Source organism: Nonomuraea turcica, from assembly GCF_030718205.1.
Classification (GTDB): Bacteria; Actinomycetota; Actinomycetes; order Streptosporangiales; family Streptosporangiaceae; genus Nonomuraea.
In genome coordinates this window covers 1-213,910 of the sequence record NZ_JAUZQF010000021.1, presented here as the reverse complement: position 1 = coordinate 213,910, position 213,910 = coordinate 1, and the positions used below count along the sequence as shown (strand labels likewise).

The following is a 213,910-nucleotide window of genomic DNA, read 5'->3' as shown; positions in this document are numbered from 1 at the left end:
TCGCCGTCACCGTGTCGCCGTCACCGTGTCGCCGTCACCGTGTCGCCGTCACCGTGTCGCCGTCACCGTGTCGCCGTCACCGTGTCGCCGTCACCGTGTCGCCGTCACCGTGTCGCCGTCACCGTGTGTGAGGGTGCCGTTCAGTGGCCTTGTTGAACCGGTTAGTCGTCGCCTCGGCGGGCGGGTGTTCGTGCTGAATGAGGCCGCGGCGCCGATATGGGAGCGCTTCCAAACGCACGTCTCGAAAGCGTCACGGCTATTGACGGCATGGACATGCGGAATTTACGTTCGCGGTACTTATCCGGTTCAGCAGGTCGCGTGACCTGTGACTACTGAAGAGTGATCGCTCACCGGTCTCATAGGCGGAGCGTGCTTGCGTTTACGTGTGGGAGCGCTCCCAGCAAACCCGGCACCAGCAGGCGCGGGGTCCGTCCGAGCCCGGCCCATCGGGGGTGTTGAAGCACACGTGCGAACCTTCGCGCCAGACGCGCGGAGGGAAGGAGAGAAGCGATGCGTAACCGGGCTCGGATCATGATTCCGCTCGTGGCGGCGGGCCTGCTCGCCACGGCCTGCACCGGCGGCGGATCCACGCCGACCCCGCCGGCCGGTCAGACACAGGGGAGCCAGGGCGCGGCGGCTCCTGCCAACCCCGATCAGCTGCCGCGTAGCGAGACGCTCTACACCACGGGCACGCAATGGGGTCCACCGGCCAACTTCAACCCGATCCGGGAATGGGACTCGGCCGTGGGCACCAAGGGCCTGGTGTACGAGTCGCTGTTCCACTACGACACCACCGCGGCCAAGCTCACCCCGTGGCTGGCCGAGAGCGGCTCGTGGACCGACGACTCCACCTATCAGGTCAAGCTGCGCCAGGGGATCAAGTGGTCCGACGGGCAGCCGCTGACCGCCAAGGACGTGGTGTTCTCGTTCGAGCTCGGCAAGATGGAGACGATCCCGTACCACAACCTGTGGACCTGGCTGAAGACCGTCGAGGCCGTTGACGACCAGACGGTGAAGTTCACCTTCTCCAAGGCCAACTACCAGCAGTGGGACTTCAACCTCTACGGCCGCACGATCGTGCCCGAGCACATCTGGAAGGGCCGCTCGGAGAAGGAGGTCCTGGACGGGGTCAACGAGAACCCGGTCGGCACCGGCGCGTACAAGTTCATGAGCAAGGATCAGGACCGCGTGGTGCTGCAGCGCCGCGACGACTGGTGGGGCAAGACGGCGCTGAACATGGAGCCCAAGCCCCGCTACATCGTGGACATCGCCACCCCGAGCAACGAGGTCGCGCTGGGTCTGCTGATGCAGAAGGGCCTGGACCTGTCCAACAACTTCCTGCCCGGCGTGGCGAACCTGGTCAAGGGCAACTTCGGCCTGACGACCTACTACGCCGAGCCGCCGTACCACCTGTCCGCCAACACCGCCTGGCTGGTGCCCAACAACACCAAGAAGCCGATGAACGACCCGGCCTTCCGCAAGGCGCTGGCCTCCTCCATCGACACCAAGCAGATCGTCGAGGGCGTCTACGGCAACCTGGTCAAGGCCTCCAGCCCGACCGGCCTGCTGCCGCAGTGGGAGCAGTTCGTGGACCAGAACGTGGTCTCCTCGTCCGGGTTCGCGTTCGACGCCGCCAAGGCCAAGAAGCTGCTGTCGGACGCCGGCTACAAGGACACCGACGGCGACGGGTTCGTGGAGAACAAGGACGGCTCCAAGATGAACCTGACGCTCATCGTGCCGTCCGGCTGGACCGACTGGATGGAGTCGGCCCGGTCCATCGCGACCAGCGCCAAGGGCGCCGGCATCCAGATCACGCCGGACTTCCCCGACTTCAACGCACTGGTCGAGAAGCGCGCCAAGGGCGACTACGACCTGCTCATCAACAACGAGCGGCAGCTGTCGAACTCGCCGTACACCTACTACGAGTACATGTTCCAGCTGCCGATCCAGAAGCAGCAGAACACGGTCAACTTCGCCCGTTACGAGAACAAGAAGGCCTGGGACCTGGTGCAGCAGCTCGACCAGGTCAAGACCGACGACGTCGAGGGCATGAAGAAGATCATCTCGCAGCTCCAGCAGATCCACCTGGACGACATGCCGGTGATCCCGCTCTGGTACAACGGCCTGTGGGCGCAGTCCAGCAACTCCGTGTGGAAGAACTGGCCGTCCGGCGCGGGCAGCGCTCCCAAGACCGGCGCCGTCATGTGGCGTAACTGGCTCGAACTCGGCGGTTTCGAGAGCCTCACCCAGCTCCAGCCCTCCGGCTCCTGATCGGCCCCTCGACCCCGCCAACCCCCTCTAGCCCCCCGCTCGCCGAGCGGGGGGCCTTCCCGGAGAGCCGCACGTGCGTCGTTATTTCGGCAGAAAACTCCTCATCTACGGATTGACCTTCTTCGTCGCGGTCACGGTCAACTGGATGATCCCGCGCTTCATGCCGGGAGACCCCGTCGCCAGCATGGTGGCCAGGGCCAACGTGACCAGGCCCGAGGCCGTGGAGGCCATGCGGGCCTACTACAACAACCTCTTCGGCTTCGACCAGCCGCTGTGGCAGCAGTACCTGAACTTCTGGGGCGCCCTGTTCAGGGGCGACTTCGGGCTGAGCATCTGGCTGTTCCCGACGCCGGTCAGCGACGTGATCATCAACGCGGTGCCGTACACGCTGGCGCTGATCGTCCCGTCGGTGCTGCTCAGCTGGGTGGTGGGCAACCAGTTCGGCGCGTACGCCGCCCGCCGCAAGCTCCTCGACAACACCGTGCTCCCCGTCGGATACGTGTTGACGGCCATGCCGTACATGTGGCTGGCGGTGCTCCTGGCGTGGGCGCTCGGCGTGATCGGCGGCTTCTTCCCGGTCGCCGGCGGCTACAGCTTCTCGATGCGCCCCAACTGGTCGTGGACCTTCATGCTCGACCTGGTGCACCACTGGACGCTGCCGTTCCTGTCGTTGTTCCTGGTGGCGCTGGGCGGCTGGGCCATCGGCATGCGCAACATGATCATCTATGAGCTGGAGTCCGACTACTCCAACTACCTGTCGGCGCTCGGCGCCCCGTCCAGGCTGATCCGCAGGTACGCCTTCCGCAACGCCGTCCTGCCGCAGATCACCGGCCTGGCGCTGCAACTGGGCGTGCTGGTGGCCGGAGCGCTGGTCACCGAGATCGTCTTCGCCTATCCGGGCCTCGGCAGCCTGATTCTCAACGCCATCAAGAACAAGGACTTCTTCCTCCTCCAGGGCTCGTTCCTGTTCATCGTGCTCGGCGTGCTGATCGCCAACTTCATCATCGACATCGTCTACGTCGTGGTCGATCCGCGGACCAGGGCGGGAATGGCGGGTGCGCAGGCATGACGACGCTCCAGGAAGTCGCCCCGCGCGAGCGGGCCGGGGTGCGGCGCGAGGCGCTGTACTTCGCGGTGCGCAATGGCAAGCTGATGACCGGCCTCGGCATCGTGCTCGCGCTGCTCGTGCTGGGCCTGATCGGGCCGCTGTTCGTGGACGCCGCGCCCAACCAGTACGGCCCGAAGCCCATGAGCCCGCCCTCCGGCGAGTACTGGCTCGGCACCAGCACGTTCGGCCAGGACATCTTCGCCCAGTTCGTGCACGGCCTGCGCAGCACCTTCGCGGTCGGCGTGATCGGCGGCGGCATCGCCGCGGTCATCGGCATGGTCGTCGGCTTCGTGGCCGGCTACCTCGGCGGCATCGTCGACGAGGTGCTCAACATGCTGACCAACATCATCCTGGTCATCCCGACCCTGGCCGTGCTGCTGATCATCAACGCGTACCTGGGCATCCGCAGCGTGGCCGTGCAGGGCCTGTTCATCGGGCTGACGCAGTGGCCGTGGGCGGCGCGGGCGATCAGGGCGCAGACGTTCTCGCTGCGTACGCGGGAGTTTGTGGACCTGGCCAGGATGAGCGGCTCGGGCACCGGGCGGATCATCGCCAGGGAGGTCGCGCCGAACATGAGCTCCTACCTGTTCATGACGTTCATCCTGCTGTTCGGCGGCTCGGTGCTCATCGCCTCCTCGCTGGACTTCATCGGCCTCGGCCCCACCGAGGGGGTCTCGCTGGGGTTGATGCTGCAGAACGCCACCCAGTGGAGCGCACTCCAGTTAGGCATGTGGTGGTGGTTCGTGCCGCCGGGCGCGGCGATCACGGCCATCGTGGGCGCCCTGTACGTGGCCAACGTCGGCCTCGACGAGGTCTTCAACCCGAAGCTGAGGGAGACATGAGTCTGCGGGTCAGCGAGCTGCGCGTGCACTACAGGACGCTGAAGGGCGAGGTACGCGCCCTCGACGGCATGTCCTTCGACCTCGGCGACGGCGAGATCCTCGGCCTGGTCGGCGAGTCCGGCTGCGGCAAGAGCACGCTGGGCAAGAGCCTCATCCGCATGGACGGCCGCATGCAGCACGTGGGCGGCCGCGTAGAGCTCGACGGCACGGAGCTGCCGATCGCCGACGACCGCAGGATGAACGACTTCCGCTTCAAGGAGGTCTCCCTCATCCCGCAGTACGCCATGAGCGCGCTCAACCCCACCCGCAAGATCCGCAAGATGGTCGGCGAGCTGCTCAAGTCGCGGGGCGCGGCCCTGGACGCCGCCGAGCTGGAGCGCCGGATGGACCAGGTCGGGCTGCCCCGCGAGGTGCTCGACCGCTACCCGATCGAGTTGTCGGGCGGCATGAAGCAGCGCATGGTGATGGTCATCTCCACCCTGCTCGACCCGTCGCTGCTGATCGCCGACGAGGTCACCTCCGCGCTGGACGTCTCCACCCAGAAGGCCGTCGCCCGCGCCCTGCTCGGCTTCCGCGACAGCGGCTACGTCAAGAGCATGATCTTCGTCACCCACGACCTCGCGCTCACCCACCACATCGCCGACACGATCATGGTCATGTACGCGGGCAAGCTGGCCGAGAAGGCGCCCGCCGACGTGATCGTCAAAGCGCCGCGGCACCCGTACACGAGGCTACTCCTGGACTCCCTGCCCGAGGTCGGCGTGCGGTATGCCGAGCGCCGGCTGGAGGGCATCGCCGGCAGCCCGCCGTCGCTGCTTAACCCGCCCGCCGGTTGCCGCTTCCGCGATCGTTGCCCGATCGCCGGGGACGAGTGCGCCGAGGAGCCGCCGGTGGTCGAGATCGCGCCCGCCCACCACGTCGCCTGCTGGAAGGCATGATGCTGAGACTCGACGACGTCACCAAGGAATTCAGGATCGGCGCCTTCGGCGGCAAGACCGTCGCGGCCGTGCGGAGCGTCAGCTTCGACGTCGTGCCCGGCGAGGTCGTCTCCCTGATCGGGGAGAGCGGCAGCGGCAAGAGCACGATCGGCCGCATGATCCTCGGGCTGAACCCGGTGACCAGCGGCTCGATCACGTTCGACGGGCGGCCGGTGCGCGGCGCCAAGGAGTATTACCGCCACGTCCAGGGGATCTTCCAGGACCCGTTCAGCTCGTTCAACCCGGTGTTCAAGGCCGACCGCGTGTTCGCCATGATCAAGGAGTCGTACTACCCGGCGGTGCCCGAGCAGGAGTGGGACGAGCGGGTGCGCGCCGCGCTGCGGGACGTGCGGCTCAATCCCGACCAGGTGCTCGGCAAGTATCCGCACCAGCTCAGCGGCGGCCAGCTGCAGCGCCTGCTCATCGCCCGGGCGCTGATGCTGGACATCAAGCTGCTGGTGGCCGATGAGATCACCAGCATGCTGGATGCCTCCACCCGCATCGATGTGCTCAACCTGCTGGCCGAGCTGAAGACGAGGGGTCTCGGCGTGCTCTACATCACGCACGACCTGTCGCTCGGCAACTACCTCGCCGAGCGCACAGTGGTGCTGCGCAAGGGCGGCGTGGTGGAGATGGGGCTGACGGACAAGGTCTTCGGCGACCCGCTGCACCCGTACACGCGCGAGCTGCTGTCGGCGGTGCCGCGTCTGCACGAGGAGTGGGCCGACGCCGCGGCCGTGGACACCTGCCTCTACCACGAGCGCGGCACGACAGGGGCCCTGCTGGAGGCCGGACCGGGGCATTTCGTGGCCTGCGCCCAGCTCGAAACCTGCTAAGGAGATCTACTTGACCTACCGTCCGCTGCACGACGGCTGGACCCTGTCGTCGCAGGACATCACGGGCGTGGCCGCGACCGTGCCCGGCTGTGTGCACACCGATCTGCTCGCGGCCGGGATCATCGACGACCCCTATCTCGACGACCACGAGCACCGGCTGGCCTGGATCGGCCGGACAGAATGGACCTACCGCACCACGTTCGCCTGGTCGCCGGACGAGCACGAGCGCACGGACCTGGTGTGCGAGGGCCTGGACACGGTCGCCGCGATCGAGCTCAACGGGGTGCGCGTCGGCAGCACGGCCAACCAGCACCGCTCCTACCGCTTTCCTGTCCGCCACCTGCTGCGGGACGGTGACAACGAGCTGACGGTGACCTTCGGTTCGGCCTACGCCTACGCCGAGGAGCGGCGGGCGGCGCTCGGGACGCGGCCGGGCGCCTACGACGAGCCCTATCCCTTCATCCGCAAGATGGCCTGCAACTTCGGCTGGGACTGGGGTCCCACGCTGGTGACGGCCGGGATCTGGCGGCCGATCGGGCTGGAGAGCTGGAGCGGCGCCAGGCTGGCGGAGGTGCGCCCGCTGGCGCACGCGGACGGCACGGTGCATGTGCACGTCCGCGTCGAGCGGACCACCGAGGAGCCGCTCACGCTGTCCGCCGAGATCGCCGGGGTCACCGCGGAGCAACGCGTGGACGGGCGGGCCGCCGTGCTCTCGCTCCAGGTCTCCGACCCCGAGCCGTGGTGGCCACGCGGGTACGGCGACCAGCCCCTCTACGACCTGGCCGTCCGCCTCGGCGAGGACGTATGGCGGGGCAGGGTCGGGTTCCGGTCCGTGGAGCTGGAGCGTGAGGCGTTCAGGCTCGAGGTCAACGGCGTCCCGGTCTTCGTCAAGGGCGTCAACTGGATCCCCGACGACTGCTTCCCCTCCCGCGTCACCAGGGAACGCCTGGCCGAGCGGCTCGGGCAGGCCGTGGCCGCAGGGGTCAACCTGCTGCGGGTCTGGGGCGGCGGCCTGTACGAGAGCGACGACTTCTACGACCTGGCCGACGAGCTGGGCCTGATGGTCTGGCAGGACTTCCCGTTCGCCTGCGCCGCCTACCCGGAGGAGGAGCCGTTCCGCTCCGAGGTGGCCGCGGAGGCCAGGGAGAACGTGTCCCGGCTCGCTCCGCATCCCAGTCTGGTGGTGTGGTGCGGCAACAACGAGAACCTGGAGGGCCACGCCGACTGGGGCTGGCAGGAGCGGCTCGAGGGGCGCAGCTGGGGGGCGGGGTTCTACTACGACCTGCTCCCCGGGATCGTCGCCGAGCTCGACCCCACGCGCCCGTACTGGCCGGGCAGTCCTTACTCGGGCGCGCCCGGCCTGCCGCCGAACGACCCCGCACGTGGCACGATCCACATCTGGGACGTCTGGAACCGCGAGGACTACTCCCGGTACGCCGCCTACCGGCCCCGCTTCGTGGCCGAGTTCGGCTTCCAGGGGCCGCCCGCGTATGCGACCCTGCGCCGGGCCTCCTCCGACGAGCCGCTGACGCCGGACTCCGCGCACCAGAAGGCGATCGACGGGCGCGCCAAGCTGCTGCGCGGGCTGGGTGAGCACCTGCCGCGGCCCGAGACGTTCGACGACTGGCACTACCTGACTCAGCTCAACCAGGCGCGGGCGGTGACGTTCGGCGTCGAGCGGTTCCGCTCGCTCATGCCCTGGACGATGGGCACGATCGTCTGGCAGCTCAACGACTGCTGGCCGGTGACGTCGTGGTCGGCCGTCGACGGCGACGGCCGCCGCAAGCCGCTCTGGTACGCGCTGCGCCGCGCCTACACCCACCGGCTGCTCACCGTGCAGGACGGCGAGCTCGCCCTGGTCAACGACCTGCCCGAGCCCTGGTCGGGTGAGCTGCACCTGGTCCGGCAGAGCCTGTCGGGCGAGCCTTTGGCCAAGGAGGTCGTGGCCGTGCACGTGGCCCCCCGGTCGGTGACCAAGGTGACGCTGCCGGAGCCGGTCGCCGTGCCCGACGACCCGGCGCGGGAGCTGCTCGCCGCCCGGCTGGGCCACGTCCGGGCGGTGCGCCTCTACGCCGAGGACACCGCCGTGGCGTTGCCCGACGCAGCCTACGACGCCTACGTCGAGCGCTCGTCCGGCGGCTACCGGGTGATCGTGACCGCGATCAGCCTGCTGCGGGAGCTCGCGATCTTCCCCGACCGGCTCGACCCCGACGCGAGCGTGGACGACCAGCTCGTCACCCTGCTGCCGGGCGAGAGCGCGGTCTTCCAGGTCACCACGGCCAGGGATCTGGACGCCCGGGCGTTGACGAGCTTTCCCGTGCTGCGGTGCGTGAACGAGGTCAGACCCTGAACTCCTCGGTGCGGTGCGCGTACGCGGGCACCGCGGCCCGCATCGCGTCGGTGACGACCGGCGGCGGCAGCGGCGCGATCTCGCGCTCGTGGAAGCGCAGCACGTCCTCGCCGCCGGCGTACAACTCGCGCACCGCCCGCAGGCAGGGGGCCACGACATGGGGATCGGTGATGCGCCGGCCTCCCCCGCAACCGCCGTAGCGGTCGTAGAGCACCTCGTACATGAGGGACGGCGAGAAGATCACCAGCTCGGGCAGGGGGTCGTGGGCGGCGACCCGCTCGGCGGGCACCACCCGGCAGGGTGATCCGGCCCGGGCGCGCACGGCCAGCACGTGCAGCTCCCACTGCAGGTAGGCGGTGATCGGAAACTCCACCACCCGCACCCGCCAGACCGGCACGCGGCTGCGGAAGTAATCCTCCAGCGGCCCGGCCATGCGCTCGGCCAGGGCCAGCGAGCCCGCCCAGTCACCGTCCATCATGGCCCGCCAGCTCGCCACGTCCGGCTCGTAGAACACCTGGGCGCGCTCCAGCTTCCACATCGGCTCGGTGCGTGCGGCGTGGTCGCGGTCGAATCGGGACTGATAGTCCGGCACGTCCAGGTCGAGCCCGTCGGCGTGCGCGACGGCGGCGAACGGGTTGGCCGGAGTGCCCTCGGTCATGCGGCGTCCCTTTCGCGTTTTAAGGCCCGCCCAGATCATCAGTTCAGCCCTCGACAGGGTCAAGGCCCAAAACCGACCTGGACGGACCTCAGCGGCGATAGTGGAAACGCCGGTGGATCAGGCTGAAGACCATCGCGCCCACGAACAGCGCGAACAGCACCTTGAAGATGCCGAGCCCGAAGATCAGGCTCAGCACCATGAGCCCGAACAGCACGCCGACGAACGGGTGCGGGCCCCGGTGATGCTGCCGCCACGGGTGCCCGTGGCGGTGCCACTGTCGCCGCATCTCCCTGTGCGCCTGGCGCATGTCGCCATGGGCCTGCCGCATGGCCTCGACCTGGTAGCGGTTCGCCATCATCGAGGCGCGCCAGTCGTCCATGGCGTGCTGTGGGGTGGGCTGGTGCCCGGGTAGGTCGGCCGTGATCTGCGTCAGGTCCCGGCCGGTCTTGGCGGTCAGCGTCCGGTCGAGCCGCTCGTCGAGCTCCTCGTGGGTCAGGCGGCCCTGCGCGAAGTGCTCACGCAGGGCGGCCATCGTCTGCTCACGCTCGGCATCGCCGATGCGCAGGTCGTCACGCTCCATACCCGACTCCTCGGTCCCCGTAGCCCGGTCACTCCTCGCCCGGTTCGTCGTCTGCCAGGATCTGGTAGAGCTTGCGCCGGGTCTCTACCAAAGTCTTACGCGCTTCCCGGATTTGTGCGTCGTTTCCGGTTTGGAGAATTTGCATCATCGCGAAGGCCGACTGGCGGGCGATGTGCCAGAGATCGGCGGTGTTGTCGTCGATGTCCGGGCGCATCTCGTCCCACGGGGCGCGGACCTCGTCGGCGTGCGCCTCGATGTAATTGCGGCCTTCGTCGGTGAGGCGGAAGGTCTTGCGGCCTTCGCTCTCCTCCGAAACCACCAGGCCCTCATCGGTGAGCTGCTGCAGCGCCGGGTAGACGGCGCCAGGGCTGGGCTTCCAGCCGCCCTCGCTGCGCTCGGCGATCTCCTGGATGATCTGGTAGCCGTTGCGCGGCTCCTCGGCGAGCAGGGCCAGGATCGCGGCGCGCACGTCGCCCCGCTTGGCCTTGCGGCCCCTGCCGCCCCAGCCGCGGTGACCGCCCCACGGCCCGCCGGGGCCGCCCCAGGGACCGCCCCGCCCGAAGTCGAACGGGAACGGCCCGGGACCGCGCCGCGGGCCGCGCTCCCGGTGCTCGTGGTGGTGGTGCCGGCCACCCATCTGCTCGAAGGCCTCAGACAAGGTCTTGAACGCCTCGCGGGCTGCCTGCTTGGCCTCGCGGGCCGCCTGACGGTATTCGTGTGCGCCGGGCCAGTGCCCTCCTGCTGCTTGTGCGGAACTCATAGGTTTCCCCCTATATCGTGATCTGTTCTCGATGCGTCAACGATATATCGATAGTGTGTCGTTCGCAAGCACAGACCAAGAGTGATCCAGATCACGAAAAAGTTGCGGAATCCGGGAACAGGATTGGGGAGAGGGTCGTTGTTCAGAGCAGACGAGGTCGTTCCGCGTCGGCAGGGCTGGGGGGTGCTGTCGCCGCGGAGACGACCTCGTCTGCGTTTCCGGGGCATGCTTCGCCGTGTCCGGCCCCGCTTCACCGCGTAAAGGGCTTCTTTGCCGTACAGTCCCGATCATGATGGGGCACACGCATGCGTTGACCGGGGCCATCGCCTGGTTGGGGCTGGCGCCGCCGCTGGCGGCGCTGCCGCTGCTGACCGAGTCCTCCCGGTTCATCGAGACAGGGATCATGGCGGGCGCGTTAGGCCCCGCCGAGCTGATCGCGGGCGCCGTGGTCTGCGCGGGCGCCGCGATGCTGCCCGACCTCGACCACCCGAGCGCGACCATCGCTCAGACGTTCGGACCGGTCACGTGGGGGCTCAGCAAGGCCGTGTCGTGGATCAGCGGCGGGCACCGCGGCGCCACGCATTCGCTGGCCTTCGCCGTGGCGATGGGGTTCGGGGCGCACTGGCTGGCCAACACCTATCCCATCGGCCGCGACATCATGGTCGTGCTGCTCATCGGTCTCGCGCTGCGCGCGGTGGGCATCGGGATCCCGGGGAACAAGATGGGGTCCGCCATGATCAACGTCGGGCTGACCGCCGGGCTCTATGCCGTCTTCCTGTCACTGTCCGTCGGGTACGCGTGGCTGGGGCTGGCCGTGGCGATCGGCTGCCTGATGCATGTGGTGGGCGACTGCATGACCGAACGGGGCTGTCCGGTGTTGTGGCCGCTGGGCGCGAAGTTCCTGTTGCCGTGGAAGATCGGCATCAAGACGGGCAAGAAGTTCGAGCAGAAGATCCTGGCGCCGATCCTGTCGGTCGCGATCATCGGCCTGCTGTTCTGGCGCCTGGCGCCCGTTTAACTTGATGTCGAGATACTCTAGAGATATCTTGACGTCGAGACATCTGCGCCGCAGTGCTCCGGGCCTGCGAGTTAGGTTTACCTAACATGCATGCTCCTCCGGGAGTGCGGCAGGATTTGGTCTGGAACCCTGTCTGATGGAGGAGGCGAATCACCGTGTCCGCGAACAGCTTCGGCAGCCGTGACACGCTACGCGTCGGCGACGCGTCTTACGAGATTTTCCGGCTGGATGCCGTCGAGAGCGCCGCACGCCTCCCGTACAGCCTGAAGATCCTGCTGGAAAACCTCCTTCGCACCGAGGACGGCGCCAACATCACCGCCGACCACATCCGGGCGCTGGGATCGTGGGACCCCAAGGCGACGCCGAGCGTGGAGATCCAGTTCACGCCCGCGCGCGTGATCATGCAGGACTTCACCGGCGTGCCGTGCGTGGTCGACCTGGCCACCATGCGTGAGGCCGTCCGCGACCTCGGCGGCGACCCGGCCCGCATCAACCCGCTCGCGCCCGCCGAGATGGTCATCGACCACTCGGTCATCGTCGACTTCTTCGGCCACCCCGACGCCTTCCAGCGCAACGTGGAGCGGGAGTACGAGCGCAACCGCGAGCGTTACCAGTTCCTGCGCTGGGGCCAGACGGCCTTCGACGAGTTCAAGGTCGTGCCGCCCGGCACCGGCATCGTCCACCAGGTCAACATCGAGCACCTGGCCCGCGTGGTCATGACCCGCGACGGGAAGGCCTACCCCGACACCTGCGTCGGCACCGACTCCCACACCACCATGGAAAACGGCATCGGCGTCCTCGGCTGGGGCGTCGGCGGCATCGAGGCCGAGGCCGCGATGCTCGGCCAGCCGATCTCCATGCTGATCCCGCGGGTGGTCGGCTTCAAGCTCAACGGCCAGCTCCCGGCCGGCGCGACCGCCACCGACCTGGTCCTGACGATCACCGAGATCCTGCGCAAGCACGGCGTGGTCGGCAAGTTCGTGGAGTTCTACGGCCAGGGCGTGGCGTCCGTGCCGCTGGCCGACCGGGCCACGATCGGCAACATGAGCCCCGAGTTCGGCTCCACCTGCGCCATCTTCCCGATCGACGGCCAGACCGTCGACTACCTGCGGCTGACCGGGCGCAGCGAGGAGCAGATCGCGCTCGTCGAGGCGTACGCCAAGACGCAGGGTCTCTGGCTCGACCCCTCCGCGCCCGAGCCGGAGTTCTCCGAATACATCGAGCTCGACCTGGCCACCGTCGTGCCGTCCATCGCCGGGCCCAAGCGCCCGCAGGACCGCATCGCACTGTCGGCCGCCAAGACCACCTGGCGCCACGACGTGCAGAACTACGTGGCCGACGGGGATGAGGAGGGTGAGGAGTCGTTCCCCGCCTCCGACGCGCCCGCCTCCAATTCCGCGGCCAACGGCGGCCGGCCGCACAAGCCGGTCCCGGTCACGATGGCCGACGGCACGTCGTTCGAGATCGACCACGGCATCGTCTCGATCGCCGCGATCACCTCGTGCACCAACACCTCCAACCCCTTCGTCATGCTCGGCGCGGCGCTGCTGGCCCGCAACGCCGTCGACAAGGGCCTGACCCGCAAGCCGTGGGTCAAGACCTCGCTGGCCCCCGGGTCGCAGGTGGTCACCGGCTACTTCGAGCGTTCCGGGCTGCAGCCCTACCTCGACAAGATCGGCTTCAACCTGGTCGGCTACGGGTGCACCACCTGCATCGGCAACTCGGGGCCGCTGCCGACGGAGATCTCCGAGGCCATCCAGGCCAACGACCTCGCGGTCACGGCCGTGCTCTCGGGCAACCGCAACTTCGAGGGCCGCATCAACCCCGACGTCAAGATGAACTACCTGGCCTCGCCGCCGCTCGTGGTGGCGTACGCGCTGGCCGGGACCATGGACATCGACCTCGACACCGAGCCGCTCGGCCTCGGCACCGACGGCGAGCCGGTCTACCTCAAGGACATCTGGCCGTCGCCGGAGGAGATCTCCGCCGTGGTCAACTCCTCCATCGGCCGCGACATGTTCGAGCGTGACTACGCCGACGTGTTCAAGGGCGACGACCACTGGCGCTCGCTGCCGATCCCGACCGGCAACACCTTCGAGTGGGACCCGGACTCGACCTACGTCCGCAAGGCGCCCTACTTCGACGGCATGCCGGAGAAGCCGGAGCCGGTCACGGACATCGCCGGCGCCCGCGTGCTGGTCAAGGTCGGCGACTCGGTCACCACCGACCACATCTCGCCGGCCGGCTCCATCAAGGCCGGCACCCCGGCCGCGCAATACCTGCAGGTCAACGGGGTCGAGGTCAAGGACTTCAACTCCTACGGCTCGCGGCGCGGCAACCACGAGGTGATGATCAGGGGCACGTTCGCCAACATCCGCCTGCGCAACCAGATCGCGCCGGGCACCGAGGGCGGCTACACCCGCGACTTCACCCAGCCCGAGAGCCCCGTGTCGTTCATCTACGACGCCTCGGTCAACTACGCGGCCGCGGGGACGCCGCTGGTTGTGCTGGCGGGCAAGGAATACGGCTCGGGCTCCTCGCGCGACTGGGCGGCCAAGGGCACGGCGCTACTGGGCGTGCGGGCGGTCATCGCGGAGTCCTACGAGCGCATCCACCGCTCCAACCTGATCGGCATGGGCGTGCTGCCGCTGCAGTTCCCCGAGGGCGCGTCCGCCGCATCCCTGGGACTGACGGGCGAGGAGACGTTCGACATCACGGGCGTCGAGGAGCTCAACAAGGGCGGCATCCCGCAGACGGTGCACGTCAAGGCGGGCGATGTCGAGTTCGACGCGGTGGTCCGCATCGACACGCCCGGCGAGGCCGACTACTACCGGCACGGCGGCATCATGCAGTACGTGCTGCGTTCGCTGCTCGCCAAGTAGATCTTCCCGCGCGCCCGTCCGGTCATGAGCCGGGCGGGGGCGGGGAGCCCTTGGCAGTTTCGTCGAGCCGGGGGTGGGGCGCGATCCTCACGCGCCCGTATCGGGGGAACCACCCGACACATGAGAGCCGCCCGGCGGGAAACCCCCGCCGGGCGGCTTTCGCGTTTTCGGGGGCAGCCGGCCGTGTCGAACGTCACAAGCCTCCGATGGGTTTCGGTCCGGCCGGCAGGACCGGCCGATCGTCCGGCACAGACGCTTCAACGATCACTTTGGTTTACTCGCACATCACCGGAATATTGCGAATTTGATGACAAATGGGTTGCGGTCCCGACAGAATGCGGAGCCATCCAGCGTCTACCGCAACTGGAGGAAACCCCCTATGCGTAGACCCCTTGGGGTACTCGCCGGCTTCGTGAGCCTGGCCGCGCTCTGCGTCCCGGTCACGGCGGCCGAGGCCGCAACGGCGTCGGAGGCAGCCAGGTGCCGCGTCAGCGTGGCCAAGCCCCGGCTCAACAGCGCATTGAAGATCGAATCCTTTGCCGCCCGCCGCGGCTGCTTCTCATCCGCGCTGCTGCGCATCCGGATCAAGCGCGCCGTCCCCGGCCGCGACCCCGTGGTCAAGAGCGGGGCCACCAGGAACGGCCGCGTCAAGGTCGCGGTGGCCTGCGAGCCCGGCGTCTACTACGCCCTCGCCACCGACCTCCGCGGCCGTACCATCGCCAAGTCCAGGGCGGCCAGGTTGTCCTGCTCCCCAGACAGCAGCAGCACTCCCACCCCGACGCCGTCGAGCTCCCCCACCGCGACGCCTTCGACGGGGGCGGTGGGCACTGCCGAGGAGAACGAGGTCGTCCGGCTGACCAACGCCGAGCGGGCCAAGGGCGGTTGCGGACCGCTCAACCATGACCCGCAGCTGCGGGCGGCCGCCTTCGGCCACTCCCAGGACATGGCGAGGACCGGCCACTTCGACCACACCTCCCAGGACGGCCGCAGCTTCACCGACCGGATCAAGGCGGCCGGGTTCACCGGAGGATCGGCCTGGGCCGAGAACATCGCCTTCGGCCAGCCCTCACCCGCCTCCGTGGTCCAGGGCTGGATGAACAGCCCGGGTCACCGCGCCAACATCATGAACTGCCGGTTCAACCTGATCGGCGTCGGGGCGGCCAAGAACTCCCAGGGCCGGATCTACTGGACCCAGGACTTCGCGGCCCGGTAAAGCGCTAGGCCACCCACCGCCTCTCCCTGCGGCCCGATCCGCGCCTCGGGCCGCGGGGAGAAGGTGCGGTACGCCGAGACGCCGCGAAGGTTAACCCATTTCCTCAAGTTTGCGACCCTTGGTCTCCCTGACGTATTTGGCCACGAACAGGAACGACAGCAGCGCGAACAGCGCGTACCCGGCGTACGTGAGCGGCAGGTTCCACGCCGACAGGGCCGGGAACGACACCGTGATCGCCCAGTTGGCGATCCACTGGGCCGCGGCGGCGAGGCCCAGGCCTGCGGCGCGGATGCGGTTGGGGAACATCTCGCCCAGCAGCACCCACACCACGACGCCCCACGACAACGCGAAGAACAACACGAACACGTTGGCCGCGATCAGCGCGATCGGCCCCTGCGGGTCCGGCAACGAGACCGCGCCATCGGCGACCCTGGCCGCGCTGAACGCCCACGCCGCGGTGCCCAGCGAGACCGCCATCCCGGCCGAGCCGATCATGAGCAGTGGCCTGCGGCCGATCTTGTCCACGAGCGAGATCGCGATGAACGTTCCGATGATGTTGATGATCGAGCTGGAGAAGCTGATCAGCAGGGAGTCGGCCTGGTTGATGCCGACCGACTGCCACAGCACGGTCGAGTAGTAGAAGATCACGTTGATGCCGACGAACTGCTGGAAGACCGACAGGGCGATGCCGACCCAGACGATCGGCAGCAGCCCGAGCGCCGGCCCGCGCAGATCCGTCATGCCCGGCACGCGCTGGGTCCGCAACACGTGCTGGATCTCCGAGATCCGCTCGTCGATGTCCACCCCGTCGCCCTCGACCTCGGCCAGCACCTCGCGTGCCCGCCTGGTGCGCCCTCGCATGACGAGGTAGCGGGGCGACTCGGGGATGTTCAGGGCGAACAGCAGATACAGCAGGGCCGGCACCGCGCAGGCGCCCAGCATCCACTGCCACGCCTGCAGCGGCCCCAGGTGGTTGTTCACGTCGCCGCCGGCCCGCCAGGCGATCAGGTAGTTGACCAGCTGCGAGACCGCGATGCCGAGCACGATGGCCAGCTGCTGGAGCGAGCCCAACCGGCCCCGGTAGGCTGCCGGGGCCACCTCGGCGATGTACGCGGGCGCCAGGACCGAGGCCATGCCGATCGCGAAGCCCGCCATCACCCGCCACACCGCGAGATCCCAGATCGCGAACGGCAACATCTGCCCGATCGAGCTCACCGCGAACAGCAGCGCCGCCACCTGCATGGACCTGGTCCGCCCCAGCCGATCGGCCAACCGGCCACCCGTCCACGCGCCCGCGGCGGACCCGAGCAGCGCGATGGCCACCACGAACCCGATCTCGACCGGCCCGACGCCGAAGTGCCTGCGGATCCCGACGACCGCGCCGTTGATGACGGCGCTGTCGTACCCGAACAGGAACCCGCCCATGGCCGCGGCGGCCGTGATGAAGAGCACGTGGCCCAGGTGCTCGTGGTGCGTGCGCTGAGACGTCATGCGGGTTCCTCCCCTGGGGTCGGGACATACCCGCACGTCAGCGACGTATCGCTCGGCTTACCCAAGCTTTACAGCCGCGGGTCCACCGGCTCCGACTCCAGGGCCAGCACGGCGAAGACCGGCTCGTGCACCCGCCAGGCCGGCTCGCCGTCCGCCAGCCGCGACAGCGCCTCCAGACCCAGCGTGTACTCGCGCAGCGCCAGCGAGCGCTTCTTGCCGAGGAAACGCCTGCGCAGCACGTCGAGCGACTCGGTGTAGTCAGGGCCGTAGATGATCCGCAGGTATTCGCGTCCGCGGACTTTGACCCCGGGCTGCACCCGGCCGGGCGCGTACGCGGACGGCTTGACCACCATGCCCTCGCCGCCCGCCGCCGTCATCGACTCCCACCAGGCGGTCGCCTCGGCCCTGGACTCCGGCGAGCCGAGGTCGACGAACACGTGGCGGGTCGGGGCGATCAGCGGCGAGTCGAGCAGCGCCAGCGTGCTCAGGTGCCAGGCGTGCGGCTCCAGCGCCGTGGCCCGGCCCTCGCAGGCGAGGATCTGGAACGGCGCCAGCTTGACACCCTCCAGCCCGTCGACCGGCCAGCAGTAACGGGCATAGGCCTCGCGGAACAGGGCAGCGTTGTGCGAGCGGCGGCGGGTGCGGTCCAGCAGATCGCCCACATCCAGCCCGCGCTCGGCCGCCGCCTCCAGGGCCCGCACCGCCTCGGGCAGCGCGGCGCGGGCGGCCGCGCCGACGGAGGCGTACTGGCTCCTGATGAGGTCGCCGGCCTTGGCGGACCAGGGCAGCAGCTCGCAGTCGAGCACCACCCAGTCGGAGCCGAGCTCAGCCCACAGCGGCTCGCAGGCCGCCCGCAGCCGTTCGACGAGCGGCCCCGTGTCGGCGAAGAACGGCCGCCCGGTGCGCGTGTAGACGGCGCCGGCGCTGCCGTCGCTCACCCCGAACCGGGTCGCGGCCGCCTCCGGGGTCCTGGCCAGCACGGCGACGGCCCGCGAGCCCATGTGCTTCTCCTCGCACACGACCTCGCGCACCCCGGCGGCGGCGAACTCCTCGAACGCCTCGTGCGGGTGCTCCAGGTAGCCGTCGAGCCGGGAGGTCTCCGGCGGGGCCATGGTGGGCGGCAGGTAGACCAGCCAGCGCGGATCCACCGCGAAGCGGCTCATGACCTCCAGGGCCGCGGCCGCGTTTTCCTCCAGGATCTTCACCCGGGCGCCGAACCTGGTCTCCACGTGGCGGGTGCCGATCACGTCGTTGACGTCCAACATGCCCGGGTCGCGGACGCCCGCGCCGAGCGGCTTCGTCGGCTCGTACCAGACCTTCTCCGCCGGGACCTGGACGATCTGGCGCTCGGGGTAGCGCAGGGCGGTCAGGTGGCCGCCGAAGACGCAGCCGGTGTCGAGGCAGATCGTGTTGTTGATCCACTCGGGCCGGAGCGTGGGCGTGTGGCCGTAGACGACCATGGCGCGGCCACGGTATTCCTCGGCCCACGGCAGGCGGACCGGCAGGCCGTATTCGTCGGTCTCGCCGGTGGTGTCGCCGTACAGGGCGAACGAGCGCACCCGCTTGGAGGCCCGCCCGTGGTAGGCCTCCTTGAGCCCGGCGTGCGCCACCACGAGCCGGCCGCCGTCCAGGCGGTAGTGGCTGAGCAGGCCGTCCATGAACCGCTTGGCCCGCTCGACGAACTCGGGCGGCTGGGCGCCGAGCTGGTCGAGCGACTCCTGCAGGCCGTGGGTGACCTTGACGTTGCGGCCGTTCAGCGCGCGCACCAGCTTCTGCTCGTGGTTGCCCGCCACGCAGATCGCGGTGCCCGCCTCGACCATGTCCATCACCAGGCGCAGCACTCCTGGCGTGTCGGGGCCGCGGTCCACCAGGTCACCGACGAACACGGCGGTCCGGCCGTCCGGGTGCCGGACGCCCTCCCAGCCGAGCTCGCGCAGCAGGGTCTCCAGCTCCGCGCGGCAACCGTGCACGTCGCCGATGACGTCGAACGGGCCGGTCAGCTCGGTCAGGTCCGACCACGCCTTCTCGTACGTGATCATCGCGTCGTCGATCTCGTCGAGGCCGCGCAGCACGTGGACCTTCCTGAAGCCGTCGCCGGAGATCTTGCCGAGCGAGCGGCGCAGGTCCTTGCGCTGGCGGATCACTACGCCGGGGCCGAAGTCGCGGTCGGGGCGGACGGCGTTGCGCTCGATCGCCACCTCCTCCGGCACGTCGAGCACGATCGCGTCGGCCAGCACGTCGTGCTTCCTGGCCAGGTCGATGAGGCTCTTGCGGGCGGTGTACTGGACGTTGGTGGCGTCGACCACGGTGAACAGGCCCCTGGACAGGCGCACGCCGACGATGTGGTGCAGCAGGTCGAACGCCGCCGGGGTGGCCGACTGGTCGTTCTCGTCGTCGGCGACCAGGCCGCGGCAGAAGTCGGAGGAGATGACCTGCGTCGGCTTGAAGTGCTTGCGCGCGAACGTGGACTTGCCGCTGCCGGAGACGCCGACCAGCACCACGAGGGACAGCTCAGGAACGCTGATCACGGGTGAACACTCCCATCTGGGTCGGCGGGCCGACCTCGGGGTCGTCGTCACCGACCGGCTCGAACGCGACCTGGTAGCCGTGCTCGGCGGCCACCCGGGTCGCCCAGGCGGCGAACTCGGCGCGGGTCCACTCGAAGCGGTGGTCGGGGTGGCGCAGGCCGGTCAGGAACTCATAGCGGACGTTGTGCTCGATGTTGGGCGTGGTGACGAGCACGTGGGCGGGCTTGGCGTGGCCGAACACGACCCGTTCGAGCGCGGTCAGGCGGGGCGGGTCGACGTGCTCGATCACCTCCATGAGGACGGCGGCGTCGTAGCCCTTGAGCCGCTTGTCGGTGTAGGTGAGCGCGCCCTGGAACAGGGTGAGGCGGGCGCGCTTGGCGTCGGGCATGCGGTCCAGGCGGAGCTTGCGTGCGGCGATGGTGAGCGCCATCGACGAGACGTCCATGCCGGCGACCCTGGCGAACCTGGGCCTGGCCAGCAGCGCGCCGACCAGCTCGCCCTGGCCGCAGCCCAGGTCGATCACGCTGACCGCGCCGAGCTCTTCGAGCTTGGCCAGCACGGCTTCCCGTCGCCGGACGCTGAGCGACTTGCCCTTGGACTCGCTCCCCTCGGTCCCCGCCACCTCGGCCGCGGCATCTGGCGCGCTCACGCCCTCCACACGCGCGCCACCGATGAGCGCGTCCTGCGCGAGCACGCCGGTCGCGGCGGGCGCGTAGGGCGCGGTGGGCGCGTCCGCGGGCGCGTAGGACGCGGCGGGTGCAGTGGTTGTGGCGTGGGCCTCGGCCTCGGCGGTGGCCAGTTCGTCGGCGGCCGTCTCCTCGGCAGGCGCGTCCTCCGCGACCGCGGGCTCCAGCTGCTCCTCCGTCTCGTCGCCGAGCTCGGCCAGCCGGGTCAGCGCGGTGCGGGCCAGGGCCCAGCGCCGGCCCAGGTAGCGCCGGGTGATCAGCCCGCGTTCCGGGTGCCCGCGCAGCCAGCCCTCACCGGCCCTGATCAGCTTGTCGACCTCGTCGGGCGCGATCCAGTAGTGCTTGCCGTCGTCGAGCACGGGCAGCAGCACATAGAGGTGGTTGAGCGCGTCGGACAGGCGGGCCGCGCCGCGCAGGGTGAGCCGGACATAGCGCGACTCGCCCCACTCCGGGAACCCCTCGTCGAGCGGGAGTGGCTGCGCCTCGACCTCCCAGCCGAGTGGCTCGAACAACCGCCGCGCCAGGTCGGGCCCACCCCGGCAGGGCAGCGCGGGCAGCCTCAGCTCCAGCGGCAGCGCCTGGCCGGGAAGCTCGGGCCGGGCCTTGCACCGGCCCGCCCGCGCCGTGCGGAACACGTCTCCCAGCGCCACGGCCAGCAGCGAGGACGCGGCGTAGGGGCGGTCGTTGACGTATTGCGACAGGCTGAAGTCGGGCGAGCCCTTGCCGCGCGACCTGACCAGCGCGATCGGGTCGACCTCCAGCAGGAGCGCCGCCGTGCACCGCTCCTCGCCCGCCTCGGGGTAGAACACCCTGGCCGTGCCGAACGACTGGCTGAACTCCTGCACGCGCCCGGGATGCTTGTGCAGGAGAAAACCCAGGTCGGTGGCAGGGCTCGCGGTGGTCGTGATCGTCAGCAGCACGCCCCAAGTTTGCCGCAACCCCCCGAACCCCCGCCAGCGATTACTTACACGTGCGGCAGCACCTCGGCCGCGATCAGCTCCAGATGCTCGAGGTCGCCCAGATCCAGGATCTGCAGGTAGACCCGCTCGGCGCCCAGTTCGGCGAACTTCCCGATCTTCTCGAGCACCTCGGCGGGCGTGCCTGCCAGGCCGTTCTCCCGCAGCGTGTCGGGGTTCTCGCCGACCGCGGCCGCGCGCCGCTCGACCTCGGCCCGGTCACGGCCCACGATGGCGGTCTGCGCGAGCGAGCAGACCAGGCTGCGCCCGGTGCTCTCGCAGGCCTCGCGCACCCGGCCGAACGCCTCGGCCGTGTCGGTCAGCGTGCGGAACGGCACGTTGTACTCATCCGCGTACGTCGCCGCCAGCCGAGGCGTGCGCTTGGCGCCGAACCCACCGATGATGATCGGCGGCCGGGGCTGCTGCACCGGCTTCGGCAGCGCGGGCGAGTCGGCGACCCGGTAGTACCTGCCCTCGAACGAGAAGGTCTTCTCCGCGGTCCACAGGCCGGTGATGATCTCGAGCTGCTCCTCGAACCGCCCGAACCGTTCGTTCTGCGGCGGGAACGGAATGCCGTACGCCGCGTGCTCGGTATCGAACCAGCCGGCGCCGAAGCCCAGCTCGACCCGGCCGCCGCTCATCTGGTCGACCTGCGCGACGCTGATCGCCAGGGGCCCGGGGAGCCGGAACGTGGCCGGCGTCACCAGCGTGCCCAGCCGGATCCGCGAGGTCTCCCTGGCCAGGCCTGCCAGCGTGATCCACGCGTCGGTGGAGCCGGGGCCCGGGTCGCCGGGGCCGATGCGCTGGTAGTGGTCAGAACGGAAGAAAGCGTCAAAGCCCAGCCGTTCGGCGGCCTGGGCGACGCTGAGCAGGTCGTCATATGTCGCGCCCTGCTGGGGCTCGGTGAAGATCCGTAGCTTCATGCCCACATTATCGGCACACATCGGACGCGAACCGGAAAAGGCCCGCGCCGCGCCGGGAATGCTTGCTAACGTGCCCGTCAAGCGCCGTACGTAGCCGACCGATTACACGGGGTGTTCGATGCCACGGCACAAACGGGAACCCGGCACGCTCCCCCGCCCGCTCGCGATCCTCGGCGGCCTCGGGCTCGCCGCCGCCACGGCCGTCGCGATCCAGCTGCTGCCCGCGGGCGCCGCCGCCCCGCCGCTGCGGACACCGCCGGCGGTGGTGGAGCCGTCCCCAAGCGCCTCCCCCGCGGTGGCCACGGAGCGGCCCGCCCCGTTCGTGGGCTTCGTCGACACGGCCCGCGACCCCGGCTTCGACCTGCCGGCCCAGTCCCGCCGCACCGGCGTGCGCCACTACATGCTGGGCCACCTCATCGCGGGCGGCGACGACGGCTGCTCCCCGAAGTGGGCGGGGCCGCTCGAAACACCCCAGCCCGACGCCGACCGGAGTGTTCCGCTCGAAACATCTGAGCCAGGCACGGACCAGGGCGATCCGCTCGAAACACCCGATCAGTACACCAGCCGGAGCGATCCGCTCGATCCCGGTAAGAACCCGGTGGCGAACAAGATCGGCCGACTCAGGGCGCTGGGTGGCGACGCCGTTCCCACCTTCGGCGGGCCCGGCGTCGAGGAGCTGGCCGTGACCTGCACCAGGCCGGGCGGGCTCGCCGCCGCCTACCGCAGAGTGGTCGGCGCGTTCGACGCCGCGGCCGTCGACTTCGAGATCCGCGACAGTGAGGACGGCGCCGTGGCGCTGCGCAGGGCCCGCGCCATCCGGGCCATGCGGCGTGAGCGGCCGCTGCGGGTCAGCTTCACGCTCCCGCTGAGGCCGTATGGGCTGGACGCCGCCGACGTGGCGATGCTGCGCACCACCCACGAGGCGGGCGCCGAGGTCGGCACCGTGAACCTGCTGGCCGCCATGCAGCCGCGCTCGGCTCCCCACGGCCGCCTGCGCCGGCTCGCGGCGGCCATCCAACTGGCCAAGGACCAGATCGTCCGGGCACAGGACCTGCCGGATCCCGGCCAGGCATGGCGGCGCATCGCCCTGACCCCGGTGCTGGCGGGCGAGGGCGACCTGAGTGAGCTCGACGCCCGCACACTCGCCGGCTACGCCGCCCGCCACGGGCTGGCCTGGCTGTCGCTACGCGGCGTCCCACCGTCGCGGGACGTGACGCGGATTCTGCGGGGCCCCTGACTATAGGATTTGGGGACCAGGAGGCTTCTGTCAGTGGGGAGGGGCGATGGCGGCCCGGCCGGACACGGCGCGGAAGATCCTGATCTACTGGATGGACGGGCTGGTGGTGTTCGTCGCCATCCTCTCCATCGTGTTCACCCTCGCAGCGGCGGCGGAGGGCACGCTCTCTCCCTTAGCCGCGGCCGTCTCCATCGTGTGCGCGCTCGGCTTCTACGGGCTCTTCCCTTTCCTCCTCAGAGATGCCTTCGACACCCGGCCGCGTCCCACGGTGAAGCTGCTGCTCGCGGCGGTGTTCGCGGTGGCCGCTCTGGCTCTCCTGCCGCTGGACGCGGACGCCGCGAGCGTGTGGATGCAGACCGAAGGGCTGTGGCTGGCGGCGGCCGCGCTCTACCTCCGGCCGTGGGCGACGGCCGGTCTCACGGTGGCCGTCGTGACCGCCGTCACCGTATACACCGTCCTGATGACCGAGCAGGCATGGCAGGGCGTGCTGCTCGGCAGCACGGTCGCCTCCGTCTCAATGGTCGTGGCCATGCTGCTGTGGCGCTGGCTCTGGTGGGTGATCAGAGACGCCTACAACAGCAGGGAGGCCAAGGCGCGGCTGGCGGTGGCCGAGGAGCGGCTGCGCTTCGCGCGCGACCTGCATGACCTGCTCGGGCACAGCCTTTCTGTCATCACGCTGAAGAGCGAGCTGGCCGCCAAGCTGGCGAGCAAGGACACCGGGCGGGCGGCGGCCGAGATGGCCGAGGTCCGCGCGCTGGCCGCGGAGTCACTGGCCGAGGTGCAGCAGGCGGTGCACGGTTATCAGGCGCTCGACCTGGACGAGGAGCTCGACGGCGTACGCGCGGCGCTGGAGGCGGCCGGCGCCCGCTGTGACATCGTGGCCAGGGCGGACGGCCTGTCGCCGGCCGCCAGGGCGCTGCTGGCGTGGGCGGTCCGCGAGGGCGGCACCAACGTGCTCAAGCACAGCAGGGCCACCCGCTGCGCGATCACCATCCACGGAGGCGTGCTCGAGATGCTCAACGACGGCGTGCACGGGGAGCCCGCGCCGCCCGGCAACGGCCTGCGCGGCCTGTCGGAGCGGCTGGCCACGGCCGGTGGGTCCTTCTCCGCCGCGCCTACCCCGGCGGGCGAGTTCCTGCTGCGCGCGGCGGTGCCGGCCTGATGCGCGGGATGGTCGCCAAGGTCCGGATGGCCTCCAAGCTGGACAAGGTCCGCTGGTTGTGCGTCGGCTCCACCAACGTCATCCTCCTGTTGCCGCTGATCGGCTACGCGGAGTTGTTCATCCGCTGGCAGGCGGGGATCCTGCCCTGGCCGCTGGGCGTGGGCGCGGTCGTCCTGCTGCTGGTCTTCAACGTGCTGAGCACGCGCCCGTTCACGATCGCCGTCCGGGGCGGAAAGCGGCCGACCGCGATCCTGGCGGTCACCGGGGCGATCGTCGTGCTCCTTTCGGTCTTCCCGCTGATCTGGATCATCCCGGCCTGGCTCGCGTTAATGGCGGCGTTCGTGCGCAAGCGCACCGTCATCGCCCTTTCCGTCGCCTCGATCGTGGTCATCAACGTCTACATCGCCCTGGTCGAAGGCCCCGTCCTCCCCCTGCTGCTGATGCAGACGGTGTTCACCGTGATCTGCGTCGGCGCGGTCTGGGCCAACCTGCGGCTCTGGCAGCTGGCCAAGGAAGCGCACGAGGGGCAGGAGGCACTGTCCAGGCTGGCGGTCTCCGAAGAGCGGCTGCGCTTCGCCCGCGATCTCAACGACCTGCTCGGACAGAGCCTCACCGACGTCGCGGCCCGGGCCGCCCACGCCGAGCAGACGCTGCGTAGCGATCCTGGCGCGGCGGCGGCGGAGATGTTCGGGGTACGCGACCTGGCCAGGCAGTCGTTACGCGAAGTCCGCACCGTCGTGCAGAACTACCGGGCCGTCGACCTGGACGAGGTGCTCGCCAGCGTGCGGGCGGTGCTGGAGGCGGCGGACGTGCGGTGCACCGTACGCGCCGACACGGCCTCGCTGACGCCGGAGACCCGCACGCTGCTGGCCACGGTCGTCCGCGAGGGCGCGACGAACGTGCTCAAGCACAGCCGGGCCGAACGCTGCACGATCACCATCGAGGGCGGCGTGCTGGAAATGACCAACGACGGGGTGAGCGGCCCAGTGGGCGAGCATGCGCCCAACGGGCTGGCGGGCCTGGCCGATCGCGTGCGCGCGGCAGGCGGCACCCTGAAGGCGGAGCCGGCGCCCGAGGGCCGCTACCTGCTGCGGGCAGGGGTGCCCGCATGATTCTCCGGGAGCCTTCATGACCATCCGCGTGCTGCTCGCCGACGACGAGCACCTCATCCGCGGCGCCATCGCGGCCCTGCTGGACCTCGAGGACGGCATCCAGGTCGTGGCCCAGGTCGGCCGGGGCGACGAGGTCCTCGCCGCGGTGAGCGAGCATCGGCCCGACGTGGCGGTGCTCGACATCGAGATGCCGGGCATGGACGGCCTGAGCGCGGCCGAGCGCATCAGCGCCCAGTGCAAGATCGTCATCCTGACCAGCCTGGGCCGGCCGGGCTACCTGCGCAGGGCCATGGCGGCGGGCGTGGGCGGGTTCCTCGGCAAGGACGCCTCGGCCGAGGAGCTGGCCATGGCGATCCGCAAGGTCCAGAGCGGCGGCCGCTACCTGGACGCGGAGCTGGCCGCGGCGGCGATGGCGGCGGGGGACAGCCCGCTGACCGAGCGCGAACGCGACGCGCTGCGGCTGGCCGGCGACGGGGCGACGATCTCGCGGATCGCCGGCGAGCTGCACCTGACCGAGGGCACCGTGCGCAACTACCTGTCGAGCGCCATGACCAAGCTCAACGCTCAAAACCGCCTGGAGGCGATCCGCACCGCCCAGCGCATGGGCTGGCTCTGAGCCCAGGATTCACATCGGCGTCGTGCCCCCGGCCACCCCGCCGCCGGCCGCGAGCGCGGGTCAGCAGCCCTGCCCGGAACGCAGGGTGATCCGCTTCTTGGCGCCGAGCACGACGTCCGGGCCGAACTCGTAGGTGTAGCCGGTCTTGTCGCGGATCGTCCAGCCTTCGAGATCGACCGTGCGCGTCGTCGTGTTGAGGACGGTGACGTACTCGGCGTTCAGCGAGCTGTTGGAGCGCCGGTCGGCCCCTGGGGAGTCGTAGTAGATCTTCACGATCTGGATCGCGGGAGCAGCCGCCTGGGCGGGGAGTGCCGTGCCGAGCGTCGCCGCCGCGACGAGCGCGGCCGATAAGACGATTCTCACCGTCGAGGTCCTCTACATGGGGGCAATGTGACGCATGTAAGGACGACGGATGACAGGGCACGGTTGGCATGGAAATGGCGCTGTTCGCAGGGTTATTTCCTGACGAGCAGCCCCACACATTCCACGTGATGAGTCATGGGGAAGGCGTCGAAAGCACGCAGGTCCTCCAGCACGTATCCGCGTTCGGCCAGCCACTTCAGATCCCGGGCGAACGTGGCGGGATCGCAGGACACGTACACGATCCGCAACGCCTCCAGCCCCGTGATCCGCTCGACCACCTCGCGCCCGAGCCCGGACCGCGGCGGGTCCACCACCACGAGGTCGGCGCGCTCGATCTGGAACCGGTCGAGCGCCTCCTCCACCCGCCCCCGCTCCACCCGCGCCTGCGGCAGGTCGCGCAGGTTGGCGCGGGCGTCGCGGACGGCCGAGGCCTCGGACTCCAGGCCGAACACCGCTCCCTCGGGCCCGACGGCCTCGGCGAGCCCGGCCGCGAACAGGCCCACGCCGCAGTAGAGGTCGAGCGCCCACTCGCCCGGGTCCGGCGCCGCGTACGCCAGCACGGCGTCCAGCAGCGTCTCCGCGGCCCCCGGGTGGACCTGCCAGAAACCGCTGCCCGCCACCCGGAACTCACGATCGGCCACGTGCTCGTGCAGCACTCCCGACCCGCGCCGCGGCACCGCGTGGCCCTTGCCCTGGTCGAGCAGGATCGAGGCGGGCGCGTCGAGCTCGGGGACGGTGACGCTGCGGCGCGGCCGGGGTGAGACCACGACGGCCCGGTCGCCGCTGGAGGAGGCGATGACCTCGACCCCGGCGGCGCCGGGCCAGTCATGCGCCTCCGCTCCGACCGCCTCCACCTCGGGGTGGGCGATCAGGCAGGCGTCCACGACCTCGATCTCGTGCGAACGGTGCCGCCGGAAGCCCAGCTCGCCGGTCGGCAGGGCGGCGAACTGCACGCGCGTACGCCAGCCGAGCCCGTCCTTGGCCCCCGGCACCTCCTCGACCACGACCTCACGCTCGATCCCCGCCAGCCGGTGCAGCTGCTCGGCCACGACCTGGGCCTTGAGTCGCCGCTGCGCCTGCGGCGTGGCGTGCTGCCAGTCGCAGCCGCCGCAGCGGCCCGGGCCCGCGTAGGGGCAGGGCGGGACCACGCGGTCGGGCGACGGCTCGAGGATCTCCACGGCGTCGGCACGCAGGAACCGGGTGGTCTCCTCGGTGACATCGGCGATGACCCGTTCGCCGGGCAGCGCGTGCCGGACGAACACCACGCGTCCTTCGTGGCGTGCCACACACCAGCCACCGTGCGCGACCGGACCCACCGTCAACTCGAGAGATACCTGTTCCACACCGCCACCCTATGCCCCCTACCTGGCCAGATTGATCCATTACTGTAGGTGGTCGTGGGAACGGCGAGGGTGGTACGGCGGCGGCCCGGCTTCGGGGGGACGCTGCTGGCCGTGCTGTTCGCCTGCGCGTCGCTGACGCCGTCGATGCTGCCCCGCACGTGGTTGTACCAGGGGGTGATGTGCGCGGTCACCGGCATTCTGGGGTACGCCGTGGGAGCCACGCTCGGCGCGCTGGGCCGGGCGGTGATCTCCTACCGGCTGCCGGAGCGGGGCCGCTGGATCGCCTGGCAGCTCCTGATCGGCGTGGGCGGGGCACTGGCGGCGGTCGCGCTCTGGTACAGCGTGGACTGGCAACGCGACCTGCGGGCGCTCATGGGCATGGACACGCGGATCACGTGGTTTCCTCCGGTGATCGTCGTGATTGCCGTCGCCCTCTTCACACTATTTCTCGCTATTTCGCGGCTTGTCCGCTTGGGTTGCCGCAAGCTGATCGCCTGGCTCGAGCGGTTCGTCCCGATCTATGTCGGCCATGTCCTCGGCGTGCTCGTCATCGGGCTCGTGGTCGTCGTCTTCGCCAATGATGTGGTCTTCTCCGCCTTCTCCGCCCGGGTGAGCGAGGTCTCCTCGGTCACCAACGCCGGCACCCACCCGGGGGTGCACAGGCCCACCTCCACCCTGGTGTCCGGCGGCCCGGGTTCGCTGGTGACCTGGGAGTCGCTCGGCAAGGAAGGCCGCCGCTTCACCGGCACCGCCACCACCCGCGCCAGGCTCGCCGCCTTCTCCGGCCGCCCTGCCGCCGACCCGATCAGGGTCTACGTCGGGCTCGACTCCACCCGCTCGCCTCAGGCCCAGGCGGCGCTGGCGGTTCGCGAGCTCGAACGCGCCGACGCGTTCAGCCGGCCTGTGCTCGCCGTGCTCGGCACGACGGGCACCGGCTGGGTCGACCCGCACATCGCCGACGCGCTGGAGTACATGTACAACGGCCGCTCCGCCATGGTCGCCCTGCAGTATTCGTATCTGCCGAGCTGGGCGTCGTTCCTGCTCGACCGGGACAAGGCGGCGGCCGCGGGGCGGGCGTTGTTCGAGGCGGTACGCGCCAGGTGGGCCCGGTTGCCGCCCGGTGAGCGGCCGAAGCTGGTGCTGTCGGGCGAGAGCCTGGGGTCCTACCAGCTGGAGGGGGCCTTCCTCGACCTGGAGGACCTGGCGGCCAAGGCTGACGGCGCGGTGTTCGTCGGCCCGCCGAACGCCAATCACATCTGGCGCAGCGTCACGAACGGCCGCGAACCCGGCAGCCCTGTGTGGCGGCCGGTCTACCAAGGGGGCAAGACGGTCAGGTTCGCCCAGCACCCCGACGACCTGGACCGGCCTCCGGGGCCATGGGTCCGCCCGCGCGTGGTCTACCTGCAGAACGCCTCCGACCCTGTCGTGTGGTGGTCTCCCGAGCTGATCTACCGCCGGCCGGCCTGGCTGGAGGGCGCGCGAGGTCCGGGGATGAATCCGGAGATGAACTGGTTCCCGCTCGTGACCTTCTGGCAAGTGCTGGTGGATCTGACGGCCGGGCTGTCCGTGCCGCCGGGCCACGGGCACCGCTACGGCCCCAACATCGTCGACGGCTGGGCCGCGGTCGCCGCGCCGCCGGGCTGGAACGCGTCCGACACCGACCGGCTGCGCGCGCTGATCAGCTCTTGAGCTGCTCCTCTTCCTTGACCGTCTGGTGCCACGGCCGGCGCACCGAACCCGGTGCGAACGGCTCCGGCCGGCCCTTGAGCCGGTCCGAGGAGTGCAGCTGCCAGGGCACGCTCGTGACCATGACCCCCGGCTTGAACAGCAGCCGCGCCTTCAGCCGGAGCGCGCTCTGGTTGTGCAGCAGGTGCTCCCACCAGTGGCCGACGACGTACTCGGGGATGAACACGGTCACCACGTCGCGCGGCGAGCGCCTGCGCAGGTGCTTGACGTAGTCGAGGATGGGCTGCGTGATCTCCCGGTACGGCGAGTCGAGCATCTTGAGCGGCACCGGAATGCCCCGCCGCTCCCACTCCTCCTGCAGCTTGCGCGCCTCCTCACCCTCGACGCCCACGGTGACGGCCTCCAGCATGGACGGCCTCGTGGCACGCGCGTACGCCAGCGCCCGCAGGGTCGGCTTGTGGATCTTGGAGACGAGCACGATGGCGTGGTTGCGCGCGGGCAGCATCGTCGGCTCGTAGTCCTCGGTGATCGCCAGCTCGGCCGCCACGTTGTCGTAGTGATGCCTGATGCCCTTCATCATGAGGAACAGGATCGGCATCGCGATCACCACGATCCATGCCCCGACCAGGAACTTCGTCAGCAGCACGACGATCAGCACGAGCCCCGTCATGATGCCGCCGAAGAAGTTGATCACACGGGAGCGGTGCATCTGGAGGCGGGTCTTGGGGTCGGTCTCGGTCTTCAGGTGACGGGTCCAGTGGATGACCATGCCGGTCTGGCTGAGCGTGAACGACACGAAGACGCCGACGATGTAGAGGTTCAGCAGGCGGCTGACGTCCGCGTCGAACCCCCACAGCAGCAGGCACGCGGCGGCCGCCAGGATGACGATGCCGTTGGAGAAGGCCAGCCGGTCGCCGCGGGTGTGCAGCTGGCGCGGCAGGTAACGGTCCTGCGCCAGGATCGAGCCCAGCACGGGGAAGCCGTTGAACGCCGTGTTGGCCGCCAGGAACAGGATCAGCGCGGTCACGGCCGAGATCACGACGAACATCAGCGACCCGCTGCCGAACACCGCGTCGGCCACCTGGGAGATGATCGGCTGCTGGTAGTAGTCGGGGCCCACCGGTGTGCCGTCCGGCCGGAGCAGGTCGTGCGCGACCACGGACGGCTCGGCGATCTTCACCCCGGACGCCAGCCCGAGCGCGATGATGCCGCTGAACATGGTGACCGCGACGAGGCCCATCATGAGCAGCGTCGTGGCGGCGTTCTTGCTCTTGGGCTTGCGAAAGGCGGGCACGCCGTTGCTGATGGCCTCCACACCGGTCAGGGCCGCGCAGCCGGAGGAGAATGCGCGCAGGATGAGGAACGCCGCGGCGAAGGCCGTCAGGTTGGTCTGCTCCGGCTCGATGGTGAAGTCGGCGCTCGGTGCCTTGATCTCGTCACCCAGCACCAGCAGCCGGAACCCGCCCCAAGCGACCAGCCCGAGCACGGCCACCATGAACGCGTACGTGGGAACGGCGAAGGCGGCGCCGGACTCGCGAATGCCACGCAGGTTGATCACGGTCAGCAGGATCACGATGGCGATGGCCACGGCGGGCTTGTGGTCGCCCACGAACGGGATCGTGGCGCCCACATAGTCGACACCGTTGGCCACGGACACCGCGACCGTCAGCACATAGTCGACCATGAGCGCGCTGGCCACGGTGAGGCCGGCGTTCTTGCCGAGGTTGGTGTTCGCGACCTCGTAGTCGCCGCCGCCGCTGGGATAGGCGTGCACGTTCTGCCGGTATGACGCCACGACCGTGAGCATCACGATCACGACGGCGATGGCGACCCAAGGGCTGTAAGCATAGAAGGAGACACCGGCCAGCGACAGGATGACCAGGATCTCCTGCGGGGCGTAGGCGACGGAGGAGAGCGCGTCACTCGCGAAAACGGGTAGTGCGATCCGTTTGGGGAGGAGTTGCTCATGGAGCTGCCCACTACGCAGGGCACGCCCCACGAGCAAGCGTTTGACAAGATCCGTTACCTTCGCCACGTAACGAGATGCTAGCCCCATACGCAGGCGCTAAACGAGGGGAGTCCCCACTGGGGCCATACTGGTGTCGAGCAACCGGCCGACCGCGAGATGCGGGGGGATATGCATATAGTGATCATGGGATGTGGCCGGGTGGGTTCGACCCTCGCGCACATCCTCGAAGACAGCGGCCATTCCGTCGCCATCATCGACCGCAACCCCCAGGCGTTCCGCCGGCTGCGCGCCGGGTTCCGGGGGCGGCGGGTGACGGGCGTCGGCTTCGATCGCGACGTGCTCACCGAGGCCGGTGTCGAGTCCGCGACAGCGTTCGTGGCGGTCTCCAGCGGCGACAACTCCAACATCATCTCCGCGCGCGTGGCCCGCGAGACGTTCGGCGTCGACACCGTGGTGGCCCGCATCTACGACCCCCGGCGAGCCGAGGTCTACCAGCGGCTGGGCATCCCCACGGTGGCGACCGTGCGCTGGACCGCCGACCAGATCCTGCGCCGCATCCTCCCCGAGGGCGCCGAGCCGCTCTGGCGCGACCCCACCGGCACCGTGGTGCTGGCGGAGGTCGCCGCCCATCCCACCTGGATCGGCACCCGCATCGCCGACCTGGAGAGCCGCGTCCGCACGCGCGCCGCCTTCGTCAACCGCATGGGCGAGGCCGTGACCATCACGGAGGACACCGTGGTCCAGGATGGCGATGTGCTTCACGTCATCGCCGCCGAGAACGACATGGACCGGATCAACAAGGTGCTCGCCGCGGCACCGGAAGAGGACCAGTGATGCGCATCGCCATCGCCGGAGCGGGGGCCGTCGGCCGTTCCATCGCGGCCGAGCTCCTGGAGAACGGCCACGAGGTCCTGCTCATCGACGTCGACCCCGCCGCCATCAAGATCGACAGCGTGCCGCGCGCCGAATGGCTGCTCGCCGACGCCTGCGAGATCGCGTCGCTGGACGAGGCCGGTCTCAACAACTGCCACGTTGTCGTCGCCTCCTCCGGCGACGACAAGGTCAACCTGGTCGTGTCGCTGCTGGCCAAGACCGAATACGGCGTGCCCCGCGTGGTGGCCAGGATCAACCACCCCAACAACGAGTGGCTGTTCAACGAGTCGTGGGGCGTCGACGTGGCCGTCTCGACCCCGCGCCTGCTGAGCGCGCTGGTGGAGGAGGCGGTGAGCGTCGGCGACCTGGTCCGCCTGATGACCTTCCGCCAGGGCCAGGCCAACCTGGTGGAGCTGACGCTGGCCGAGGACGCGCCGGTGGTCGGCCAGCGAGCCGGCTCGGTGCCGTGGCCGGTGGACGCGGCGCTGGTGGCGATCCTGCGCGAGGGCCGGGTCCTGGTGCCGACCGCGGACGATCCGCTGGAGGCGGGGGACGAGCTGCTGTTCGTCGCCAACCAGGAAGTGGAGCAGGAGCTCGCCCACCTCCTGTCCCTGCACTAGGGCAGGGCGCCCGCCGGGGTCTGCCGAGCGCCGCCAGGTTCTCGCCTGGCGGCGCTTCTTGCCGTCTCAGCCGAGCGGCACTACGGACCACCAAAAATCTTGCAAAAAATCTGTGGGCGCGTGTCGAAACCGCCTCGCCTCGTTCGCAGCGTATCCAGTGGGCCGGAAGAGCCGGCCCCGCCGATGCGAGGTTGACGACCATGACCCAGCAGCTTGCCCACTCCCCCGCCCGCCCCCTCTCCACCCGGCGTCTGCTGCTCGGCTGCGGCATCGTGGCCGGCCCCACGTACGTGATCGTGGCCCTGGCGCAAGCGCTCACCCGGGAGGGCTTCGACCTGGCCCGTCACCCCTGGAGCTTCCTGGCCAACGGCGAGCTCGGCTGGATCCAGACCACGAACTTCGTCCTCACCGCGCTGGCCACCATCGCCGCCGCCGTCGGCCTGCGTCGCAGCCTGTCCCCCGGGCGCGGCGCGCGCTGGGCGCCGATCCTGGTCGGCGCGTTCGGGGCTAGCATGATCGGCGCCGCGATCTTCCCCGCCGACCCCGCGATGGGCTTCCCCCCGGGAACCCCCGAAGGCCCCGGCACGGTCACCCTGTCAGGGACCCTGCACATGGCCGTCGGCGGCGTCGGATTCCTGTGCATGGCCGCGGCCTGCTTCGTCATCGCCTCCCGGCAGGCCCGCGAGGACCGCAAGGGCTGGGCCCTGTACTCCCGGGTCACCGGCACGCTCTTCATCGGCTCGTTCGCGGGCATCGCCGCCGGCGGCGGCGTCGCCTGGGCCAACCTGGCGTTCATCGCCGGCATCGTGGCGATCTGGAGCTGGCTGTCGCTACTGTCGCTGAGCCTGTCCCGCCAGACCGCCTGACTCCCCCTACGAAGACCTGACGTCCCCACCCAACGAAGAAAGGCAACGCACGATGCGCTACTTGGTCACGCTCAAGGTCGCCGCCCAGCCCGACGGGCCACCGCCGGCCGACCTCATGGAGGCCATCTTCAAACTCGGCCAGGAGGCCACCGAGGCCGGGGCCCTGCTCGACCAGAGCGGTCTGGCCCCCAGCTCCGAGGGGGCGCGGGTCGAGGTGAGCGGCGGCCGCCTGGCCGTGAGCGACGGGCCGTTCGCCGAGGCCAAGGAAATGATCAGCTACGCACTGTATGAGGTCAAGACCAAGGAAGAGGCCGTGGAGTGGACCTCCCGCTTCATCAAGCTGCACCGTGACCTGTGGCTGGGATGGGAGGGCCAGGCGGACGTGCTGCGGCTGTTCTCGCCGGCGGACTTCGCCCCACCGGCCTGACACCCCAGCACCCCACCGGCCGCGGACCGCGAACGCGCGGGTCCGCGGCCGGATGCTGTATTCAGGACGCATGACGGTAGCCGATTCCCATCGGGCGGTGGAGGCGGTCTGGCGGATCGAGTCCGCCCGCGTCATCGCCGCCCTGGCCCGCATGACGGGCGACCTCGCCCTGGCCGAAGAGCTGGCCCAGGACGCGTTGGTGGCGGCGCTCGAAGAGTGGCCCCGCAAGGGTGTGCCCGACAATCCGGGCGCCTGGCTGACGCTCACCGCCAAGCACCGCGCCATCGACCAGTTCCGCCGCCGCGACACCTACCAGCGCAAGCTGCAAGAGGTGGGCCGCGACATGGAGCTCCGTCAGGAAACGGCCGAAGCCGAGCTCGACGACGCCCTCGACGATCACATCGGCGACGACCTGCTCCGCCTCATCTTCACCGCCTGCCACCCCGCAGTGCCTGCCGAGGGCCGGCTCGCGCTCACCCTGCGCCTGCTCGGCGGCCTGTCCACCGCCGAGATCGCCCGCGCTTTCCTCGTCCCCGAGCCCACCGTCGGCCAGCGCATCTCCCGCGCCAAACGCACCCTCGCCGACCAGAAGATCCCCATCGAGCTGCCGCCGCCCGCCGAGCTACCGGAACGGCTGGCCTCCATCCTGGAGGTCATCTACCTGATCTTCAATGAGGGGTACGCGGCGACCTCCGGCGAGGACTGGATCCGCCCGTCGTTGTGCCAGGAGGCCATGCGCCTCGGCCGCATCCTGGCCGGCCTCATGCCTGCCGAACCCGAGGTGCACGGCCTGCTGGCGCTCATGGAGCTCCAGGCCTCGCGGATCCCGGCCAGAACCGCCGGGGACGGCTCCCCCATCCTCCTGCTCGACCAAGACCGCAGCCGGTGGGACCGGCTGCTCGTCCGTCGTGGTCTGGACGCGCTGCGCCGCGCCGAGGATCTGGGCACGCTCGGGCCGTACGGGCTCCAGGCCGCCATCGCCGCCTGCCACGCCCGCGCGCTGAAGCCGGATGCCACCGACTGGGAGCGCATCGCCGCGCTGTATCGGCTGCTGGCTCACCTCACGCCCTCGCCGATCGTCGAGCTGAACCGCGCGGTCGCGGTCGGCATGGCCTACGGACCCGCACGCGGGCTGGAGCTCGCCGACGCCCTCAGGGACGAGCGCGCCCTGCGGGATTACGCGCACCTGCCTGCCGTCCGCGGGGACCTGCTGGCCAAGCTGGGGCGGGCGGAGGAGGCGGCCGCCGAGTTCCGCCACGCAGCCAAGCTGACCCGGAACGCACGCGAGCGCGAGCTGTTCCTGGAGCGCGCCGCCGCGCTGTCAGCCTGACCGCGCGGCGTCAGGCTGGGGCGACCGGGGGTTTGATCGGAGTGCGGCCGCGGCCCAGGACCCAGAGCATCGCGGCGAGCGCGGCCACCTGGAGCGGCCAGCCCATTGCGATCTTGGCGACCCCGAGCGCCGCCACCGCCTGGTCCCCGCCGCCGAACAGGTAGACCGGCCCCTGCACCGCCACCCTGACCGCGCACGGCAGCATGAGCAGCCACGTCAGCCGCGTGCAGAGCCTCACGATGCCCGGATCCTTGTGCCAGCCGGTCGGGTCGTTGGTGACCGAGCCGATCAGGAAGCCCACGACCGGCCACCGGGTGACGATCGACAGCAGCATCCCCACCATGTAGGCGGCGTTCCACAGGATGCCGGGCAGGAAGAAGTCTTTCGCGTCGCCTGATCGGCTGGCGAAGAACCAGCCGATCGCGATGCCGATCAAGCTGTTGATCACGAACTGCGGGCTGGACCGCTGCACGATCCTGGCCACCAGCAGCACGACCGCCAGCGAGATGCTGATGATGAGCGACAGTTTGAGGTCCTCGGTGGAGATCCAGGACACCGTGAACGCGATCGTCGGGATCGCCGCCTCGAGGATGCCGCGCACCCCACCCAACGCCTTGGCGAGCTGCGCTCGCACCGCCGCTTCCACGGTGTCGTGGGCGACCTCTTCCGCCTCAGCACTCACCTGGTCAACTCCCTGGGCGCAGCTCGTAGCGTGGATTGAACATCACCTTGCGCCCGTCCTGCATGCTGACCAGGCCCTCGGCCTTGACCGTGCGGCCGGGCTCGATGCCCGCGATCTTGCGGCGGCCGAGCCACACCAGGTCGATGACATCTGACCCGTCGTAGAGCTCGGCTTCGAGAGCGGGGGCACCGCCCCTTGGACGCAGCGTCACCGTACGTAGCGTACCCGCTACGCAGAAGCGCCGTCGGCCGCCACACGACGCGATCGGCGTCGCGCCGACCTCATCGGCGTCTTCCCGCAGCTCCTGGGCCTCGATCTCGGACTGCGGGGATGCCAGCCGGCTGAAGAAGCCGCGCAATCCCCCGCGTTTGGGGGGCTCTGCCGTACTCATGATGAATCAGCCTATGCGAATGTCAGCCCTTAGCGAATCTCGCTGATTTCAGGTCCTCGTCGGAAGGGGTCGTAGCCGGGCCGCTCCTCGGCCTTCTCGCCGGTCTGCTCATTGGGCCGGCGCAGCGGGATCGGCTCCTCCCGGGCCATCGGCTCGTCGCCGCGGACCACCACGACATCCTTGATGAAGTCGGCGAACGCCTCGAAGACCGCCTCGTCGCGCGCGGCCTTGCCGGAGATCAGCGCCAGCAGGAGCCATCGTGGGCCGTCGATGCCGAGGTAACGGACCGGCATGACGGTGCCGTCGGCGGCCTTGACCTCGCCGCTCAGTTCGGTGCCGAACGGGCCTTCCCGCTCTTCCAGGTCCTTCGCCTGCGTCCGGATCTTGGTCTTCACATCGTCCCACAGGCCCGAACTGCGCGGGGCGGCCAGCGCCTGCAGCGACAGCATGCTGTCGTCGTAGCGGACGACGACGCTGACGTGCTGGTCGCCGACCGTGGCCGGCCGTAGGTCGAAATCGGGGATGTCCGGCAGCCGCAGCCCGCCGTAGTCGATCCTGTCGGTGTCCGGGTGAGGCTCGTCGGCGTCCCAGGGGCCGGACTCCCGCGTGGGGACGGCAGGCTCCTGCTCGTGCGCGGCCGCCTGCTCCGGCTGCTCATGCCGACGACGACGTCGGAACACTTTAGTCACTCTCCCTGTTCGCTTGGGCCGCGGAACGGCCCGTCCGTCAACGTCCGGTCGATCCGAAGCCGTTCGCGCCGCGCACCGAGCCCGGCAGGCGCTCGACCTCGGAGAACGCCGCACGCTCGACCCGCTGGATCACGAGTTGCGCCACGCGGTCGCCGCGCTGGAGCCGGAACGGCTCCTTGGCGTCCGTGTTGATCAACGTCACCTTGATCTCGCCCCGGTAGCCGGCGTCGACCGTGCCGGGCGCGTTGACCATGGTGACCCCGTGCCTGGCCGCCAGCCCCGAGCGCGGATGGACGAACGCCGCATAGCCGTCGGGGAGGGCGATCGCCACGCCCGTCCCGACCACGGCCCGCTCGCCGGGCAGCAGCTCGACGTCCTCAGCCGCGTAGAGATCGGCGCCCGCGTCTCCCGGATGGGCATAGGACGGCATCGGCAGCTCGGCGTCGAGCCGGTGGATGAGGACCTCCACGTTGCTCAAGGGTTCACCTCGTAGTCCTGGTGCTCTGCGGCGATGGCGGCCAGGTCGCCGTGCTTGGCGAAGTGCTCCATATTCACCTCGATGAACAGCGCTGCCGCGCGGACGGCGACCGGTCCGTCGGGGGCGCCGATGCGCCCCTCTGCCTCAAGGTACGCCTTCCTGCCCGCGATGCCGTTGCACCAGGCGCGCAGGTGGAGTGTCGTGCCCACGGGAACGGGGAGAAGGTAGTCGGTCTCCAGCCGTCCCGTCACATAGGGCTTGCGGAACAGGTAAACAGACATACCGATGACCTCATCCATGGCGGCGGCCAGCACGCCGCCGTGCGCCAGCATGGGTGCGCCCTGGTGCGCCTCCCCTACCGTGAACTCGGCCTCGACGGTCGCGCCGTCGGGGGTCCTGGCCGTGAGGTGCAGGCCGGTCGGGTGGTCATCGCCGCACCCGAAGCAGCGGCTGTAATGGGAGCCCAGGTGGGTGCCCGGCGGCGCGTCGGGGTGCGCCGCGGGCACACCGGCGCCGTGTGGCGGGGTGGTGAGGGAGGAACGGGTCACGGGTGACGAGGTTACTCCGTGTCCCGGCCCTGCCCGTCCCGGGTCCGCGCTCCGCCTCACACCGGCCGTCCACGGCACGCGCCACGCCCATGCCTTACGCGTCTTCGGTGCGCGCTGTGCCCGTTCCGCGTTCGTGCTCCGACCGAGTTCCGCCCGCGGGAGGGGTCCCGCCGGCCGAAGGCGGCCGTGCCGCGGGCGGCGTGTCCTCTGCGGGAACAGGCCGGGGTGCAGGCCCGGGTGCAGGGCGCGGCGGCTCGCCGCCGGGCGGTGGCTCGACATGGTCCTCGGGCGGCGGCGGCAGGGCCGGCGGCTCGTGCCTGAGCTCCGGCAGGGCCCGGTAGAGCACCGCCGCCACCGGCACGGCCACGGCCGCCCCGGCGATGCCCGCCAGGATGCCCCCGATGGACAGCACCAGGATGATCGCCAGCGGATGGAAGTTGAGCGCCCGCCCCACGATGAGCGGCTGCAGCACATGGTTTTCCAGCTGCTGCTCCACGATGAGGATCCCGAGGAAGACCAGCGCGAGCACGAGCCCCTTAGCACCCAGCGTGACGAGCGTGGCCACCGCGCCGGCGAAGAAGATGCCGACGATCGGGATGAAGCTGGCGAAGAAGATCAGCACCGCCAGCGGCGCCCACAGGGGCACCCCCATGCCGGCCAGCACGATGCCCATGATCAGCCCGTGCACCGCGGCCACCGCCACGGTGCCCTGCACGTAGTGGGAGAGCGTGAGCCACGCGGCCCGCCCCGCCCGGTCCACGCGCGGCGCCATCCGGCCGAATCCCCTCAGGAACCACGCCCAGATCCGGTCGCCGTCCTTGAGCAGGAAGAACGTCACGAACAACAGGAGCACTATGGACGCGAGCACCTCGAGGGCGGCCGCGCCGGCGCTCAGCACGGTGCCGCCGATGGCCTGGCGTTGCGTGTCGACGATCTTGGCGAGCTCGTCGACGTACGCCGTGATCTGCGCCTGCTCGAGGTGCAGCGGACCGGTGATCAGCCAGTGCTGCACGTCGCGAGCGGTCGCCTGCACCTGCCTGACCAGGTTGGGGAACTCCTCGCTGGCCCGCGCCCCGACCAGCCAGCCGGTGCCGATGAGCACGGCCAGGGCCACCACCATGGTGATCCACGTGGCGTAGATCGGCCGTATGCCCGCCTTCCGCAGGCGGTTGGTCAACGGGAACAGCAGCGCGGTCAGCAGCAGCGCGATCGCCACCGGCAGCGCCACGAACGTGAGCCGGGCGATGACCAGGGCGAAGAAATAGACGACCACGCCGACGAGGATCAGGCACACGCACCACGCGGCCATCCTGGCCAGCACGGGCGGCACGAGTTTGGTTGGGCGGTCCGGCAGCACGTGTTCAAGACTGGCACGTCCGGGCCGCGGATGCGCGCCGATAATCGCCGCTGCGGCTCACAACCGGCCGACGGCCTACGATCGGGCCCGGCGGAACCGGATCCGGGGTGGGCGACTACGGACCGGCGCTCGCCGGTACGGGCAGCTCGCGCATCGAGCGCAGGGGCGAGGTGACCAGCCACAGGAACGCCAGGCAGCCCCCGAGCGCTGCCACCAGGAGCGTGTTCCGCACCCCGATCACCTCGCCCAGCACGCCACCGATCACTCCGCCCAGCGGCATCGTCCCCCAGACGGCGAAGCGGATGGTGGCGTTCATCCGGCCGAGCAGCGGCTCGGGCGTGATGGCCTGGCGGAAGCTGAGCTGGGTGACGTTGTAGACCACCACGGAGGCCCCGACGCCGAATTCGTACAGCCCGAACAGCAGGAGGCGCCAGTCGGCCTCCAGCCACGGCAACACGAACGTCAGCGGCGCGGGCAGCGCGATGGCCACCCACATCGTCGGCCCCTGCCCGAGCCACCGGGCGATCCTGGCGTTGACCAGCGCGCCGGCAAGCCCGCCGACCCCACCCGCGGCCATGAGCAGCCCGATCGTGCCCGCGGCCAGCCCAAGCTCCCTGGCCAGCAACAGCAGGACCATCGGGAAGGCCATCGCCGAGAACAGGTTCGAGGTGGCGGTGCAGGCCGTGATGCGGCGCAGCAGCGGGTGCCCGAGCACGAATCTGACGCCTTCGGCGATCTCCCGGCCCAGGTGGCCACGGCGCGCCTCCTGGCGCTCCTCGCGCTTGCGGATCCTCCCCAGGCACAGCGCCGACCAGACGAACCCGGCCACGGTGACGCTCAGCGCGAAGGGCGCGGTGAGGAACTGGATCAGGTAGCCGCCCGCGCTGGGTCCGCCGAGCTGGGCCACCGTGCGCACGATCTCCAGCGAGGAGTTGCCCGCCACGAGCCGCTCCCGCCCGACCAGGTGCGGCAGGTAGCTCTGGTAGGCCACGTCGAAGAACACGGTGAACACCCCGAGCACGAGCGCCACCGCGTACAGCTGGTGGATCGTCAGCGCGTCCAGCCACCACGCCAGCGGCACCGACGCGAGCGCCGCGGCCCGCGCCCAGTCGGCGACGACCATGACGACGCGTTTGCGCAACCGGTCCACGATCGCTCCCGCGGGCAGCCCGATCAGCACGAACGCCAGCGTCTGGCACGCGGCCAGCAGCCCCACCTCGAACTCCGAGGCCCGCAGCGCCGACACCGCGACCAGCGGCAGGGCCAGCAGGAGGATTTGGGCGCCCGCCTGGCTGGCGCTGTCGGCCAGGAACAACCCGCGGAAGTCGTGATCGCGCAACAAGCTCACGGGGTAGACGATCCATGACCGATTGATAAATGTCAATCAGTTGTAGGCTGGCGTGCCATGGGCAACAAACGCCGCCCGGCCACCGAGGCGGAGGCCCGCGCCCTGGCCTCGGCCATCCGCCTGCGCATCCTGCGGCTCTGCCTCGACCAGGCGTTGACCAACAAGGAGATCGCCCAGCGGCTCGGCGCCAACCCCGCCACCACGCTTCACCACGTGCGCAAGCTGGTCGAGACGGAGTTCCTGGCCGCCGAGCCCAGCCGCCCCGGCCCGCGCGGCTCGACCGAGATCCCCTACCGCGCCACGGGCAAGTCCTGGGAGATGGACGTCCGCGAGAGCGGCGTCATCGGCGCCAAGGCGGCGATGCTGGACGCCTTCCTGGAGGAGCTCAAACTCGTCGACGTCGAGGAGGGCCATTTCACCAGGCTGGGACTCAGGCTCACCGCCGAAGGCCTCGGCGAGCTGCTGGAGCGGCTGCAGGAGGTTTTCGACGACTTCCGCGACCGGCGACCGCCGCCGGACGGGGAGGCGTACTCGCTGTTCGTGGCGCTCCACCGGGACGTGAGCCGCGACAGCTGAAGCGGGGGGACGCCGCGCGTCCCCCCGGGCGTCAGCTCAGGTGCACCTCGACCGTCAGCTCGTCACCGTGGTCGAGCACGAACTCCTCAACGTTGCCCGCCGCGCACAGATCGTCCTGCGCCTGCCGCACGAGCTCCGCCTCAGGGCCCGTGACCGTCAGCCGGGACACCTCGGCCCGCATCGACAGCTTGGCCTCCGACTTGGCCTTGCGCACCCGCCGGAGCACGTCCGAGGCCACGGCGAGCACCGCCGGGTTCCCCGTCCCGGGCTCGGCGGCGGGCCACGGCGCACGGTGCACCGAGCCCTCCCGCCACCAGGACCACACCTCTTCGGTCACGAACGGCAGGAACGGCGCGAACAGCCGCAGCAGCACGTCGAGCGCCTGCCGCAGCGCCGCGTGGGCGGAGGCGGACCCGTCGTAGGCCCGCGCCTTGACCAGCTCCAGATAGTCATCGCAGAACGCCCAGAAGAAGCGCTCCACGGCCTCCAGCGCCCGGGTGTGGTCGTAGGCCTCGAACGCCTCGCCGGCCTCGCGCACGGCCTCCGACAGCGCCGCCAGCATCGACAGGTCGAGCGGCTCGGTGACCTCACCGTCGCTCTCGGCCAGGCCGAGCACGAACTTGGACGCGTTGAGGATCTTGATGGCGAGCCGCCGCCCGATCTTGAGCTGCCCGACGTCGAACGCGGTGTCCACGCCGTAGCGCCCGTTGGCCGCCCAGTAGCGCACGGCGTCGGAGCCGTGCTGCTCCAGCAGGTCCATGGGCGTGACCACGTTGCCCTTGGACTTGGACATCTTCTTGCGGTCGGGGTCGAGGATCCACCCGGAGATCGCGACGTCGCTCCACGGCAGCCCGCCGAACTCGTCGTGCGACCTGACCACGGTCGAGAACAGCCAGGTGCGGATGATCTCGTGGGCCTGCGGCCGCAGGTCCGCGGGGAAGACCCGCTTGAACAGGTCGTCGTCGCTCTCCCAGCGGCCGGCGATCTGCGGCGTCAGCGACGAGGTGGCCCAGGTGTCCATGACGTCCGGGTCGGCCATGAACCCGCCGGGCACGCCGCGCTGGTCCTCGGTGTAGCCGGGCGGCACGTCGGAGGACGGGTCGATCGGCAGCGTGTCCTCGGTCGGCACGATCGGCGCGTCGTGGACCGGCTGCCCGGACTCGTCGACCGGATACCACACCGGGAACGGCACGCCGAAGAAGCGCTGGCGGGAGATCAGCCAGTCGCCGGTGAGCCCCTCGACCCAGTTGTCGAAACGCACCCGCATGTGCGGCGGGTGCCATCGCAGCTCCCGCCCGCGCGCCAGCAGCTGCTGGCGCAGCTCCTCGTCCCTGCCACCGTTGCGGATGTACCACTGGCGGGTGGTGACGATCTCGAGCGGCTTGTCGCCCTTCTCGTAGAACTTCACCGTCCGCGTAACCGGCCGCGGCTCGCCCTCGAGGTCGCCGGACTCGCGCAGCAGCTCCACGATCCGCTCGCGCGCGCTGTGCACCGTCTTGCCGGCCAGCTCCTTGTAAGGCTCCGCGTCCACGCCCTCCGGCGGCACGGGCAGCAGCCGCCCGTCCCAGCCGATGACCGGCCGGATAGGCAGCCGCAGCTCCCGCCACCAGGTGACGTCGGTGATGTCGCCGAACGTACAGATCATCGCGATGCCCGAGCCCTTGTCCGGCTCGGCCAGGTGGTGCGCCAGCACCGGCACCTCGACCCCGAACAGCGGCGTCAGCACCGACGTGCCGAACAGCTCCTGGTAGCGCTCGTCGTCGGGGTGCGCGACCAGCGCCACGCACGCCGGGATCAGCTCGGGCCTGGTCGTCTCGATCCAGACCGGGCCCTTCTCGCCGTAGAACGAGATCCGGTGGAAGGCGCCGGGCCACTCCCGGTCCTCCAGCTCCGCCTGCGCGACGGCGGTGCGGAAGCTGACGTCCCACAACGTCGGCGCCTCGGCCAGGTAGGCCTCGCCGCGCGCCAGGTTGCGCAGGAACGCCCGCTGCGAGACCGCCCGCGCCTCGTCGCTGATCGTCGTGTAGAGCAGCGACCAGTCCACCGACAGGCCGACCCGCCGCCACATCTCCTCGAACGCCTGCTCGTCGATCGCGGTCAGCTTGTGGCACAGCTCCACGAAGTTGCGCCGCGAGATCGAGACCTCGCGTTTGCCGGGCTTGTCCGGTGGAAGGAAGTCCGGGTCGTACGGGAGCGACGGGTCGCACCGCACGCCGTAGACGTTCTGCACCCGCCGCTCCGTGGGCAGGCCGTTGTCGTCCCAGCCGATGGGGTAGAAGACCGCCTTACCGATCATCCGCTGATAGCGGGCCATGATGTCGGTTTGGGTGTAGGAGAAGACATGACCGACGTGCAGCGACCCGGACACGGTCGGCGGCGGCGTGTCGATCGAGTAGACCTGATCGCGCGGCTTGGACCGGTCGAAGCGGTAGGTGCCGTCGGCCTCCCAGCGAGCTACCCATACCTGCTCCAAGCCGTCAAGGGTCGGCTTTTGGGGCATGGATGCATGGCGTAGGCGCTCCTGAGTCATGCCTCCTTATGGTACGGCTTCACGGGCGCCACAAGCGGTAGAGACTAGTGTTCGTTACATATGGGGAAGGAGATCGGGATGGCGGACGACAAGCCCGACGTGGCCTGGCGGATCATCGGCGGCCTCGTGGGTCTGGTGACCGGGTGGGCGATGAAAAAGCTCCTCGGGTTCGTCTGGGTGAAGACGACCGGCAAGGAGCCGCCGGTCGACAGCGAGTCACCCGAGGTCAGCATGGGCGAGGCCATCGGCTACGCCGTGCTCATGGGCGTGGGCATGTCCGTGGCGCAGATCGTGGTCAACCGGACCGCCAGGAAGCGCTACGACGCGTGGAAGTCGCTGAAGCAGGTGACTCCAGGGCAGTGAGAAACTCGCTCGCCCAGCGGTCCACGTCGTAGGTGGCGACCCGGCGGCGCATCGTACGCATCCGCCGGGCCAGCTCGTGCGGCGTGGCCCGCATCGCGGCCAGCATCTGCCGTTTGACGTCCTCGACGTCGTACGGATTGACCAGATAGGCCTGGCGCAGCTCGTCGGCGGCCCCGGCGAACTCGCTGAGCACCAGCGCGCCGTGCAGGTCGTGATGGCAGGAGATGTACTCCTTGGCCACCAGGTTCATCCCGTCGCGCAGCGGGGTCACGACCATGACGTCGGCGGCGAGATACAGCGCGGCCAGCTCCTCGTGGTCGTAGGACTGGTGGAAGTACACGATCGGCTGGTAGCCGAGCTGCGCGTGCTCGCCGTTGATCCGCCCCACCTGCAGCTCGATGTCGTCGCGCAGCCGGCGGTATTCCTCCACCCGCTCCCTGCTCGGCGTGGCGATCTGCACGAAAACCGCCTCGCCCGACTGCAGCCGCCCGTCCTTCAGCAGCTCGCCGAACGCCTCGAGCCGCTGGCCGATCCCCTTGGTGTAGTCCAGGCGGTCCACGCCGAGCAGCACGTGCTCGGGGTCGCCGAGCTCCACCCTGATCTCCTTGGCCCGCGCCACGACGCTGGACTCGCGTACCAGTGAGTCGAGCTGCCCGAAGTCCACGGAGATCGGGAACGCCTGCGTCTGGACGATACGGTCGTCGAGGAAGATCTCGTTGCCCTTGTACGGCAGCCCCAGCAGCCGCCGGCACAGCCTGCGGAAGTTGGAGGCACCGCCGGGCAGCTGGAAGCCCACCAGGTCGGCCCCGAGCAGCCCTTCGACCAGCTCCTTGCGCCACGGCAGCCGCCAGAACAACTCGACCGGCGGGAAGGGGATGTGCAGGAAGAACCCGATCCGCAGGTCGGGCCTGAGCCTGCGCAGCATGGCAGGCACCAGCTGGAGCTGATAGTCCTGCACCCAGACGACCGCGCCTTCCTCGGCCGCGTCGGCGGCGGCGTTGGCGAAGCGCTCGTTGACCTCCCGGTAGGTCTCCCACATCTCCCTGTCGAACACCGGCGGCGCCACGACGTCGTGGTAGAGCGGCCACAGCGTGGCGTTGGAGAAGCCCTCGTAATAGAGCTCCACCTCGCGGGCCGACAGCGGGACCGGGATCAAGTTCATGCCGCCCTGCTCGAACGGCTCCAGCTTCTCGTCGGGCGCCCCGTGCCAGCCGGCCCACGCTCCGTGGCGGCGTTGCATCACCGGCGCGATCGCGGTGACGAGCCCGCCGGGGCTCCTGCGCCACGAGGCCGTTCCGTCAGGCTCGATCGTCCTGTCCACCGGCAAGCGGTTCGCAACGATCAGAAACGAGCTCCGGCCAGTCACGCAGTTCCCTCCTCTTATGGGGTCATGTCAGGTGAGCCGCCCATGGCACGGCTCAGGGCGGCCGCCACCGACTCCGGACCCGCGTGGGGGATGATCGCGGCGATGTGGGAGTCGGGCCTGATGACCCATGCCTCCTCAGGCCCGGCGCCAAGCCTTTCAGTGAGCGAGCCGGTCCCATCCATCTCCGCGAGCCCGCGTACGGCGAGCGGCGCCGTAGTGACCTTGCCCAGGACCTGCACAAACAAACTCGAATCGCACATATCACCCAGAAGTACGAGAAATCCATCCCGGCAGAACTCCCGCAGCCGCCCGCCCGGAATGCTCGCGTCGGGCAGGATCACACCGGGCGCGGGCGGGCACAACGCGCCTTTGGGCGGCCTGCCCGTGAAGGGCCGCGTCGGCTCGGGCGTGGTCAACGGGGAATCGACATACCAGTAGGGCTCGGCGAAGCGCCCGGAGTCGATCTCCGCGACCAGCCCGCCCTCCAGCACCGCCCGCCGGTGCATCCGCTCCTCCACGCTGCGGGGCGCGATAAAACGCATGGTGGCGGCGGTGACCTCGAGGTTCTCCCGCGCGGCCGCGTGCCGCTCGGCGTGGTAGGACTCCAGCAGGCCGTCCCCGGCCCAGCCGTTGAGCACGAAGGCCAGCTTCCACGCCGCGTTCTCAGCGTCGGGCACGCCGGAGTTGAGCCCGCGCGCGCCGAACGGGGCCACCAGGTGAGCGCAGTCGCCGGCCAGCAGGACCCGGCCGACGCGCATGCGGGAGGCGATGCGGGAGTGAAAGCGGTAGGTGCTGTGCCAGATCAGCTCGTAGGGCCGCTCACCAATGATTTGCCTGATTTTTCGCGAAATATCAGTCTTCGTTGGGATGAAGTCGGGCGCGATCTGCCAGTCGATCCTGAACGTGCCCCCTGGGCACGGGTGGATCAGCACCTGCCGTCCCGGATTCCAAATGGGATCGAAGTAGAAACGGCGCTCGCTCTCCCAGCCCGGCAGGTCGGCCTTGATGTCACAGATCAGGAACTGATCGTCGAACGTCTCGCCGTCGAAGGTGACGCCGAGCGACTGGCGTACCTGCTGGGCCCGCGCTCCCGCGCAGACCAGCACGTATGGTGCCCGCAGCAACCGCTGCCCGCAGTGCACCGTGACGCCGGAGGCGTCCTGCGTGAGCCCGGTGGCCTCGTGATTCCAGCGCACCTCGATGAGCGGCTGCCCGGCGATGGCCTCGTCGAGAATCTGCTCGGTACGCGCCTGCGAGATGTTGACGAACGGGGGCATCGGGCCCTCCCGCTCGAACGACCAGGAGAACAACTCACGGTCGCGGTAGTAGGTGCGGGCGGTCGTCCAGGTCAGCCCCTCCTCGGCCACCTTGCCCGCCCCCACCGCGGCCCAGACGTCGAGCACGTCCCGCTGCTGGCAGATGGAGCGCGACCCGCCCGCGTCCCGCCCCGGCCGCCGGTCCAGCACCAGCACCTGGATGCCCCAGCGGGCCAGCAACAACGCGGCACTCTGCCCCACCGGCCCCGCGCCGATCACGATGACCTGCGGCTCGGTGTTCACGACTGCAGCTCGTTCCAGACCTCGCGGTCGCGCTCGGCGGTCCAGATGCGCGGCCGCTCGACGCCGTGCAGCTCGTCCCAGAGCCGGGAGACGTTGAACGGCAGGCAGTGCTCGAAGATCGGCCAGCCGCCGTAGCGGGGCTCCAGAGCGCGGTGGGCGTTGTCGAACGCCTCCTTCAGCGTGCCGGCGGTGCTCACCTCGCGCATCATGACGCGCAGGAAGTCACGGGTCTGCGCGATGGCCGCCTCCACCCCGGCCTTGCCCCTGGCCACCGCTCCCCTGCCGCCGACCAGCGTCTCCGCCCCGAAGGACGCCACCCGGTCGAGCGTCCCCGCAGACCACTCGCGGTGGAAGGCGTCGCCGGTGTAGAGGGCGGCCTGCGACTCCACGAGGTCGCCGGCGAACATGATCCGGTGGCGCGGCAGCCACGCCACGAGATCTCCCTCGGTGTGGCCGCGCCCGCAGTAGGCCAGCACGAGATCGCCCCGGTCGCCGCCCAGGTCGATGGTGAAGGTGTCACTGAACGTCGCCGTCGGCCACGTCAGGCCGGGGATCGACTCGGGCTCCTTGAACAGGCGGGGCATCCTGGCGTATTCACTGGCCCAGTCCTGCTCGCCGCGCTCGGCGATCAGCTCGCGCGTCTTGTCGTGCGTCACGATCACGTCCGCGCCGAACGCCGACGCGCCCAGCACCCTGACGGCGTGGTAGTGCGACAACACCAGATACCTGATCGGCTTGCCGGTGTGCGCACGCAGCCTGGTCAGCCACTCGCCGGCGGCCACCGGCGTGGCCAGGGCCTCGAAGCAGACGAGGAAGTCCTCGCCCTCGATGGCGCCCACGTTGGGGTCGCCTTCGGCGGTGAGCGCGTACACGCCGTCCGCCAGCACCTCCAGGGTCTGCCTCTTCTCACCGAGATCCGCCGACGAGGCGAACGGCTTGGCCATGGCTCTCCTCCCGTCACCACTCGTAGAGTCCCTTCCCGCTCCCGCGGCCCCCTCCCGGGGCGGGGTCATGCCGGGCGGCGGGACTGCACCAGGTGGAAGCGGCCCGCCACGTAGCCGGGGTCGGTGAGGGAGGCCGTGGCGGCCGGATTGGCGCCGGTGCCGTGGTAGTCGCTGAAGGCGGCCGACTGGTTGACGAAGACGCCGGCGGTCAGGTTGCACGACAGGTTCACGCCCGCGTCCAGTGCCGCGCTCTCGACCTGGTCGAGCACCTCGGCGGAGGTGGAGTAGGCGGATGCGGTGAGCGCCCCGCGCGCCTTGGTCGTGCGGCGCAGCACCTCCAGGCTCTCCTCGGTGGAGGCCGTCGGCACGAGGAACGCGATGGGGCCGAAGTGCTCACGTCCGTAGACGTCGGAGGCGGACGGATCCACCCGGACGATCACCGGCGTCCTGATCACCGCGTCAGGGAACGACGGGTGCTGGACGGCCCGCGACGGCAGCACCACCTCCCCCAGCGAGGGCGCGCTCTCCACGCGCACCAGCACGTCGGGGTTGACGATGGCGCCGGTCAGCTCGACCGCCCGCGCGTCGTCGCCGAGCAGCTTGCCGACCGCCGCGGCCAGCCCCGCGGCGACCTCGTCGAAGCTCTTGTGCCCCTCGTCGGTGTCGATCCCGCCGGCGGGGACGAGGATGTTCTGTGGCGCGGTGCACATCTGCCCGCTGTAGAGGGACAGGGAGAACGCCAGATTGCCCAGCATGCCCCGCCAGGAGTCGGTGGAGTCGACGACGACGGTGTTGACCCCGGCCTTCTCGGTGTGCACGAGGGCCTGACGGGCGTTCTGCTCCAGCCACTCGCCGAACTCGGTGGAGCCGGTGAAGTCGACGATGCGCACGTCCGGGTGCGTGGCCAGGGTCTTGGCCAGCCCCCGGCCCTCCTCGGCGGCCAGCGACACGAGCGCCGGGTCGAAGCCCGCCTCGGCGAGCACCTCGCGGGCGATCCGCACCGTGATCGCGAGCGGCAGGACGGCCCGGGGATGCGGCTTGACGATCACCGGGTTGCCGGTGACGAGCGAGGCGAACAACCCCGGGTAGGCGTTCCACGTGGGGAACGTGTTGCATCCGATCACCAGCGCGACGCCCCTGGGCACGACGGTGAAGCGCTTGTCCATGACGAGCGGCTCGCCTTTGCCCGGCTTCTCCCAGCGGGCGATCGAGGCGGAGGAGGTCATGGCGGCGTAGCCGTACGCGACGGCCTCCAGCGCGCGGTCCTGCGCGTGCGGCCCGCCGGCCTGGAACGCCATCACGAACGCCTGCCCGGTCGTGTGCTGCACCGCGTTGGCGAGCTCGAAGCTGTGCTGGTTGATCCGGTTGACGATCTCGACACAGGTCAGGGCGCGGGTGTCGGGGCCTGCGTCGCGCCAGGCCGGCATCGCCGCCTTGGCGGCGCCGATGAGCTGGTCGACGACGGGCTCGGGGTAGGTGACGCCGAGGTCGATCCCGTACGGCGAGCGCTCGGCGCCGATCCACGTCCCGGTGCCGGGCTGGTCGAGGGGGAACGGCTTGCCGAGGTAGGACTCGAACACCTCCTTGCCCCGCTCGGCCGCCCCTTCGCCGTACACGCGCGGGCTCGGCGACTCGGGGTAGGCGCTCCAGTATCCCCGTCCGGCGATCGCGGAAAGGGCTTTCTCCAGGGTGTCGCGGTGCTGTTCGAACATGGTTGCTCACCGTCTTGACAGAGATCGACCAGACGGTGAAGTGTTTACCGAACATTCGGTCAGTTGACAAGGGAGACCTGCGTTGGAAAGCGCGCGTCGCATGATGGACGCCGACACCGCCTCCGCGGCCCTGGGCATCGAGCTGACGGAGCTGGCGGAGGGCCGGGCGGTGTGCCGCATGACGGTGACCGGCCAGATGATCAACGGGCACGGGCTGTGCCACGGCGGCTACGTCTTCCTGCTGGCCGACACGGCCTTCGCCTGCGCGTGCAACACGCGCGGCCCCGTGACGGTGGCGGCGGGCGCGGAGATCACGTTCGTCTCCCCCGCCCGCGAGGGCGACGTGCTGGTGGCCGAGGCCGCCGAGCGGACCCGCTACGGCCGCAGCGGCATCTACGACATCACGGTACGCGGGCCGGACGGACAGGTGGTCGCCGAGTTCCGCGGCCGGAGCCGGGAGCTGAGACAGGTCATCGACTCGCGTCAGGATAATTAGGCATATGGTTACCCCCACCTCCGCCCCTTCGCGCCGGCGCGGGCATGATCCCGAGTCCGTGTTGTCGATCGCCGTGGGCGTCTTCAACGAGCGCGGCTACGACGGGACGAGCATGGAGGACCTGGCCAGGGCGCTCGGCGTCACCAAGTCGGCGATCTACTACCACGTGCCGGGCAAGGAGCAGTTGCTGGCGCGGGCGCTCGAGCGGGCGCTGGACGGGCTGTTCGAGCTGACCGCCGACGAGCGGGCGGCCACGGGCCCGGCGATCGACCGTCTGGAGTGGGTGGTGCGGCAGAGCGTGCGGCTGCTCATCGACCGGCTGCCCTACGTGACGCTGCTGCTCAGGGTGCGCGGCAACAGCGCGACCGAGCTGGCGGCGCTGGAGCGGCGGCAGGAGTTCGATGTTTTCGTCGGCGGGCTGGTCAGGGCGGCGGCGGAGGAGGGGACCGTCCGCCCTGACGTGGACCCGGCGCTGCTGACGAGGCTGCTGTTCGGCACGGTCAACTCGATCGCGGAGTGGTATCGGCCGGTGCCGGGCGCCTCGGCGGAGGACCTGGCCGACGGGCTGGTCAAGATGGCCTTCGGCGGCCTACGGCGATAGCTCGTCCCGGCGCGGCGGCGGGGGCAGCCTGCCACGCAGGTCATTGCGCACGGCCTCGGCCAGCCTCTTGGTGGCGGCCCTGTTGAGCGCGCCGCCGGCGACCGCCCCGGTGAGGAACGGGCCGAGCGTGGTCAGATGGCGGCCGAGGGTCCGCAGGAGGCGGTTACGAAGGGCGGTCTTGGCGGCCGCGCCGAAGGCGAGGGAGACGGACGCGGGAGCGAGGGGGTCAATCCCGCGTTGTCTGGCCCAGGCGGAGGTGAAGACGAAGGCGCGCTGGGTGCCGGTGCCCTCGACGCGTACGCCGTAGACCTCGTGCAGCTCGGCGAGGAGTTTCACCTCGATGGCGGCGACGACGATGGTCTCGGCGACGAGCTGCGCGGGGGCGGAGAGCAGGAGAGGTGGTGCGGCGAACTCGGCCGCCGCGAGCGCTCCGCCGATGGCGCCCACCGTCATCGTGGCCTTCTGCGCCGTGCGCACCAGATCGTCGGCGAGTTGCTCGCCGGTCAGGCCGTGATGATGCTCGGAGAGGGTGTGCAGGTCGCGGATCGGAATGCGCGGGGCGATGTTGAGGAAGACGTCTGCCAGCCAGCGGCCCCGGCCCGCGCCGGTCACGCGTGCCCTTTTCGCTCCCGCGGACAGAGCCTGGGCTAGACGGCCGAGCAGCCTGCGCCGCTCGGCCGGCTCGAGCTCACCGGGCTCGGTGAGTTTTCCGACGAGCTCGCCGACCTCTTTGTCGGGGTCGGCGATCTCGTTGCCCGGTTGTTGACGGTCGTTCTCCGGTACGGCCACGCGATGCCTCCGTCCTCATTGTCGACCGCTCAGGGTTCGCCGGCTCGCTGCTGTCGTACCCTGAGCCACGGCGATCAGGCGGCGCACTCCCGGCAGACCTGCTGGCCGTTCTTCTCAGAAGCCAGCTGACTGCGGTGGTGCACCAGGAAGCAGCGCGAGCAGGTGAACTCGTCGGCCTGGCGGGGAATCACCCGCAGGGAGAGCTCTTCATTCGACAGGTCCGCACCGGGCAGCTCGAGCGACTCGGCCAGGTCGGTCTCGTCGATGTCGATGCTGCCAGACGACTTGTCGGTGCGCCGCGCCTGCAGTTCCTGGAGACTGTCCTCCCCCAGGTCGTCGTCTGTCTTGCGCGGGCTGTCGTAGTCGGTAGCCATTGTGCTTACTCCATCCCCCTCATCTATAAGTCTTCGCGCTCGTTGCGCGCTCTACTAACGTCCAGGAGACCCATCTTGTGCCCGTTCCGCCCGGGGAGATTTCCCATGGGTACCCCGCCGGAACGGACAACGAACCTCCCAACACGTCAGGGCCTGCTGCCGTCGGCAATGGTTAGCCAAATATGGCGAAACCCACAGCCTTGGCGCCATGCACCACCGTGTTCGACGGCACATCCAACCACATGTACGGCGAGAACGAGACTCCCCCCGTCCATCAACACGCTGACGAACGTTCCAGGACCAACCGCGGTCAGCGCCTCGGCAGCCGAATCGTCACCACAAGTCCTCCGCCATCTCTGGGCACGGCGGCCACATTTCCGCCGTGCGCCTGTACGACCGCACGGACGATGGACAGCCCGAGACCCGCTCCCTTGGCCGAATCCACGCGGTCGGCGTTGAGCCTCCTGAACGGCTCGAACAGGCTGTTCACCTCGTATGCCGGGACATGTTGCCCCATGTTGGCCACCTGAACAACCAAGACACCGTCCACCATTCCCGTCCGGATCCAGACTTTTCCATTTTCAGGAATGTTGTACTTGACCGCGTTCTCGAGCAGGTTGCTGACGGAGCGCTCCAAGAGCACCGGATCGCCTATGGTAGGCGCGCTGACCAGTTCGGTCGTCAGGGTGACGCCGTGTTCCTCGGCGAAGGGTGTGAGCTGTTCCACGGCCGTCTGAGCGACTTCTCGGACGTCGACCGGTTTGCGTACGGCGAGTTCGCGCTCGCTCCTGGCGAGCAGCAACAGCCCCTCGATGAGCTTCTCGTTACGCGCGTTGACTTCCAAGAGGGTACGGCCGAGCGCTTTGAGATCCTCCGACGCCTCCGGATCCGACAGGGCGATCTCCAGGACCGTCCGGTTAATGGTGAGAGGGGTGCGCAATTCGTGGGAGGCGTTGGCCACGAATCTGCGCTGGGTGTCGAAGGCGATGTTGAGCCTGGTGAGCATGGCGTCGAAGGTGTCGGCCAGCTCCTTCAGCTCGTCGTTGGGGCCCTGCAGGTCGATGCGCTGGTGGGCCAGGGTGCTCTCGGACAGCTTGCGCGCGGTGGCGGTCATCTGAGCCACCGGCTTCAGCGCGCGGTCGGCCACGAAGTAGCCGATGATGAGCGCCAGGATGCCCACGCCGATTAGCGCGAGGAAGGCGCTGCCGAACAACGCGTCCCTGGCGTTCGCAATCGCCTGCTGCTGGAACTGCCGCCAGCTGATCTGCAGCTTGGCGTCATCGAGGGGACCCAGCCCCAAGTCGATGCTGGGCCAGGCCGAGCTGATGGCGGTGCCGATGATGGCATAGACCGAAAAGATCAGCACGGCCGCGGCCGCGAAGACGAGCGCGCCGTAGGTGAGCGTCAGTCGCCATCTGATGCTGACCTTGCTCGGAAGCTCCTTCACACGCTCTATGGTGGTGCGTGGAACCTGCGGGCGCGTCGGCGGGGGCGGGCCGTCCCACACCGGAGGGCCGCTGGGTGGCGGCGCCTCCTGCACGTGTGTCGCTTTCCGCGCCGAATGCGGGCTGATCATCGGATGCGTCGGCCCTGTCTGGCGCTCTGGCCCCTCTGTCACAGCTTGTACCCAACCCCGGGCACAGTCTCGATCACCTGAGGCTCGCCCAGCTTCTTCCGCAGCGTCATCATGGTCACCCGGACCACGTTCGTGAACGGGTCGATGTTCTCGTCCCACGCCTTGTCCAGCAGGTCCTCCTGACTGACCACGGCGCCCTCGGCGCGCATCAGCTCTTCCAGGACCGCGAACTCCTTCTTGGTCAGCACGACCTCCCTGCCGTCGCGCTCTACCAGCCGCTTGCCCGGGTCCAGCCGGATGCCGCCCCGCTCCAGCACGGGCGGCAGGGCGGGCGCCGAGCGGCGGCCGAGCGCCCGCACCCTGGCCACCAGCTCGATGAACACGAACGGCTTGGCCAGATAGTCGTCGGCCCCCAGACCGAGCCCCTCGACCTTGTCGTCCACGTCGCCCGACGCGGTCAGCATGAGGATCCGCGAGGCGGAGCGCTGCTCGACGAGCTGCCGGCACACCTCGTCCCCGTGCACGACCGGAAGGTCACGGTCCAGCACGATCACGTCGTAGTCGATGTAGGAGGTCCGCTCGAGCGCGCCACCGCCGTCGTAGGCCACGTCCACCGCCATGGCCTCGCGCCGCAGCCCAGTCGCGATCGCGTCGGCGAGCACCCGCTCATCCTCTACCACCAGCACGCGCACGCCTGATACACCTCTCTCCGATTCTGGGCACTCATTCTGCCCACAGCCTCGATAAGCGCACGGTAAGGCATGTTCAGGGGTTGGTGACCGCCAGGGGAGGCGGGGCACAGAGAAATTCATGTTTCGGAGGGCGAGGACCCGGGGTATGCCTGCGGGACACCCATTGCCAGGACATCGACCGGCAATGGGCGCCTATCGCCCGGACACGGACCGAACCCCTAGAGAGAAGGTGAGATGGGCGAGTTCACGACCACGATCGAACACCGCCTCGACCAGGCTTATGAGGGCCTTCGGGAGGCCCGAAGCGTCGGCGACGAATACCTCGCCGACACGCTCACCGCCGAGATCGAGGACCTGCGCCGACTGGCGGACGATCACGGCATCGCGTTGCCCCGCTAGCCACGCGAAACGGCCGGAGCCCCTGGCTCCGGCCGTTTCCCCTGTCAGCTCACGCGTCGCGCTCGGGATCCAGCGTCACCAGCAGGTCGTGCAGCTCCTCGAACAGCCCGGGTGCGGCGCAGACGGCGAACTCGGGGCTCACCGGCTTGCCGCGCAGCCCGCCGAGCCTGGCCCCGGACTCGGTCGCCACCAGGCCGGCGGCGGCGTAGTCCCACGGGTTGATGCCGCGCTCGAAGTACGCGTCCACCCGCCCGGCCGCCACCGAGCACATGTCGAGGGCGGAGGAGCCGCCGCGCCTGATGTCACGCACCCGCGGCAGCACCGCCGCCACCACCTGGCCCTGCACCACCCGCCTGGCCGCCCCGTAGCCGAACCCGGTCGCGACCAGCGCCTGCGCCAGCGGAACCCCGGTGTTGCAGCGCAGCCGCTCGCCGCCGAGCCAGGCGCCCTCGCCGCGCGCGGCCGTGTAGACCTCGCCGCGCATCGGGACGTTCACCACGCCGGCCACGACCTGGCCGCCGACCTCGACGGCGATCGACACCGCCCAGTCCGGCAGGCCGTACAGGAAGTTGACCGTGCCGTCGACGGGGTCGACGATCCATCGGACGTCGGACTCGCCCGGCGCCTCGCCGGCCTCCTCGCCGAGGATGCGGTCACCGGGCCTGGCGGCCTGGATGCGCGCGCGGATGAGCTCCTCAGAGGCCCTGTCCAGGGCGGTGACCACGTCGGTGGGGCTGGACTTGGTCTCGATCTCCTCCGACATCGTGGGCCGCTTGGCGAGCAGCATGTCCCCCGCCTCGCGGGCGATGTCCTCGGCCAGTCTCAGGAAGTCCGAAGGCAGCGGAGTTCCCGAGCCCATGAGATCAGTCATCATGCCACCGAGTCCGGGCGCTTCCACTCCTGGCCGAGCACGTGCTGGCCCAAGAAGGCGAGCACCGTTTCGTACCAGGCGACGATGTTGCCCGGCTTCAGGATCCAGTGGTTCTCGTCGGGGAAGTACAGGAACTTCGCGTCGACCTCGGTGCGCCGCAGGTCCCACCACAGGCGCAGGGCCTCGCCGATCGGCACGCGGTAGTCCTTGTCGCCGTGGATCACGAGCATCGGCGTGGTGATCTTGTCGAGGGCGACATGCGGGGACAGCAGCTCGTATCGCTCGGAGCCGGGCGCGCCGAACTCGCGCTGCCAGTACATCGGGGCGTCGGTGGTGCCGGCGAACTGGTCGAGGTTCCACAGTGACGCGTGGGTGACGATGGCCTTGTAGCGGTCGGTGTGGCCGGCGAGCCAGTTGGCCATGTAGCCGCCGAACGAGCCGCCCAGCGCGGCGATGCGCTCACTGTCGATGTCATCCCTGGCCAGGGCCACGTCCACGATCGCGTCGAGGTCGGCCTGGGTGCGCGGGCCCCAGTTGCCCCAGCCGCGATCGATCATGTCCTGACCGTAACCGGTGGACAGACACGGGTCCGGCATCAACACGGCGTAACCGTGCTGGGCCATGATCCAGGCCTGCCAGCGCCACTGCCAGTCGTTCCAGGAGGCGACGGGGCCGCCGTGGATGAACAGCAGGAACGGCGCCGGATCGGCGGCGGAGGCGCCTTCGGGCAGCGCGAGCCAGCCGCGGATCGTCGCGCCGTCGTCGGCGGTGGCCGAGATCTCGGTGAGCGTGCCGCGTACGTCGGGGCGCGGGGCGGGCGAGGGCAGGTCGATGATCTCGCCGGTGGCCACGTCGAGCCTGGCGGGGGCGGGGGCGAGGTTGACCGCGCTGCGCAGCGCGTACACGAAGCGGCCGTCGGCGGAGGCGTTGAGCCCGATGTAGGCGGCGTCGTCCCCGGTGAGCCTGGTAACTTCCCCGTCCAGCGGGACGCGGAAGATCGGGCGGCGCCCCTGATGGTCGGCCGCCACGTAGACGGCCGAGGAGTCCGGCGCCCACTCGAGGTCGCCGGGGAACAGGTCGGGCGCGTAGGCCTGGCCCTCGCCGGTGGCCAGGTCGGCGATCCAAAGCTCGCTCCTGGCCGAGACGTCCCACCCGGTGTGCCGATCGCGGGCGCAGGCCACGCGAGTGCCGTCCGGGGAGATCGCGATGGGGCCGTCGAAATCGTGCGCGTCGTCGCTGAGCAGCGTGCGCCGCTGACCGGTGGCCACGTCGATGACGACGAGGTCGGTACGCGTCTCACCCTTCGGCAGGTACGCGCGCCACGTGGTGATCACACCGGCGCCGTCGGGCGTCAGCTCGAACGCGGCGTCACGCAGCGCGGCGCCCGCGTCGGGCGTCAGGTCGCGCACGTCCTCCAGCCGGTCGTCGCCGAGCCGCGCGGCGAACAGCCGGGGGCGGCCGGGGCCGAGGTCGTGGTCCCAGTAGCGGACCGGGTTGCCCTCGTGCAGGATCGCGCTGATCCCGGCCTCCTTGCGATCCTTGCGCTTGTCCTCCTCGGCCGCCTCCTCGCCGTCCAGCACGTCGGCGGCGAAGACGACCACGTCACCCGCGGTGCGGATCCCGCTGATCCCGCCGGGCCTGGTGGCCACCTGGCGGGACTCGCCGCCGGCGCGGGGCAGCAGCCAGAGCGCGGGGACCTCGTCGGTGGAGTCCTTGACGGTGGGGTCGGGGCGGGCGGAGGTGAACAGCACATCGCCCGTGGCCGTGAAGACGGCGGCCGACTCGCCCTTGGCGGAGCGGGTGAGGCGGTAGGGCTCGCCGTCCAGCGGGATCGCCCAGAGCGCGGTGCCGTACGACTTGCCGTCGGGGTTGAGTGACTGGACTGTCGAGATCAGCCTGGAGCCGTCAGGAGAGAGCCGCAGCGAGAGAACCCGGGGAATGGCCACATATTCACGTATGTCAGTAAATGCGCTCACTCACCCGAACCTACCGCGCACTCAGGACCCCCGGCACTCCCTAATAGGGTTGGTCACGTGGGAGATTACGACGCTCTGCTGGTCCTGTCGTTCGGCGGCCCCGAGGGTCCCGACGACGTGATGCCGTTCCTGGAAAACGTCGTGCGCGGCCGCGGCGTGCCGCGCGAGCGGCTGCTCGAGGTGGCCGAGCACTACCAGAGCTTCGGCGGGGTCAGCCCGATCAACCAGCAGAACCGCGACCTGGTCGAGGCGCTGCGCCCGGTCGTGGACGTGCCGGTCTATTGGGGCAACCGCAGCTGGCACCCGTTCGGCGAGGACACCGTGCGCCGGATGAAGGCCGACGGGATCCGCAAGGCGGCCGTCTTCCCGACCTCGGCGTTCGCCGGCTACTCCAGCTGCCGGCAATACTACGAGGACATCGCCAGGATCTCCGTCGAGGACGGTCCTGAGCTGATCAAGATGCGGCATTTCGGGGACCACCCCGGGTTCGTGGCCGCCATGGCCGACCACACGCGGGCGGCGCTGGAGCGGCTCGGCCGCGACGACGCCAGGCTCGTGTTCACCGCGCACAGCATCCCGGTGTCGATGGCCGAGACCGCGGGCCCGTCCGGCGGCCTCTACGAGGCGCAGCTGCGCAGGAGCGCCGAGCTGGTCAACCGGGAGCTCGGCCGCACCGGGCCGTGGGACCTGGTGTGGCAGTCGCGCAGCGGCCCGCCGCAGGTGCCGTGGCTGGAGCCGGACGTCTGCGACCATCTGCGCAAGACGGAGGCCCACGCGGTCGTGCTGGTGCCGATCGGGTTCGTCTCCGACCACATGGAGGTCGTCTACGACCTCGACACCGAGGCGAGGGATGTGGCCGCGGAGATCGGCCTGCCGCTGGAGCGGGCGGCGACGGCGGGCACGCACCCGCGGTTCGTGCGGATGGTGCGCGAGCTGATGGACGAGCCCGAGCCGGTCCCCTGCGCCCTCACCTGCTGTCCGCGTCCTTCTCGCCCCACTGCGTGAGGCAGGCCCCGCCGACGCCCTCAGGCGTAGGTGCGCGCGTAGGCCTCGGCGATGCCCATGACCTTGTTCACGTAGTCCCAGGAGTGGTTGTAGAACCAGATTGCCTTGCGTAGCTTCTCGCCGCCCTTGCCCGCGCCGTTGGCGCACAGGTAGTTGGCCGCGCCCGGCACCGCGTCGTACGGGCTCCAGATGTCGGCCTTGCCGTCGCCGTCGCCGTCCACGCCGTAAGCCTTCCAGGTGGCGGGCATGAACTGCATGGGCCCGAGCGCGCCGGCGCTGGACGGGCCGTTGTTGCGGCCGTGGCTGCTCTCGACCTGGCCGATCGCGGCGAGCACCGTCCACGACAGTCCGGGGCAGCGGGTGGCGGAGGCCTTGTAGAGCTCGAGGTAGCTGCCCGGGCGGCCCACGTTGACCGTCTGCGGGCTCGGCTGGTCCCGCTTCGGGGCACGGGCGGCCGAGTCCAGCATGACGACCTGGGCGTCCTTGCCGAGCACCTTGCGCACCCCCGACTCGCTGATCGTGCCCGGCTTGCCGTGCAGCAGCACCGCGACCCCCGGCGCGAACCCCAGCGACCTGCCCAGGTCGGCGCCCACCAGCCCGTCGACGCCGCGCAGACCCAGCGGGGCGGAGGCGGCGACGCGGAGCGTGGGACCGCCGTCCACCTGGTACATGGCGCCGAGGATCATCCCGAACCTGCTGATCGCGCTCGTGTCGGCCACCAGCTCTCCCCTGGCCAGCGCGCTCCACACGGCCGGCTGGTCGGCGACCGGCTGCGGGGTCCACGAGCGGAAGTGGGCGGGGTCCACGGCCAGCAGGTTCAGCGCGGTGCCCGAGACCTTGACCGCGCCCGCGTCGACGACGGTGACCTTCTGCACGTGCTTCAGCTCGCCCAGCTTGAGCCTGGTCTGCTTGGGCACGGCGGACGGGGCGATCGCCAGCACCCGCGGCGGGGTCGAGGTGACGCCGGGTCCGCCGGCGCCGAAATCCTTGACCGGCTCCGCGTGGGGTACGAGCTGGTCGAGGCGGGGGGCGGCCGTGGGCTGACGGGTCGGCCTGCGTACCGGCTCCTGAGCGGTTTTGAGCAGGTCACCGTCCAGGAACACGACGATTCCACCGGCTGCGGCGGTGACCGCGAGCACCGCGATGACCATGAGCATGACCGCACGGAAGGTGGGAAGACCGGACACTCGGGACACGTTAGTCCAGCCAGGCGAATATCCACTTGCTTACCGGACATCGGTTGCGCAATGGTTAGCTGGCGCAAGTAAGGAGGAAACAGGGTGGTCGGGCCTTACCGGGGGCTGTTCAATGGGCCCGGCATCAAGGCGTTCGTGCTCGCCGGATTCGTCGGGCGCATGCCGATGTCGATGATCGGGATCGGGATCGTCTTACTGATCTCCGCGCTCACCGACAACTACGCCACCGCCGGCGCGGTCGCCGCCACCACCAACGTGGCCTTCGCCATCGGCGCCCCGCTGTCCGGACGGCTGGTGGACCGGTTCGGGCAGAGCCGGGTGATCCCGCCGTTCGCCGTGATCAACGCGCTCGGACTGGCCGCGCTCCTGTTCAGCGCCGGCCTGCGACTGCCCGACTGGACGCTGTACGCCTCCGGCCTGGTGGTCGGGGCCACGTCGCTGTCGGTGGGCTCGCTCGTGCGGGCCCGCTGGTCGGTCATCCACGGCGGCTCCAGCAAGCTGCACACCGCCTTCGCCTTCGAGTCCGTGGTGGACGAGGTCATCTTCGTCACCGGTCCCGCCCTGGTCACGGTGCTGGCCACCGGGGTGAGCCCGTACATGGGCCTCGCCGTGGCGCTGGTCTTCATGTTCGTCGGCTGCCTGGCGCTGGCGACGCAGCGGCGTACGCAGCCGCCCGTCCAGCCGGCCAGGTCCGGGGGCGGCACGCCCATCCTGATCCCCGCGATCGCCCTGCTGTCGTGCGTCTACCTTGCGATGGGGGCGGTGTTCGGGTCCGTGGACCTGATCACCGTGGCGTTCGCCGAGGAGGAGGGGGTGAAGGCGGCCGCGGGGTTCCTGCTGGCGTCGTTCGCCGGCGGGTCGATGGTGTCGGGGCTCTGGTTCGGGTCCAGGCATTGGCGGATGTCGCTGCAGGGCCGGTTCGTGCGGGCGCTGGGCGTGTTCGCGCTGGGGCTGGTGCCGATCGTGTTCATCGGTGACGCGCGGGTCATGGCGGGGGCGCTCTTCCTGGCCGGGTTCGCGATCTCGCCGACGCTCATCACCGGGTTCTCGCTCACCGAGCGGCTGGTGCCCCCGTCGCTGCTCACCGAGGGCATGGCGTGGATCTCCACCGCGCTGGGCTTCGGGGTGGCGATCGGCGCGTGGGCGGGCGGCCGGCTCACCGAGATGTACGGCGCGTCCAACGCTTACATCTTCAGTTTGGGCGCCGCGTTCCTGGCCGTGATCGTGGGATTGGGAGGTTCGGGTTTCCTGAGAGTCCCCGAGGCGCCTTCACCCGCGAAGAGTTGATCCGCTACCGTCGGGACATCCCTCGCAACATCCATCACTATGGAAGCTTTATTCATGTCCCGACAGATCAATTCACTTCTCGCAATCGCGGCTGTATGCGTCACCCTCACCCCATCGCCCGCGTTAGCCCAGGCGCCCAAGAAGGCTCCGGTCGACTGCACGCAGGTCAAGTGCATCGCGCTGACCTTCGACGACGGACCGGGCAAGTACGCGGGCGTCCTGCTCGACACGCTGAAGAAGCACAACGCCAAGGCGACGTTCTTCCTCGAGGGCCAATACGTGAAGAGCCGCCCCACCTACGTCAAGCGCATGGTCGCCGAGGGCCACGAGCTGGGCAACCACAGTTACAAGCACCCTGACTTCACCAAGATCGAGCCCTGGGACGTCAGGGCCGAGATCAAGAAGACTCAGGACGAGGTCAAGAAGGCGGCGGGCGTCGAGCCCAAGCTGCTGCGGCCGCCGTACGGGATGGCCGACCTGACGGTCTCCGACATCGCCGCCGAGTTCGGCATGCCGATCATCCTGTGGACCGGCGGCTCGGAGGACTGGAAGAGCAAGAACGTCGAGTCCATCAAGAAGAAGACCCTCGAGGTGGCCAAGCAGGACGGCATCATCCTCATGCACGACTGGGTGAAGCAGTCCGTCGAGGCCATGCCGTCGATCATCAAGACCCTGCAGAACAAGGGCTACCACCTCGTGACGGTGTCCGACATCGTCAAGAAGGAGAACCTCGAGCCCGGCGACATTTTCCCGGTTCCCGCGGGCTGGGAGAACTGAGTATCGTTCACGTTCACCGGAACGAGACTCTTCTTTAAGGGGCGCTCATGGTCTTCACGAACTGGGCGAAGAACCAGTCGGGCAGCCCCGCCGAAGTGCGTGCTCCGGCGTCCGCCGCGGACGTCGTACGCGCTGTGCACGACGCCGCCGCCTCCGGGCGGCGGGTCCGCATGGTCGGCACGGGCCACTCCTTCACCGGGGTGGCCCTCACCGACGGCATCATGTTGCGCCCCGACGCGCTGACCGGCATCAGGTCGCAGACGGACGACCGCGTCACCGTGCTGGCCGGCACCCCGCTCCGGGCGCTGAACGAACTGCTCGGCGAGCACGGCCTGGCGTTGGCCAACATGGGCGACATCACCGAGCAGACCGTCGCCGGCGCCATCCAGACCGGCACCCACGGCACCGGGCGCGACAGCGGCGGGCTCGCCGACCAGGTCGCCGAGCTGGAGCTGGTGCTGGCCGACGGGTCGGTGGCCACCGCCTCCCCCGGTGACGACCTGTTCGACGCGGCCCGGGTGGGGCTGGGCGCGCTCGGGGTGGTGACGGCCGTGACCTTCCGGGTAGAGCCCGCGTTCCTGCTGCACAACAGGCGGCGCAAGATGGCGCTCGGCGAGATCCTGGACTCGCTCGACGAGCTGACCTCCGCGAACGAGCACCTGGACTTCTTCTGGCTGCCGCACACCGACGCCTGCCTGGTCAAGACCAACAACCGGCATCCCGGTCCCGCGTCGCCGCCGAGCGCGGTCAAGCGCTGGCTGGAGAACGTGTTCCTGGAGAACACCGTGTTCGGCGCGGCCTGCGCGACCGGGGCCCGCTTTCCTGGGCTGATCCCGCGGATCAACGAGGCGAGCGCGGCGGCTCTGGGGGACTCCGAGTCGGTCGACACCTCGTACAAGATCTTCACGGCGCGGCGGGACGTGCGCTTCCTCGAGATGGAGTACGCCGTGCCGCGCGAGCGCCTGGCGCAGGCGTTGCGCGAGACGCGGGACCTCATCGACCGCATGGGGTGGATGATCACCTTTCCTGTGGAGGTGCGGGTCACGCCGCCCAGCGACGCGTGGTTGTCCACCGCCTACGGGCGGGCCTCGGCGTACATCGCCTGCCACATCTACCGCCCGACGCCGAATCCGGCGTACTTCGAGGGCGTGGAGGAGATCATGGTGCGACTGGACGGCCGGCCGCACTGGGGCAAGCTGCACACCAGGGACGCCGCTTACCTGGCCAAGGTCTATCCGCGCTTCGCCGACTTCGCCGCGCTGCGCGACCGGCTCGACCCGCGCCGCCTGTTCACCAACGACTACCTGAATCAGGTGCTCGGCTAGGGTCGTCGTTGTTTCGGTAAAGAACTGCCTCGCGAACGGCCGGGAACGCGTGTCCGGCCTCCCGGATGACACGCGCGGCGTGCACCCTCGTCACTCGTGCCCCGACGACTCGGCCTGCCCTCCGTATACCTCGCCGCGGCCGTGGCGACGGCCGCCACGACCGCCGTCCCCTTGGCCATGACGCCTGCTTCAGGACTCGCCCTGCGCCCCGTCGCCGCCGAGCCCGACCGGCCGGTCGGCGCCACGGGTGAGATTCGCCAGAACCCAGCCAGGGCCTTTAACCTCCTCATGCGCAACGGCGGGCTCTAGAGGCATGGATTCGTCAAATGTGACCGGCGTCACATCGCCCCGGGGCTATCCCAGGAAGGCGATGTTCGGACATGCCGGGTACGGTGCTGGCAGGCAACCGGCACACGCGAGAGACTCAAGGGTCCGGGGGAAGAATGGCGACGACGCTGACGAAGGGACTCGCATGCAGGAGCTCCGACTCGTCGCGGTGAGTGAGGACGGCACCTACCTCGTGCTGGCGACTGCCGGGCGAGGTACGCGCTTCACGCTTCCCGTGGACGACCGGCTCCGTGCTGCCGTCCGCGGCAACTTCTCCCGTCTCGGCCAGTACGAGATCGAAGTGGAGAGTCCGTTGCGCCCCAAGGAGATCCAGGCCCGCATTCGCGCCGGTGAGACCGCAGAGGAAATCGCGGCGACCGCCGGCATCCCGGTCGAGCGCGTGCGCTGGTTCGAGGGGCCGGTGCTGCAGGAGCGGGAGTACGTCGCTCAACAGGCGCAGCGGGTCGCTGTGCGCATGCCCGGCGAAACCGCGCCGGGTCCGACCCTCGGCGATCTCGTCGCCGAGCGGCTGACCAGACGCGGCGTGCCCACCGACGAGATCGACTGGGACTCCGCCAAGCGCGACGACGGGCTGTGGCGGGTCAAGCTGGGCTACGTGTGGAACGGTCACACGCGGCACGCCGAATGGCTCTTCGACCCGCGCAAGCGGCATGTGACGCCGTACGGCGACGAGGCCATGCGGCTGTCGTCGGCCGACTTCGACCCGGAGCCGCCGGTCGTCGAGGACACGACGGTGACACCGTTCGCGCCGCGCGTGGCCAAGCTGCAGCCGGTGCCGCCGCTCGCCTCCGACGCCGTGCCGTTCCCATCGGCGCGGCGCGAGCCCGAGGAGCCGGCGGTCGGCTACAACCCGCCGCCCAGGTCCTCGGAGACCGGCTACACGCGGGCCTCGGACGGTCCATCCCGCGAGGCCGCTCCCTTCGAGCGCGCCGCTCCGCCCCGCGACGCGGCCCCTCCATCCCCCGAGACCACGCTCCGCCACGAACCGCCGTCTCGAGAGAGCACCCTCCGTGAGGAACCGCCGTCCCGCGACGGCTCCTTCCGGCCTGAGACTCCATCGCGCGACGGCTCCATCCGGCCTGAGACGCCTGCCCGCGAAACCGGTCATGCCCGCCCCGGCGAGACGGTCTCGCGTCGCGGCGGGTCTTCGTCGTGGCTGCCCGACTTCGGCCCCGGCCGTTCGGCCGAGCACGACCCGGCCGAGCACGACGCCGACGCCATCTACGCTCCTGCCGCCCCTGCGGACGTCCGCCCCGCTCCTCAGGCATCCGCCGAGGAGCCGCGCGCCGTCGCCGAGGGGCATACTGCCGCCGGCCAGCACACCTCGCCGCAGGCGCAGGCTCCTGCGGACGCCACCAGCCTGTCGCAGGAGCAGCCTCCCGTGCAGCAAGCGGTGACCGTCCAGGAGCAGCCGGTCACGGCGTCTCAGCCTGCCGCGCAGACCGCCACCGTCGAGTCGGCCTCCGCCTCGGCAGCAGCCGCACAGCCTGCGGCGGTCTCGCAGGCGACACCCGCAGCCGACACGGCCCTCGAGCCCGAGACGACCGGCCGGCCGACGACCGAGGGCCAGCCGACCCTCGACCCGCGCCCGACCGCCGACGGCCAAGCGACCGGCGACGGCAAGTCAGCCACCGACGCTCGGCCGGCCGCCGACGGCATTCCGCCCGCCACGGAAAGCCGGCCGACCACCGAAAGTCAGCCGACCACCCAGAGTCAGCCAGCCACCCAGAGCCGGCCGACGACCGAGAGCCAGCCAGCCACCGCGAGCCAGCCGACCGCCGCGAGCCAGCCAGCCACCCAAAGCCAGCCGACGACCGAGGGGCAGCCGCCCCTCGACCCGCGCCCGACCGCCGACGGCCAAGCTTCCGGCGACGGCAAGTCGGCCACCGAGGGTCAGCCGCTCATCGACGCGCCAGTCGCCGACGACGATCGGCCGGCTCCCGCTGCCGCTGCCGAGGCCGTTCCCGCCGCTCAACCAGCTGCGATGACGCCCTCCGACGTCGCGCCGGCCTCCGAGGCGTCCGCGCCCGCTGAAACCGGCGCCACCGCCCCAGCGGCCACCGCCTCACCCGGCGTGGACGCTGCCGAGCCCGCGGATGCCGCTGCTCCGGCAACGGACGTCACGGCCGAGGACCCAGGCGCTCCCCAGCCCACGGAGGCCGGCGGTTCCAAGGTCGCGGAGGGTGAGCCGAGCGGGTCGAAGCAGGTGGCGAAGGAGACCAAGCCGCCTGCGCCCAAGCCGAAGCCCGGCCCCGCCGCGCCCAAGGTGCCCGCCGCCCGGGCAGGCAAGGACGAGGCCAAGGAGGAGCAGGCCGTGCCGGTGCCCTCCCCGCCGCCTGCGCCCGCCGCCCGGCAGACGCGCAAGGGTTCCCGTGGCCGCCGCGCCTCGGTCCCGACCTGGGACGAGATCATGTTCGGCGCCCGCCGCCAGGACTGACCTCTCCACCGACCCGCCATCGAGGCCTTCCGCCGGGCCATTGGCCTGGCGGTGCCGCGCATACGTTCAGGGCGTGATGCGCGGCGGCGGGTCAGACCAACCCTGTGGGCGGCGTCCGAGGCTTGGCGGAAGACGGGGGCTCTGGGGGTGCCGGGTTCAGGAACGGGGCGAGCCACTCCGGGGTCACCTCGGCGGGAAAGCCCGCCCCCTGTGCCTCCGAGACGTCGAGCGCCTCGTACCCGCCCTTGCCGGCCCCGACGCCGGCGATCAGCGTGAGCACCCCGGCCCGCCGCTGGAACCACGTCTGCCGCAGCCGCCACCCCACCACGGCCCGGCGTTCGACCACGGCCTGGGACCGCCGCAGCGAGCCCGACCGCACCGCCACCCGCACCCCGTCGTAGCCGTGCCCCAGCGACGCGTACCTGTCGAGCCCCAGCGGGATCCCCACCCCGGCCAGCAGCAGCGACAGGACCAGCAGGATCCACCACACCATCATTCCGGTCGCCCACGCCGCCACACCGCTGACCAGCGCGATCATCGCCCACGGGAAGACGGCCCTGAACAGGCGGCGGTTGCGCGCCACCGGCGGATGACGGCGTAGCGCGGCCGTGTAGGGACCGATCGCGTCCCCGGTCACCTGGTGCGCGACCGGGCGTGGCACGTCGGGCAGCAATTGCCCTCGGGTCTCCGAGTCACCGAGCCCCGTCACGATGGCCCACACACGCACGACCCCGGCCCACCGCTCGGCGAGGCCGTCCACGATCTCGTAGCCGCGCACCCGCGCCGACTCCAGCGACACGCTGCGCCGGTTGATCAGCCCGCGTTCCGCCACCAGGTAGCCATCGCGGCGTTTGAGCTCGAAGTTCCAGTTGAAGACCGCGTACATGAGCCCGCCGAGGATGGGCATCGCCATGACAAGCAGCACCGCCGCGACCAGCAGCAGGTAGGGGCGGTCCCAGAGCCATTGGCCCACGTTCCAGGCGGCGTCCCGGCCGAACCCCAGCTCATCACCCCACTGGAACGCCAGCCCCACGGCGCCGCCGGCCAGCGCGAACGGAGTGAGCAGGTATGCGCCGGACAGCGGCCCGTACAGCAGCCACCTGCGCGGTACCCTGACGATCGCCCGCTCCGCGGGCCCGGCCGCCGCGGTCTCGGGCACGGGACCTTCCTGCCGGGCCGCGCGCCGCAGCAGCAGCGCCTTGAGCCGGTCGGCCTCCTGCCGCGTGACCCCGTCGAGCTCGGCTTCCTCGTCACCGCCGCTCGCGCCCGTGTCGATCTTGAGTACGGCCAGGCCGAGCAGGCGGTGCATGGGCGGCGTGGACACGTCGACGCCGCGGATGCGCTCCAGCGGGATGGTACGGACCGAGCGGCTGATCAGCGACCGTTTCGTCTCCAGGCGGTCCCCGGCGATCTCGTAAGTGAAGGTGACCCACCTGACGATCGCGAACACCACGGTGCCGACGATGCCGAGCATGGCCCAGCCGTACGACCTGGCCGAGAAACCACCCACGAACAGCACGCCGAGGAGGGGCAGGAGCAGCGAGGGCAACATGCGGACCGGATCGATGAGCAGCACCTTCGGGCTCAGCCGCAACGGCGCCCGGACGGGGAGCGGAGGAGGCGCCGGCTGCCCGTCGCCTGCCGCCCGCGACGTGTCGCCCGTCCCGTCGCCGGGCGCGGAGTCGCCGCGGGGCGGTCCGGGGTCGGTCATGTGGCGTCGTCCCTGAGCGCCTCGGCGCGGTGTGCCAGCTGCTCGGCCAGGCCCGCCGCCACCTGGTAGTCCAGGCCCTTGATCGTCGATGAGCCGGCATGGGACGCGGTGCGGATCTCCAGCGTGGCCAGTCCGAGCATCCGCTCGAACCACCCTTGCCCCTTGTCGACCGTCTGGATGCGGCTCACGGGCACGAAGACCCACTCCCTGGTCAGGAACCCCGACCTGGCGTAGACGACGTCGCCTGAGAGCTCCCAGCGATGCACGGCGTAGCGGACGAACGGCTCGGCCACCAGGAACGGCAGGGTCACCACGACGACGGCCACAGGCAGCAGCCAGGAGTTCGCGGCGAACCAGTCCGGCACCCACGACCACCCGCTGCCGCCGACCCACCGCGACACCAGAAGCGAGCCGCCCAGGAAGAACACGAAGGCGACCAGCGCCTCGAGCAGCCACAGGCGCACGGCCTTGGGCGAGACGCGGTTCGCCGGATCGCGTAGCGGGCCTGTTGACGTCACAAGGCCAGCTTAGGCCGCGTACCCGCGAAGTGATCGGCCCGCGGGGGGCGGTAAAGATCCGGCGAGCACGGCGGCGTGTCTGCCCGCCGGGGCCCAGGGCCCGGTGCCATGCTCGGTGGCGGCCGGCCGCAGGCTGTCGAGCAAGGCCGCGTCGGCGGCGCCACGTTCGTGCCATCCAGGCCCGGGGCAAGCGCGGGACCGCACCACAGCGCGAGCGCCTCACGTAACGTGGCAGCCGCCGTCCGCAGCTGGCGCACCTGGTTTTTGCCGAGGATCACGACCGAAACGAGTGTCCGTTTTGTCGGGTCGCTGTGCGACATCTCGCCCGCCGTTCCGTCCCGGCGACGCAGCAGGCCAGGAAGGGTCCCCCGGCCCGCCCCGATTCGACTAGACGGGTGGGGCGCAGGACACAGGTGTGGTCAAGCTCACTCTCCAGATGCCTCCATTCTGGCTGATTTCGGATCCTTTACCGAGCACGGACCATCGAGAAACGGTCTGTGCACGGCCGAGATCCGCGTAGCATCGTCCGGCATGGGGCTGTGTAACACGGCATCACGCCTGCGACGCATCGCCGTCAGTGTGACGACGGTGGTCGTGGCGTTCGCGCTGTCAGGTTGCGGCAGTTTCATCGGCAGATCCCAGGCCCAGGAGATCGCGGAGATCAACGTCTCGAGCCCGGAGTTGCGCGACGGCAAGCCGCTGCCGCGTCAATACTCCTGCCGGGGCGGCCAGGTCAGCCCGCCCATGCGCTGGTCGAGCCAGCCGCTGTCCGAGGCCAAGTCCATCGCCATCGTGGTCGACTCGCGAGCGTCGTCGAAGGCGACCGTGAACTGGGTGGTCTACAACATCCCGGCGACCACGACCGAGCTGGGCCCCGGTGCCTCCGAGGACCCCCCGGACGACGGGATCAAGCAGGCGAGGGCGACCAACGGAAAAGTGGGTTATGACCCTCCATGCGACCCGGGAAGCTACCGCTTCACGGTCTACACGTTGAACGGCAAGGTCGACGTCCAGGAGGGCGACCCGCTCCCCACGATCTTGAAGCAGATCGCGGACCAGACCATAGCCCGCGGCCGACTCACAGCCGTTGACATCGAGTGAGAGACCGAACACCGCAGGTAATACGGTGTACCAATTCTTCACGTAGGGTGTGACAACGCTCATAGTGGTCCGACACAATCAGATCCAATTGTTAGGCATTGGTGATCAAAGGGGGCAGGTCGCGTCGATGGCCGCGCGATCTCACCGATGCCAGAGGGAGGCCATGGCTTTGAGGGTGGTGCAATGACTGCGGTTATCGTAAGTTTGGTCGCCGTCGTGCTCCTCGTGCTCGTCGTCGTGGCACTGGGCATGCGTTCGATGAACCGGCGGGAGAGCTCCTTGCCTCCGGAACGGCTGAAGGAGATGGCCGAGAAGGAGGAGAAGACCCACGCGCGCTCGACGGACGAGTTCGCCGCGCACGAGCCGCGGATGAACAATTTCAGTCCTGACTTCAGCCCCATTGATGCGCCCAAAGCGCCGAAACCAGTGCGGACCGGCCAGCGTGGCAGGCGTGGCGTCGACGAGTGGGGCAACCCGACCTCGGACGACGAGGACGAGGAATTTTGGGCCAACATCCGCAGCGACGCGGAGCAGGGCAACTTCGGCGCCGGCGGCACCGTGGCGGCCAGGAAGGCCGCGGCCCGTCCCGACGACCGGCAGCGAGAGCCGCAGCGCGCCGCCGAGCCCCCGAGCCGGCCTGAGCGGCGCAGCGAGCGCAAGGCCGCTCCGCAGCCCGTGGCCGCCGTGGACCCCGACGCGACCACCGTCCAAGCCCCGCTGCCGCAGCGCCAGGTTCCCGCGGCCGCCGCGGCGTCGAACCTCGCCGACCTGGTCGAGCCCGCCAAGCGCGCCACTCCCTCGCAGGCCGACCTGGCCGATCAGCGCACCGTGACCTTCGCGGCCCCGACGGCCGACGTGATGAGCATCCTCGGCGTGGGCGCCCAGCCGGTCGTCCCGGCCTCCCGACCCTCCTCCCCGGCGAACGGCAGCGGGTCCTTCCCGGCCGCGAGCCCGACATCCAGCGGCTCGTTCCCGGCCGCGAGCCGGACATCCAGCGGCTCGTTCCCCGCCGCGGGCCCGACATCCAGCGGCTCGTTCCCGATCGCGCAGCCCACGCCCATCCACGGCGCCCCGACGAGCGACCCGTTCCCCGCCTACAACGGTGCGGCCGACCCGCTCGAGACCACCTGGACCACCCCGCCGACGCCCACCCCATCGGGTTCCTGGCCCGCCAGCCCCTCGCCGGACATCCTGGACGACCCCGCCCCGGCGGCCCCTTCCTACGACTTGGGGACCTCCTGGCCGGCGTTCGAGCAGCCCGCCCGCTCGTCCTACCCCACCTCGTACGAGGTGCGCCCCGGCTGGGCGGTGGCCGACGACTCCGACCCGCTGAGCGGCCCGACCCCCGACACCGGCGCCCCGACCACCCCCCGCAGGGCGGTCTCGGCCAACCACGACGACATGTTGTCGGCCCCGACACCCCCGTCCTCGTACCCTGCGTACGAGACGGGCGACATCACCACCACCCCCGGCGCCGCGTGGCCCGAGCCGCCGGCGCAGAACGGCGCCCAGTCCACCTGGCCGGGATACGGCGGCGGCGACATGTTCGGCAACCAGTCGCAGGCCTCCCACGGCAACGGCAACGGCGGCGGTCACCGGCGCCCCACGGACCCGGACTATCCGCACGACTACTACCGCTGATCATCGGCGCCATGAATACGTAAAACCCATGTGACGCAGCTAAAGCGCGGAGGGTGGAGCGTTAGGGTTTGCTCCATGTTCCGCGACACGAAGAGTAGCTGGCTGGGCACCCTCCGGCATGACGTGCCAGCCTCGCTCGTGGTTTTCCTCGTCGCGGTGCCCCTTTCGCTGGGCATCGCGATGGCCTCGGGGGCGCCGCTCGCCGCCGGGCTGATCGCCGCCGTGGTCGGCGGGATCGTGGCGGGCGCGCTCGGCGGCTCGGCCGTGCAGGTCAGCGGGCCCGCCGCCGGGTTGTCCCTGGTGGTCGTGGATCTGGTGCACACGTACGGGTGGCGGGCCACCTGCATGATCACCTTGCTGGCGGGAGCCGTGCAGCTCGTGCTGGGGGTCTTCAAGGCGGCCAGGGCGGCGCTCGCGGTGTCGCCGGCCGTCATCCACGGCATGCTGGCGGCGGTCGGTGCGATCATCGCGTTGTCCCAGCTCCACGTGGTGCTGGGCGGCAGCTCGCAACGTTCGGCCGTGGCGAATCTGATGGAGCTGCCCGGGCAGATCGCCGACCTGCACGGGCACAAGGTCGCGGTCGGCCTGCTCACGATCACGGTGCTGGCGGCGTGGACGCGGCTGCCCCAGAAGGCCAAGGTGATCCCCGCGCCGCTGGCCGCGTTGCTGGTGGCGGCGGTCACGGCGTGGGCCTTCGGCTGGGACGTCACCCGGGTCGACCTGTCCGACAGCCTCACCGAGTGGGCCTTCCCGGTGCTTCCGCAGGGCGACTGGCACCTGGTCGTGGCGGCGGTGATGCTGGTGGCGCTGCTGGCGGGGTGCGAGTCGCTGCTGTGCTGCGTGGCGGTCGACGGCCTGCACGGCGGCCGCCGCGCGGACCTCGACCAGGAGCTGACCGGCCAGGGTGTGGCCAACATGGTCACCGGCGCGCTGGGCGGCCTGCCGGTCGCCGGAGTGATCGTCCGGAGCACTGCGAACGTGCACGCCGGAGCCCGCACCCGCGGCTCGACGATCCTGCACGGGGTGTGGGTGCTGGTGTTCGCGCTCGGGTTCGGCTGGACGATCACGCTGATCCCGATGGAGGCGCTGGCGGCGCTGCTGGTGTTCATCGGCGTGCAGATGGTGAACCTGGGCCACGTCAAGAAGGTGCACGGCCACGGCGAGGTGCCGGTCTACGTGGTGACGCTGGTCGCCGTGATCCTGCTCGGTCTGGCCGAGGGCGTGCTGGCCGGGCTGGCGCTGGCCGCGCTGCTCGCGCTGCGCCGCCTGACCTGGGTCACCGTGCTGAAGCACGAGGACAGGGACGGCCGGATGCGCGTGACGATCTCCGGGTCGCTGACGTTCCTGGGCGTGCCGCGGCTGACGCACGAGCTCCGGGCGCTGCCCCCGGGCACGCCCGTGGACCTGGACCTGAACATCGACTTCATGGATAACGCCGCCTTCGAGGCCATCCACTCCTGGCGGCTGCACCACGAGCGGATGGGCGGCACGGTCGACATCGACGAGCTGCACGAGGAGTGGTACACGCTGGCGGCCAGTGGGGTGCGCATGTTCCCGGTGAAGTCGCCGCCGGTGGCGCCGGACCGGTGGTGGCTGCCTTGGACGCACCGCCACCGCCGCCTCGGCGGCCGCACCCCGTCGTCCCACGGCGGGGTCGCGCAGGTGGAGTGCCAGCTGACCCGCGGTGCGCGCGAATACCACAGGCGTACGGCGCCGCTGGTGAAGCCCATCTTCACCGAGCTGGCCCGCAAGCAGCAGCCGTCGCATCTGTTCATCACGTGCGCGGACTCCAGGATCGTGCCGAGCCTGATCACCGCCAGCGGGCCCGGCGACCTGTTCACGGTGCGCAACATCGGCAATCTGGTGCCGCGCAGGGGGTCGGAGCCGCACGACGACTCGGTGGTGGCGGCGATCGAGTACGCGACGCAGGTGCTGGGCGTGCACACGATCACGGTGTGCGGCCATTCCGGGTGCGGCGCCATGGCCGGGGTGCTGAGCGCGGGGGTGCAGGCGGGCAGCCTGCCGGGGCTGCGCCGGTGGCTGCGGCACGGCCACCACAGCCTGGCCACGTTCATCGAGACCGAAGGCGATCGGCTGCACAGCGGGGCCCTGGATGTGTTGTGCCGGGTCAACGTGCAGCAGCAGCTGGAGAACCTGCGGACGTACCGGAAGGTGGACGAGCAGGTCAGAGCCGGGAAGCTGCAGCTCGTGGGGTTGTTCTTCGACATCGCGACGGCCAGGGTGCACCTCGTGCCGCCGCTGCGCGCTACGCCCTCGGTGAAGACACATGATCGAAGGGTTCTCGCAGGCGAAGAATGAACCCTTATGAGGGTTCTTGTCATCGGTGGTTCTGGGTTCCTGGGCCGCGCCATCGTGGAGGAGGCGCTGGCCCGGGGGCACGAGGTCACGACATTCAACAGAGGGCGCAGCGGCGTGGACGTGCCCGGGGCCGAAGTGGTGCGCGGCGACCGTGAGACACCGGGCGACCTCGAGCGGCTGGTCGACGGTCGTTCATGGGACTTCGTGGTGGACACGTCCGGTTACGTGCCGCGGGTGGTGGGGGCGTCGGCGCGGGCGCTGTCCGGGCATGCGGGCACGTACGCGTTCGTCTCCACAATCTCCGCGCTCGCCGGTTTCCCCGGCAAGCCTGCGGCGGACGACGCGGAGATCTGGCCGTGCGAGCCCGACGCGGGGCCTGACGACGGCAACTACGGCGTGCTGAAGGCAGGCTGCGAGCGAGCGGTCGAGCAGGGGTTCGACGGCACCGTGCTGATCGTCCAGCCCGGGATCATCCTGGGTCCGCGCGAGGACGTGGCCAGGCTGCCGTGGTGGCTGACCAGGATCGCGCAGGGCGGGCAGGTGCTGGCGCCGGGCGAGCCGGACGCGCCGATGCAGTTCGTGGACGCGCGCGACCTGGGGATCTTCACGCTCGACCAGGCCGAGCGCGGCACGGCCGGCCGGTTCCTGGTGACGGGTCCGGTCGGCCAGACCACGTTCGGGGAGTGGCTGGAGTCGTGCAAGGAGGCGACCGGGTCCGACGCGGAGCTCGTGTGGGTGGACAGCGCCTTCCTGGCCGAGCAGGGCGCGGGGACGTTCGTGGAGCTGCCGCTGTGGGGCGGCCCGCCGTCGGCGGAGCTCGAGACGTTCTGGAGCGTCCCCACGACCAAGGCGCAGGCGGCCGGGCTGCGCATCCGTCCCGTCGCGGAGACCGTACGCGACACGTGGGAATGGTTGCGGGAGATCCCCGAGAAGCGCCGCAATTTCGGCAACAACAGCACGCATGGGATCGCGCCGGAGAAGGAGGCCGCGATTCTCGCCGCGTGGGCGGCCCGTTCTGAGTAGTTCTCCGCAGACCGGAGAGCGTGGCCGGGGTTAGCGTCGGCGGTGCCGGCGAGGTATTCCAGGTGCCCATGGCGCACCTCGCCACACCGGTCCTGACTCCCAGGGGCCGGAGGGGCGGAGGCATCACCTCCGCCCCTCACCACGTCTGCAGGTCCGATCCCCCGGCGGCGAGAAAGGCCGCGAGCGACCCTCTGGCGCAGACCACCCCTCGTCGGGTAGACGATGGGGAGGCGTGACGTACCTACCGGCACCACCACGAAGCACTACAAATCAGGCTTGACATCTGAATTCCGCACCCTCACGCTGTTGCGTATAGCGCTTGACGTTTCTCTTTGCGAAACCGGGGTGTGACTCGATGATTCCAGCGTGCCCTCTGGCGTCACTGCCGCGAGGTGAGGCCTTGCGGGTCGAGGCCGATCCGCCCATCGCGGTGTTCCACACCGAGGACGGCGAGATCTACGCCATCGACGACACCTGCACCCACCAGGACGCCTCGCTGGCCGACGGCTGGCTGGAGGGCTGCGAGATCGAGTGCCCCCTGCACGCCTCACGCTTCGACCTCAGGACCGGCAAGGTGGACGCGCCGCCCGCCAAGCGCCCCGTCCGCACACACCGCGTGGTGGTCGAGGACGACGTCGTCTACGTCGTGCCGTCCGACGCACCGCCCAACCTGCCTCCCGGCGTCGCCCTGAAGGGGCAGGCGTGAGGAGCGTCTGCGTCGTCGGCGCCTCGCTCGCCGGGCTGCTGACCGCCCGCGCGCTGCGCGCCCAGGGCTACGACGGCCGCCTGGTCCTCGTCGGCGAGGAGCTCCACAGGCCCTACGACCGCCCCCCTCTGTCCAAGGACTTCCTCAAGGGCGTCCTGGACGAGGCCGACCTGGCTCTGGAAGCCGACGGCGAGGAGCTGGCGGCCGAGTGGCGGCTCGGTGTGGCCGCCACGGGCCTGGACGCCGCCGCCCGTCGCGTCACGCTGAGCGATGGCACGCACGTCGAGGCGGACGGCATCGTCATCGCCACCGGCGCCTCGGCCCGCCGGCTTCCCGGCACGGAGAGCCTGGCGGGGGTGCACACCCTGCGGACGTTGGACGACGCCCGCGCGCTGCGCCACGACCTGGCGAGCGCCAAGCGGGTCGTCGTCATCGGCGGCGGTTTCATCGGCACCGAGGTCGCCGCGACGGCCTGTGCCCTGGGTCTGGAGGTCACGCTCGTGGAGGCGGGGAAGATCCCGCTGGCCGGCGTGGTCGGAGTCCAGATGGCCGAGGCCATCGCCACTCTCCACGAGCGGCGCGGCGTCCGGCTGCTGCGCGGCGCGAGGGTGACGGCGCTGACGGGCGTGACCCGGGTCGACGGGGTACGACTGGCCGACGGCACCCTGCTGCCCGCGGACGTGGTCGTCGTCGGGATCGGCGCGGTGCCCAACATCGCCTGGCTCGAGAACAGCGGCCTGCGACTGGGCGACGGAGTGATCTGCGACGCGGGTGGCGGCACCCTGGCGCCGGGCATCGTCGCGGTCGGCGACTGCGCGGCCTGGTTCGATCCGGCGCTCGGCAGGCACGAGCGGTGCGAGCACTGGACCGGCGCGCGCCTGCGGGCCGCCGTCGCGGCGGAGACGCTGCTGTCGGGCGGCGCCGCCCGGCCCGCGCGGCCGCGGCCGGCCTACATCTGGTCCGACCAGTTCGATGTGAAGATCCAGTTCGTCGGGCACGCCCGCCACGCCGACACGGTCGTGGTGGAGGAGGGCGACCCGGCCGATCATAGCTTCCTCGCCGTCTACCGGCAGGGCGAGCGGCCGGTGGCCGTGCTGGGTGTCAACCAGGTCCGCCTCTTCTCCCGCTGGCGCCGCCAGTTGGAGACCGCGGTCTGAAACCAGGAGTGAATCAATGGCTCATGAAGTGCGCGGCGTGGTCGCGACGGGCAAGGGCAAGCCGGTCGGCCTGGAGACGATCCTCGTCCCCGACCCCGGACCCGGCGAAGCGCTGGTGAAGGTGCTCGCCTGCGGCGTCTGCCACACGGACCTGCACTACCGCGAGGGCGGCATCAGCGACGACTTCCCGTTCCTGCTCGGCCACGAGGCGTCCGGTGTGGTGGAGTCCGTCGGCGACGGTGTCACCGACGTCGCGCCCGGCGACTTCGTCATCCTCAACTGGCGCGCGGTGTGCGGGTCGTGCCGGTCGTGCCTGCGCGGCCGGCCGCAATACTGCTTCAACACGCACAACGCCACGCAGAAGATGACGCTGGCCGACGGCACCCCGCTGAGCCCGGCGCTCGGCATCGGCGCGTTCGCCGAGAAGACGTTGGTGGCCGCGGGCCAGTGCACCAAGGTCGATCCGGCCGCCTCCCCCGCGGCGGCGGGCCTGCTCGGCTGCGGTGTGATGGCGGGGCTCGGCGCGGCGGTCAACACCGGCGCGGTCAGCCGCGGCGACTCGGTCGCGGTCATCGGCTGCGGCGGCGTCGGCAACGCGGCGATCGCCGGAGCGCGGCTGGTCGGCGCCACCACGATCATCGCGGTGGACGTGGACGGCAGGAAGCTGGAGTGGGCGCGCGGCTTCGGCGCCACGCACACGGTGAACGCCAAGGAGGCCGACCCGGTCGAGGCGATCAGGGAGCTCACCGGCGGGAACGGCGCCGACGTGGTGATCGACGCCGTGGGCCGTCCCGAGACGTTCAAGCAGGCGTTCTACGCGCGCGACCTGGCGGGCACCGCGGTGCTCGTGGGCGTGCCCACTCCGGAGATGACCCTTGAGCTGCCGCTCCTGGACGTGTTCGGCCGTGGCGGCGCGCTCAAGTCGAGCTGGTACGGCGACTGCCTGCCCAGCCGCGACTTCCCCCTGCTGATCTCGCTCTACCTGCAGGGCCGCTTCGACCTGGACGCCTTCGTCACCGAGACCATCGGCCTGGACGGCGTCGAGGAGGCCTTCGCCAAGATGCACCACGGCGACGTGCTGCGCTCGGTGGTGATGCTCTGATGCGCGTCGAGCATCTGGTCACCTCGGGCACGTTCAGCCTGGACGGGGGCATCTGGGAGGTCGACAACAACGTCTGGCTGCTGGGCGACGGCGACCAGGTGCTGGTGATCGACCCCGCCCACGACGCCGCCGCCGTCGCCGAGGCGATCGGCGACCGCCGGGTCGCGGGGATCGTGTGCACGCACGCGCACGACGACCACGTGAACGCCGCACCCGACCTGGCCGCCCGTACCGGCGCGCCCGTCCTGCTGCACCCCGACGACGAGGTGCTGTGGAAGCTGACGCACCCTGCGGCCACGCCGGACCGGGCGCTGGCGGGCGGGCAGATCCTGCGCGTCGGCGGCGCGGCCGTGCACGTGCTGCACACCCCGGGGCACGCCCCCGGCGCGGTCTGCCTCTACGTGCCCGAGCTGGGGGTGCTGTTCTCCGGGGATACCCTCTTCCACGGCGGCCCCGGCGCCACCGGGAGGTCGTACAGCGACTTCCCGACGATCATCAAGTCGATCAGCACGACGCTCCTCACCCTGCCCGGCGAGACGGTGGTGCACACCGGGCACGGCGACGACACCACCATCGGAGCCGAGGCTCCGCAACTCGAGGACTGGATCCGCCGAGGACACTGACCCGGCCCACCCCACAGGAGTACTCCCGTGACCACGTCAAGCGTGATCCCCACCCTCCCCGGCCGCTACTACGTCGACCCCGAGATCTTCGCCCTTGAGCAGAAGAACATCTTCGAGTCGATGTGGTTCTGCGTGGTGCGCTCGTCTGATCTGGGCAAGCCGGGAGCCTTCAAGACCGTGCAGGTCGGCACCGAGAGCATCCTCGTCACCAGGGCGAGGAACGGGTCGGTGCGCGCGTTCTACAACGTCTGCCGCCATCGCGGCGCCACCATCCGCACCGAGGAGTCCGGCGAGGTCAAGCGGGCGTTCCAGTGTCCCTACCACGCGTGGACGTACGACCTGGACGGCAAGCTCATCGCCGCGCCCAACCTGACCAAGATGGCCGACCTGGACCGGGTCGAGTACGGCCTGGTCAAGGTGCACGTGCGGGAGTGGCTCGGCTACGTGTGGGTCTGCCTGGCCGACGACCCGCCCTCCTTCGAGGACGACGTGCTGGGCGCGGTCACCGAGCGCCTCGGCGCGCTCGAGCTGATCGACAACTACGACGTGCCGAACCTCGAGGTCGGACGGCGCATCGTGTACGACGTCCAGGCCAACTGGAAGCTCATCATCGAGAACTTCATGGAGTGCTACCACTGCGCGACCATCCACCCTGAGCTGACCGAGGTGCTGCCCGAGTTCGCCGACGGCTACGCGGCGCAATACTTCGTCGGCCACGGCGCCGAGTTCGGCGAGGAGGTCAAGGGCTTCACCATCGACGGGTCCGCCGGCCTCGACCGCATCCCCGGGGTGAACGACGACCAGGACAGGCGCTACTACGCGATCACCATCAAGCCGCAGGTCTTCGTGAACCTGGTGCCCGACCACGTGATCCTGCACCGGATGTTCCCCATGGCCGCCGACCGCACCGTGGTCGAGTGCGACTGGCTCTACCTGCCCGGCGTGGTGGCGAGCGGCAAGGACCTGGACAAGTCGGTCGAGCTCTTCCACCGGGTCAACGAGCAGGACTTCGAGGCGTGCGAGCGCACCCAGCCGCGTATGAGCTCGCGCACCTACGCCAAGGGCGGCGTGCTGGTGCCGAGCGAGCACCACATCGGCGCCTTCCATGAGTGGGTCCAGGAACGGATCGGCTGAGCGATGGCGGACGAGGACGAGGGACTTCAGGTCGGCCCGCCCAAGGACTGGGCGGGCGGGCTGCCCGCGGTGGGACACGCCATGCGGATGGCGTACGAGCAGATGGGCGCCCGCCGCACCGTCCTCACCCTGCTGCGGGTCAACCAGAAGAGCGGATTCGACTGCCCGGGCTGCGCCTGGCCGGAGGGCGAGCACCGCAGCCCGGCGGAGTTCTGTGAGAACGGCGCCAAGGCGGTCGCCGAGGAGGCCACGACGCGGCGGCTGAGCGCCGGCTTCTTCGCCGACCACCCGGTCGGCGAGCTGGCGACGATGAGCGACTACTGGCTGGGCCAGCAGGGCAGGCTCACCGAGCCGATGTACAAGGACGCGGGCTCGGACCGCTATCGGCCGATCGGCTGGGCGGAGGCGTTCCGGATCGTCGCCGAGGAGCTACGCGCCCTCGACGGCCCTGAGGAGGCCGTGTTCTACACCTCCGGCCGTACCTCCAACGAGGCGGCCTTCGCCTACCAGCTGCTCGTGCGCCGCTTCGGCACCAACAACCTGCCCGACTGCTCCAACATGTGCCACGAGTCCAGCGGCTCGGCGCTCACCGAGACACTGGGCATCGGCAAGGGCACCGTCACGCTGGAGGATCTGCATCGCGCTGAGCTGATCTTCGTCGTGGGGCAGAACCCCGGCACCAACCACCCGCGCATGCTGAGCGCTCTGGAGCGGGCCAAGCGCAGCGGGGCGCGGATCATCGCGGTCAACCCGCTGCCGGAGGCCGGGCTGCTGCGGTTCAAGAACCCGCAGCGGCCCTCGGGGCTGGCCTCGGGCACCGCGCTCGCCGACCGCTTCCTGCAGATCCGCCTCAACGGCGACATGGCGCTCTTCCAGGCGCTGTCGCTGCTGCTGCTCGACTCGGCCGACAGGGAGTTCATCGAGGAGCACACGCACGGCTTCGCGGAGTGGGAGCGGCACCTGGCCGCCCTCGACTGGGCGGACGTGCTGGAGGCGACCGGGCTGTCCAGGGCCGAACTGGAGGAGACCGCCGGGGAGGTCCGCGGCGCGCGCTCGGTCGTCGTGTGCTGGGCCATGGGCCTGACCCAGCACCGCAACTCCGTGGCGACGATCAGGGAGGTGGTCAACTTCCTGCTGCTGCGCGGCAACGTCGGCCGGCCGGGGGCGGGCGTCTGCCCGGTGCGCGGCCACTCCAACGTGCAGGGCGACCGCACCATGGGGATCTACGAGAAGCCGCCTGCGGAGTTCCTGGACGCGCTGGAGGCGGAGTTCGGCTTCGCCCCGCCGCGCCGGCACGGGCTGGACACCGTGGAGGCCATCCGCGCGATGCGCGACGGCGCGGTCAAGGTGTTCTTCGGGATGGGCGGCAACTTCGTCAGGGCGACGCCCGACAGCGAGGTCACCGAGGCGGCGCTGCGCCGTACCCGGCTGACCGTGCAGGTGTCCACCAAGCTCAACCGCTCGCACGCCGTGTGCGGCGAGCGGGCGCTGATCCTGCCCGCGCTGGGCCGCACCGAGCGCGATGCCGCCGGATTCGTGACGGTGGAGGACTCGATGGGCCTGGTCCACGCCTCGAGGGGCAGGCTCGGGCCCGCCGCGCCCGGCCTGCTGTCGGAGACGGCCATCGTGTGCGGGCTGGCCCGCGAGCTGTTCGGCGCCGACCCGCACGTGCCGTGGGCCGAGTTCGCCCGCGACTACGGCGCGGTCAGGGACCGCATCGCCCGGGTGATCCCCGGGTTCGCGGACTTCAACGCGCGGGCCGAGGCCGGCTTCGCGCTGCCCAACGCCCCCAGGGACGAACGCCGCTTCCCCACCGCGACCGGCAGGGCGAACTTCACCGTCAACCGGCTGGAGGTGCTGCGGGTGCCGCCGGGACGGCTGCTGCTGCAGACGGTCCGCAGCCACGACCAGTACAACACCACGATCTACGGCCTGGACGACCGCTACCGCGGGGTCAAGGCAGGCCGCCGCGTGCTCTTCGTGCACCCCGACGACCTGGCGGAGCGCGACCTGGCCGACGGCGACGTGGTGGACCTGATCAGCGAGTGGCCGGACGGCGAGCGCAAGGCGAAGGGCTTCAGGGTGATCGCCTATCCGACGGCGCGCGGCTGCTGCGCGGCCTACTTCCCCGAGACCAACGTGCTGGTGCCGCTGGACTCGGTGGCCGAGACGTCCAATACCCCGACGTCGAAGAGCGTGGTGGTGCGGCTGGCGCGGGCTAGCCCGCGTAGCCGAGCCGCCCGCTGATCTCGTCGGCCCCCCCGATGAGGACGGAGGCGAGCTCGTGCATGCGCTCGGCGGGGAAGCGGTAAGCGGGGCCGGAGGCGCTGACCGCGGCCACGACGTCCCCGTGGTAGGAGCGGATGGGCGCGGCTATGGTGTTGAGCCCGTCCTCCAGCTCCTCCAGACAGTAGGCGTAGCCCGTCTTCCTGATCTCGGCGAGCTGCTTCTCCAGCTCGGCCACGTCGGTGATGGTCCGGCCGGTCAGGGCCTCCAGCGGCCCCTCGGACAGCAGCTTCGCCCGCTGCCTGTCGTCCAGGTGAGCCAGGAGCACCTTGCCGCTGGAGGTCGCGTGGAGGGGGGTGAGCTGGCCGACCCAGTTGTAGGCGGTGACGGCGGACGGCCCGCGCACCTGGTCCAGGTTGACCGCGTAGGAGGAGCGGAGGACGGCGATGTTCACGGTCTCACCGATCTCCTCGGCCAGCCGCTGGCAGACGGGATGGCTGCGCCGGCCGAGGTCCATCTGCGTGTTGACGCCGCCGGCCAGGCGGATGATGCCGAAACCGAGGCGGTATTTGCCCCGGTCCTCGGCCTGCTCGACCAGTCCGCGCGCCTCCAGGGCGCCGAGCAGCCGGAACGCGGTCGACTTGTGCACGTCGATCTCGGCAGCGACCTCGCTCACGCCGGCCTCGCCCCGGCGGGAGAGGATCTCGAGCACGCTGATCGCCCGATCGACCGACTGCACGCCCCCACTACCCGAGTCGTTGCTCATAGCGAAACTGTAAGTGCTGTGAGGAACTCACGCGAGCTGAAGTGCGGAAAAGATCTCCTGTTGCGAGTAGTGCAACGAAATGCACATAACGCTACGATTCGCGGAAATGCGCGAGAGACGAGGCACCATGACGTCACAGCAGTACGACTTCGTCATCGTCGGAGGCGGCTCGGCCGGCTGCGCCCTGGCCAACCGGCTCTCCGCGGACCCTGCCACCCGCGTGCTGGTGCTGGAGGCGGGCCGGCCCGACTACCCCTGGGACGTCTTCATCCACATGCCGGCGGCGCTCCCCTTCCCGATCGGCAACCGCTTCTACGACTGGCGATACGAGTCCGAGCCTGAGCCGCATATGGGGGGCCGGCGGATCTACCACGCGCGCGGGAAGGTGCTGGGCGGTTCGAGCAGCATCAATGGCATGATCTTCCAGCGCGGCAACCCGCTCGACTACGAGCGCTGGGGCGCCGATCCCGGGATGAAGACCTGGGACTACGCGCACTGCCTGCCCTACTTCAAGCGCATGGAGAACTGCCTGGCCGACCCCGGCACCCCCTGGCGCGGCCACGAGGGCCCGCTGGCGCTGGAGCGGGGGCCGGCGAGCACGCCGCTCTACCCGGCCTTCTTCGAGGCCGTGCAGCAGGCCGGCTACCCGCTCACCGACGACGTCAACGGCTACCGCCAGGAGGGCTTCGCCCGCTTCGACCGCAACATCCGGCGGGGCCGCAGGCTCAGCGCGGCCAGGGCGTACCTGCACCCGGTCATGAAGCGGCCGAACCTCACCGTGAAAACGCGGGCGTTCGTGACGCGGATCCTCTTCGAGGGCAAGCGGGCCGTCGGCGTCGAGTACGACGGCGGGACGGTGCGCGCGGGAGAGGTCATCCTGTGCGGCGGCGCGATCAACTCGCCGCAACTCCTCCAGCTGTCCGGGGTCGGCAACGCCGACGAGCTGCGCGCCCTCGGCGTCGACGTCGTGCACCACCTGCCGGGCGTGGGCGAGAACCTGCAGGACCATCTGGAGGTCTACATCCAGCACGGGTGCGGCGAGCCCGTCTCGATGCAGCCGAACCTGCAGAAGTGGCGCCACCCCTGGATCGGCGCCCAGTGGCTGTTCCTGCGCAGGGGGCCGGGCGCGACCAACCACTTCGAGGCCGGCGGCTTCGTGCGCAGCAACGACGACGTCGACTACCCGAACCTCATGTTCCACTTCCTGCCGATCGCGGTGCGCTACGACGGCTCCGCGCCCTCGGGCGGGCACGGCTACCAGGTGCACGTCGGCCCCATGTACTCCGACGCCCGCGGCTCGGTGAAGATCAAGAGCGGCGACCCGCGGCAGCATCCCGCCCTGCGCTTCAACTACCTGTCCACCGAGCAGGACCGGCGCGAATGGGTGGAGGCCATCAGGGTGGCCCGCGGCATCCTCGGCCAGCCCGCGCTGCAGGAGTACAGCACCGGCGAGCTGTCACCGGGGCCCTCCGTCGAGACCGACGAGGAGATCCTGGACTGGGTGGCCAAGGACGGCGAGACGGCGCTGCACCCCTCCTGCACGGCCCGGATGGGTGTGGACGAGATGTCCGTGCTCGACCCCGAGAGCATGCGGGTGCACGGCGTGGACGGGCTACGGGTGGTGGACGCCTCGGCCATGCCGTACGTGACGAACGGCAACATCTACGCGCCGGTCATGATGCTGGCGGAGAAGGCGGCCGACCTGATCCTCGGCAACACCCCGCTGCCGCCGGAGCCGGCCGAGTTCTACCGGCACCGCTCCTAGACGACGACAGAGGCGGTGGGGGATCCCCACCGCCTCACGTCCGGCGAGGTCAGCGGAAGACGACCGTGCGGTCGCCGTTGAGCAGCACCCGCTGCTCGCTGTGCCACTTCACCGCCCTGGCGAGCACCTGGGCCTCGACGTCCCGGCCGACGGCGACCAGGTCGTCGGGGTCCAGCTCGTGGTCCACCCTGGCGACGTCCTGCTCGATGATCGGCCCCTCGTCCAGGTCCGCCGTCACGTAGTGCGCGGTCGCCCCGATGAGCTTCACGCCGCGCTCGTGCGCCTGGTGGTACGGCTTGGCGCCCTTGAACCCCGGCAGGAAGGAGTGGTGGATGTTGATCGCCCGCCCCTCCAGCCGCTTGCACAGGTCGTCCGACAGGATCTGCATGTAGCGGGCGAGCACCACCAGGTCCGCCTCGTACTCGGCGACCAGCTCCAGCACCCTGGCCTCCGCCTCCGGCCTGCCCTCCGACGTCACCGGGACGTGGTGGAAGGGCACGCCGTAGGAGGCGGCCAGCGGCTCGAGGTCCGGGTGGTTGGAGACCACCGCGGGGATCTCGATGTTGAGGCCGCCGACCTGGCGGCGGAAGAGCAGGTCGTTCATGCAGTGACCGAACTTCGACACCATGATCAGCGTACGGGTCGGGGTGGCCGCGTCCTTGAGCTGCCAGGTCATCTGGCAGGACGCCGCGACGTAGGCGAAGCCCTCGCGCAGCTCGTCCAGGGTGTCCTGGGAGGTGAAGTGCACGCGCATGAAGAAGCCGCCGCCCTTGCGGTCGTTGAACTGCTTGCTCTGCAGCATGTTCCCGCCGTGCTGGATGAGGAAGCTGCTCACGGCGTAGACGATGCCCGGCTTGTCGGCGCAGGAGACGGTGAGGATGAACTCGCGCCCAGGAGCCATCGCTCCTCCTTGTGTTGCGTATTACGCAAATGAGTTAGTTATACGCAACAGCGTGAACGCAGACCAGCACGTCCGTCAAGAGGTGAAATGTCGTCCAACGCCGGGCAAAACCCATCACAACGCATAGTTTCGGCCAGTGATTCCCTCAAGGCCTTGACGAACCCCCAGCGGCCGGTCAATCCTGTTCCCCATTAAGCACAAGCTTGCGCCATGCGCAACGATCAGGGATGTGCCCGATGACCGACCTCTACATCGGTGGAACGTGGACGAGGCCGATCGCCAGTGGCCTGCGGCACATCCACTCGCCCGCCGACGGCGGACTGGTGGCCACGGTGGCGGAGGCCACGGCGGCCGACACCGGGCGGGCGATCGAGGCCGCCCGGCACGCCTTCGACGCGGGCCCCTGGCCGCAGACCCCCGCCCGCGAGCGGGGCGCACTCCTGAACAGGGTAGCTGACCTGCTAGAACGCGACCGCGACAGCTTCGCGAAGGCCGAGTCAGGCGACACCGGCAAGCGGCTCGTGGAGAGCGAGTACGACGTCGACGACTCCATCGCCTCCCTGCGTTACTTCGCCGGGGTGGCGGGCACCGACGCCGGGCGGGTGGTCGACACCGGCCGGGACGACGCCATCAGCCGCATCGTCCACGAACCCGTCGGCGTCTGCGCCCTGATCACGCCGTGGAACTATCCGCTGCTGCAGGCGACGTGGAAGGTCGCCCCCGCGCTCGCCGCCGGCAACACCTTCGTGCTGAAGCCCAGCGAGCTCACGCCCAGCACCTCGATCCTGCTGATGCGCGCGCTGGAGGAGGCGGGCCTGCCGGCGGGCGTGGCCAACCTGGTGCTCGGCGCGGGCCCCGAGGCGGGCGCGCCGCTGGCCGAGCACCCGGCCGTGGACCTGGTGTCGTTCACCGGCGGCGTGGCCACGGGACGCCGGATCATGGCGGCCGCCGCGGCCACCGTCAAGCGCGTGGCGCTCGAGCTGGGCGGCAAGAACCCCAACATCGTCTTCGCCGACGCCGACCTCGAGACCGCGATCGACTTCGCGCTCACCGCGGTGTTCCTGCACTCTGGCCAGGTCTGCTCGGCCGGCGCCCGCCTCCTCGTCGAGGACCGTCTGCACGACGCCTTCGTGGACGAGGTCGTGCGGCGGGCGGAGCTGATCCGCCTGGGCGGCCCCTTCGACCCGGACGCGCACACCGGCCCGCTGATCTCCGCCGCGCACCTCGCCAAGGTCGAGGAGTACGTGGCGGCGGGCCTGGCCGAAGGCGCGGTCCTGCGCTGCGGCGGCCGCCGCGAGGAGGGCCCCGGCTTCTTCTACCGCCCCACCGTGCTCGACGAGTGCAAGCAGGGCATGCGCGTGGTGCGCGAGGAGTCCTTCGGCCCGGTGCTCACGGTGGAGCGCTTCACCACCGAGGACGAGGCCGTGCGCCTCGCCAACGACACCGAGTACGGCCTGGCCGGCGCCGTCTGGACCCAGGACGCCGGCAAGGCGCAGCGGGTCGCGGGCCGGCTGCGGCACGGCACGGTGTGGATCAACGACTACCACCCCTACGTGCCGCAGGCCGAGTGGGGTGGCTTCAAGCAGTCAGGCATCGGCCGTGAGCTCGGGCCCACCGGTCTCGACGAGTACCGCGAGATCAAGCATGTCTGGCAGAACATCCGCCCACGCCCCCAGCGGTGGTTCCCAGCGAACTGACGCCTGACGACCAAGAGGTGGTCATGACCGTACCGTCACTGACCGAACGCACGCCGCTCGGCACCGAGACACCCCCCATCCTCGAGGTGAAGGGGCTCTGGAAGGTGTTCGGGCCCAAGGCCGACCGCGTCGTCGGCAGCACGCTCAGCCGCACGGAACTGAAGGAACAGACCGGCTGCGTCGCCGCCGTCCGCGACGTGTCCTTCTCGGTACGCCGGGGCGAGGTGTTCGTGGTCATGGGCCTGTCCGGCTCGGGCAAGTCCACCTTGGTCCGCTGCCTCACCAGGCTGATCGAGCCCACGGCCGGCGAGATCCTGCTCGACGGCGAGGACGTCCGCAAGGCCGACGAGAAACGGCTGCGGGAGCTGCGCAGGCACCGCATGGCCATGGTCTTCCAGCACTTCGGGCTGCTGCCGCACAGGTGCGTGCTGGACAACGTCGTCTTCGGGTTGGAGATCCGCGGCGTGCCCAAACAGGACCGCTACGTCAGGGCCCGCGAGGTCGTCGGGCTGGTCGGCCTGACCGGCTTCGAGAACTCCTATCCCGACCAGCTCTCCGGAGGCATGCAGCAGCGCGTCGGCCTGGCCCGCGCGCTGGCCGCCGATCCCGAGGTGCTGCTGTTCGACGAGCCGTTCTCCGCGCTCGACCCGCTGATCAGGCGCGAGATGCAGAACGAGGTCATCCGCCTGCACCACGAGGTCGGCAAGACCATGGTCTTCATCACCCACGACCTGAGCGAGGCGCTCAAGCTGGGCGACCGCATCCTCATCATGCGCGACGGCGAGCTGGTCCAGATGGGCACGCCCGACGAGGTCGTGGGCGCGCCGGCCGACGACTACGTACGGGACTTCGTCAGCGACGTGCCGCGCTCCCACGTGCTGACGCTGCGCTGGATCATGCGCGAGCCACTGCCCGGCGAGCCCCTGGACGGCCCCGAGCTGGGCCCCGACGTGGTCATCCGGGACGCGGTGCACAGCGTGATGTCGGCCGACCGGCCGGTCCGCGTGACCAGGGACGGCGCCCTGCTGGGCGTGGTCACCAACGCCGAGATCCTCGAGGTCATCGCGGAAGGGCAGTCCTGATGGCTCCGGTGACGGCCGCGGTCACGGCGGTGGCCACGCGGCTACGCGGCCGCAGGCTCCTGATCGTGGCGGTGCTGGCGGTCTGGGTGCTGGGGTGGGCGCTGCTGAACGGGCGCGACACGCTGGCACTCGGCGGGGCCGAGCTGACGCCGCTGCACACCTCGTTCAGCGAGGGCATGGACGCCATCGACGACAGCAGGAACAGCAACCCGTTCTTCCTCTACTTCATCAACTACATCCGGCTCTTCCTGGACGAGGCCGTGACGTTCGTCCAGGCCATGATCAGCCAGCCGTCCTTCGGCCGCCCGGTCCCGGTGCTGGGCTGGCTGGGCGTGACGGCCCTGGCGACCGCCGTCGCGTTCCTGTACGGCAACAGGAAGTCGGCGCTGCTCGCGGCGGCGGGCCTGATCTCCTTCGGGCTGCTCGGGCTGTGGCAGGAGAGCATGGACACGCTCGCCCTCACGCTCACCGCGGTGGTGCTGTCGCTGGCCGTGGGCATCCCGCTCGGGGTGCTGGCGGGGATGAGCGACCGCTTCCACCGGCTGGTCACCCCGGTGCTGGACTTCATGCAGACGATGCCGACGTTCGTCTACCTGGCGCCGCTCACGCTCTTCTTCCTCATCGGGCCGGCCAGCGCGACGGTCGCCACGATGATCTACGCGATCCCGCCGGCCATCCGCATCACCGCGCACGGCATCCGCCAGGTCTCGCCGGACACCCTCGAAGCCGGCGCCTCGCTGGGCGCCACCACCGCTCAGTCGCTGCGGCACGTGCGGCTGCCGATGGCCAAGCAGACGATCATCGTCGGCGTGAACCAGACCATCATGGCCGCCCTGTCCATGGCCACCATCGCGGCCCTCATCGACGCGCCGGGCCTGGGCAAGACGGTGTTGAAGGCGCTGCAGACCCTGGATGTGGGCACCGCGTTCAACGCGGGCCTGGCCATCGTCATCATGGCGGTGGTGCTGGACCGGGTGACCTCGGCGGCCAGCCGCCGGGTCGAGGCCGAGCGCAGGGCCGGCCGGCTGCTCACTCCCGGACGGCGGCGGCTGCAGGTGGCGGGCGTGCTCGGCGTCGCGGCGGTGCTGGGCTACCTGTCGTACACCTACGTGTGGGCGGCGGAGTTCCCCGCGCAGGCCAACCTCGGCCCCATCGTGCGCCGCGCCGCCGACGCGGCGAGCGTCTGGGTACAGGACAGCCTGGTCGGCTTCACCAACGCGATCAAGAACCTGCTCACCAACGGGCTGCTCAACCCGTTCGAGTCGCTGCTGACCGGGTCTCCGTGGTGGCTGGTCTTCGCCGTGGCCGTGGCCGTGGCGCTGCTGGTGGGCAACGCGCGCGCGGCCCTCGCGACCGCGGTCGGCCTGGCGCTGCTGGTCCTGCTCGGGCTCTGGCAGGACAGCATGGTCACGCTGGCCTCCACCCTGGTCGCGACGATCCTCGTCATGATGCTCGGCGTGGTGGTGGGCGTGTGGATGGGCCGCAGCGACCGGGCCGACACCGTGCTCCGCCCCGTGCTCGACGCCGGGCAGACCATGCCCGCCTTCGTCTATCTGGTGCCGATCCTCGGCCTGTTCGGCCCGACGCGGTTCACCGCGATCATCGCGGCCGTGGTCTTCGCGGCGCCGGTCGCGATCAAGCTGGTCGCCGAGGGCATCAGGCGGGTCTCCCCCACCACGGTCGAGGCGGCCACCTCGGTGGGGGCGAACGCCTGGCAGCTCATCGCCAAGGTCCAGCTCCCGATGGCCCGCAGCGGCGTGACGCTCGCGGCGAGCCAGGGACTCATCTACGTGCTCTCGATGGTCGTCGTGGGCGGCCTCGTGGGAGCGGGAGCGCTCGGCTACGACGTCGTGGCCGGGTTCTCGCAGCACCAGCTCCGGGGGAAGGGGCTGGCCGCCGGGCTCGCGATCGTCGTGCTCGGCATCGTGCTCGACCGCGTCATGCGCGCCGCCACGCAGCGCGCCGACGCGGCCGCTCACGGGGGGCAACCGCACCACTAGCCAGATGACGGGCCCCTCGGCCCGGGAACCACTAGGAGGACCTAGGTGACGAATTCGAGAAGCAGAAGGATCAGGGCACTCGTGCTCGTGGCCGGCATGGGCCTTCTGGTGAACGCCTGCGCGGGCGCGAAGGTCGGCGAGACGGCGGCGCCCGCCGCCGGCAGCGGCAGCGCCAAGGCGTGCGGGACCCTGAACATCGCGATCAACCCATGGGTGGGGTACGAGGCCAACGCCGCCGTTATCGGCTATGTGGCCGAGAAGAACCTCGGCTGCAAGGTCGTGAAGAAGGACCTCAAGGAGGAGGTGGCCTGGCAGGGCTTCGGCACCGGCGAGGTCGACGCGGTCGTGGAGAACTGGGGCCACGACGACCTGAAGAAGAAGTACATCGACGAGCAGAAGACCGCCGTCTCCGCGGGGCCGACGGGCAACAAGGGCGTCATCGGCTGGTACGTGGCGCCGTGGATGGCCGAGAAGTACCCGGACATCACCGACTGGAAGAACCTCAACAAGTACGCCTCCCTGTTCAAGACCTCCGAGTCCGGCGGCAAGGGCCAACTCCTCGACGGCGACCCCTCCTTCGTCACCAACGACGAGGCCCTGGTCAAGAACCTCAAGCTGGACTTCAAGGTCGTCTACGCGGGCAGCGAGACCGCGCTGATCACGGCCTTCCGCCAGTCGCAGAAGCAGCAGACGCCGCTCATCGGCTACTTCTACGAGCCGCAGTGGTTCCTGTCGGAGCTCAAGCTGGTCAAGGTCAACCTGCCCGCCTACACGGCCGGCTGCGACGCCGACGCCGCCAAGGTGGCCTGTGACTACCCGCCGTACGAGCTCGACAAGATCGTGAGCAAGAAGTTCGCCGACTCCGGCAGCCCCGCCTACGAGCTGGTCAAGAACTTCACCTGGGGCAACGACGACCAGAACCTCGTGGCGAAGTACATCACCGAGGACAAGATGACCGCCGAGGAGGCGGCCGCCAAGTGGGTGGCCGACAACCCGGACAAGGTCAAGGCCTGGCTCCCCAAGAGCTGACGGCACGGCCGGACCCGGCCCGATCGCGCTTCGCGGTCGGGCCGGGTTCGCATGTCCCGCGATACCGCCTGAAATTAGACAGATCGCCCCTTGACACCCGCAATCCGGCGAGCGACGCTTGTTGCGGAAAGCGCTTTGGGTTGCATATTTCGCAACAACGGAGGTGGCTATGACGGGCCCGAGAGTCGTTGTCATCGGGGCCGGCGTGGTCGGCGCGGCACTCGCCGACGAGCTGTCGGCCCGCGGCTGGACCGACGTCACGGTGGTCGACCAGGGAGACGTGCCCGCCACCGGCGGCTCCTCCTCGCACGCGCCCGGTCTGGTGTTCCAGACCAACGGCTCCAAGACCATGACCGAGATGGCCCGCTACACCGTGGAGAAGTTCGTCGAACTGGACAGCTTCCTCCAGGTGGGCGGCCTCGAGGTGGCGACCACCCCCGAGCGCCTCGCCGAGCTGCACCGGCGCCACGGCTGGGCGGCGGCGTGGGGCCTGGAGACCCAGCTGCTCTCCCCCGCCGAGTGCGCGGCCAAGCACTCGCTCCTGGACCCCGGCAAGGTGCTCGGCGGCCTGTTCATCCCCACCGACGGCCTGGCCAAGGCGGTCAAGGCGGTCCAGGCGCAGCTCACCAGGGCGGTGGAGCGCGGTGTGCGGGTGCTGGCCAGGCACGAGGTGCTGGACATCAGGGCCGAGGGCGGCCGGGTCAGCGCGGTGGTCACCGACCACGGCGAGATCCCCGCCGACGTGGTGGTCTGCTGCGCCGGCATCTGGGGGCCACGCGTGGCCAGGATGGCCGGGATGGAGCTGCCCCTCACGCCGCTGGCCCACCAGCTGGCCTGGACGGGACAGGTCCCCGACCTGGCCGGGCAGAGCGAGGAGGCGACCCGGCCCATCCTGCGCCACCAGGACGCCGACCTGTACTACCGGGAACGGTACGACATGCTGGGCATCGGCTACTACGGCCACCGGCCCATGCCGGTCAGCCCCGACGACATCATCTCGGTGGACGCGGCCGAGGTCATGCCCTCCGTGCTGACCTTCACGCCCGACGACTTCGCCGACGCCTGGACCGAGACCCAGAGCCTGCTCCCCGGGACGCGGTCGGCCAAGGTGGAGGAGGGCATCAACGGCCTGTTCTCGTTCACGACCGACCACATGCCGCTGATGGGCCAGTCGCGGGACGTGGAGGGCTTCTGGGTGGCGGAGGCCGTCTGGGTCACCCACTCCGCCGGCGTCGGCAAGGCCATGGCCGAGTGGCTGGTCGACGGCCACTGCTCCTCCTTCGACCTGCACGAATGCGACGTCAACCGGTTCGAGCAGCACCAGATCGCGCCTGATTACGTGCTGGAGCGCGGCTGCCAGAACTACGTCGAGGTCTACGACATCATTCATCCGCTGCAGCCCATGGAAAGCCCGCGCCCGATGCGGACCAGCCCGTTCCACGCCCGCCAGCAGGAGCTCGGCGCGATCTTCCTGGAGGCCTCCGGCTGGGAGCGGCCGCAGTGGTACGGCGCCAACGCCCCGCTGCTGCAGGGCCGCGACATCCCGGCGCCCGGCGACTGGGCCGCACAGTACTGGTCGCCCATCGTGGGCGCGGAGGCGCAGGCCACCCGGGAGTCCGTCGCGATGTACGACATGACCGCGCTCAAGCGCCTGGAGATCAGCGGCCCCGGCGCGGTCGGCTTCCTGCAGTCCCTCGTGACCGGCGACATCGACAAGTCCGTCGGCTCCGTGACGTACTGCCTGCTCCTGGACACCGACGGCGGCATCCGCAGCGACATCACCGTCGCGCGCCTCGGGCCCGAGCTGTTCCAGGTGGGCGCCAACGGCAACCTCGACCTCGACTGGCTGGACCGGCGGCGACCGCGCGCGGTCCACATCCGCGACATCACCGCGGGCACCTGCTGCGTGGGCGTGTGGGGCCCGCGTGCCCGCGACCTCGTCCAGCCGCTGACCGGCATCGACCTGACCGCGCTGCGCTACTTCCGCGGCGCCCGCGGCTACATCGGCAACGTGCCGGTCACCATGCTGCGCCTGTCGTACGTCGGCGAGCTGGGCTGGGAGATCTACACCACCGCCGACATGGGACTCAAGCTCTGGGACACGCTCTGGGAGGCCGGGCAGCGGCACGGCGTCATCGCCGGCGGCCGCGGCGCGTTCACGAGCCTGCGCCTGGAGAAGGGCTACCGCTCCTTCGGCACGGACATGACCTTCGAGCACGACCCGTACGAGGCCGGGCTCGGCTTCGCCGTCAAGCTGGACAAGGGCGACTTCGTCGGCCGGGCGGCGCTGCTGGAGCGCAAGGAGTCGGTGCGCCGCCGGCTCACCTGCCTGCTCACCGACGAGGTCGTCATGGGCAAGGAGCCCGTCTACGACCGCGACGGCGGCCCGGCCGGCTACGTCACCAGCGCCGCCTACGGGTACACGATCGGCAGCGGCATCGCCTACGCCTGGCTGCCCGCCGACCTGGCCAACCCCGGCCAGGAGGTGACCATCGGCTACTTCGACCGGTACGTACGCGCCGTCGTCGCCGAGGAACCGCTCTTCGACCCCACGATGCAGCGGCTGCGCGGCTAGGAAAGGACGTCACATGATCGACACCCCGCTGGACGTCGTGGACCCCGAGGTCCACGCGGCCATCGGCGACGAGCTGGCTCGCCAGCGCTCGACGCTGGAGATGATCGCCTCGGAGAACTTCGCGCCCGTCGCCGTTATGGCGGCGCAGGGCTCGGTGCTCACCAACAAGTACGCCGAGGGCTACCCGGGCCGGCGGTACTACGGCGGGTGCGAGCACGTGGACGTGATCGAGCAGATCGCCGTCGACCGGGTGAAGGCGCTCTTCGGCGCCGCGGCGGCCAACGTGCAGCCCCACTCCGGCGCCCAGGCCAACGCCGCGGCCATGGCCGCACTGCTCGAACCCGGCGACACCATCCTCGGGCTCGACCTGGCCCACGGCGGCCATCTCACGCACGGCATGCGGATCAACTTCTCCGGCCGCCTGTACAACGTGGTCGCCTACCACGTGCGCGAGAGCGACCACCTGGTGGACATGGAGGAGGTCGAGCGGCTCGCCCGCGAGCACCGGCCCAAGCTGATCATCGCCGGCTGGTCGGCGTACCCCCGCCACCTGGACTTCGCGGCGTTCCGGCGGATCGCCGACGAGGTGGGCGCATACCTGCTGGTGGACATGGCGCACTTCGCCGGCCTGGTGGCCGCGGGCCTGCACCCCTCCCCCGTGCCGCACGCCCACGTCGTCACCACGACCACGCACAAGACCCTGGGCGGCCCGCGCGGCGGCGTGATCCTGACGACGGACGACCTCATCAAGAAGATCAACTCGTCGGTCTTCCCCGGCCAGCAGGGCGGGCCGCTGGAGCACGTCATCGCCGCCAAGGCCGTCGCGTTCAAGATCGCGGCCGAGGACGGATTCCGCGACCGGCAGCGACGCACGCTGGAGGGCGCCAAGATCCTCGCCGACCGGCTGCTCGGGCCCGACGCCGCCGCGGCCGGGGTGAAGGTCCTGACCGGCGGCACCGACGTGCACCTCGTCCTGGTCGACCTGCGCGACTCGGAGCTGGACGGCAAACAGGCCGAGGACCGGCTGCACGCCGCCGGGATCACGGTGAACAGGAACGCGGTGCCGTTCGACCCGCGCCCGCCGATGGTCACCTCCGGCCTGCGGATCGGCACGCCGGCGCTGGCCACGCGCGGTTTCGGCCCCGACGACTTCAGCGAGGTGAGCGACATCATCGCGAACGCACTCACGCCGGACGCCGACCTGGTCTTCCTGCGCGGCAGGGTCGAGACCCTGGCCGGCAAGCACCCGCTCTACGAGCAGGTCCGATGAGCCCCCGCACCCCGGGCGCCGACCTGCCCGAGCACCCCGACCGGCTGTGGAGCGCGGCCGAGCCCAAGGCGTCCTACGACGTGGTGATCGTCGGAGCCGGCGGGCACGGCCTGGCCACCGCCTACTACCTGGCCAAGAACCACGGCATCACGAACGTCGCCGTGCTGGAGCGCGGCTGGCTCGCGGGCGGCAACATGGCCCGCAACACCACCATCATCCGCTCCAACTACCTGTGGGACGAGAGCGCCGGCATCTACGAGCACGCGCTGAAGCTCTGGGAGGGGCTGGAGGAGGAGCTCGACTACCCGCTGCTGTTCAGCCAGCGCGGCGTGCTCAACCTCGCGCACAGCCTCCAGGACGTGCGCGACAGCGTACGGCGGGTCGAGGCCAACAGGCTCAACGGCGTGGACGCGGAATGGCTGGACCCCCAGCAGGTCAAGGAGGTCTGCCCGATCGTCAACGTCTCCCCCGACGTCCGCTACCCGGTGCTCGGCGGCACCTTCCAGCCCAGGGCCGGGATCGCCAAGCACGACCACGTCGCCTGGGGCCTGGCCAGGGCGGCCGCGGCACTCGGCGTCGAGTTCATCGAGCACTGCGAGGTCACCGGGCTGCAGGTGCGCGAGGGCCGGGTGACCGGCGTGGAGACCAGCCGCGGCCCGATCGCCGCGGGCCGGGTGGCGCTGTGCGCCGCCGGTCATACTTCGGTCGTGGCCGCCACGGCGGGGATCGACCTGCCGCTGCAGAGCCACCCCCTCCAGGCGCTGGTCTCCGAGCTGCTGGAGCCCGTGCACCCGACCGTCGTCATGTCCAACGCTGTGCATGTGTACGTCAGCCAGGCGCACAAGGGCGAGCTGGTCATGGGGGCGGGCATCGACGCGGCCAACTCCTACCGCCAGCGCGGCGCCTTCCACATCATCGAACAGCAGATGGCCGCGGCCCTGGAGCTGTTCCCCGTCTTCGCCCGGGCGCACGTGCTGCGTACCTGGGGCGGCGTGGTGGACGTCTCACCGGACGCCTCACCGATCATGGGCCTGACCCCGGTCGAGGGCCTCTACCTCAACTGCGGCTGGGGCACCGGCGGCTTCAAGGCGACACCCGGCGTGGGCTGGTGCTTCGCCCACACCGTGGCCAACGACGAGCCGCACCCCCTCAACGCTCCCTTCTCCCTTGACCGATTCGTCACCGGGGCGCTCGTCGACGAGCACGGCGCCGCCGCGGTCGCGCACTGAGGAACGCCACGATGCTGCTGATTCCCTGTCCCTGGTGCGGCCCTCGAGACGAGGCCGAGTTCCACTACGGCGGTCAGGCCCACGTCGCCTACTCGGAGGACCCGGGTGCGCTCTCCGATGAGGAGTGGGCCCGCTACCTGTTCTTCCGTGACAACCCCAAGGGGTCGTTCGCCGAGCGGTGGAGCCACTCCGCGGGCTGCCGCCGCTGGTTCAACGCCGTACGCGACACCGCCACGAACGAGATCCACGCCGTCTACCGGGTGGGCGAACCCCGGCCGGTGACGCCGTGAGGCGCGAGAGCGGCGGGCGCGTCGACCGCACCCGCACGCTCCGCTTCCGCTTCGACGGCCGCGACTACACGGGCCACCCCGGCGACACGCTCGCCTCGGCGCTGCTGGCCAACGGTGTGCGCCAGATCGCGACGAGCGTCAAGCTCGGCCGCCCGCGCGGGATCGTCGCCGCGGGCAGCGAGGAGCCCAGCGCGCTGGTGCAGATCGAGGAGCCGTTCCCCGAGCCCATGCTGACGGCGACCACCGTCGAGCTGTACGACGGCCTGGTCGCGAGCGGGCTGCCCGGCCAGGGCCGCCTGGCCGCCGAGCCCGACCCGGCCCGCTACGACGCCATTCACGCCCACTGCGACGTGCTGGTGGTGGGCGCGGGCCCCGCCGGGCTGTCCGCGGCCCGGGCGGCCGCGCGCACCGGCGCCCGCGTGATCCTCGCCGACGAGCAGCCCGAGCCCGGCGGCAGCCTGCTCGGCACAACCGAGCAGCTGGCGGGCCTGCCGGCCGCCGAATGGGCCGGGGCGGTCGCGGCGGAGCTGGCGGGCCTGCCCGAGGTCACGGTGCTGCCGCGCACCACGGTCTTCGGCTATTACGACGACAACTACCTCATCGCCGTCGAACGGCGCACCAACCACCTCGGCGGGGCGGCGCCCGCGCACGTGGCCAGGGAGCGCGTGTGGCGCATCAGGGCGCGGCGGGTCGTGCTGGCCACCGGCGCGCACGAGCGGCCGATCGCCTTCGCGGGCAACGACCTGCCCGGCGTGATGCTGGCGGGCGCGGCGCGGACGTACGTCAACCGGTACGGCGTGCTGCCCGGGAGCCGGGCGGTGGTGTTCACGACCGGCGACAGCGCCTATGCGGCCGCGTTGGACCTCGCCGGTGCGGGCGTGAATGTGGTGGCCATCGCGGACGTGCGGCCGGCGCCCGGCGCGGGCTGGGCCGAGCGGGCGCGCGAGGCCGGCATCGAGGTGCTGACCGGGCACGTGGTGACGGCCGCCGCCGGGGACGGGCAGGTCTCCTCGGTCCTGGTGGGGCGGCGTCCGGACGACGGCGCGGCCGCCGCGGGCGAGCGGTCGTTCGACGCCGACCTGCTGCTGGTCTCCGGGGGCTGGAACCCGGTGGTGCACCTGTTCAGCCAGTCGGGCGGGACGCTCCGCTACGACGAGGCGCTGGGCACGCTGGTGCCCGGCGCGTCCCGGCAGGCGGTGGAGGTGGCGGGCGCGGCCAGGGGCGTATTCACACTGGCTGGATGCCTGGAGGACGGCGCGAGCGGCGGTGGCGGCCCGGCCTCGGCCGCGGGCGAGCCGTACTGGCTGGTGCCCGCCACGGACTACGGTACCCACTTCGTCGACCTGCAGCGGGACGTGACCGTGGCGGACGTGCTGCGGGCGACCGGCGCGGGGCTGCGCTCGGTCGAGCACGTCAAGCGGTACACCACCGCGGGCACGGCCCATGACCAGGGCAAGACCTCCGGCCTGCTGACCACGGCCGTCATGGCGCACGCGCTGGGCGTTCCGGTGGGTGAGCTGGGCAGCACGACGTTCCGGGCGCCGTACACGCCGGTGAGCTTCGCGGCGCTGGCCGGGCGCGACCGCGGCGCGCTGCACGATCCGGTCCGGGTCACCGCGCTGCACGAGTGGCACGTCGCGCACGGCGCGCTGTTCGAGAACGTCGGCCAGTGGAAGCGGCCGTGGTACTACCCCCGTCCCGGCGAGGACATGGAGGCCGCGGTGCTGCGCGAGTGCCGGGCGGCGCGGGAGGGTGCGGCGGCGATGGACGCCTCCACGCTCGGCAAGATCGACGTGATCGGGCCCGACGCGGCGGAGTTCCTCGACCGGCTTTACACGAACATGATGAGCACGCTGGCCGTCGGCGCCATCAGGTACGGCGTGATGTGCCGGGCCGACGGCATGGTCTTCGACGACGGCACCGTCATCAGGCTCGCCGAGGACCACTTCCTCGTCACCACCACCACGGGCAATGCCGCGGCCGTCCTGGACTGGATGGAGGAGTGGCTGCAGACCGAGTGGCCGTGGCTGCGGGTCCACCTCACCTCGGTCACCGAGCAGTGGGCCACCGTGGCGCTGGTCGGTCCCGGGTCGCGCGAGGTGCTGGCCGGGCTCGCCCCCGGTCTGGCCGTCGGCGCGGCCGAGTTCCCGTTCATGACCTGGCGGGAGGCGGAGGTCGCGGGGATGGCCGCGCGGGTGTGCCGGATCAGCTTCTCGGGCGAGCTGGCCTACGAGATCAACGTGACCTCGTGGGAGGGCCTGGCCCTGTGGGAGGCCATCATGGACACCGGGGTCGTCACGCCGTACGGGACCGAGACCATGCACGTGCTGCGGGCCGAGAAGGGTTACCCGATCGTCGGGCAGGACACCGACGGCACGGTCACGCCGCAGGACCTGGGCATGTCGTGGGTGGTGTCGAAGAAGAAGGCCGACTTTATCGGCAAGCGCTCGTTCGCCCGGGCCGACACGGTCCGCGCGGACCGCAAGCAGCTCGTCGGGCTGCTCCCCGAGGACCCCGCTCTGCTGCTGCCCGAGGGGACGCACGTGGTGGAGTCCGCCGGCCTGCCCGAGCCGCCCGTGCCGATGCTCGGGCACGTGACCTCGAGCTACCGCAGCGCCGCGCTGGGCCGCACGTTCGCGTTGGCGCTGGTCAGCGGCGGGCAGGGACGGGTCGGCGAACGGCTCTACGCACCGGTCGGCGACGCCCTGGTGCCCGTCACCGTGACCTCTCACGTCCTGTACGACCCGGAAGGAGCACGCCGCGATGGCTGAGCGCAGGAGTCCGGCCGCGGCCTTCGCCGACCGGTTCGCGACCGCGTCCAAGAGCGAGGCGCTGACGCTGGCGGAGATCCCCTTTCTCCGCCAGATCAACGTACGTGTGGACCCGGAGAGCCCGGCCGCCGCCGGCCTCGGGCGGGCGCTCGGCGTCGCGCTGCCGGTCTCGCCGGGCACCGCCGTGCGTTCCGGCGAGGTGACCGTGGCCTGGGTCGGGCCCGACGAGTGGCTGGTGATCGGGCCCGACGGGTATGACGCCGAGCCGCTGCGCGCGGCCCTCGGCGACCGGCACGGCTCCGTGGTGGACGTGTCGGCGCAACGCACCACCCTCCTGGTCGGCGGCCCTCGGGCACGCGACCTGCTGGCCCACGGCTGTGCCCTCGACCTGCACCCTTCGGTGTTCGGCCCGGGCGCGTGCGCGCAGACCATGCTGGCGCGCGCCCAGGTCGTGCTGCTCCCCCAGCAGGAGGGGTTCCTGGTGCTCGTACGCTCGTCGTTCGCGGCCTATCTGGCCGAGTGGCTGCTGGACGCGGCGACGGAATATGTGACATGAGCATCGGCGTCTTCGACCTTTTCAAGATCGGTATCGGCCCGTCCAGCTCGCACACGGGCGGCCCGATGGCGGCCGCGCACAAGTTCGCCCGCGGCCTGCACGAGGACGGCCTGCTGCCGCGCGTGGCGCGCGTCCAGGCCATCCTGTACGGCTCGCTGGGCCTGACCGGCAAGGGTCATGGCAGCGACAAGGCCGTCCTGCTGGGCCTGTCGGGCGAGAAGCCCGAACTCGTGGACGTGGACACCATCGACGACCGCCTGACCGCGATGCGCGCCTCCGGCACCGTCAACCTCTACGGCACCCACGAGATCCCCTTCGTCGTCGGCGAGGACCTGATCTTCGAACGCAAGATCTCCCTCCCCGAGCACCCGAACGGCATGCGCTTCACCGCCTACACCGCGGACGGCGACACGCTGCGGGAGAAGGTCTACTTCTCGGTCGGCGGCGGCTTCGTCGTGGACGAGAACGCCACCGGCGCCGACCGCATCAAGCCGGACGACACCGTGCTCCCCTACCCGTTCACCACCGGCGAGGAGCTGCTCAAGCACTGCTCGAATACAGGCTTGTCGATCTCCGGGCTGATGCTGGAGAACGAGAAGGCCTTCGGCCGCACCGAGGCGGAGATCCGCGCGGGGATCCTGAACCTGTGCTGGGTCATGTCGGAGTGCGTCCAACGCGGGATCTCGCGGGAGGGGGTGCTCCCCGGCGGCCTGCGCGTCAAGCGCCGCGCGCACGGCCTGCACCGGCGCCTGCGCAGCGAGTCGCCGGAGAAGGACCCGTTGCAGGCCATGGACTGGGTGTCGCTGTTCGCGCTGGCGGTCAACGAGGAGAACGCCGCCGGGGGCCGCATCGTGACCGCGCCGACGAACGGCGCGGCCGGCATCATCCCCGCCGTCCTGACCTACTACACGAGATTCATCCCCCGCGCCGACGACGAGGGCGTGGTCCGCTTCCTGCTGACGGCGGCGGCGATCGGCGTGCTGATCAAGGAGAACGCCTCGATCTCCGGTGCGGAGGTGGGCTGCCAGGGCGAGGTCGGCTCGGCCTGCGCCATGGCCGCCGCCGGGCTCACCGAGGTTCTCGGCGGCACGCCCGAGCAGGTGGAGAACGCCGCCGAGATCGGCATCGAGCACAACCTGGGCCTGACCTGCGACCCTATCGGCGGCCTGGTCCAGATCCCGTGCATCGAACGCAACGCGGTCGCCTCCATCAAGGCCATCACCGCGGCCAGGATCGCGCTGCGCGGCGACGGCCGCCACTTCGTCTCGCTGGACAAGGCCATCAAGACGATGCGCGATACCGGCCGGGACATGCTGGACAAGTACAAGGAGACCTCGCGCGGCGGCCTCGCCGTCAACGTCATCGAGTGCTAGGCACCGCCACCCGAACCAGATCCGATGATCGGCTGTCTAAGCAACCATGACAGCAGACGGGCTGCGCCCGGGGGATCCGTCGAGGCTGGGCCGCTACCGGTTGGCGAGCAGGCTCGGCTCAGGCGGCCAAGGCGTCGTCTACGAGGGCTACGACGAGGCGGCCAACCGCGTGGCGGTCAAGGTCCTGCACGCCTACCTGTCCGGCGACTCCCCTCTGCGCCGCCGCTTCACCAGCGAGGTGACCGCCGCGCAGCAGGTGGCCTCGTTCTGCACGGCCCGCATCCTGGATCACGACCTCGAAGGCGAGCGCCCGTACATCGTCAGCGAGTTCGTCCCCGGGCCGAGCCTGCGTGCGGCGATCTCGGAGGGGGCTCCGCTCTCGGGTGACCCGCTGCACCGGCTGGCCGTGGGCGTGGCCACCGCGCTGGCCGCCATCCACCAGGCGGGCGTGGTGCACCGCGATCTGAAGCCGGAGAACGTCCTGCTGGGGCCGGACGGGCCCCGAGTGATCGACTTCGGCATCGCCCGGGCCGCGGGCCTGTCGATGACCTCGACGGGCGAGCTGGCCGGCACCCCGATGTACATGGCGCCGGAGTTGTTCTCCGGGGGCCGCGCCGAGCCGGCGGCCGACGTGTTCGCCTGGGGTGCGGTGGTCTTGTTCGCCGCGACGGGACGCGACGCCTTCACCGCCCCGACGACGATCGCGGTCATCAACCGCCTGCTCAATCACGACCCCGACCTCGACGTCCTGCCCGAGGGGCTGCGCGAGCTGGTCCGCGCCGCGCTGTCGAAGGTCCCGGCCGCACGTCCCTCCGCGCAGAGCCTGCTGCTGACGCTGCTCGGTGGCAGGGGGCGCGCGATGCTGGCCGAGGGCGCCCAGGCCGCCGCCGGCGTGCGGCCTCCCGGTGAGCCGGCCGCCGACCCTGCGCTCGGCACGGTGGCCGAGCGGTTCTACGCCGCACTGCCGGCGTCCGAGCGCCAGGTAGCGCGTGATCTGCTGCTGCGGCTGGTGGACGTGCGCGACGGCGACGAGGTGCCGCGCACCGCCGGCGTGGACGAGCTCCTCGACGTACGCCACGAGGCCACCGAGCGGGTGCTCGCCGCGCTCGAGGAGGCCACGCTGGTCCGCCGCAAGGCGGACGGGGTCGCCATCGGCAGCGCCGCCCTGCTGTACGCCTGGCCTCGGCTGCACGAGTGGGTGACCGGCGACCGCGACGCGCTCGGCCGCCACCGTGAGCTGGGCGAGGCCGCCCGCCGGTGGGCGCGGAACGGCCGCCGCCCCGAGGACCTCCTTCGGGGCGCCGCCCTGCGCCAGGCGCTGGAGTGGACTCAGGGCGCGTCCCTGACCCTGAACACCACGGAGCGGGAGTTCGTCGAGGCGAGCCGGGCCGGATCGGTCCGTCAGGGCAGGCTGCGCCGCCTGGTCACCACCGGCGTGGCGGTGCTGCTCGTCGCCTCGCTCACCGCCGGCGCCCTCGCCTGGCAGCAGTCGCTCAAGAGTGACGAGGCCGGCAGGCGCCTGGCCGAGGAGCGGGCACAGGCCGCGGCCCGGCGGGTGGCGCTGCAGGCGGACGCGCTGCGCAGGACCGACCCGGTGAAGGCGATGCTGCTCAGCGTGGCGGCTTACCGCATCGCACGGGTTCCCGAGGCGGGATCGGCGGTGCTGGGCTCGCTCGCCCAGCAGGAGCAGTCGGTCTTCACCGATCCCGCCCCGGCCAACGAGGGGCGGGCACTGAGCCCTGACGGGCGGACGCTGGTGAGCGCGGGGGCCGGCCGGGTGACCGCCTACGACATGGCGACGGGACGTCCGGTGAGGACCTTCGGCGGGATCGGCGAGGCGCCCGTCACCGCCGCGGTGGGCCCCGACGGTGACACGCTGGCGCTCGCGCGAGGCAGCAGGATGGAGCTGTGGAGCCTGCGCGGCGGCAAGCGGCTGGGCGAGGGCCAGTGGACACCTGAGGAGTCGACCAGCAACGACGGCCGCCCGGACAGCATGGAGTTCAGCCCCGGCGGTGGCTACATCGTCGTGCGCGACAATCTGGGCGGGCCGTACGTGGGGCTGTGGAACGTGGCCCGGCGGGCGCTGGACAAGCCGAGCGGTTACCTGAGCAACGCGCGGCTCGGACCCGGCGACCGCTTCGGCGCCGTCGAGATCACCGAGGACCGCACCGAGTCCGCGCTGCGGACCTTCCCCGGCTGGGGAACGCCTGCGGGCAAGCGGCTCCCCAGCGCCCTGCCGGGGCAGGTCCTCTCCTTGAGCCCCGACGGCGCGCTGGCCACCGTGGGAGACGAGAAGAGAACGACCCTGTGGAGCCTGTCCACCGGCAGGCGGGAGCGGCGGGTCTTCCCCGGGCACGCCACCGAAGCCGTCTTCAGCGACGACGGCCGGTTCCTGATCACCTTCGGGAACTGGGCGGGCGGTCGTCTCACACTGTGGCGGCTGGACGACGCGGCCCCGCTTCTGCGGCTCACCGTCGCCTCCAGGATCGTCGGATCACCGCGGTTCGGCCCCGGAAATCGCACGCTGAGCATCCTGGACGACGCCGGGCGGGTGACCACCTACGACATCAGCCTGCAGACCGGTCCCCGGCGTGTCCTGCCTGACGATGCCCTGCAGCCGCGGTTCACCGCGTCGGGCGACCTGCTGTTCGCCCGGACGGGCCAGACCGTGCGCAGCTGGTCGGTGCCCGGCTTCACGCAGACCGGGCGACTGCGCGCGCCCACGGAGGGTGGGGCGATCACGCGGGTCAGCCCCGACGGGCGTACGGTCGTCACCATCTCCACGGAGGACCTCACCACGGGCCCCGCGTTCTGGGACGCGGCGTCCGGGCGCAAGCTGGGCAGCGTGCCCTTGAGCTCGGTGGACAGCAGGGCGGACATGCAGATCAGCCCCGACGGCCGGCTGCTCGCCATCAGCCAGGCCTTGGCCGGCGACTACTACGGCGGGGGCGACGTCGTCGTCATCGATCTCGCGCGGCGCAAGCGGGTGATGCGGTTCAGCCCGGTCGCGGGAGGCCCGCTGTCCTTCAGCTCCGACAGCAGGTTCCTCGTCACCGCCGACCGCGGTGGTGCCGACGTCATCGACCTCGTCTCCCGCAAGGTGCTGCCCCATGCGCAAGGCCCCGGCACGCTGGCGGAGAACTGGATGACGCTCGCCCCGAAGGGCCGGCTGGCCGTCTCACCGTACGGGAGCAGGGCGGTGGTCCTGTGGGACACCCGCACCTGGCGTACGACGGGTCAGGTGTTCAGGGTGGCGGGAGACGTGGTGGGGGCGAGGTTCTCCCCTGACGGACGGCTCCTGGCGGTGGCCCACGACACCAGGGTGACGCTGTTCGACGCGGTCGCGGGGCGTCAGCTCGGCGCCGCCTGGACCGTGACCACTGGGGCGTTCGACCCGTACGCGATGGACGACCCCATGCCCGCGCTCGCCTTCACGCGCGACGGCTCGACTCTGCACGTGGTGGGGCACGACGGCGCGTTCCAGGACCTGCCGGTCGACCCCGCGCGGGCCGTCCGGGCCGTGTGCGAGCGGGCGGGCCGCCGGCTCACTCGCGAGGAATGGCGCGAGCACGTGGGAGCCGATCTGGCTTACCGGGAGGTTTGTCCCGCTTAGAGGCGGCCGCTTCGGTGGAAGCTCGCTGAGCACTGTTACGCATGGCTAACGCGGCGGAAACACCTCCATCGGGATGCTCCTGCCATGCACCCCTTGCCCGTCGTGGCGGCGCTCGCGCCGCTGATCGTCCTCACGTCGAGCGCCCCGCTACCCGATCCCGTCCCCCTCATCTCCGTCCCCGTCGCCATGCTCACGACCCCGGCTCCGGCGCCCGCTGCGGAGCAGAAGCCGAAGCCGTCGTCCTCGTACAAGAAGGCCCTGACCCGCGCCTTGAAGGACCTCCCAGGCCGGTTCGCGGTGACGGCTCATGACCTGTCCACCGGGCGGTCCTACTCCTACAACCGCGGGCTCAGGACGGCGACGGCCAGCATCGTCAAGGTGGACATCGTGATGGCGCTGCTGCTCAGGGCCCAGCGCCAGCGCCGCGGCCTCAGCGCCTGGGAACGGCGTGCCGCCGCGCGAGCCATCAAGGTCAGCGACAACACCGCCGCCTCCACGCTGTGGTCGGCCATCGGCGGCGCGTCCGGGCTGGCCGCCGCCAACAAGAAGTTCGGCCTGCGCGACACGCGCCCCGGACCGGGCGGGGCGTGGGGAGCGACCGCCACCAGCGCCGCCGACCAGGTCCGCCTGCTGACCGCGCTCACCTCGCCCAAGAGCCCGCTGTCGGCGAAGAACCGCAGGTACGTGCTCGGGCTGATGGCCGGCGTGACGGCCGAGCAGGCGTGGGGCATCAGCGCGTCCGGGCGCGAGGGCGCGGACGTCGCGCTCAAGAACGGCTGGCTGCCGCACCCACGGCACGGAGGGCTGTGGACGGTCAACAGCATCGGGCGGGTACGGGATCGCGGACATACGTACCTGATCGCGGTGATCTCGGAGCGGCACGGTTCGATGGGCGCGGGCGTCAAGGCGGTGGAGCGGGTGAGCCGGCTCGTCACCAAGGCCATGTCCCGGGCGGCTTCGTAGGCGGTGGGGCCGCCCTCATGCGGGATAGGTGTGGGTCTCGGTGGCCTTGACGGAGGCCCACACCTGCTGGCCGGGCGTCAGGTCGAGGTCGGCCAGGGCGGCGGGGGTGATGTCGGCGAAGGCGGTGATCGGGCCGTCGAGGTGCACGCGGACGTTGTCGCCGTGACGTTCGATGCCGTCGATGCGGGCCTGCCAGACGTTGCGGGGGCTGCCGTCCGGCCGGGTGCGGTAAAGGGCAACGGCCGCCGGCGGGAACGCGACGAACACCGCCCCCTCCAGGCGGTCCGACGTGGTGATCACCAGGTCGCCCACCTTGACCCGGGGCCCGTCGGCCGTCCCTCGGTACAGGTTGAGTCCCACCAGGCGGGCGACATAGTCGGTACGCGGCCGGCGGGATACCTCGCCCGGGGCGCCTTCCTGCACCACGGCGCCGTTCTCGATGACGATCAGCCGATCGGCCAGCACCATGGCATCGAGCGGATCGTGGGTGACCAGGACCGTGGCGCCGTCGAAGTCCGCCAGATGGCGGCGTAGCTGGGAGCGCACCTCCAGCCGGGTGTGGGCGTCCAGCGCGGCCAGCGGCTCGTCCAGCAGCAGCAGGCGTGGCCGTACGGCCAGCGCGCGGGCCAGGGCGACGCGCTGGGCCTGGCCGCCGGACAGGTGCCGGGGTTTGGCGGCGGCGTGGGCCGACAGGCCGACGTGCTCCAGCAGGGCGGCAGCGGTGCGGCGGGCCTCGCTCTTGGAGGCGCCCTGGCAGCGCGGCCCGAAGGCGACGTTGTCCAGGGCGGACAGGTGCGGGAAGAGCAGGTAGTCCTGGAAGACCATGCCGATCGGGCGTTGCTCGGCGGCCAGGTCGTGCACGGGGTCGCCGTCCAGGACCACATGTCCGCCGGTCATGGCGGTCAGGCCGGCCAGGGCGCGCAGTGCGGTGGTCTTGCCCGCGCCGTTGGGGCCGAGCAGCGCCACCACCTCCCCGGCGGCGACCTCCAGGGCGAGGTCGAGGGCGAAGGCGGGCCGGGTGACCACCAGGTGAGCGTCGAGGGTCATGGGCTGTTCACCCACCGGTCGCGCAGGCTGGCCAGGATGATCACCGAAACGGCCAGCAGGACGAGGCTGAGCACGATCGCCGCCTCAGGGTCGGTCTCCAGCGCCAGATAGACCGCCAGCGGCATCGTCCGCGTCGTGCCGGGGAAGTTGCCCGCGAACGTGATCGTGGCGCCGAACTCGCCCAGCGCCCGAGCCCAGCACAGCACCGCCCCGGCCACCACGCCCGGCATGATGAGCGGCAGGGTGACGCGGCGGAAGACGACCCAGCGCGAGGCCCCGAGCGTCGCGGCGGCCTCCTCGAAGCGCTGGTCGGCGCCGCGCAACGCGCCCTCGACGCTGATCACGAGGAACGGCATCGCCACGAACGCCTCGGCCACGACGACCCCCGCCGTGGTGAAGGGCAACGTGACCCCGAACGTGGACTCCAGCCACTGCCCGAGCAGGCCGCGCCGCCCCAGCACCAGCAGCAGCGCCACACCGCCGACCACCGGGGGCAGCACCAGCGGGACGGTCACCAGAGCCCGCACCACCCGCCGGCCGGGGAAGTCGACCCGGGCCAGCAGCCAGGCCAGCGGCACGCCGAGCAGCAGGCACAGCGTGGTGGCGATGGTGGCGCACACCAGTGACAGCCGCAGCGCCTCCAGCACGTGCGGCTCGGCCAGCCGCTGCGGCAGCGTGGACCAGGGAGCGCGGATCAGCAGCCCGGCCAGCGGCAGCACCAGGAACGCCAGCCCGAGCAGCGCGGGCAGCACCAGCATCCAGGGCAGGCGGCCGGACCTCTGACGGGGGGCCGCCGAACGTCCGGCGGCCCTGTCCGGATCGGTGCGCTCAGGAGTGACCATGCGGATCAGGGCGCCTCGAAGCCGCTCTTGACCAGCACGTCCTTGCCCTGCTGCGACAGGACCAGGTCCACGAACTGCCGTGCCAGGTCACCGGCGGGCGCCTTGGTCAGCGCGGCGATCGGGTAGTCGTTGATCGCCTGGTCGGCTTCGGGGAAGTCGATGCCCTTCGCCTTGCCCGCCGAGGCGATCACGTCGGTCTTGTAGACCAGCGCCGCGTCCACCTCGCCCAGCTCGACCTTGGTCAGCGTGGCCTTGACGTCCTGCTCCAAGGTAACGGGGGTGACCTTGAGCCCGGCCGCGCCCAACGCCTTGATCGCAGCGGCCCCGCACGGCACCTGTTCGGCGCACAGCGCCACCTTCACCCTCGGGTCGGCCAGATCCTTCAGCTCGTCCACCTTGCCCGGGTTGTCCGCGGGCACGGCGATCTGCAGCTTGTTACGCACGAAAGTGGTCGGCGAGCTCGCCAGCCCGGCGTCGGTCACCGTCTTCATGGTGGCCGGGCTCGCGGCGGCGAAGACGTCGGCCGGCGCGCCCTGGGTGATCTGCTGGGCCAGAGTCGCGCTGGAGCCGAAGTTGAACCTCACCGTCGTGCCCGGATGAGCGGCCTCGAAGGCCTTGCCGAGCTCGGTGAACGTACCGGTCAGCGACGCCGCGGCGAACACCGTCACCTCCTTGGCCCCGCCCCCGGCAGAGGACGCCGACGTGCCGGCCGACTGGCCGGAGCCGCAGCCGGACAGCCCCGCGACCACAAGCGCGACGGGAAGGGCGAGAACCCATCGGGAAAGACGCCTGGACACCAAGAGCTCCTTCATGGGCTGCCGGCCACGCGTTCCTGACCGGGAGTCTCGACGACGACGTTGGTGGACTTGATCACGGCGACCGCCACCACCCCCGCCTCCAGGCCGAGCTCGTCGGCAGCCTGGCGGCTCATCAGCGACACCACCCGGAACGGCCCCGCGGCGATCTCCACCTGCGCCATCACCGCATCGCGGATCACCTCGGTGACGATCCCGCGAAAACGGTTGCGCGCCGAGGAACGACCGCCGTCGGGCGCCTCGACCTGGGTGCGGGCGAACGCGGCCAGGTCCGCACCGTTCACCTGCCGATGACCGTGCTCGTCCCGCTCGGCCGTCAACCGTCCGGCATCCACCCAGCGGCGGACGGTGTCGGAACTCACCCCCAGGAGCGCGGCGGCCTCGCTGATCCGAAACGTCGTCACAACCGACACCATACCCCTCGCACTTGCCAGCCTGAAGGCCCTTCTTCCGCCGCAACAGCAGTGCGGTTCGGCCTTCTGCCATGGCATCCACGAGACGGCAGGGAACGCTCCGCGAGCTGCGTGAATCCCACCATAAAAAGACACAGCTCCGCCCCAGGTCAGAGAGGCGGAGAGTGACGAGTCGGCCTGTAGGCCGGGTTTTGTCCTTCGTGCGAAGGGGCGACCATCCATCTAGGACCGCCGTTGCCGGCGGCCTCAAGCGGTCTACCCGCGCGGCTCGGGCGGGCCGCCCTCGAACGTCGCGCGCAGAACGCTCCGGAGAGCGTCCCTTCTTGACCTTGCTCCAGGTGGGGTTTACCTAGCCGCCCACGTCACCGTGGGCGCTGGTGGTCTCTTACACCACCCTTTCACCCTTACCTCCCGTGGACCGGGAGGCGGTCTGCTTTCTGTGGCACTGTCCCGCGGGTCACCCCGGGTCGGCGTTACCGACCACCCTGCCCTGTGGAGCCCGGACCTTCCTCGGCGAGCCCTCGCGGGCTCGACGCGGTCGCCCGGCCGACTCGTCTATCGAACACTATCAAGTCCCAAGCGGTTCCCAACTCAGCCGCAAGATCGCCGCGCTGGAATGGGGCATGTCATCGCCCGAGGGGGGCGATGCGCCGGCGGCCGTGCCGGGTGCTCCTGGCGGAACCCGGCACGGCCCCGACACCTCAGCGCAGGTGCGAGGTGTCGTTGAACGACTTCACCACGGCCGGGCCGTCCGCGTAGTACTCGATCAGCGACAGGCACGCCAGGTCGAGGTGCATCCGGTAAATCGACTCCAGCGGGGCCATGAGGGCGAGCCTCAGGAGCATCTTGATGGGGGTCACGTGCGAGACCGCCAGAACGGTCTTGCCCTCGTATCGCTCAACCAGCCGCTCCCCCGCCGCCTGGACGCGGCGTGCGGCCGTGGCGAAGCTCTCCCCGCCGGGCGGGGCGGTGGCCGGGTCGGCGAGCCAGGCGGCGAGCTCGGCCGGCCACTTCCGCTGGACCTCGGTGAACGTGTGGCCCTCCCAGGCGCCGAAGTCGGCCTCCCTGAGGTCCTCGACCACCTCGACGTCGACACCGGTCCGCCCGGCGACGGCGGCCGCGGTCTGACGGGCGCGCTTGAGCGGGGAGGTGACGATCACATCCGGCCGGTACGGCTCCCGCGACAGCCGGTCGGCGGCGGCCGACGCCTGCGCGAGGCCGTTGGGCGTGAGCTCGGGGTCGCCCAGGCCGGAGAACCGGCGTTCCAGGGACAGCTCGGTCTCACCGTGCCTGAGGAGGAGCAGCGAGGTGGCTACGCGGGTGGGCGGAGCCCAGCCGGTGCCGGTGCCGGTGGGTTTGACGCGCTGCTGGGCCGCGGCGACGGAGGCGGCTGGGGCGGATAGTTCGGAAATGTCGCCGGCGTCGAGGAGATCCGTCCGGCGGGTGGCCGGGGTGCGCACCCCCTCCTGCGCGTGGAGGTCGGTGGTGCCGCCGGCCTTCCAGGTCAGGCCCTTGGCGGCGGCGTCCATGGCCTCGTTGGCCAGGCGGTCGGCGTGCTTGTTGCGTTCGCGCGGGATCCAGGTCCACTCCGTGACCCGCAGCCGCCGGGCCAGCGCCGCCGCTTCCTGCGCGAGCGGGCGCAGCCCTTCGTTCTTGATCTTCCAGCGGCCCGCCATCTGCTCGATGACCAGCTTCGAGTCCATCCGCACGGCCACCTGCGCGCCCTCGCCGCCCAGGCGGAGCACGGCCTCGAGGCCGGCGATCAGCCCGCGGTATTCGGCGACGTTGTTGGTGGTGACGCCGATGGCCTCGGCCGACTCCGTCAGCACCTGGCCGTCCGCGGCGTCCGTGACGACCGCGCCGTAGCCGGCGGGGCCGGGATTGCCGCGCGAGCCGCCGTCGGCCTCGATGACGTAGTGCGTCACAGCCCGGACTCTGCCGTCCGTACGAGGATGCGGCGGCACTCGTCGCAGCGCAGCACCTCGTCATGGGGTGCGGCCTTGATGCGGTTCATCTCGGCGATGGACAGGGCCACCTTGCAGCCCTGGCACCGGCCGCCGTGCAGCATGGCGGCACCCACGCCGTATTGGTCCCTGAGCTTCACGTAGAGCGCCATCAGGTCGGCGGGGATGTCGCCGGCGACGGCGGAGCGGCGGCCCTGGACCTCGGCCGCCTCCTTGTCGATCTCCTTGAGCGCGGCGTCACGCCGGCCCTCGGCGGCGGACACGGCGGCGGCCACCTCGTCGCGCTGCGCCACCAGGTCGGTCGCCTTGGTGTCCGCAGCCTCGCGGCGCTCCATGATCTCCAAGACGATCTCCTCCAGATCGCCCTGGCGCTTCTGCAGCGAGGCGATCTCGGACTGGAGGCTCGCCAGGTCACGCGGGGACGTCACGGCGCCGGAGTCCAGGCGCTTCTGGTCACGGTCGGCGCGCGTGCGCACGGCGTCGACGTCACTCTCCGCCTTGGTCTGCTCGCGGGCCAGGTCGCCGGCCTCGGTCTGGGCCTCGATGACCTGCGTGGCGAGCCTGGCATACTGCTTCGACCGCTCATCGATCTCGGCCAGCTCGGGAAGGGTGCGGCGGCGGTGGGCCAGCCGGTCAATCACGGAGTCGAGCTCTGCCAGGTCGAGCAGTCTCTTCTGGGCTTCAGGGGCTGCTTTCATGATCAATATCCTCTTGTCCAAGCATCGGTGACCGTGGCGGAGACACGTGTTTCAACGTTAACGCCACTGGCGTGCAGGATGGACGCCGCGCTGTCGAGCCACGGCCACTCGGTCGCCCAGTGCGCGGCGTCGATCAGCGCAGGCCCGCCCGCCTCGATGAACTCGCTCGACGGGTGGTGGCGCAGGTCGGCCGTGAGGAAGACGTCGACCCCGGCGGCCGCGGCCGTGCCGAGGAGCGAGTCGCCCGCGCCGCCGCTGACCGCCACCCGCCGCACCGTCCTGGACAGATCGCCGGCCGCGCGGACCCCCCACGAGGTGTGCGGCAGCCCCTTGGCGGCCTGGGCCGCGAACTCGCCCAGCGTCGCCGGCTCCGGCAGCTCCCCTATGCGGCCCAGCCCGCGCCAGGGGTCGTCGGGGAAGGGCTGGAGCGGCACCAGGTCGCCGGTCAGCCCGACGGCTCTGGCCAACGCGTCCGACACGCCGGGGTTGGCGACGTCGGCGTTGGTGTGGGCGGTGTAGAGGGCGACGTCGTTCTTGATCAGAGTGTGGACGAGCCGGCCCTTTGGGGTCGTCGCGGCGACGCTCGTGGTGCCGCGCAGGTAGAGGGGATGGTGAGTGACGATCAGGTCGGCGCTCCACTCCAGGGCCTCTTCGGCCACGACCGCGACCGGATCGACCGCGAACAACACCCGCCGCACCTCCTGGGCCGGATCCCCGCAGACCAGCCCCACCGCGTCCCACGACTCGGCCCGGGCGGGCGGATAGGCCGCCTCGAGCACCTCGATCACATCCGTCAACGTCACAGCAGCCACCTGCGCAGACTATCGGCACGCGGGAGGGGTTCGTGGGGCTCTGCAGGGGGTGTCGCCGGTACGGGGTTCGGCATACGGTAAGTGGATACTGACACGCGGAGGACGGCATGGCACCAAACGTCGCGATCGTCGGAGCGGGATTCGGCGGACTGTGCATGGCGATCCAGCTCGAACGGGCCGGGATCCACTCCTACACCGTGTTCGAGAAGGCAGGGGACCTCGGCGGCACCTGGCGTGACAACAGTTATCCGGGTGCGGGCTGCGACATTCCCTCGCATTTGTATTCCTACTCGTTCGAGAAGTACACGAGCTGGACCCGCCGCTACCCGGCGCAGCCCGAAATTCTCGGATATCTAGAGCATTGCGCCGATAAGTACGACGTCAGGCGAAAAATCCGCTTCGGGACCGCGGTCCGCCGGGCCGCCTTCCACGACTCCCAGTGGCGGCTCACCACCGCCTCAGGCGCCGGCGAGGAGCGTACGGAGGCGTTCGACGTGATGGTCATGGGCGTCGGGCAGCTCAACCGCCCCCGTCTGCCGGACATTGCGGGATTGCCGGACTTCGCGGGCGTCTCCTTCCACTCCGCCCGCTGGAACCACGACCACGACCTCACCGGCAGGCGCGTCGCCGTGATCGGGAACGGATCGTCGGCGGCCCAGTTCATCCCGCGGATCGCCGAGCAGGTCGAGCGGCTGCACGTCTTCCAGCGCACCCCCAACTGGGTGATCCCCAAGCCGGACGCCACGTTCGGACCTCTGGCCACACGTGCGTTCCGCTTCGTCCCCGGCCTCCAGCGGGCCTACCGCGAGTGGATCTACCGGTACGCCGAGGCCACCCTCTACCCCGCGCTCGCCCAGGGCTGGAGCGCCGGACTGCTGAAGAAGCGGGCGCTGCGGCACCTGCGCGACCAGGTGCCCGACCCGGACCTGCGGGCCAAGCTCACGCCCGACTACCCGCCCGGCTGCAAGCGGGTCGTCATCGACAGCACCTTCTATCCGGCGCTGACGAGGGACAACGTCGACGTGGTCACCGACAAGATCGTCCGGATCGCGCCGGAGGGCGTCGAGACCACGGAGGGCCTGCGCGAAGTCGACACGATCGTGTACGCGACCGGCTTCCAGAGCACCGAGTTCCTGGCCCCGATGGAGATCACCGGGCGCGGCGGCCGGTCGCTGCGGGAGCAGTGGACCGGCGGGGCGGAGGCGTACCTGGGCATCTCCGTGCCGAACTTCCCCAACATGTTCCTGCTCTACGGCCCGAACACGAACCTCGGGCACAGCTCCATCATCTTCATGATCGAATGCCAGGTGCGCCACATCATGTCGTGCCTGCCGCACGTGTCGGCGCACGGACCGATCGAGGTGCGGCCCGCGGCGATGGCGGCGTGGAGCAGGCAACTCGACGCGGCGATGAGCCGGATGGTGTGGGGCGGAGGCTGTCACAGCTGGTACAGGACGCCGCAGGGCCGCGTCACGAACAACTGGCCCGGCACCACGACGCTCTACCGCAGGCTGACGGCCAAGCCGCCGCTCCCCGCCTATCAGCCGGTCGCCGCGGGCTAGATGATCAGGCGCTCAAGCCGCGGGCTATGACCGGGCCGAGCGCCCAGGGTAACGTCCAATCATGACGCTTGCCCTGCACCAGCGTGCCGTCGTGGCCGACACTCACAACGATCTGCTGATGGCCGTCTCCGCCCGCCCGCCGCAGCAGTGGGCTTCGTTCTTCCGCGAGCAATGGTTGCCCCAGCTCCTCGCGGGCGGGGTCGATCTGCAGGTCCTGCCCGTCTTCATCGACGACCAATATCGGCCGGAGGGCGCGCTGCGGCAGACGCTGCGGATGATCGAGTGCGCGCACGTGCTCGCCGAGGCCAACGCCGACCACGTCCGCATCTGCCTCCACGCCGGCGACATCGACAGAGCACTCGCCGACGGCAAGATCGCCCTGCTGCTGGCGCTGGAGAGCATGCCCGGCCTGGACGCCAACGTCGAGCTGATCTCGACCATGCACCGCCTCGGCGTGCGGGTGGCCTCCATCGCGCACTTCGGCCGCACACCACTGGCCGACGGCAGCGGCGAGGACGCCACGGGCAGCGGGCTGACCTCGCACGGCGTCGCCGCCCTGGCCGAGATGGAGCGGCTCGGCATCGTCTTCGACGTCTCCCACCTGGGCGCCTCCGGTGTCGCCCACGTCCTGGAACTAGCCACCAAGCCGGTGATGGCCACCCACTCCGCCGCCCGCGCGCTGCGCGACCACCACCGCAACCTCACCGACGAGCAACTGCGCGGGGTGGCCGCCACCGGAGGCGTGGTCTGCGTCAACTTCTTCGCCCCCTTTCTGGCCGACCGGGAGGAGGACATGACGCTCGAGCGCCTGCTCGACCACATCGAACACGTCGCCGACGTGGCCGGCATCGACCACGTGGGACTCGGCCCCGACTTCATCCGCGAGGTCATGGAGGACCTGACGCCACCGTGCTGCGAGGGCGTCTTCTCCAGAGGCGTGAACCCGAAGTCCGCGGTGCCCGGCCTGGAGGGGCCCTCCGGCCTGCCCATGGTCACCGAGGGCCTGCTCACCCGCGGCCTGCCGGAGAAGGACGTCATGAAGATCATCGGTGGGAACGTGCACCGGTTCTTCGGTGAGCGTCTGGCCTGATCGACGGCGGAGCCTCCGAACAGGCCAGGCCGCGAACGCGGCTAGACGAGCGGGCTGAGCGACCTGTTCATCACGCAGGTGTTGGAGAACACCTTGCGATACGCGATCGGCCGGCCGCGCCAGTCCCCGGACACCTCCACCTCGACCGGGAGATGGACCATCGGGCAGGCGCCGGGATTGAGGTCCAGGGCCTCGATGCGCCCGTCGACCGCGCGCAACGCGTCACACACCGCCGCCGGACGCGGGTGACCCCCTCGGTCGGGGTCGCACATGAGCCGCACCGCGTAGGCGCCGCCGCCGGCATCGGGAGTGACGGTGATGCGCAGCTTCGCGCCCGCGACGGCGCCGCCGGCGGGCAGCGCGCCGAACGGCGTGGTCAGGATCGCGGCGACGCAGATCCCGAACGCGGCCGCCCTGCGGGCGGCAGTGAGCCCGACGTTCATGAGACCTCCCTGGTCAACAGGATACTACAGAGGGTAATTGGACCACGACTGAGCGTGGATGGCCATCTTCTCGCGGCGGCACGGTCACAATGGGGGGCATGAGCAGGCAGAGCAGCGAGGAAGCGGCGGCCAAGGCCGGCGTGGTCGTCAGGGAGTTGCGGGAGATCGACGAGTTCCGCGAGGCCTACCGGCTCTTCGACCAGATCTGGCATCCGGATCCGCACAACGCGCCCGCCCCCGTGGACCTGATGATCGGGTTCGCACACACGGGCAACTACGTGGCCGGCGCCTTCGACGGGAGCACGCTCGTCGGCGCGTCCGTCGGGTTCATGGCCGCCGGGCAGGCGTTGCACTCGCACGTGACCGGCGCCCTCATGGGCCGGGGCATCGGCTACGCGTTGAAGCTGCACCAGCGGGACTGGTGCCTGGAGCACGGGCTGAAGAAGATCACATGGACGTTCGACCCGCTCGTACGGAGAAACGCCCGGTTCAACCTCGTCAAGCTGGGCGCCATGCCGAAGACGTACCTGGAGGACTTCTACGGGGCGATGGCGGATGCGATCAACGAGGGTGACGCCTCCGACCGGCTGCTCGCGGTGTGGCAGGTGGCCCAGGACGATCACGGCCCGGGTGACCTCCAGGTCGAGACCCTGCCCGTCCTGCTGGACTGCGAGGGTGAGCGGCCCGTCGTAAGAGGGGTGCAGGGGGACGTGGTTCTGGTGGGGACGCCGCACGACATCGAGGCATTGCGGCGGGCGAATCCGGCTGCCGCGAGGGAGTGGCGGACGGCGGTGCGAACCGTGCTCGGCGGCCTGATGGGCGGGGGTGGACGCGTGGTGGGATTCACCGACCGCGGAGAGTACATAGTGGTGGTTAACTAGCTATTCCACCAGTGTTTCGGGTCTCTGTAATGTGACGGATAGGTAAGTCGAACAAGGAGATCCGCATGGCGGAGTTCACCCCCACTGTTCCTGCGCGCGTCCTGCCCCCCGTCACCCTTCGCGACCTGCCCGACCCGCCCTCCTCGAAGTGGCGCATCATCGGCCCCGGTCTGGTGGGAGCCGGGGTGGGGCTGGCGTCGGGCGAATTCATCCTCTGGCCTTACATCGCCTCCCAGGTCGGGCTCATCTTCGTCTGGGGAGCCGCGATCGGCATCATCACCCAGTGGTTCCTCAACATGGAGATCGAGCGCTACACGCTGGCCACCGGCGAGACCGCGCTGACCGGTTTCAGCCGGATGTGGCGGCACTGGGGACTCGTCTTCGTGCTGATGACACTCGCTTCCAACCTGTGGCCGGGATGGGTGACCAGCTCGGCGACCATGGTGACCTACCTGACCGGCTCCAACGCGAGCAGCGTCCGGTGGATCGCCATCGGCATGCTCATCGTGATCGCGCTCGGGCTGACACTGGCGCCGGTGATCTACACGGCGCTGGAACGGGTGATCTTCGTGAAGATCGGACTGGTCGCGACGCTGATCGTGGTCGCGACCATTTTCGCGATCAACGCCGACAGCTGGGTCGAGCTCGGCAAGGGGCTCACCGTCGGGGCCAGGTTCCCGGTGCCGCCACTGGACTTCGCGCTGCTGATGGGCGCCATCGCGTACGCCGGCGCGGGCGGCGGCCAGAACCTGTGCCAGAGCAACTGGATCCGTGACAAGGGCTTCGGCATGGGCGCGTACGTGCCACGCCTGGTCAGCCCCGTGACCGGGCAGGAGGAAGCGGCCGCGTCGACCGGGTTCCAGTTCGCGCCCACCAAGGAGAACCTGGCGCGGTGGCGGCAGTGGTGGCGCTTCGCGAACGTCGAGCAGGCGTGGACCTTCGCGATGGTGTCGTTCGTGACGATCGCGCTCATGTCGATGCTGGCCTACTCCACCGTCTTCGGCAAGGAAGGGCTGGCCAACAGCATCGGCTTCCTGAAGGTCGAGGGCGAGGCGCTGCAGAGCCTCGTCGGTCCCTGGTTCGGGGTGCTGTTCTGGCTGATCGGGGCGCTGGCCCTGTTCGCCTCGGCCATGGGCATCGTCGACTACACCTCGCGGCTGGCCTCCGACACGATCAAGACGGTCTACCTGCGCGACAAGCCGGCGTCCGTGAACACGATCTACTTCTACACCGTCTGGGCGATGGTGCTGATCGGCATCGGGATCCTGCTGCTGGGCTTCGACCAGCCGCTGATCCTGCTGGTGTTCTCGGCGTCCTTCGCGGCCGTGATGATGTTCGTGTACTCGATCCTGCTGATCATCCTCAACCGGCGGGCGCTGCCCGACGCCATCAAGGTGCGCTCGTTCCGGCTGGGGGCGCTGATCTGGTCGGTGGCCTTCTTCGGCACGCTGACCGTGATCGTCGGCATCCAGCAGGCGCAGCGGTTGTTCGGCGGGTCGTGACGGTTCGCTGACCCGCGGGCGTATTGTGGTCAGATGATCAATGGAGCGCATCTGATCATCTACAGCCGGGACGCGGATGCCGATCGCACGTTCCTCCGCGACGTGCTCGGCTATCCGAACGTCGACGCGGGCGGCGGCTGGCTGATCTTCAAGCTGCCGCCCGCCGAGGTCGCCGTGCATCCCGCGGACACGGCCGAGACCCATGAGCTCTACCTGATGTGCGACGACCTGGAGCGCACGATGGAGGAGCTCCGGGCCAAGGGGGTGGAGTTCGCCGATCCGGTCAGCGACCAGGGGTGGGGACTGCTCACGGCGATCACGCTGCCCGGAGGCGGGCGGCTCGGGCTGTACGAGCCACGCCACCAGACGGCCCACGATCTGAGCTGACGAGCTCTGCGAATGCGGAAGGAATCTTTCCGCATGAGCAGGCAGACTGGGTGCCATGCTGGAAACCTCGGCCCGCCTGCTCAAACTGCTCTCCCTCCTCCAAGCGCACCGCGAGTGGTCCGGCCCCGCGTTGTCGGCCAAGCTCGGGGTTTCGACCAGGACGATCCGCAACGACATCGAGCGGCTGCGCTCGCTGGGATACCCGGTGCACGCCACGCCAGGCGTCGCGGGCGGCTACCGCCTGGGCGCGGGGGCCGCGCTGCCGCCACTGCTGCTCGACGACGAGGAGGCCGTGGCGGTCGCGGTCGGGCTCGGCAGGGCGGCGGGCGGCGGCGTCGAGGGCATCGAGGAGGCCTCGCTCCGCGCTCTCGCCAAGCTGGAGCAGGTGCTGCCGAACCGGCTGCGCCGCCGGGTGAACGCGCTCAACACCTACACCGTGCAGATCGCCCGCAGCGGCCCGTCGGTGCACCCTGAGGTGCTGACCACGATCGCGAACGCGGCCCGCGACCACGAGCGGCTGCGTTTCGACTACACGGGCCACGACGGCGAGACCACCATGCGCAACGTCGACCCCTACCGTCTGGTGCACCGGCGCGGCCGCTGGTATCTCGTGGGATACGACGTCGAGCGGCGGGACTGGCGGACGTTCCGGGTGGACCGGGTGTTCCTTCGCACCCCGGGCGGGCCCCGGTTCATCCCCCGCGAGCTGCCGGAGAACGGCGACGTGGCGGCGTACGTGGAGAAAGGCGTCAACACGGCCATGTGGCGTTACCGCGGCACCGTGCTGGTGCACGCCCCGGCCGACCAGCTCACCGCGCTGCCGCTCGGGCTGGAGGTGGAGCCGGTCGACGACTCGTCCTGCCTGCTCAAGCTGGGCGGTGACGACCTGAACGGCATGGCCGTGTGGATCGGGTTCATCGGCGTGGACTTCGAGGTGCTCGACCCGCCGGAGCTGGCCGAGCACGTGCTGCGGCTGTCGGAGCGCTACAGGCGGGCGGTCAGCGGCCGGTAAGACCTGTCGACCCGCTCCTATCCGGGCGACGGCGGGCGGCCGGCGTTCTCCGCGAGGTAGTCGGCGCGCACCTTCGAGCGGGACAGCTTGCCGGTGGGCGTGCGCGGCAGCCGCGGGCGGTATTCGACCACCTTCGGGTGCTTGAACCTGGCGATGCGTGGCCCGCAGTGCTCCAGCAGCTCGGCGGTGAGCTCGGGCCCCGGCTCGACGCCTTCGGCGGGCTGCACGAGCGCGACCACGTTGTGGCCCCACTCCTCGTCGGGCACCCCGATGACGGCCACGTCGGCCACCGCGGGGTGCTCGAGCAGGGCCGCCTCGATCTCGGCGGGGTAGATGTTCACCCCGCCGGAGACGATCAGGTCCGTGCGCCGGTCGCACAGGAACAGGTAGCCGTCCGCGTCCAGGTAGCCGATGTCGCCTGGGGCGTACCACTCCCCGCGCATGCTGGCGGCCGTCTTCGCCGGGTCCTTGCGGTATTCGAACGTGCCCAGGCTGGACTTGACGTAGATCATGCCGGGCTCACCGGGTGGGAGCTCCTCGCCCGACTCGTCGAGGATCCTGACCTCGAACGTGGGCGCGGGACGGCCCACGGTGCCCGGCCTGGCCAGCCACTCCTGGGGCTTGACGGCGAACGCGATCGTCGACTCGGTCGAGCCGTAGTACTCGTAGAGCACCGGCCCCCACCAGTCCATGATCCGCTGCTTGACCGCGACCGGGCAGGCGGCGGCAGTGTGGATCACCTGACGCAGGCTGGACACGTCGTACTTGCTCCGGACGTCCTCCGGCAGCTGCAGCATGCGGTGGAACATGGTCGGCACCATCATCGCGTTGGACACCCGGTGCCGCTCGATGAGCTCAAGAATGGTCACTGGGTCGAACCGCGGCGCGATCACCACGGTGTGCCCGAAGTGCAGCGCGAACTGGCTGTGCGCGCACGGCGAGGAGTGGTACATCGGCGAGGTCACCAGGTGGACCTCGTCCCCCGGCTTGAGGTCCACGACCTCGCCGAGGAACCACGTGTACAGCGGCACGATCGCCTCCGGCGGGGCGCCGGGCAGCGGCCGCTGCACGCCCTTGGGGAAGCCGGTGGTGCCGGAGGTGTACCACATGACCGCCCCGGAGGTGCGGTCCGGCGGCGCCTCCGCAGGCTGCCCCTCGGCCAGCTCCGCCGTGCCGGTCTCCTCGGTCACGACGACCTTGGCGTCGCAGTCCTGAAGGATGTACGTCACCTCGGACGGGGTCAGGTGCCAGTTGATCGGCACGTAGTAGAGGCCGATCTGTCCGGTCGCCATCAGCATGACCACCGCGTCGATCCCGTTGGGCAGCACCCCTGCCACCACGTCGCCGGTGCCGAGCCCGCGGGCTCGGAGGCCGTGCGAGACCTGGTTGACCCGGGCGAGCAGCTGCCCGTACGTGGTGTGCGTGCCGTCGGCGTCGATCACGGCGAGGCGGTCGGGGTCGGCGGCGGCGATGGCGTAGAAGCCAGGAGTCTCGTCCATCACAGCTCCAGCAGCTCGGCCAGACGGGCGCGGTGGATACGGGGCGGGCCCATCAGCACTTCGTCGGCCTTGGCCCGTTTGTAGAACAGGTGTGCGTCGTGCTCCCAGGTGAAGCCGATGCCGCCGTGCAGCAGCAGGTGGTCGCGGGCCACCTCGAAGCAGGCGCGGCCGACGTACGCCTGGGCGAGCGCGGCGGCGCCGGGCAGCTCGGCGGGTGACTCGTCGGCCGCCCAGGCCGCGTACCTGACGATGGACTCGGCCTGTTCGAGCTTGCAGTGCATGTCGGCGAGCTTGTGCTTGACGCCCTGATAAGAGCCGATATAGCGGCCGAAGGCGACGCGGATCTTGGCGTACGCGACGATGGCGTCCAGCGCCGCCCGCATCACACCGAGCTGCTCGGCCGCCAGCGCCACGCACAGCCGGTCGCCGATACCGGTCTCCGGCGGCGGCCCGAGCACCCGGCACGGCGCGCCGTCCATGACCACCTCGGCCTGGCCGCGCGTGATGTCGAGCGTCTCCAGAGCGGTCCTGGTGACGCCGGGCCCGGCCAGGTCCACGGCGACCATCACGGTGCCGTCGGCACTTCGCGCGGGCGCCACCAGCACGTCGGCCTCCATGCCGCTGAGGACCTGAGTCAGCCTCCCGCGCACGCCAACGCCGTCGTAGGCGATCTCGTCACCGGATAGCGTGGCCGCGATCCGGCCCTCGGCGATGCCGGTCAGCAGTTCTTTGTCGGGCACCCTGGTCAGGGCGATCGCCGCGAACGTGGTGGCGAGGAACGGTCCGGGCAGCAGGGCCGCGCCGGTCTCCTCCAGCGCGACGGCCAGCTCGGTCAGGCCCGCGCCGGCGCCGCCGTATTCCTCGGGAATGATCAGGCCGGACAGGCCGAGCTCGCCGTTGAGCCGGGTGTACACCTGCGGATCGTAGCCCTGGCGGACCTTGGGCAGCGGCGAGGCCGCGCGCAGGAAGGACCGCACGGACTCGCGCAGTTGCTGCTGCTCCTGGCTGAGTGTGAGCTTCACGCCTGCGTCCCCACCTTCAGGTCCTTGAACGGCACGGTCTTGTCCACGCGGGGCTCGGGCGGCAGGCCGAGCACCCGGTCGCCCACGATGTTGCGCATGATCTCGTTGGTGCCGCCGCCCAGGGCCATGCCCGGAGCGAGGGAGATCGCCTGGGCGAGCGGGTGATCGGCCAGCACCGACTCGGGCCCGACCAGTTGCGTGGCGAGGTCGGCCTGGAACAGCGTCAGCTCGGCCAGCAGCAGCTTGGCCGCGCTGCCACGGGCGCCGGGGAAGAGCCCTGCCTCGGTCTCCTGGGCCAGGCGCTGGTTGAACAGCGCGAGCGCGCGGCTGCGGATGTGCAGCTCGACGAGCTGGTCGCGGACCAGGGGATCGCTGGTGTCCACGGCCTGGCGCAGCGCTTCGAGCGAGGCCGGGTTGTCCTTCTGCCCGCCCATGCCGACGCCGGCCGAGATCGACAGCCGCTCGTGCAGCAGGGTCGTGACGGCCACGCTCCAGCCGTCGTCAACCTCGCCCACGCGATTTTCATCCGGGATCGTGACATTGTCGAAGAAGATTTCATTGAAATTGGCTCTGCCCGACATGTCCTTGAGCGGCCTGACCGTCACGCCCGGGTGGTGCATGTCCACCACGAACATGGTGAGCCCCTTGTGCTTGGGCACGTCCACGTCGGTGCGGGCGAGCAGCAGGCCCCAGTCGGCGTGGTGGGCGACGGAGGTCCACACCTTCTGGCCGTTGACGACCCACTGGTCTCCGTCGCGGACCGCCCTGGTCTGCAGGCTGGCCACGTCGCTGCCCGCGCCCGGTTCGGAGAACAGCTGGCACCAGATCTCCTCGCCGCGCAGCAGCGGCCTGAGGAAACGCTCGCGTTGCGCGTCGGTGCCCCGGTCCACCAGCGTCGGGCCGGTCATGCCGAGGCCGATCGAGAAGACGTACGTGGGGAGGGTGAAGTCGCGTGCCTCGACGGCGAACGCGCGCTCCTCCGCCTGCGTCAGTCCCTGGCCGCCCCAGCGTTTCGGCCAGGTGATGCCCGAATAACCGGCGTCGTAGAGCTTGGCCATGAACTGCTTGGCCCGCGCGATGCCGTCCCCTTCAGCGGATTCGTCCGTCGGGGTGTTGTCCTGGAGCCAGGCCCTGGCGGCGCGCCGATACTCAGCAAGGTCCACGTCGCCTCCTTGGTATCAGTGTCCACTTACTCTAATCAGACGACCACAACACGCATAGAGCAGTGTTCTGTCCGCTTCACCCGACTGGACGCCGCACGCAACCGCGACGCCCGATTCGTGCTGCGAATGCCGACCAGAAAGGACTGACGGTGCCCAAGAACGGGTAATGAAAGGTTTTCGATGGTGTCACTACCATGATCACCGTGAAAGCCAGAAGGAGGAGCGGACCAGCCGCAACAGAGGCGCTCGACGCCCGGTTTGTCCCACAAACAGCAATGATCAGACGCAAGAGTTACTCGCAGTGACATCAGGTTTCAGCCGATTGAGGCGTGAGGATCTTCTCAAGACGGCCTGCGAGGTGATCGCGGAGCAAGGCTTCGGCCATACCAGGACCATCGACATCGCCAGAGCCGCCGGCGTCAGCCAGGCCTTGCTTTTCTACCATTTCGAGAACAAGGAAGGGCTGTTCGCGCAGGCCTTCACGTACGCGGCCCGCCTTCACATGACCGCGCTCGACGACGTCGAACACTCCACGGGCACCCCGCTCGAACGGCTGGTCTCCCTGCTCAGGCTCTGCTCCCCCGCCATCCCCACGGAGGGCTGGCGACTGTGGATCGACGCGTGGGCGGAGGCGATGCGCAGCCCGGAACTGGAGGAGATCTCACGGCGCATCGACACGCGGGGCCGCCTGCTGCTGCGCGCGATCATCGAGGCCGGGGTCGAGCGCGGCGAGTTCGACTGCCCGGACCCCGACGGGGCGGCGTGGCGGATCTCCGCGCTCATCGACGGGTTCGCGATTCAGACCCACGTGCATCCCAAGGCGCTGTCGCGGCGCCGGGTCAACTTGCTCATCCGCGAGGCCGCGGCGAACGAGCTGGGGGTGTCGCCGGAAAAGCTGTGACACCACTCTTCCCGAGTTATTGGACACTTCGTACAATTACTTGGCGAGGAGAGGAGTGCGCGTGATGACACCTGCACCGAGCTCTACCACCGCGCGGGAGCGCGACGAGCGGGTCGCGAGCCGCAGCGCCTACGAAGCGGTCATCGAACGCCTCTCGAAGGCGTCGGTCGACAAACACTGGGAGCCGTACCGGGACATCCCGTGGGACGACCCGGAGTTCCTGGTGGACCCCGCCGACCCGCGGTGGGAGCTGCCCGAGGTGGACAAGCTGGGCGGCCATCCCTGGTATCGCAGCCGTCCCCCCGAGGTGCGTGCCACGATCGGACTGTGGCGGGTGGCCACCGCCATGAAGGTCGGGCTGCAGTTCGAAAACCTGCTCAAGCGCGGCCTGCTCAACTACGCCTACCGGCTGCCGAACGGGTCGCCGGAGTTCCGGTACGTCTACCACGAGACCATCGAAGAGGGACATCACGGGATGATGTTCCAGGAGTTCGTGAACCGTACCGGTCTGCCGATCCGCGGCATGCCCGGGCCGCTGTCGGCGGTCGCCCAGGTCGCGCCATGGATCCCGCTGATCTCGACCGAGCTGTTCTTCGTGTTCGTGCTCGGCGGCGAGGACCCGATCGACCACGTGCAGCGCAAGGTCCTGAAGGACGGGCGGGCGCACCACCCGCTCGAAGAGACGATCATGCGCATCCACATCGCGGAGGAGGCCAGGCACATCTCCTTCGCCCGGCACTACCTGCGTAACCGGGTGCCCCGGATGCCCGCCTATCGGCGTCTCATGCTCGGCGTCGCCGCGCCGATCGTCCTCGGGGTGATGGCCCGCATCATGCTGTCGCCTCCGATGGCGATGATCAGGCACTTCAGGATCCCCTCGAACGTGGTGTCCGAGGTCTACCTGCGCAACGCGGCCGCCAAGGACGAGATCCGCGACTCGGTCGGCAAGACGCGGGAGCTGTGCGCCGAGCTCGGGCTGGTCAACGCCGTCACCCGGCGGATCTGGCGGGCCATGGGCATCTGGGCGGACCCGCGCTGACCGGCCTCAGGCGGGGGCGCGCCTGGCGGTGAGAACCTCTGTCTCCGTCACGTACTCCCACCTGCCTGAGGGGTTGCTCGCCAGCAGCGCCTTCCTCGCCGCATCGGTGAACGCCTCCAGCCGGTCGCCGAGGCGGGCAGGGGCGCTGTAGGAGTAGGACAGCTGCAGGCCGATCACGGCGTCCAGGTCGTAGACGAGGCGGCGTTCGTACACGGTCGAGCGCAGGTCCGGGAAGGGTGAGGTCGCCAGCACGTCATCGTGATGCTCGCCGGTCGCCTGGTGGGAGTTCGTGGCCGTCATCGCGCCCAGGCCGAACTCCTCGCGTACCCGCCGCATCACGGGCTCCCACGGCTCCTCGCCGGGGTCGCGGGTCGGGCCGACGAGCGCCACGACACCGTCCGGCGGGAGCAGCTCGTCCAGTTCGGCCAGCACCGTGCGGCGGTCCATCCAGTGGAACGACCTGCCCATGACGACGTGGTCGAACGGCGGAAACTCGCGCAGCATCGTCGAGTCGCCGCGCAGCCAGCGGATGTTGGGCGCGTCCGCGGCCAGGCGCCTGCCCTCCGCCAGCATCTCCTCGTCCGGGTCGACGGCGGTGACCTCGCGGACGTGGCGGGCCAGCGGGATCGCCACCGTTCCTGGACCGCAGCCGAGGTCCAGCACGCTGCTGTCCCGGCCGAACGTGGTGGCGAGGTGCTTGATGGCCTCCTCGCCGTAGTCGGCCCGGTATCTGGCGTAGTACGGCGCCGCGCCGCCGAACAGGTCCGGCATGGATGGCACCATATACGGGTTCGGGACATGTCCGATGTCCTTGACGCGTTCGGTTCGGAAGTTCGACGGAAGGCTTCAAGCTCTTGAGGCGGCTACTTACAGTCCTGCTGCTCGCCTGCGTCGCGGTGGAGGTCGTCTCGCCGGCGGCGCAGGCGCACAACGTGCTGATCGGCAGCGATCCCAAGGACGGGGCCACGCTGACGGCCTCGCCCGAGCGGGTGACGCTGGTGTTCGACCAGGCGGTGCGGCAGGGGTACGCGCAGGTCGGTGTGACGGGGGCGGACGGGTCCGCGTGGGCCGACGGGGCCGCCGTGATCGCCGCCGAGCGGGTGTCGGTGAAGGTCAAGCCGTTGCCGGCCGGAGGGCCGTACGTGGTGGGCTACCGGATCCTGTCGGCCGACGGGCATCCGGTGACCGGGAAGATCACCTTCAACCTGGCCGCGGAGTCCGCCGGCCAGCCGGCCCAGAGCACCAGCCCGGACGCCGCCGGTCAGCCGGCCCAGGCCTCCAGCGCCACCGCCGCGCCCGGAGCCGTCGCCCAGGAGAGCGCCCCAGGCTCCAGCGCGGACGCCGCCGAGGCGGCGGCGAACGGCGGGGCCGGGATGGCCGTGGTGTGGATTGTGGGCGCGCTGCTGGTGCTGGCCGCAGGCACGGCCGTGGCCCTCCGCCGCGCCCCCTCAGCCCCCACCGGCCCGGTGAGCGCTCGCGGTGCGACGACGGCCGAGCAGCGTCCGGCGGCCGAGGCGTCTGGCAGCGAGGTCGTGCACGTGCCCGGAGACGAAGGGGCGCGGTCGTGACGGTCAGCGCTCCGCCGCTCCCCCGGCGAGACGTCGGCGGTCGGCTGGTTGCCGGCGGGTTCGGGGTGTGCGCGGTGGTCGCGGCCGTGGCGGCGAACTCGTTCACGGGTCAGGAGGCGGTGCCCGGCATTCCGCTGCCAGGTCCCATCGTGTCCTTCGGGCTGCCGATCGTCCGAGTCCTGCTCGACGTGGCCGCCGTGGCGGTGGTCGGGTTGAGTCTGCTGCCCAAGCTGCTCGGCTTCGATGACCCGGAGCGCACGGAGCCGGTGCTGCTCAGGGTGCGGCCGCTGGCTGTGATGGCCGCCTGGGCGTGGGCGATCTGCGCACTGCTCACGATCGTGTTCCAGACGGCCGAGCTCAATCCGGGTGGCGTGCCGACGTTCGGGATGATCGCCGCATATGTCGGCGATGTCGGCACAGGTCAGGGCCTGCTGTTCAGCGCGGCCTGCGCGCTGGCGGCGGCCGGCATCGGGCTCATGGCGGTGCGGTTCGGCGAGAAGGTGCCGGCCGAACTGCGGGTGATCGTGGCGTTGTTCGGGCTGCTGCCCATCCCGGTCACCGGACACGCCGTGAACTCGGTCTGGCACGACCCCCTCATGGTCTCGATGGAGATCCACGTGATGGGTGCGGCGGCGTGGACGGGCGGGCTGGTGGCGACGGCCGTGTTCGTGGCGCCGCACAAGGAGCTCCTGGCCGCGGTGCTCCCGAAGTTCTCCAGGATGGCGACGGTGTGCCTGCTCCTGGTCGGCCTGTCGGGTCTGATCACCGGGCTGGGCACGATGGCGCTGACGCCGGGCGTGACGTTGCCCGGCGCGATCGTGACCAGCCCGTACGGGGTGCTGGTCGCGGTCAAGACGCTGCTCATGGCGTCGCTGGTGCCACTGGCCGCGCACATCCGCTTCCGCCTGCTGCCTGCCGTACGCCACGGCACGGCCACCGCCCTGGTGGGGTGGGCGGCGGCCGAGGTGTCGGTGATGGGTCTGGCTTACGGGGTGGCGGTGGCGATCACGCGGGCCTCCATCGCCTGACGGCCACGTCTCCCGGCGATCCACTCGACCGCCAGCCAGGCGGCGAGCAGGCCGAGCCCGGCCCAGACGGCGGACGACGTGGCCAGGGGAGGTGCGCCCAGCAGCCCGTCCTGGCCCTGGATGGCGCCGTACACCGGGCCCATGATCGCGCTCTGCGCCGCCAGTGCGCCGTACGCGGCCGCGGTCGCGCCGGCGGTCCCCAGCACGGCGCGCGCCACCGGCACCCGTACCAGGAAGGCGAGGTCCACCAGGAGACCGGCCACGACCAGGAAGAACGGCACCGCCGACGGCGGGAACCCGGTGAAGGTCAGGAGCGGCCAGATCAGCGTCCTGAAGCCCACATAGCCGACGGCGACGAGGGTGGCCGCGCCGAATCTGCCGATGAGTAACCGCGCCACCACCAGCACCGACAGCCCGGCCACCACCGCGAAGACGGGGTAGAGGAAGTCCGGCACGGGCAGGGCGAACCCGGTCATCATCGTCCGGTCCACCGGCCGCCCCATCTGGTCGGCGGCGAACTGGAGCAGGATCGGCTCGGCGTAGACGGCCTTGTTGTCCCAGGCGCCGATCGACAGGATGCCGTATTCCTGATGCTGCTCGGGGAAGTGCACGTTTTCCAGGAAGAACGCGAAGAACGCCCCCAGCACGACCGTGCGTTCCCTGCCCGGAGGGGCTCCCATGAACCAGCCGCGGATCACGCCGGCGATCATGAAGAACGTTCCAAGATACAACATGATGTGCGACGGGCTCCACGAGGTGATGTCGAGCCCGTTGACACGGTGGTTGATCAGGTCGAGAGGGACCGCGACGAGGAAGATCCCGGTGCCCCACTGGATCGTCCTGAGCGCCACCTTGTCGACGCCGTAGCCGGTGTAGCCGTGGACGATCGTCAGCGCGAGGGCGAGGGCCGTGCCGGCGGAGTTGAGCAGGTGCGGCGGGGCGAGGTCGTCACGCAGCCACTTGAAGTGCCACGAGACGTCCCAGGCCGAGCCGAGCACCTTGAGCGTGAACGCCGCCAGCCAGCCGAAGTAGAGCACCCTGAACAGATCCTGCGGCGTCTCGCGCCCCGCCTGGCCTCGGGTCCAATAGGGCAAGGCCCACTCTGCGGCCTTCTTGAACGATGCTGGAGACTTCACGGGAAGGAATCTTACGGTCATCGGCGGGGCAGGATCGCGAGGCCCGCGTCAGGCAGGGGCGGCGGCGCGCAACGAGTACATCAGCGGGATCTTGGGAGCGCCTTCCGGCAGGCGGTAGCCGGTGCCGTCGTTCGACAGCGTGGCGTAGCGGCGGAAGAGCGTGTGGTCGTGCTCGTGCACGAACTCCACCCGCAGGCCGGCCGCCGCCACCGCGCTGACGACCTCGCCGAGGCCGTGCTGGAACTGCACGGAGGTGCGGTGCTCGGTCAGTTCGCCGCCGGTGTAGGTGTATGGCTCGTCCCAGACGTGCGGGCCGCTGGCGAAGTAGTCGTGGGTGACTTTGGTGCCGGTCTCGTCGTCAAGAATGTCGGCGAATGGATGGAATTCGGCGAGATAGAGGAATCCGTCCGGGTTGAGCAGGGCGGCGACCGTTTCGGCCCACCGCGTGAGGTCGGGCAGCCACACCAGGGCACCGATGCCGGTGTAGACGATGTCGAAGGTCTCGCCGAGCGCCTCGGCCGCGTCGTACACGTCGGCGGTGACGAACCTCGCCCGGATGCCGCCCTCGGCCGCGATCCGCCTTGCCTGGTGGATGGCGTCGGACGAGAAGTCGAGCCCGGTCACCTCGGCGCCGAGCCTGGCCCAGGAGAGCGTGTCCAGGCCGAGGTGGCACTGCAGGTGCGCCAGGCGGCGGCCGGACACGTCGCCCACCTCAGCGACCTCGAACGGCCTCAGGACGCTCCGGCCGCTCGCCTTGAAGCCCTCGACGTCGTAGAAGTCACTGGCGACGTGGATCGGGACGCGTGCGTTCCAGTTGGCCCGGTTCGTCGTCAAGTAGTCCATGGCGCACGAGCCTAGGGGCGCGCTTGATCGCGCCGCATTCGCTTTTCGGCCGGCAGGTTCTATGGGCGGCTCGGTGAGGGGCGCCTGGTGAGGCGAATGGGGAGGTGCTTGAGGCCGTTCTGGAAGTTCGACGTGAGCCTTTGCGGGCTGCCCGCGAGCTCGACATCCCAAGCAAGCAGTTCCCTGAAGATCGAGCGCATCTGGGCGCGGGCCAGGTGGGCGCCGATGCAGAAGTGCGGGCCGAAGCCGAAGCTGACGTGGTCGTTCGGGGTGCGGGCGATGTCGAAGCGGTCGGGGTCGGGGAAGACGGACGGGTCGCGGTTCGCGGAGATGTGGTAAACGACCACCTTGTCACCCGCGCGGATGTCGCGGCCGCCGAGGGTGATGTCGCGCGTGGCCGTACGGCGGAAGTGCATGACCGGCGGCCAGAAGCGGAGCATCTCCTCGATGGCGGAGTCGAGCAGGGAGGGGTCGTCGCGCAGGCGGGCCAGCTCGGCCGGGTGCTGGAGGAGCGTGAGGAGGCCGCCGGGGATGCCGTTGCGGACGGTCTCGTTGCCCGCGACGGCGAAGAGGGAGAACATGTTCTCGAATTCCTCTACGGTCAGCCCGCCCTTCATCATGGCGGCCATGAGGGATTCGTCGTCGACGGGGGCCTCGGCCAGGTCGTGCGCATAGGCGAACACGTCGGCCAGCGCCGCCTTGGAACGCGGATTCGTCCCAGGCTCGAGCCTCGGACGCAGCGCGACGGCGCGGCGGCCCATCGGGGTGAGGGACTCCGCTTCGGCCGTCGAGAGGTCCGCGTGGTCGGCGTCCTGGTAGCCGATGACCCGCGACGCCCAGTCGTACAGCAGTCGCCTGTCCTGCTCCGGGAAGCCCATGACGTGGGCCAGCGTCCACACGGGCAGGTCGGCGGTCACCTCCACGAAGTCGCACTCGCCCTCCGCGAACAGCGCCGCCGCGCGTTCGGCGATCGCCCGCTCCAGCGCCCGCACGGCGCGCGGCGTGAAGGCCGCGGCCACGATCTTGCGCAGCCTGGCGTGGCCGGGCGCGTCCATGTTGACCATCATGTTCTGAACGAAGGCCAGGTCAGCGGGGCTGTCGAAGTCGCGGAGCTGGGTGGCGCCGAGGTGGGAGGAGAAGTCTTCCGTGCTGCGCAGGACCTGCTTGACGTCGGCGTGCCTGAAGACGGCCCAGTAACCCGGACCCTCACGCCAGGGGCCGATGGCGGGCTCGGGGATCCAGCAGACGGGGGTCTCCCGCCTCAGGTGGGCTAACAAGTCGTACGGCACGGCTTTCGCGTAGGTGGACGGCAGGAACGCCTCCACTGCGGGCTGGACCGTCACTTGAGCTCCTTACCTCGTCGGGCATACGCCAAGATCGCGTCCTCCGCGTACGATATTGACCTTTCCGTAGCTCTCAGGCAAGCGCCCATGGGGCATCCACAGGTGGCGCGGCCCGAGGGCGGCGAGCCCCGTCTCAGGGATCTCTCAGGTGCGGTAAGTAAGCTCCTCGTCATGAAGCGTGTGGCCGCGCTGGTAGTGGCACTCGCACTCATCGGGGTGACGACGTGGCTAGTGTGGCCGTCGGCTCCTGAGGTGCGGGCCCAGGACCAGAAGATAACCGTCGTCGACGGACCCGCCGACGACCAACGGGTAGAGCTCGATACGACGTTCTTCTCGCCGCCGGGGGGCGGGAAGGCGCCTGCCGTGCTGATCGGCCACGGTTTCGGCGGAAGCAAGCAGAGCGTCAGGCAGCAGGCGATGCGGGTCGCCCAGGACGGCTACGCGGTGCTGACCTGGTCGGCGCGCGGATTCGGCCGCTCGACCGGCGAGATCGCGCTCAACTCCCCCGACTACGAGGTCAAGGACGTCAAGCAGCTGATCGACTGGCTCGCCAAGCGTCCGGAGGTCCTGCTGGACGCCTCGGGCGACCCGCGCGTGGGCATCGTGGGCGGCTCGTACGGCGGCTCCATCGCCCTGATGACGGCGGCCCACGACCAGCGGGTCGACGCGATCGTGCCGCAGATCACCTGGTCCGACCTGGCCGACGCCCTCTTCCCCAACGCAGCCGTCCAGCCCCCCGCCGCCACAGACCAGGACACCTCCGGCGCGGCCTCCGCCCAGAGCCCGGCCGGTGCCACGGCGAACGGCCTGGGGCAGCCGGAGAGCGGCGTGTTCAAGCGCATGTGGGCAGGCATCTTCTTCGGCCAGGGCGTCTCGCTGGAGAGCTTCGCGCTGCAGGGCCGGCGGCAGGCGGCCGAGCCGCTGACGCCCCAGCAGGCGCGCTGCGGCAGGTTCCTGCCGGCGATCTGCGACATGTACCAGCAGGTCGCCAAGGACGGCAAGGCCACACCGGAGGCCGTCGCCCTGCTGCGCAAGTCGAGCCCGATCACCGTGGCCGGCCAGATCAAGGCGCCGACGCTGCTCCTGCAGGGCCAGCGCGACTCGTTGTTCCCGCTCAGCCACGCCGACGCCAACGCCAAGGCGATCGCCGCCGCCGGCACCGCGGTCAGCCTGGCGTGGTTCGACGGCGGGCACGACGGCGGCAACGGCGAGGCCGACTGGCTCTTCGAGCAGTCCTCGGCCTGGTTCGCCCGCTATCTGAAGGGTGACGGCTCGGCTCAGACGGCGCCGCCGGTCAGCGCGTTCACGGTGACGCGCGACGGCGGGCGCGACCCCGGCACCCGCCAGCGCATCCGGCTGCACCCGGAGGCCGCCTCCTACCCCGGCCTCGCCGGCACCGACACCACGACGGTGGAGCTGAGCGGCCCCGAGCAGAGCATCGTCAACCCGCCCGGCGGCGCCCCCGCCTCGATCTCGACGGTGCCGGGCATCGGCGGCCTGCTGGGCGGCCAGAACACCGCCGGCGTGTCGATCGACATGCCCGGCCAGAGCGCCGCGTTCGAGTCGCGGCCCCTCACGGCCCCGCTCCAGCTCACCGGCACCACCACAGCCAAGATCAAGGTGTCGGGCAAGGGTGAGGCGACGCTGTTCGCGAAGCTCTACGACGTGGCCGACACCGCCACTCAGCCACCGGCGTTGCCCGCCGGGCTGGTGGCGCCGATCCGCGTGACGATCCCGGAGGGCGCGGGCAGCGTGGAGGCCACGATCACCCTGCCCGCCGTGGACCACCGCTTCGCCGTCGGCCACCGGCTCCGCCTGGTGGTGACCACCACGGACATGGGGTTCGCGACTCCTGCCCAGCCCGCCACCTACCAGGTGTCGCTGGCCTCCCCCGCCCTCGCCGTGCCCACGGTGCGCACGCTCGCCGCCCCGCCGTCCGGGGTCGCGTGGTGGGTGTGGGCGATGCCGCTGGCCGCCGTGGTGATCGCCGCCGCGCTGCTGGCGACCGGCCGCGCCTCGACCCTCGCACCGGCGGGCGCCGGGGTGCGCCGCAGGGCCGTGCCCGCCGCCGTCACCGGCCGAAGCGCCCATGACGGCCCGGCCGAACCGGGCGGCGAGCCGGTGCCGCTGGAGATCAGCGGGCTGACGAAGGCGTACAGGAACGGGGAGCTGGCCGTCGACGGCCTGTCGTTCCGGGTCGAGAAGGGCCAGGTGCTGGGCCTGCTCGGACCGAACGGCGCAGGCAAGACGACCACGATGCGGATGATGATGGGCCTCATCCGGCCGGACGACGGCGAGATCCGGATCTTCGGCGACCGGGTGACGCCGGGGGCGCCGGTGCTCTCCAGGCTCGGGTCGTTCGTCGAGGGCCCCGGGTTCCTGCCGCACCTGTCCGGCCGGGACAACATCGAGCTCTACTGGGCCGCCACCGGCCGCCCGGCCGCCGACGCCCATTTCGACGAGGCGCTGGAGATCGCGGGCCTGGGCAAGGCGCTGGAACGTGCCGTACGCACCTACTCGCAGGGCATGCGGCAGCGGCTGGCCATCGCGCAGGCCATGCTCGGGCTGCCGGACCTGCTCGTGCTCGACGAACCCACGAACGGTCTCGACCCACCCCAGATCAGGGAGATGCGCGAGGTGCTCAAGCGCTACGCGCGCGACGGCCGTACCGTGATCGTCTCCAGTCACATGCTCGCCGAGGTGGAGCAGACCTGCAGCCACGTCGTCGTCATGCACCGGGGCCGGCTGGTCTCGGCCGGGCCGGTGTCGCGGCTGCTCACGTCTGCCTCCGCTGGGGCCGCCACCGGCAACGGGCACGGGTCGCGGCTGGAAGACGTGTTCCTCGACCTCATTGGAGACAAGTCATGACCGCCGCGCCGGGCTACGCGCCCCGCCGCACGCTGCCGCTGCGGGTGGAGATCATCAGGCAGTTCAAGCGGCGGCGGACGATGGTGATGTTCGGCCTGCTGCTGGCGCTGCCGTGGATCCTGGTGATCGCGTTCCAGTTCGGGCCGCAGTCCAGCGGGCAGCAGCAGGCGGCGCTGCGCATCTCCGACCTGGCGACCGAGAGCGGACTCAACTTCTCCGCGTTCGCCCTGTCGGTGTCGGCCAGCTTCCTCCTGGTCGTGGCGGTCGCCCTGTTCTGCGGCGACACCGTGGCCAGCGAGGCCAACTGGTCGTCACTGCGTTATATGCTGGCCGCCCCGATCCCCCGGGACCGGCTGCTGCGGCAGAAGCTGATCGTGGCGCTGGGCTACTCGGCGGCGGCGGTGATCTGCCTGCCGCTGATGGCGCTGCTGGCGGGCACGCTGGCGTTCGGGTGGAACGACATCCAGGTGCCCGGCACGGGTGAGACGATCCCGGCGTTCGACGTGCTGCCCCGCTTCGGCATCGTGATCGGGTACGCGCTGGTCAGCCAGCTCGTGGTGGCCGCGCTGGCGTTCTTCATCTCGACCGTCACCGACTCCCCGCTGGGCGCGGTCGGCGGGGCGGTCGGGCTCTGGATCGTCTGCAACATCCTGCAGGCGGTCGAGGCGCTGGGGGCGCTGCGCGAGTTCCTGCCCACGTTCTGGAACAACGCCTGGGTCGACGCCCTGGCACCGGAGCTGGACTGGAGCGGCATGGCCAAGGGGGCTTCGGTGTCGATCACGTACGCGGCCATCCTCATCGCCGTGGCCTTCCGCCGCTTCCGCCGCAAGGACGTGGTCAGTTAGCCGCGGCGAGGCCGCCGTAGGCGGCCAGGACGATGCCCAGGCCGCGTTCGTCGCCGAGGCCACCCTGGTCGACCATCTGGTTCATCACGTAGGCCACCGTCATCCGGGCGTCGAAGTCGATGAAGACCAGGGAGCCGCCCCATCCGCCCCAGAAGCAGGCCCGTTGGCCGCCGTAGATGCCGTAGCCCATGCTGTAGCGCATGCGGGCGCCCAGATACCGGTCCACGCCATGGTGCTGCTCCTCCAGGGCGCGCTCACAGCCGGACGGGGACGACAGGCGCACGCCGTTGACGGTGCCCGCGCAGGCCAGGACGGACTGGATGGCGGCGACCGAGCGGGCGTTGCCGTGTCCGTTGACCGCCGGGATCTCGGCGCGCCGCCAGGCGGCGGTGTTCGCGTCCGCGGCCCGGATCTCGGGGCCGGGCGGTGCGTCAGGGCGAGCGGCGCCGGGCGGGTCCGCGGGCGGGATGACCGGGGCGACGCGGTGGTCGTGCTCCGGGGGCAGGCCGATGTGGAAGTCGGCGCCCAGCGGTCCGGCCACCTCCTCGGCCAGGAACGTGCCCAGCGTGCGCCCGGTGATGCGGCGGACCACCTCTCCGATGAGGTATCCCTGCGTGACCGCGTGGTAGCCGCTCTCGGTGCCCGGCTCCCAGAGCGGCGTCTGTGCGGCCAGCCGTGCCGTGGTCTTCTCCCAGTCGTAGAGGTCCTCGACCGTCGTCCCCGCGGCGAAGCCCGGCAGGCCCGCGGTGTGGGAGAGGACGTGCCGGACCTGCACGCGCTCTTTGCCCGCGGCGGCGAATTCGGGCCAGTACGAGGCCACCGGGGCGGTCAGGTCGAGCTCGCCGCGGTCGGCGAGGATCAGCGCGCACAACGCGGTCATGGTCTTGGTGGTGGACCAGACGTTGGTGATGGTGTCGCGCTGCCATGGGACGGTGCGACCGGCGTCGGCGTAGCCGCCCCAGAGGTCGACGACCGGCTCGCCGTCCACGTAGACCGCCGCCGAGGCGCCCACGTCGTCGCCGCCGTCCAGGGAGGCGGCCAGCATCTCGCGCACCTCGTGGAACCGGTCCTCACATGTGCCCTGGATGTCCGCCATGGGACGGAACCTAGCCCGGCCGAGCGCGCGGGGGCCACGCATTTACCGGCGCCGGCTAGTCGATGTGGCCCAGGCCCGCGTCTCGGGCGCGGATGATGGCCTCGGCGCGGGAGGCGACCTGGAGCTTGGCGAAGATGTTGGAGATGTGGTTGCCGACCGTCTTGGGCGCCAGCGACAGCCGGGCCCCGATCGAGGCGTTGCCGTGGCCGGCGGCGATCAGGCCGAGCACTTCCCGCTCCCGCGGCGTGAGCTCAGGGAAAGGCTCGCCCGCCGGAGCTCGGGGCTGTGGAGCCGTCAGGTGACCGAGCACGCGGCGGGCCACGCCGGGCCCGAAGATCGCTTCGCCGGCGGCGACGGCACGGATCGCGCGGACGATCTCGTCTTGTTCGGCGCCCTTGAGCACGTATCCGCGGGCCCCCGCGCGCATGGCCGCGAACACGGACTCGTCGTCCTCATACATCGTCAGCATCAGCACCGCCACGCCCGGCGCGGCCGCGACCACCTCCCTGGCGGCGTCGATGCCTGACATTTCCGGCATCTGGATGTCGAGGACGAGGACGTCCGGTGCCAGCACGACCGTCGCCCGCACCGCTTCGCGTCCGCTGGACGCGGTCCCCGCCACCTCCATGCCCGGCACCGTGGACAGCAGCGCGGCGAGCCCGTCGCGTACCACGGGATGGTCGTCGGCGATCAAGACGCGCACGCTCATGATGCCACCACCTGCGCCAGCGGCAGCAGTGCCACCACCCGTCCGCCGCCGTCCCGCGGACCGGCCTGGCAGGTGCCGCCGAGTTCCTCGGCGCGCTCCCGCATGGACCGCAGGCCCACCCCCGGCCGCCACACGCCGCCACCCGCGCCGTCGTCACTCACCTCGACACGGAGACGGTCCCCGAGCGTGAAGTCGACGCGGGCGGTCGTGGCCCGGGCGTGCCGGGCGACGTTGTTCAGCGCCTCCGTGACGATGCGGTACGCGGCGACCTCCACGGCGGCGGGCAGCGCGGCCATGTCGCGGGAAGCCCGGATGCTGACGTCGAGCGACAACCGTTCGGCCTGCCGCCGCAGCGCGCCCACCAGGCCGAGGTCGTCGAGTGCGGGCGGACGCAGGCCGTACACCAGCCGCCTGATGTCCTCGATGGCCGACGTCACCTCGGCACGCAGCCTCAGGAGCAGTTCCTTGGCGCGGGCGGGGTCGTCGGCGAGCACGTTCCCGGCCGCGTCGGCCTGGTACACCACGCCGGTGAGGGTGGGGCCGAGCCCGTCGTGCAGGTCGCGGCGGAGCCTGCGGCGTTCGTCCTCGCGCGCCACCACGATGTGCTCGCGGATCCGCTGCAGCTCCTCGGACAGGCCGGTGGCGTGCACGGCCACCGCCAGTGGCACGGCCAGCAGCTCGAGGACCCGGGCGTCGGCCACGGAGATCGCCTTCTCCCCCGGACGCAGCCCGATGATCAACTCGCCTACACGGTCGCCGCCGTAGACGAGGGGGACGGTGTGGAGGCGTTCGGGGGCGGTGCCATACGAGGTGCGTTCCACCACCGCTCCCCCGATATCGCCGACGTCGGCCGAGCGCAGCGCCGCGAAGGGCAGGCGCAGGACCGTGCACACCGCGGCCACCACTCCCGCCAGCCCTGGGGCCGGGTCGGCCAGTCGGCGGCCGATCCGTGACAGGGCGCGCGCCGGGTCGTCGCGGTCGCCGTACAGGAGCCTGTCGACGATCCGCTGCAGGCGTACCCTCACCGGGTTGAAGCCGACCGCGATCAGCACGGTGGCGAGCACCGAGTCTCCTGGCCCGGCACGGTCCAGCACGGCCACCAGCAGTGCATAGACGGCGATCACGCCCGAGGTGAGCAGCGTGTACAGCACCGTCCGCGAGATGATCAGGCGGATGTCGAGCAGGCCGTGACGCAGGATGGCGACGGTGATCGCGATCGGGACGAGCGGGATGGCCAGCAGCATCAGCACCGGCCCGGTCTGGAACACCCCCCACACGACCATGACCGCGGCGAGCAGCAGGACGGCGAGCAGAAGCCACAAGAGCTGGCGCCGCTCCCGCTCGCCGCCCCGGCGGTAGCGCAGCCCCAGCCCGGCGAGCGCGGCCACGACGAGGGCGGCGCCGCGCACCTCGGTCCCGGTCCAGAGTGCGGCCAGGTCGTCGTGGAAGGGGATGGTGAGGTAGCCGACGACGTCCGAGCCGGGCGACAGGCCGGTCGGTGCGGCGCCCATCTCCAGGACGAAGAGCGGGGCGGTCACCACCGTCACGGGGACCAGCCAGGTCCAGCGAAGGCCCGGCGGGCGGCCGTCGGGGAAGAGCAGGAGGACGAGCGGCAGGCACAACGCGATCGACCACGGCCAGGAGTAGGCGGCGTACGTGGCGAGCGTCCGCAGGGCGACGGCGGGCCAGCCGTGGATCTCACCGATCATCAGCAGGCCCACCCCGGCGGCGGTGCCGGCCTGGGCGACGGCGCCGGCCAGCAGGAGCCAGCCGATGGGGTTGCGCGGACGCTGCCAGGCGAGCAGGACGCCTGCGCAGGAGAGGGAGAGACCGATGGCGGAGTTCGTGACGATGAAGCTCTCGGTGGCCGCCTCGAAGGTCATTCCCGCTGCTATGGCGGCCGCGACACCGGTGATCGCCTCGGTCACCGCCACCGCGAACAGGCCCCAGGCCAGCACCTTCATAAGGGTCATGATGAGCGGTCGCGGAGCCCGGCGCATAGGGGCGGACCCCCAGATCGGCCGGGAAGATCGCCCGGCCCGGTCAGGGGCGTGCGCCGTGCCGCGACGGCCGGTCCGCGGCCGACCATGAGCCTGCCAGGCCGGCCGTAGCCCTCGGACGGCTCAAGCCCTACTCCATGGGAGACATCATGACCATCGGCTCCGCCGCCGTGCGCGTGCGTGACACACGTGCCTTCCGCCGCCGCGCTCTCGCCGTGCTCCTGCCGGTCGGCCCGCTGTGCGTGGCCGTCATCCGCGCCATCCTCCCCTACGGCACTACCGACGACGCCGCCGCTCAGCTGGCCGCGGTGACGGCCGGGCAGGGGGCGCATGGCGCGGTGCTCTGGCTCACTCCGATCGCCGTCCTCGCGCTGGTGCCGGCCCTGTTCGTGCTGACGCGGCTGGCGTTGCGCGGTTCACCGGTGCTGGCGATCGCGGCGATCACCCTCGCTCTGCCCGGTTACCTGGGGATGGCCGCCCTGGGCGTCTCGGATGCCGCCGCCCTGGCCGCGGTCACGGCCGGGCTGAGTCCTGCGGAGGGCACGGTGCTGCTGGAGGCGCTGGCCGCCCAGCCCGCCCTCTCGCTCTCCGTCGGCCTCTTCGTGCTCGGCCACGTCCTCGGCACCGTGTTGCTGGGCGCCGCCCTGTGGCGGGCGCGGGTGATCCCCACCTGGGCGGGCGCGGCGCTGGTCGCCTCGCAGCCGGTCCACCTGCTGTTCGTGCTCACCGGCGCCCCCAAGATCCTGGATGGGGGCGCGTGGGGGCTGACGGCGCTCGGGTTCGCCGCCGCGGCGCTCACGCTGGCCAGGATGAGCGACGAGGAGTACGAACCGCAGAGGTGAGCGGACGCCGATTCCAGAACGCCGGCGGTGAGTGGGCCCCGGTTCCAGGACGACCTCCTGGACCGGGGCACGTGTCAGATGCCGCGCGCGAAGGTGACCAGGCGTGTGCCGGGACCGTTGTAGTCCGGGACCGGTTCGCTCGCCGTGAAGCCCATGCGCCAGTGGAAGGCGATGGACGCCTCGTTGACCGGCGAGGTGATGGCCTTGACCACGTGCCGGTCATGGGCGCGGGCCAGGGCGAAGAAACGCTCGTACATCGCCCGCGCCACACCCCCGCCCCGTGCGGCGGGACAGACGCCGACGAAATGGATGTACGCCTCATCCTCGACCGACGGCGAGAGCAAGCCGACGAGGAAGCCCGCCATGCCCTCGGGGCCCTCGGCGATCAGACTCGTGCGGTGAAAGTGGTCCAGGAAGAGCCTGGGCAGCGAGGCCAGGACGGGACGGTCCCACCACTCGTCGACCACGGCCGCCACGGCGTCGTAGTCGGCAGGCGTGGCGGGGCGCAGCACGTGTCCGGTCAACGGGGTCACTCCCAGTGCGGCGGCCGGTTCTCCACGAAGAAGTCGTCCGGGTCCTCTTCCGGCAGGTCGTCGCCCCAGCCCAGGTCCCTGTCGTCCGCCGTCTGCTCGGGGTAGAAATCTTCCACGGCTGACATGCTACCCGGACGGACAAAGCAATACCCGGTGTGTCCGCAGGTCCAGGGACATGTCGGGGCTACGGCGGTACGATGCGGGAGCAGGTGTCGCCTACCCCCCGTGAGGCTGCCCATGGCCACCCCTACAGGCTGGCGGCGAGAAGGCAATCTTCCGGCGGAGCTCACGAGCTTCATCGGTCGCACGCGTCTGCTTGCCAACCTCAGACGGTACCTCGGCGAATCACGTCTGGTGACCGTCACGGGCATCGGCGGTGTGGGCAAGTCGCGCACAGTGCTTCGCCTGGCCCACCAGGTCCGCGCCCAATACCCCGACGGCGTCTGGTTCGCCGATCTCGCCCGGCTGCAGGACACGGGCATGGTCAAGCACACCATCGCCTCGGCGCTGCGCATCGCCGACCAGTCCACGCGCGCGGAGTCCGAGACGCTGTCGGAGTGGGTGGGCGAGCGGGACATGCTGCTCATCATCGACACCTGCGACCGCGTGGTGCAGGGAGCGGCGGAGCTGGTGCAGGAGCTGCTCGAGGTCGCGCCCAACCTCAAGGTGCTGGCCACCAGCCGGCAGTCGCTCAACCTGCCCTACGAGCACGTGCTTCCCGTGCCGCCGCTGCAGGTGCCGGGAGAGGACCCGGCCGAGACCTATTTCGTCAACGAGTCCGTGCAGCTGTTCGCGGCCCGGGCCGGGGCAAGCGTGCCCGACTTCCATCTGGACGAGGACAACATCAACGCTGTGGCCGAGCTGTGCCGGCGGCTCGACGGCATCCCGCTGGCGATCGAGCTGGCGGCGGTGCGGCTGCGGGCGTTGTCGGTGGAGCAGATCCTGGGGCTGCTGGCGGACCGGTTCAGCCTGCTGGCCGGCGCCAGCCGCACGGCGCTGCCGCGGCACCAGACGCTGCGTGCGGCCATCGGCTGGAGCCACGAGCTGTGCGAGCCGGCCGAGCGGCTGCTGTGGGCCCGGTTGTCGGTGTTCGCCAACGACTTCGAGCTCGACGCGGCGCGCTTCGTGTGCTCGGACGCGCGGCTGCCGGCGGGGCAGATCACCGACCTCGTCACCGGCCTGGTGGAGAAGTCGATCCTGCTGATCAGAAGCAACCACGCCGGGGTCAGATACAAGTTGATCGACACCCTGGCGGACTACGGCGACGAGTGGCTGGACAAGCTCGGCGAGAAGGAGCAGATGCGCCAGCGCCATCTGGACTACTACCTGAGCCTGGCGCAGCGTAGCGAGGACGCCTGGTCGGGACCGCGGCAGATCTACTGGTTCGTCCGCATGCGCCAGGAGCACGACAACGTGCGGGTGGCGCTGGAGCACGCGCTCAAGACGCCGGGCATGGAGGTCCTGGCGCTGACCCTGCTGTCGTCGTTGTGGTTCATGTGGGTGTGCTGCGGCTTCGCCCGCGAGGGCCGCCTCTACCTCGAGCGGGCGCTCGGGGCCAACCCGGATCTCAGCAGGGAACGATGCAAGGCACTGTGGGTGCTCTCTTACGTGAAGAGCGCCCAGGGCGACAGCGTGGGCGCGCGGGACGCGGCCGAGACGTGCAGCAGCGAGGCCGTCCGGGTCGGTGACTCCAAGGCCGTGATCCTGGCCTCCAAGATGCAGGGCACGGCCGCGATGTTGCAGGGCGACCTCCAGAAGGCCAGCGCCCTGCTCGGCGTGGCGATCGAGTTCAACACCGACAACAAGGAGCTCAACCCGGGGCTGCTCCCGGCCATCGTGGAGCTGTCGATCGTCCTCACCACCCAAGGGGAGCTCCCTGAGGCCGAGTCGCTGCTGCAGGACTGCCTCCAGGTCTGCCGCGAGCGCGGCGAGCTGTGGCTGAGCTCATACGCGCATTGGGCGCTGTCGCTGCCGATGCTGGCGATGGGCAGGACGGAGGAGGCGTTGCGCACCGCCTTGGAGGGCTTGCGGATCAAGCGTCACTTCCACGACACCGTCGGCACGCTCATGGTGCTCGAGACGGTCGCCAAGATCTACTCGTCTCAGGGCCAGTTCGAGCGTGCCTCGCGGCTGCTCGGGGCGCTGCATCAAAACTGGCGCACCTCCGGCCTGCCCATGCTGGGCGCGCCGTTCCTCACGGCGGAGCACGAGAAGTGCGTCCAAGAGTGCAAGAGGGCCCTGGGCGAGGACGGCTACAAACTGGAATTCGAGGCGGGCGCCAAACTGGATCTGGACGAAGCGGTCACTCTTGCACAGGAAGCACCCGACAGTCCCGAAGACCAGGACCGCAATACTTTCGGCTCATAACCCTTAAATCAGAGAGCGATTGGAAAAATTCTGCTTCGGGTACGCCCCACGAGAACCGACATCTGTCCCGACGAGGGGGCATTTGCCACAGTTTCTCATGTGGAGGCTGCGCACCCATGCCCGACATTCCCTCCGTGTCCCTTCCCGACCCTTTCATCCCGTACCCGTCCAAGCTCAACCCCTTCGAGGCTGTGGTGGCCGATCACACCATCGCCTGGGCGCGGAGGTTGAAGCTCATCGAGGACGAGACCGCGACCTCGCGCTTCGCAGGTGAGTCCTACTCCCGCCTCGTCGCACGGCTCTACCCCGAGGCCTCGGTGCCGGTCCTCGCGCTGGCCGCCGATCTCAACAGCTGGTTCCACGTCTACGACGACCAGTTCGAGCTCGCCGAGGTGGGCTCAGACCCGGACCTCGCGCGGCGCATGGCCGACAAGTTCCGCGCCGTGCTGGACGGCGCGCCGCTCGAGGCCACCGCAGGGCCGATACTCCACGGCCTGGCCGACATCCGCGACCGCATGCGGCTGCACGCCGGCGCGCGATGGTGGCACCGCTTCGCCACCCACCTCCAGGACTGCTTCGAGACCGCTCAGTGGGAGGTGGACAACCGCACGAGAGGCCGGATCCCCGACCCCGACAGCTATGTCGAGCACAAGCTCAACATCGCCTACGTCCCGCCCTCGTTCGACCTCATCGAGCTGGCCGAGCAGTTCGAGGTGCCGGACGCGATCCGCGCGTCGGCCGCGTACCGCACTCTCGTCCACGAGGCCGGGCACGTGGTCGTCTGCACCAACGATCTCATCGGCCTGCGGCGCGAGCTGCTGCAGGGCGAGTTCCACAACCTCGTCATCGTTTACTGGAAGGCCTTGAGCTGCCCCCTCCAGGAGGCCGTCCAGATGGTCGACCAGAAGATCTCGGAGCGCATCGGCATCTTCGAGGCGGCCAAGGCGGACCTCCTGCGCGTCTTCGACGAGCTCGGCATCGACGAGAACCGGCGGCACAGCACCCTGCGCTGCGTCATGGGGCTCGAGAACTGGATGCGCGGCTACCTCGACTGGGCCAAGGAGACACGCCGCTTCGCCGACCCGGTGCTGCGGGGCGAGGTCACCGGCTTCCAGCGCGAGTTAGTCGACTAGAACGACTCCCCTGTTCATGAGAACAACCCCCTGTTCATGAGAACAACCCCCTGTTCATGAGAACAACCCCTCCATACCGAACATGCGGGCGGTGTCCACGGCAGAGGGCTCGCCCGCATGGGGGTCGGCACCCGCGTCGACCAGCGCCGTGACCACCGCCAGCTCCTTCTTGAAGACCGCTCCGGCCAAGGGGGTCTGACCGCGGTCGTTGGGCCGGTCGACATCGGCGCCCAGCTCGATGAGCATCCGCACCGTCGGCGCGTGACCGTAATACGCCGCCAGCATCAGCAAAGTGTCACCTTTGCCGTTGGTCAGATTGACCGGCACCCCAGCCTCGACGTAGGCGCGCAGCGTCTCGGTGTCGCCCGCCCGGGCCAGGTCGAACATCCTGGCGGCGAACTCTTCCAGCTCCGGGTCCCCGTCCATGGACCTCATTGTGCCCCGATAGGGTGCCCCCCACGGAAATGATTCCGCCCCCCGCCACTGGCACGGAATCGTTCCGACTCGCCATAGGTTCTGAGGAGAGTACCTACGGAAAGGCTGTCCAATCGTGTTCGACCCGAAGGATCTCTACAAGCTCGCAGATGACGCGCCCGAGCTGCATGATCCGGTGTTGCTGTACCACTTCGACGGTTTCGTCGACGCGGGCGGCGCCGGACGTCTCGCGCTGGGCCACCTGCTGGCCGAGCTGGAGCACCGGGTCGTGGCGACGTTCGACGTGGACCGGTTGCTCGACTACCGGTCACGCCGGCCCATCATGACCTTCGACACCGACCGCTGGGTTGAGTGTGAGAGCCCGGAGCTGGCCGTTCATGTCATGAGGGACTCGACGGGGACGCAGTTCCTGGTGATGAGCGGGCCCGAGCCCGATCGGGAGTGGGAGTTGTTCACCCAAGCCGTGGGGACGCTGGTGGCGCGGCTGGGGGTGAGCAAGCTGGTGACGATGCACGGGATCCCGATGGCGGTGCCGCACACCCGCCCGCTGGGTCTCACGATGCACGCGAGCAGGCCTGAGCTAATAAATTCGCAAACGAGCGCGTTCGGGCGTGTCCAGGTTCCGGGGAGCGTGGCGGCGCTGATCGAGTTCCGGTTGGGGGCGCAGGGGCACGACGCGCTGGGATACGCGGTGCACGTGCCGCACTACCTGTCCCAGGCCGAATACCCGACGGCCGCCGTGACCGCGCTGGAGGCCGTGACGCGGGGGACGGGGCTGGTGTTCCCGATGGACACGCTGCGTGATGCGGCCCAGCGTACGAACGTGGAGATCGAAGAGCAGATCCAGGCGTCCGCCGAGCTGTCCACCGCCATCACGGGGCTCGAGCAGCAGTACGACGCGTTCGCCGCCGGCAGCGACCGCGAAAACCTCATCGCCGAGTCGACCCCGATGCCGACGGGGGATGAGCTCGCTGCTCAGTTTGAGCGGTTTCTCGCTGAGCGAGATGATCCGCAAAACCCATAAAGACCATTTTCTTGTACGGCGGTGCCGAGTGGGCCGCCACTCGGCGTACTTCGGCTGACGGAGCGGCGAGCCTGGGGCGGAGAGCGGCAGCTTGCGTGACCAGCGGAGCCCCGCGCGAGCGCGACCATAAGCAGGGCCCTCCAGGAACACGGCCTCTGAGCCCTTCACCGGCGGGCCGCCGTTACGGAGCGCATTCTGGGCCGACTACGTGGTTTCGATAGCCTGGGCCGATGAGCGACATCAGGGTGGGGCTGGTCGGTTACGGCGTGGCGGGGGCGGTCTTTCATGCGCCGCTGATCCATGCCACTCCTGGGTTGTCGTTGGCTGCCGTCGTGACCCGGGATCCCGAGCGGCAGGCCGAGGTCGGTGCTCGGTACGGGGCTGCCGGCGTGGCGGAGGTTGAGGAGCTTTGGGGGCGGTGTGATCTTGTGGTGGTCGCTTCGCCGAACAGGACGCATGTTTCCCTTGCCGCGGCGGCCATTGAGCAGGGACTGCCTGTGGTCGTGGACAAGCCGCTCGCCAGGACCGCCGAGGAAGGGCGGGAGCTCGTGCGGCTGGCCAAGGAACGCGGGGTCATGCTCACCGTGTTCCAGAATCGGCGGTGGGATGGTGACTTTCTCACGGTGCGGCGGCTGGTCGGTGATGGGGCGCTGGGTGGCGTGCGGCGGTTCGAGTCGCGCTTCGAGCGGTGGCGGCCGGTGCCCAAGGGCGGATGGCGGGAGGCCGGCGGTCTGGAGGAAGTCGGCGGGCTGCTGTACGACCTCGGGAGTCATCTCGTCGATCAGGCCTTGCACCTGCTGGGGCCGGTCCACGAGGTCTACTGCGAGAGTGACGTCCGGCGTGACGGGGTGGCCTCGGACGACGACACGTTCGTGGCGTTGACGCATGCCGGCGGGGTGCGCTCGCATCTGTGGGTGAGTTCTGTGGCGGCGCGGCTCGGGCCGCGGTTTCGGGTGCTGGGGTCGGCGGCGGGGTTCGTGAAGCACGGGATGGATGTGCAGGAGGAGCGGTTGCGGGCCGGGATCGCGCCCGATGCGCCGGGGTTCGGGGAGGATGAGGAAGCGCGCTGGGGCGTGCTCGGCACGGATGACGAGCACCGGGTCGTGCGTACCGAGCCGGGGGCGTACCTGGACTTCTACCGTGGCGTCGTGGCGGCGGTGCGGGACGGGGCGGCGCCGCCGGTGGATCCGGAGAGCGCCGTCGAGGCGCTCTCCGTCATCGAGGCGGCACGGTTGTCGGCCGATCGGCGCATCGTCGTCCGGCTGTCCTGAACGCCCGGCTGCCCCCAACGCCCGGCTGCCCCGAACGTCAGTCCCGCAGGCGGGAGCGTAGGGCCTCGGTGTCGGTGGTCGTCCAGCCGTGCTGGGTCAGCCAGCCCATCGGGCCGCCGAAGCGGTCGTCCAGGACGTCCAGGAACTGCTCGATGTATTTCGCCCGGGGCTTGTGGTCGTCGGCCGGCCGGGAGTCCAGGTCGCCGCGGTAGGTGTCGCTGCCCCGCAGCCGCGTGAGAATCAGCTCCAGCCGCTCCCCCGTGGCGACGTAGTCCTCCACGATGGCCTCCCTGGTGGCGCCCGCCACCTCGAGCGCCAGCGCCGCCAGCACGCCCGTGCGGTCCTTGCCCGCCGCGCAGTGCACCAGCGCCGCCCCCTCGTCCAGCGCCATCGTGCGCAGGGCCGCCACCACCGCGGACGGGCGGTCACGCAGGTAGCCGAAGTAGAAGCCGGTCACCCGCAGCTCCTCGTCGAGCACCCGCTCCGCCCACGGCAGCACCCGGTCGCCGTCGATGGCGCCAGGAGCGGTATCGGCCTCGACGTCGGTGTGCCGGCCGCCCTCGGCGAACAGCGTCAAATGGTGATGCCGCACCTCCGGCACCAGGGTCAGCGGGCCGGGGCCCTCAAGCGAGACCTCCGCGTTGGAGCGGAGGTCCACGACGTGCCGCAGTTTCAGCTCGCCGACCAGCAGGCCCACGTCCCGGGGCGTGAGCCCCTGGAGATTGTCGGCCCGGAAGATCCGCCCGCGCTGTGTGACGCCGCCGTCACGCGTGGGAAGCCCGCCCAGGTCACGCGCGTTGACCGCGCCTTCAAGATCAATCCACCTTGTCATCTCGCTCATTATCTCGACCCTATATGTCCACCAAATATGAGCGGATTCGAGGTTCATAACGCAGCATGAACGTATGGATCCACGAGCTCTGCCTCCACGGCTGGTGATCGATCCCTCGCTGCCCCCGGAGATCTCGGTAGAGCTGCGGTCGAGCCCGCACATCCTGCGCATGGCTCGAACCGGCAAGCGAATGGACACCTCGTACAACCCCGCCCTGCTGTTCGTGCTCCCCGGCTTCCTCCTGCTGATCTTCTTGGTGACCGGTGGGTACGGCGTCTTCGTGGCGAGTCTCGGCATCAGCATGATCGCGCTGATCCGGTGGATGGCGTTGGACGGCTCCTATCGCACGACCAAACGAAGACTCCGGCTGGCGCAGACCCATGCCGAGCACTACATCATGGCCGAGGACCTCGACTATCCCTGCCAGATGTTGCTGCGCCGCGCGCAGAACGCGGTCGAGGCGATACTCAACTCCAAGGTGCACCGGGCGGGACTGATCGACAGCATCGACAACCAGGTGACGCTGCCGGAGGAGGTCTGGCAGATCGCGCAGCGGCTGCGCAAGTTGTCGTCCATGCACGCCGAGCACGGCAAGCTCATCCCTCGCGAGCTGCCGCCGGGCATGGAAGACGCGTTCAAGCCGTACACGAGCGCGCTGGACGCCGCCTGGACGTCGTTGTCGCAGCGGGTGCGCCACCTGGAGAAGTACGCCAAGCAGGTGATCAAGGCGGACAAGGTCTACCACACGCACAAGCGGCTGGAGGCGCTGGCCGCCAAGACCCCGGAATACCAGCAGCTGATCGCCGAGACCGTGCACGACCAGCTGGCCCGCCAGCACATCAGGGAGCTGGCCGACCAGGCGGCGCACGCGCGCAAGATGTTCGAGGAGAGCATCAGCCAGGCCAGGCTGGCGGCCGGGGAGCTGCTCAGGACCCCGCTCACCTAGCAGCGACTATGCCGAGGACGCCGCGCGCCTGAGCAGCTCGAGGGTGCGGCGCATGCCGGCCTCGTTGCCGAGGCTGCGGTAGATCTCCCTGGCCTGCTCCAGCGGCGCCACGGCCGCCTGGCGCCCGCCGGCCTCCAGGTGCGCCTCGCCCAGGTAACGCAGGCTCCGCGCCATCCACCACCGGTCCTCCAGCTCCTCGAACGCCTGGACGGCGCGGCGCAGCTCCGCCTCCGACTCCTCGATCCGGCCCAGCCGGGCCAGCCCCCGGCCGGCCGACACGGCGTTGCGGGCCACCCCCCACGAGTCGCCCAGGGCCACGAGGATCTCCTCGGCCCGCCGGACGTACTCCAGCTCGCGCAGCCCGTTGGCCGGGTCGCCGACCTCGCCGGCCGCTCGCAGGCAGCGAGCCTCTTCCCACAGCTCACCGCGCTGCCGGAACATCTCGGCCGCCCGGTCCAGGCTGAACCCCGCCCGGGTGAAGAGGTGGGTCGCGGCCCGGTGGTCGCCCGCCGCCAGCTCGCCCCGCGCCTGAGCGGCCAGCACCTCACCGTAGACCCGCAGCGTCTGGGCCTCGGAGTAACGGTTGCCTTCGCGCTTGAAGATCTCCAGCGCGCCCTCCAGCAGCTCCCTGGCCTCCTCGGGCCGCCGCTCGGCCATCCGCATCTCGGCGAGGTTGCGCTGGGTGCGGGCCATCCACCACAGGTCCTCCTCGCCCTTGAACGCGGTGATCGCCCCGATCAGGTAGTCCTGCGCCCGGTCCAGGTGGCCGTCGCTGTACAACGTCATCCCGATTCCGCGCATGCACCTGGCCGCCCACCACGACTCGCCGAGCTCGGTGAAGATCTCCAGGGCCTGCTCGGCCTCCTCCAAAGCCCGCCCGCGCAGCCCGAGGCCGCCGTGCACGGAGGCGCTGTCGAGCAGGGCGATGGCCAGGGAGCGCCGGTCCCCGCTCCGCTCGGCGGCCGCGCAGCCGATCTCCGCGACCGCCTTCCAGTCGGCCCAGTAGGCGCGCAGCGAGTGGCACAGCGAGCAGAACGCCCTGGCCAGGCCCCACGTCAGCTCCCACAGCTCCAGCTGCCTGGCCAGGTTGATCATGGCGAGCAGCGAGAGGCGCTCGGCGTTGAGCCAGTCGCCGGCCCGCAGCTGCCCGTCAGCGCTGGCGCGGCGGCCGCCCCGGCTCCAGTCCTGCGGCCAGCGGTTCTGCGCGGCCTCCTCGGCGCGGCGGCGGTAACCGTAGAGCACCCGCTCGATCGCGGCCCTGCGCCGCTCGCTCTCGTCCTGCTCGGTCAGCTCCGCGGCGAAGACCCGGACCAGGTCGTGCAGCCGGTAGCGCATGGCGCCGGTCTGGTCGGTGCCCGAGCACTCGGCGAGCTGGGCGTCGATGAGCGCCTCCAGCTGGTCGGCGCCGTCGAGGCCGGAGATGTCGAGCAGCTCGCCGGCCACCCAGCCCGGCACGTCGGGCGCGGGCAGCGCGCTGAGCAGGCGCAGCAGCCGGCGCTGCATGCCGGTGCAGTCGTCGTAGCTGAGCTGCACCGAGGCGCGCACGCTCTTGTCGACGGTCGGGGCCAGCTCCAGCTGGTCGAGGATGCGGCGCGTGTCGGCCAGCCGGCCGGCCATCTCGCGCAGCGTCCACTGCTCGCGGGTGGCAAGCCGGCCGCCGCAGATGTTGATCGCCAGCGGCAGGTAGTCGCACAGCCGGACGATCTCCTTGGCGGAGTCGAGGTCGTCGACGATCCTGGCGCCGCCGCTGAGCCTGGCCAGCAGCTCCACGCCGTGTGCCTCGCTGAAGACGCCGAGCCGCGTGTCGTGGGTGCCGTTCAGGAACAGCGGCGCGCGCGACGTCACCAGCACCGCGCACCCCGGCTCGGCCGGGATCAGCGGTTTGACCTGGTCGGCGTCGTGGGCGTTGTCCAGGCCGATGAGGATCCTGCGGCCCTTGGTCCAGGTCAGCCAGAGTTTGCGTAATTCGTCCAGGCCGCCGGGGTCGGTGGTCAGGCGCACGTCCAGCGCGCGCAGGAAGCCGATGAGGACCTCGTCGGGGCGTACGGGGGCGTCGACGCCGCCGCGCAGGTCGGCGTAGAGCCGGCCGTCGGGGAACCAGTCGGCGACCTCCTGCCCGAACCGGGTCATGAGCGCCGACTTGCCGACGCCGCCGCGGCCGTACACGGAGACGACGAGGGGCGGCGAGAGGTCCGTGGCCTTGCGGCGAGAGGCGAAGACGTCACGCAGCTCGGCCAGGGCTTCGGCACGGCCGGTGAAGTGCTCGGGGACGGGCGGCCACTGGTCGGGCGCGACGCCGCCGGCGCTGCCGCTGATCTCCGGACGTCTGGGCCGCGACTCTGTGGTGGCCCACGTGGTGAGCCCGACGAGGATGGCCGCCCCCAGGGTCACGCCGACCTTGGCGAGCGGCGGGATCTCCCACTCCACCGATGCCGCCAGGACGCTCGCCGCTGCCGCCGCCAGGCCAGCGGAGACGGATGCCGCCCATGGCACCTTTCTTCGACGTCTTCGCGGCTTTTCTGGAAGATTGTCTGTCTTGTCGGGCAGGTCCCCGGTCAATGAACACCCCCTCTACGGGGGTGATTCAACCGAATGGGGTACGGCCCGCGCCAGCCGTACCCCACGGCTTTCCGCTACAAGCCGATCACGTGGCAGGTGGCGGTCATGGTCTTGGCCGGGTCGCTCTCCGAGGTGGCGGTGAGCTTGACCCTGGCCAGCCGGTCGCCGCCGGCCTCGCGGACCGCGTTCACGGTCACGAGCGCCTGCTTGCCGAACGCGACGGAGGCGAGGGCGTTCGGCACCTGAGTGGTCCAGCCCTTCCCCTGGACCTCGGCCTTGAGCCGGTAGACGTCGGAGCCCAGGTAGGCGCTGACGTCCTCCGGGTGCTGGCCCTGCGCCAGGGCCGCCTTGCCGGTGTTGAACAGCGGGAAGGTGCAGGAGGAGATGTTCTTGCCGGCCGGGACGCCGGCGCCGGGGAGCAGCTTGACGCCGCGCTGCTGCGGTCCCGCGCCGTCGAGCGAGCGCACGGCGACCGTGTAGGACAGCTCGCCCTCACGGTTGCGCTTCAGGTCGGTGACGTAGAAGTGCAGGCGGTTGGCCTCGTCGACGAACTCGTACTCGCTGCCCGAGTCGGTGCCCGCGTGGAAGAGGGCGTCGGACAACTGCCGGTAGTCGCCGATCGTGATCGGCACCTTGGTGCCGTCCGGCAGCACGTAGTCGGTCATGCCGATGTCCTGCGGGTTGGCGTCGACCACCCACTCGAACGGGGCCCGGTCCTGGTTCTTGGTCTTGGCCAGGAGCACGCCGGAGTCTGGGGTGAAGGAGTCGGTGCCCATGCGGTCGACGACCTCGACCGTGTAGTTCTCGTAGCCGCCGCCGTCGCACAGCGGATCGGCCGTGCTGCACGAGCTCTTGTCCCCGGTGTCGAAGGAGATGTTGATCCCGGCGAGCTCGTCCTGGCCCGGCTGCACGGCCCGGGCGAGGACCTTGGCGGTGACCAGGCCGGACTCGTCCAGCGCCTCGCGCGACAGCCGCAGGACGTTCTGCTCGTCGACCATCCCCAGCACGATCTTGTTGCGCAGCATGTGCTGGGCGCCCATGGACGCGCCCGCGGTGGGCGGGATCAGCCAGCGCGAGTGCGGGCCGCCGGGGCCGTTGAAGCTGCCGCGGCTGAGCATCTCCCAGATGCCGGTGTACGCCCGTTTGGGCGGCACGGCGTACGGATTGTTGTAGTTGTCGGCGACGCCCATGATGTGACTCAGCTCGTGGGCGTAGACCGCCATGCCGGAGCTCTCCGCCTGGACCGAGTCGACGCCGAAGCGGGCGTTGGGCCAGAAGTTGGAGCCGGCCTGCCAGGAGGTCCACTCGACGTAGCGGGTCCTGGACCAGTTGGTGAGGTTGGGGTCGGGCGGGCCCCACTCGTCGGTCACGGACTCCTTCGTCGGGAACTTCATCATCCCGAACTCCTGCCACGTGGACGACTCGTCCTGGCCGGCGCTCAGGTAGAAGACGAAGTCGAACTGCGCGGCCACGTCCGGGCCGACGGCGGCCAGCCAGGCGGCGTTGCCGTCGGTACGCAGGTTCCTGGTGCAGGTGTCACCGGCCGGGCAGGCGTCCCGCTGGTACTCCATGGCGTACTCGTGGTCCTTGCCCGGCATCGTGTACGGGCCGAATCCCGTGAGCTCCACACCGAAGCGGCCGCCCGAGTCCTCCATCCAGTACTCATGGATGGTGTGGCCCTTGTTGAGGTCGTTCGGGGTGTTGAGGAAATCCTGGTAGAACTTCGCGACCTGGTCACGCGGGATGTCGTGGGCCTCGGCGCTCGGGTTGGCGTAGATCGTCGAGCCCTTGGGCTGGGTGACGACGAACTGCTGGTTGGGGTAGTCGAGCAGGATGAGAGCACCCTTGAAGGTGCGCTTCGACCCCTTCACCGCGGGGTCGTTCCACGTGGTGCCGGGCGGCTTCTTGTAGTCCGCCCACGTCATGTTGTCGGGATTTTCCCAGTTCTGGGGGTCGATGGGCTGGATGCCGCCCGTGGGACGGCCGCGCAGCGTCTGGGCGTCGAGGGGTGTGTCGCTCTGCCAGGGCTGCGTTCGCGGCCAGTGGTCGCGCCGCCATGGGTGTTCTGGATCGGTGGGGGGTGCTGCGGAAGCGGGGGTCGCCACGAGGCTCACCGGGATGAGCACGATGGCCGCGAGTAACCCCTTCAGCAGCTTCTTCGGGAGGTTCACGGATCGACGGTATAGACGTTGTTGACGGAGATCACCGAACAGTTGTAGGGAAGACCTGTAGCGGCATGTCCTACAAATGTTGAAATATGCATGTAAGGGGGTGGTTGTGGCGGATCTTCAGCGGACCGTTGACGAGCTCGCCGCCCGTCTCGGCCGCCCCCTGTTGCTCGAGGACCGCGTGCAACGTGTCGTGGCCTACAGCGAGCAGAACGGCGCCATGGACGACATCCGCCGCGACTCGATCCTGCGCAGGCACACCACTCCCGAGGTGCGCCAGTGGTTACGCGCGGCCGGCGTGCACGAGGCGCCGGGTCCCATCCGCACCCTGGGCGCGCCGCACCTGGGCCTGCTGCCGCGCGTGTGCGTGCCTGTGCGGCACGCCGACGGGCTGCTCGGCTTCCTGTGGTTCATCGACGCCGAGCCGGCCATGTCGGAGGCGCAGGTCGCCGAGGCCGCGGCCGCCGCCCCGGGCCTGGCGCTGGCGTTGTTCCACGAGAGCCTGGCCAGCGGGCTCGCCTCGCACCGTGAGCTTGAGGCGGTCACCGGGGTGCTGCTCGGCGAGCCGGACGCGGCCAGGCAGCTGATCGAGGCAGGCGCGTTCCCGCAGGCGGAGGCGGTGACCGTGCAGGTGGCCAGGCCGCTGGCGGCCGAGCCGTCCGACTCCCTCCGGCTGGCGCTGGAGCAGGGGTTGCTGGCGCTGCGGCGGCGGCTCAGCGGGCATCATCCGCTGCACCTGGTCCGCTACGACCACGCCGTGCTGCTCACGGCCGGGGCGCCGGTCTCGCCGGACGAGCTGCACGCGGCCATGCCGGTCCCGGTGGTGGTCGGGGTGGGGCGGGCCAAGCCCACCTTGGCGGCGGCGGTGGCGTCGTACCGGGAGGCCAGGCACGCGGCCGAGGTGGCCGCCCGCGTGCCGGGGCTCGGGGGAACCGCCGAGTGGGCGCGGCTGGGCGTGTACCGCCTGCTCACCCACCTGCCCGACCAGGAGCTGCATCCGGGGCTCGAGGACCTGCTCGGGGACGCGCAGTACCTGCCGCTGCTGGAAACGCTGGAGACGTATCTGGACCTGGCGGGCAGCGCGGTGGCCACGTCCCGGGCGCTGCGACTGCACCGCACGTCGTTGTACTACCGGTTGCAGCGGGTGGAGGAACTCGCCCGTACGGACCTGAAGGACGGCGGCGAGCGACTCGCCCTGCACCTGAGCCTGAAGCTGGCCCGGCTCTCCGGACGCTACCTACCTAGGGATTTGCCTGGTTCGACCTGATTGATTGATTCCCTAGCGTAGCTCACGTTTAATTCCCTGAAAGGTAAATCCGACGGGAGTGCTGATGCCCTCTGCTGCGACGCGTGCTGGACCGACGGCAAGACGGCCTGCCCGGCCGATCCCAGGGCGGCGCTCCCCCGTGCCGATCGTGCTCCACTCCGCGCCGCTGGTCCTGCCCGTCTGCGACGATCCCCTCCGCGACGGCGCCGTGGTGATCAGGGGCGATCGGGTGCTCCAGGTGGGCTCGCGGGCCGAGCTGCTCTCGTGTTTTCCCGTCAGCGAGGAGCGCCGGTGGCCGGGGATGATCGTGGCAGGGCCGGTCGACGCCTGCTCGATCCCGCCGTCGGCGGCACGTGGGGTGACCGCGCGGGCGAGCGTGGTGTGCCACCTGGCCGAACCCGCGGGGATGCCCGGCATCACGTACATCGAGGTGAACGCCGACAGCGAGGAAGACTGGGAGGAACGCGAGCGCGACGCCGTCATCACGGCGATCCGGGAGATCGACCGGCCGTTCGCGGTGGGGATCGCGGCACGCACCAGGAACCCTCAGGTGCTGGAGGACGTGGCCGTGCTGGCCAGGACCTTCGGACTGCGGCTGCTGGCCGACCTGGACCGGCACTCACCCGCCGCACTCGATGAGGCCGGGGTGCTGGGGCCGCTATGCCACGTCACCTGCACGCGGTCGCTCGATCCCGGCGAGCGCAAGCTGCTGCGGCTGCGCGAGACCACGGTCGCCCTGTGCCCGTCGGTGCCGCCGCCCGTGACCGACGCCCTCGCCCTGCTGGACGAGGGCAACTCCCTCGCCCTCGGCACCGGCCGCGAGGCATCCGCCGCCGGGCCGCTCGGGCTGGCGGCAGCCATCAAGCGGCACGCGCGTGAGCTCGGACTGCGGCCCCGGGGCCTGGATCGCAAGCTGGTCGAGGCGGCCACGCTGGGCGGCGCCAGGGCGCTGGGCATGGATCGCGGGCCGGGCCGGATCGGGTCTCTGGGCCCCGGCGCTCGCGCCGATTTCGCGGTTTTCGACGCACGCGGCCGCTATCCGTACCCAGCGCTCCTCGCCGGGCCGCCCTGCGTCGGGACGGTCGTCGGCGGCGTGGAACGCTGAAGGCGGCGCCCACGCCGCCGCTGTCACCTGAACTGGCCGTCCACGACGCTCAGCAACTCCCCCAGCTGCTCGCGCTGCTCCTCCGACAACACCGCGAACAGCTCCTCGCCGGCCTGCCGGCGAGCCTCGCGCGCCCACCCGGCGGCGGCGCGCCCCTCAGGGGTGATGACGACCAGCGTCGAGCGGCGGTTGCCGGGATCGACCTGCCTGCGCACCAGCCCCGCCTCCTCCAGCGCGTCCACGACGGGCGTCAGCGAGCGCGGCACGATCCGCAGCTCCTCGGCCAGGTGAACCATCCGCAGCGGCCGCTCGGGGTCGGCGTCGGCGAGCACACGCAAGGCCCGCGCCTGGCTCGGGCTGAGTCCGAGCGGGACCAGCCGCCGCACGTACCCATGCCGCAGCCGCCGGCTGACCTGGTGCAAGAGCTCCGCGAGCTCCTTTTCCGCCATGCCTTAAGCTTAGCCGGAACAAATATGAGTTAACCTCTGTTTGAGTGGACATCTGAGAGGAGCACCATTTGGCGGAGGAACCACGCGCGCCGCTGCGGCGCATCATCACGCTGTTCCGCGCCTACCGTGGCCGTCTGGCTCTCGTGGGCTCGCTCATCCTTCTCGCCTCGCTCGTGTCGCTCGCCCAGCCGTTCCTGCTGCGCGAGGTGCTGGACGTGGCGATCCCGTCCAGGGACGCCGGGCTGCTGGGGCTGCTCGCCCTCGGCATGATCGCGGTCGCGGTCACGACCAGCGTCTTCGACGTGGTGCAGACCCTGATCTCCACCACGATCGGCCAGCGGGTCATGCACGATCTGCGCATCTCGGTGTACACGCACCTGCAGCGCATGTCACTGGCCTTCTTCACCCACACCAAGACCGGCGAGGTGCAGTCGCGCATCGCCAACGACATCGGCGGCATGCAGCAGGTGGTCACCTCGACCGCCTCCTCTCTCGTCTCCAACCTCACCACCGTGATCGCCACGATCGCCGCCATGGTCGCGCTCGACTGGCGGCTGACCGTGATCTCGCTCCTGCTGCTGCCGGTGTTCGTGTGGATCAGCCGCAAGGTGGGCACGGAACGCAAGCGCATCACCACCGAGCGGCAGCGCAAGCTGGCGAAGATCGCCTCGATGGTGCAGGAGTCGCTGTCGATCAGCGGCATCCTGCTGGGCCGGACGATGGGCCAGGCCGCCGGCCTGACCGAGCGCTTCGGCCGGGCCTCGGACGAGCTGGCCGACCTTGGGGTGCGCATGAGCATGGCGGGGCGCTGGCGGCAGTCGTCCATCCAGATCGTCATGGCCGCGATGCCCGCGATGATCTACTGGGCCGTCGGGTACACGGGCACGATCTCGGTCGGCACGCTGGTGGCGTTCACGACGTTGCAGACGAGCCTGTTCCGGCCGGCGGTGTCACTGCTGCGGCTCGGCGTCGAGGTGCAGACCTCCCTGGCCTTGTTCGGCCGCATCTTCGAGTATCTCGACCTGCCGGTCGACATCCACCCCGGCACCCGTACGCTCGAGCGCGTCCGTGGCGAGGTGCGCTTCGAGGAGGTCGGCTTCTCCTACGGCGAGACTCCCACGCTGACCGGCGTCGACCTCGTGGTCCCCGCGGGCACCAGCCTGGCTGTCGTGGGCGAGACGGGCGCGGGCAAGACCACGCTCAGCTATCTGCCGCCCCGGCTCTACGACGTCACGGGCGGGCGGGTGACGATCGACGGCGTGGACGTGCGGGAGCTGACGTTCGAGACGCTGAGCGCGGCGGTCGGCGTGGTCTCGCAGGAGACGTACCTGTTCCACGCCTCGATCGCGGACAACCTGCGCTTCGCCCGCCCCCAGGCCACGGACGAGGAGCTGGAGGCGGCGGCGCGGGCCGCGCGCATCCACGATCACATCGCCGCCCTGCCCGACGGCTACGACACGGTGGTGGGCGAGCGCGGCTACCGGTTCTCCGGCGGCGAGAAGCAACGCCTGGCCATCGCGCGCACGCTGCTGCGCGATCCGCCGGTGCTGATCCTCGACGAGGCCACCAGCGCGCTGGACACGCAGACGGAGCGGGCCGTGCAGGAGGCGCTCGAGGCGCTGGCGCGGGGCCGTACCACGATCACGATCGCGCACCGCCTGTCCACCGTGCGCGACGCGGACCAGATCGTGGTGCTCGACCACGGGAGCATCGTCGAGCGCGGCACTCACGATGAGCTGATGGCGCGCGGAGGCCACTACGCGGCGCTGGTGAGCAGGGACCATCCCGTAGACGTGGTTTGATGCCGTTTTAAACGTGTGTTGCCTCACATTCCGGCCAGGCCGGAATCGCTTCGCCGGAAGACCGTGTTGGATTCTCCGGCGAATCTTCAAGGCAAGGACATGTTTTGTCTCTGACTTCCTCCACGATCAGAGCCCTGCGTCATCACAATTACCGGCTTTGGGCGGGAGCGGACATCATCTCGGTGACCGGCACCTGGATGCAGGTGCTCGGTCTCAACTGGCTCATCCTCGAGATGACGGGCTCGGCCGCGAGCGTGGGACTGAGCCTCGTCATGCAGGCGCTGCCGACGTTGCTGCTGGGCATGTGGGGCGGGGCGCTGGCGGACCGGCTGCCCAGCCGGCCTGTCGTGGTCGCCGCGCAGCTCGCGCAGGCCGCGCTGGCGGCCGTGCTCGCGACCATCGTCGTGACGGGCGTCGACTCCGTGCTGCCGATCTACGCAGTGGCCCTGGCGGGCGGCGTGGTGACCGCGCTGGGCGGCCCCGCGCTCGGCCGGTTCGGAGCCCAGGTCGTGCCCCCCGCCGACCTGTCGAACGCGATGGCGCTCGGCTCCCTCCTGAGCTCGGCCGGGCGCATCCTGGGCATGAGCCTGGCAGGCGTGCTGCTGCCGGTCACGGGGAACGCCGGCCTGTTCGTCATCAACGCGGCCAGCTTCTTCGTCGTGATCGCGGCGGTGGCGGCCATGCGGCGCTCGGAGTTCCACCGGCTCGCCGCGGCCGAGCGGCAGCGGGGCGCCGTGCTCGAAGGGCTGCGGTACGTCATGCGCACCCCCTGGCTGCTCGTCGTGCTGGCCCTGTGGTTCGTCTCGGGCAGCGTCGGCCGCAACTACCAGGTCACCATGGCCGCCATGAGCGCCGGCCCCCTGGAGACGGGCGCCGGTGGGTACGGCCTGCTGTCCACGATGTTCGCCGTCGGCACGGTGCTCGGCGGCTTCCTGGTCGCCGCCCGGCCGGAGCTGACGATCCGGCTGCTGCTGATCACCGCGTTCGCGATCGGGGTGGCGCAGGCGCTGAGCGGGCTGATGCCGGAGCTGTGGTCGTTCGCGGCATTGATGGTGCCGATCGCGGCGGGCGCGGTGGCCGTCGACACCACCGTCTCGGCCCGCGCCCAACTCGACAGCCCCGAGCCGATGCGCGGCCGGGTCATCGCCGCGCTGTCCATCGTCAGCGCGGGCTCGGGCGCGCTCGGCGGGCCGTTGCTGGGCTGGCTCAGCGACACGCTCGGGCCGCGGCTCGCGCTGGAGCTCGGCGGCGTGGCCTGCGTGGCGGCGGCGCTGCTCGCGGCCATGGCGCTGGCCAGGCTCTCCGGCCGGACGATCAGGCAGGCCGCCCGGCTGCGCCCCAGCCTCGAGCAGGCCTGACCTCAGGGCGTGCGCGCCTCGGCGCATCCCGTCAAGGAAGAGTTGGCCGACGCCCTAAGGCGCGCCAAGTCAGAGGATTCCGGGCCGCTCCTTGGGTAGGGGGCGCGTATGACCGAAAAACCTCCGAACCGGCACGGCATGAGCGATGAGCAGGCGATCGAGGTCAGTGAGTGGACCGACGATCTCGGGCTCCATCACGAGGTCGTGGAGGACGACCCGCGGCGCAGGGACACGCTCGACGAGCGGCTGCGCAGGGAGGCCCCCGAACGGCTCCATGAGCCCCGTCCCAAACACCGGCTGACCCAGCCGGACGAGGGCTTGGAGCCGGACACGGAGGACGAGGAGCTCGGCGAGGACTGGGGCGATGACGACTCGGACCTGTCGGCCGAGGAGCGGGCGGTCCGCATCGATCCCGGCGAAGGCCTCAGGTGAGCCGGCGCGCGCCGGGCAGGACGGCGTGCAGGTCGTCGACGACCAGGTCGGCGGCCGCCGCTTCCGGGCGCGCGGCGTGCAGATAGCCCCACGGGCCGCGACGCAGCAACGCGGTGCGCATGCCCGCCTGCGCCGCCGGGAGCACGTCGTTGTCGATGCGGTCCCCCACGTAAAGAATCTCACCGGGCCCCCTGCCCGCGACCGCGGCCACCTTGGCGAAGAACTCCGGCTGGGGCTTCTCCACGCCCCAGCCCTCAGAGGTGTGCACGGAGTCGGCCGGCAAGTCCATCGCGAGCAGCGCCCCGTACGCCCGGCGCGGCTGGTTGCCCGCGATGATCACCTGGTAACCGGCCGCCTGAAGGGCGGCCAGCGCCTCGCGCACGTCGGGATAGAGGTCGTCGGCGTCGAAGTGGTTACGCAGGCCGTCGGGGTCGTCACGCTCCCAGGCGGCCTCCTCCGCGTCCAGGTCGAAGCCGGGCCGGATGAGCTGGAACGCCTCGGCGTGCGGGCGGTCGAGCGCGGCCATGCCGCCGAGCGCGCCCATGAGCACAAAGCTGCTCACACCCAGCCGCCCAGCCCAGCGCGACCAGATGCGCGTCTCGTCGATGAGCGTCTCCCCGACGTCGAACACCACAGCCTTGATCATCAATCCCCCCGCTCGACCCTGTTTCAGCTCAGTCATCCGGGCACTTGGTGAAGGCCCGACAAAACAACCTTAAGGGGGATTTTTCATGCAACCGGAGCGTGACGCGAAGGACCGCCAGCTCGACGCCACCCGTGTGCCGCTGGACGACCGCAATCTGACAACGGATCAGGGCATCCCGGTCGACGACACCGACAACTCGCTGAAGGCGGGCACGCGCGGTCCCACGCTCATGGAGGACTTCCACTTCCGCGAGAAGATCACCCGCTTCGACCACGAGCGCATCCCCGAGCGCGTGGTCCACGCCAGAGGCGCCGGCGCGTATGGGATCTTCGAGTTGTACGAGCCGCTCGGCGACCTGACCACGGCCGCGTTCCTCAACGACACCTCGGCCAGGACGCCGACCTTCGTGCGCTTCTCCACCGTGGCCGGCTCGCGCGGCTCGGCCGACACCGTCAGGGACGTGCGCGGGTTCGCCACCAAGTTCTACACCACGCAGGGCAACTACGACCTCGTCGGCAACAACTTCCCGGTCTTCTTCATCCAGGACGGCGTCAAGTTCCCCGACTTCGTGCACGCGGTCAAGCCCGAGCCGCACAACGAGATCCCGCAGGCGCAGTCGGCGCACGACACGTTCTGGGACTTCGTGCAGCTCCAGCCCGAGTCGCTGCACATGGTCATGTGGCTGATGTCCGATCGGGCGATCCCGCGCAGCTTCCGGATGATGCAGGGGTTCGGGGTGCATACGTTCCGGCTGGTGAACGCCTCGGGGCAGGGCACGTTCGTCAAGTTTCACTGGCGGCCGGTGCTGGGGACGTACTCGCTGGTGTGGGACGAGGTGCTGCGCATCCAGGGCAACGACCCCGACTACAACCGCCGCGACCTGTGGGAGGCGATCGAGCGCGGCGCCTATCCCGAGTACGAGCTGTGCCTGCAGCTCGTCCCCGAGTCGCGCGAGCACGACTTCGACTTCGATCTGCTCGACCCCACCAAGATCATTCCTGAGGAGGTGGTGCCGCTGCGGCCCATCGGCAAGATGACGCTCAACCGCAACCCGCAGAACTTCTTCGCCGAGACCGAGCAGGTCGCCTTCCACACCGCCAACGTGGTGCCCGGCATCGACTTCAGCAACGACCCGCTGCTGCAGGCCAGGAACTTCTCCTACCTCGACACCCAGCTCCTGCGGCTGGCCGGGCCCAACTTCCCGCAGATCCCCATCAACCGTCCACTGGCCGCGGTCCGCAACGACCAGCGCGACGGCTTCCACCAGCACATGATCCATGAGTCCCAGACGAGCTACGCCCCCAACTCCATCAGCGGCGGCCACCCGGGCGCCGCGGACGGCTACCGGCACTACCAGGAGAAGGTGGAGGGCAGCAAGATCCGGATGCGCAGCCCCAGTTTCCAGGACCACTACAGCCAGGCCACCCTGTTCTGGAACAGCATGGCCGGCTGGGAGAAGCAGCACATCGTGGCGGCCTTCCTGTTCGAGCTGGGGCACGTGGAGCGCCCCCACATCAAGGAGGCCGTGGTGAACCATCTGGGCAAGATCCACCCGGACCTGGCCACCCAGGTCGCCGACGGCCTCGGCCTCCCCGCGCCCGCCGTGTCCGCGGTCCACGCCAACGCCTCCCCCGCCCTCAGCATGACGAACCAGCCGCGCAGCGTCGCCACCCGCAAGATCGCCATCCTCATGGCCGACGGTACGGACGCGGCGGCGGTCACGAGCCTGCGGCGGGAGCTCGAGGATCAAGGGGCGATCTGCGAGGTGGTGGCCCCCTTCGAGGGCAGCGTCGGCGGCCTGCCGGTGGACCGGCAGCTCAGCGCGGCGAACTCGGTGCTGTACGACGCGGTGGTGGCCGCCGACGGGGCGAACCTGGCCACGGTCGGGCGGGCGCAGTTCTTCGTCAAGGAGGCGTTCAGGCACAAGAAAGCCATCGGGGCGGTGGGCTCGGGCCGCCTGCTCATCGAGGCGGCGCACCTGCCCAACGAGGTCGGGGTCGTGATGGGGGACGGGAACGACATCGCGAAGGAGTTCGCGGAGGCGGTGGCGGGGCATCGCTTCTACGCGCGGGACGTGTTCAGCGTGCCGGCGTGAAATCCGTGGCGCGGGCTCGCCTCGCGGCCCGCGCACGGCACGCGATCTATAGGAGGCGATCGTCGATGGCCGCCGACTTCGAGCTCAACACCTCGATCTTCATGGTGTGAGCTTCTCCATCGCCTTAGAGATCCGCTTCTCCGACACCGGCGTAGGCGTCCCCAGCGTCTGCGCGAAGAAGCTCACCCTCAGCTCCTCGATCATCCACCGGATCTCCACCACGTCCGGATCCCCCCGCCGCGCCGGATGCAGCTTCTCCAGCAGGTCGTGGTAGTCGTCCTCGACCTTGTGCACCCGCTCCATCCATTCCTGGTCACGCCAAGGCTCCTCGGGGAGCTTGGTCAGGCGGCGGTCGATGGCTCGGATGTAGCGGAGGAGGTCGGAGAGCCGCCGGTAGCCGGTGGCCGTGACGAAACCCGGGTAGACCAGCTTGTCCAACTGGTCCCGGATGTCGTCGGTGGAGGCACTCGCGCGCAACGCGTCGAGGCGGGCGCCGGCCTCGTGCCAGACCGCCAGGATCTGCTCCACTCTGCCGAGCACGTCCGCTGCCGAGTCGTACACATGAGCGCGCACATGCTGGTAGAGGCGGTCGAAGGCGACCGGGTCCCAGGCGGGGCCGCCGACGTCGAGCATGAGCTTGTCCACGGCCGCGTTGATCACGTCGTCGAACAGCGCCACCGCCCCGCCGTGCGGGCTGCGTGACAGGGCCAGCTTGGCCTGGTTGGACAGGCCGCCGAGCAGGGACTTGGCCGGGTTGGTGACGTTGAGGAGCAGCAGGCGGCGGACGCCGGGCCAGTGGGAGCGGTGCTGCTCGGCCTCCGTCTCGAAGATCTTGATCGAGACCGAGTCGCCCCCGTCCACCAGCGCCGGATAGCCCTTCATCCGGCCCTGCTCGAAGACCTTCGGCAGGCGCCCGAAGCTCCACGTGTGCAGGCCCGTCTGCTCCAGGTCGTCGCCGGCCTGGGACAACGTCTGGCGCAGGCGCGGGGCGAGGCGGCGCTTGAGCGCGTCGAGGTCCTTGTCCTCGGCCACCGTGCGCTTGCGCTCGTCGATCACTCGGTACGTGATGCGCAGGTGGTCCGGCACCTGGTCCAGCTGCCAGGCCTCGCGCGGCACGCGTACGCCCGTGAGCCGCAGCAGCTCGCGCTCCACGGCCGCCAGCAGCGGCTCCCCGCCCTGCTGGACCCCGGCCAGCACCTGCTTGGCGTAGTTGGGGGCGGGCACGAAGTTGCGGCGCAGGTTCTTCGGCAGCGACCGGATCAGCGCGGTGATCAGCTCTTCGCGCAGTCCCGGGATCTGCCAGTCGAAGCCGTCGGAGTTGACCTGGTTGAGCACCTGGAGCGGCACGTGCACGGTCACGCCGTCGGCGTTGGCTCCCGGCTCGAACTGGTAGGTCAGCTTCATCCGCTGGCCCAGTTGTTTCCAGGTGTCGGGGTAGTCGCGGGCGCTGACGTCGGCGCCCTCGTTGACCAGCATCTCCGGCGAGAACGTCAGCAGGTCCGGCGTCTCCCGCCCGGCCTTCTTCCACCAGGAGTCGAAGTGCCGGGCGGAGACCACGTCGGCGGGCACCCGCTGGTCGTAGAAGTCGAACAGCGCCTCGTCGTCCACCATGATGTCCCGGCGGCGGGCGCGGTTTTCCAGCTCCTCGACCTCCTCCAGGAGCCTGCGGTTGTCCTTGAGGAAGCGGTGGTGGGTGTCCCAGTCGCCCTCGACCAGCGCATGCCGGATGAACAGCTCGCGCGACAGGTCGGGGTCGATGCGGCCGTAGTTGACCTTGCGACCGACGACGAGCGGCACGCCGTAGAGGGTGACCTTCTCCAGCGCGATCACCGCGCCCTGGTTCTTCTCCCAGTGCGGCTCGGAGTAGGTGCGTTTGACCAGGTGCTGGGCGAGCGGCTCGACCCAGTCGGGCTCGATCTTGGCGTTGACCCTGGCCCAGAGGCGGGAGGTCTCGACCAGCTCGGCCGACATGACCCACTGCGGCTGCTTCTTGGCCAGCGTGGAGCCGGGGAAGATGGCGAAGCGGGCGTTGCGGGCGCCGATGTATTCCTGGATCGGCCGGCGGCCGTCGGCGCCGCGCTTTTCCATGACGTCCTTGACGCCGATGTGCGACAGCAGCCCGACCAGCAGGGACGCGTGCACGTGGTGAGGGTCGGCCGGGCCGCTGTTGAGCTGGGCGCCCAGCGTCTGGCGCAGCTGGCTGTAGATGTCCTGCCACTCGCGCACGCGCAGGTAGTTGAGGAACTCCGCCTTGCAGAGCCGCCTGAAGGCGCTGGAGGACAGCTCCTTCTGCTTGTCGCGCAGGTAGTTCCACAGGTTGAGGTAGGCCAGGAAGTCCGACTCGGGGTCGGCGAAGCGGCGGTGCTTCTCGTCGGCCTGCTGCTGCTTGTCGGCGGGGCGCTCGCGCGGGTCCTGGATGGACAGTGCGGCGGCGATCACCATGACCTCGCGCAGGCAGCCGTTCTTCTCCGCCTCCAGCACCATGCGGCCCAGGCGGGGGTCCACCGGCAGGTTCGCCAGCTGGCGGCCGACGGGGGTGAGCTTGCTGTGCGCGTCGAAGGCGCCCAGCTCATGCAGCAGGTTGACGCCGTCCTTGACCTGGCGGCGGTCCGGCGGCTCGACGAACGGGAACGCCTCGATGTCGCCGAGCCCGATGGAGGTCATCTGCAGGATGACGGAGGCCAGGTTGGTTCGCAGGATCTCCGGGTCGGTGAACTCGGCCCGGCTGAGGAAGTCCTCCTCCTCGTAGAGCCGGATGCAGATGCCGTCGGAGGTGCGCCCGGAGCGGCCCTTGCGCTGGTTGGCGCTGGCCTGGGAGATGGCCTCGATGGGGAGGCGCTGCACCTTGGTGCGGTGACTGTAGCGGGAGATGCGCGCGTAACCCGGATCGACGACGTATTTGATGCCGGGGACCGTGAGCGAGGTCTCGGCCACGTTGGTGGCCAGGACGATGCGCCGGCCGGTGTGGCGCTGGAAGACGCGGTGCTGCTCGGCGGCGCTGAGGCGGGCGTAGAGCGGGAGGATCTCGGTGTTGCGGAAGTCGGCCTTGGTCAGGGCGTCGGCGGCGTCGCGGATCTCCCGCTCGCCGGAGAGGAACACGAGGATGTCGCCGGGGCCCTCGGAGATGAGCTCCTGACAGGCCGTCACGATGCCCTGCGTCTGGTCGTCGTCCTCGTCGAGCGGCCGGTAACGCACCTCGACGGGATAGGTGCGGCCGGAGACCTCGATGATCGGCGCGTCGCCGAAGTGGCGGGAGAACCGCTCGGGGTCGATCGTGGCGCTGGTGATGATGACCTTGAGGTCCGGCCGTTGCGGCAGGAGCTGTTTCAGGTAGCCGAGGATGAAGTCGATGTTGAGGCTGCGCTCGTGGGCCTCGTCGATGATCAGCGTGTCATATTGGTCGAGCATGCGGTCGTTCTGCAGCTCGGCCAGCAGGATGCCGTCGGTCATCAGCTTGACCAGGGTGCGCTCGCTCGCCTGGTCGGTGAAGCGGACCTTGTAGCCGACCACCTCGCCCAGGCCGGTGCCGAGCTCTTCGGCGATGCGCTCGGCGACCGTGCGGGCGGCGATGCGGCGGGGCTGGGTGTGGCCGATCAGCCCGCGTACGCCCCGGCCCAGCTCCAGGCAGATCTTGGGGATCTGGGTGGTCTTGCCGGACCCCGTCTCACCGGCGATGATCACGACCTGGTGGTCGCGGATGGCCGCGAGGATGTCGTCCTTACGCTGTGAGACCGGCAGGTTTTCCGGATATCTCACCTGCGGCAGGGCTTCGCGGCGGCGTATCAGTCGCTGCTCGGCCCGCTCCACGTCGGCGAGGATCTCCGCGACGATCTTGTCGCGGGCGTCGCGGGAGCGCACCCGGCGCATGCCGTCGAGCCTGCGCCGCAGTCGCCGCTGGTCGCGCGGCATGAGCTCGGGCAGGCGGGACTGAAGCTCGGCGAGTGGAGAGGACGAGGACAAGGAAGGCGTTCCCATACTGCTTTCAGGATATTTGAGCCCGGCTTCCCCGGAGCCAACCGCCCATGCTGCCCGATCGCGCCGCCCGCGCGCATCCCAATATCCCGTCGGCGCGCCGATCAGCCGGTCGGGGACCTCCCCGGATCAGCGCGGCGGGAGGGAGGAGAGGAACGCCGACTGGATGGCGTCCAGGCCACGGCCGACGTCGCGGATGTCGAAGGAGGGCCGCGCCCCGCCCTGGGCCGCCGCGAGCCGCTCCTCCAGTTGCCCGCGAGCCGAGAGCTGGGCCGCACGCACCGCCGCCACGACCGCCTCGGCCAGCTCGTCGCTGCCCATCGAGCGCAACAGGCGCGGATCCAGGCGGATCTCGCGCAGGAGACCGTCGGACTCCACCGCGGCCCGGATCTTCCCGCCGGCGGACGTTCCCTCCCCGGTGACCTCTTCGAGCCCGTTCATCGCCTGCACCAACGTCGCCATGGCCTCGTCCGCGCGCCGGGCGAGCTTCTCCAGCTCCTCTGGCGTGACAGCGGCCGGATTGAAGTCGGACATGCCATGACCTCCCCTGTTCGTCGATATGACCTGGGAGTCGATCAAGACTCACTGAACCGGCCGCCAGCGAACGGTTTCTCGCCGGTGAACATCCGATGAACCCGACGATCATCGCCTCTTCGGCGACAAAGATGGCTTTCGACGCAATATTGCTGAAGGAGCGACATGTCCAGCCCGCAGGACACAAGGTTCATCACCTCTCGCACCATCGACACGATGAGCGAGCACTACAAGGACATCTGGGACGACTTCAAGAAGAGCGCTGACCGCGCCTGGGACACCGACCTCATCGAAGCGTTCGGCGAGATGTTCCGGGACATACTCTCCCAGACTTACTACAAGGCGCAGGTGGGCTGCCAGGATGCCCTTCGGGACGGCGCCATCGCCTCTCAGGGCATCTCCGAGGGCCTGGCCACCTGCGCCCATAACTGGCGCACGGCCGAGCAGGCCAGCATCGTGGAGTACAGGTAATGGCCGGCGTGCCCCCGCAGACCCTCATGACACTCAGGCACCTGGAGGTGTTGGGGGGCGTACCCATGGTGGGGCTCATGTACCTGCTGAGCCTCGGGACGGACGAGGACAAGGTCTCGGAGGTCGCCAAGATCTGGAAGCAACTGGCCAGGGACCTCGACGACCCTGTCGAGCTGCTTGACCGCATTCCCGGCGCGTCGAGGCAGGGCTGGATCGCCGACGACCAGCGGGAGTTCTCCCGGGTGACGGGCGACATGCACGCCAGCACCGAGGCCCTGCGCGACTCGCTCGACAAAGTGGGAGACAGCCTCGAAGCCGTGGCGTTCGCCTTCCGGCTCTTCAAGGGGGCGATGGTGACCCTCGGCGCTGTGCTCATCCCGCCGATCACAGCCCTCGTCCCGATGGCGCTGGTGCCCGCGACCGCCGCGCAGGCCCATGCGTCGCTGAGGTGGCTGGCGCACGCCGCGGACAAGGCGGTGACCGTGATGATCGGGGCGCTCTGGGCGTCCGCCGCGGCGCAGCTGGCCGCGATCGGCATCATGAAGTGGGAGCAGCGGCAGCTGGACCAGCTGGCCGACTTCCACTTCCCCGACGGCGTGCCCAGCTCGAGGCTGCAGGACGTGGACTTCGCCCACGTGAAGATCGACGCCAGGAAGTTCCCCACCTTCCAGCCCCCTGACCGAGGCGACGAGCTGCCTGACGCGGCGAAGGACTTCGCGTGGGTCGCCCCGGCCAAACCGGCTGCCGAGCCGTCCGAGGACTGAACCGGTCAGGAGGCCGCCGCGAGAGCCGCCCCGATGATGCCCGCCTCGTTCTGGAGCGCGGCGGGCACCACGGGCGTGTCGAGGGTGATGTGCGGCAGGAACCTGTCCGCCTTCTTGCTCGCTCCCCCGCCGATCACGATCAGCGACGGCGAGAAGAGCATCTCGACGTGCTCCAGGTATTGCTGCACCCGCTCGGCCCAATGCTCCCAGCTCAGGTCGTGCTCCTGGCGGGCCCGGTCCGAGGCCCGGTGCTCGGCGTCCTTGCCGTGCAGCTCCAGGTGCCCCAGCTCGGTGTTGCGCACCAGCGTCCCGTCGGTGAACAGCGCGCTGCCGATCCCCGTGCCGAACGTCAGCACGAGCACGGTCCCCCGCTTCCCGCGGCCCTCGCCGAAGGTCATCTCGGCCATGCCGGCCGCGTCGGCGTCGTTGAGCACGGTCGCGCCGCCGAACAACGCGGCCGCGTCCACGCCGATCCAGGAACGGGCCACGTTGGCGGCCGACCGCACGACGCCGTCCACGACGACGCCGGGGAACGTCACGCCGACGGGACCGCCCCAGTGGAAATGCTCGACGATCGACGACACCACATGAGCCACGTCATCGGGCTTGGACGGCTGCGGCGTGGGGATGCGCAGACGCTCCTCGACCAGCCGGCCCGCCTCGGTGTCCACAGGGGCGCCCTTGATGCCCGAGCCGCCGATGTCGATGCCCAACACGTTCATGCTTTTCCCTCTCCCCCGCATGACGCAGGGAAACTCGTGTACCGATATTTCCGACACCCGGCTGAACCGGCCTCCCGCCCTCCGCGTATCTCGCGTCACAAGCGCTAACTAGGAGGCAACGGATGCGGCCACGCATCATCACACTCTGCGCTGTTGCGGTCGTCTTGGGAGCGACTCTCACCACTCCCGCACACGCCACCACCAGGACTCGTTTCGACGTCATCAACCTTGTGTCGGACGTTCAGGGCAAAGCCCAGGTCACCGACCCCAAGGTCGTCAACCCGTGGGGCCTGGCCATGGGCAAGACTCTGTGGGTCTCCAACACGGGCACCGGCACCGCCACCGTCTACTCCGGCACCGGCAAGAAGGAGCAGACCGAGGTGTGGATCCCCGGCGGAGCCCCCACCGGCCAGGTGTTCAACCCCGGCGAGGGCTTCACCGTGAAGGGCAAGCCCGCCACATTCATCTTCTCCAGCCCGAGCGGCGCCATCACCGGATGGAACGCCGAGGTCGACCCGAAGAACGCGATCATAGCGGCGTTCACCCGCGGGGCCGACTACAAGGGCCTGGAGCTCGTCCAGACCGAGGACGAGGCATTCCTGCTGGCCCCCGACTTCGCCGGCGGCCGCATCCACGCCTTCGACGAGGACTTCCGGCGCATCCGCCTGGCCCGCTGGCAGTTCCAGGACGGGGATCTCCCCGACGGCTACCACCCGTACAACGTCGCGGTGGCCAACGGCAACATCTGGGTGTCCTACGCGCTGCGTGACCCGGCCACCGGCAAGCCGGTCTTCGGCAGGGGCAAGGGCTTCGTCAGCCGCTTCAACGCCTCCGGCCGCCTGACCGGCCGCATCTCCCGCACCGGGCTCAACGCCCCCTGGGGCCTGACGGCCGCGCCGCAGGGCTGGGGCCCGTACGCCGGCTCGCTGCTGGTCGGCAACTTCGGCGACGGCACCGTGCACGCGTACAAGCAGGGCCGGCACCTGGGCTCGTTGCGCGACTCCAGCGGCAAGCCGATCGTGCTGCCGGGCCTGTGGGACCTGGAGCCGGGCACCGCGGCCACCGGCGGCGAGAAGTCCCTGTGGTTCTCCGCCGGCATCGACGGCACCAAGCACGGCCTGATCGGCGTCATCGCCCCGCAGGGCACGAAGCCTACGTCCACCGGGACGGGAACCGGAGCCAGCCCGTCGGCCTCGCCGACGCACCCGGCCGGCCACAAGTCGAGCGCCCCAGCTACTCAGCCGCCCTCCCAGAACAATCCGTACGGCGGGTACTGACCGGCGCTCTCGCGCCGCCGCCCCCGGCCAGGCGAGGAGCGCAGCTCGCCGACAGCAGGCCGGGGGCGGCGGTCCACCCGACGTTTCCGGCGCGGTTGGCGCGAGCCGCGCCGGAAACAACCACGTGCGCATCACGTCAGCCCAGCACCGCCGCCAGGTCCTGAATCGTCCGGTAGTGGACGCCGGTCATGCCGAGCGCCCTGGCCGCCTCCACGTTCGGGAGCCGGTCGTCGACGAACAGGCAGCGCTCGGCGGGAACCCCGGCGCGCTCCGCGGCGATCTCGTAGATCCGCCGGTCCGGCTTGGCCACGCCGACCCTGGCGCTGCTGACCAGGTCGTCGGCGAAGTAGGTGAGCCCCAGCCGGTCGAGGTGCTCCTCCACCGTGTCCATGGCGTTCGTCACAATGATCACGGGCACGTGCTGCTGGGCCCTGGCCAGCAGTTCCTTGACCTGCTCGTCCACCCAGAACGGCACCTCCATGAACTCGGCGACGGCCTGACGTGCGCGATCGTCCCCGCCGAGGGCGGCGACGATCGCCTCCGCCCACTGCGCCTCGGTGGCCTGGCCTAGGGTGGGAGGCAGGATCAGCTCGGGGTCGAAAGCGGTTTTCATGAGAGGCAGTCCGTAGCGAGCCTCGATGTCGGCCTGGACGGCGTGGTCGAAGTGGCGCAGCACGCCATCGAGGTCAGTCAGAACCGCGGCAAAGGGGATCACAGCCCCACATTCTCGCAGCACCCAATGTTTCGTGTACTGCTGACGGTGCCGGGGCGATCGGCCGCACTACCATCTCCGAGACAGGATTCGGTATCGGAACGGTAGGGCATGAACGATCAGCGGCTGCCACGTGAGCTGTGCCAGCTGTTCCCCGACGGCGGCAGGGACCGCGTGCTTCCCGCCGCCCTGCCCGCGGGCGACGTGGTCTGGCCCGATCCCGGGTATGCGCGGCAGGGCGAGGCGCCCAGGCCGGCGTTCTGGATGAGCGCTGAGCCGGTCGGCGGCGCGGACTGGGCGCGCCTGCGGGAGTGGCATCCGCACAGCGGGTTGTGGCCGGTGCTGCTGGACGAGTCGGCGCAGCCCTGGGCGGTCGGGCAGGTCGTGCCGGACGATCCACGCCAGATCGACCACTTCACCGCCGAGGGTTTCATGACCGAGGTGTGGCAGGAGTGGGTGGCGCGGATGCCGCAGGACGCGCTGGCCGAGCTGGAGCCGTACGGCGCGATCTGCCCGGGCCTCGCGCCACCCGGCGTGCCGAAGGCCGACCCTGCGGCGGTCGCCGACTGGTACGCGGGCGAGCTGGCCGCCAGAGGCATGCCGCTCGGCCTGGTCGCGGCCGCCAGGGGCGCCGACGCGCTGGCGGTCATGGGCTGGCAGGGCGCGCTGCACCACAACGAGTGGATGGTGCCGATGGCCGCCGTGGTGCGCAGCTGGGAGGACAGGTTCGGGGCGCGCGTGGTGTGCGTCGGGTTCAACACACTGGAAATGAGCGTGGCTGCGCCGCCGGTCGACCTCGAGCACGCGTTACACGTGGCGGCCGAGCACTGGGCGTTCTGCCCCGACAACGTCGTCCAGGGACCCGGCGATCTCCAGGGCTACGCCGAGCAGATCATCCGCGGACACGCCTGGTCCTTCTGGTGGGACTGAATATCGTGTTTTACGCTACCTTTAGCTTTCGTGTCCTGGGGAGATCTGACGCCGGAGTTACTCCACTCCTCCGTCTGGGCCGACGGGCTGGTGGAGGCGGCGGGCATCCCCGTCTATGACATGCCGCTGGTGTCCGTAGGCGGTGGGCTGGGCTCGTTCACGCTGGTGGACGTGCTGCGCATCCGCGGTGTGGCGGCGGCGGCCATGCGGGTGTTGTCGACCAGCGACGCGCCCTGGCAGACCTGGGAATACCTCACCCGCGTCTCGCAGTTGCCGGCCCACGAGCGCATCCGATCCGACGCGGGCGCGCGGCCCGACAACGTCTGGGGCTTTCCGTCGTACGCGGTGCAGGAGGCGTGGACAGAGCGCTCGGTCAAGCCGTTGCTCCAGGTCCTCACCGAGCCGGTCCTGGCCGACTTCTACGCGCCGAAGGCCGGGATGGTCATAGCGAGCGTGCGGCGTGAGGCCGACCGCATCGGCTACTGGGAGATGCTGGCCAAGGGCCAGGTACGCATGGTCAGGAAGCGGCTGGGCGGCGGCTATTTCACCGTGCTGACGCCGCCGTCGGGCACCGCGCAGACGAAGAGGGTGGCGCTGCGCTCCCATTACGTGCACCTGGCCGTCGGCTATCCGGGGTTGAAGTTCCTGGACGACCTGCAGGAGTTCCGGCAGCGGCAGGAAGAGCGCTATCGCGTCGTCAACGCCTACGAGCCGCACGAGCACGTCTATGACCGGCTGCGGAAGCGGCCCGGCGTGGTGGTCGTGCGCGGCGCCGGGATCGTGGCCTCGCGCGTGCTGCAGCGGCTTATGGACGACAGGGAGCGCTACAACCTGGGGACGCAGATCGTCCACCTCCTCCGCACCTACGTCACCGGGCCGCACGGGCCGCATGTGTTCATGCGGCGCAAGGGCGGCGACGGGTGGGCCTACCAGGCGTTCACCATGCCGAAGTCGGCGTTCGGCGGGCAGCTGAAGGCCCAGTTCCGCAAGGCGTCCCCCGAGCGGCGGGCCCAGCTGGCCGCGCTGGTCGCCGGCACCACCACCCCCAAGCTCGCCCGCTGGCAGGACCAGATGCACCGCGCCAGGCAGGGCCGCTGGTATCACCCCGTCCAAGGCGTGGTCGACCGCATCGACCAGCAGCCCGACGGCCGCCTGGTCACCTACACGCGCAGCGCGAACTCGGCGGGCATGCAGTACGTCTCCGACTTCATCATCGACTGCACCGGGCTCGAGGCCGACATGCCCGAGCACCGGGTGCTCGACGACCTGCTCAAGCACGGCGGCGCGCAGCCCAACAAGGCGGGGCGGCTGACCGTGGGCCGGAACTTCGAGGTGCTCGGCGCGGAAAGCGGTCACGGCGCGCTCTACGCCTCGGGCGCGGTCACCGCCGGCAACCATTTCCTGACCGTGGACAGCTTCCTCGGCCTGCAGACCGCCGCCCTCGACATCGCCGACGACCTGGCCAGGCGCGGGTTCTGCGAGGGGCTCGGCCCGCTCAGATCGGTGTCCCAGTGGGTGAAGTGGGCGGCGAACAGGAGGCTCGCTTGATCCCCACACTGGCCGGGCGGGTGCAGACCCGCCTGTTCGTGCTGGCCACGGTGGGCGCGGTGCTGACCGCGCTGATCACGCCGTTGCTGCCGATGTCCTTCCCAGAGGCCTATCTCGTGCTGCTGGCCGTCGCCGTCACCGGGGTCGGCTGGGAGCTGCTCTACCACCTGCTCATGCAGTTCCGCTGGGACAAGGACTGGCCGACGATGTTCGGCCTGCTCACGGCCGTGCCGGAGGGGCTGGTCATGTGGATGCTGCTGGACGGCGGGCTGGTCCCGGGCGTCCAGGGGCCGGTGTCCTGGTGGGCGTTCGCGGTGATGTTCGCGTTCGTCTGGCTGGGCCAGTGGCTGTTCGTGAACGGGCCCATGCGGGTGCTGTTCGTCAAGTGGCGGCTTCGGGGGGGTCGCTTGGTGTGATCGATCGAAGGGGGACCTCATGGGCGGCGTCGCGTTAGCCAGGCCGCTGTACTTCTGGCTGGGCACGCTGGCCACGGTGGCGTGGGTCGTGGCTGGTCCCGCCGGGCGCGTTCAAGGCCAAGCCGGCGGGTGAGGTGCGGGTGCGCGCGCTGGACGACGCGCGGCTGAAGTCCGCGCTCAACCCGGGCGGCGAGCTGCCTGTCGCGCTGCTGCCGCTGGCCGGCCTCACCGGGACCGTGCTCGGCTCCCTGCTGTGGGGGTGGATGGGCGACAAGATCGGCCGCAAGCCGTCGATCCTGTTCGCCGGCGTGCTGTTTATCGGGACCGCCATCTGCGGCGTCATGCCGGACTTCGAGTGGAACCTGGCCATGTGCCTGGCCATGGGACTCGGCGCGGGCGGCATGTTGCCGATCACGTTCTCGCTGCTGGCCGAGACGATCCCGCCCCGGCACAAGGGCTGGGTGATGGTGCTGATTTGCGCTTCCTGTTCGCGGACGACCACGACGGCGGCTACTCGCGGCTGTTCCGCCGCCCGTTCACCGGCCTCACGGTGGCCGTGGTGATCCTCGGACTGAGCATCGGCCTGGTCACCTACGGCTTCCAGTTGTGGATCCCGTCGAACCTGCAGCGCCTCGGCCTCGACCAGCAGACCGCCGGCCGCGCGCTGCGCGACTCGACGCTGCTCGGCCTGCCGCTGATCTTCATCTCGGCCGCGATGTACGGCATGTGGAGCGCCAAGAAGACGATCATCACGCTCTCGGCGCTGGTCGGCGCGGCCCTGCTGGTGCTGTCGTTCTCGGGCGAGACCCTGGCGCAGGACCGCACCTGGCTGTACGTGGTGCTGGCCGGCCCGATCGTGGGAACGGCGGCGATCGCGGCGGTGCTGGCCGCCTACAGCTCGGAGATCTACCCGACCCGGGTCCGCTCGCGCGGCTCGGCGGTGTCCGCGGGCGTCGGCAAGTTCGGCGGCGTGGCCGTCACCGGCGTGCTGGCCGCAGGCGCCGCAGCGCCCTCCATCGGCACGACCGCGTTGCTGGGGGCGGTGCCCCTCGTGCTGGCCGTGCCGGCGGTGCTGGCGTTCGGCGTCGAGCCGGCGCAGAGCCCGGCCGGAGAGCCGGCCGGGCCCCCTGCAGCGACCTGATCCGGTTCACGGAATGCAGGCCACGGCGCCGTAATTGCCGGACGAGCCCGGGTCTTCAAGGCATGCGGTGTCGTGGCCGTTCGGCTGCCATTCCGGGACCCACACCAATCCCGGATCCACCAGCACCAGACCCTCGAGCAACGCCTCAACCTCCTCCCGGGTGCGAATCGCCTGCCCGGGCAGCGTCATCGCCAGCAGGTCGTGAATGGCCGGCAACAACTCCGGGGGAATGGCGTCGAACGTGGTCTGCAGTAATGACAGGTAGCTTCCTTCCGGCACCGCCTGCCTGATCCGCTTGATCACGTAATGGAAATACTCGTCGTCGTTGAGGCTGTGGGCCGACAGCAGCAGCACCGCCATGGGCCGGTCCCACTCCAGGAACGTCTGGACGACCCTGTCGTCGAGAACGTCGTCGATCTCGCGCACGTCGCCCTCTACAACGCGTACGAGGTCGGTGACGGGCTCGATGGTCGCCCGCGCCCCGGCCAGCACCATGGGGTCGCTCTCCACATAAACGACTCGCGGGACCACCCGGGGCACGGAGGCGCCCAGGGCGTCACGGGCCACGTCATGCAGCTGCCCGCCCGCGGGCAGGCCGCTGGGGACGCCACTGCCGACGATCACGAACTGATCCACACCCTCGGTCGCCAGGTGACGGACCACACGGCAGAGATATTGGAGCACGGCCCGTGCGGCCGTCGTCGTGATGGGGGCGGCCTGATCGTAGCGGCGCATCACCTCTCTGTCCGCTACGAAGTTGTTCTTTCCACCCGCCGCGGCGTCGAGAATCCGGGTGACACTTGCTTGGGTCATCTCCAGCTTCGCCAGGTTTCGGATGGCACGCTGACGCATTGAGTGTTGCCCCTTTCCCCTCGCCCACTATCTCGGGAAAAGCTGATCCTTGCGGACCCCACTCGATGACCCAGACCATATGATCCTCGCTACTCACGAGAACACAACACGAAAAGCCATTAGTTTTGGGTATAGGTGCGTCACCGGCGTTCGCGCATAACGATCATTTACGAGGGAAAGAGATCACTTTCCGAGTGAACGCGAGAGCCTTTCGCGGTGGCAATTCAAGACCTCGACGGTCTCCTCGCGCGTGGTCGTCGTCACCGACAACCTCGTGAACGCCTGATGGTAGGCCTCCACCGCGCCGGTGTCGGTGACCAGCTCGTCGCCCTCGATGCCGTGCCTGCACGCGATGTCGGGCTCGAACGCCTCGGCGAAGCGCCAGAGCGTGAACGGGCCGGTGCGCGGCACGTATGCCGGGTCTTCCATCGGCACCACGTGCAGCGAGACGTTGGGCCGCTTGGCGTGCTCCAGCAACACCTCCAGCTGCCGTAGCTGCACGTGCCCGCCGACGATCGAGCGCATCAGCACGCTCTCGTCGATCACCGCCCACACCACGACCCCGGTGTCCCTGGCCACGGCCTCCTGCCGGGCCAGCACGAGGGCCAGCGCCTCCTCGACCGTCGGCTGTCCCAAAGTCGCGGGTCCGGCCGCGATGATCGCGGCCCTGGCGTAGTCCTCGGTCTGCAGCAGCGGAGGGACGAACTGGGTGTGGAAGGTGCGGATGAGCGTGGCCCGCTGCTCCAGCGCGTAGGTGGTGGCCAGCCACACCGGGATGGACTGCGCGTCGTACCAGGCGGCCTCGCGTTCGCCCCTGGCCAGCGACAACACGTATTCGCGGATGGGCGGCGAGGCGATGCCGTAGAGGGTGAGCAGGCGCTCCACGGTGATCGGCGAGGGGGCGATGCGGCCTTCCTCGACGGCGGGGATGGCCGCCGCGCCCTTGCCGATCGCGGTCTCGACCTGCTCCTCCGACAGCTGCGCGGACAGGCGCAGGCCGTGCAGCCGGCGGCCGAGCGCCCGGCGCTGCGGTCCGCTCAGCGGCGTGGCGGCGTCGGGGATGTCGGCGGTGGGCTCGGGCTCGTCGGGCAAGCCCTCGGCCTTGCGGGCGAGCTCGACCACACCGCGCAGGACGGCCAGGGAGCTCTCCGACAGGCCGGAGGCGGACAATCCGATGGTCGCCGCTCGCAGCTGCAGGTCCTCAACGGCGCCCGACTCCAGGTGGTCGTCGCCGACCAGCCAGCCGACGCTCACCTGCAGGCAGGAGGCCAGCGCGCGGAGCACTTGGAGCGTCGGGTTGGTCTGCTTGCCGGTGCGCAACTGGCTGACGTAGGCACGGGTGATGGGGATGCCTGCCTCCGTCAGGGCGGAGGCGACCTGCGCGCCGGTGAAGCCGCGCTTGGTCAGCGCGAGATCGAGCCGCTCGGCGAAGTTCGCCACGGCACACCTCCTACTGCCCGTGAACTTTTCCAGCGTAAGGGACGCGAGCCCCACTGTCCCCTGCCATGCGGGCAAGCTCTGCCACGCGGGCAGGTATCAACTTATGCGGAAACTGTCAGTTGACATAGTCCCATGGAGAAGCGGACTATCGGAGCGTGTGGTAACTGAGGCTTAACAGCAAGGCGGTTCTGGAGAGTTCCCGTCGAGGAGGTGGCCGGACATGACCATGGATTCCTGGTTCCTCAGCGATCCGGTCCCCGGGCAGGAGCAAGTGGTCCAGCGCATCTGCTCCCGCGTGGCCGGTCCGGTGATCGGGCCGGATGTGCACGTCGCGAGCCTGCCGCTGGGCGGAGTCCAGGTCTGGCTGGAGAGCCCCCGTCACCGTTGGCGCTTCTACCACCGGATGGCCCGCGAGTTGCGGCTGGCCGGCTGGCACACGGAGACGGGCCCGGATCGGCTGCTGTTGCTCGGGTGGAGCTCGGTGTGCCTGAGCCATCGCGCCAGGATGCTGAGCGCGGCCCTCGCGGGACGGCTGGCCCATTTCGACAAGACGGCGTTCATGGCCGTCATGATCGCCACCCGGCTGCGTCATCAGGGGTTCCCGGTGGAGGAGCTCCCGGCCGAGGTGGAAGCCCGCTGCGGCGACGCGTTGCGCTGGCCTGCCCGGCTGGCCGACCTCGACGGCCTCGAACGCAGGTCGTCACTGGAGCCGCTGAGGCTCAGGCTGGCCCAGGTGGCCGGCCTGGAGGCCAAGGTGGGCCGCTGCTGCGGCGCGCATCTCGCGCTCGCGTCGAAGGTCGCGCGGACGGTCGCTGGCGGTGCGGTGCCGGCCAGGTCACGCGCGAGCGGACCACGAGCCGGGCTGACGGAGCGCATGGTCTGCGTCAGCGTGCCCAACATGGCCATGAGCGCGGGAACGGCGCCATGACGCCGACCCTCCTTCGCGAGCACTCGGCCTCGGCGGCACGGCCGCCGAGGCCGGTTCAGGGTGCCGCGATGATGTACGCGCCGCCGCCGGCTGACCATGGCCGGCGCGGTCTGCTCGTCCCCTGCGCGGGACTGGCGGCGGCGCCCTTGGCGCTGGCCCCGGCGCTTCCCCGCCCCCCCGGCACCGTGCGGCACGTGCCCGACCTAGTCGGTGCGGTGCTGTTGGCCAGCGCGGTAGCGGCTGGCGTGCTGGCCAACTCGAGGGGTAGCGCCTGGGGCCGGCTTTATGCCCTGGGTGGAGGCGTGCCGCCGGCTCGGCGCGCCTCCACGATCGGAGCCATCGGCACAGGGGTGGTGCTAGGTGGGGCGATCGGCGTGACAGGCGCCACGGTGCTGATCGGCCGGCTCCTGAAGGGGCCGGCGCCTGTGCACGCCGCTGTGCTGGTGGCCTTCCCGGCCGCCGTTCTGCTCGCCGCCACGGCGCTGGTGCGGGTCGCCGGGGCGTCGGGCCGTGAGACCGGTCATCGATCTCAACGCGCGGCGGAAGAGGAGCCGGCGATGTCCGGCCGGCTCCTCGCCGGGCAGTGCGGACGATCCGCAAGCGACTCCCGAGTCGTCAACCCGCGATAGACAGGAGCGAAGATGCTCGCCGACGAGATGCACAGGTCACAACCACACGAAGTCCCCACGCGCGGTGCCCGGGCCGGCGCGCCGCAGGACCGGGACGAGCAGACATCAGCGCGTACCGTGCATCGGCTGCGCCGCATCCGCCAAGTGTCCGTCCAGGCCATCACCGAGATCGACCAGGCGCTGCGGCACCGCGCCTCCTGACACCCCCTCTGGAGGACACCCCTATGCGCACCGGTTCGGCGCGCCGCGGCCGGGTGGGCGTGATCGTCGCGCCCGCGAACCCGTCGGCGGAGCCAGAGCTGACCCGCCTGCTCGGGTCGCGGGCCGACATGCACGTCGCCCGCCTTCCCGTACGGCGCAGGCTGCCCCTGGCCGAACGGCTGGAGGGTTACAACGACGACCTGCCCCTCATGGTCTCCGCGTTCGACGGCCTGCCGCTCAGCGCCATGGTCATGGCCTGCAGCGAACCTCGCTATCTGCTCGGCCCCGATGCGGACCGCGATCAGTGCGCCGAGCTGAGCGCCATGGCCGGGGTGCCGTTCGCCTCGGCCACGCTGGCCACGCGTGAGGCGCTGGATCACGTCGTGGTGGGCGACATCGTGCTGGTGTCGCCGTACCAGCCGTGGCTGACCGAGCTGGCCGAGCGGTTCTGGAAGACCGCCGGCCTGAACGTCACCCGGGTGGTCCAGGTACGGGCCAAGGACGGCTACTCCTCGTACGCGGTCACCCCGGCCGAGCTGATCAACCAGGTCGAGCTGGCCGAGGTGCCGGGAGACGCGGTGCTGCTGTTCACCGGCACCGGCATGGCCACGCTGCCCGTGCTCGGCCCGCTCAGCGCCGGCAACGACCGGCTGCTGCTCACCTCCAACCTCTGCACGGCCTGGTGGGCCCTGTCCCACGCCGTCGGGCAGCACGTGAAGCTCGGCCGCGTGCCTTACCGCCGCCCGATGGCGGCGCAGGGGAGGCGGCCGGCATGAACGGCGTCATCGTGGTGGGAGCGGGGCCGGCGGGGCTGACCGCGGCGCTCTCCCTGGCCAGGGCTGGGATCCCGGTCACCGTCCTGGAACGCGAGAGCGAGCCGATCCGGCAGCCGCGGGCCTGCACCTTCCATCCGGCCACCTTGGACCTGCTCGACGAGCTCGGCGTGGCCGCGCAGCTCGTCGCCAAGGGTCGCGTGGTCGACCGGGTGCAGTGGCGGGACCGGTCGGGGATCGTGCTGGCCGAGATGGGCATGAACCGGCTGGACGGGCTGACCAGGCATCCGTTCAGGATCCACGCCGACCAGACCGCGCTCACGCCGCTGCTGCTGGCGGCGCTCAACGTCTACCCCGGCGTCGACGTGCGGTTCGGCACCCGCGTGGACGGTGTGGCGGAAGGCGGCACAGGGATCCGGGTCCGCGTCGGCCACACCTGGGCGCGGGCCCGGTACATGATCGCCGCCGACGGCGCCCACAGCACGGTGCGCGGGTCCCTGGGGCTGCCGTTCCCCAGGTCCGGGTACCCGACGCAGGCGTTGCGGGTGTTCACCGACTCGCCGCTGGACCGGCTGCTGCCCAGCTTGGCGCCATTGACGTACGTGCGGGACGTGCAGCAGTCGTGCACGCTGCTCGCACTGCCGGACCACTGGCGGATCATCTTCAAGATCCCCGTCGACTCGCACGAGCCGCTGTCCCCGGCGAACCTGTCGCTGCTGGTGCGCCGGTCCCTGCCGGGGGCCAGTGGGCCGATCCACGTGACGGGTGCGGACCGGTTCGGCCTGTCGAGGGGCGTGCTGACCTCGTACCGGTGCGGGCGGGTCATGTTCGTCGGCGACGCCGCGCACCTGACCTCCACCGTCGGGGGCCTGAACATGAACGCGGGAATCCACGACGCGGCCGAGGTCGGCCAGGTGATCGCGGCGGTGCTGGGCGGCTTCGCCCCGCCCGCGGCGCTGGAGGCGTGGGCCTGGCGGCGGCGCTCGGTGCTGATGCAGCGGGTGGTGCCCCGCGGGGAGACGCGGCTGGCAGGCGTGCGCGAGCACGACAGCGCCAGGCTGGCCGCGGCCATGGCGGGGTTGCGGGCGATCGCCGGCGACCCCGACGCGACCCGGGCCTATCTGGCGCAGGCATCCCTCCTGGACATGACGGTGCCGGGGAAGACGTGAGAGGAGGTGCGCCGGATGTGGCGAACCCTGTCGGACGACGCTCGCCAGGCCATTCGCGACCTGTGCGACAAACATGGAGCCCGGCTCTATGACTACTGCCGCACCGAGCTCGCCGCGGGCGACGCCGAGCAGGCCGTCGCCGGCGCGCTGCTGACGGCGCACCTGTACGCCGACCGCGTCATGGACCCGGCCCTGCGCCGGCCCTGGTTGTACGGGGTGGCCAGGGCACACCGCGCGATCGTGGCCAAGCCCGCGAGCATCGGCTCCTGGTCACGCCCAGGACGCATGTCGGAGTTGCTGCCCGAGGCCCTGCTGTCCCTGGACCGCCCGCAGCGGGAGCTGCTCGACCTGTCGGTGCGGCACGGCCTGTCCGACGCCGAGCTGGCCGTGATCTTCGAGCTCGGCGCGGCCGAGGTACGGGCCGTCGTGACGCAGGCCGCGGCCGGCCTCGAGGGGTGGTTCGCCGCGATCATGGCTGCCCGAGGCAGTGGCGGCTGCCCGGATCTGACGGCGCGGATGGCGGAGTGGGTCGCGGCGCCCGGGCGGCGGGCCAGGGCCAGGATCGGCCGCCACATCCAGTCCTGCGCGACCTGCCGGGCCGCGCCCAGGACCATGACGGCGGGCGCGCTCCTGCGCCGGCTGCCGATCACGACGTTGCCCGGCACGCTTCCAAACCGGCTGGCCTCGGCCCAGCCGCTGCCTGGCGAGGGGCCTGTCTGGCGGGCGGACGGCTTTGCTGTGCAGGCCCGCACGCTGGTGGAGACCGGTCCCAAGGAGCCCGGCACCATGCAGACGGGCGCAGCGGCGGTCCCACCGGTCCCCGGCTCCACGCCACACGTCCCGGTTCCCGGCTCCACCCCGCACGTCCCGGTCGCCGACCCCACGACGGCGACTCCGGGAGAGCCCTGGTCGGCGGCGGGCGCGGCTGCCGCCGACCAGGAGCAACCCGCCGCACCCCCCGTGCGCGGCCGGCACCCGTTCACGCCGCCCAGCCGCACGCGGGCCTTCCGCGGCGGTGTCAACGGCGACAAGCTGGTCTACAGCGCCGCGCTGAAGGGCGAGAGCAACGGGTTCCACAAGCCCGAGGGCGAGATCATCCGGTACGGCGGGATCACCCTGAGCGACGAGCTGGCCGATCTCCAGAGCCGGCAGTGGCAGGAATACTGGCGCGACCGCTCCGGCGACGACGACCCCGAGGCCGGGGCGCCCATCAGGGCGGTGGCCAGGCTCGCGCTGATCCTGGGCGTCGGCCTGCTGGCGGCCGGGCTGGTGTGGGCGATGCTGAACGCCCGCGAGCACCCGGCCATCATCACCAGGGCCGCCTCCCAGACGAGCGTGCTGCTCGAGGACCCCCGAGCTCAGGGGGTGCCCCAGGTCACCACCGCCGTGGAGTCTGGCCTGACGAGCGTGCGCTGGAGCAACTGGCGGTAAGGGGCCCCGGGCTCCGCAGAGCCCGGGGCCGCGAGCGGTTTAGAAGAACTGGAACGCGGATTCGGACTCGGGCAGCTCGATCCGGTCGGGTCCGTGGAACCTGGCCTTGTCCCGCGGCACGTCGGCCAGCGGCGTGGTCAGCGCGAACGGCACGACGACACTGCTCTGGGCCAGATCGACGGTGACGCCGGCGCCGGTTCCGGTCTCACCGCTGTAGGTGGAGTCGGTGCCCGCGATCACCAGGCCGATCCTGTGGCCCTTCTTGAAGATGTAGTCCTGCGGCAACGTCAGCCACTTCACCGTGCCGTACGTGCCGACGGGCAGCGGCGCGGCCTGGCTGAGCGAGGAGCGGTTCTGCACGTCTATCCAGCCGCGGGCGACGATCTCCAGCGGACGGGTGGCCACGTTCGTGACGACCTTCTTGTAGCAGGCGTCGTCGGCCGCGGTGCTCTCGCCGTGGCAGTCCTCCTCGGTGAGCGTGGTGATGCCCTGGCCGCGGCGCCAGTCGACGCGGGTGTCCTCGCCGAAGTCGACGAGCAGGGCGGTCAGGTTAGAGGTGGGCTTGTCCAGCTTGACCCGCAGGTCGGCGGTGGGCGTGCCGGACAGGCGCAGGTCGAGCGGGAGCGCGCCGGTGGTGAACGCCACCCGTCCCGGATTCGGGGTGCCCACGTCAGCCACCATGGCGGTCTCGCTCATGGCGACGTCGGTGAACGATGCGGTGCTGTCCTTGGCGGCGGGCTTGAGCCCGAGGGAGCCGTCGGGCGCGGGACGCAGCGTCGCCTTCATCGCGAACGGCGCCGGCCAGTCGCGCTGGGTGATCCACTTCGCCGGCCCGACCTCGACGTCGGCGCGGGGCTCCCTCATGATCCCGTTGTCGACGCCGTGCAGCCAGCGGTCGAACCAGCGGTGCAGGGTGTCCACCCAGAGCCCTCTGCGGCCTTCGAAGTCGAACGGGTCCACGTGCTGGGTCTGGCCGACCCAGATCTTGCGCGGCACGTCCCTGTCGGCCAGGGCCTTCCACCAGGCGGAGAAGTTGTCCGGCTTGACGTTGAGGTCGTTGACGGTGTGGATGACGAAGACGCTGGCCTTGACCTTGGAGGCGTCGCCGAGCAGGCCCTTGATGTAGTCGCGCTCGGCCCAGAACGGGTTGTAGTTGCCCGTGTCGTCGCCGTCCTCGGCGTCCATCTTGTCGCGGACCGGCTTGCACTTGGCCTCGGGGTCGGTGTCGACGTAGTTGGCCAGCCAGGAGGCGTAGTCGTAGTTGTAGATCACGCCGTTCGAGCGCTGGTACTTGTACCAGGAACTGATCGCCGAGATCGGAACGATGGTCTTCAGTCCCTCGACGCCGGTGGCGGCGACGGCGTTGGCCAGAGTGCCGTCGTACGACTTGCCGATCATGGCGGCGTTGCCGGTCGTCCAGTCGGCCACGGCGGGGGCGCCGTCGGCCTTGTACGCCTTGGCGCGGCCGTTCAGCCAGTCGATGACGGCCTTGCCGCCCAGCACGTCGGCCTTGCCGCCGATGTCGGGGCAGCCCTCGGACCTGGTGGTGCCGAGCATGTCGACGTTGAGGACGGCGTAGCCGCGGGGGACGAAGTAGTTGTCATAGAAGAGGGGAAATTTCGCGACATTTCCGGCGGCGTCGTAGACCTTCCGCTCGCCTTCGTTGCCGCGGCCCGAGTTGTCGTAGTACGGGCTCTCGTCGATGATCACCGGCACCTTGAGCCCCGGGCCGGACTCCTTGGGCCTGATGATGTCCACGCGGACTTTGTCGAGCTTGCCGTCCAGGTCGCTGTCGACGGTGGACTCGACGTACACATGCTCGCGGATCGCGTCCGCATAGGAGAAGACCGGCTGCGTACGGCCGTTCTCGATGGTGAGGGCAGGTCCGGCAGTGGCCTGCGCTGGCGTCGCGATCGCCAGGGTGAGGGCGACGGCGATGAGGGCCGGGCGTAATTGTGGCACGCGTGACCTCCGTGCGAGTGAGCGAAAATACATGGCAATCTCTCAGACGGCTCGGGACCTGACAAGATCCGGGGTATGGATGGTCAGGATCGAGTCCGGGGTTGCCTCCTCGGCGGCGCGATCGGCGACGCGCTCGGGGCGCCCATCGAGTTCGCATCGTTGCGAGAAATCCGCAAGCATCACGGCCCGGACGGCATTTCCGGATATGTCGCCGATTGGCGCGGCAAAACGGGTCTCATCACCGACGACACCCAGATGACGCTCTTCACCGTCGAAGGCCTCGTCCGCGCCGATCACGCTAGCGGATCATCGGCGGTGGTGGCCGGCGGCGCGCCGGTGGCGGCCTCCCCAGGAGCAGGCGACACGGGAGTCGCGGCGGCAAGCGACGCGGAAGTGGTCGAGGCCGTGCGGCAGGCATACCTGCGCTGGTACGACACCCAGAGCCACGACGCTCCCCCGCCCGCCGACCTGCCGCACCGTACGGGGCGGCTGCGCGAGGAGGGCTGGCTGTACTCGCGCCGGGCGCCCGGCAACGCCTGCCTGTCGGGGTTGCGCCGGCCCTTTCCCGGCCCGTCGCCCCTTGGCGAGCCGGGGCCGGTGAACCCGGACTCGAAAGGCTGCGGCACCGTGATGCGCTCGGCCCCCTTCGGCCTGTTCCGTACGCCGTCCGACCCCCGGGCGGCCTTTGAGACGGCGGCGGCGTGCGCGCAGATCACCCATGGCCATCCCACCGGCTACCTGGCGGCGGGCGCGTTCGCGGCGATCATCGCGTACCTGATGGCGGGCGAGGCTCTCGAACCCGCCGTGCATCGCACGCTGGAGCTGCTGGTCGGCTACCGGGCGCACGAGGAGACCACGGCGGCGCTGCGCGCGGCGCTCGAGCTCGGCGGCCCGCCTTCCCCCGAGCGGGTGGAGTCGCTGGGCGGGGCGTGGGTGGCCGAGGAGGCGCTGGCCATCGGCGTCTACTGCGCCCTGGCCGAGACCTCCGTCGAGCGTGCGCTGCTGCTGTCGGTCAACCACTCCGGGGACAGCGACTCGACCGGCTCGGTCTGCGGCAACCTGCTGGGCACGCTGCACGGCGCCGGCGCCCTGCCGGCCGCCTGGCTGCGTCCGCTGGAAGGCCGCGACACGATCGAGCGCCTGGCCGCCGAGCTGGCCTGATCACCGCTTAAGGTGGGACTCCCCAGCCGAAATGGGAAGAGGATTGCATGCGAAACGTCGCTCGGACCTCGCTCGTTGACGCCGCCATCGACGAGCTCCGCCGGGAGATCGCCCGCGGGGCGTGGCCGGTCGGCACCAAGATCCCGTCCGAGAGCCAGCTCGCCCAGAGCCTGGGCATGAGCCGGCTGTCCGTGCGCGAGGCGGTCCGGGTCCTGGCGCATGCCGGGCTGCTGCACACCCGGCAGGGCGACGGCACGTACGTGACCGCCACCGACGAGTCCAAGGTCGCGCTGCGCCGGCGGCTGGACACGGCGGCCGCCATGGACATCATCGACGTGCGCCGCGGGCTCGACCTCGTCGCGGCCCGGCTGGCGGCCGGCCGGCGCAGCGAGGAGGACGTGGTCGCGCTGCGCGAGACGCTGGCCCGGCGGGACGCGGCGGGGCAGGCGGGCGATCTGGACGGCTACGCGGACGCGGACGTCGCCTTCCACGTGCTGGTGGCCGACGCGGCGCACAACGCGCTGCTCGCCGACCTCTACCGGAGCATGAGCGACGCGTTGCGCGACAGCGTGCGGGATCAGGAGGAGGCGATGCTGGAGCCGGACACCTCGCACGAGGAGCTGCTGCGGGCGATCGAGGACGGGGATCCGGCGAGGGCGGTCGCGGTGTCGGTCGCCATCTTGGACGCGCAGGAACGCGAGCTCTGACGCCGCCCCGACCGGCCTCTGTCACGAGCGGCCATGGCCGGGGCGACGTACGAGCACAGGCTGCGCGACCTCCGCAAGATCCGCAGGTTCATCGTCACGATGCGCCGGCCGACGCCGTCTCCTTGCGGCCTGGCAGGCGCAGCGCCGCCACCGCGAGCAGCGCGCCCCCGAGGGCCGCGAGCGCCAGTGTGTAGGCGGGGATCCCGCCGGAGCCCTGCTCCTGGGCCGCCGCCACCTTCTGAGGCGCCGCCGTGGCCGGTGGGGGCGCTGCCGTGGCCGGTGGGGGCGCTGCCGTGGCGCCCTCCTGGCCGGTCCCGACCGTCACCTTGTCTCCCGGCAGGTCGGGGAACCCGGGCGGGCGCACGGCGTCCCAATAGTCCGTCCGCTGCGACACGAAGCCCTCGATCACCTCTTGCTGCACGGGCTTGATCTTCAGCCCGCCGGGAACGCTGAGCCGACCCACCTCGTGCGGCATGAACATTCCCTGGATGCCCTCGACCTTCCACACGCCCTCCGGCACGACCACCGACGTGGCGTAGTGCCCGGCCTCGGGAAGGGCCGTGCCCTCGAACATCAGGCTCTTCCCGTCGTCCTCACGGGTGAGCCGCAGCCCGACGGTCCCGAGCTGCCCCTCGTACGGGTGGTTGCCGTGTTGCAACACCCAGAACCCGAGCGCGTACGGCGTGCCGCCGTCGAACCGGCCCGGCAGCGGATCCATGTACGTCACCGCCCAGTTCCCCGCCGCACCGGCCGGAACAGTCCCTGTGACCAGAGCCGCCACCACGGCGGCCAGCAGAGCGGCGAACATCGCCGGCATCCTCTTCATGGGACCACCTCCGCAGGTGATACACCGCCTGAGAGGACAAGGTTCCAGGAATGCGGCGCACCGTCGGCGCGCCGCTCCACCGTGTTCAGCCGGCCTGGTTGTTCATGTAGTGCGAGATCTTCCACTCCCCGCCGTCCTGCGAGAGCAGGAACAGCTCGCGAAGGTTGTTCTGCCCCTGCTTGCTCGTCGCGGTGACGAAGGCGTCCTCGGTGCCGAGCGTTTGCTCCTCTTCGAGGGTGTGGGTGGCCTGCTTCATCTCGTTGATCTGGCCCTGGAAGAGCGTGCGGATCGCCTCGGTGCCCTCCGCCGTGGCCTTGCCGTTCACGGCGACCACGGCGTCCTCGGCGAAGGCGCCGACGACCTGGTCCACGTTCCCCGATTTGAGGGCGTTGAAGAACCCCTCGACGGCCGAGCGCGCCTCGGTGGCCCCGCCCGTCTCCGTCGGCGTGGCGTCCGTCTCGGTGGGCGAGGCCGTATCGGTCTCCTCCGGCGACATCATGTCTTCGGTCGGCGTCGCCGGACTCGCCGCCCCTTTCATGGCTGCTTGCGTGCCGCTGCCCCCCGCGGCGCAGCCCGCCAGCAGCATGGCGGGAATGATCGCGGCCATCAGAAGCGCCCTGCGCTGAGAAATCTTGCTCATGGCCGCTTGATGCCCGCGCCACTCGTCGCCGAATGCGCGGTTTAGGCACTTTGCACGCCCTCTTTACCTCGACCGGTATTACTAGACCAAATGACCGGTTCTAGGGAGACCGTTCAGAGCTGCGATCGTTGCCGCCTCGAGACCAGAGCACCGGACGTCGCCGATAGCGTCCGTCCAGTGGCACGTACACAGGCGAACCCCGAGCCCCTCCCCCAGCGCGAGGACGCCGAACGCTGCGACAGCGTCGAGGCCGGACGGCGCTGCGTCCTGCCGGCGGCCCACCGCAGCCCGCACGTCTACCCGCCGGTGGAGCACAGCAAGGACTGACGACACAAAGAATCAGGCCCAAGCCGTCGTGCGAGCGGACGACTTGGGCCTGATCCTTTCGTACGCCTAAAGGCTCACCTCTACGTACCCGCCGGCCACCCGTACCGGATAGACCGGCACCGACACGTCCTTCTCGTCCAGGCACACCCCGGACACCAGCGAGAACACCTGCTTGTGCAGCGGTGAGGCCACGGTCGGCTCGCCCTTCCTGGTGCCGACGATGCCGCGCGAGAGCACGTACGCGCCGCTGAACGGGTCGAGGTTGTCCAGCGCGTGCAGCGTGCCGTCGTAGGTGCGGAAGACGGCCACCTGCCTGCCGTCCACCAGCGCGCACACGCCGCGCTCCGGCATCAGCTTGTCGTAGTCGCAGATCGGCGTCCAGCTCATCGGGCCATCACCGGCTTGATCTGGCCGCGCTCCTGCTCGAAGACGATCGACGGGTCGGGGACGCCGGGTGCGTTGACGAAGCTGACGAACCTGCTCAGCTTCTCCGGGTCGTCCAGAGTGGCGGCCCACTCGTCGGCGTAGGTCGCGGTGTGGTGCTCCATCTGCGCGTCGAGGTCGGAGCAGATCCCGAGCGAGTCCTCCATGATCACCTCCCGTAGGTAGTCGAGCCCGCCTTCCAGGGACTCCAGCCAGGCGGCGGTACGTTGCAGCCGGTCGGCGGTGCGGATGTAGAACATCAGGAACCGGTCGATGGTCCTGATGAGCTCTTCGGTGGACAGGTCGCCGGCCAGCAGGTCGGCGTGGCGGGGCTTGAAGCCGCCGTTGCCGGCGACGTACAGGTTCCAGCCCTTCTCGGTGGCGATGATGCCGAAGTCCTTCGACCTGGCCTCGGCGCACTCGCGGGCGCAGCCGGAGACGGCGGACTTGAGCTTGTGCGGCGAGCGCAGGCCGCGGTAGCGCAGCTCCAGCGCGATGGCCAGGCCCACCGAGTCCTGCACGCCGTAGCGGCACCAGGTCGAGCCCACGCAGGACTTCACCGTCCGCAGGGCCTTGCCGTAGGCGTGCCCGGACTCGAACCCGGCTTCCACCAGCCGCCGCCAGATCTCGGGCAGCTGGTCGACGCGGGCCCCGAACAGGTCGATCCGCTGCCCACCGGTGATCTTCGTGTAGAGGCCGAAGTCGCGGGCGACCTCGCCGATCACGATGAGCTTCTCCGGCGTGATCTCGCCGCCGGGGATGCGCGGCACGACCGAGTACGTGCCGTTCTTCTGCATGTTGGCGAGGAAGTGGTCGTTGGTGTCCTGCAGCGCGGCCCGCTCGCCCTCCAGCACGTGCCCGTTGTGCAGCGACGCCAGGATCGAGGCCACGGCCGGCTTACAGATGTCGCAGCCCCGGCCCTGCCCGTGCTCGGTGATGAGCTGGGAGAACGTCGTGATGTTGCGGACGCGGACGATGTCGAACAGCTCGGCCCGCGAGTACGTGAAGTGCTCGCACAGCGCCTTGCTGACCTCGACGCCGGACTTCTCCAGCAGCTGCTTGAGCATCGGCACACAGCTGCCGCAGGTGGTGCCGGCGCGGGTGCAGGCCTTGAGCCCGGGGACGTCGGTGCAGCCCTTGTCGGCGATGGCGGTGCGGATGTCGCCCGCGCACACGTTGTTGCAGGAGCAGACCTGCGCCTCGTCCGGCAGGTCCAGGCTGGCCCCGGCCCCGCTGAAGAGCAGGTCGGACGGCGAGGCCGGCAGCGCCTTGCCCACGAAGGGCCGCAGCTGCGTGTACGGCGAGGCGTCGCCCACGCAGATGCCGCCGAGCAGCGTCTGCGCGTCGTCGCTGATGAACAGCCTCTTGTAGACCCCGGCCACCGGGTCCATGTAGGTGACGTCCAGCGCCCCCGTCATGGACCCGAACTGCGCGACCTCCACGCCGAGCAGCTTGAGCTTCGTGGACATGTCCGCGCCCTCGAACGTCGCGGACCCGCCCATGATCCGGTCGGCGGCCACCTCGGCCATGTTGTTGCACGGCCCGACCAGCCCGTAGATCATGCCGCCGGCCAGCGCGCACTCGCCCACCGCGTAGATGGCGGGGTCGGAGGTGAGCATCGCGGAGTCGACCACGATGCCGCCGCGCTCGCCGACCTCCAGCCCCGACGACCTGGCCAGCTCGTCCCGCGGCCTGATGCCCGCGGAGAACACCACGACCTGGGCGTCCACCAGCGTCTCGTCCGGCTTGCGCAGCCCGATGACCTGGCCGTTGTCGTCGGCGACGATCTCCTTGACACCGGCGCCGGCGTGCACGCTCAGCCCGAGCCCCTCGATGTGCTGCTTGAGCACCGAGCCGCCGCCCTCGTCGACCTGCCGCGGCATCAGCCAGGGGCTCATCTCGATGATGTGCGCCTTCAGCCCGAGCGCCCGCAGCGCGTCGGCCGCCTCCAGGCCGAGCAGCCCGCCGCCGACCACGACGCCCTCGACCGCGTCCTTGGCGGCCACCCTGATCGCGTCCAGGTCCTCGATCGTGCGGTAGACGAAGGCATGCTCGGCCCCGGGCACCGGCGGCACGAACGGCGCCGATCCGGTGGCCAGCACGAGCACGTCATAGGGCTCGGTGGCGCCGTCCGACAAGGTGACGACACGGGCGTCCCTGTCGATGCCGGTGACCCGCGTGCTCAGCCTCGTCACCGTGCCGGCCGGCACGTCGTAGGTGAGGTCCTCCACGGTCGTGCCCGACAGGTAGGAGGTCAGGGCCACGCGGTCGTACGCGGGCCGGGGCTCCTCCCCGATCACGGTGATCTGCCCGTCGAAGCCCTTGCTGACGAGGGTTTCGACGAGCCGGTGGGCCGTCGGCCCGTACCCCACGACGACGATCCTGCTCATACGGAAATCCCTTCCTGCTCGCAGAGCCAGCTCACGATGCCTTCCACGGCGTCGCGGCAGGTACCGCATCCGGTCGTGGCCCGGGTGGCGGCCGCCACTCCGTCCACATCCCGCGCCCCCGCTTCCCAGCACGCCCTGATCTGGCCCTTGGTCACGTTGTTGCACTGGCAGACCTTGGCCGCGTCGGGCATCAGCGTCGGGCTGTCGGCCACCGGCGCCGACGCCAGCCCCGGGAACAGCAGCCCCGCCCGGTCGCCCGGCACCGGTCCGCCGCGGTCGAAGAGCTGGGTGAGCGTGCCGACGGCGTCGCTCTCGCCCAGCAGGATCGCGCCGACCAGGCGGCCGTCGCGGATGACGAGCTTGCGGTAGGTGCCGCGGGCCCGGTGGCTGAAGCGCACGACCTCGGCGTGCTCCTCGGTGAGGTGGGTCTCGCCCATGGCGGCCAGCTCGACGCTCCTGGCCTTGAGCCGGGTGACGAGCCGCGAGCCGCGGTAGAGGCTCTTGCCGCCGGTGATGACGTCGGCGGCCACGGAGGCCTGCTCCCAGGCGGGGGCGACCAGGCCGTACACGGTGCCGTCGTGCTCGGCGCACTCCCCGATGGCGAAGATCGACGGGTCGTCGGTGCGCAGCTCGTCGTCCACGACGACGCCGCGCCGCACCTCCAGCCCGGCCTCGGCGGCCAGGCCCGTGATGGGGCGCACGCCACAGGCCAGCACCACCAGGTCGGCCTCGATCAGCTCGCCGTCGTCGAGCCGGACGCCGTCGGCGTCCACGGAGGAGGTGGAGACGCCGGTGCGGATCTCGACGCCGAGCCCGGCCAGGGTCTCGCCGAGCACCTCGCCAGCCTCGACGTCGAGCTGGCGCTCCATGAGGTGTCCGGCCAGGTGCAGGAGCGTGACGGGCAGGCCGCGCCCGGCCAGGCCGCGGGCGGCCTCGATGCCCAGCAGCCCGCCGCCGATGACGACCGCCCGGCGGGCCTGCTCGGCCACGCGCATGATGCGCTCGCAGTCGTCGAGGGTGCGGAACGGGATCGCCCGCTCCACGCCGGGGATCGGCGGCACGATGGCGTCGCTGCCGGTGGCCAGCACCAGCAGGTCGTACGGCTCGCGCCGCCCGTCCTCGGTGACGACGTGCCTGGTCTCCCTGTCGATGTGGGCGACCGAGCTGCCGAAGGCGGCCTCGACGTTGTGGGCGGCGTACCAGGAGGAGTCGAGCAGCCGCACCTGCTCCGGGCGCGAGCTGCCGGCCAGCACGTTGGACAGCAGCACCCGGTTGTACGGCTGGCACGTCTCCGCGCCGAAAATCGTGATCTTCATGTGGGGGTCGCGGGTGCGCACCTCGCTGACCAGCCGCGAACCGGCCATCCCGTTCCCCACGACGACGAGCCTCATGAGTCCCTCTCCACCCTGACGGCGCAGACCTTGAACTCCGGCATCCTCGACGTCGGGTCGAGGGCCGGGTTGGTGAGCCGGTTGGCGCCCTCCCAGTGGAAGGGCATGAACACGGTGTCGCGTCTGATGGCGTCGCTGATCCTGGCGACGGCCTTGGCCTCGCCGCGCTTGCTGGTGACCCGCACCACGTCGCCGGCCGAGATGTCGAGCTGCTCTGCGAGGTCCGGGTGGATCTCGACGAACGGCTCGGGCGCGGCCTTGACAAGCGAGGCGATCCTGCGCGTCTGCGCGCCGCTCTGGTAGTGCGCCAGCACCCGTCCCGTGCTCAGGTAGACGGGATAGTCCTCGTCGATCTCCTCGGCCACCGGCCGATGCTGGACCGGCACGAACCTGGCGCGGCCGTCCGGGGTGGCGAAGGAGTCCAGGAACGGGCGGGGCGTGCCCGGGTGCTCGGTCGAGGGGCAGGGCCAGAACACGCCCTTCTCCTCGGTGATGCGCTCGTACGTGATGCCGGAGTAGTCGGCGGGCCCGCCCTTGCTGGCGCGGCGCAACTCGTCGAACACCTTGACAGGGTCGGTCTCCAAGCGGTGCCCGAGCCGCTCGGCCAGACCCGCGAGCACGTCGAGATCGCTCCTGACGCCGTCCGGCGGAGAGACGGCCTGGTTCCGCAGCAGGACGCGGCCCTCGAGGTTGGTCATGGTGCCGGTCTCCTCGGCCCACTGCGTCACCGGGAACACGACGTCGGCCATGGCTGCGGTTTCCGACATGACGAAATCGCAGGTCACAAGCAGGTCCAGGGAGGCGATGCGCTCGGCGACGTGCTCGGCGGCCGGCGCGGAGATCACGGGGTTCGACCCGAACAGCAGCATCGCCCGCGGCCCTCCCGGCGTGCCGAGGGCGTCGAGCAGCTCGTACGCCGACCGCCCCGGCCCGGGCAGCGACTCGGCGGGCACGCCCCACACGCCGGCGACGTGCTCGCGGGCCGCCGGGTCGTCGATCTTGCGGTAGCCGGGCAGCTGGTCGGCCTTCTGGCCGTGCTCCCTGCCACCCTGCCCGTTGCCCTGCCCGGTCACGCAGCCGTAGCCGGAGCCGTGCCGGCCCGGCAGGCCGAGCGCGAGGGCGAGGTTGATGAACGCGGTGACGGTGTCGGTGCCCTTGGCGTGCTGCTCGGCGCCGCGCCCGGTCAGGATGTACGCCTTGCTCGCCGCGGCCATGGCCCGAGCCGCCTGCCGCATCCGGTAGACGGGCACTCCGGTGACCCGCTCGACCCGCTCCGGCCACCAGGAGGCGAGCGAGGTGCGGACCTCGTCGAACCCGGTGGTGCGGGCGGCGACGTACTCCTCGTCCACGAGCCCTTCGGCGATGACCATGTGCAGGAGCCCGAGAGCGAGCGCCAGGTCGGTGCCGGGCGTGGGCTGCAGGTGCAGCCAGGCCAGCTTGGCGGTCTGGCTGCGCCGCGGATCGATGACGATCATCCGGGGGCCCGTCAGGTGCCGGACGAACGGCGGCATGGTCTCGGCGACGTTGCCGCCGGCCAGCAGCACGATGTCGGACTCGGCCAGGTCGGTGATCGGGAAGGGCATCCCGCGGTCCATGCCGAACGCCTTGATCGACGCGGCGGCCGCCGAGGACATGCAGAAGCGGCCGTTGTAGTCGATCTGGCTGGTGCCGAGGGTGACCCTGGCGAACTTGCCGAGCGTGTAGGCCTTCTCATTGGTCAAGCCACCCCCGCCGAACACGGCCACGGCGTCGGGGCCGTACTCGGCGCGGATGGCGGACAATCGGGACGCGACGTAGTCGAGCGCGACGTCCCACTCCACGGGCTCGCCGTGCAGAAGGGGGGAGGTCAGGCGCTCGCCGTTGGTGAGCAACTCGCCCGACGTCCATCCCTTCTGGCACAGCGCGCCCGAGGCGTTGGCCGGGATGTCGGTCCTGGGCTGGATGGCCAGCTCAGGACCGATCTCCATGCCGCACTGCAGTGCGCAGTACGGGCAGTGCGTCTTCACCGCGTCCGTCACGTTCAGACCCTTGCGTGAGCGAGGCTGGCCACGACCTTGACGCCGACCTTGCGCGTGTAGCACCACCAGGTGAGCGCGAAGCAGGAGGCGTAGAAGAGGCCGAAGGCGAGGAAGGCGGGGGCGGGGGTGCCGGCCGCGGCGAACGCCATTCCGAACGCCCGGTTGATGAGGAACCCGCCGAGCGCTCCGACCGCCGAGATGATGCCGATGGCGGCCGAGGCCTGACGCTTGCCGTACAGGAGAGCTTCCTCGCCCTCGCCGCGCTCGGCCACCGCCTTGGCCTGGAAGATCGCCGGGATCATGCGGTACGTGGAGCCGTTGCCGATGCCAGAGGTGAGGAACAGCAGCTGGAAGGACAGGAAGAACAACCAGAAGTTGCCGGAGGAGCTGGCCGCCCAGACCAGCAGCACGCCGCCGCCCATCACGGCGAAGTTCCACAGCGTGACGGGGGCGCCGCCGAGCTTGTCGGCCAGCCAGCCGCCGACCGGCCGGATCAGCGAGCCGACCAGCGGCCCGACGAACGCCACGACGGCGAACGGAGCCTCGGGGAACAGGCTCTTGCTCAGCAGCGGGAAGGCGGTGGAGTAGCCGATGAACGAGCCGAACGTGCCGATGTACAGGAAGGACATGATCCACGTCTGGGCCTTGCCGGCCACCGCGAACTGCTCACGCGGGTTGGCCTTGGCGCTCGTCAGGTTGTCCATGAAGAACCAGGCGCAGACGGCGGCCACGACGATGAGCGGGAGCCAGAACCAGCCGGCGGCGGCCAGCCCGAGGGTGCCGATGACCAGCGGCATGACGAGCTGCACGGAGCTGACGCCGATGTTGCCGCCCGCGGCGTTCAGTCCCAGCGCCACCCCCTGCTTGCTGCGGGGGTAGAAGTAGGTGATGTTGGCCATGCTGGAGGCGAAGTTGCCGCCACCGAACCCGGCCAGCGCCGCGATCACCAGGAACAACCAGTACGGCGTGGTCGGGTTGCTGACCGCGATCCCGAGGCCGATGGCCGGGATGAGCAGCAACAGTGCGCTGACGACGGTGAAGTTGCGTCCGCCGAACTTGGCGGGACCGAACGTGTACGGGATCCGCAGCACGGACCCGATCAGGTTCGGCAGGGCGACCAGCCAGAACAACTGGTCCGTGGTGAACTCGTAGACCCCCATTTTGGTGGCCACGATGCTCCAAAGCGTCCACACCGTGAAGCCGAGGTGCTCGGCAGCGATCGAGAAGATCAGGTTGCGGCGCGCAACGCGCTTGCCTGAATTCTCCCAGAAGGCTGGGTCATCGGGGTGCCAGTCGGCGATCCAGCGCGCCATCGATCTCTCCTACGCTCGGCGTCCGGGGATCTCCAAGGTAGGAATGGCTCGTTACGCACTTTGACAGTCCGTGGCTGTGCGCTCGTTACATGTGATTCACCGCTGTAACAAGCCGCGCACAAGCGTCACACCGGAAACACGATCGTAATGTTCGGTTACAGCCGCGCCCCCCGGGTACCAGCTCTCACAGCAAGGGGGGAACCATGATCAAAACGCTGCACAAGATGGGCATCAAGTCCAACCACATGTATCTCGCGGGGCTGTGCTCGATCGGGCTGGCCTGCACATCCTGGATGGCCTCACGGAGCACCGAATACTCAGGCCTTGATCGCGCCGACCGGTGGGGGCTCTTCGTCGGCGAGTGGGCACCCACGTTCTTCGCGATCGGAGTCGCGCTGCGCATGGAGGAGACGCGTCGTGACGTCGAGGAGCCGAGCATGGAGAGGTTCGAGGAGACCCAGCGCATCAGGCCCAGGACGCACGCCGGGGTTTAACGCATATATGTCACGCAGGTCACGTCACCGTGCGTGACCTGCGCGGCCTGGTCCTCAGTCCTGCCGCTCGGCCAGACGCCGCAGCGGCTCGTCGGTCAACCGGTACTTCAGCCACTCATCCTGCCTGAGCGCGCCGAGCTTGTCGTAGAAGCCGATGCTCGGCTCGTTCCAGTCGAGCACCGACCATTCGAAGCGCTGGTATCCGCGCTCCTTGCAGATCCTGGCCAGTTCCCCCATCAACGCCAGGCCGTGGCCGCCGCCGCGGTGCTGGGGGCGTACGTAGAGGTCCTCCATGTAGATGCCGTGCACGCCCCTCCAGGTGGAGAAGGTGAGGAACCACAGGGTGAAGCCGACGGCTTCACCGTCCTGCTCGGCGATGTGGACGAAGGTGGCGGGAGAGTCGCCGAAGAGCGCTGCGTGCAAGTCCTCCTCTGTGGCGCGCACCTCGTGGGCGGCCTTCTCGTATGTGGCGAGCTCACGGATCATGTCGAGGATCGCGGGCACGTCAGCGGGCGTTGCGGGACGAATCATGCCCCTCAGCGTACGGCCGGTGCGGTGCTGTGGCGTTCCACGAGCACGCTCGGGACCAGGCGCTGCGCCGGCGGGCTGTCCGGGTCGGCCAGGTGGTCGATGAGGGCCTCCACGGCGGCGGTGGCGATCTCCGTGGCGGGCGGGGTGGCCGTCGTCAGCTCCGGATCGGTCGACTCCGGCTCGCCGTTGGAGCACAACACGAGCGACAGCCGCTCGGGAATCGGCCGCCCGAGCGCGCGTGCCTCATGCATCGCGCCCAGCGTGGCCTCCCAGTTGTAGGAGATGATCGCCGTCGTCTCCGGCGCCGTGTCCAGCAGCTCGCGCAGCGCGGCGCGGCCCGCCCTGACGGTGTGCTCGCCGGCCACGATCGTGCAGCCGAGCCCGAGGTCCGCGCAGGTGCGGCGGACGTCGTCGGCGAAGCGCACGGCCGCGCCGATGCCGTGCGAGCCCCGCTCGTACGGCGCGTTGAGCATGCCGATCGTCCGGTGTCCGAGCCCGGCGAGGTGCTCGGCCACCATGCGCGCGATCTGCGGGAAGTCGGCGTCCGCGTAGGGGACGTGGCCTGGCGTGTGGGTGCGCCCGATCAGCCCGACCGGGATGCCGGCCGACTGGAGGAAGCTCACCCGCTCGTCCGTGAGCGTGACCTGCATGAGCAGGAACCCCTGGACGAGCCCGGCCTTGGCCAGCTGGCGGAGCTCGTGCAGGTCGTCCGGGCCTGAGGTCCACAGCACCACGTGGAAGCCCCGCGCGCGGGCGGCGTCGGTGGCGGCCAGGACGTACTCCAGGTCCGATCCCACGATCGTGCGCGGCTGGGAGGGGAAGACGATCGCGATGATCCGGCTGCGGCCCCCGGCGAGGGCGCTGGCCATGGCGTTGGGGGTGTAGCCGAGCTGCTCCATGGCGTCGAGCACCTTGCGGCGGGTCTCCGGGCGGATCGACCGCGCGCCGGTGAGCACATGCGAGACGGTGCCGGTCGAGACACCGGCGAGGCGAGCGACATCAGCTCTGGTGACCATGCGAGAGCCTGATCTACCAGCGGTCGTGGACCTGGGGGCGGATGAGCTCGTCGTAGATGGCCTGCACCGCGTCGAGCGTCTCGGCGGGGAGCGGCGCGACAGACGCCGCTGCCGCGTTCGCCGTCGCCTGGGCGGGGTTGCGCGCCCCCGGGATGACCACCGAGACGCCCTCCTGGTCCAGGATCCAGCGCAGCGCGAACTGGGCCATGGTCACGCCTTCCGGCACCAGGGGCGCCAGACGGCGGACCGCCTCCAGCCCGGTGGAGAAGTCCACGCCGGAGAAGGTCTCGCCGACGTCGAAGGACTCCCCGCGCCGGTTATAGGTCCTGTGGTCGTCGGGCGCGAACGTGGTGTGCTCGTCGTACCGGCCCGACAGCAGGCCGCTGGCCAGCGGGACCCGGGCGATGATGCCCACCCCCGCCGCCCGCGCGGCCGGCAGCACCTGCTCCAGGGGCTTGAGGCGGAACGCGTTCAGGATGATCTGCACGCTCGCCACCCCCGGCCGGGCGATCGCGGTCAGCGCCTCCTCGCAGGTCTCCACGCTGACCCCGTACGCGGCGATCTTCTCCTCGGCCACCAGCGTGTCCAGGGCGTCGAACACGGCGTCCGCCGAGTACACAGGGGTCGGCGGGCAGTGCAGCTGGACCAGGTCGAGCGTGTCCACGCCGAGGTTCTGGCGGGAGCGCTCGTTCCAGGCGCGGAAGTTGGACATCACGTAGTTCGAGGGGATCTGCTCCACTCGCCGGCCCATCTTGGTGGCCACGGTCAGCTCGGGGCGGCCCTTGGCGAAACTGCCGACGATCTGCTCACTGCGCCCGTCGCCGTACACGTCCGCGGTGTCGATGAAGGTGACGCCCGCGTCCACGGCGGCCTCGAGCGTGGCGAAGGCCTCATCTTCGGAGACCTCGCCCCAGTCGGCGCCAAGCTGCCAGGCCCCGAGGCCGACGACGCCGACCTGGCGTCCGGTGCGTCCCAACATACGGTGTTCCATGGGTGGCTCTCTTCCTGTCCAACACTGCCCACCCTGTATTCCACCATGGGGCTCGCTCTTTGCCCGCCCCAGCGGCTCGCGCGCCGGCGTCACCGGGGACGGTAACTGCAGCGCAGGCCCGTCTGCACGGTGGCCCGCAGCTCCTCCCCCATCACCGGATCCACGGCCGCGATGCGCGACAACGCCCGCCTGATGGCCTTGCCGACGGCGATCCTGGCACGCTCCTCATTACCCGCGAACGGCCGCGACCGCCCGCCGATGCCGGTCGCCGCGGACAGCTCGGCCACCAGCCACTCATGTTCCAGCCGCAGCGCCGCCACCCGTGCCAGATCGTTCATGGCCTCGAGCTCGTCGATCTCGGTCTGCAGCTGCGCCAGCCGCTCCCAATAGGCGTCCCTGGCCAAGTCGTCGAGCACCGGCTGCGCCGAGACGTCCTCGGCTCCGCGCGACCACGTCCCCGCGGCCAGGTCGACGGCCAGGATCTCGCGCCCGGGATTGTCGGCCAGCGCGGCCAGGTACGCCATGCCCACACTGTGCTCCACCAGCGTGACCCGCCCGCCCAGCTCGACCTGCCAGTGCCGCCCCTGCCTGTGGAAGCGGCAGACGCGCCGCCCGCCGTCCGCCCGCCCCACCACGGCGGGCAGCACCATGCCCAGCTCTTTGGCCTCCCGCGCGGCGGCGACCTGCTCCGCGAGCGCCGCCTCGTCCCGCGGCCCGTCGCGCAGCGCCAGCGCCTGCCCGAGCCGGCACCTGGACAGCGCGGCCGCCGGCCAATGCCCCAGCGCCAGGTTCGCCTGCACGGCGGTCCGCAGGTGCCCGACCGCCCGCTCCAGGTCACCGAGGGTGAGCGCGGCCATGCCCAGGGCGTGGTGCACCGAGCCGAAGCAGACCACGCCGAGGCTGCCGATCACCGGGAGGTCCGCGAAGGGGCTCAGCAACGCGTACGCCTGCGCCGCCGTGGCGGCGTCCTGGAGCAGGTGCGCGGTCTCCACGACGCAGTACATCGAGACCAGCCAGCTGCTCGACCTGGGCAGGTCCCCCAGATCCCGCCCGCGCAGCCGCGCCAGGTGCCCGGCCGCCGACCGCCGGTCCCCCGCCGTCGCCGAGGCCAGCGCCAGAGCCGCCACGTACGAGTTGTCGATCGGGCTGAGCGTGGGCGAGCTGACCAGGTCCTGGAGCGCGGGCAGCGTCTCGGCGGCCCTGCCCTGGTACCAGCGGATGGCGCCGAGCTGGCCGCCGTACCAGCCGGTGGCGTCCATGTCGCCGGCCGCGACGCCGCGTTCGAAGCACTCCCCCGCCAGCTGCTCCGCCTCCCCGAACCGTCCGGCCCGGATGGTCAGCATGACGTCGATGGCGTTGACGACGTACCCCGCCGCGAGATAGGTGTTCGCGTGCAGCCGACCGCGCAGCTCCTCCAGGCACCGCTCGGCATGCGGATCGGCGGCCAGATAGAGATCAACCGTCCGCCACAGCAAGCCCATCATCAGATCGCCCGTGCGCTCGGTGACCGCCGCCTGGCCGATCAGCTCCCTGGCCAGCTCCAGCCGGGCCGCCCCGTGCTCGGGCCCGAGCAGGCAGTGGTGCGCCAGGCTCAGCGCCTCCGCCAGCGCCAGCGGATCCCCGGAGTTCCTGGCCTGCCGCAGCAACCCCATGATCGCCTCGTGCCCGCCGGCGCGGTAGTCCTCCTCGCCCCGCATCCGCACCCGTAACCGAAAGGCCAGCGGCGAGGCGGGATCGAGCAGCGACAACGCGTGCCGCTGGCGGGCGCGTACCATCTCGGATTCGGCGCACGTACGGTGCTCGTGCACCCACACCCCGCCCAGCCCCAGGGCGGCCACCCCGAGCGCGATCGGATCGCCGCACAACTCCGCCTGCCGGTAGGCGGCGTCGAACCAGCGCCGCGCCGTCTGCAGATCCCCGTTCACCTGCAGCGCACGCTCGCCCAGCGCGAGCGCCACCCTGAGATCCGAGCCTATGGCCGGCAGCACCTCCGGCCGCTGTGCTACGCCCACGTTTCCGCTCCCCCTGTCGCTCATCTGAGCTGAGCGTTCGGACGGGCCCCGAATACCATTCCGGGAGTAGGACGTTCGCCGGCCCCGCGCTCAGCCGCGTAGCGGCACGACGACATCTGAGCCTGGCCAAAAAACAGAGGGCGTGATCTCTACGATCACGCCCTCTGGGGGGCCGTAGCCCCGGAGAAGCCTGCGCCGTCTTATGCGGCGTTCTTATCGTACAGCAAACACAGATCCCACCGCTCTCCTATGCTCTGAGTAGTCAAAGCAACACCCTACGTTCGCATCTCCCCGAGGTCGCAGGATGCACAGCACGTCCCCCGGACGGGATCCCTCATCGTCCTACTCCCGGCATGTCACCACACGCATGCTGGACTTCAGCAGGCCCAGGGCTCCCTGGTCTCTCCGGCTCTGGGATGTCAGTTCTTTCCTGGCTCTGGAGGAGCTGCATGAGGCGGGCGCCTGGGTGGACCGTCGGGTGCTCTCTCAGTCGGCGCTCGACTGGCAACGGCACGAGATGGAGCGGCTGCTGGGCAACGACCCGGCACTCGGCTCGAAGGCCTTCCGGCGGGAGCTCCAGGAATGCCTGCGGACGACACTGACGGTCGCCAGCGACGGCCGCAGGAAGCTGCGCCACCTCATCGACCTGGGCCGTCCCGGCTACCTCGTCCGCTGGGCCGCGTGTGTGGCCGAGGCCGACCCGCCACCGCCGGAGAAGGTCGCCAGAGCGGTCGCCTCTCATCTGCTTGACAGCGGGCACAGCATGGACGGCCTCAACCGCTGGCTCCGTGAGGACAGGCTCGGCCTGTCGGCCACAGAGCTGATCAGCGAGGCCTCCGGGCTGCTGACACTGCCGCCGACGTGCTGGACGGTGGTCGTTCCCTTCGCCACCTTGCACAACTGGGAAGAGCTGGCCGCGGAGCTGCCCCATTGGATCGGCGCGCGTGAGGCCACGGAGCTCATGGCCTCCGCCGGAGCGAAGCCGACCGCTCACGTCATCGGCGCCCTTTCGTACGAGGTCGAGGCACGAGACGCGGAGCGGGCACTGGAGATCGTCTCGGATCTGGTCGAGCGCCTTCAGGCGCGCGCCCGCTTCGCCTCGACCGGGTCGGTGACGCCGTTCGACACGGCCATCGTGCTGAACCAGGGCAGCGCGATGCCGCTCCGGATGCCCGCACGGGGCGCCCGGGTCCTGTCCCTGGCCGCCGAACGTCAGCTCTACGTGGTCGGAGCAGAGCCGCAGCGCCTGGCCGACCGGCGGCGCAGCGCCGTGGACGAGGCACTGGAAATCGCCTCGGCCCTCAACCACGGCCCGCTCGCCCCGGCCGTCGCCGGCGGGTGGAGCGCTCTGGAGTCGCTGTTGACCGAGGCGCGTGACCCCGACGAGCGAGAGCGCGTCGTCGCCGCTTCACGCGCGGCCGCGCTCGTCACCTGCTCCTGGCCGCGGGCCGAGCTGACCGCGCTCTCCTATCGCATCCGGCGCACAGGAGACGGAGATCTGGCCGAACGGCTGGAGCAGTGCGCCTCCAACCGGGAACGCGCCATCTTGATCGCTACTGAGCTGGCACAGGGTCATTCGCTTCCCTTGGAACGTTCCTGGCGCCGCAGGAGCGACATCGCGGCTGTCGCCCGGATGCGGGCGCTGCTCGCCGACCCGGCCGCGGTGCTCGCCCGAGTGCGCCGCTACGTCGAGATCTCCCTGCGCAGGCTCTACCGCAGCCGCAACATCGTCCTGCACGGTGGCTCGACGGGCGGGGTGGCACTCCAGGCGGCCCTCAGGGTGACCGCACCCCTGGTGGGAGCCGCACTCGACCGGCTGACGCACGCCGACCTGGTGGCCGGGGTCCCGCCTCTCGTCCTTGCCTCCCGCGCCGAGACCGCCCTGTGCATGGTGGGTGACGACATGGGACCAGGTCTCTGCGACCTGATCGAGTGATCGCGACTGCAGTTGAACGGGATCTACCCGGAGCCGTCCCCGGCTCGAGTACGCCTCACCTCGCCCCCACTCATTTTGCCGTGGTGGTGTCGAGACGGCCGGGCCGGCTCCGACCTTCTCGTGACGGCGCCGGATGGCGGCGCCGGTGGAGCAGAAGGAGACCCGCGATGAGCAAGGTCGTGCTGGATGTGTCGATGTCCTTGGACGGGTTCACGGCCGGACCGAACGTCCGGGAGGCGGAACCTATGGGGGACGGCGGCGAACGGCTGCACGAGTGGATGGCCGCGAAGGGGCCGGATGACGGGGTCGACATCGGTATCCGCCGGCAGGTGGACGCGGCGGTAGGGGCCACCGTCATCGGACGGCGTACCTTCGACCTCGGCTTGGGCCCGTGGGGCGGCACGCCATGGCCCGGCGTCCCGAGCTTCGTGGTCACCCACCGGACCAGGGACGACCTCCTCGGCGACAACGGCGGGACGTTCGCCTTCGATGGACTGGAGGCGGCAGTCCGACGTGCCAAGGACGCCGCGGGGGACAAGGACGTCCTGGTGCTGGGTGCGGACGTCGCCCGGCAGCTGCTCAGGGCAGGCCTGCTCGACGAGATATGGCTCCGCCTCGTCCCCCTGCTGCTGGGGGCGGGCACACCGCTGTTCGCCGGGGAACGGGCCGAGCTGATCCCTGTGGGGGAACCCGTAGCGGGGACCGCGCCCGTGACCCACCTGCGCTACCGCATCCCGAAGCCCTGACACCATGACGCCCTGACGCCCGCTTGCCCCGCAGCACGGCGCAAGCGGGCCTGGCGGCCATGGCGGCTCATCGCGCACTGGTGCGACGTCCTGAAAAGCCCCGGACGCTGTCGACCCTAGAGCGCAAGCAGAGGTGCAGGCACCTGAGGGTTTCACGCACAGAGGCGGAAGCCGGCCTGTGCGAAAGTTTCGGTCAACAGGTTCCCTCCGAGCGGCATCCGCGATATATCTACGCAAGGCATAGCAACCGATTTCTATGTCCCCGGAGCATTCGAACCCCCCACCCGGAGGAACCCCCCAATGACCGACCCCCACGGCATCGGGCTGACCAGGCGCACCTTCATCCAGGCCACAGGCGTTGGCGCTGCCGCGTACTCCCTGGTCGGCGCGATGGCCGGCACCGCGAGAGCAGACGACAGGCCCGAGGTCGCCGACCGGCTGGTGGTGTACCCCATCCCGGCCGGAGTCCCGACCAACACGAGCTTCTCCATCAAGGCGCGCACGCCGAGCGGCGAATGGCAACCGGTACCTGTCCTCCGTGGCCAGACCAAGACCATCAACGAGAAGACGGGCTCCGGCATCGTCCGGAACACCTCGGTCGCCACCTTCGACTTCAACGGCACCGTGGAGGTCGAGGTCACCTCGTCCAAGGGCGCCATCGGCTCCGCGCGGATCCGCCCGCTGTCGTACGACATCAAGCACGAAGTAGCCGGCGACACCGTGCGCTTCACCCTCAGCGAGCCCCGTAACCTCTCCATCGAGATCGACGGCGAGATCTTCGACAACCTGCAGCTGCACGCCAACCCGATCGAGGCGCAGCGGCCGGAGCCCGGCGACCCCGACGTCATCTACTTCGGCCCCGGCCTGCACACCGTCGCCGGCGACGTGGTGATGGTGCCCAGCGGCAAGACGGTGTACCTGGCCGGCGGCGCGGTGCTGAAGGCCCGGGTGGAGTTCCGCAACGTCGAGAACGCCCGGCTGCTCGGCCGGGGCATCCTGTGGAACGCGGACGGCGGGGTCCTGGCGGCGTTCTCCAAGAACATCGAGATCGACGGCATCATGGTGCTCAACCCGCGCAGCGGCTACGCCTGCACGATCGGCCAGTCCAAGCAGGTCACCGTCCGCAATCTGCACTCCTACAGCCACGGCCAGTGGGGTGACGGCATCGATGTGTTCAGCAGCGAGGACGTCCTGATCGAGGGCGTCTTCATGCGCAACAGCGACGACTGCATCGCCATCTACGCCCACCGCTGGGACTACTACGGCGACACCCGCAACGTCACCGTACGTGACTGCGTCCTCTGGGCCGACGTCGCGCACCCGGTCAACATGGGCACGCACGGCAACCCGGAGAAGCCCGAGGTCATCGAGAACATCGTGTTCAGCAACATCGACGTCCTCGACCACCGCGAGCCCCAGATCCTCTACCAGGGCTGCTTCGCCATGAACACCGGCGACAGCAACCTCATCCGCAATGTCCGCATCCAGAACGTGCGGGTGGAGGACTTCCGCTGGGGCCAGCTGATCAACATGCGCGTCATGGCCAACAGGTACAACGCCTCGCCGGGCCGGGGCATCGAGAACGTGTACGTCCGGAACCTGAAGTACGACGGCAAGAACGCGAATATGTCGGTCATCGTCGGCTACGACGCGGACCGCCCTGTCAAGAACGTCACCTTCCAGAACCTGGCGATCAACGGCACGGTCATCGCCGACACGATGCAGAAGCCGCGCTGGTACCTGACCCAGGACATGGTGCCGATGTTCGTCAACGAGCATGTGAAGGACCTGCGCTTCCTGGACTCCGCCACCGCCGCGTCCACCGTCGCCCCGGAGATCACCAGTGCGGGCGAGGCCACGGCCACCGCGCGCCAGATCGTCAACCACCTGATCACCGCGACCGCGTTGCCGACGTCGTTCGACGCCGCGGGTCTGCCGAAGGGGCTCACGGTCGACAAGAACACCGGTCTGATCTCCGGGACCCCGCAGGTCCCCGGAACGTACACGGTCACCGTCTCGGCCACGAACACCGTGGGCACGGCGACGAAGTCCCTCTCCCTCACCGTCGGGCACCCGGCATGAGCGAGGAGTCGCCCGTGCTTCCCCTCAACCGGCGGTCGTTCCTCGGTGCGGCGGGGCTCGCGGCCGTGGCCGCGAGCGGGCTGCTGTCCGCTTCCGCCACGCCCGCGTGGGCTCTGGACCCGGAAGGAGCCTCGAACGCGGACGAGGCGTTCGCCTTCGCGCATCCCGGTCTCCTGCACTCCCGCGCGGATCTCGACCGGATGAAGTCCGCGGTCGCGGCCGGACGCGAGCCGATCGCCTCCGGCTTCGCCGCGATGGCCGCCCACGCCCGTTCCCAGCACACCTACGCCGTCCAGAACACCGGGCAGATCACGACCTGGGGCCGCGGTCCCACCAACTTCACGAACCAGGCCGCCTCCGACGCGGCCGCCGCTTACCAGAACGCCCTGATGTGGGCGATCACCGGCGACGTACGCCACGCCGACAAGGCTCGTGACATCCTGGACGCCTGGGCCGCCTCCCTCACCGGCATCACCGGCGCGGACGGGCAGCTCGGCGCCGGCCTGCAGGGTTTCAAGCTCGTCAACGCCGCCGAGATCCTCCGGCACAGCGGCTACGACGGCTGGCCCGAGGCGTCGGTGCAGCGCTGCGTCCGCTCCTTCACCGAGGTGTGGTATCCGGCCGTCTCCGGCTACTGCCTGTACGCCAACGGCAACTGGGACCTCGCCGCACTCCGCACGATCCTCGCCATCGCCGTCTTCTGCGACGACCGGGTGATGTTCGAGGACGCCATGCGGTTCGCGACGGCCGGCGCCGGCAACGGCTCCGTCCTGGGCCGCATCGTCACGGCTGCCGGTCAGGGTCAGGAGTCCGGCCGTGATCAGGCCCACGAGCAGCTCGCGGTCGGACTGCTCGCGGACGCTGCCCAGGTCGCCTGGCAGCAGGGCGTGGACCTGTTCGGCTACGCGGAGGACCGGATCCTCGCCAACTTCGAGTATTTCGCCCGATACAACCTCGGCGACGACTCCGTGCCGTTCACACCCGACCTCGACCGGACCGGCAAGTACATCAAGACGGCCGTCTCCAACCGGCAGCGCGGAGTGTTCCGGCCGCTGTGGGAGATGGCCTACGCCCACTACGCGGGACGCCTCGGCAAGCCCGCTCCCAACACCGAGAAGGTGATCTTCCGGGGTGCGGGCGGGACGCGCGTGGTCGAGGGCTACAACGACGACCACCCGTCATGGGGAACCCTCACCTTCGCCGGTACGGAGCGCGGCTCCGGCCTGCCGACGGGAGCGCCCACCGCTCCGGCCGGGGTGACGGCGGCGTCCGGCGGCGCGGGTATCGACGTGGCGTGGCCGGCGGTCGTCGGAGCCCAGACCTACGCGGTGTGGCGGAAGGAGCCGGAGGCCGACACGTACACAATGCTCGCGGAAGGGCTCACCACGACCTCGTACACGGACCGCACCGCGGCCTCGAGTCGTGCGTACGCGTACACGGTCACGGCGTCGGCCGGCCAAGGCGCCGGTCCTCGGTCGCTGCCCGTCGTGGCCGCCCCGGGACTGCCCGCTCCGTGGCGTACCGGCGACATCGGTGATGCCCGGCCGAAGGGCTCGACCGGGTACGACGGTGAGCGCATCACCATGGAGGCCGGCGGCGCCGGAATCGCCGGCGACGCCGACTCCTTCCGCTTCGCCTGGCTGCCGCTCACAGGGGACGGGGCCGTCACGGCCCGGATCGTGTACCCGCTCAGCTCGCAGTACTCCCAGGTGGGCGTCATGGTGCGCGGCTCCCTGGAAGCGGGCGCCCCCCACGCGGCGATGCTGCTGCAGGGTCTGCCCCTGCACGCCTGGAGCGGGGTGTGGACGATGCGGGCAGCTACCGGCGGCGCCACGCGCGGCACCGGCTCCCTCCCCGTGCCGCCATCACAGCGCCCGGCAATCACGGTGAACGCCGCTTTCCCGATCTCCGAACTCGGGCCGCTGCCCGAGTCGGCGACGCCACTGGAATCCCCCTATGTGGAAGCGGCGGGCGACGGCTACCGGCTCCGGATGCCCTACTGGGTGCGGATCACGCGCAAGGGAGACCGCCTCACGGGTGAGATCTCACCGGACGGACACGAGTGGGCCACAGTGGGATCGGACGACCTGCCGCTGGGCCGGCACGCCCTGGTGGGGCTCGCCTTCACCTCCTGCCTGGGGGTGTCCGAGGACTACGCGGAGACCGGCACGGCCTGCTTGGACAACATCACGGTCGAGGGCGGCAGCACCGGCTGGTCGGTCCCGGAGCCGCAGGGCGGCGTGAGCGTGGTGCAGGCGGCAGCGGACGGCTCCGCGGTCGAGCTCGAGTGGCGGGACCACGACCTGTCGGGGCGGTACACGGTGTGGCGCGGGGACACCGAGCGCGGCCCCTACCGGGTGCTGGCCCCCGGCATCGCCCCGATCGGCTTCGGAACCCGCACCCGGTTCAGGGACGCCACCGGCGTGCCCGGTCGCACGTATCACTACGTGGTCGCGCGCAACAACACGGCCGGAACGGGGCCGCGTTCACGTCCGGTGAGCGCCCAGATGCCCCAGCCGTCCGCGGCGCCCGCGCTGTCCGTCCCGAAGGCCCTGTACGGCAACGCCGCGCAGCCGTTCCGCCTCGTCGTACGCGCCACAGGCGATCCCGTGCGGTTCACCGCAACAGGATTGCCCGGCGGGCTGACCCTGGATCCCCGGACCGGCCTCCTCTCCGGCACCCCTGCTGCGGCCGGGGAGTACACCGTCCAGCTGACGGCTGAGAACGCGAAAGGCTCGGCAACGGCGGCACTGGCGCTGTCCGTGGCCGCCGCCCCACCCGCCCCCTGGGCGTACCGTGACCTCGGCGATGTCGTCCACGACGAGCGGCTTCTCGGTACGTACGGCGTGGCGTTCGTCCGCACACCTGGGATCACCCACCATGACAACGGGGTCTTCACCGTGCGAGGCGCGGGCGTCGACCTCAACGTCAACGGGCAGGGCGCGAGCGCCCACTTCGCCTACGTGCCACTGACCCAGGACGCGGAGCTCACGGCCCGGCTGACCCGGCCGACCGGCGCACCTGGCCGAATCGGGGTGGTGATGGCGAAGTCGCTCAATCCCTTCGACCTGATGGCCGGGACGGTGGTGGCCGCGGGAGGAAGCGGTGTGTGCCAGTTGATCCGGCGCACCAAGGTGGCCGGCAGCGCACCCGCGGTGAACGGTCCGTCGTTCTCCGGCGGCCCGGTGTGGCTCCGGCTGCGGCGCGCGGGCCTGGTCTTCACCGCCTCCGTGTCGGGCGACGGCGAGACCTGGACGACGGTGGGCCAGGACACCCTGGCGGCCTTCGGCGACGCCCCGTACTATGCGGGCCTCGCCGTGACGTCCGGAAGCCCGGACACCCTCGCCACCGCCGTATTCGACCAGGTCACGTTGCGTACCTGAAGCGACCGCACATCGCCGTCCCGCGGAGGACGCCGGGTGGCCTTGAAGCCGGAGGCCGGCTCCAAGGCCACCCGGCGGATTCCCGGAATTCGGAAGGCCCTTTGGAACGATCCATAGGCGAGTCTTCCGAACTTTTGCAAGGATGCCCCGCGTGACCGAAAACGTGGAGTGGCCGGGTGAGCCGACAATTCGACCGAGCGAGACCACCGTGCCGACGATGTTGTGCGCGTCGGTGGAGGAGACCTGCGCGTTCTATGAGGCGCTCGGATTCGAGGCGATTTACCAGCAGACCAAGCCGTATGTGTATCTGGCGATGCGGTGGAGCGGATTCCAACTGCATTTCGTGGCAACCCCCAAAGACCTGGATCCGGCCCGGGAGGATCTGGGGGGCTGCCTGGTCATGGTCGACGCCGTGGCGCCGTATCACGCGGCGTTCGTCGCGGCGATGCGCCGGGCATACGGGAAGATCCTGAGTTCCGGGCGTCCGCGAATCACTCGGTATCGGCCGGGAGCGAGCCGGTTCACGCTGGTCGATCCTTCAGGTAACTCGATCATCTTCATCCAGCGAGACGAGCCGGCCGAGCTGGAATACGGCGGGTCGAAACAGCTGACAGGCCTGGCCAAGGCGCTTGACAACGCCCGGATCCTGCGCGAGTTCAAAAACGATGACCTACAGGCCTTCCGTGCGCTCAAATCCGCGGTACGGCGGCACAGCGCGGACGCCCCGGTGGTTGAGAGAGCCCTGGCTCTGTGTCACCTGATCGACCTGGCCACGGCCCTCGGCGAGCCCACCGCGCCGTGGCTGGAGGACCTGCGCGGGCTCGAACTGTCCGCCGAGGACCGACGGCGCATCGAGTCCGAGCTCGGGCATCTTCCCGGCCTCCAGGACTGGCTGCCCTAGACCAATCAGCTTTGGTCTGGTGGCACGAAGAGTCGACCCGAACTCAAGCCCCACGGACGCCCACCACCGAGCTCCTCACAGAAAGGGTGGGACCTGCCGGGCCAGGATGAAATGTAACCAGAACTCGAGCAAATGTAACCAGATCGCGGTTACATTTACTCATGAGCCGGCACGTGTATTCATAAGCCGGCACGTGAACGAGTTGGTCGCACGTCTAGCGTTGCTTGAGGCGGAGTGCCTCTTTACGGGTCTCGGCCTGGATGGACCGCTCGCGCTCCAGCCACGCCGGGTTCTCCGCTTTCAGCGCATCGATCTCAGCGGTGGTGAGCGGTTCGGTGATCCCGCCTCGGGCCAGGCCGGAAATGGAGACCCCGAGCTTCGCCGCGACGACCTGCTTGGGGTGCGGGCCGTTACGGCGCAGGTCAGCGAGCCAGGCGGGTGGCCTCGACTGCAATTCGTTCAGCTCGTCCCTGGAGACGACACCCTCCTGGAACTCGGCGGGAGTGGCCGAGAGGAGGACACCCAGCTTCTTGGCCGCGGTCTCGGGCTTCATCGTCTGGGTAGTCTTCGATTTGGGCGAGGTCATAACGCCAAGGGTAGTCAGTCGGAACGGGTTTCCTGACATCGGTACCCTGAGGAAGTGACTGATGGGGAGACCGGCAGAGCGTTCCGGCTGGCGTACGTGCCCGGGGTGACACCCGCGAAATGGGTCAACGTCTGGACCGAGAGGATGCCCGGCGTGCCGATTACCCTGATCACGGTTCCCACCGCCGAGGTGGTGGGACTCCTGCGGGATGGCGGCGCCGACGCCGGATTCGTCAGGCTGCCGATCGACCGGGACGGCCTCAGCGTGATTCCTCTCTACGTGGAGACCACGGTGGTCGTGGCGCCCAAGGACCACGCGGTGACCGCCGCCGACGAGGTGGCCATGGCCGACCTGAGCGAGGACGAGGTGTTCCATCCTCTGGACGACACCATCGAGTGGACGGTCCGGCCCGGGCTACCCGCGTTCACCCGCCCCGACACAACGGCGAACGCGGTCGAGTTGGTAGCTACCGGCACGGGGCTTCTCCTGGTTCCGCAGTCGCTGGCACGCCTCCACCACCGCAAGGACCTCACGTACCGGCCGGTGCCGGACGCGCCACAGTCTCAGGTCGCGCTGGCCTGGCCCACGGACGCGACCACTGACCTGGTGGAAGACTTCATCGGCATCGTCCGCGGCCGGACAGTGAACAGCTCGCGAGGCCGCACCCCCGCCTCCCCTGCGGAGAAACCGGCACAGCGGCAGGCGCAAAAGCCCGCACAGAAGGGCTCCGGCCGCCGGGCCGTGCCGGCCAGCCGCAAAAGGAAGGGCCACCGGCCTCGGTAACCTGCAGCCCCGAACCTCCGGTTCGGACACGCTTGGGGAGAGTCGCTCAGATAGTCACTCAGCGGGAACGGCCCGGTCGTGCTCCAGGAAGACCGCCTACCCAGCTCCCGTGCCGTGGCTGCGGTTGGCCCGAAGGCGCCACAGCGTAATGGTGCTGCCGCCCGGGACAGACCCTCGGATCGGCATGCCGGGCGTTTAGGCAAGCGACGAGCCGCCGTACGGCAGTGCGCCCCGCTTGATCTTCATCAAAGCGATCCGGCAGGATGACCTCCGAAAGAGGGGGCTTACCTCCGCGACCCCAGGAGCTGACTCAAGTGGACTTCACAGTGGCATGGGCAGTCGCATTAGGGCTCGGGTGCGTCGTTGCTGCATCCGGGATATACACACTCGCTATTAAGCGACTCCCTCGCCCGTTAAGGGGCAGGCGTACGCAATATGAGCCGCGCCGTCACGGCTTGGGACAACTATTCATGGGTCTCTTCTCCGTTTTCCTGTCGCTGTCCAATATGGTGATGGGCTGGTCACACGCATTGTCCCTGGCGCTGATCTTTCTGGCGATGGGATGCACCGTGGCGGGTTCGTGGTTCTTGCTCTCGGCGATGACCTCCCGCCACAGATCTTGAGCGCGCCCACCCGTTTGGAGGAATTTGAGCCCCTACCTGGGCAAACGTTCCACCGAGATCCCCGACTGCCTCCTCGCTCCAGACCATGGTCACCCAGATGTTCACTCAGTGGGGACGGCCCGGCCTTGCTCAAGGTAAACCGTCTCTCCCAGCTCATGGGCGGTGGCGGCAGCTTTGAGACGGCGCGCGAGGCGCTCGATCAGCAGACCATCAATCAGACAACCGCACCCTATTGAGCGCGATTGGATGATTCCGGTCCGCCGAAGCTGCGCCAGAGGCCCGCCAAAGGTGATTGCTGAGCTGGAATCGGCGCACCCGCTTGCCGGTGCCGCTGCGGATCTGAGGACTACCGCCCCAATCGGCGATGACCACACTCATCACCACCCCATCCCCACCGAAGCCGGCGACCCATACCGGCAACGCGATCGCCGCCGGCTCCGGAGCGAGCCTCAAAGATCTCATGCAGCGGATGGGACACAATTCCGTCTGTGCCGCGCTGATCTACATGCGGGGGTACCCCTCGCTTGTAAGAGTAGCTATTCGATCACTGGAGCTGGCGTTTTGGCTGCTCAGGCCTACATACAGTGTGCGCTCATGTGCAGGGTCGTGCTGTGGTGAGCGTCCCTGATGTCACTCAGTTTGTCACCTGCTGGAAGCTTCGGGCCCGAACTGTGTTCCTCAGCTCCATTAAGCTCCCGGCGTGTACGAGGGGCTACGTCGAATTCAAGAACCGCTCACCGCCGCCACCCTGGCTTGCCAAGCGCGGCAATCAAGGATGGAGCACCTTCTGGCCCGACGACATGCAGACGCGGGAAATCGACAAAGCGACTTCCGATGCATTCAAGAACTCGCAATTTCCTCCCGTTTCCGCTCATCATTCTGATCCCTGCGCGGGAATGCCGAGCCGGCCGCGGTACGGATGAGGTTCCTGCCAAGTCTCTTCCCAGAAGTACAGGTACGCGAGATATTCAGGGAGGTCCGGGCGAAGATGACGGGAGAAGTTGGGATCGTCAGGCTTTCGCAGCAGCACCGTCCAGTACTCCTCGGCCGCGCGCTGGACATCACCAAGGCCGTATTCGGCCGTTTCCTCCAAGAAGTTGTGCTCGACGCGAACCGTGTCGCCGACGAAGATAGCGGTGTAGATGTTTCCCGGGTACTCCTGCGCCTTCTCTCCCGCGGTCGCCTTGGACACGCTGTCGAGGACGTCCAAACAGCGTCCGAAGTTGTTTCCGACGTCGGAGGAGAGCAAGACGGCGAGGGGAGCGAGCCGATCATCGGAGCATCGGTACTCGACGCTTCCGCCACGCAAATAGAATTCCAGACCATTCAAGGTTGCCTCCTCTAGAGTTTGGGCCAGCCGTGGCCGACGTCCCCGGTCGATCGGTCGTACCAACCCTCGACCCGGATGTCACCGTCGGACCTTAGAGAGAGCGGGTATATCGCCGGTATGTTTGATCGGCCAGTGAACCCGTCTGCCCATCCCACCTGCGATTTCATGCCCCTCTCCACCTGCCCGTCAGCCGTCGTCCCACCCGAAGAGGTAGCGGGGCTGCCCAGTCGCGCGCCCGGTGCCAGGGCCGTGATGGAGCGGAGGCGGCCCCGCGGCTGGTCTGCTAGGGCTTGCCCTGGGACGGCGGCAGGCGGGCAGGCTTCCACGGCAACCCCTCAGACGGACAGGGAACGATCTTGACTGCCCGGAGCCGGAGCGCCCCCACCGGAGGCATGTAGTAAGGCCGGCTCTGTGATCGCGCGCGCATGCGCTGACCGGCTCGTCCCCGTGACCGGAGAAGTGTGCCAGCTCGGGCCGGAAGGCTGTCAAAACTCAGTGGTAAGCGGATCTCGGGGTATGCATAATCACCGGTTATGTCGATGACGCCCCTGACCGGGCCGATGTGTACGCGCGAATCACTCGCCGCCGAGTTGCGTGAGATTGGCGTTCTCCCTGGTGAGACCCTTCTCGTGCACTCCTCCCTCAGCTCGCTCGGCTGGGTCTGCGGCGGTCCTGAGGCCGTCGTTCAGGCGTTGCTCGATGCCCTTGGTGACGACGGGACTTTGGTGGTGCCGACACACTCGGGGGACAACTCGGATCCGGCGAAATGGGGCAATCCGCCGGTGCCTGAGACATGGTGGGCGGATATCCGTGCATCGATGCCGCCCTATGACCCGCGCACGACACCAACCCGCGGTGTCGGTGTCATCCCGGAGACAGTCCGCAATTGGCCGGGCGCCGTCCGCAGCGCCCATCCGCAGACTTCCTTCGCGGCCCTAGGTCCGCGCGCCACTGCGATCGTGGACGGCCACACGCTGAACTGCCAACTCGGCGAGCGAAGCCCGCTCGCCCGCCTGGAGGAAGCAGAGGCGCGGATCCTGCTCCTGGGCGTGGGCTTCGCGACGTGCACGGCGTTCCATCTGGCCGAGTACCGGATTCCCGCGCCACAGGTCGATAACTCCTTCGCGGTCATGACCCCGCAGGGACGCCGTTGGGGGACCGTGCGTGACATTTCGATCAGCGACGAGCGCTTCGGTGATCTGGGGGCGGCCTTCGAGAGGGAGCGGCCGGTGTTCCAAGGCAAGGTGGGTGCGGCCGAGACTCGGCTGTTCTCCCTGGCTGACGCCGTCGCATTCGCCGAGGTCTGGCTGGCCGAGCACCGGCCGCGTACTGCCTCGACCTGATGTCCCGCTCTGTCGCCGATCAGGCGGCTCGGGCGAGTTGGAGGGGCGGGGTAGTACGCGGCCGCCCCTGGCCGCCGGCGGCGGTCACATTAGGTCCTCAAAGGCCCCGCTCTCGATTCCCTCCCGAAGAACCAGACCGATTCGGTCCGGACGCCTGCGCAGTGTCAAAGCCGGACGAGCACGACGCGTCCCCGCCGCGCTTTAGCGGCTCAGGGTGCCTTCTGATCCCGGGTCTGGCCATGATCGGCGTCCGACTCCATGATCTGGATACGCGCTTCCTCAAGCTGCCGCATGATGCGTTGGGCCCCGCAGGCCTCGGCGGTGGCATATGCCACCTCCGCCAGCGCCAGCGCGTCGTCACGCCGACCTTGCGCAGCGGCTATGTAGATCAGTCCTACCTGATTTGCGGCGACGCCAGCCAACAGCCCGATTTCCCGGCGCAGTCGCGTCGATTCCTCCAAACGCTCCCGGGCGGCATCCAACCGACCTGCGGAATGGTCCGCAATCCCTAGGTGCCGAAGCGCTTCCGACTGGGTATGCCGGTCGCCCGCCAGCGTGGCCAGGTCGTATGACTGCTCAAGGAGGGGAATGGCGCTATCGAGATCACTCCGTACGACCTGGTGAAAACAGCCCACCCAGAACACCGACTCAGCTTGTTCTTTATCCTCCGGATTGTTGTGCTGAGCGGGGTTTGATCGTTTCGGGGACAGCAAGACGGCCTTGAGTGATCATGTGCGGTGTCGAGTCGCTAGTGATCGCTACAAGGCCGTGAGGGTG

182 protein-coding genes and 1 other RNA gene are annotated in these 213,910 nt (G+C 70.2%); 103 read left to right on the top strand and 80 right to left on the bottom strand.

Annotation, left to right across the window (positions count from 1 at the left end; genetic code table 11):
* Nucleotides 1–510: 510 nt before the first annotated feature.
* The 6 genes from Q9G87_RS43165 (at nucleotide 511) to Q9G87_RS43140 (ending at nucleotide 8,384) form a co-directional block, all read left to right on the top strand.
* Complete coding sequence (locus tag Q9G87_RS43165) at nucleotides 511–2,271, top strand: ABC transporter substrate-binding protein (RefSeq protein ID WP_305922416.1); 1,761 nt, start codon at nucleotides 511–513, stop codon at nucleotides 2,269–2,271.
* A 73-nt stretch (nucleotides 2,272–2,344) separates the two neighbouring features.
* Nucleotides 2,345–3,340: an ABC transporter permease gene (locus tag Q9G87_RS43160; RefSeq protein WP_305922415.1), complete on the top strand. Its 996-nt coding sequence runs from the start codon at nucleotides 2,345–2,347 to the stop codon at nucleotides 3,338–3,340.
* Nucleotides 3,337–4,221 (top strand): ABC transporter permease, encoded by an 885-nt coding sequence (locus Q9G87_RS43155; RefSeq protein WP_305922414.1) that lies wholly within the window; start codon nucleotides 3,337–3,339, stop codon nucleotides 4,219–4,221. The genes Q9G87_RS43160 and Q9G87_RS43155 overlap by 4 nt, the downstream gene beginning before the upstream one ends.
* A complete protein-coding gene (locus Q9G87_RS43150; RefSeq protein WP_305922413.1) occupies nucleotides 4,218–5,159 on the top strand; it encodes an ABC transporter ATP-binding protein in 942 nt (313 codons plus the stop codon). The genes Q9G87_RS43155 and Q9G87_RS43150 overlap by 4 nt, the downstream gene beginning before the upstream one ends.
* On the top strand, nucleotides 5,159–6,034 hold the full coding sequence (locus tag Q9G87_RS43145) for an ABC transporter ATP-binding protein (protein ID WP_305922420.1): 876 nt from the start codon (nucleotides 5,159–5,161) through the stop codon (nucleotides 6,032–6,034). The genes Q9G87_RS43150 and Q9G87_RS43145 overlap by 1 nt, the downstream gene beginning before the upstream one ends.
* A 10-nt stretch (nucleotides 6,035–6,044) precedes the next feature.
* Entirely contained in the window at nucleotides 6,045–8,384 is a 2,340-nt protein-coding gene (locus tag Q9G87_RS43140; RefSeq protein ID WP_305922412.1) for a glycoside hydrolase family 2 protein, read from the top strand.
* On the opposite strand, the gene Q9G87_RS43135 is transcribed toward Q9G87_RS43140, so the two are convergent.
* The 3 genes from Q9G87_RS43135 to Q9G87_RS43125 form a co-directional block, all read right to left on the bottom strand.
* Nucleotides 8,374–9,042, bottom strand: coding sequence for a DUF6879 family protein (locus Q9G87_RS43135; RefSeq protein ID WP_305922411.1), 669 nt, complete (start codon nucleotides 9,040–9,042; stop codon nucleotides 8,374–8,376). The genes Q9G87_RS43140 and Q9G87_RS43135 overlap by 11 nt on opposite strands.
* Before the next feature lie 88 nt (nucleotides 9,043–9,130).
* Nucleotides 9,131–9,622, bottom strand: a complete 492-nt coding sequence (locus Q9G87_RS43130) for a DUF1707 SHOCT-like domain-containing protein (RefSeq protein WP_305922410.1) — start codon at nucleotides 9,620–9,622, stop codon at nucleotides 9,131–9,133.
* Nucleotides 9,623–9,650: 28 nt separating this feature from the next.
* The gene (locus Q9G87_RS43125) at nucleotides 9,651–10,382 is read right to left on the bottom strand and encodes a PadR family transcriptional regulator (protein WP_305922409.1); all 732 of its coding nucleotides are present in this window, start codon (nucleotides 10,380–10,382) and stop codon (nucleotides 9,651–9,653) included.
* Nucleotides 10,383–10,671: 289 nt separating this feature from the next.
* On the opposite strand from Q9G87_RS43125, the gene Q9G87_RS43120 reads away from it, so the two are divergent.
* The 3 genes from Q9G87_RS43120 to Q9G87_RS43110 all read left to right on the top strand — a co-directional run bounded on the left by Q9G87_RS43120 (nucleotide 10,672) and on the right by Q9G87_RS43110 (nucleotide 15,495).
* Nucleotides 10,672–11,400 carry a metal-dependent hydrolase gene (locus tag Q9G87_RS43120; RefSeq protein WP_305922408.1) on the top strand — a complete coding sequence of 243 codons (729 nt, stop codon included), beginning with the start codon at nucleotides 10,672–10,674 and terminating at the stop codon, nucleotides 11,398–11,400.
* A gap of 155 nt (nucleotides 11,401–11,555) precedes the next feature.
* Complete coding sequence (gene acnA, locus Q9G87_RS43115; RefSeq protein ID WP_305922407.1) at nucleotides 11,556–14,282, top strand: aconitate hydratase AcnA; 2,727 nt, start codon at nucleotides 11,556–11,558, stop codon at nucleotides 14,280–14,282.
* A 379-nt stretch (nucleotides 14,283–14,661) separates the two neighbouring features.
* Entirely contained in the window at nucleotides 14,662–15,495 is an 834-nt protein-coding gene (locus Q9G87_RS43110) for a CAP domain-containing protein (protein ID WP_305922406.1), read from the top strand.
* A 90-nt stretch (nucleotides 15,496–15,585) separates the two neighbouring features.
* Here the strand turns inward: Q9G87_RS43110 and Q9G87_RS43105 are convergent, their stop codons facing one another.
* The 4 genes from Q9G87_RS43105 to Q9G87_RS43090 form a co-directional block, all read right to left on the bottom strand.
* A complete protein-coding gene (locus tag Q9G87_RS43105; protein ID WP_305922405.1) occupies nucleotides 15,586–16,986 on the bottom strand; it encodes a sugar porter family MFS transporter in 1,401 nt (466 codons plus the stop codon).
* A 68-nt stretch (nucleotides 16,987–17,054) separates the two neighbouring features.
* Entirely contained in the window at nucleotides 17,055–19,514 is a 2,460-nt protein-coding gene (locus Q9G87_RS43100) for a polynucleotide kinase-phosphatase (RefSeq protein ID WP_305922404.1), read from the bottom strand.
* Nucleotides 19,498–21,120 carry a 3' terminal RNA ribose 2'-O-methyltransferase Hen1 gene (locus Q9G87_RS43095; protein ID WP_305922403.1) on the bottom strand — a complete coding sequence of 541 codons (1,623 nt, stop codon included), beginning with the start codon at nucleotides 21,118–21,120 and terminating at the stop codon, nucleotides 19,498–19,500. Before Q9G87_RS43095 ends, Q9G87_RS43100 begins: the two co-directional genes overlap by 17 nt.
* A gap of 44 nt (nucleotides 21,121–21,164) precedes the next feature.
* Entirely contained in the window at nucleotides 21,165–22,079 is a 915-nt protein-coding gene (locus Q9G87_RS43090) for an LLM class F420-dependent oxidoreductase (protein ID WP_305922402.1), read from the bottom strand.
* Nucleotides 22,080–22,197: 118 nt separating this feature from the next.
* Between Q9G87_RS43090 and Q9G87_RS43085 the strand changes: the two genes are divergently transcribed.
* From Q9G87_RS43085 to Q9G87_RS43070, 4 genes are read left to right on the top strand one after another with little or no spacing between them, the layout of a single operon-like run.
* Nucleotides 22,198–23,316 (top strand): glycoside hydrolase family 18 protein, encoded by a 1,119-nt coding sequence (locus Q9G87_RS43085; protein ID WP_305922401.1) that lies wholly within the window; start codon nucleotides 22,198–22,200, stop codon nucleotides 23,314–23,316.
* A 46-nt stretch (nucleotides 23,317–23,362) separates the two neighbouring features.
* The gene (locus Q9G87_RS43080) at nucleotides 23,363–24,478 is read left to right on the top strand and encodes a sensor histidine kinase (RefSeq protein ID WP_305922400.1); all 1,116 of its coding nucleotides are present in this window, start codon (nucleotides 23,363–23,365) and stop codon (nucleotides 24,476–24,478) included.
* On the top strand, nucleotides 24,478–25,590 hold the full coding sequence (locus Q9G87_RS43075; RefSeq protein ID WP_305922399.1) for a sensor histidine kinase: 1,113 nt from the start codon (nucleotides 24,478–24,480) through the stop codon (nucleotides 25,588–25,590). Before Q9G87_RS43080 ends, Q9G87_RS43075 begins: the two co-directional genes overlap by 1 nt.
* Before the next feature lie 16 nt (nucleotides 25,591–25,606).
* The gene (locus Q9G87_RS43070; protein ID WP_305922398.1) at nucleotides 25,607–26,206 is read left to right on the top strand and encodes a response regulator transcription factor; all 600 of its coding nucleotides are present in this window, start codon (nucleotides 25,607–25,609) and stop codon (nucleotides 26,204–26,206) included.
* Between the two features lie 60 nt (nucleotides 26,207–26,266).
* Here Q9G87_RS43070 and Q9G87_RS43065 read toward each other — a convergent pair whose 3' ends face one another.
* Nucleotides 26,267–26,569, bottom strand: coding sequence for a lamin tail domain-containing protein (locus Q9G87_RS43065; protein WP_305922397.1), 303 nt, complete (start codon nucleotides 26,567–26,569; stop codon nucleotides 26,267–26,269).
* A gap of 92 nt (nucleotides 26,570–26,661) precedes the next feature.
* Entirely contained in the window at nucleotides 26,662–27,912 is a 1,251-nt protein-coding gene (locus tag Q9G87_RS43060) for a class I SAM-dependent RNA methyltransferase (protein ID WP_305922396.1), read from the bottom strand.
* Nucleotides 27,913–27,966: 54 nt separating this feature from the next.
* On the opposite strand from Q9G87_RS43060, the gene Q9G87_RS43055 reads away from it, so the two are divergent.
* Nucleotides 27,967–29,601 (top strand): alpha/beta hydrolase, encoded by a 1,635-nt coding sequence (locus Q9G87_RS43055; protein WP_305922395.1) that lies wholly within the window; start codon nucleotides 27,967–27,969, stop codon nucleotides 29,599–29,601.
* Here Q9G87_RS43055 and Q9G87_RS43050 read toward each other — a convergent pair.
* Complete coding sequence (locus tag Q9G87_RS43050; protein WP_305922394.1) at nucleotides 29,591–31,633, bottom strand: APC family permease; 2,043 nt, start codon at nucleotides 31,631–31,633, stop codon at nucleotides 29,591–29,593. The genes Q9G87_RS43055 and Q9G87_RS43050 overlap by 11 nt on opposite strands.
* Nucleotides 31,634–31,735: 102 nt before the next feature.
* Between Q9G87_RS43050 and Q9G87_RS43045 the strand changes: the two genes are divergently transcribed.
* The 5 genes from Q9G87_RS43045 (at nucleotide 31,736) to Q9G87_RS43025 (ending at nucleotide 35,683) form a co-directional block, all read left to right on the top strand.
* Nucleotides 31,736–32,401: a potassium channel family protein gene (locus tag Q9G87_RS43045; RefSeq protein ID WP_305922393.1), complete on the top strand. Its 666-nt coding sequence runs from the start codon at nucleotides 31,736–31,738 to the stop codon at nucleotides 32,399–32,401.
* On the top strand, nucleotides 32,401–33,060 hold the full coding sequence (locus Q9G87_RS43040; protein ID WP_305922392.1) for a potassium channel family protein: 660 nt from the start codon (nucleotides 32,401–32,403) through the stop codon (nucleotides 33,058–33,060). The genes Q9G87_RS43045 and Q9G87_RS43040 overlap by 1 nt, the downstream gene beginning before the upstream one ends.
* Nucleotides 33,061–33,260: 200 nt before the next feature.
* The gene (locus Q9G87_RS43035) at nucleotides 33,261–33,926 is read left to right on the top strand and encodes a DUF998 domain-containing protein (RefSeq protein ID WP_305922391.1); all 666 of its coding nucleotides are present in this window, start codon (nucleotides 33,261–33,263) and stop codon (nucleotides 33,924–33,926) included.
* Between the two features lie 52 nt (nucleotides 33,927–33,978).
* Nucleotides 33,979–34,353: a YciI family protein gene (locus Q9G87_RS43030; RefSeq protein ID WP_305922390.1), complete on the top strand. Its 375-nt coding sequence runs from the start codon at nucleotides 33,979–33,981 to the stop codon at nucleotides 34,351–34,353.
* A 70-nt stretch (nucleotides 34,354–34,423) separates the two neighbouring features.
* Nucleotides 34,424–35,683 carry an RNA polymerase sigma factor gene (locus Q9G87_RS43025; protein ID WP_305922389.1) on the top strand — a complete coding sequence of 420 codons (1,260 nt, stop codon included), beginning with the start codon at nucleotides 34,424–34,426 and terminating at the stop codon, nucleotides 35,681–35,683.
* A gap of 10 nt (nucleotides 35,684–35,693) precedes the next feature.
* Here the strand turns inward: Q9G87_RS43025 and Q9G87_RS43020 are convergent, their stop codons facing one another.
* The 7 genes from Q9G87_RS43020 to Q9G87_RS42990 all read right to left on the bottom strand — a co-directional run bounded on the left by Q9G87_RS43020 (nucleotide 35,694) and on the right by Q9G87_RS42990 (nucleotide 41,176).
* On the bottom strand, nucleotides 35,694–36,365 hold the full coding sequence (locus Q9G87_RS43020) for a DUF3159 domain-containing protein (RefSeq protein ID WP_305922388.1): 672 nt from the start codon (nucleotides 36,363–36,365) through the stop codon (nucleotides 35,694–35,696).
* 4 nt (nucleotides 36,366–36,369) lie between these two features.
* Complete coding sequence (locus Q9G87_RS43015) at nucleotides 36,370–36,756, bottom strand: OB-fold nucleic acid binding domain-containing protein (protein ID WP_127935160.1); 387 nt, start codon at nucleotides 36,754–36,756, stop codon at nucleotides 36,370–36,372.
* A 29-nt stretch (nucleotides 36,757–36,785) separates the two neighbouring features.
* Nucleotides 36,786–37,436 carry a DUF3710 domain-containing protein gene (locus tag Q9G87_RS43010; RefSeq protein WP_305922387.1) on the bottom strand — a complete coding sequence of 217 codons (651 nt, stop codon included), beginning with the start codon at nucleotides 37,434–37,436 and terminating at the stop codon, nucleotides 36,786–36,788.
* A gap of 46 nt (nucleotides 37,437–37,482) precedes the next feature.
* Nucleotides 37,483–37,923, bottom strand: a complete 441-nt coding sequence (gene dut, locus Q9G87_RS43005) for a dUTP diphosphatase (RefSeq protein WP_305922386.1) — start codon at nucleotides 37,921–37,923, stop codon at nucleotides 37,483–37,485.
* The gene (locus tag Q9G87_RS43000; RefSeq protein ID WP_305922385.1) at nucleotides 37,920–38,471 is read right to left on the bottom strand and encodes a PaaI family thioesterase; all 552 of its coding nucleotides are present in this window, start codon (nucleotides 38,469–38,471) and stop codon (nucleotides 37,920–37,922) included. Before Q9G87_RS43000 ends, dut begins: the two co-directional genes overlap by 4 nt.
* Before the next feature lie 94 nt (nucleotides 38,472–38,565).
* Nucleotides 38,566–39,828 carry an AI-2E family transporter gene (locus Q9G87_RS42995; RefSeq protein WP_305922384.1) on the bottom strand — a complete coding sequence of 421 codons (1,263 nt, stop codon included), beginning with the start codon at nucleotides 39,826–39,828 and terminating at the stop codon, nucleotides 38,566–38,568.
* A 115-nt stretch (nucleotides 39,829–39,943) separates the two neighbouring features.
* Nucleotides 39,944–41,176, bottom strand: coding sequence for an MFS transporter (locus Q9G87_RS42990; RefSeq protein WP_305922383.1), 1,233 nt, complete (start codon nucleotides 41,174–41,176; stop codon nucleotides 39,944–39,946).
* Nucleotides 41,177–41,233: 57 nt separating this feature from the next.
* Between Q9G87_RS42990 and Q9G87_RS42985 the strand changes: the two genes are divergently transcribed.
* Entirely contained in the window at nucleotides 41,234–41,752 is a 519-nt protein-coding gene (locus Q9G87_RS42985; RefSeq protein ID WP_305922382.1) for an ArsR/SmtB family transcription factor, read from the top strand.
* A 31-nt stretch (nucleotides 41,753–41,783) separates the two neighbouring features.
* Here Q9G87_RS42985 and valS read toward each other — a convergent pair whose 3' ends face one another.
* On the bottom strand, nucleotides 41,784–44,252 hold the full coding sequence (gene valS, locus Q9G87_RS42980; RefSeq protein ID WP_371825914.1) for a valine--tRNA ligase: 2,469 nt from the start codon (nucleotides 44,250–44,252) through the stop codon (nucleotides 41,784–41,786).
* A gap of 108 nt (nucleotides 44,253–44,360) precedes the next feature.
* Between valS and Q9G87_RS42975 the strand changes: the two genes are divergently transcribed.
* Nucleotides 44,361–44,645, top strand: a complete 285-nt coding sequence (locus Q9G87_RS42975; protein ID WP_305922380.1) for a DUF4235 domain-containing protein — start codon at nucleotides 44,361–44,363, stop codon at nucleotides 44,643–44,645.
* On the opposite strand, the gene Q9G87_RS42970 is transcribed toward Q9G87_RS42975, so the two are convergent.
* The 4 genes from Q9G87_RS42970 to paaN form a co-directional block, all read right to left on the bottom strand.
* Nucleotides 44,578–46,011, bottom strand: coding sequence for an alpha,alpha-trehalose-phosphate synthase (UDP-forming) (locus Q9G87_RS42970; RefSeq protein ID WP_305922379.1), 1,434 nt, complete (start codon nucleotides 46,009–46,011; stop codon nucleotides 44,578–44,580). The two genes, Q9G87_RS42975 and Q9G87_RS42970, sit on opposite strands and share 68 nt — an antisense overlap.
* Before the next feature lie 14 nt (nucleotides 46,012–46,025).
* Nucleotides 46,026–47,570, bottom strand: a complete 1,545-nt coding sequence (locus tag Q9G87_RS42965) for an FAD-dependent monooxygenase (protein WP_305922378.1) — start codon at nucleotides 47,568–47,570, stop codon at nucleotides 46,026–46,028.
* On the bottom strand, nucleotides 47,567–48,514 hold the full coding sequence (locus Q9G87_RS42960; RefSeq protein ID WP_305922377.1) for an MBL fold metallo-hydrolase: 948 nt from the start codon (nucleotides 48,512–48,514) through the stop codon (nucleotides 47,567–47,569). The genes Q9G87_RS42965 and Q9G87_RS42960 overlap by 4 nt, the downstream gene beginning before the upstream one ends.
* 65 nt (nucleotides 48,515–48,579) lie before the next feature.
* On the bottom strand, nucleotides 48,580–50,226 hold the full coding sequence (paaN, locus tag Q9G87_RS42955; RefSeq protein ID WP_305922376.1) for a phenylacetic acid degradation protein PaaN: 1,647 nt from the start codon (nucleotides 50,224–50,226) through the stop codon (nucleotides 48,580–48,582).
* A 100-nt stretch (nucleotides 50,227–50,326) separates the two neighbouring features.
* Here paaN and paaI point away from each other — a divergent pair, with 100 nt between their 5' ends.
* The gene (gene paaI, locus Q9G87_RS42950; RefSeq protein WP_305922419.1) at nucleotides 50,327–50,722 is read left to right on the top strand and encodes a hydroxyphenylacetyl-CoA thioesterase PaaI; all 396 of its coding nucleotides are present in this window, start codon (nucleotides 50,327–50,329) and stop codon (nucleotides 50,720–50,722) included.
* A 4-nt stretch (nucleotides 50,723–50,726) separates the two neighbouring features.
* The gene (locus tag Q9G87_RS42945; RefSeq protein WP_305922375.1) at nucleotides 50,727–51,323 is read left to right on the top strand and encodes a TetR/AcrR family transcriptional regulator; all 597 of its coding nucleotides are present in this window, start codon (nucleotides 50,727–50,729) and stop codon (nucleotides 51,321–51,323) included.
* Here the strand turns inward: Q9G87_RS42945 and Q9G87_RS42940 are convergent.
* The 4 genes from Q9G87_RS42940 to Q9G87_RS42925 all read right to left on the bottom strand — a co-directional run bounded on the left by Q9G87_RS42940 (nucleotide 51,312) and on the right by Q9G87_RS42925 (nucleotide 54,754).
* Entirely contained in the window at nucleotides 51,312–52,112 is an 801-nt protein-coding gene (locus Q9G87_RS42940; RefSeq protein ID WP_305922374.1) for a hypothetical protein, read from the bottom strand. The two genes, Q9G87_RS42945 and Q9G87_RS42940, sit on opposite strands and share 12 nt — an antisense overlap.
* Before the next feature lie 74 nt (nucleotides 52,113–52,186).
* Complete coding sequence (locus Q9G87_RS42935) at nucleotides 52,187–52,486, bottom strand: DUF4193 domain-containing protein (protein WP_020542847.1); 300 nt, start codon at nucleotides 52,484–52,486, stop codon at nucleotides 52,187–52,189.
* 310 nt (nucleotides 52,487–52,796) lie between these two features.
* Entirely contained in the window at nucleotides 52,797–54,062 is a 1,266-nt protein-coding gene (locus tag Q9G87_RS42930; RefSeq protein WP_371825915.1) for a sensor histidine kinase, read from the bottom strand.
* Between the two features lie 38 nt (nucleotides 54,063–54,100).
* Entirely contained in the window at nucleotides 54,101–54,754 is a 654-nt protein-coding gene (locus tag Q9G87_RS42925; RefSeq protein ID WP_305922372.1) for a response regulator transcription factor, read from the bottom strand.
* Between the two features lie 234 nt (nucleotides 54,755–54,988).
* Between Q9G87_RS42925 and Q9G87_RS42920 the strand changes: the two genes are divergently transcribed.
* Nucleotides 54,989–55,153, top strand: coding sequence for a hypothetical protein (locus Q9G87_RS42920; protein ID WP_305922371.1), 165 nt, complete (start codon nucleotides 54,989–54,991; stop codon nucleotides 55,151–55,153).
* A 49-nt stretch (nucleotides 55,154–55,202) separates the two neighbouring features.
* Here Q9G87_RS42920 and Q9G87_RS42915 read toward each other — a convergent pair whose 3' ends face one another.
* Complete coding sequence (locus Q9G87_RS42915; protein WP_305922370.1) at nucleotides 55,203–56,027, bottom strand: inositol monophosphatase family protein; 825 nt, start codon at nucleotides 56,025–56,027, stop codon at nucleotides 55,203–55,205.
* Nucleotides 56,024–58,000: a S9 family peptidase gene (locus Q9G87_RS42910; RefSeq protein WP_305922369.1), complete on the bottom strand. Its 1,977-nt coding sequence runs from the start codon at nucleotides 57,998–58,000 to the stop codon at nucleotides 56,024–56,026. Before Q9G87_RS42910 ends, Q9G87_RS42915 begins: the two co-directional genes overlap by 4 nt.
* A 57-nt stretch (nucleotides 58,001–58,057) precedes the next feature.
* Between Q9G87_RS42910 and Q9G87_RS42905 the strand changes: the two genes are divergently transcribed.
* Nucleotides 58,058–59,005 carry a ferrochelatase gene (locus tag Q9G87_RS42905; protein ID WP_305922368.1) on the top strand — a complete coding sequence of 316 codons (948 nt, stop codon included), beginning with the start codon at nucleotides 58,058–58,060 and terminating at the stop codon, nucleotides 59,003–59,005.
* A gap of 20 nt (nucleotides 59,006–59,025) precedes the next feature.
* On the opposite strand, the gene Q9G87_RS42900 is transcribed toward Q9G87_RS42905, so the two are convergent.
* Nucleotides 59,026–60,192: a lytic transglycosylase domain-containing protein gene (locus Q9G87_RS42900; RefSeq protein WP_305922367.1), complete on the bottom strand. Its 1,167-nt coding sequence runs from the start codon at nucleotides 60,190–60,192 to the stop codon at nucleotides 59,026–59,028.
* A gap of 93 nt (nucleotides 60,193–60,285) precedes the next feature.
* On the opposite strand from Q9G87_RS42900, the gene Q9G87_RS42895 reads away from it, so the two are divergent.
* The 5 genes from Q9G87_RS42895 to sepH all read left to right on the top strand — a co-directional run bounded on the left by Q9G87_RS42895 (nucleotide 60,286) and on the right by sepH (nucleotide 66,375).
* Nucleotides 60,286–61,488, top strand: a complete 1,203-nt coding sequence (locus Q9G87_RS42895; protein WP_305922366.1) for an MFS transporter — start codon at nucleotides 60,286–60,288, stop codon at nucleotides 61,486–61,488.
* A gap of 54 nt (nucleotides 61,489–61,542) precedes the next feature.
* Entirely contained in the window at nucleotides 61,543–62,265 is a 723-nt protein-coding gene (locus Q9G87_RS42890) for a polysaccharide deacetylase family protein (protein ID WP_305922365.1), read from the top strand.
* A gap of 47 nt (nucleotides 62,266–62,312) precedes the next feature.
* Nucleotides 62,313–63,590 carry a D-arabinono-1,4-lactone oxidase gene (locus tag Q9G87_RS42885; RefSeq protein WP_305922364.1) on the top strand — a complete coding sequence of 426 codons (1,278 nt, stop codon included), beginning with the start codon at nucleotides 62,313–62,315 and terminating at the stop codon, nucleotides 63,588–63,590.
* Between the two features lie 96 nt (nucleotides 63,591–63,686).
* Complete coding sequence (locus Q9G87_RS42880) at nucleotides 63,687–63,899, top strand: hypothetical protein (RefSeq protein WP_305922363.1); 213 nt, start codon at nucleotides 63,687–63,689, stop codon at nucleotides 63,897–63,899.
* A 163-nt stretch (nucleotides 63,900–64,062) separates the two neighbouring features.
* Entirely contained in the window at nucleotides 64,063–66,375 is a 2,313-nt protein-coding gene (gene sepH / locus Q9G87_RS42875) for a septation protein SepH (protein ID WP_305922362.1), read from the top strand.
* Nucleotides 66,376–66,466: 91 nt separating this feature from the next.
* Here sepH and Q9G87_RS42870 read toward each other — a convergent pair whose 3' ends face one another.
* Both Q9G87_RS42870 and Q9G87_RS42865 read right to left on the bottom strand, forming a co-directional pair.
* Complete coding sequence (locus Q9G87_RS42870) at nucleotides 66,467–68,086, bottom strand: PH domain-containing protein (RefSeq protein WP_305922361.1); 1,620 nt, start codon at nucleotides 68,084–68,086, stop codon at nucleotides 66,467–66,469.
* Nucleotides 68,083–68,604 (bottom strand): PH domain-containing protein, encoded by a 522-nt coding sequence (locus Q9G87_RS42865; protein ID WP_305922360.1) that lies wholly within the window; start codon nucleotides 68,602–68,604, stop codon nucleotides 68,083–68,085. Before Q9G87_RS42865 ends, Q9G87_RS42870 begins: the two co-directional genes overlap by 4 nt.
* 531 nt (nucleotides 68,605–69,135) lie before the next feature.
* Between Q9G87_RS42865 and Q9G87_RS42860 the strand changes: the two genes are divergently transcribed.
* The 10 genes from Q9G87_RS42860 (at nucleotide 69,136) to Q9G87_RS42815 (ending at nucleotide 81,657) form a co-directional block, all read left to right on the top strand.
* Nucleotides 69,136–69,705, top strand: coding sequence for a YbhB/YbcL family Raf kinase inhibitor-like protein (locus tag Q9G87_RS42860; RefSeq protein WP_305922359.1), 570 nt, complete (start codon nucleotides 69,136–69,138; stop codon nucleotides 69,703–69,705).
* Nucleotides 69,706–69,888: 183 nt separating this feature from the next.
* Complete coding sequence (locus tag Q9G87_RS42855; RefSeq protein ID WP_305922358.1) at nucleotides 69,889–71,346, top strand: hypothetical protein; 1,458 nt, start codon at nucleotides 69,889–69,891, stop codon at nucleotides 71,344–71,346.
* A 75-nt stretch (nucleotides 71,347–71,421) separates the two neighbouring features.
* Complete coding sequence (locus tag Q9G87_RS42850; RefSeq protein WP_305922357.1) at nucleotides 71,422–73,665, top strand: bifunctional SulP family inorganic anion transporter/carbonic anhydrase; 2,244 nt, start codon at nucleotides 71,422–71,424, stop codon at nucleotides 73,663–73,665.
* Nucleotides 73,666–73,671: 6 nt separating this feature from the next.
* Nucleotides 73,672–74,688 (top strand): NAD-dependent epimerase/dehydratase family protein, encoded by a 1,017-nt coding sequence (locus Q9G87_RS42845; protein WP_305922356.1) that lies wholly within the window; start codon nucleotides 73,672–73,674, stop codon nucleotides 74,686–74,688.
* 355 nt (nucleotides 74,689–75,043) lie between these two features.
* On the top strand, nucleotides 75,044–75,394 hold the full coding sequence (locus Q9G87_RS42840; protein ID WP_305922355.1) for a bifunctional 3-phenylpropionate/cinnamic acid dioxygenase ferredoxin subunit: 351 nt from the start codon (nucleotides 75,044–75,046) through the stop codon (nucleotides 75,392–75,394).
* Nucleotides 75,391–76,551, top strand: coding sequence for an NAD(P)/FAD-dependent oxidoreductase (locus Q9G87_RS42835; RefSeq protein ID WP_305922354.1), 1,161 nt, complete (start codon nucleotides 75,391–75,393; stop codon nucleotides 76,549–76,551). Before Q9G87_RS42840 ends, Q9G87_RS42835 begins: the two co-directional genes overlap by 4 nt.
* A gap of 16 nt (nucleotides 76,552–76,567) precedes the next feature.
* Nucleotides 76,568–77,653 carry an S-(hydroxymethyl)mycothiol dehydrogenase gene (locus Q9G87_RS42830; RefSeq protein ID WP_305922353.1) on the top strand — a complete coding sequence of 362 codons (1,086 nt, stop codon included), beginning with the start codon at nucleotides 76,568–76,570 and terminating at the stop codon, nucleotides 77,651–77,653.
* Nucleotides 77,653–78,276 carry an MBL fold metallo-hydrolase gene (locus Q9G87_RS42825; RefSeq protein WP_305922352.1) on the top strand — a complete coding sequence of 208 codons (624 nt, stop codon included), beginning with the start codon at nucleotides 77,653–77,655 and terminating at the stop codon, nucleotides 78,274–78,276. The genes Q9G87_RS42830 and Q9G87_RS42825 overlap by 1 nt, the downstream gene beginning before the upstream one ends.
* A 27-nt stretch (nucleotides 78,277–78,303) precedes the next feature.
* Nucleotides 78,304–79,410: an aromatic ring-hydroxylating oxygenase subunit alpha gene (locus tag Q9G87_RS42820; RefSeq protein ID WP_305922351.1), complete on the top strand. Its 1,107-nt coding sequence runs from the start codon at nucleotides 78,304–78,306 to the stop codon at nucleotides 79,408–79,410.
* Nucleotides 79,411–79,413: 3 nt separating this feature from the next.
* Nucleotides 79,414–81,657, top strand: coding sequence for an FdhF/YdeP family oxidoreductase (locus tag Q9G87_RS42815; RefSeq protein ID WP_305922350.1), 2,244 nt, complete (start codon nucleotides 79,414–79,416; stop codon nucleotides 81,655–81,657).
* On the opposite strand, the gene Q9G87_RS42810 is transcribed toward Q9G87_RS42815, so the two are convergent.
* Entirely contained in the window at nucleotides 81,629–82,402 is a 774-nt protein-coding gene (locus Q9G87_RS42810) for an IclR family transcriptional regulator (protein WP_305922349.1), read from the bottom strand. The genes Q9G87_RS42815 and Q9G87_RS42810 overlap by 29 nt on opposite strands.
* Nucleotides 82,403–82,508: 106 nt before the next feature.
* Here Q9G87_RS42810 and betA point away from each other — a divergent pair, with 106 nt between their 5' ends.
* Nucleotides 82,509–84,167, top strand: a complete 1,659-nt coding sequence (betA, locus tag Q9G87_RS42805; RefSeq protein WP_305922348.1) for a choline dehydrogenase — start codon at nucleotides 82,509–82,511, stop codon at nucleotides 84,165–84,167.
* A gap of 49 nt (nucleotides 84,168–84,216) precedes the next feature.
* Here betA and purU read toward each other — a convergent pair whose 3' ends face one another.
* The gene (purU, locus tag Q9G87_RS42800; protein WP_305922347.1) at nucleotides 84,217–85,068 is read right to left on the bottom strand and encodes a formyltetrahydrofolate deformylase; all 852 of its coding nucleotides are present in this window, start codon (nucleotides 85,066–85,068) and stop codon (nucleotides 84,217–84,219) included.
* 236 nt (nucleotides 85,069–85,304) lie between these two features.
* On the opposite strand from purU, the gene Q9G87_RS42795 reads away from it, so the two are divergent.
* From Q9G87_RS42795 to Q9G87_RS42735, 13 genes are all read left to right on the top strand, one after another.
* On the top strand, nucleotides 85,305–86,765 hold the full coding sequence (locus Q9G87_RS42795) for an aldehyde dehydrogenase family protein (protein ID WP_305922346.1): 1,461 nt from the start codon (nucleotides 85,305–85,307) through the stop codon (nucleotides 86,763–86,765).
* A 23-nt stretch (nucleotides 86,766–86,788) separates the two neighbouring features.
* Nucleotides 86,789–87,847: a quaternary amine ABC transporter ATP-binding protein gene (locus Q9G87_RS42790; protein ID WP_305922345.1), complete on the top strand. Its 1,059-nt coding sequence runs from the start codon at nucleotides 86,789–86,791 to the stop codon at nucleotides 87,845–87,847.
* The gene (locus Q9G87_RS42785) at nucleotides 87,847–89,847 is read left to right on the top strand and encodes an ABC transporter permease subunit (protein WP_305922344.1); all 2,001 of its coding nucleotides are present in this window, start codon (nucleotides 87,847–87,849) and stop codon (nucleotides 89,845–89,847) included. Before Q9G87_RS42790 ends, Q9G87_RS42785 begins: the two co-directional genes overlap by 1 nt.
* Nucleotides 89,848–89,892: 45 nt before the next feature.
* On the top strand, nucleotides 89,893–90,876 hold the full coding sequence (locus Q9G87_RS42780) for an ABC transporter substrate-binding protein (protein ID WP_305922343.1): 984 nt from the start codon (nucleotides 89,893–89,895) through the stop codon (nucleotides 90,874–90,876).
* Nucleotides 90,877–91,045: 169 nt separating this feature from the next.
* On the top strand, nucleotides 91,046–93,451 hold the full coding sequence (locus Q9G87_RS42775) for a GcvT family protein (protein ID WP_305922342.1): 2,406 nt from the start codon (nucleotides 91,046–91,048) through the stop codon (nucleotides 93,449–93,451).
* Between the two features lie 13 nt (nucleotides 93,452–93,464).
* Nucleotides 93,465–94,721 carry a serine hydroxymethyltransferase gene (glyA, locus tag Q9G87_RS42770; protein ID WP_305922341.1) on the top strand — a complete coding sequence of 419 codons (1,257 nt, stop codon included), beginning with the start codon at nucleotides 93,465–93,467 and terminating at the stop codon, nucleotides 94,719–94,721.
* Nucleotides 94,718–95,950: a sarcosine oxidase subunit beta family protein gene (locus Q9G87_RS42765; protein ID WP_305922340.1), complete on the top strand. Its 1,233-nt coding sequence runs from the start codon at nucleotides 94,718–94,720 to the stop codon at nucleotides 95,948–95,950. Before glyA ends, Q9G87_RS42765 begins: the two co-directional genes overlap by 4 nt.
* Nucleotides 95,951–95,961: 11 nt before the next feature.
* Nucleotides 95,962–96,240 carry a sarcosine oxidase subunit delta gene (locus Q9G87_RS42760; RefSeq protein WP_305922339.1) on the top strand — a complete coding sequence of 93 codons (279 nt, stop codon included), beginning with the start codon at nucleotides 95,962–95,964 and terminating at the stop codon, nucleotides 96,238–96,240.
* Nucleotides 96,237–99,011 (top strand): FAD-dependent oxidoreductase, encoded by a 2,775-nt coding sequence (locus Q9G87_RS42755; RefSeq protein ID WP_305922338.1) that lies wholly within the window; start codon nucleotides 96,237–96,239, stop codon nucleotides 99,009–99,011. The genes Q9G87_RS42760 and Q9G87_RS42755 overlap by 4 nt, the downstream gene beginning before the upstream one ends.
* A complete protein-coding gene (locus Q9G87_RS42750; protein WP_305922337.1) occupies nucleotides 99,004–99,567 on the top strand; it encodes a sarcosine oxidase subunit gamma in 564 nt (187 codons plus the stop codon). The genes Q9G87_RS42755 and Q9G87_RS42750 overlap by 8 nt, the downstream gene beginning before the upstream one ends.
* On the top strand, nucleotides 99,564–100,940 hold the full coding sequence (locus tag Q9G87_RS42745) for an L-serine ammonia-lyase (RefSeq protein WP_305922336.1): 1,377 nt from the start codon (nucleotides 99,564–99,566) through the stop codon (nucleotides 100,938–100,940). Before Q9G87_RS42750 ends, Q9G87_RS42745 begins: the two co-directional genes overlap by 4 nt.
* Nucleotides 100,941–100,986: 46 nt before the next feature.
* Nucleotides 100,987–104,553, top strand: a complete 3,567-nt coding sequence (locus Q9G87_RS42740) for a serine/threonine-protein kinase (protein ID WP_305922335.1) — start codon at nucleotides 100,987–100,989, stop codon at nucleotides 104,551–104,553.
* A gap of 84 nt (nucleotides 104,554–104,637) precedes the next feature.
* Nucleotides 104,638–105,516 carry a serine hydrolase gene (locus Q9G87_RS42735; RefSeq protein ID WP_305922334.1) on the top strand — a complete coding sequence of 293 codons (879 nt, stop codon included), beginning with the start codon at nucleotides 104,638–104,640 and terminating at the stop codon, nucleotides 105,514–105,516.
* A 15-nt stretch (nucleotides 105,517–105,531) separates the two neighbouring features.
* On the opposite strand, the gene Q9G87_RS42730 is transcribed toward Q9G87_RS42735, so the two are convergent.
* The 8 genes from Q9G87_RS42730 to Q9G87_RS42695 form a co-directional block, all read right to left on the bottom strand.
* Entirely contained in the window at nucleotides 105,532–106,563 is a 1,032-nt protein-coding gene (locus Q9G87_RS42730; protein WP_305922333.1) for an ABC transporter ATP-binding protein, read from the bottom strand.
* Nucleotides 106,560–107,405 (bottom strand): ABC transporter permease, encoded by an 846-nt coding sequence (locus Q9G87_RS42725; RefSeq protein ID WP_305922332.1) that lies wholly within the window; start codon nucleotides 107,403–107,405, stop codon nucleotides 106,560–106,562. The genes Q9G87_RS42730 and Q9G87_RS42725 overlap by 4 nt, the downstream gene beginning before the upstream one ends.
* A 5-nt stretch (nucleotides 107,406–107,410) precedes the next feature.
* Nucleotides 107,411–108,202, bottom strand: coding sequence for a molybdate ABC transporter substrate-binding protein (modA, locus tag Q9G87_RS42720; RefSeq protein ID WP_371825913.1), 792 nt, complete (start codon nucleotides 108,200–108,202; stop codon nucleotides 107,411–107,413).
* 11 nt (nucleotides 108,203–108,213) lie between these two features.
* Nucleotides 108,214–108,624, bottom strand: a complete 411-nt coding sequence (locus Q9G87_RS42715) for a TOBE domain-containing protein (RefSeq protein ID WP_305922331.1) — start codon at nucleotides 108,622–108,624, stop codon at nucleotides 108,214–108,216.
* A 173-nt stretch (nucleotides 108,625–108,797) separates the two neighbouring features.
* An RNA gene (gene rnpB / locus Q9G87_RS42710) (RNase P RNA component class A) lies at nucleotides 108,798–109,187 on the bottom strand.
* Between the two features lie 147 nt (nucleotides 109,188–109,334).
* A complete protein-coding gene (locus Q9G87_RS42705; RefSeq protein ID WP_305922330.1) occupies nucleotides 109,335–110,558 on the bottom strand; it encodes a bifunctional RNase H/acid phosphatase in 1,224 nt (407 codons plus the stop codon).
* Nucleotides 110,555–111,295 (bottom strand): zinc ribbon domain-containing protein, encoded by a 741-nt coding sequence (locus Q9G87_RS42700; protein ID WP_305922329.1) that lies wholly within the window; start codon nucleotides 111,293–111,295, stop codon nucleotides 110,555–110,557. The genes Q9G87_RS42705 and Q9G87_RS42700 overlap by 4 nt, the downstream gene beginning before the upstream one ends.
* Nucleotides 111,296–111,297: 2 nt before the next feature.
* Nucleotides 111,298–112,098 carry a Nif3-like dinuclear metal center hexameric protein gene (locus Q9G87_RS42695; RefSeq protein ID WP_305922328.1) on the bottom strand — a complete coding sequence of 267 codons (801 nt, stop codon included), beginning with the start codon at nucleotides 112,096–112,098 and terminating at the stop codon, nucleotides 111,298–111,300.
* Nucleotides 112,099–112,214: 116 nt separating this feature from the next.
* Here Q9G87_RS42695 and Q9G87_RS42690 point away from each other — a divergent pair, with 116 nt between their 5' ends.
* A complete protein-coding gene (locus Q9G87_RS42690; protein WP_305922327.1) occupies nucleotides 112,215–113,669 on the top strand; it encodes a flavin-containing monooxygenase in 1,455 nt (484 codons plus the stop codon).
* 61 nt (nucleotides 113,670–113,730) lie between these two features.
* A complete protein-coding gene (locus Q9G87_RS42685) occupies nucleotides 113,731–114,759 on the top strand; it encodes a dipeptidase (protein ID WP_305922326.1) in 1,029 nt (342 codons plus the stop codon).
* A 41-nt stretch (nucleotides 114,760–114,800) separates the two neighbouring features.
* On the opposite strand, the gene Q9G87_RS42680 is transcribed toward Q9G87_RS42685, so the two are convergent.
* Nucleotides 114,801–115,202 carry an SSI family serine proteinase inhibitor gene (locus Q9G87_RS42680; RefSeq protein WP_305922325.1) on the bottom strand — a complete coding sequence of 134 codons (402 nt, stop codon included), beginning with the start codon at nucleotides 115,200–115,202 and terminating at the stop codon, nucleotides 114,801–114,803.
* A gap of 98 nt (nucleotides 115,203–115,300) precedes the next feature.
* On the opposite strand from Q9G87_RS42680, the gene Q9G87_RS42675 reads away from it, so the two are divergent.
* From Q9G87_RS42675 to Q9G87_RS42660, 4 genes are all read left to right on the top strand, one after another.
* Nucleotides 115,301–116,083, top strand: a complete 783-nt coding sequence (locus Q9G87_RS42675) for a GNAT family N-acetyltransferase (RefSeq protein ID WP_305922324.1) — start codon at nucleotides 115,301–115,303, stop codon at nucleotides 116,081–116,083.
* A 65-nt stretch (nucleotides 116,084–116,148) separates the two neighbouring features.
* Nucleotides 116,149–117,585 carry an Nramp family divalent metal transporter gene (locus tag Q9G87_RS42670; RefSeq protein ID WP_305922323.1) on the top strand — a complete coding sequence of 479 codons (1,437 nt, stop codon included), beginning with the start codon at nucleotides 116,149–116,151 and terminating at the stop codon, nucleotides 117,583–117,585.
* A gap of 33 nt (nucleotides 117,586–117,618) precedes the next feature.
* Complete coding sequence (locus Q9G87_RS42665) at nucleotides 117,619–117,972, top strand: VOC family protein (RefSeq protein ID WP_305922322.1); 354 nt, start codon at nucleotides 117,619–117,621, stop codon at nucleotides 117,970–117,972.
* 55 nt (nucleotides 117,973–118,027) lie between these two features.
* Nucleotides 118,028–118,984: a helix-turn-helix transcriptional regulator gene (locus Q9G87_RS42660; protein WP_305922321.1), complete on the top strand. Its 957-nt coding sequence runs from the start codon at nucleotides 118,028–118,030 to the stop codon at nucleotides 118,982–118,984.
* Nucleotides 118,985–119,001: 17 nt separating this feature from the next.
* On the opposite strand, the gene Q9G87_RS42655 is transcribed toward Q9G87_RS42660, so the two are convergent.
* The 3 genes from Q9G87_RS42655 to Q9G87_RS42645 are packed head-to-tail and all read right to left on the bottom strand — an operon-like array spanning nucleotide 119,002 to nucleotide 122,668.
* Nucleotides 119,002–120,483, bottom strand: a complete 1,482-nt coding sequence (locus Q9G87_RS42655; protein ID WP_305922320.1) for an AMP-binding protein — start codon at nucleotides 120,481–120,483, stop codon at nucleotides 119,002–119,004.
* A complete protein-coding gene (locus tag Q9G87_RS42650) occupies nucleotides 120,483–121,505 on the bottom strand; it encodes an acyl-CoA dehydrogenase family protein (RefSeq protein ID WP_305922319.1) in 1,023 nt (340 codons plus the stop codon). The genes Q9G87_RS42655 and Q9G87_RS42650 overlap by 1 nt, the downstream gene beginning before the upstream one ends.
* On the bottom strand, nucleotides 121,502–122,668 hold the full coding sequence (locus tag Q9G87_RS42645; RefSeq protein WP_305922318.1) for an acyl-CoA dehydrogenase family protein: 1,167 nt from the start codon (nucleotides 122,666–122,668) through the stop codon (nucleotides 121,502–121,504). Before Q9G87_RS42645 ends, Q9G87_RS42650 begins: the two co-directional genes overlap by 4 nt.
* A gap of 322 nt (nucleotides 122,669–122,990) precedes the next feature.
* Here Q9G87_RS42645 and Q9G87_RS42640 point away from each other — a divergent pair, with 322 nt between their 5' ends.
* Together Q9G87_RS42640 and Q9G87_RS42635 are read left to right on the top strand one after the other, a co-directional pair.
* Nucleotides 122,991–123,569, top strand: coding sequence for a TetR/AcrR family transcriptional regulator (locus Q9G87_RS42640; RefSeq protein WP_305922317.1), 579 nt, complete (start codon nucleotides 122,991–122,993; stop codon nucleotides 123,567–123,569).
* A gap of 64 nt (nucleotides 123,570–123,633) precedes the next feature.
* On the top strand, nucleotides 123,634–124,608 hold the full coding sequence (locus tag Q9G87_RS42635; RefSeq protein ID WP_305922316.1) for an AurF N-oxygenase family protein: 975 nt from the start codon (nucleotides 123,634–123,636) through the stop codon (nucleotides 124,606–124,608).
* Nucleotides 124,609–124,614: 6 nt separating this feature from the next.
* Here the strand turns inward: Q9G87_RS42635 and Q9G87_RS42630 are convergent, their stop codons facing one another.
* Nucleotides 124,615–125,379, bottom strand: a complete 765-nt coding sequence (locus tag Q9G87_RS42630) for a class I SAM-dependent methyltransferase (protein WP_305922315.1) — start codon at nucleotides 125,377–125,379, stop codon at nucleotides 124,615–124,617.
* An 83-nt stretch (nucleotides 125,380–125,462) separates the two neighbouring features.
* Between Q9G87_RS42630 and Q9G87_RS42625 the strand changes: the two genes are divergently transcribed.
* Both Q9G87_RS42625 and Q9G87_RS42620 read left to right on the top strand, forming a co-directional pair.
* Nucleotides 125,463–126,176, top strand: coding sequence for a copper resistance CopC family protein (locus Q9G87_RS42625; protein WP_305922314.1), 714 nt, complete (start codon nucleotides 125,463–125,465; stop codon nucleotides 126,174–126,176).
* Nucleotides 126,173–127,204 (top strand): copper resistance D family protein, encoded by a 1,032-nt coding sequence (locus Q9G87_RS42620; RefSeq protein ID WP_305922313.1) that lies wholly within the window; start codon nucleotides 126,173–126,175, stop codon nucleotides 127,202–127,204. Before Q9G87_RS42625 ends, Q9G87_RS42620 begins: the two co-directional genes overlap by 4 nt.
* Here the strand turns inward: Q9G87_RS42620 and Q9G87_RS42615 are convergent.
* From Q9G87_RS42615 to Q9G87_RS42605, 3 genes are read right to left on the bottom strand one after another with little or no spacing between them, the layout of a single operon-like run.
* Nucleotides 127,162–128,340, bottom strand: coding sequence for a hypothetical protein (locus tag Q9G87_RS42615; protein WP_305922312.1), 1,179 nt, complete (start codon nucleotides 128,338–128,340; stop codon nucleotides 127,162–127,164). The genes Q9G87_RS42620 and Q9G87_RS42615 overlap by 43 nt on opposite strands.
* Before the next feature lie 48 nt (nucleotides 128,341–128,388).
* Nucleotides 128,389–129,183, bottom strand: coding sequence for a class I SAM-dependent methyltransferase (locus Q9G87_RS42610; protein ID WP_305922311.1), 795 nt, complete (start codon nucleotides 129,181–129,183; stop codon nucleotides 128,389–128,391).
* Nucleotides 129,184–129,242: 59 nt separating this feature from the next.
* Nucleotides 129,243–130,526: a cytochrome P450 gene (locus tag Q9G87_RS42605; protein ID WP_305922310.1), complete on the bottom strand. Its 1,284-nt coding sequence runs from the start codon at nucleotides 130,524–130,526 to the stop codon at nucleotides 129,243–129,245.
* A gap of 171 nt (nucleotides 130,527–130,697) precedes the next feature.
* On the opposite strand from Q9G87_RS42605, the gene Q9G87_RS42600 reads away from it, so the two are divergent.
* A complete protein-coding gene (locus tag Q9G87_RS42600; protein ID WP_305922309.1) occupies nucleotides 130,698–133,394 on the top strand; it encodes an alpha/beta fold hydrolase in 2,697 nt (898 codons plus the stop codon).
* Nucleotides 133,391–134,239: an ABC transporter permease gene (locus Q9G87_RS42595; RefSeq protein ID WP_305922308.1), complete on the top strand. Its 849-nt coding sequence runs from the start codon at nucleotides 133,391–133,393 to the stop codon at nucleotides 134,237–134,239. Before Q9G87_RS42600 ends, Q9G87_RS42595 begins: the two co-directional genes overlap by 4 nt.
* Here the strand turns inward: Q9G87_RS42595 and Q9G87_RS42590 are convergent.
* The 3 genes from Q9G87_RS42590 to Q9G87_RS42580 are packed head-to-tail and all read right to left on the bottom strand — an operon-like array spanning nucleotide 134,232 to nucleotide 138,008.
* Nucleotides 134,232–135,335 (bottom strand): serine hydrolase domain-containing protein, encoded by a 1,104-nt coding sequence (locus Q9G87_RS42590; protein ID WP_305922307.1) that lies wholly within the window; start codon nucleotides 135,333–135,335, stop codon nucleotides 134,232–134,234. The genes Q9G87_RS42595 and Q9G87_RS42590 overlap by 8 nt on opposite strands.
* A 55-nt stretch (nucleotides 135,336–135,390) precedes the next feature.
* Complete coding sequence (locus tag Q9G87_RS42585) at nucleotides 135,391–136,044, bottom strand: response regulator (protein WP_305922306.1); 654 nt, start codon at nucleotides 136,042–136,044, stop codon at nucleotides 135,391–135,393.
* Nucleotides 136,041–138,008 carry a sensor histidine kinase gene (locus tag Q9G87_RS42580; RefSeq protein ID WP_305922305.1) on the bottom strand — a complete coding sequence of 656 codons (1,968 nt, stop codon included), beginning with the start codon at nucleotides 138,006–138,008 and terminating at the stop codon, nucleotides 136,041–136,043. The genes Q9G87_RS42585 and Q9G87_RS42580 overlap by 4 nt, the downstream gene beginning before the upstream one ends.
* A 185-nt stretch (nucleotides 138,009–138,193) precedes the next feature.
* On the opposite strand from Q9G87_RS42580, the gene Q9G87_RS42575 reads away from it, so the two are divergent.
* Nucleotides 138,194–138,886: a hypothetical protein gene (locus tag Q9G87_RS42575; protein ID WP_305922304.1), complete on the top strand. Its 693-nt coding sequence runs from the start codon at nucleotides 138,194–138,196 to the stop codon at nucleotides 138,884–138,886.
* A 74-nt stretch (nucleotides 138,887–138,960) separates the two neighbouring features.
* Here the strand turns inward: Q9G87_RS42575 and Q9G87_RS42570 are convergent, their stop codons facing one another.
* Entirely contained in the window at nucleotides 138,961–139,410 is a 450-nt protein-coding gene (locus Q9G87_RS42570; protein ID WP_305922303.1) for a GNAT family N-acetyltransferase, read from the bottom strand.
* A gap of 363 nt (nucleotides 139,411–139,773) precedes the next feature.
* Here Q9G87_RS42570 and Q9G87_RS42565 point away from each other — a divergent pair, with 363 nt between their 5' ends.
* Both Q9G87_RS42565 and Q9G87_RS42560 read left to right on the top strand, forming a co-directional pair.
* On the top strand, nucleotides 139,774–141,786 hold the full coding sequence (locus tag Q9G87_RS42565; RefSeq protein ID WP_305922302.1) for an ATP-binding protein: 2,013 nt from the start codon (nucleotides 139,774–139,776) through the stop codon (nucleotides 141,784–141,786).
* Nucleotides 141,787–141,902: 116 nt separating this feature from the next.
* Nucleotides 141,903–142,919: a terpene synthase family protein gene (locus Q9G87_RS42560; RefSeq protein ID WP_305922301.1), complete on the top strand. Its 1,017-nt coding sequence runs from the start codon at nucleotides 141,903–141,905 to the stop codon at nucleotides 142,917–142,919.
* Nucleotides 142,920–142,973: 54 nt separating this feature from the next.
* Here the strand turns inward: Q9G87_RS42560 and Q9G87_RS42555 are convergent, their stop codons facing one another.
* Nucleotides 142,974–143,354, bottom strand: a complete 381-nt coding sequence (locus Q9G87_RS42555; RefSeq protein ID WP_371825912.1) for an ankyrin repeat domain-containing protein — start codon at nucleotides 143,352–143,354, stop codon at nucleotides 142,974–142,976.
* Between the two features lie 115 nt (nucleotides 143,355–143,469).
* On the opposite strand from Q9G87_RS42555, the gene Q9G87_RS42550 reads away from it, so the two are divergent.
* Together Q9G87_RS42550 and Q9G87_RS42545 are read left to right on the top strand one after the other, a co-directional pair.
* Nucleotides 143,470–144,378 carry a proteasome assembly chaperone family protein gene (locus Q9G87_RS42550; protein WP_305922299.1) on the top strand — a complete coding sequence of 303 codons (909 nt, stop codon included), beginning with the start codon at nucleotides 143,470–143,472 and terminating at the stop codon, nucleotides 144,376–144,378.
* Between the two features lie 230 nt (nucleotides 144,379–144,608).
* The gene (locus Q9G87_RS42545; RefSeq protein WP_305922298.1) at nucleotides 144,609–145,649 is read left to right on the top strand and encodes a Gfo/Idh/MocA family oxidoreductase; all 1,041 of its coding nucleotides are present in this window, start codon (nucleotides 144,609–144,611) and stop codon (nucleotides 145,647–145,649) included.
* A 37-nt stretch (nucleotides 145,650–145,686) separates the two neighbouring features.
* Here the strand turns inward: Q9G87_RS42545 and Q9G87_RS42540 are convergent, their stop codons facing one another.
* Nucleotides 145,687–146,481: a tyrosine-protein phosphatase gene (locus tag Q9G87_RS42540; protein ID WP_371825911.1), complete on the bottom strand. Its 795-nt coding sequence runs from the start codon at nucleotides 146,479–146,481 to the stop codon at nucleotides 145,687–145,689.
* Nucleotides 146,482–146,554: 73 nt separating this feature from the next.
* Here Q9G87_RS42540 and Q9G87_RS42535 point away from each other — a divergent pair, with 73 nt between their 5' ends.
* Nucleotides 146,555–147,427, top strand: coding sequence for a hypothetical protein (locus Q9G87_RS42535; RefSeq protein WP_305922296.1), 873 nt, complete (start codon nucleotides 146,555–146,557; stop codon nucleotides 147,425–147,427).
* A gap of 6 nt (nucleotides 147,428–147,433) precedes the next feature.
* On the opposite strand, the gene Q9G87_RS42530 is transcribed toward Q9G87_RS42535, so the two are convergent.
* Both Q9G87_RS42530 and Q9G87_RS42525 read right to left on the bottom strand, forming a co-directional pair.
* Nucleotides 147,434–149,920: an ATP-binding protein gene (locus tag Q9G87_RS42530; protein WP_305922295.1), complete on the bottom strand. Its 2,487-nt coding sequence runs from the start codon at nucleotides 149,918–149,920 to the stop codon at nucleotides 147,434–147,436.
* Nucleotides 149,921–150,060: 140 nt separating this feature from the next.
* A complete protein-coding gene (locus Q9G87_RS42525; protein WP_305922294.1) occupies nucleotides 150,061–152,157 on the bottom strand; it encodes a M6 family metalloprotease domain-containing protein in 2,097 nt (698 codons plus the stop codon).
* Nucleotides 152,158–152,263: 106 nt separating this feature from the next.
* Between Q9G87_RS42525 and Q9G87_RS42520 the strand changes: the two genes are divergently transcribed.
* Together Q9G87_RS42520 and Q9G87_RS42515 are read left to right on the top strand one after the other, a co-directional pair.
* On the top strand, nucleotides 152,264–153,421 hold the full coding sequence (locus tag Q9G87_RS42520; RefSeq protein ID WP_305922293.1) for a PucR family transcriptional regulator: 1,158 nt from the start codon (nucleotides 152,264–152,266) through the stop codon (nucleotides 153,419–153,421).
* A 139-nt stretch (nucleotides 153,422–153,560) separates the two neighbouring features.
* Nucleotides 153,561–154,526 carry an amidohydrolase family protein gene (locus Q9G87_RS42515; RefSeq protein WP_305922292.1) on the top strand — a complete coding sequence of 322 codons (966 nt, stop codon included), beginning with the start codon at nucleotides 153,561–153,563 and terminating at the stop codon, nucleotides 154,524–154,526.
* A 23-nt stretch (nucleotides 154,527–154,549) separates the two neighbouring features.
* Here Q9G87_RS42515 and Q9G87_RS42510 read toward each other — a convergent pair whose 3' ends face one another.
* Nucleotides 154,550–154,975 carry a MarR family winged helix-turn-helix transcriptional regulator gene (locus Q9G87_RS42510; protein WP_305922291.1) on the bottom strand — a complete coding sequence of 142 codons (426 nt, stop codon included), beginning with the start codon at nucleotides 154,973–154,975 and terminating at the stop codon, nucleotides 154,550–154,552.
* 68 nt (nucleotides 154,976–155,043) lie between these two features.
* On the opposite strand from Q9G87_RS42510, the gene Q9G87_RS42505 reads away from it, so the two are divergent.
* The 3 genes from Q9G87_RS42505 (at nucleotide 155,044) to Q9G87_RS42495 (ending at nucleotide 158,567) form a co-directional block, all read left to right on the top strand.
* Nucleotides 155,044–156,777 (top strand): ABC transporter ATP-binding protein, encoded by a 1,734-nt coding sequence (locus Q9G87_RS42505; protein ID WP_305922290.1) that lies wholly within the window; start codon nucleotides 155,044–155,046, stop codon nucleotides 156,775–156,777.
* Between the two features lie 104 nt (nucleotides 156,778–156,881).
* Nucleotides 156,882–158,135, top strand: a complete 1,254-nt coding sequence (locus tag Q9G87_RS42500) for an MFS transporter (RefSeq protein ID WP_305922289.1) — start codon at nucleotides 156,882–156,884, stop codon at nucleotides 158,133–158,135.
* Between the two features lie 108 nt (nucleotides 158,136–158,243).
* On the top strand, nucleotides 158,244–158,567 hold the full coding sequence (locus Q9G87_RS42495) for a DUF5709 domain-containing protein (RefSeq protein ID WP_305922288.1): 324 nt from the start codon (nucleotides 158,244–158,246) through the stop codon (nucleotides 158,565–158,567).
* Here Q9G87_RS42495 and Q9G87_RS42490 read toward each other — a convergent pair.
* Nucleotides 158,560–159,213: an HAD family hydrolase gene (locus Q9G87_RS42490; RefSeq protein WP_305922287.1), complete on the bottom strand. Its 654-nt coding sequence runs from the start codon at nucleotides 159,211–159,213 to the stop codon at nucleotides 158,560–158,562. The two genes, Q9G87_RS42495 and Q9G87_RS42490, sit on opposite strands and share 8 nt — an antisense overlap.
* Nucleotides 159,214–159,298: 85 nt before the next feature.
* Between Q9G87_RS42490 and Q9G87_RS42485 the strand changes: the two genes are divergently transcribed.
* Nucleotides 159,299–161,308, top strand: a complete 2,010-nt coding sequence (locus Q9G87_RS42485) for a catalase (protein WP_305922286.1) — start codon at nucleotides 159,299–159,301, stop codon at nucleotides 161,306–161,308.
* A gap of 99 nt (nucleotides 161,309–161,407) precedes the next feature.
* Here the strand turns inward: Q9G87_RS42485 and hrpA are convergent, their stop codons facing one another.
* Together hrpA and Q9G87_RS42475 are read right to left on the bottom strand one after the other, a co-directional pair.
* On the bottom strand, nucleotides 161,408–165,283 hold the full coding sequence (gene hrpA / locus Q9G87_RS42480) for an ATP-dependent RNA helicase HrpA (protein WP_305922285.1): 3,876 nt from the start codon (nucleotides 165,281–165,283) through the stop codon (nucleotides 161,408–161,410).
* Between the two features lie 126 nt (nucleotides 165,284–165,409).
* Nucleotides 165,410–165,814 carry a YbaB/EbfC family nucleoid-associated protein gene (locus Q9G87_RS42475; protein WP_305922284.1) on the bottom strand — a complete coding sequence of 135 codons (405 nt, stop codon included), beginning with the start codon at nucleotides 165,812–165,814 and terminating at the stop codon, nucleotides 165,410–165,412.
* 165 nt (nucleotides 165,815–165,979) lie between these two features.
* Here Q9G87_RS42475 and Q9G87_RS42470 point away from each other — a divergent pair, with 165 nt between their 5' ends.
* The gene (locus tag Q9G87_RS42470) at nucleotides 165,980–166,285 is read left to right on the top strand and encodes a hypothetical protein (protein ID WP_305922283.1); all 306 of its coding nucleotides are present in this window, start codon (nucleotides 165,980–165,982) and stop codon (nucleotides 166,283–166,285) included.
* Complete coding sequence (locus Q9G87_RS42465) at nucleotides 166,285–167,049, top strand: WXG100-like domain-containing protein (RefSeq protein ID WP_305922282.1); 765 nt, start codon at nucleotides 166,285–166,287, stop codon at nucleotides 167,047–167,049. Before Q9G87_RS42470 ends, Q9G87_RS42465 begins: the two co-directional genes overlap by 1 nt.
* Nucleotides 167,050–167,054: 5 nt before the next feature.
* Here the strand turns inward: Q9G87_RS42465 and ppgK are convergent, their stop codons facing one another.
* Entirely contained in the window at nucleotides 167,055–167,771 is a 717-nt protein-coding gene (gene ppgK / locus Q9G87_RS42460; RefSeq protein WP_305922281.1) for a polyphosphate--glucose phosphotransferase, read from the bottom strand.
* 122 nt (nucleotides 167,772–167,893) lie between these two features.
* On the opposite strand from ppgK, the gene Q9G87_RS42455 reads away from it, so the two are divergent.
* Nucleotides 167,894–169,048, top strand: coding sequence for a TIGR03118 family protein (locus Q9G87_RS42455; RefSeq protein ID WP_305922280.1), 1,155 nt, complete (start codon nucleotides 167,894–167,896; stop codon nucleotides 169,046–169,048).
* 136 nt (nucleotides 169,049–169,184) lie between these two features.
* On the opposite strand, the gene Q9G87_RS42450 is transcribed toward Q9G87_RS42455, so the two are convergent.
* Complete coding sequence (locus tag Q9G87_RS42450; protein ID WP_305922279.1) at nucleotides 169,185–169,763, bottom strand: HAD family hydrolase; 579 nt, start codon at nucleotides 169,761–169,763, stop codon at nucleotides 169,185–169,187.
* Nucleotides 169,764–169,871: 108 nt separating this feature from the next.
* Between Q9G87_RS42450 and Q9G87_RS42445 the strand changes: the two genes are divergently transcribed.
* The 5 genes from Q9G87_RS42445 (at nucleotide 169,872) to Q9G87_RS42425 (ending at nucleotide 173,795) form a co-directional block, all read left to right on the top strand.
* Nucleotides 169,872–170,690, top strand: coding sequence for a DUF4253 domain-containing protein (locus Q9G87_RS42445; protein ID WP_305922278.1), 819 nt, complete (start codon nucleotides 169,872–169,874; stop codon nucleotides 170,688–170,690).
* 30 nt (nucleotides 170,691–170,720) lie between these two features.
* The gene (locus Q9G87_RS42440) at nucleotides 170,721–172,238 is read left to right on the top strand and encodes a hypothetical protein (RefSeq protein ID WP_305922277.1); all 1,518 of its coding nucleotides are present in this window, start codon (nucleotides 170,721–170,723) and stop codon (nucleotides 172,236–172,238) included.
* Nucleotides 172,235–172,654: a hypothetical protein gene (locus Q9G87_RS42435; protein WP_305922276.1), complete on the top strand. Its 420-nt coding sequence runs from the start codon at nucleotides 172,235–172,237 to the stop codon at nucleotides 172,652–172,654. Before Q9G87_RS42440 ends, Q9G87_RS42435 begins: the two co-directional genes overlap by 4 nt.
* Nucleotides 172,655–172,794: 140 nt before the next feature.
* Nucleotides 172,795–173,217 (top strand): MFS transporter, encoded by a 423-nt coding sequence (locus Q9G87_RS42430; protein ID WP_305922275.1) that lies wholly within the window; start codon nucleotides 172,795–172,797, stop codon nucleotides 173,215–173,217.
* Complete coding sequence (locus Q9G87_RS42425) at nucleotides 173,130–173,795, top strand: MFS transporter (RefSeq protein ID WP_305922274.1); 666 nt, start codon at nucleotides 173,130–173,132, stop codon at nucleotides 173,793–173,795. The genes Q9G87_RS42430 and Q9G87_RS42425 overlap by 88 nt, the downstream gene beginning before the upstream one ends.
* Nucleotides 173,796–173,801: 6 nt before the next feature.
* Here the strand turns inward: Q9G87_RS42425 and Q9G87_RS42420 are convergent, their stop codons facing one another.
* Nucleotides 173,802–174,608: an SAM-dependent methyltransferase gene (locus Q9G87_RS42420; RefSeq protein ID WP_305922273.1), complete on the bottom strand. Its 807-nt coding sequence runs from the start codon at nucleotides 174,606–174,608 to the stop codon at nucleotides 173,802–173,804.
* Between the two features lie 222 nt (nucleotides 174,609–174,830).
* Nucleotides 174,831–176,087, bottom strand: coding sequence for a Scr1 family TA system antitoxin-like transcriptional regulator (locus tag Q9G87_RS42415; protein ID WP_305922272.1), 1,257 nt, complete (start codon nucleotides 176,085–176,087; stop codon nucleotides 174,831–174,833).
* A gap of 220 nt (nucleotides 176,088–176,307) precedes the next feature.
* On the opposite strand from Q9G87_RS42415, the gene Q9G87_RS42410 reads away from it, so the two are divergent.
* From Q9G87_RS42410 to Q9G87_RS42385, 6 genes are read left to right on the top strand one after another with little or no spacing between them, the layout of a single operon-like run.
* Nucleotides 176,308–177,015: a hypothetical protein gene (locus tag Q9G87_RS42410; RefSeq protein ID WP_305922271.1), complete on the top strand. Its 708-nt coding sequence runs from the start codon at nucleotides 176,308–176,310 to the stop codon at nucleotides 177,013–177,015.
* Nucleotides 177,012–177,644, top strand: coding sequence for a hypothetical protein (locus Q9G87_RS42405; RefSeq protein ID WP_305922270.1), 633 nt, complete (start codon nucleotides 177,012–177,014; stop codon nucleotides 177,642–177,644). Before Q9G87_RS42410 ends, Q9G87_RS42405 begins: the two co-directional genes overlap by 4 nt.
* A 12-nt stretch (nucleotides 177,645–177,656) precedes the next feature.
* Nucleotides 177,657–177,845, top strand: a complete 189-nt coding sequence (locus Q9G87_RS42400) for a hypothetical protein (RefSeq protein WP_305922269.1) — start codon at nucleotides 177,657–177,659, stop codon at nucleotides 177,843–177,845.
* A gap of 23 nt (nucleotides 177,846–177,868) precedes the next feature.
* On the top strand, nucleotides 177,869–178,621 hold the full coding sequence (locus tag Q9G87_RS42395; protein WP_305922268.1) for a maleate cis-trans isomerase family protein: 753 nt from the start codon (nucleotides 177,869–177,871) through the stop codon (nucleotides 178,619–178,621).
* The gene (locus Q9G87_RS42390) at nucleotides 178,618–179,787 is read left to right on the top strand and encodes an FAD-dependent oxidoreductase (protein WP_305922267.1); all 1,170 of its coding nucleotides are present in this window, start codon (nucleotides 178,618–178,620) and stop codon (nucleotides 179,785–179,787) included. The genes Q9G87_RS42395 and Q9G87_RS42390 overlap by 4 nt, the downstream gene beginning before the upstream one ends.
* Nucleotides 179,788–179,802: 15 nt before the next feature.
* The gene (locus Q9G87_RS42385; protein ID WP_305922266.1) at nucleotides 179,803–181,218 is read left to right on the top strand and encodes an RNA polymerase sigma factor; all 1,416 of its coding nucleotides are present in this window, start codon (nucleotides 179,803–179,805) and stop codon (nucleotides 181,216–181,218) included.
* Between the two features lie 39 nt (nucleotides 181,219–181,257).
* On the opposite strand, the gene Q9G87_RS42380 is transcribed toward Q9G87_RS42385, so the two are convergent.
* Complete coding sequence (locus Q9G87_RS42380; protein ID WP_305922265.1) at nucleotides 181,258–183,180, bottom strand: Xaa-Pro dipeptidyl-peptidase; 1,923 nt, start codon at nucleotides 183,178–183,180, stop codon at nucleotides 181,258–181,260.
* Nucleotides 183,181–183,255: 75 nt separating this feature from the next.
* On the opposite strand from Q9G87_RS42380, the gene Q9G87_RS42375 reads away from it, so the two are divergent.
* Nucleotides 183,256–184,341 carry an ADP-ribosylglycohydrolase family protein gene (locus Q9G87_RS42375; RefSeq protein WP_305922264.1) on the top strand — a complete coding sequence of 362 codons (1,086 nt, stop codon included), beginning with the start codon at nucleotides 183,256–183,258 and terminating at the stop codon, nucleotides 184,339–184,341.
* 47 nt (nucleotides 184,342–184,388) lie between these two features.
* Nucleotides 184,389–185,048: a FadR/GntR family transcriptional regulator gene (locus Q9G87_RS42370; protein ID WP_305922263.1), complete on the top strand. Its 660-nt coding sequence runs from the start codon at nucleotides 184,389–184,391 to the stop codon at nucleotides 185,046–185,048.
* Nucleotides 185,049–185,142: 94 nt separating this feature from the next.
* On the opposite strand, the gene Q9G87_RS42365 is transcribed toward Q9G87_RS42370, so the two are convergent.
* Complete coding sequence (locus Q9G87_RS42365; RefSeq protein WP_305922262.1) at nucleotides 185,143–185,874, bottom strand: hypothetical protein; 732 nt, start codon at nucleotides 185,872–185,874, stop codon at nucleotides 185,143–185,145.
* Between the two features lie 85 nt (nucleotides 185,875–185,959).
* On the bottom strand, nucleotides 185,960–186,514 hold the full coding sequence (locus Q9G87_RS42360; protein ID WP_305922261.1) for a YybH family protein: 555 nt from the start codon (nucleotides 186,512–186,514) through the stop codon (nucleotides 185,960–185,962).
* A gap of 177 nt (nucleotides 186,515–186,691) precedes the next feature.
* Between Q9G87_RS42360 and Q9G87_RS42355 the strand changes: the two genes are divergently transcribed.
* On the top strand, nucleotides 186,692–186,841 hold the full coding sequence (locus tag Q9G87_RS42355) for a hypothetical protein (protein ID WP_305922260.1): 150 nt from the start codon (nucleotides 186,692–186,694) through the stop codon (nucleotides 186,839–186,841).
* A gap of 66 nt (nucleotides 186,842–186,907) precedes the next feature.
* Here the strand turns inward: Q9G87_RS42355 and nirD are convergent, their stop codons facing one another.
* From nirD to Q9G87_RS42330, 5 genes are read right to left on the bottom strand one after another with little or no spacing between them, the layout of a single operon-like run.
* Nucleotides 186,908–187,228 carry a nitrite reductase small subunit NirD gene (nirD, locus tag Q9G87_RS42350; protein ID WP_305922259.1) on the bottom strand — a complete coding sequence of 107 codons (321 nt, stop codon included), beginning with the start codon at nucleotides 187,226–187,228 and terminating at the stop codon, nucleotides 186,908–186,910.
* Complete coding sequence (gene nirB / locus Q9G87_RS42345) at nucleotides 187,225–189,654, bottom strand: nitrite reductase large subunit NirB (protein WP_305922258.1); 2,430 nt, start codon at nucleotides 189,652–189,654, stop codon at nucleotides 187,225–187,227. Before nirB ends, nirD begins: the two co-directional genes overlap by 4 nt.
* Nucleotides 189,651–191,045, bottom strand: coding sequence for an FAD-dependent oxidoreductase (locus Q9G87_RS42340; RefSeq protein ID WP_305922257.1), 1,395 nt, complete (start codon nucleotides 191,043–191,045; stop codon nucleotides 189,651–189,653). The genes nirB and Q9G87_RS42340 overlap by 4 nt, the downstream gene beginning before the upstream one ends.
* Nucleotides 191,042–193,063: a molybdopterin oxidoreductase family protein gene (locus Q9G87_RS42335; protein ID WP_305922256.1), complete on the bottom strand. Its 2,022-nt coding sequence runs from the start codon at nucleotides 193,061–193,063 to the stop codon at nucleotides 191,042–191,044. The genes Q9G87_RS42340 and Q9G87_RS42335 overlap by 4 nt, the downstream gene beginning before the upstream one ends.
* A 2-nt stretch (nucleotides 193,064–193,065) precedes the next feature.
* Nucleotides 193,066–194,376, bottom strand: coding sequence for an MFS transporter (locus Q9G87_RS42330; RefSeq protein WP_305922255.1), 1,311 nt, complete (start codon nucleotides 194,374–194,376; stop codon nucleotides 193,066–193,068).
* Nucleotides 194,377–194,579: 203 nt separating this feature from the next.
* On the opposite strand from Q9G87_RS42330, the gene Q9G87_RS42325 reads away from it, so the two are divergent.
* Nucleotides 194,580–194,870, top strand: coding sequence for a hypothetical protein (locus Q9G87_RS42325; protein ID WP_305922254.1), 291 nt, complete (start codon nucleotides 194,580–194,582; stop codon nucleotides 194,868–194,870).
* Between the two features lie 54 nt (nucleotides 194,871–194,924).
* On the opposite strand, the gene Q9G87_RS42320 is transcribed toward Q9G87_RS42325, so the two are convergent.
* The 4 genes from Q9G87_RS42320 to Q9G87_RS42305 form a co-directional block, all read right to left on the bottom strand.
* Nucleotides 194,925–195,401 (bottom strand): GNAT family N-acetyltransferase, encoded by a 477-nt coding sequence (locus Q9G87_RS42320; protein WP_305922253.1) that lies wholly within the window; start codon nucleotides 195,399–195,401, stop codon nucleotides 194,925–194,927.
* 5 nt (nucleotides 195,402–195,406) lie between these two features.
* Entirely contained in the window at nucleotides 195,407–196,417 is a 1,011-nt protein-coding gene (locus Q9G87_RS42315; protein ID WP_305922252.1) for a LacI family DNA-binding transcriptional regulator, read from the bottom strand.
* Nucleotides 196,418–196,430: 13 nt separating this feature from the next.
* Complete coding sequence (locus tag Q9G87_RS42310; RefSeq protein WP_305922251.1) at nucleotides 196,431–197,408, bottom strand: aldo/keto reductase; 978 nt, start codon at nucleotides 197,406–197,408, stop codon at nucleotides 196,431–196,433.
* 89 nt (nucleotides 197,409–197,497) lie between these two features.
* On the bottom strand, nucleotides 197,498–199,420 hold the full coding sequence (locus tag Q9G87_RS42305) for a hypothetical protein (protein WP_305922250.1): 1,923 nt from the start codon (nucleotides 199,418–199,420) through the stop codon (nucleotides 197,498–197,500).
* Nucleotides 199,421–199,724: 304 nt separating this feature from the next.
* Here Q9G87_RS42305 and Q9G87_RS42300 point away from each other — a divergent pair, with 304 nt between their 5' ends.
* The 5 genes from Q9G87_RS42300 to Q9G87_RS42280 all read left to right on the top strand — a co-directional run bounded on the left by Q9G87_RS42300 (nucleotide 199,725) and on the right by Q9G87_RS42280 (nucleotide 208,468).
* Nucleotides 199,725–201,356: a hypothetical protein gene (locus Q9G87_RS42300; protein WP_305922249.1), complete on the top strand. Its 1,632-nt coding sequence runs from the start codon at nucleotides 199,725–199,727 to the stop codon at nucleotides 201,354–201,356.
* Between the two features lie 167 nt (nucleotides 201,357–201,523).
* Nucleotides 201,524–202,102 carry a dihydrofolate reductase family protein gene (locus Q9G87_RS42295; RefSeq protein ID WP_305922248.1) on the top strand — a complete coding sequence of 193 codons (579 nt, stop codon included), beginning with the start codon at nucleotides 201,524–201,526 and terminating at the stop codon, nucleotides 202,100–202,102.
* Nucleotides 202,103–202,402: 300 nt separating this feature from the next.
* Nucleotides 202,403–204,184, top strand: a complete 1,782-nt coding sequence (locus Q9G87_RS42290) for a putative Ig domain-containing protein (protein WP_305922247.1) — start codon at nucleotides 202,403–202,405, stop codon at nucleotides 204,182–204,184.
* Nucleotides 204,185–204,198: 14 nt separating this feature from the next.
* Entirely contained in the window at nucleotides 204,199–207,567 is a 3,369-nt protein-coding gene (locus Q9G87_RS42285) for a putative Ig domain-containing protein (protein WP_305922246.1), read from the top strand.
* A gap of 142 nt (nucleotides 207,568–207,709) precedes the next feature.
* Nucleotides 207,710–208,468, top strand: coding sequence for a VOC family protein (locus tag Q9G87_RS42280; RefSeq protein WP_371825910.1), 759 nt, complete (start codon nucleotides 207,710–207,712; stop codon nucleotides 208,466–208,468).
* A 214-nt stretch (nucleotides 208,469–208,682) separates the two neighbouring features.
* Here the strand turns inward: Q9G87_RS42280 and Q9G87_RS42275 are convergent, their stop codons facing one another.
* Nucleotides 208,683–209,054 carry a DUF5997 family protein gene (locus Q9G87_RS42275; RefSeq protein WP_305922245.1) on the bottom strand — a complete coding sequence of 124 codons (372 nt, stop codon included), beginning with the start codon at nucleotides 209,052–209,054 and terminating at the stop codon, nucleotides 208,683–208,685.
* 54 nt (nucleotides 209,055–209,108) lie between these two features.
* On the opposite strand from Q9G87_RS42275, the gene Q9G87_RS42270 reads away from it, so the two are divergent.
* The gene (locus tag Q9G87_RS42270; RefSeq protein WP_305922244.1) at nucleotides 209,109–209,837 is read left to right on the top strand and encodes a LysR family substrate-binding domain-containing protein; all 729 of its coding nucleotides are present in this window, start codon (nucleotides 209,109–209,111) and stop codon (nucleotides 209,835–209,837) included.
* Nucleotides 209,838–211,334: 1,497 nt separating this feature from the next.
* On the opposite strand, the gene Q9G87_RS42265 is transcribed toward Q9G87_RS42270, so the two are convergent.
* Entirely contained in the window at nucleotides 211,335–211,790 is a 456-nt protein-coding gene (locus tag Q9G87_RS42265) for a hypothetical protein (RefSeq protein WP_305922243.1), read from the bottom strand.
* Nucleotides 211,791–212,323: 533 nt separating this feature from the next.
* Here Q9G87_RS42265 and Q9G87_RS42260 point away from each other — a divergent pair.
* The gene (locus tag Q9G87_RS42260; protein ID WP_305922242.1) at nucleotides 212,324–213,133 is read left to right on the top strand and encodes an aminoglycoside N(3)-acetyltransferase; all 810 of its coding nucleotides are present in this window, start codon (nucleotides 212,324–212,326) and stop codon (nucleotides 213,131–213,133) included.
* A gap of 209 nt (nucleotides 213,134–213,342) precedes the next feature.
* On the opposite strand, the gene Q9G87_RS42255 is transcribed toward Q9G87_RS42260, so the two are convergent.
* Nucleotides 213,343–213,777, bottom strand: coding sequence for a tetratricopeptide repeat protein (locus Q9G87_RS42255; protein WP_305922241.1), 435 nt, complete (start codon nucleotides 213,775–213,777; stop codon nucleotides 213,343–213,345).
* Nucleotides 213,778–213,910: the final 133 nt, after the last annotated feature.

Bases quoted from the DNA above. Each gene is read 5' to 3' on its own strand.
- Q9G87_RS42595 (WP_305922308.1), top strand. From the start codon at position 133,391: ATGACCGCCGCGCCGGGCTACGCGCCCCGCCGCACGCTGCCGCTGCGG.
- nirB (WP_305922258.1), bottom strand. From the start codon at position 189,654: ATGAGCAGGATCGTCGTCGTGGGGTACGGGCCGACGGCCCACCGGCTC.
- Q9G87_RS42545 (WP_305922298.1), top strand. From the start codon at position 144,609: ATGAGCGACATCAGGGTGGGGCTGGTCGGTTACGGCGTGGCGGGGGCG.
- Q9G87_RS42485 (WP_305922286.1), top strand. From the start codon at position 159,299: ATGCAACCGGAGCGTGACGCGAAGGACCGCCAGCTCGACGCCACCCGT.
- Q9G87_RS42600 (WP_305922309.1), top strand. From the start codon at position 130,698: ATGAAGCGTGTGGCCGCGCTGGTAGTGGCACTCGCACTCATCGGGGTG.
- Q9G87_RS42730 (WP_305922333.1), bottom strand. From the start codon at position 106,563: ATGACCCTCGACGCTCACCTGGTGGTCACCCGGCCCGCCTTCGCCCTC.
- Q9G87_RS42395 (WP_305922268.1), top strand. From the start codon at position 177,869: ATGCGCACCGGTTCGGCGCGCCGCGGCCGGGTGGGCGTGATCGTCGCG.
- Q9G87_RS42580 (WP_305922305.1), bottom strand. From the start codon at position 138,008: ATGAAGGTGCTGGCCTGGGGCCTGTTCGCGGTGGCGGTGACCGAGGCG.
- Q9G87_RS42790 (WP_305922345.1), top strand. From the start codon at position 86,789: ATGACCGTACCGTCACTGACCGAACGCACGCCGCTCGGCACCGAGACA.
- Q9G87_RS43085 (WP_305922401.1), top strand. From the start codon at position 22,198: ATGCCACGGCACAAACGGGAACCCGGCACGCTCCCCCGCCCGCTCGCG.
- Q9G87_RS42655 (WP_305922320.1), bottom strand. From the start codon at position 120,483: ATGGACGAGACTCCTGGCTTCTACGCCATCGCCGCCGCCGACCCCGAC.
- Q9G87_RS43120 (WP_305922408.1), top strand. From the start codon at position 10,672: ATGATGGGGCACACGCATGCGTTGACCGGGGCCATCGCCTGGTTGGGG.
- Q9G87_RS42920 (WP_305922371.1), top strand. From the start codon at position 54,989: ATGGGCGAGTTCACGACCACGATCGAACACCGCCTCGACCAGGCTTAT.
- Q9G87_RS42330 (WP_305922255.1), bottom strand. From the start codon at position 194,376: ATGGCGCGCTGGATCGCCGACTGGCACCCCGATGACCCAGCCTTCTGG.
- Q9G87_RS43070 (WP_305922398.1), top strand. From the start codon at position 25,607: ATGACCATCCGCGTGCTGCTCGCCGACGACGAGCACCTCATCCGCGGC.
- Q9G87_RS43165 (WP_305922416.1), top strand. From the start codon at position 511: ATGCGTAACCGGGCTCGGATCATGATTCCGCTCGTGGCGGCGGGCCTG.
- Q9G87_RS42825 (WP_305922352.1), top strand. From the start codon at position 77,653: ATGCGCGTCGAGCATCTGGTCACCTCGGGCACGTTCAGCCTGGACGGG.
- Q9G87_RS43125 (WP_305922409.1), bottom strand. From the start codon at position 10,382: ATGAGTTCCGCACAAGCAGCAGGAGGGCACTGGCCCGGCGCACACGAA.
- Q9G87_RS42370 (WP_305922263.1), top strand. From the start codon at position 184,389: ATGCGAAACGTCGCTCGGACCTCGCTCGTTGACGCCGCCATCGACGAG.
- Q9G87_RS42575 (WP_305922304.1), top strand. From the start codon at position 138,194: ATGACCATCGGCTCCGCCGCCGTGCGCGTGCGTGACACACGTGCCTTC.
- Q9G87_RS42745 (WP_305922336.1), top strand. From the start codon at position 99,564: ATGAGCATCGGCGTCTTCGACCTTTTCAAGATCGGTATCGGCCCGTCC.
- Q9G87_RS42985 (WP_305922382.1), top strand. From the start codon at position 41,234: ATGGGCAACAAACGCCGCCCGGCCACCGAGGCGGAGGCCCGCGCCCTG.
- Q9G87_RS42810 (WP_305922349.1), bottom strand. From the start codon at position 82,402: ATGAGCAACGACTCGGGTAGTGGGGGCGTGCAGTCGGTCGATCGGGCG.
- Q9G87_RS42725 (WP_305922332.1), bottom strand. From the start codon at position 107,405: ATGGTCACTCCTGAGCGCACCGATCCGGACAGGGCCGCCGGACGTTCG.
- Q9G87_RS42690 (WP_305922327.1), top strand. From the start codon at position 112,215: ATGGCACCAAACGTCGCGATCGTCGGAGCGGGATTCGGCGGACTGTGC.
- sepH (WP_305922362.1), top strand. From the start codon at position 64,063: ATGCAGGAGCTCCGACTCGTCGCGGTGAGTGAGGACGGCACCTACCTC.
- Q9G87_RS42960 (WP_305922377.1), bottom strand. From the start codon at position 48,514: ATGGCCAAGCCGTTCGCCTCGTCGGCGGATCTCGGTGAGAAGAGGCAG.
- Q9G87_RS43155 (WP_305922414.1), top strand. From the start codon at position 3,337: ATGACGACGCTCCAGGAAGTCGCCCCGCGCGAGCGGGCCGGGGTGCGG.
- Q9G87_RS42830 (WP_305922353.1), top strand. From the start codon at position 76,568: ATGGCTCATGAAGTGCGCGGCGTGGTCGCGACGGGCAAGGGCAAGCCG.
- Q9G87_RS42660 (WP_305922321.1), top strand. From the start codon at position 118,028: ATGCTGGAAACCTCGGCCCGCCTGCTCAAACTGCTCTCCCTCCTCCAA.
- Q9G87_RS42975 (WP_305922380.1), top strand. From the start codon at position 44,361: ATGGCGGACGACAAGCCCGACGTGGCCTGGCGGATCATCGGCGGCCTC.
- Q9G87_RS43135 (WP_305922411.1), bottom strand. From the start codon at position 9,042: ATGACCGAGGGCACTCCGGCCAACCCGTTCGCCGCCGTCGCGCACGCC.
- Q9G87_RS43030 (WP_305922390.1), top strand. From the start codon at position 33,979: ATGCGCTACTTGGTCACGCTCAAGGTCGCCGCCCAGCCCGACGGGCCA.
- Q9G87_RS42280 (WP_371825910.1), top strand. From the start codon at position 207,710: ATGCCCCGCGTGACCGAAAACGTGGAGTGGCCGGGTGAGCCGACAATT.
- Q9G87_RS42630 (WP_305922315.1), bottom strand. From the start codon at position 125,379: ATGCCGGACCTGTTCGGCGGCGCGGCGCCGTACTACGCCAGATACCGG.
- Q9G87_RS42405 (WP_305922270.1), top strand. From the start codon at position 177,012: ATGACGCCGACCCTCCTTCGCGAGCACTCGGCCTCGGCGGCACGGCCG.
- Q9G87_RS42890 (WP_305922365.1), top strand. From the start codon at position 61,543: ATGTCCCGACAGATCAATTCACTTCTCGCAATCGCGGCTGTATGCGTC.
- Q9G87_RS42850 (WP_305922357.1), top strand. From the start codon at position 71,422: ATGTTCCGCGACACGAAGAGTAGCTGGCTGGGCACCCTCCGGCATGAC.
- Q9G87_RS42295 (WP_305922248.1), top strand. From the start codon at position 201,524: ATGAGCAAGGTCGTGCTGGATGTGTCGATGTCCTTGGACGGGTTCACG.
- Q9G87_RS42445 (WP_305922278.1), top strand. From the start codon at position 169,872: ATGAACGATCAGCGGCTGCCACGTGAGCTGTGCCAGCTGTTCCCCGAC.
- valS (WP_371825914.1), bottom strand. From the start codon at position 44,252: ATGCCCCAAAAGCCGACCCTTGACGGCTTGGAGCAGGTATGGGTAGCT.
- purU (WP_305922347.1), bottom strand. From the start codon at position 85,068: ATGGCTCCTGGGCGCGAGTTCATCCTCACCGTCTCCTGCGCCGACAAG.
- Q9G87_RS43075 (WP_305922399.1), top strand. From the start codon at position 24,478: ATGCGCGGGATGGTCGCCAAGGTCCGGATGGCCTCCAAGCTGGACAAG.
- Q9G87_RS42300 (WP_305922249.1), top strand. From the start codon at position 199,725: ATGCACAGCACGTCCCCCGGACGGGATCCCTCATCGTCCTACTCCCGG.
- Q9G87_RS42495 (WP_305922288.1), top strand. From the start codon at position 158,244: ATGACCGAAAAACCTCCGAACCGGCACGGCATGAGCGATGAGCAGGCG.
- Q9G87_RS42700 (WP_305922329.1), bottom strand. From the start codon at position 111,295: ATGAAAGCAGCCCCTGAAGCCCAGAAGAGACTGCTCGACCTGGCAGAG.
- Q9G87_RS42685 (WP_305922326.1), top strand. From the start codon at position 113,731: ATGACGCTTGCCCTGCACCAGCGTGCCGTCGTGGCCGACACTCACAAC.
- Q9G87_RS42765 (WP_305922340.1), top strand. From the start codon at position 94,718: ATGAGCCCCCGCACCCCGGGCGCCGACCTGCCCGAGCACCCCGACCGG.
- ppgK (WP_305922281.1), bottom strand. From the start codon at position 167,771: ATGAACGTGTTGGGCATCGACATCGGCGGCTCGGGCATCAAGGGCGCC.
- Q9G87_RS42590 (WP_305922307.1), bottom strand. From the start codon at position 135,335: ATGGCGGACATCCAGGGCACATGTGAGGACCGGTTCCACGAGGTGCGC.
- Q9G87_RS42775 (WP_305922342.1), top strand. From the start codon at position 91,046: ATGACGGGCCCGAGAGTCGTTGTCATCGGGGCCGGCGTGGTCGGCGCG.
- Q9G87_RS43080 (WP_305922400.1), top strand. From the start codon at position 23,363: ATGGCGGCCCGGCCGGACACGGCGCGGAAGATCCTGATCTACTGGATG.
- Q9G87_RS42560 (WP_305922301.1), top strand. From the start codon at position 141,903: ATGCCCGACATTCCCTCCGTGTCCCTTCCCGACCCTTTCATCCCGTAC.
- Q9G87_RS42310 (WP_305922251.1), bottom strand. From the start codon at position 197,408: ATGGAACACCGTATGTTGGGACGCACCGGACGCCAGGTCGGCGTCGTC.
- Q9G87_RS42665 (WP_305922322.1), top strand. From the start codon at position 117,619: ATGATCAATGGAGCGCATCTGATCATCTACAGCCGGGACGCGGATGCC.
- Q9G87_RS42870 (WP_305922361.1), bottom strand. From the start codon at position 68,086: ATGACCGACCCCGGACCGCCCCGCGGCGACTCCGCGCCCGGCGACGGG.
- Q9G87_RS42930 (WP_371825915.1), bottom strand. From the start codon at position 54,062: ATGATCAGCCCGCATTCGGCGCGGAAAGCGACACACGTGCAGGAGGCG.
- Q9G87_RS42815 (WP_305922350.1), top strand. From the start codon at position 79,414: ATGGCGGACGAGGACGAGGGACTTCAGGTCGGCCCGCCCAAGGACTGG.
- Q9G87_RS42860 (WP_305922359.1), top strand. From the start codon at position 69,136: ATGGGGCTGTGTAACACGGCATCACGCCTGCGACGCATCGCCGTCAGT.
- betA (WP_305922348.1), top strand. From the start codon at position 82,509: ATGCGCGAGAGACGAGGCACCATGACGTCACAGCAGTACGACTTCGTC.
- Q9G87_RS42375 (WP_305922264.1), top strand. From the start codon at position 183,256: ATGGATGGTCAGGATCGAGTCCGGGGTTGCCTCCTCGGCGGCGCGATC.
- Q9G87_RS42390 (WP_305922267.1), top strand. From the start codon at position 178,618: ATGAACGGCGTCATCGTGGTGGGAGCGGGGCCGGCGGGGCTGACCGCG.
- Q9G87_RS43110 (WP_305922406.1), top strand. From the start codon at position 14,662: ATGCGTAGACCCCTTGGGGTACTCGCCGGCTTCGTGAGCCTGGCCGCG.
- Q9G87_RS42680 (WP_305922325.1), bottom strand. From the start codon at position 115,202: ATGAACGTCGGGCTCACTGCCGCCCGCAGGGCGGCCGCGTTCGGGATC.
- Q9G87_RS42585 (WP_305922306.1), bottom strand. From the start codon at position 136,044: ATGAGCGTGCGCGTCTTGATCGCCGACGACCATCCCGTGGTACGCGAC.
- nirD (WP_305922259.1), bottom strand. From the start codon at position 187,228: ATGAGCTGGACGCCGATCTGCGACTACGACAAGCTGATGCCGGAGCGC.
- Q9G87_RS42785 (WP_305922344.1), top strand. From the start codon at position 87,847: ATGGCTCCGGTGACGGCCGCGGTCACGGCGGTGGCCACGCGGCTACGC.
- hrpA (WP_305922285.1), bottom strand. From the start codon at position 165,283: ATGGGAACGCCTTCCTTGTCCTCGTCCTCTCCACTCGCCGAGCTTCAG.
- paaI (WP_305922419.1), top strand. From the start codon at position 50,327: ATGATGGACGCCGACACCGCCTCCGCGGCCCTGGGCATCGAGCTGACG.
- Q9G87_RS42400 (WP_305922269.1), top strand. From the start codon at position 177,657: ATGCTCGCCGACGAGATGCACAGGTCACAACCACACGAAGTCCCCACG.
- Q9G87_RS43150 (WP_305922413.1), top strand. From the start codon at position 4,218: ATGAGTCTGCGGGTCAGCGAGCTGCGCGTGCACTACAGGACGCTGAAG.
- paaN (WP_305922376.1), bottom strand. From the start codon at position 50,226: ATGTTCGAACAGCACCGCGACACCCTGGAGAAAGCCCTTTCCGCGATC.
- Q9G87_RS42510 (WP_305922291.1), bottom strand. From the start codon at position 154,975: ATGGCGGAAAAGGAGCTCGCGGAGCTCTTGCACCAGGTCAGCCGGCGG.
- Q9G87_RS42465 (WP_305922282.1), top strand. From the start codon at position 166,285: ATGGCCGGCGTGCCCCCGCAGACCCTCATGACACTCAGGCACCTGGAG.
- Q9G87_RS43045 (WP_305922393.1), top strand. From the start codon at position 31,736: ATGCATATAGTGATCATGGGATGTGGCCGGGTGGGTTCGACCCTCGCG.
- Q9G87_RS42455 (WP_305922280.1), top strand. From the start codon at position 167,894: ATGCGGCCACGCATCATCACACTCTGCGCTGTTGCGGTCGTCTTGGGA.
- Q9G87_RS42740 (WP_305922335.1), top strand. From the start codon at position 100,987: ATGACAGCAGACGGGCTGCGCCCGGGGGATCCGTCGAGGCTGGGCCGC.
- Q9G87_RS42470 (WP_305922283.1), top strand. From the start codon at position 165,980: ATGTCCAGCCCGCAGGACACAAGGTTCATCACCTCTCGCACCATCGAC.
- Q9G87_RS42945 (WP_305922375.1), top strand. From the start codon at position 50,727: ATGGTTACCCCCACCTCCGCCCCTTCGCGCCGGCGCGGGCATGATCCC.
- Q9G87_RS42750 (WP_305922337.1), top strand. From the start codon at position 99,004: ATGGCTGAGCGCAGGAGTCCGGCCGCGGCCTTCGCCGACCGGTTCGCG.
- Q9G87_RS42490 (WP_305922287.1), bottom strand. From the start codon at position 159,213: ATGATCAAGGCTGTGGTGTTCGACGTCGGGGAGACGCTCATCGACGAG.
- Q9G87_RS43015 (WP_127935160.1), bottom strand. From the start codon at position 36,756: ATGAGTACGGCAGAGCCCCCCAAACGCGGGGGATTGCGCGGCTTCTTC.
- Q9G87_RS42670 (WP_305922323.1), top strand. From the start codon at position 116,149: ATGGCGGAGTTCACCCCCACTGTTCCTGCGCGCGTCCTGCCCCCCGTC.
- Q9G87_RS42885 (WP_305922364.1), top strand. From the start codon at position 62,313: ATGGTCTTCACGAACTGGGCGAAGAACCAGTCGGGCAGCCCCGCCGAA.
- Q9G87_RS43145 (WP_305922420.1), top strand. From the start codon at position 5,159: ATGCTGAGACTCGACGACGTCACCAAGGAATTCAGGATCGGCGCCTTC.
- Q9G87_RS42315 (WP_305922252.1), bottom strand. From the start codon at position 196,417: ATGGTCACCAGAGCTGATGTCGCTCGCCTCGCCGGTGTCTCGACCGGC.
- Q9G87_RS43035 (WP_305922391.1), top strand. From the start codon at position 33,261: ATGACCCAGCAGCTTGCCCACTCCCCCGCCCGCCCCCTCTCCACCCGG.
- Q9G87_RS42795 (WP_305922346.1), top strand. From the start codon at position 85,305: ATGACCGACCTCTACATCGGTGGAACGTGGACGAGGCCGATCGCCAGT.
- Q9G87_RS43090 (WP_305922402.1), bottom strand. From the start codon at position 22,079: ATGAAGCTACGGATCTTCACCGAGCCCCAGCAGGGCGCGACATATGAC.
- Q9G87_RS42855 (WP_305922358.1), top strand. From the start codon at position 69,889: ATGACTGCGGTTATCGTAAGTTTGGTCGCCGTCGTGCTCCTCGTGCTC.
- Q9G87_RS43105 (WP_305922405.1), bottom strand. From the start codon at position 16,986: ATGACGTCTCAGCGCACGCACCACGAGCACCTGGGCCACGTGCTCTTC.
- Q9G87_RS42320 (WP_305922253.1), bottom strand. From the start codon at position 195,401: ATGATTCGTCCCGCAACGCCCGCTGACGTGCCCGCGATCCTCGACATG.
- Q9G87_RS43040 (WP_305922392.1), top strand. From the start codon at position 32,401: ATGCGCATCGCCATCGCCGGAGCGGGGGCCGTCGGCCGTTCCATCGCG.
- Q9G87_RS42845 (WP_305922356.1), top strand. From the start codon at position 73,672: ATGAGGGTTCTTGTCATCGGTGGTTCTGGGTTCCTGGGCCGCGCCATC.
- Q9G87_RS43130 (WP_305922410.1), bottom strand. From the start codon at position 9,622: ATGGAGCGTGACGACCTGCGCATCGGCGATGCCGAGCGTGAGCAGACG.
- Q9G87_RS42475 (WP_305922284.1), bottom strand. From the start codon at position 165,814: ATGTCCGACTTCAATCCGGCCGCTGTCACGCCAGAGGAGCTGGAGAAG.
- Q9G87_RS42325 (WP_305922254.1), top strand. From the start codon at position 194,580: ATGATCAAAACGCTGCACAAGATGGGCATCAAGTCCAACCACATGTAT.
- Q9G87_RS42675 (WP_305922324.1), top strand. From the start codon at position 115,301: ATGAGCAGGCAGAGCAGCGAGGAAGCGGCGGCCAAGGCCGGCGTGGTC.
- Q9G87_RS42610 (WP_305922311.1), bottom strand. From the start codon at position 129,183: ATGGACTACTTGACGACGAACCGGGCCAACTGGAACGCACGCGTCCCG.
- Q9G87_RS42420 (WP_305922273.1), bottom strand. From the start codon at position 174,608: ATGACCCAAGCAAGTGTCACCCGGATTCTCGACGCCGCGGCGGGTGGA.
- Q9G87_RS42555 (WP_371825912.1), bottom strand. From the start codon at position 143,354: ATGAGGTCCATGGACGGGGACCCGGAGCTGGAAGAGTTCGCCGCCAGG.
- Q9G87_RS43025 (WP_305922389.1), top strand. From the start codon at position 34,424: ATGACGGTAGCCGATTCCCATCGGGCGGTGGAGGCGGTCTGGCGGATC.
- Q9G87_RS42935 (WP_020542847.1), bottom strand. From the start codon at position 52,486: ATGGCTACCGACTACGACAGCCCGCGCAAGACAGACGACGACCTGGGG.
- Q9G87_RS42385 (WP_305922266.1), top strand. From the start codon at position 179,803: ATGTGGCGAACCCTGTCGGACGACGCTCGCCAGGCCATTCGCGACCTG.
- Q9G87_RS42275 (WP_305922245.1), bottom strand. From the start codon at position 209,054: ATGACCTCGCCCAAATCGAAGACTACCCAGACGATGAAGCCCGAGACC.
- Q9G87_RS42840 (WP_305922355.1), top strand. From the start codon at position 75,044: ATGATTCCAGCGTGCCCTCTGGCGTCACTGCCGCGAGGTGAGGCCTTG.
- Q9G87_RS42365 (WP_305922262.1), bottom strand. From the start codon at position 185,874: ATGAAGAGGATGCCGGCGATGTTCGCCGCTCTGCTGGCCGCCGTGGTG.
- Q9G87_RS42260 (WP_305922242.1), top strand. From the start codon at position 212,324: ATGTCGATGACGCCCCTGACCGGGCCGATGTGTACGCGCGAATCACTC.
- Q9G87_RS42360 (WP_305922261.1), bottom strand. From the start codon at position 186,514: ATGAGCAAGATTTCTCAGCGCAGGGCGCTTCTGATGGCCGCGATCATT.
- Q9G87_RS42915 (WP_305922370.1), bottom strand. From the start codon at position 56,027: ATGATGACTGATCTCATGGGCTCGGGAACTCCGCTGCCTTCGGACTTC.
- Q9G87_RS42760 (WP_305922339.1), top strand. From the start codon at position 95,962: ATGCTGCTGATTCCCTGTCCCTGGTGCGGCCCTCGAGACGAGGCCGAG.
- Q9G87_RS42735 (WP_305922334.1), top strand. From the start codon at position 104,638: ATGCACCCCTTGCCCGTCGTGGCGGCGCTCGCGCCGCTGATCGTCCTC.
- Q9G87_RS42340 (WP_305922257.1), bottom strand. From the start codon at position 191,045: ATGAGGCTCGTCGTCGTGGGGAACGGGATGGCCGGTTCGCGGCTGGTC.
- Q9G87_RS42290 (WP_305922247.1), top strand. From the start codon at position 202,403: ATGACCGACCCCCACGGCATCGGGCTGACCAGGCGCACCTTCATCCAG.
- glyA (WP_305922341.1), top strand. From the start codon at position 93,465: ATGATCGACACCCCGCTGGACGTCGTGGACCCCGAGGTCCACGCGGCC.
- Q9G87_RS42635 (WP_305922316.1), top strand. From the start codon at position 123,634: ATGACACCTGCACCGAGCTCTACCACCGCGCGGGAGCGCGACGAGCGG.
- Q9G87_RS42535 (WP_305922296.1), top strand. From the start codon at position 146,555: ATGGATCCACGAGCTCTGCCTCCACGGCTGGTGATCGATCCCTCGCTG.
- Q9G87_RS42540 (WP_371825911.1), bottom strand. From the start codon at position 146,481: ATGACAAGGTGGATTGATCTTGAAGGCGCGGTCAACGCGCGTGACCTG.
- Q9G87_RS42410 (WP_305922271.1), top strand. From the start codon at position 176,308: ATGACCATGGATTCCTGGTTCCTCAGCGATCCGGTCCCCGGGCAGGAG.